The following is a 227,791-nucleotide window of genomic DNA, read 5'->3' as shown; positions in this document are numbered from 1 at the left end:
CCGCGCCTTCGGCGTCAAGCTGAAGCATTCCGCCAACCGTGCGATGATCGAAGGCAAACGCGTCGTGCTGGTGGATGATTCCATCGTGCGCGGCACGACGTCGCTGAAGATCGTTCAGATGATCCGCGAGGCCGGTGCGCGCGAGGTCCATATCCGCGTCGCAAGCCCGATGATCTTCTTCCCGGATTTCTATGGCATCGACACACCGGACGCCGACAAGCTTCTCGCCAACCAGTATGCCGACGTCGAAGCCATGGCCAAATATATCGGCGCGGATTCGCTTGCCTTCCTGTCGATCAACGGGCTTTACCGCGCCGTCGGCAGCGAGGACCGCAACCCGGCCCGCCCGCAGTTCACCGACCACTACTTCACCGGTGACTATCCGACCCGGCTGCTCGACAAAAACGGCGAGTCCATGGGCAACAAGCTTTCGATGCTTGCCAGCAACGGCTGAGCCGCTGCCGCTTTGACTTTCGCTTCCGAGGGGCCTATTGCGCCCCTCACCTTCGCAAGCAAATCCGGAACCGGACAGATGAACATCAATCTTGAGGGCAGGATCGCACTCGTCACCGGTGCGTCGCGCGGCATCGGCTACTTCACAGCCCTGGAACTTGCCAAAGCCGGCGCCCATGTCATCGCCTGCGCGCGCACGGTTGGCGGGCTTGAGGACCTCGACGATGCGATCAAAGCCGTCGGCGGCAGCGCGACCCTCGTGCCCTTCGACCTTGCCGACATGAATGCGATCGACGCGCTCGGCGGCTCGATCTTCGAGCGCTGGGGCAAGCTCGACATCCTCGTCGCCAATGCCGGCGTGCTCGGCGTCATTTCTCCGATCGGCCATATCGAGGCGAAGGTGTTCGAGAAGGTGATGACGATCAACGTGACGGCCACATGGCGGCTGATCCGCTCGGTCGATCCGTTGCTCGCCCGCTCGGATGCGGGCCGCGCCGTAATCCTGTCTTCAGGGGCCGCGCATAAGTGCCGTCCCTTCTGGGGCGCCTATTCCGCGTCGAAGGCCGCCGTCGAGGCGCTGGCGCGCACCTGGGCCGGCGAGACGCGGTCGACGGCGTTGCGCATCACCAGCGTCGATCCGGGCGCGACCCGCACGGCCATGCGGGCGCAGGCGGTCCCCGGCGAAGATCCGCAGACGCTGCCGCATCCCTCCGAGGTCGCCAAGGCGATCCTGCCGCTGCTAGGCCCCGGCGTGACAGAGACGGGCAAGCTGTACATCGTACGGGAAAACAAGCTCGCCGATTACCGCCTGCCGGAATAGGCCAAAGCGCGTTTCGATCCTCAGATTGCTCGTCGCGCTTCAGGTTTCGTTTTCGCGCGTGTCGCCGACGCAAAACCGTTGCACGCTTTTGCGCGACTTGGTCCCGCGCCTCAGTTTGCAGCAACGGCAGGGAACAGATCTGCGAAGCCTGTTTCCGAAGGGCATTGGACATTGAGGTCCACCGCTCCCCGAATGCCGTCCACGGCGCCGTTGTCGGCAAATTGCCAGATCGACCAACGACTGCAGCCTTCCTGCGCCGGTTCCTTGAACACGCTTCGCAGCCAAAGGTAATGCTCGGGGAACCGGGCCTCATTGCCCTTCAGATATTGATCGAAGAATTCCTGCGTGACGTAGAAGATCGGCTTTTCCGGAAAGGTGTCTTTCAGCTCTGTGACGAAGGCATTCACCTCCGTCGCCATTTCCTCGACCGTCGGGACCTTGTTGCAATTGCCGACAAATTCCAGATCGATTGCGATCGGCAGGGTTTGCGGCGCCTTCGGCACCGTCGCCAGAAAATTCTGCGCCTGATCCTTGCCCGGACGGCAGAAAGTGAAAAAATGGTAGGCGCCCCTCACCACTCCTGCATCTCCGGCACGCTGCCAGTTCTCGGCGAACCTGGAATCCTTGTGGTCACCGCCTTCGGTCGCCTTCATGATCGCGAAGCGAACGCTCGGCTGCGCGGCCACCGTCTTCCAATCGATGTCGCCCTGGTGATGGCTGACATCGATGCCTTGGATCGGATAGCGCGATAAGGACGGATTGTTGAAGCGAAGCATGCCGAAATCGTATGCGAAATATGCGGCGAATGCGACCACCAGAATTGCAGCCGCACCGAATCGTCCACCGACAACGCTCCCCACTCATTCCTCCCGTATTTTCAGCAGCATGCCAAGCACCTATACTCGATCTGCGCCACGAAAATGGCAGACGGGTCTCCGGGGACATACCGCACCGGATAGGTCGCTCCAGTTGCCGCCGATCCTTCCTCGCCCCTCTTGACCAAAAGCCATTCCCGCGCCATAAAACGCGGCATGAAAACGGTTATCTGCATTATCTGCGGAAAGATTATTCGCTAGCGCACGCGCTGGCCTGGCCGTTTTCGTCTCCCCAATAGTCAAGATGCGAAACGCCCCGGCCTGCCGGTCGCGATATTTCTGATCGTGCATTTGGGAGAGTGAAATGGGCCGCACGCCGGAACTGAAGCTGTACAACACGCTGACGCGGGAAAAGTCGGTCTTTGCGCCGATCGATCCCGATAATGTCCGCATGTATGTCTGCGGCCCCACCGTCTATGATTTCGCCCATATCGGCAATGCCCGGCCGGTCATCGTCTTCGACGTGCTGTTCCGGCTGCTGCGCCATGTCTATGGCGAAAATCACGTCACCTATGCCCGCAACATCACCGACGTCGACGACAAGATCAATGCGCGGGCGCTGAGAGATCATCCGCACCTGCCGCTTAACGAAGCGATCCGCGCCGTCACCGAAAAGACCGAGACGCAGTTTCACGCCGATGTCACCGAGCTCGGTTGCCTGGAGCCGAATGTCGAGCCGCGCGCCACTGACAATATCGCAGAGATGATCGTGATCATCGAGAAGCTGATCGGCAACGGGCATGCCTATGTGGCGGAAGGCGAAGTGCTGTTCGACACCAAATCGATGGCCGATTACGGCCAGCTTTCGAAGCGGCCGCTCGATGAGCAGCAGGCCGGCGCCCGCGTCGCCGTCGACGCACACAAGAAGAGCCCGGGCGACTTTGTGCTCTGGAAGCTGTCGAGTCAAAACGAGCCCGGCTGGGACAGCCCATGGGGCCGCGGCCGGCCCGGCTGGCATATCGAGTGCTCCGCGATGAGCAGGCGCTATCTCGGCGATGTCTTCGACATTCACGGCGGCGGGCTGGACCTTATCTTCCCGCATCATGAAAACGAGATCGCCCAGTCGCGCTGCGCCCACGGAACCTCGGTGATGGCGTATGTCTGGATGCACAACGGCTTCGTGCAGGTCGAGGGCCGCAAGATGTCGAAGTCGGAGGGCAATTTCGTCACAATCCACGAGCTGCTGCATACGGAAACCTTCGGCGGCCGCAAATGGCCGGGCGAAGTGCTGCGCCTTGCCATGCTTATGACGCACTATCGGGAGCCGATCGATTTCTCGATCAAGCGGCTGGAAGAGGCCGAACGCCTGCTCGCCAAATGGCCGCCGACGGAGGCCGGCGATGCCGTGCCCGATGACAGCGTGCTGACCGCGCTGGCGGACGACCTCAATACAGTCGCCGCCGTGCAGGCGCTACATGCGCTGGCGCAATCCGGCAACGATGCCGTCTTCGCGGCAAGTGCGGCGCTTCTCGGGGTGCTGCCGAAGAAAATCGAAATCGACGAAGCGTTCGCAGCCGCGGTCGATGCGCTGGTCGCCATGCGTCTCGAAATGCTCAGGGCGAAGAATTTCACCGAGGCCGACAAGATGCGCGACGAGCTGACGGCAAAGGGCATCCAGCTGAAGGACGGCAAGGATGCCGCAACAGGCGAGCGCGTGACGACGTGGGAGGTCAAGCGGTAGGATGGGTTGGGCGGCGAGAAATATCCCCCTTTGCCCTGCCGGGCATCTCCCCCACAAGGGGGGAGCGCCCGCTCGCCCCATCGGAAAGGATCTGCCATGACCAAGACCTATACCGGCGGGTGCCAGTGCGGCGCGATCCGTTTTCGCGTCAGCGGCGAACTCAAGGACTCGTCGATCTGTCATTGCCGCATGTGCCAGAAGGCGTTCGGGGCTTATTATGCACCGTTGGTTTCGGTGCGTGGCGCCGATTTCCAATGGACCCGGGGGGAGCGCAAAAGGTTTCGCTCGTCGAATTTCGTCGAGCGTGGTTTCTGCGGCGATTGCGGCACGCCCCTGACCTATGAGGCTCCGGATGGGATGGCCATTGCTGCGGGCGCTTTCGACGATCCGTCGCAGCTGCCGCCGACCATTCAATGGGGTGTGGAAGGCAAGATCGGCTTCGTCGATCACCTGCACGAACTGCCCGGGGAACGGACCGAAGCGGATCTGACGGCAGGCTCTTTTCTGCACGAACTGATTTCCTATCAGCACCCCGACCACGATACACCGGTCTGGCCGCCGGAGGATCATGCCTGATGGAGACGACGAGACAGACCGGAGGATGCCAGTGCGGCGCGGTTCGCTATCTCGCACGCGGCGAACTCGGCTACCCCCATATCTGCCACTGCCGCATGTGCCAGAAGGCAGCCGGCAACTATTTCCTGCCGCTTGCAGCGGCCAAGCGCGATCATTTCGAGCTGACGCGCGGTGAGCCGAAGTGGTTCCACTCCTCCGATCTCGTTCGTCGCGGCTTTGCGGCGATTGCGGCACGCCGCTGTTCTACGATATTCCGGAAGCGGACTTCATCAACATCGCCCTCGGCTCACTTGATGAGCCCGATGCGGTCCGGCCGCTGATGCAATCGAATACCGACCGGAAGATGTCTTGGTTTCACGCGCTCGATAGCCTGCCGGTGGAACCAGAGCCTGAAACACCCGACCGGGAAAACGCGATCGCTGCAACGAACCACCAGCATCCCGACAACGACACTTAAGCTGGCCACTCGGAGAGATCTAATGACGGATAGGATAAGAACAGGCGGATGCCAGTGCGGCGCCGTGCGTTTCCGGATATCGGGCGCGCTGGGGAGACCCTCGATCTGCCATTGCCGCATGTGCCAGAAACAGTTCGGCGGTTTCTTCTCCGCGCTGGTCACCGCCCCGGAAGAAGGGATGGAGTGGACACGCGGCGAGCCGAGCTACTTTCAATCCTCGATCAATATCGACCGCGGCTTCTGCAGCAATTGCGGCACGCCGATGACCTATCGCCATCCCGGCGGCCTGGAGCTTGCGATCGGCACCTTCGACGACCGCAGCGATCTCGCGCCGCAGATCCAGGTCAATTATGACGCCCGCCTGCCATGGGTCGAGACGATCTTCGATGCGCCGGTGCACAAGGATCCGGATTTCTACGCCCGCCAGGAGGCGATCATCTCCTTTCAGCATCCCGATCACGACACCCAAGTGTGGCCCGCAAAAGGCGTGAAAATATGACCGAGATCCTGCGCACGCTCTATCCCGAGATCGAAGCTTATGCCTCTGGCCATCTCGATGTCGGCGACGGCCACGTGATCTACTGGGAACGCTCGGGAACGCCCGGTGCCAAACCCGCCGTCTTCCTGCATGGCGGCCCGGGCGGCGGCATATCACCTTCCCACCGCCGGCTTTTTGATCCCGCCCTCTACGACGTCATGCTGTTCGACCAACGCGGCTGCGGCAAGTCGACCCCGCATGCGGAACTGACTGCCAACACCACCTGGCACCTCGTCGCCGATATCGAGCGGCTGCGCGAAATGGCCGGCGTCGACAAATGGCAGGTGTTCGGCGGCTCCTGGGGCTCGACGCTGGCGCTCGCCTATGCCGAGAGCCATCCCGAACGCGTATCCGAGCTCATCCTGCGCGGCATCTACACGCTGACCAAGGCAGAGCTCGACTGGTACTACCAGTTCGGCGTGTCGGAAATGTTCCCGGACAAGTGGGAGCGTTTCGTCGCTCCTATTCCCCCGGAAGAGCGCCATGAAATGATGCATGCCTATCATCGCCGCCTGACGCACGATGACAGGAACGTGCGCCTCCAGGCCGCGCAAGCCTGGAGCATATGGGAAGGCGAAACGATCACGCTGCTGCCCGAACCTTCGACGAGCGGCAAATTCCAGGAGGCGGAATTCGCCTATGCATTCGCTCGCATCGAGAACCACTTCTTCGTCAATGCCGGCTGGATGGATGAAGGGCAGTTGATCCGCGACGCCGGCAGGCTCAGGGATATTCCGGGCGTGATCGTGCACGGTCGCTATGACATGCCCTGCCCGGCCAAATATGCCTGGCTGCTGCACAAGGCCTGGCCGAAGGCGGAGTTCCACCTGATCGAGGGCGCCGGCCATGCCTATTCGGAGCCGGGAATTCTCGATCGGCTGATCCGGGCGACGGATAAGTTCGCCGGGAAGCAAGACTGATTGTTGGTGTCGGGGCGGCCCCTCACCCTAGCCCTCTCCCCGCACGCGGGGAGACGGGACGTGCCCCGCGATACGGTGCGGCCTTCCCTTCTCCCGTCAGAACGGGGAAAAGGGTAGCGGCAGCCGCATGAGGGCCAGCATCCGCAGAACAACAACACCCGCCCGTCGGGAGGAAACCACATGAAAGAACGCATCTATCTCTTCGACACGACGCTCCGGGACGGGCAGCAGACGCCCGGCATCGACTTTTCCGTCGAGGACAAGATTGCGATCGCGGCGATGCTGGACGAGTTCGGCCTCGATTACGTCGAAGGCGGATATCCCGGAGCTAACCCGACGGACACCGCCTTCTTCAGCGAGAAGCACACCAGCCGGGCCAGTTTCGTCGCCTTCGGCATGACGAAGCGGGCGGGCGTTTCGGTCTCCAACGATCCGGGCATCGCCGGATTGCTGCAGTCGAAAGGCGATGCCATCTGCTTCGTCGCCAAGAGCTGGGATTACCATGTCGCCGTGGCGCTCGGCTGCACCAACGAGGAAAATCTCGAATGCATCGCCGAAAGCGTCAAGGCGGCGGTCGGCGCGGGCAAGGAGGCGATCGTCGATTGCGAGCACTTCTTCGACGGATTCAAGGCCAATCCGGCCTATGCGATCGCCTGCGCGAAGATGGCTTATGAAAGCGGCGCCCGCTGGGTCGTGCTCTGCGACACGAATGGCGGCACGCAGCCGCCGGAGGTGCGCGCCATCGTCGAGGCGGTGATCGCCGCAGGCGTTCCCGGCCGCTGTCTGGGCATTCACGCCCATAACGATACCGGCCAGGCGGTCGCCAATTCACTTGCTGCGGTTGAGGCGGGCGTCCGGCAGATCCAGGGGACCTTGAATGGCATCGGCGAGCGCTGCGGCAACGCCAATCTTGTGACGCTGATCCCGACGCTGGCGCTGAAAAGCGCCTACAACACCCGTTTCGAAACGGCGATCGACGAGGAGAGGCTGCTCAACCTCACCCGGCTCTCGCACGCCTTCGATGAGCTGCTCAACCGCTCACCGGAACATCAGATGCCTTATGTCGGCGCGTCCGCCTTCGCCACCAAGGCTGGCATCCATGCTTCCGCTCTGCTGAAAGATCCGCGCACGTACGAACACGTGCCGCCGGAAAGCGTGGGTAATTTCCGCAAGGTCATGGTGTCGGACCAGGGCGGCAAGGCGAACTTCATCAATGCCCTCAAGCGTCGCGGCATTATCGTCGCCAAGGACGATCCGAAGCTCGATCTCCTGATCTCGATCGTCAAGGAGCGCGAGGCTTCCGGCTATGCCTATGAGGGCGCCGATGCGAGCTTCGAACTATTGGCGCACCGCACGCTGGGCACCATTCCCAATTTCTTTTCGATCGACGGCTTCCGGGTGATGATCGAACGGCGCTTCGATTCGCACGGCCGCATCAAGATCGTCTCCGAAGCCGTGGTGAAGATCACCATCGACGGGCAGACGCTGATGTCGGTTGCCGAGGCAGAGGGACCCGTCAACGCGCTCGACCTGGCGCTGCGCAAGGATTTTGGCAAGTACCAGCACGAGATCGACGATCTGGTGCTGGCCGATTTCAAGGTGCGCATCCTCAATGGCGGCACGGCGGCAATCACCCGCGTGCTGATCGAATCCACCGACAGCGACGGCATACGCTGGTGGACGGTCGGCGTCTCGGAAAACATTATCGATGCCTCATTCCAGGCGCTGATGGACTCGGTGATCTACAAGCTGATGAAGAACCGGCAGCTGGCCGGCAAGATCGCGGCGGAATAACTCTCCGCCGCCTGCATTCCATCGCTTGGCCTCCGCTTCAAATCCGCTCAGCCTTTATTCAACGAAATGAATTGGCCTATTCACGGCGCTTAAGCTAGGCCGGATCAGAAGAAGAACAAAGATGGAAACACCCGATGTCGACCGATGCATCCGTTCCACTGGCCAAGAACGAAGATAGTCCGCGCGGTTTCGCCTTTGCGCTGACAGCCTATCTGCTCTGGGGCTTCCTGCCCTTCTACATGAAGGCGGTGGCACATATTCCGCCGGCCGAAGTCATTGCCCACCGCATCGTCTGGTCGCTGCCGCTGGCCGGGATCGTGTTAGTCCTGCTTGGGCGCACAGCGGATATCCGCGCAGCGCTGCGCTCGCCGCGCATGCTGGCAATGGGGGCGCTGACGGCGTTGCTGATTACCGTCAACTGGGGCACCTATGTCTGGGCGATCGGCGCCGGCCATGCGCTTGATGCAGCACTTGGCTATTTTATCAATCCGCTGTTCAGCATTTTTCTCGGCGCGGTGCTGCTCAAGGAAAGGCTGCAGCCGCTGCAGATCGCGGCGATCGCGCTTGCGGCACTTGCCGTCGCCATTCTCGCATTCGATAACGGCGGCATTCCATGGGTGGCGCTGACGCTGGCAGTCAGCTGGGGGTTCTATGCCCTGCTGCGCAAGACGCTGCCGCTAGGGCCCAACCAGGGCTTCTTCCTCGAAGTTCTGATCCTCAGCGGACCGGCCCTCGTCTACATCCTCTATCTCGAATACGGCAGCGGCCTGGGCCATTTCTACCGTACCGGTCTTGCCGATACGACCCTGCTGCTCGGCTGCGGTGTCGTCACCGCCGTGCCGCTGATGATCTATGCCAACGGCGCCAAGCTCCTGAAGCTCTCGACGATCGGCATCATGCAGTATATCGCGCCGACGATGATCTTCCTGATCGCCGTCTTCGCCTTTCAAGAGCCGCTCGGCACGGCGCGCATGATCGCCTTCCCACTGATCTGGGCGGGGCTGTTCCTCTATAGCTGGTCGATGCTTAAAGGAAGCCGCGGGCGCTAGAGCCCGCCTACATCTTAGAGATCACCTCGTCCTCGCCGTCGCGATCGCCGGCGAGCTGGGATGCCTGTGTCATGATCGCCGGGATGATGCCGGTTACGTCGTCGACCACGAGCGGCTGCACCCGGTGGGCGGTATGGAGGAAGCCTTCTTCGGTCATATGCCGTATCAGCTCCATCATCGGATCCCAGAAACCGTTGATATTGGCAAAAACCATCGGCTTTTCATGACGGCCAAGCTGGGCCCAGGTCATGATCTCGACGATCTCTTCCAGCGTGCCGATGCCGCCGGGCAGCGCGACGAAGGCATCGGAACGCTCGAACATCGTATGTTTGCGCGCATGCATGTCAGGGGTTACAATGAGTTCGTTGAGCTGACCGAGCGAATGGCGAGTCGCTTCCATATCGATCAGAAATTCCGGGATGATACCCGTCACCTGACCGCCGCCTGAAAGCACCCCGCTCGCAACCGCGCCCATGATGCCTTTGGTACCTCCGCCATAGACGAGGCGCAGGCCGTACTCGGCGATCTCTCTTCCGAGAGCACGCCCGGCCGCCATGTGGGAAGGATCGCGTCCCGGCCTTGAGCCGCAGTAAACGCAGATGGATCGAATCGATACAGATTGTTCGGTCATAGGGCAAAACAACTATTCCATTTCAATGCAGTCAAGAAAATTGACTGAAAAGACGCATGCCCGGCTTGCCGAATTGCTTTGAATGCTTGTGAAAAGCATCGGAAATCGCTAGCAATTTCGGTTACTACGGCAAATTGCCGCCTTGGGAGACATAATGATGAAGAACCGTGCCGGCTTGCTGGCCCTTGCAGTGCTCGTAATCGCAATCCTACTGATGGTATTCGTCGTCATGCCGCGCATCGGCGGCGATGCATCCAAGGTCGGCGACGCCATCAACCAGGCGGGCACGGAGCTCAAGAACACGGTTAACGAAGCGGCAAAGACATCACGCACTGCGGTTGCCGACTCGACTGCGGTCGCTGATCAGGTCAAGCGCCTCTCGGCCGATGCCGGCGCGGCGCTCGGCGAGCTCAAGGCGCTGTTTGCCGACGGCAAAAGCCCGGCCATCGATGTCTTCACCGCCGCCAAGACCAAGACCGTCAATGCACTCACGGCACTTGTCGGCATCACCGTTCCCGAGGGTATCGATCCCGCGACCCGGGCCGCGGCCACCAAAGTTAAGGAAGGCGGCGCCAAGGCGCTCGCCATCGTGCAGTCGCTGCCGGAAAACATGGCGGATGCGGCTGCTGCGCTTGCCAAGGCCGAGGCCGCGCTGAACGGCGCGCCCGAACCAGTCACCGCAAATGCCGGCCCAAAGCTTCCCGCCTTCGACGTCCTGCGCGTCGAGCCAGATGGATCCACCGTCATCGCCGGCTCCGCCGAGCCGAACGGCAAGCTCGAAGTGCTCGACGGCGAAAAGGTGGTGACGACGGCCGATATCGGTCCGAGCGGTGACTTCGCCGCCGTCCTCGACAATCCGCTTCCAGCCGGGGATCACCAACTCGTACTCAAGGTGACTGGAAAGGATGGCAAGGTCGCGCTTTCGGAAGAAGTCGCCACCGTTTCTGTGCCGAAGGACGGCAATGCCGCCAATCTGCTCGCCATGGTCTCCAAGCCCGGCGCAGCGAGCCGCATCATCACTGCGCCGACCGGCGGGACCGAAGTCGCGGACGCCTCCAGTCCGATGGCGCCGCCTGCGGACAAGCCGGCAACCGGAGAAACCGCGACCGCTCCGGCTGCAACGGCTGCACCGACCGGTGAGCTGGCGCTGCAGACGCCCGGCCTGCCCAATGCCGCCGCCGGCGACACAGATGCGGCGCCGGCCGTTCCCGGTGCTGCCGAGACCGATAAGCCCACTGCGCCCGATGTGATGGTCAACGCCGTCGAGATCGAGGGCAACAAGATCTTCATTGCCGGCACGGCGCGCGCCAACGCCAAGGTACTCGGTTATGCCGACGACAACCTTATCGGCCAGGACACTGCCGGCCCCGACGGTCATTTTGTCATCGATGGCGTAGCGGCACTCTCGGTTGGCGACCACAAGATCCGAGTCGACGTCGTCGATCCGACGGGCAAGGTGATCGTGCGGGCCGCCGTGAACTTCAACCGGCCAGCGGGCGACCAGGTGCGGGTCGCCGCTCAAGCCGGCCCGGCCGATGCAGGCGGCGCTTCCTCGATGGTGGCGCTCGACGAGGGTGAACTCGGCAAGCTCAAGGCTGAAGCCGGCAAGGCGTTCGGCCTGTTGAAGGGGTTGTTTGCCGACGGCAAGCTGCCCGGCGCCGAACAGCTTGCGGCGGCTCGCTCGGCAACGGAATTTGCTCTGCGCTCGGTCGCCGACTTCCGCCCGGCGGCGGATGCGTCGGACAGCTTCAAGCAGGCCTCCGGCTCCTCGTCGCAGACCGCCGCCCGGGCGCTGAAAGTGCTGCAGGATCTGCCGAAAGATGCAAAATCGGTCGGCGCTGGGCTCGACGGGCTGGGTGCGATCATGGGCGAACTGACCAACGCGCCCGCAGCGCCCGCACCGGCTGCAAACAATGTCGCCGGCGATCAGCCGAAGACGATCGAACAGGCGCCGCTGACGGCAAACAATGCAGCAGTCATCATTCGCCGCGGCGACACGCTGTGGCAAATCTCGCGCCGGACTTATGGCCTCGGCGTGCGCTATACGACGATCTACATCGCCAACGAGGACAAGATCATCGACCCGGATCGAATTCGCCCCGGCCAGATTTTCGGCCTGCCGAAGGACGCGCTGCCGAACGCCGAGGAGTTGCACCGCAAACGGCTCTCCAAGCAGCACCTCTAAAACGCTGCATTCAGCGCATCGGCCCGAAGATCGGAATCCATTTTCGGAAAGCATGATGCATGGATTGGAATGTTGCGGGTCCTTTGCGTTCCGATAAGACGCATGGCGCTGCCATGCGACACGACGAAGCCGGGCGGAAGAAGCGCCCGGCTTCGCTTTTCCTCAACTCCGCATGTGTTGTATTCGTCGGGCCCACACCCTATCTGGCGGTGGCGGTTCGGGGAGTTGGACAGGCGCTTCAGGCGCGGACCTGCTCCACGCCTTGTCGGACATCGAATTGAAGCATCCGGACTGGAGATACGGCATGGCAAACGGCAAGACAGTCTCGGAATCACATTTACTGCAGACGCTTTTCAACCTCTGGCCCTATATGTGGCCGGCCGGGCGAACCGACCTCAAGATGCGTGTCGTCTGGGCGTCGGTCTATCTGCTGATCTCCAAGTTCGTCCTGCTACTTGTTCCCTATTTCTTCAAGTGGTCAACCGATGCGTTGAACGGCAAGATCGACCTTGTCGGCGCGGTACCGCCGCTCCTTGCCGGGGCCATCGCTCTTGTCATCGCCTATAACGTTACCCGGCTGATCCAGCTCGGGCTCAATCAACTGCGCGACGCGCTCTTTGCCAGTGTCGGGCAACATGCGGTGCGCCAACTCGCCTACAAGACATTCGTGCATATGCACGAGTTGTCGCTGCGCTTCCATCTGGAGCGCAAGACCGGCGGGCTGTCGCGCATCATCGAGCGCGGCACCAAGGGCATCGAGACCATCGTGCGTTTCACGATCCTCAATTCCGTTCCGACCGTCATCGAATTCCTGTTGACGGCGGTGATTTTCTGGTGGGGCTACGGCTTCTCCTATCTTGCCATCACCGCCTTTACCGTCTGGGCCTACATCTGGTTCACGATCCGCGCATCCGACTGGCGCATCGCCATTCGCCGGTCGATGAACGACAGCGACACCGACGCCAACACCAAGGCGATCGACTCCCTCCTCAATTTCGAGACCGTCAAATATTTCGGCAACGAGGAGATGGAGGCCAAACGCTTCGACAAATCCATGGAGCGCTACGAGAAGGCGGCGACAGATGTCTGGACGTCGCTCGGCTGGCTGAACTTCGGCCAAGGCGTCATTTTTGGCATCGGCACGACCATCATGCTGGTACTGTCGGCGCTGGCGGTGCAGCGTGGTGAGCAGACGATCGGTGACTTCGTCTTCGTCAATTCGATGCTGCTGCAGCTTTCCGTACCGCTTAACTTCATCGGTTTCGTCTACCGCGAAATCCGCCAGGGCTTGACCGACATCGAGCAGATGTTCGACCTGCTCGAGGTGAAGGCCGAGGTCAAGGACGCGCCCGATGCCACAGAGCTCAGTATCGGCAAAGGTGCGATCTCCTTCAAGGACGTGCACTTCGCCTACGACCAGGCCCGTCCGATCCTCAAAGGCATTTCATTCGACGTGCCGGCCGGCAAGACGGTCGCCGTCGTCGGGCCGTCGGGTGCCGGCAAATCGACGCTGTCGCGGCTGCTCTACCGTTTCTACGATATCCAGAGCGGCACGATCACCATCGACGGCCAGGATATCCGCACGGTGACGCAGAAGAGCCTGCGCTCGGTGATCGGGATGGTGCCGCAGGATACGGTGCTGTTCAACGACACTGTGGCCTACAATATCCGCTACGGCCGCACATCGGCGAGCGATAGCGAGGTGTTTGCAGCGGCTGAGGTGGCGCAGATCGCCCATTTCATCGAGGCGCTGCCAGAAGGCTTCGATACCAAGGTCGGCGAGCGCGGGCTCAAGCTTTCCGGCGGCGAGAAGCAGCGTGTGGCGATCGCCCGCACCATCCTGAAGGCACCGCCGATCCTGATCCTCGACGAGGCGACATCAGCCCTCGACACGACCACGGAACGAGAAATCCAGACAGCCCTCGACGTGGTCTCGAAGAACCGGACGACCTTGGTTATCGCCCACCGGCTTTCTACCGTCATCGGCGCCGACGAGATCATCGTGCTCAAAAGCGGCGAGATCGCCGAGCGCGGCACGCATGCCGCCCTGCTTGAAAGGAACGGCCTCTACGCCTCGATGTGGAATCGTCAGCGCGAGGCGACACAGGCCGAGGAGCATTTGAAGCAGGTGCGCGAAAGCGACGAGATGGGCGTGGTCACGCGGCTTGCCCCGGCAGGCTGAAGCGGGAGGCGGTAGCGTTTCCCCTTGAAGCACGATGGCAACTATGCGCCAAAGCGCGGCCATAGGCCGCCCCCAATTCTGTGACATCGCAGAAATTGAGAAAGCAAGTGTCGCTTTAATCAAAATTTCGGCAAGGCTTATAGGCTGATCGTGTCTTCCCGAACCTTCAGAATACGGTCTATAAGACCCCATTCAAGCGCTTCCTCCGCCGTCATAAAGCGGTCGCGATCCATCCCGCGCTCAAAGTCTTCGTACGGCCGTCCGCAATGCTCCGCGTAGAGCCGCGTCATGCGCTGCTTGGTCTTTAAAATTTCCTCGGCATGAATCAGCATGTCGGAAGCCTGACCTTGAAAGCCGCCGGAGGGCTGGTGGATGAGGATGCTGGCATTGGGTAATGCGGCTCTTTCGCCGGGTTCGCCTGCCATCAGCAGGAACGATCCCATTGAACGGGCCGTCCCCATGCAAAGTGTATGAACCGGCGCATGGATGAAGCGCATGGTGTCGTACATGGCTAGGCCGCTGGTCACGACGCCGCCCGGCGAATTGATATAGAGGTTGATCGGCTTGTTGGGGTTCTCCCCTTCCAGAAACAGCAGTTGCGCGCAGACGAGCGCCGAAACGGTATCGTTGACCTCGCCATTGAGGAAGATAATCCGCTCGCGCAGAAGCCGGGAATAGATATCAAAGGATCGCTCCCCGCGGCTGGACTGTTCTATGACCATAGGGACGAGTTGCATCGCTTCGCGCATCGGCGACCTCCAGACTTTCAGAATTTAAGGGGAAGGCTTGCCGTGTCAGGCGGCGAGCATGAGGAGCGGGCTGTTGCTGTTGGCCGGCGCTCTTGCCATTCCATCGAATCTTGCGTCCGTCAGTTCGTGGACGATCCGAAGGCAGGTGCCGCCAGTGGCATTCGGGGTGATCGTGAACGTCACGGTGCTTTCAACGAAAGGCGGGTTTTCGTCACGCAGTTTGTAGCGAACTTCCTGGCCGGGGGTGACGGTGATCGCATCGGGATCAGCCAATGCTTCCTTCGGCAACCACCTTTCCCGAAGTTCGGGAATGGTGACGGCGCGCCAGACCTTTTGCGGTGGATCGCCCAAGTCAAACTCCAACTCGACGCCGCTATCCTGCTCCTTGGTCTTCCCTTCGTTCATTGATCCATGTCCTTCAGCAAGACTTTGAGTGCTGCGATACGCTCCGGCCAATAGGCGCGGTATTTTGCGAGCCACTGGGCGATGAGAGCCAACCCATCGGGGTTGACTTCGTAATTCACGAAACGACCCTGTCGTTGTTCCCTCACGAGCTTTGCACTTCGCAGAACTGCGAGGTGTTGCGACATCGCCGGCTGGCTAATCTCCATGCCCTCGCGCAGGGCACTAGCGTTCATGCTCCCTGCCGCCAGTTTCTCAAAGATCGCACGGCGGGTCGGGTCTGCCAAAGCTCGGAAAAAGTCATTCTCAACCATGCGGACACATAAGCACACACTTATGCGATTCGCAAGCTATTTCGAGGAAGCTTTCTGCTGCTGCGGAAATCCCGGGTTCAACGACTGACCTCAGCCATCAAAAAAATGAGAGGAATTCTTGTCGCAAAATCCGTGTGCGAGCGACCGAGTTCTGCAATCGTCTGATGTCCGCATCAGGCCCACGGCGGTTAAAAGGTCAAAGTGGGGTCAAAACGTTAGCGATTCCACATTTACGCTGGTGACTGGGTAGCGTTACCGGCTTTTGTTGTTCAGAACCGTGACGTCGGAACCAGGGCCAGAGCCGCGGCATTGCTCAAGAGCTGGTTTTTCGCTAACCAGCAAAAAACGAAAAGCAAGGAGACCGGCAGCCATGAGCCTGTTCAACACGGTTCGCAACACGATCGTGCCCGTGCACAAGGAGGGTTATCCCTTCGTCGCCGCCTTCTTCGTCGCGTCGCTGGTCCTTGGCTGGATCTTCGAGCCGCTCTTCTGGATCGGTATGATCTTTACGCTCTGGTGCGCCTATTTCTTCCGTGATCCCGAGCGGGTGACCCCGCAGGACGACGATCTCGTGATCTCTCCGGCCGACGGCAGGGTCTCGGCGATCCAGATGGTGACCCCGCCGGCGGAGCTCGACCTCGGCTCGGAGCCGATGCTGCGCATCTCGGTCTTCATGAACGTCTTCAACTGCCATGTGAACCGGGCGCCGATGCGCGGGCGCATCGTCAGCATAAACTACCGCTCCGGCAGCTTCGTCAACGCCGAGCTCGACAAGGCCAGCGAAGACAACGAGCGCAACGGACTGGTGATCGAAACCCGGCACGGCCAGATCGGTGTCGTACAGATTGCCGGCCTGGTGGCGCGGCGTATCCTCTGCTGGGCAAACACCAACGAGCCTCTGGACGCCGGCGAACGCTTCGGACTGATCCGTTTCGGCTCGCGACTCGACGTGTTCCTGCCCGCCGGCGCGGCACCACGCGTTTCGCTCGGCCAGACGGCGATTGCCGGGGAGACGGTCATCGCCGAATTCGCCTCGGCCAAGGGCCCCGTCATCAGCCGCCGCAGCTAAAGCATGGAACCACCGCGCCTTTGGCGAAGTTGCTCTAGGAACGATTGGAAGTGACATGGAAACACCCTTTCCGCCTTTCGAGCCAAACGGGCCGGATGATTCAGCCCGCGGTCCGCGCCTGCGCGAGATCCCCTTCCGCCTCGTCTTTCCAAACCTCATCACCATTCTGGCGATCTGCGCGGGGTTGACCGGCATCCGGCTCGCTTTCGAGAACCGTTACGAGCTCGCGGTCGCTATGGTGCTGCTCGCTGCATTCCTCGACGGGATTGACGGGCGCGTGGCGCGGCTGATGAAGGCGACCTCGAAATTCGGCGGGCAGATGGATTCGCTTGCCGATATCGTCAATTTCGGCGTCGCGCCCGCGCTCGTCGTATATGTTTTTGCTCTCGATCAGGCTCGTTCGCTCGGCTGGATCGCCGCCTTGATCTATGCGATCGCCGCGGGGCTTCGCCTTGCCCGCTTCAATGTGATGGCCGAACGCGAAAACAAGGCCAGCTGGCAATCGGAATATTTCGTCGGCGTGCCGGCGCCTGCCGGCGCCATGCTGGTGCTGCTGCCGGTCTATCTCGGCTTCCTCGGTCTGGCGACGGACCGCACCTTCGCCTACCTCTCTTCAATCTATACCGTCGCCATTGCCTTCCTGCTAATCAGCCGGCTACCGGTTTGGTCGGGCAAATCAGAAGGCAACAAGCTGCGGCGCGATCTTGTGCTGCCGATGATGCTCGGCGTCGTGCTCTATGTGGCTCTGCTGATGAGCTACACTTGGGAGGTCATGGTCTTTACCGTTGCCGCCTATCTCGTATCGCTTCCCTTCGGGGCGCGGAAGTGGCAGCGGAAATATGGAACCCTGACGATCGAGGAACCTGGCGTCGGCGACGACGATATCGGCCGGCACATCTGACATTCGCGCATTCCGGATCCTAACTGGCCGGAAATGCTTCTCTCTCCCTGCTCTCACCTGTAGCCGGATGAACTCTGCGCGTTTGCCCGGGCAAACCGCTCTGCGGTTTTTTCGGAACAGCTCCCTTCAGTAAGTATTAACCAACGTAGGCTTCAGTTAAGCCTCGCGAATTATGGTGGGCGTTCATAAATCCTGATAGGCGACGCCGCCGTTTTGTCGCTATTTCCGACCAAACAGCAAAAATTCACAATACCCAGGGAAGCAACACGCAAGGAGAGTATCGTGACTTCGAAGAAGAACAGTACGGGCGAACCGCAGACGGTCAAGCCAGACCTCGCCGCCAACTATCGCCCGGTCGGCTTGAAGGCCGTTGCCGCGGCATCGCTGATGGCAAAGAACAAGCCGGACAGTGTCAAGAAATCCGCTTGAGGCGCCGAACTTCGAACAGCAGTCGTCCGTGCTTCACGTTCCGGCTTTCGGCATCGCCGATGAGCCGACCAGGCCGCCGTGCCGGAAGTGGCCTATATCATTCAGAAAAAGCTCAGCTGGCCAATGTCCGGCCTTTGTTTTTCGGGCGCCGGAAGCGTTCTTTCGCTGACGACCGGCTCCTGCAGGTCCGGTCCCATATTGGCAACCTTGTTGACCTTGTCTGAAACCGGTATGGCCTCGAAGAAATCGCCCTGAGGAGACTGCATCAGGTCGTCCACCTCGCGCGGCTCCTGCGTCTTGCAATCGAGCCAGCGCGAGAAGTCCTCGGGCTTGATGACGACTGGCATGCGGTCGTGGATCGCGGAGATACCCGCACTGGCTGATGTCGTCAGGATCGCACCGGTGTCGACCTCTGAGCCATCGGCCGAGGACCATGTCTCCATCAGCCCGGCGAAGGCGACGACACCGCCCCGGCGCGGCCTGATCCAATAGGCCTGCGGTTTCCCGCCGCTCTCCTTGGATGGGCGATGCCATTCATAAAAACCTGAGGCCGGAATGAGCACGCGGCGATGACGCATCGCCGCCCGAAACGAGGCCTTGCCGATCGCGGTCTCGGCGCGCGCATTGATAAGCAGCGGGAAATCCCTCGGATCCTTGACCCAGCCAGGCGTAAAGCCCCAGCGCACGAGCACGGCGCGGCGGTCGGGCAGGTTGCTGCCCCGCTCCCTGCCCTCGCCTGCGATGACGACGAGGATCGGCTGCGTCGGGGCAATGTTGTAGCGCGCCGGAAAATCGTCGAGATCGACACCGGAGAAGATGTTGCGCAGGTCGGCGCTGGAACTTGTCAGGGCGAAACGTCCACACATCGGCCTGTCTTTGCACCCGGCCTGAGTCCGGTCAAGGCGCACCACACGCTTTTGCGTCGCGTGTTCAGCCGCGCGGCGGAAAGAGGATGACGCTTGCCCCGGCAAGGCAGATCAATCCGCCACTGATATCATAACGATCGGGAACGCGGCCTTCGACCAGCCACAGCCAGGAGAGCGAAGCGATGATATAGATGCCGCCATAGGCTGCGAAGGTTCGGCCCGCGGCCTCGCTCGGCACCAGCGTCAGAAGCCACGCGAAAAGCGCGAGCGAGGTCATCCCGGGCACCAGCCACCAGATAGGCTTATCGAGCTTCAGCCAGGCCCAGAAGGCGAAGCAGCCGGCGATCTCGAAAACGGCGGCAAAGGCGTAAATGATATAGGTCACGCAAAGCCCTTTCGCATAAGCTGGCTCCTTGTTGCACAAATGTCGTTATCGCGGGAACCGCTGCGCAGCTTTTTCGGCTTGTCTCGGGAGCTATCCCACACGAAAATTGAGGCGGCCCACAGCCACGGCTGCGGTAATCAGCCCGCCGGATCCAATAGGCAGTCACAACAACAGCAGCAGCGATATGAGCTCCACCGCCAAAGCCGCCTCCTCCGCCATTCTCGAACGTGACGGGCGATTCCTTCTCGTGTTGCGACGCAACCCGCCCTCCGCCGATATGTATGCCTTTCCCGGCGGGCGCGCCGAGCCGGGCGAAACGCCGGAGCAGACGGCACTGCGGGAGTTCCGCGAAGAAACCGGCATCTCGGCGCATAATCCGCGGCTGTTTTCGACCTATGACCTCAAGACGCATGGGCCGGATGGCAGTATCAAGAACCATTTCTTCCTGTCGGTCTTTCGCGTCGACGCCGACCGGGAAATGGTGGCGGAAGCCGCCGACGATGCCGCGGCGCTTGGCTGGTATACGGTAGAGGAAATCCGGCGGCTGCCTGTGCCGCAAAGCGTGCTTGAATGCGCGGAACAGCTGGCGGGCGGTGAATAGAAGTGGAAACTTTGACGCGCGCCTTGTTGCCGTCACGCTCAACGTATCAACTGAAAGCCATGATTCCCGTTCGACGCGTTGTCCTGTCCTTGCTCGTGCTTGCCGGCCCCACCATGGCTCAGGGCAAGAATACGCCGCCTCCGCAGGAGGAGATTGCGCCGCCGGTCGCGACCGTGCCCTATGACGACAAGCTGGCGCGGCTCGCCGAAGTGCTGGGTTCGGTGCATTATCTGAGAACGCTCTGCAAGGCACCGGGCGGTGATGAGTGGCGAGAAGGCATGAAGCAACTGCTCGATTCGGAGGCAGGCAACGAACCGCAGCGCAAGGAAAGGCTGACCGCCGCTTTCAATCGCGGCTATCGCGCCTTCGCCTCTGTCTATACGGATTGCACCCCTGCGGCCATCGTGGCAGAAGAGCGCTACCGTAACGAAGGTGCAACACTCGCCACAGAAATTACCTCGCGCTTTGGAAATTGACGTTTAATTAACCTGTTTTCGCATGCGGACGTGTCGTTTTGGGAAAAGGCTGTTAGTGTTATTAACGGTGCAGTAAGACATGAGAAGTTCTGAGGAAAAGACAATGGAAGCAAGCCTCAACGACATCGACGACATGATCGTCCACGAAAAGATGCAGGCGGCTCTGGAGTACCAGAACGAGGCTTGGGCCGACGGCATGGCCGACGGGATCGAGCCTGAGATCATCGCTGATGCCGCCATCGCGCATGCCCTGCGCGAAACCATCAGATTGCACGGGGAAAACAGCGCCGAAGCTCTGCTCGATTCGCTGCGCGACCGTATGCTTGCCGGCGAATTCTCCGCCAACCGCACCCTGCAGTAATTACTATCAGAGAGTTCGATGCGCATCGGTAAAGAGAAAGTTTCGCGAATTCGGCTCGCGCCGGTGCTGCTTGCGTTCAGCCTAGCGGCCGGCAGCGTTTTCCTCGTGCCCTCCGCCTACGCGCTTTCGGAACTCCACAAGATCCCCGGCCAAGCTGCCGGCGAGGCGCCCCCACAGGGAAACGCTCAGGGGCAGAACCAGCCCCAGGGCACGACTCCCGGCGTTCCCATGGCCGATCCGCTGGTCAATAGCCAGAACGGTCAGGGCGTCGACAAGACTCCGGGAGCCCAGGACGCATCCAAGCCGGTCGAGGTGATTTACGACATCAGCAAGGCGCCCGAGCCGGTACGCAAAATGCGCCAGCAGATCGTTGAGGCCGCCGCCTCCGGCGATCTCGAACGTTTGCGGCCCCTGATCGGCACCGGCTCAGACCAGACGCAGGTGACGGTGGGCGAGGCGACCGACGATCCTATCAGCACCCTGAAGGATCTTTCCGGCGATCCCGATGGGAACGAAATTCTCGCCATAATGCTCGACATCATGTCGACCGGTTTCGTCCATGTCGGCCAGGGCACAGCCGAAGACATGTATGTCTGGCCCTATTTTGCCGAGAAGGACCTGAAGTCGCTGACGCCGCCGGAGCGAGTCGAGCTGCTGCGCATCGTAACCGCCGGCGACCTTGCCGACATGCAGGAATTCGGTGGATATAATTTCTACCGCCTCGGCATTACGCCAGACGGCAAATGGAAGTTCTTTACCGCGGGCGACTGACCGCCTCGCTGCGCCTTCCGCATATCGCATGACGCTTGCGATCTACCTCACGAAGTCATACCTCTGAGCGACGACCAACGCGACAGGTTCCGCCATGCCAGCCGTATTCCTCAAAGACCGCTCCTTGCTCTCCGTCGGCGGCGCGGACGCCCAATCCTTCCTGCAGAACCTGATCACAACCGATATCATTTCGCTTGGCCCCGACGAGGCGCGCCCGGGAGCACTGCTGACGCCGCAGGGCAAGATCCTGTTCGACTTCATGGTCTGGCCGGACGGAGACGGCTACCTCATCGAAACCGACGCAGGTGAGCTAGACGGGTTGGCGAAGCGACTTGCGATGTACAAGCTGCGGGCCGCCGTCGTGCTTGCGCCCCTCGCTGAGAATGGCATTACCGTTTGCTGGGGCGAGGATGCCGACCGCATCGGGGGTGCTCGAGATAGCCGCTTCGCCAAGGCGGGCGTCACGCTGAGCCGCCGGTCAGGAAAGTACGGCGATGACGCGCCATCGCTCTACGATGCGCTGCGCATCCGCCATGGTATCGTCACGTCTGGATCGGACTTCGCCCTGCAGGACGCCTTCCCGCATGACGTGCTGATGGATCTGAACGGCGGCCTCTCCTTCAAGAAAGGCTGTTATGTCGGCCAGGAGGTCGTCTCGCGCATGCAGCACCGCGGCACCGCCCGCCGGCGCGTCGTCACGGTGTCCGCCGCGACGGCCTTGCCTGACGCCGGCACGGAGATCACAGCCGCCGGCAAGGTTGTGGGGGCACTCGGCTCGGTTGAGGGTGACAGCGGTCTTGCAATCGTGCGAATCGACCGTGCCGGTGCTGCGATTGCGGAAGGCACGCCACTGCTGGCCGGCGAAACGCCGGTTTCTCTCGCCCTTCCCGAATGGTCCGGCCTTGTCTTCCCCACCAGCGCGGACGAGGCCAGCGCGTGACGGCCAAAGCTCCGCGTGCCTGGCAACGCATGCTGTCCGGGCGCAGGCTCGACCTGCTCGACCCCTCGCCGCTCGATGTCGAACTCGTCGATATCGCCCATGGGCTCGCGCGTGTGGCCCGCTGGAACGGCCAGACATCAGGCGATCACGCTTTTTCGGTAGCGCAGCACAGCCTCGTCGTCGAAGATATTTTCCGCCGTTTTAACGATGCGCGGCCGGAGGAATGTCTAATGGCGCTGCTCCATGACGCGCCTGAATATGTGATCGGCGACATGATCTCGCCGTTCAAATCGGTGGTCGGCGGCGGCTATAAGGCCGTGGAAATGCGGCTGGAGGCCGCCGTGCACCTGCGCTTCGGCCTCCCGCCTCACCCATCGCGCGATCTCAAGGACCGGATCAAGAAGGCCGATACGATCGCCGCCTATTTCGAAGCGACGGTACTTGCCGGCTTCACGCCGGCCGAGGCGCAGAAATTCTTCGGCCAGCCGCGCGGCATCAGCAAGGAGATGCTGATGATCGAGCCTTTGCCGGCACTGGAAGCACAGCGGTTGTTCTGCGAGCGCTTTGCAGCGATCGAGGCCGAGCGAGGAATGGTGTCGTGAGTTTTATCGTCGTCTCGCCGCTCTCACGTATTGCCGAAATGGCTGTGCGCCACAAGGCGCGCGACATGATCAGCCTGATTGCCAAAGACCAGGCCTTTCACCGGCCGGGTGTGATCGCGCCCGACCGCCATCTGAAGCTTTCCATGAACGATATTGCATTCAAGGGCACAGGCAGTCTCCTGGCGCCCGACGAAACACATGTGCAGGCGATCATCGAATTTGCCGCATCATGGCGGAAGGAGACGCCGCTGCTCATCCATTGCTGGATGGGCGTATCGCGATCGCCGGCCGCCGCACTCATCGCCGCACTGTCGATCGCGCCGGATCAGGACGAGGAAGGGCTTGCCCGTCGGTTACGCGCCGCTTCACCTTTCGCAACGCCGAATGCCCGGCTGATCGAGATCGGCGACACATCGCTCGGCCGCGGCGGCCGATTGGTTGCGGCCGTACGGGCAATCGGCCGTGGCGCCGATGCCGACGGCAATGCGCCCTTCCTGCTTGCAATAGGGGACGCCGTCTGCGGTTGACGCTGCCGCCGACCGCTCCATCTTGGCCTCGACCACGCACAACCTGAAGGCCTGATCATGGAACAACAAGCAGCCGACGTCTTCCTCGCCACCCGCACGGCACTCAGCCAGGCAAGCGCGCTTGCAGTCCAATATTCCTTCTCCATCCTCGGGGCTTTGATCCTGCTCGTCATCGGCTGGACGCTGGCAGGCTTTATCAGCCGCTGGGCCTATGAGGGATTGTCGCGCATCCATGGAATTGACGAGACCCTGGCTCGCTTCTTCACCAATGTGGTGCGCTATGCACTGCTGATCCTGGTGTTCATCACTGTGCTCGGCCAGTTCGGCGTCCAGACCGCCTCGATCATCGCCGCTCTTGGTGCAGCCGGCTTGGCCATCGGGCTGGCGCTGCAAGGGACGCTGCAGAATATCGCGGCCGGCATCATGCTCTTGATCCTCAGGCCGTTCCGCGTCGGCGAGTATATCGAGACCAGCAGCGTAAGCGGCACGGTGCGCGAGATTGGGTTGTTTGCAACGGAACTCAGAACCGGTGACGGCCTCTACCGGCTGGCACCGAATTCGACGCTCTGGAACACGCCGATTACCAACTTCAGCCGCGAACCTACGCGGCAGAACGACCTGAAAATCAGCATTTCGCGTGAGGATGACCTGGATCTGGCGATGGAGACGTTGGTGGGCATTGCCAAAGGCAACCAGAGGGTGCTGTCATCACCCGCACCCAGCGTTTTCATCGAGAGCCTCGGTGACAGCACGATATCGCTAACGCTGCGCTATTGGGCAAAGACTGGTGATTGGTGGCAGGTCAGCCGCGACATGGTGAAGCGGGTAAAACTTGCTTTCGACGAAAAGAGCGACCCGGTCCCTATGCGGGACGCTTCAAATTCCGCGCCGGGAACAAGGTCCAACGGCACTGCGACGGCCGAAAAATCGACACGGCAGTGAAACATTGCAGCGTCTGGGGCGGTCCTCGACCTATTGGACCACGCCGCAGGCAAGTCTTTCCCCGGCGTCACCGGAAGGCTGGCTGCGATAATCATCCGAATTGGCGTGAACCATTAGGGCGCGGCCGCGAATGCCATCTTTCTTGCCGTCGAGCGTGACCATGCCGTCGAAGATCTGGGCTCTGAGCACGCCGTCTTGTCCGACATATTGATTGGGCATGTCTCCGGCATGCGGCCCCTTGGCGGCAAGGACGCCATGCTCTGTCGAGCCTGGGTTGAAATGGCCGCCTGCCGATTCGTGATGGGTCGCCGCATCGCAGCGGCCGGTTTCATGAACGTGAAAGGCCACCCATCTATTCGCCGGCAGCCCCGATATCTCCACTTCGATCAGGACGCCGCCACTGGCGGCGGCCGTCAATTGGGCGCGGCCATTTTCCTTGCCGTCCTCGCCGACGAAATTGGCGACCGCCGTCTGCTTGTCCTGAGCGCTAGCCGGCAAGGCAATCGCCAGCAGGCTCAGGGCGGCGATGATGCGCTTGGCTTTCATGGAGATCTCCTTCCGTCCGGTTGTCCTTCTGAACGTATCAGTCCGGAAGGTGTTCCTCTGCGGACCATCCAACGAAAAAAGCCGGCCAACCGCCGGCTTGCAGATCACGTGCATCGAGACGTCAGGCGGCTTCGAAATCAAACTGGCCGTAGGTGTTGCGGTATAGATCGTCGGATTGACTGCCGCTCGTGGGCGCAGCCTGCTGCAACGGATAGGGTACGGCGATACTGCTTGTCGTGCTGCTGTCGTGCGTATCCATCATCAGCGCAATCAGGCTGCCGGAAAATCTGGGCTGCGCCTCGCTGCCTACGTCTTCTTCCAGAAGTTCCTTGATGATGCCCGGTTTCTCATCGGCGGCACGTTCGCCGCGGCTCAGCACGCCATCGCCGTTTAAATCGAGCCGCGAAAGCGTCGCGAGATAGGCATATGAAGTGTCTGAAACGGATGTGGTGCGGGTCATACAAACCTCCATTCACCGCCTTTTGCCGGTGGTGTTTGTACGCAATACGAGGTGGGAAAGAACTGTTGACTCGGTGGTTAAACTGATTTGCGCAGTGCGTCAATAAGTTGTTAACTTCTCATTAACAATGGTTGACCGAAATTACCGCAGCGCACTCGGACCAGCTATCCATCGTTGCCCGGCCCGTTATCTCAGTCATTTTCAATATAGAAAACAACCGTCTGACGACGTGCACCTCTGCTGCACTGCAACCGAATATTAATCCGCCCGCTCCAAAATAGTGTCATCAGACGTTGCCCTCGTAAATATTGATCTCAATGGTTTTTCTCAGAAAGGTTTTCATGTCTGACATTTTGAGGCACGTCCCTCAGACGCGGGCGGCTTTTCCCATGGCGAGCCAAGATGTTTCCCATGAAGGCTGAAGCGCTCTTCTGGCGGCAATGCACAGAGGCTGTCATGGCCGATGGATCAATCGACGCGCAGCGTCTGATGGAACTGGTGATCGCGACCTATCGCAGCCATGAAAGCGATAATGAGGCAATCGAGAGAAGCGCAGAAGCCCTTCTAAGGGAAAATCAGACACTGAGAGGGAACCTGTCGGCCCTCAGTCAGGCGTTCGACGGACAGAAGAAACTTTTCGAGATTGTTCTGAACAACCTGCCGCTCGGTCTCAGCGTCTTCGACGCCAGCCAGCGGCTGACGCTTTACAACGTCCGCTTCCCTCAACTCTTCGGCCTGACGCCGGAAGATATCGCTGCGGGCACGACGATCGCCGAACTCATCGGCAAAATGCGCGGCAAGGAAAGCAATGCCTCCAGATCCGTCCGGCAGACAGCACGTCCTTCCCTAGCCAAGGCGGGAAGCAGCATCCGCCGGCGCGAATGGCTGATGCATGATGGCCGCATCGTTCAAAGCGTCGTCACCATCCTCTCCGACGGCAGCAGCATCGCCATCCATGCCGATATCACCGAGGATCGAAAGGCGGCCGAGCGCATCACCTATCTCGCCCATCACGATCCCCTGACCGATCTTCCCAATCGAATGTATTTCCGCGAGCAGATCGATGCGGCGCTCGCCGAGCGCAAGCCGCACGAGCAGATAGCCCTCGTCCATCTCAATCTCGACCGGTTCAAATCGATCAACAACACGATCGGCGTTTCGGTCGGCGACAAGATCCTGCAACAGGTCGCGGAGCGGATCCGGGTCTCGGCCGGCCCAGAAAACACGCTAGCGCGCCTTGGCTCGGACGAGTTCGCCATCCTGCAGACGGGTAAGCAGCAGCCGTGGAACGCGGCGGCGCTGGCCGAGCAGATCCGCCGCCAGCTTTCGGAGCCATTCCTGAACGGCGAAAAGCAGGTGGAGCTCAGCGTCTCCATGGGTATTGCAATCGCTCCGGAGAACGGCGAGGAAACCGATATTCTTCTGAAAAATGCAGGCGTGGCGCTGTCGCATGCCAAGGCGGACGGGCGCAAGCGCGAGCGCTTCTTCACCGGCGAGATGGAAGCGCAGATGCAGTTGCGCCATGCGCTGGAGGCAGATCTTCGAGCCGCCGTCGAGAACGAGGAGTTCGAACTGCATTACCAGCCGCTCTACGATCTTGCCGAGCGGCGGATCTGCGGTTTCGAAGCATTGCTCCGCTGGAACCATCCGGTCCGAGGCCGCGTGCCGCCGATGGATTTCATTCCGCTTGCCGAGGAGGTCGGACTCGTCGTCGATATCGGGCGCTGGGTTTTGCGCCAGGCCTGCAGGGATGCTGCCCAGTGGCCGGAGAGCATCAAGGTCGCGGTCAACGTTTCGGCGATCCAGTTCCGCAGCAGCGATCTGACACAGGACGTCAGCCAAGCGCTTGCCGCCGCCGCGCTGTCGCCTTCGCGGCTCGAACTCGAAATCACCGAGAGCGTCTTGATGGAGAACCTCAACGAGGTGCTGCCGATCCTGCATGCGCTGAAGGAGCGCGGCATCCGCATCTCGATGGACGATTTCGGTACCGGATATTCCTCGCTGAGCTATCTCTCGAGCTTTCCCTTCGACAAGATCAAGATCGACAAATCCTTCGTCAACGACATCGTCGACAACAAGGAAGCGCATGCGATCATGCGCGCAATCATCCTGCTCGGCGACGCGCTCGGCATGCGCGTCACCGTCGAAGGCGTCGAGACGGCCGCCCAGCTGACGTTGCTCGAATGCGAGGAATGCGACGAGATCCAGGGATATCACATCAGCCCACCGCGTCCGGTCCGTGACGTGCCCCACCTTCTCTCCCTGCCGCCGAAGGGTAACGGCGCAACAGCGTTTCCGGCGTTCCAGCACTAAAGCGCTCGCGATCTTTCAGATGCGCTCGCCACGCTTTAGGCCTTTGATTTTTCGCATGCCGTCATCGCAAAACCGCTGCACACTTTTGCGCGACATGCTCCAACACCGCCTCGATTGCGACTCGCCCGCCAAGCCGTTACAACCGGCTTCGAGATCCGCAGATCCTCGCAGCCGCGTCGCTTTCCGAAAGCTGGCTTCGCTTTCGGCTGGTGCTCTATCGACAATTTTTTCCAACAAGAGGTGGCGCAATGTTCGAGGCCGAAGCCTTCTCCCCTCATGAAACGCTCGCAGCGGCGTTGATCGCACACGCGGCAGAGGGCGACGACGGTTCGCACGATCTTGCCCATATCCTGCGCGTCTTCAGGAACGCCATGCGGATCCACGCGGGAGAAGGCGGAGATGGGCGGGTCCTTGCCGCCGCCGTGCTGCTGCACGACTGCGTCGCCGTCGAAAAGAATTCCCCCTTGCGGGCAAAAGCGTCGGCCTTGGCGGCAGAAAAGGCATCGGCGATTCTAACCGAACTCGGCTGGAGCAACGCCGATATCGAGGCCGCGGCCCACGCCATCACCGCCCATAGTTTCTCCGCCGGAGTGGCGCCGCAGACGCTCGAGGCGAAGATCCTGCAGGACGCCGACCGGCTGGACGCGATCGGTATGATCGGGGTCGCGCGCTGCTTTTATATCGGCGGACGAATGGGTTCAGGTCTCTACGACCCGCTCGACCCTGCCGCCAAGAACCGTTCGCTCGACGACAAGCGTTATGCCATTGACCACTTCCAGACAAAGCTGTTCAAGCTGGCGGAAGGATTCCAGACCGAGACCGGCCGCCGGATTGCGGCCGCGCGCGACAAGAGCCTGCGCGATTTCCTCTCGGCCTTCATGGACGAGATCTAGAGCATGTCGCGCAAAAGTGTGCAGCGGATTTGCGATAACGACATGCGTAACAACAAGGGCTTAAAGCGCGCCAAGCGAATCTGAAAGATCGCGATGCGCTTCAGGAAACGATATCCGGGAGAACAGCATGCATATCAGCGACCTCTTCATCTACCCGCTCAAGAGCGCCCGCGGCATTGCTTTGCCTGCCGCCGAGATCGACGCCTATGGGCTTGCCGGCGACCGGCGGGCGATGATCACCGACCCGCAGGGTCACTTCATCACCCAGCGCGAACTGCCGGATCTCGCGCGCATCGAGATCCGGCCGGAAACCGGCACCTTTCGTCTGCTGATGGAAGGAAAGCCCGAACTGTCGGTGCCCCCGCCTCGGCCAGAGAGCCGTATGGATGTGACCGTGTGGAAATCGACCGTCTGTGCTGCCGTCGCCGACCCCCACAGCAACGGGCAGCTTTCCGAATGGCTTGGCCGCGAGGTGCGGCTGGTCTTCTTCGACGGGCAGGCACGGCGGACGGCGAATGCCGAATGGGCCGGCGAAGGCACGCCGGTCACCTTTTCCGACGGCTACCAGATCCTGGTAACGACGACGGGTTCGTTGAAGGCGCTGAATGCCGATCTCACCGCGCATGGCGAAGGTAGCGTCGGCATGGAAAGATTCCGTCCGAACATCGTCATCGACACCGAAGAGGCCTGGCCGGAGGACCACTGGGCGGTGATCGAAATCGCCGGCGTCCGTTTTGATCTCGTTAAACCCTGCTCCCGCTGCATCATGACGACGCAGGACCAGCTCACCGGTTCCCGCGAGGGGCCGAACCCAATGCCGGCCATGGGCCGCATCCGCATGTCTGCCGATCGGCGTGTGCCCGGGCCGCTCTTCGGCTGGAACGTCACGCCGCGCGGCAGCGGACGGATCACAATAGGTGACACCGTCAAGATTCTTGAAGAGCGGCCGGAAGGCTGGGCACTGAAGGTTCGCGCGCGGGCCTGACCGGCGGCGCCGCGCGGGCAATGAGGGATGCATCCCCCCTTATTCGCGAGCAAGTGCGGCATCGATCGCGGCCATGACTTCGGCCGGCAATGGTCCCTTATCCAGCGCGCCGGCATTTTCCTCGACCTGGGCGACTGTGCGGAAGCCCGGAATGGGGAAGGTGCGCGGCGACCGCGCCAGGAGCCACGCAAGCGCCCCCTGCGTCAGCGTGCGGCCGCCCGACGTCAGGAGACCGCGGACCGCATCGAGCCTTGCGGCAAATTCCGGAGCCATTCGCCCGTCTTTGAAATAGACCATCCAGTCGAGCGCCGCGCCGCGGACATCCTTGGCGCCCACTGCCTTGTCGGCGCTGAACTTGCCAGTGAGCAGCCCCATGGCCAGGGGACCGCGATTGATCGATATCAAGCGATTTTGCTCGATGACCGCGATCATTTCCGGCACCGGCTCGAAGACGTTCATCGTATGCTGGACCGAGACAAAGCCGTTGCGGCCGGCGTGCCGGGCGGCCCGATCGGGGAAATCGGTGCTCCAGCCGAATGCGTCGATCTTGCCTTCGGCGCGTAGCGCCTCCAGCGTATCGAAGACGGCATCCGACTGTTCCAGCGGAAAATCATTGAGGTGAAACTGCAGGAGATCAAGGCGGTCGCGCTTGAGACGGCGCAGCGACGTCTCGACCGAGTGGCGAATAAAAGCCTCATCGGCGAAGGCGCCGGTTGCCTGTTTCGTCGCCGGGTCGGTCGCGAAGCCGAATTTGGTGGCGACGATGATGTCGTCACGATTGCCCACCGCCCGGCCGAGAACCTCCTCCGAATGGCCGGCGCCGTAATTCGAGGCAGTGTCGAAGAAGCGGATGCCGAGTGCGATTGCGCGATGGATCGCCTCGACGGATTCATTGTCGTCGACTTCGCCCCAGCCGAGCGGCGTGTCACCGGCGAAGAAAGGGCCGCCGATTGCCCAACATCCCATGCCGAGGCGCGGAATTTCGCGGCCGTTCCAGAGCGTGATCTTCGTCGGTGATGCGGTCTTGGTCAGCATGAGCTCCTCCTTGATTGGCATTTTTCAAGAAATAGGTGCCGCTCATCGGCGGGTAAACCGCCAAATCCGGAGGATGTTTTGCAGCCGTAAAAAACGGGGTCAGGCGGAGACGCCGTTTGGACCGGAAAGCGTCCGCAAAGCTGGATCAAGCGCCCTGAGTGCAGCCTGGACAAAGCCGTCACGCGCTGCTGCAGCCTCCATGCCGCGCGGTTCGTAAACGTGGCGATGCAGGAAGAATCCCGTCAGACGGAACGCGGCTGCAAGGCTGTCGAAGTCCGCCGCCTGGTTGCCTTCGAAACCAAGGAAGGGCGGCAGGATCAGCATCTTGTCGGCCCACGGTGCACCGGCGCTGCGGCTCACGGCGCGGCCGGATTTCGGCGAGACATAGGCGAGATCGGAGCGAGCGCCGGTCGCCGCGCATTCGGCAAGATCGAGACCGAAGCCGAGATCGTTCAGCACCGCCAGCTCGAAGCGTACGAAAAGCTCGCCGGCATCGGCCGGATTATGCAGGTGATCGAGGATCACCTCCAGCGCGTCGAAGAGGTGCGGATGCGGGTCGCGCTCCGGCAGCAGCCGCAGCAGAGCGCCCATCGCCTGCACGCCGTAGACGGCGGTCGCGGTTTCCATCAGGCGGGCGGCGCGCAGCGTCACCGGCTCGACCCGGAATTCGCCGAGATGTTCGTCAAGCCTGGCGCGCCAGACGACCTCCACGGCATTGCCCGGCTGCAGCACCGGCTGCATGGCGCGCGAACGGCCGGACCGCACCAAGCCAAGGTGACGGCCGCGATCGCGCGTCATCACCTCGGCGATGACGCTCGTCTCACCGTGGCGTTTGACGCCCAGAATGATTGCATGGTCCTGCCACTGCATAGAAAGTCCCTGCGGCCGCTTAACCCATCCTAACCCATAAGTCGGATAACCGGAATCGATTTCCCGAAGGATTTCCGCAGTTTCAAAGCGATAAGGTCTTTGCGCGCAGGACTACGCTCTCAAGCAGATCCAGCTTCAATCAGGGGGGAGTCATGCCGCAGCGGGCAGAAGCCTCTGCAGGAATTCGCGCATCGCCTTTTCATCGAACGGCTTAACCAACAGCGGTATGTGCTGAAGGTCGCACGGGAAGTCCCGTATATCGGAATAGCCGCTAACAAAACCGAAGGGGATGCCGGCATCGAGAAGATGGCGGGCAAACCCGAAGCTCATGCCCTCGCCGAGATTGATGTCGAGAAGGGCGAAATCATATTTCTCCGCAGCGATGGCGGCTCTTGCCTGATCGAGACTGCCGACAATATCGATACTGTCGACACCCGCGAGGCGCAGGATATCCTCCGCCTCCATCGCGATGATCAGACTGTCCTCGAGAACCAAAACACGGAGTGCATTCATAATTCCGTGCCCCTCGTCGCGCGCTTGTCGCAGCGCCCCGGCCGTATCGCCAACATCATTGCCCTCCGGTGCCCCGCATGGCACGCTATCGGTGAATTCCGCCACCAGTTCTGAATAAACCATTTTTCTGCCCGGTCGATAAGAATCAAAATCGGAGGAAAGATGACGACCGACCTTATTTTCCCGAATGCTAAACCGCATTTAAAAAAGACATAGACCGATCGGCTAAATGAAAGGACGCTTGCCCTCTCCAAGCCCTTCCCAGCCGGCGATCGCCATTAACTCCTCACCATTTTGAACTTCGCAGCCGCGCTCCTGCCAGCGGATCAGACCGCGTTCTCCGAGCTTTCTCAGTGTCTTGTTGGTGTGAACGATGGAAAGACCGAGAGTGTCGGCGATGTGCTGTTGAGTGATGGGGATGAATTTGCGGCCGTTGAAGAGATCAAGCTTTCTGCCGCGCTCATACAGGAAAGCGATCAGATAGGCGGCTCTTTCCAAGGCGGTGCGGCGGCCGACACTCAGGAGATGCTCATCCAGTATCCGCTCTTCGCGCGCGGCGATCCAGGTGATGTCGAAGGCGAGCGAAGCATGTTTGTTGTAGAGCGTCATCAATCGGTCACGCTCGAAGACGCAAAGGGAGACGGGTGAAAGCGCTTCGATCGAATGCTGCATCTCGCCGGCGATCGTTCCCTGCAGGCCGATCAGGTCACCCGGCATGATGTAATTGAGAATCTGGCGGCGCCCGTCCTCGAGCATTTTGTAGCGGAAGCCCCAACCCGAAAGCACGGTGAAAAGATGAGCGCTGTGGGCGCCTTCGACAAGAATGGTGGAGCCGGCATCGACGGCAAGTTCGCCTCGCTTGAAACGCGAAACGAATTCCAGTTCGTCACGGCTGAACTCCCTGAAATGCGGCAGAGGCCGCAAGGGACATAGCTCGCAAGGGGTCTTGAAAGAATAGATGCGTTTCGACGTAGCCATGCCTGCCCTGCGGTCGCGCAAACGACGGCCCGTCTGACGCGTCGCCGACCAGGGAATGCGCAGAGCCCGGATTTCGTTCCGCAACGAAACGGATTTTTTCCTACGAAACAAAGGGCTGGACGCTGCCCGATAAAATCGTTGCCATCCCTATTTAGGGAATTCGAGGCCCATTTCTCGGAAACGCTCGGGATCATCGCCCCAGTTTTCTCGAACCTTGACGAAGAGGAAGAGATGAACCGGCTGCTCCAAAATCTCCGACAATTCCTTGCGGGCGGCCGTCGAGATCGCCTTGATGGTTTCACCGCCTTTGCCGAGGGCGATCTTCTTCTGGCTGTCACGCTCGACATAGATCACCTGCTCGATACGAACCGAGCCGTCCTTGCGCTCCTCCCACTTTTCCGTTTCGACATGCGAGGAATAGGGAAGCTCCTGGTGCAGGCGCAGAAACAGCTTTTCGCGGGTAATCTCGGCGGCAAGCTGGCGCATAGGGAGATCGGAGATCTGGTCTTCCGGATAGTACCACGGCCCCTCCGGCAAGGTGCTGGCCAGATAGTCCATGACGTCGTCGCAGCCGGAACCGTTTTCGGCTGAGATCATGAAGGTGCGTTCGAAAGCAATCTTTTCATTGGCGGCGGCGGCCAGCGCCAGCAGATCCTCCCGGTTCACGCGGTCGATCTTGTTGAGCACCAGGATTTTCGGCTGCTGGACTTCCTTGAGGCCCTCAAGGATAGCTTCAGCATCACCGCGCAAGCCGCGCTCGCTGTCGATCAGGAGCATGATCAGATCGGCGTCCTTGGCGCCGCCCCACGCCGAGGTCACCATGGCGCGGTCGAGCCGGCGGCGCGGCTTGAAGATGCCGGGCGTGTCCATGAAAACGATCTGGGCGTTGTCATGGATGGCAATACCGCGGACGATCGCGCGCGTCGTCTGCACCTTGTGGCTCACGATCGAGACCTTGGCGCCGACAAGGCGATTGACCAGCGTCGATTTGCCGGCATTGGTCGGCCCGATAAGCGCGACGAAGCCCGAATGCGTCGGACCATGGGTTTCTGCAGCAGCTTCGGCCGCGATATCTTCTTCTTGTGTCATTGTCCCGTCAATTTCCGGCAGGCGACTGCTGCCAAATGCCTTCGCGCTCGAGCATCTTGGTCGCCGCGACCTGTTCGGCGGCACGCTTCGACCGCTCTACGCCGGTTTCCGGCTTTATGCCAGCGACTTCCACCGTCACTTTGAAACGGGGATCATGATCCGGTCCGCTGCGTTCATCAACCCGATAGATCGGCGTGACGCCGAATTTTGCGTGTGACCATTCCTGCAACTCGGTCTTGGCGTCTCGCTTCGCGCCGTCCGCCCGCACCGCCCTGCCCTGCCAATAACGCAGGATGAACCTACGGGCGACTTCGAGACCGCCATCGAGATAGATCGCGGCGATCAGGCTCTCGACGACATCGGCGCGCACATTCATCATGCGCTTGCCGGTCAACTTCTTCACATCGGCGCCGGTGCGGATATAAAGGTGGAGATTGAGTTCGTCGGCGACCGCGGCACAGGTTTCGGCGCTGACAAGCTGGTTGAGGCGAACGGAGAGCTCACCCTCCCCCGCCGTGCCGAAGGTGCGGAATAGAAGCTCGGCGATGCAGAGCCCGAGGACCCTGTCGCCGAGAAACTCCAGCCGTTCGTAATTGCCGCCTTTTTCCGTGCGGGCGCTGGCGTGGGTCAGCGCGCGGTCCAGGCGTGCCTTTTCGGCGAAGTCATGGCCGATCAGGCTTTCAAGCTTTGCGCGGTCCGCCGCAGAAAGCGTCTGCGCCTTGCTCATTCAACAACCTTGAAGAGGCGATCCCAGCGCATGTTCGTCGGCCACTTCCAGATTTCGCGGAAAGACGTGTCGTTTCCGAGCGAGAAGAAGATGACGCTGGCGCGGCCGACAAGATTTTCAGCCGGCACGAAGCCGACGTCGAAGCGGCTGTCGAGCGAGTTGTCGCGGTTGTCGCCCATCATGAAATAATGGCCTTCCGGCACGATGAATTCGCGGGTGTTATCGCCGCGCGAAACCGGAGACTGGTCGAGCGTGTCGTAGGTCTTGCCGCTATCCAGCGTTTCTCGGAACACCGGCACGTCCTTGCCCGGATCGAGCTTGTAATCCGAAGTGAAGCTGCCATCCGCCACCTTCGGAACCGGCTTGCCGTTGACATAAAGGACGCCGTCCGTGACCTGGATACGGTCGCCGGGCAGGCCGATGCAGCGCTTGATGTAATCAACATCAGGATTTGGCGGGAAACGGAAGACCACGATATCGCCGCGCTTCGGCTCGGAGCTGAAGATGCGGCCGCTGAAGATATCAGGCGAGAAGGGCAGCGAATATTTCGAATAGCCGTAGGCGAACTTATTGACGAAGATATAATCGCCGACGAGCAGCGTCGGCATCATCGAGCCCGACGGAATGGTAAAGGGCTGGAACAGCACGGTTCGAATCACCATCGCCAAAATCAGCGCCTGAATGATGACCTTGATATTTTCCCAAAGGGCGTTCGGCTTGGTTTCGACTTTTTCGGACACGCAGTCTTATTCCTTTAAGACGCCGTAAAGGCGCAATTCTTTCTACCGTTCTCTCTAGCGGCTTCGGCTGGTTGCGGCAATGGCGACAACATCAAAAGCGACGAGAGGTCGCGATCAGGGGTTCTCGGGCAACGCCTCGATGATAACGAATGCCTGCGCCAAGGGATAATCATCGGTTATTGTCAAATGAATGGCGGCTCTATGGCCCGCGGGCAGCATCGATTCGAGGAGCACGGCGGCGGAACCGGTCAGTTGCATGGTCGGCTTGCCGCTTGGCAGATTGACGACGCCCATGTCCTTCCAGAAGACACCCTGGGCCATGCCGGTGCCGAGCGCCTTGGAACAGGCCTCCTTGGCGGCGAAACGCTTGGCATAGGATGCAGCGCGGTTTGCCCGGCGGTCTGAACGGGCACGCTCGGTCTCGGTGAAGCAGCGATGGGTGAAGCGCTCGCCGAAGCGCTCGATCGATTTCTCGACGCGACGAATGTCGATCAGATCGCTGCCAATGCCGATGATCATGCCGAAACCTTCCGTCGCTTAAGAATTCTGCACCGGCTCATGCGCTCGCCATGTCGCTCGCCGGGCTTGCCGGGCGCAGGCGCGCCCGCTCCATCAGCCGCGTGCGCCGGCGCGTCTGAAAACCTTTGACGGTGTAGAACGTCAACGCATAGAGCGCAACGGAGGTCACGATCGCCGGCGGAATGGCGCCGATCAGCATCGGCTCCAGCACCGGCCTCCATAATTCCGTGAAGTTCAGCTTATGAAAGAGCGCGGCGAGATCCACAGCCTGACCGGCCAAATGATCCTCACGGCTCAACAACAGATGGCCGATCTCCCAGGTGACACCCCAGATGAAAGGATAGGTCAGCGGATTCCCGAAGGCGGCGCAGCCGAGAGCCGCGGCCACCATGTTGCCGGAGAGGAAATAGGTGATGACGAAAGCCATGACGAAATGCACGCCGACGAACGGCGTCCACGAGACGAAGACGCCCGCGGCGACGCCGGCCGCAACCGCATGCGGCGAAGCGCTCAGGCGCAGGATGCGCATTGTCAGGTAACGAATGGGGCGAAGGAAACCTTTTCGGGGCCATAGAAGCTCCCGCATCTTTTCCCTGAAGCCCGCGGGCTTGCGACGGCGAAACAACATGGCCGCTATTTAGTGCAGCGCACAGGACCATGACAAGAGCGGCAAATTATACCGCCCGAAACAGCTCGCTGGCCAATCTCGCAAAGGAGCACTTCATACCGAGGGGCGCTCGTTACACGTAACGTCCCTCACTCGACCAAGTAAAAAGCAGTATCAGCGATTGCGGAACAGGCCGCGATCGACCTGGCGCTGACGAAACTCGAGATCGATACGATCGAGCGAGCCGTTCAGATAGGCCATTTCACGTTCCTGTGTGGTCGGAGCGCGAAAGGCGCGAGCGATTTTCCTGATAGGATCAAACATTACCTTGTCTCATCTTCTGTTTACGTTTTCGATGACCAGAAGATAGTCCTGCCAAGAGTTAATTACCACCGCCGCAACATGGACACAGCTATGCGCGAAATGCATTCCTTGCCTTATTGCTGCGCCCCGCGATGATAAAACGCTCATAAAATGTGCATTTGCCGATCCGGCCAGGACCATGGCAGGCTTAACAAATGCCTACTCGTAGAGCCGCCGGACCGTGGCGATGCAGTCCAGTTCCTTCATCTGGGCGAGCAACTGGTTGAGTTGCCGCAGGTCCCATACCTCGACGTCAAGCATCATCTCGGTGAAATCGGCCGCCACCCGCACGGTGTTCAACAAGCGGATATTGACGTCGAGCCCCGCAACAGTCTGGGCGACCTTGGCAAGCGTGCCAGGCTCATTCAAGGCATTCACCATGATGCGGGCCATGAAACGCGACTTGTTGGCCTCGTCGAGATCCCAGCGCACGTCGATCCAGCGGTCGGGCTGGTCGTCGAACCGCTGCAGGCTCGGCGACTGGATCGGATAGATGGTGATGCCCTTACTCTGATCCATAATGCCCACGATGCGGTCGCCGGGCACGGCGCCGGTCGAGGCAAACTTGACATCGACATTGCCTGACAGACCGCGGATCGGGCCGACATCGACATCGGCGTCGATTTCCGAGTGACCGCCCTCGGTTCCGACCTTGGTCTTGCCCGGGATCTTGAAGATCATGCCTGCGGCGCTGCGTACGTTGAACCAGCCGTCGTCGCCGGAGGGCTTGACGGTGACGCGCTCGTCCTGGTGGTCGGGATAGACGGCGCGCAACACGTCAAGCGAGGACATCTCGCCGCGGCCGACTGCCGCGATCGCATCCTCGACATCCTTCTGGCCCAGACGATGCAGCGCCGGCTTCATCGCCTCGCGCGAGAAAATCTTGCCTGCCCTATTGAAGGTACGCTCGAGAATGCGGTGACCGAGACCGGCATATTGCTTACGGATCGCCATGCGGGTGGCGCGGCGGATGGCGGCGCGCGCCTTGCCGGTGACGACGATTTCCTCCCAGGCGGCGGGCGGAACCTGCACGCCGGAGCGGATGATCTCGACCTCGTCGCCATTTGCCAGGCGCGTCACCAGCGGCATGATGCGGCCGTTGATCTTGGCGCCAACCGTGGTGTCGCCGATATTGGTGTGGACCGCATAGGCGAAATCGATCGGCGTGGCGCCGCGCGGCAGGGCAATCAGCTTGCCCTTCGGCGTGAAGCAGAAGACCTGATCCTGGAAGAGCTCGAGCTTGGTGTGCTCAAGGAATTCCTCCGGACTGTCGCCTTCGGCGAGCGCCTCGATCGTGTGGCGCAGCCAGGAGTACGCATTGGATTCGCGCGAAAGAATGTCGCCGTCGGCATTGCTGGCACCGTCCTTGTAGAGCGTATGGGCGGCGATGCCGAATTCGGCGATTTCGTGCATGCGCTTCGTGCGGATCTGCAGTTCGATGCGCTGGCTGGAGGGGCCGACGATAGTGGTGTGGAGCGAGCGGTAGTCGTTCTGCTTCGGCGTCGAGATATAGTCCTTGAAGCGGCCGGGCACGACGCGCCAGCGCGTATGGACAATACCGAGCGCGCGATAACAGGATGGGATATCCTCGACGATCAAACGGAAACCGTAGACATCGGAAAGCTGCTCGAAGGAGAGCGACTTCGACTGCATCTTGCGGAAGACGGAATAGGGCTTCTTCTGCCGGCCCTTGACATAGGCGCTCGTCAAGCCGCTTGCGACCAGCAGGTCGCGCAGCTCGGCCTCGATCTTCTTGACAATGCCCTCGTTGCGCTTGGAGAGCTCTTCCAGCCTTTTCGTGACAGTCTCGTAGGCCTCCGGGTTCATGTGCCGGAAAGAAAGCTCCTCGAGTTCCTCGCGCATGTCCTGCATGCCCATGCGGCCGGCGAGCGGCGCATAGATTTCCATCGTCTCCTCGGAGATGCGGGCACGCTTATCGGCCGACATGTGATCGAGGGTGCGCATATTGTGCAGGCGATCGGCAAGCTTGACGAGCAGCACACGCACATCGTCTGATATGGCGAGCAGCAACTTCCGCAGGTTCTCCGCCTGCTTGGCTTTCTTGGTGACGAGATCGAGCTTCTTGATCTTCGTCAGCCCTTCTACAAGACGGCCGATATCCTCGCCGAAGAGCTCGTCGATCTCGGCGCGCGTCGCCGTCGTATCCTCGATCGTGTCATGCAGAAGGGCAACGGCGATCGTCGATTCATCGAGATGCATATCGGTCAGGATGGCAGCGACCTCGAGCGGATGGGAAATATAGGGATCGCCGCTCGCGCGCTTCTGCTGGCCATGTTTCTGCATGGCGTAAACATAGGCCTTGTTCAGCAGTGCTTCATTGGCATCCGGCTTGTATTGCTGAACCCGCTCCACGAGCTCGTACTGCCGCATCATTCCAAAGCCACTCCAACAAAATAAAAGCGCGCCAATCAACGATTGGCGCACACATGGGCAATAATATGCCTAAGCATTAAAGGCGCAAGATTGACGATTGGTAATCGCCGCTCTTTTCCGGATCAGATCCGGTCGAAGCGCTTAATAATCGTCGCTCTTTTCCGGCGGCACGAGGCCCTCGATACCGGCAAGCAGCTCTTCTTCCGACATCTGGTCGAAAGTGATCGTCTCCGGCAGATCGTCCTGCTCCTCGCTATCGGCGGCAGCGGCGGCGCCGGCGGCGATCATGCTGGCCGGATCGGGCTCGGGCTCATCTACTTCGACATGCTTCTGCAGGGAATGGATCAGATCTTCCTTGAGATCATCGGGCGAAAGCGTCTCGTCGGCGATTTCGCGCAGCGCCACGACAGGATTCTTGTCGTTGTCGCGATCGATGGTGATCGATGCACCCTGGGAAATCAGCCGGGCGCGGTGGCTGGCGAGCAGAACCAGCTCGAAGCGGTTCTCCACCTTGTCAATGCAATCTTCAACTGTGACACGGGCCATTGCCTGTCCTTTACGGTCGTCATTTCGGGATTAGCACGCCCGATACAATTAAAACCGGGCAAATACAAGTTTTTCGTTCCGGCCTCTCCTCTTTATCCGCGACCGAGCTAAATTTCCATGGAGAATGTGACAATTCCACCGATGGTTGCTTGGAATATGCGGAATCGTGCCCTAAATCTCTCTTATATGAACACTTAGTAAAGTAAGCATCAAATCAAAGGTCACAATAAGCCGTTGTATTTATTGAAGTTTGATGCCATGCGAATTTCGATTTCTCTCATTGGAATTGGTAAGCGATGTTTGACCCACGCGAAAAAATTGCACTCTTCATCGACGGCGCCAACCTCTACGCTGCATCCAAGAGCCTCGGTTTCGACATAGATTACCGCAAGCTCTTGAAAGCATTTCAGAAACGCGGCTACCTCCTGCGCGCCTACTATTATACGGCCTTGATCGAGGATCAGGAGTATTCATCGATCCGCCCTCTGATCGACTGGCTTGACTATAATGGCTACAAAGTCGTCACCAAGCCCGCCAAGGAATTCACCGATTCCATGGGCCGGCGGAAAATCAAGGGCAACATGGACATCGAGCTTGCGATCGACGCCATGGAGCAATCGGAAACCGTCGACCATCTCGTCATCTTCTCCGGCGACGGCGACTTTACGAACCTCGTCGAGGCGCTGCAGCGCAGGGGCCGCAAGGTCTCGGTGATCTCGACCATGGCGACGCAGCCGCCGATGATCGCCGACGACCTGCGCCGGCAGGCCGATCATTTCATCGACCTCCTGTCTCTGAAGGCCGAGATTGGTCGCGATCCCTCGGAGCGGGCGCCGCGTCCAGCCGAAGTCGCCCCGGCCAGCGATTTCGAAGAGTGATAGCAAGCGCCACCAGCCGATCAGCTGCGGCGTGATCGTCAGCCATTATCCTTCAGCAAGCGGCTCTTCTGCCGGTTCCAATCGCGCTCCTTCTCGGATTCGCGTTTGTCGTGCAATTTCTTGCCCTTGGCGAGCGCCAGCTCCATCTTCGCCCGACCCCGATCGTTGAAATAGATCTTCAGCGGGACCAGCGTCATGCCTTCGCGGTTGACGGCTGAACGCAGGCGATGGATTTCACGGCCCGACAGCAGCAGCTTGCGGCGCCGGCGCGGTTCGTGATTGAAGCGGTTCGCCTGGAGATATTCCGGCAAGTAGGAATTGATGAGCCAGATCTCGCCATCCTCATCCGATGCGTAGGATTCGGCGATATTGGCCTTGCCTTCGCGCAGCGACTTGACCTCCGTGCCCTTCAGCACAAGTCCCGCCTCATAAGTATCGATGATCTCGTAGTTGAAACGGGCCTTGCGGTTTTCGGCCACGACCTTGTTCACCACGCGCTGGCTGCCTTTGGGGGCCATGACGATATTCCCTTCGAGGCGCGCGAAACGCCGCGCCCGCATTGCTTGCCCTTTTATGTAAGGGAATGACCCCGCCTTGTGAAGACGGCCGGTTTCCTCAGTTCAGCAGCCCGGCGTGACGCATGGCGGCGTCGATCGCTGCTTCGGTTGCCGGTTCGAGCGTCGAAAGCAGCGGCGAGCGAACGTTGCGGCTCATACGGCCGAGCTTGGAGAGGCCGTATTTGGCGCCGCAGAGGCCGGGCTCAAGGAAGATCGCCTTGTGAAGCGGCATCAGCCGGTCCTGATATTCCAGCGCGCGGGCGTATTCGCCGGCCAGCGTCGCGGCCTGAAAATCGGCGCAGAGGCGCGGAGCGACGTTGGCCGTTACCGAGATGCAGCCGACGCCGCCATGGGCGTTGAACCCGAGCGCCGTGGCGTCTTCGCCGGACAATTGCCTGAAATCCTTGCCGCAGGTAATGCGCTGCTCGGAGACACGCTCGATCTTGCCCGTCGCATCCTTGACGCCGACGATATTCCTGTGCGCTTTGACAAGCGTCCCCATCGTTTCCGGCGTCATGTCGACCACCGAACGGCCGGGAATATTGTAGATATAGATCGGCAGGGCGACGGCCTCTGCAATCGCCGAAAAATGCGCGATCAGCCCCTTCTGCGTCGGCTTGTTGTAATAGGGCGTGACGACAAGCACGGCGTCGGCGCCGACCTTTTCAGCATGCTGGGCAAGTTCGACCGCCTCACGCGTATTGTTCGAACCGGCGCCGGCCATGACGGGAACGCGTTTTGCCGCCACTTCGATGCAGAGTTCCACGACACGCTTGTGCTCGGCATGCGACAGCGTCGGCGATTCGCCAGTCGTGCCGACCGGAACGAGACCGCTGCTGCCTTCCTTGATCTGCCAGTCGACATGGGCGGCGAAGCTCGCTTCGTCGATCAGTCCGGCATCGGTGAAGGGGGTGACGAGGGCGGGAATGGACCCATTGAACATGCAAAGCTCCTCACGACCAAATCCTTGCTTCGGCCGCATTCCATGAATATTTTGCGCACCATAGAGCGCCGAAATCATCGCGACAAGCGCGGAGAGTTCGGTTTAGGGCAAATTCCGATAGCAGATGTGAATGAATTTTACCTGGTACGGTAAGGTTTCGTTAAGATGCCTCTAGCCAAATGGGCGGGGCGTGTTTTCGTTGCGAGATCCCGGATGAAGAAAGCTGTCTTGATTCTGACCGCCTTCGGCTTCGTTGCCGCTGCGTGGGGCAGCCTTGCTTCGCCGCTTCCAGGCGAAAGCGTTCCGACGCCTGGCATCAAGCCGATCGGCTTCGTTCCCGAGACCTCGATACCGGAAGCGCTGACAACCGGCGCGATCCCGCGCAATTCGGCCGTCGCGCCCGTCGCCAGCGATCTGAAAACCGGCCTCGACGCGCTTTCCGCCAAGAGTCCTCAACTGGCTCTGTCGATCCGCGACGGCATGCGCGAGGGTACGCTCGACCGTCATATTCTCACCTGGGCGATCGCCGTGTCCGGATTGAAGGGCGTTCCCTCCTATGAAATCGCCAGTGCTGCGCAGGAGCTCAAGGGTTGGCCCGGCCTTTCCAGGCTGCGCTCCTATTCCGAGCGCGCGCTCTACGACAAAAACCCGCCCCATCTGCCGTGCTCGCCGCCTTCGGCGATACCGCGCCGGAGACGATGCAGGGCGCCGTCATTCTCGGGCGGGCGCTGATTGCGTCGGGCAAGCAGGCGCAGGCAGCAAAATATATCCGCAAGGTGTGGCGCGCGGAGGCTCTCGACAAGGCGAGCGAAGACAAGATCCTCCTCGAGTTTTCCGCCCTGCTGACGCCGGCCGACCATAAGGCGCGGATGGATTATCTGATGTATCGTGGCCGGGTGGCGCAGGCCAAGCGCTTCGGCGACATGGGCGAGGCGCAGTCCCTCTACAAGGCCTGGGCCGCGGTCGACGCCAAAGCTGGCAATGCCGGCGCGCTGCTCAACAGCGTCGAGGCGAAATGGAGAGGCGATGCCGGCCTGCTGTTCGCGCGCATCGAATATCTGCGCAAGCAGGACAAATATGCCGAAGCGGCAGCGCTTCTGGAAAAGATGCCGCGTGAACAGGGCGAACTCGTCAATGCCAGCGAATGGTGGAACGAACAGCGGATCGTCAGCCGCGGTCTCGTCGATCAGGGGCAATTCAGACCGGCCTACCGCGTCGTAGCAAACTCGGCGGCAACCAGCCCGACGGATATCGTCGAGGCAGAGTTCCATGCCGGATGGTATGCGCTGCGCGGTCTGCGAGACCCAACAACGGCGGAAAGGCATTTCCGCAAGATTCTGGCGACGTCGAACGGCCCCATCTCGGTGTCGCGCGCCTGGTACTGGCTCGGGCGGGCAGCCGAGGCCGGCGGACCAGGCACCCCCGGCGAATTCTACGGCAAGGCCGCGAATTTTCCCGGCACCTTCTATGGGCAGCTCGCGGCCGAAAGGCTTGGACGCAAGACGCTCAACGTTACCTATCCCACACCGAGCGCAGCCGACCGCCAGCGCTTCCAGGCGCGCGAGGCCGTGCAGGCCATTGCCAGACTTGAGGCAGCCGGCCACGGTTGGCGGGCCGGCATCCTCTATCTCGCGCTCGCCGATCAGCTGCAGAGCCCGGGCGAACTGGCGATCCTTGCGGCGCAGGCCGAGCAATCAGGCAATCATCATCTGTCACTGCAGGTCGGCAAGATCGCCTATGGCCGCGGCATCGATGTCGCCGCGCTCGCCTTTCCGGTCGGCGTAATTCCGGCGAATGCCAATATCTCCGGCTCCGGCAAGGCGCTCGCCTATGCGATTGCCCGCCAGGAAAGTGCCTTCAACCCGGCCGCCGTTTCGGCGGCGAATGCGCGCGGCCTGCTACAGCTTCTGCCCGGCACCGCCCAGGCAGTGGCCAAGCGCCATAACATTACTTTTTCCAAGGACAAGCTGACGGCCGATGCCGGTTACAATGCGACGCTCGGCGCGCATTACCTCGGCGAGCAGATCGAAGCCTTCGGCGGCTCCTATATCCTCACCTTCATCGCCTATAATGCCGGGCCGAAGCGGGTGCCGGAATGGATCGGGCGCTACGGCGATCCACGCGGCCGGCCGATCGACGAGATCGTCGACTGGATCGAGCGTATCCCCTTCCCCGAGACGCGCAATTACGTGCAGCGGGTGATGGAGAATTACGAAGTCTACAAGGCCCGTCTTGGCCAGGCGACGGATATCGAGCGCGACCTGATCGGTGGGCGCAGCGCCTCCTGAAGCTGTTTGGCGCGGTTTGAAAAGCAGGCTGGTCTTTGTTTTTCCGCATGTCTTTATCGCAGAACCGCTGCGCATTCTTGCGAGACATGCTCTAGATTTTCGCGATCAGACAGGTCTTGAGGGATGCGAATGCCGGATATGGATGCGGGCGGTTTCCAGGAACGATTTTACTCTTCCTCCGATGGGCTGAGGCTTTATGCACGCGACTACCGGCCCGAGCAGCCGGTAGCCGCCGGACGGCTGCCGGTGATATGCCTGCCCGGCCTGAGCCGCAATGTTAGGGACTTTCATCCGCTTGCGCTGCTTCTCAGCGGGGACAGAACGGACCCGCGCAGGGTGATCGCGCTCGATGCGCGCGGCCGTGGCAATTCCGCGTGGGATGAGAACAAGGCAAATTACAATCTCGCCGTCGAGACCGGCGATGTCATTGCCGCCTGCGCGGCATTCGGCATCGAGCGAGCGGTTTTCATCGGCACGTCGCGGGGCGGCCTGATCCTGCATTTGCTCGCGGCGACACGGCCGGATCTCCTCGAAGCTGTGGTCCTGAACGATATCGGACCTGCGATCGAAGCGAGAGGCCTGGCGCTTATACGCGACTACCTCAACAGCGGCAGAAAGCCGGCTGACTGGGAAGAGGCCGCCGAAATATTGCAGGCGGATCACAGCGCTTCGTTTACCGCGCTGACAGCCGAGGACTGGCGCCAGATGGCGCTTGCCATTTATCGCGACGTCGGCGGAGGGCCGGTCGCCGACTTCGATCCGGCGATCGCCGAGGTGCTGAGATCGGTCGACTTCAATCAGCCGCTGCCCGATCTCTGGGCACAATTCGAAAGCCTGAGCCGCATTCCGCTGATGTTGATCCGCGGCGAAAATTCACCGCTGCTTTCGAAGGAGATCGCGATCGAAATGGCCCGGCTGCATTCCGGATTGGTCCTTCATACCGCCGAGGGGCAAGGCCATGCGCCCCTCCTCCATCTCGGCGATATCCCTGCAGCAATTCGCGCCTTTCTCGCCACTTGCCGGTAAGGCGGATATCGGATCGAATGCGGCTCCCGCTGATACGCAACCAGTTTTTCGGGCGGCGGCCTGGAATCCTTGCGCCACCCGGCGCCCCCAAGCGAGCTTAGGCGCCCACACCTCGTCTGCGGCTCCCTCAGTTCGGTTCCCGGATGGCATCATCAAGGCCACGCAGCAGCGGGTAAAGGAAATAGGAGATCACGGTCCTGTTGCCCACCTTGATCTCTGTGGAGACGGTCATGCCCGGCAGCAGTCTGACCGGCACATCCGAGGCGTTCAGCCTCGTATCCGCAAGCAGGATGCGAGCCTTGAAGAAAGGCGCTGCCGGCTGGCTTGGGGTGGCAGCCTGTTCCTGCTGCTGGCCGGTCATAAACGTGTCCTGGCTGATGGTGCGAACTTCGCCCGACGCGGTGCCGTATTTCTGGAAAGGATAGGCGTCCAGCTTGATGCGAGCCTCCTTACCCACGGCAATGCGGCCGATGTCGCGGGTGTTGATCGACACCTCCGCTTCGAGCGGCACGTTGATCGGCACCAGCGTGACGATCGGTTCGGCTTCGCGCACGACGGAGCCGATAGAGCGCTGGGCGAGATCGAGCACGACGGCATCGGCAGGTGCTGTCAGCGACACCATGTTGCGGCGCAACTCCATCTTCTTCAGCTCTTCATCCGCCATGTCGCGCTGGCCGCGCAGCTCCACCAGCTGCTCCATCGCTGCCCGGCGGAAATCCTCGATGAAGGCCTGCCGGTCGGCTTTCAGCTTGGCATAGGCATGCGCCGCCTCGTCGGCCTTGCCGCGAACGGCCGTCAGATCGGACTCGACGTCGAGGCGGGCGTCGCGCGATCCGAGCATGGTGATCAGCGAGCCGCTCTGCTTGTCGTAGAGCCGTGTGCGCGCGCCTTCGATCTGCGAGAGCGTGTCGCGCCTGTCGATGAGCACGGCCTCCTGGTTCTTGGCCGCGGCAAGCGCTGCCGACTGGCCGGCGATCTGCTGCTCGAAATTCTGCAGCTGCGCCGTGTAGAAGGCCCGCCGCTGGCCGAAGAGCTGCACCTGCAGCATCTCGTCGGGCGTCGTTCCCGCCATCATCGTGTAGTCGTCTCCGGCAAGTTCCGCCTCGATGCGCTTCACCTGGGCGTCGAGAGCCGAGAACTTCGCCTGCTGCTGGTCGACATCGGCCTGACTGAAGGTGGCGTCGAGGGTTGCGAGCGTCTGGCCGGCATGCACCACCTCGCCGGCCTTCACATCGAGCGTGCGGATGATCGAGGTTTCGAGCGGCTGGACGACGATGGTCGGCTGGGTGGTGACGAGCTTGCCGGGCGCGATCACCACCTCGTCGATATCGGAGACGGAGGCCCAGATGATGGTCGCAGCAATCAGCGCCGTCACGCAATAGAGCGTCATGCGCGCAACGCGCGGCGGAGCACGTTCCTCGAGTTCGACGGCGTCGGACTGGAATTCCGCGATTGCCGGCGGCAGCGGCAGGCGGGCGGTGAGCTGCCCGCCCCTGCCTGGCGGCCCCTTGCCTGATGGGCTATGGTCCGAGGCTACGGGCAGGTTTTCGCCGGATTTTCTGACGCGCGCGTTCATGCGACCTGCCTCATTTGCTGTGCCCACAGGTGGCGATAGGTCATGCAGCGCGACACAAGCTGGTCATGCCGGCCGATATCGGCGACTTTGCCGCGATCGATGACGAGAATGGCATCGGCATCCACAAGCGTCGAAAGCCGGTGCGAGACGATGACGACGGTGCGCCCGGCCGCGATCCGGCTCAGATTCTCGCGGATGATCGCCTCGCTGTCGGGGTCGAGCGCGCTTGTCGCCTCGTCGAAGATCAGAAGCTTCGGATCGGTGATCAGTGCGCGCGCGATTGCCAACCGCTGCTTCTGGCCGCCGGAGAGATTGGCGGCATTTTCTTCCAGCATCGTGTCGAAGCCGCGCGGCAGCCGCTCGATGAACTCTTCCGCACCGGCGACGCGGGCCACCTGCATGATTTCCTCGATGCTGGCATCGGGTTTTGCGGCGGCGATATTGTCGCGCACCGTGCCGCGAAACAGGAAATTGTCCTGCAGCACGACTCCGATGCTGGTTCTCAGGTGCACGAGGTCGATCTCGCGGCTGTCGTAACCATCCATGCGCACCAGCCCCTCCTGGCTCTGGTAAAGCCCCTGGATCAGCCGGGTGATCGTCGTCTTGCCGGAGCCGCTCTTGCCGACCACGCCGAAGACCGAGCCTGCCGGAATGGCGAAGGAGACATTGTCGAGCGCGGGCGCCGTATCGGGAGCATAGCGGAAGGTGACCCGGTCGAATTCGATGCGGCCATGCAGATGCGGCCGCACACCGCGCCCGCGTCCGGCCTGCTCCGGCCGCTGGTTCATGATCTCGCCGAGCATGCGTACGGACAGAGCCACTTCCTGATATTCGTGCACCATGGTGACGATCTGCACCAGCGGTCCCGAGACACGGCCAGCGAGCATGTTGAAGGCGACTAGCGCGCCGATCGTCATAGCGCCGGAGAACACGTCGAGTGCGCCAAGCCCGATGATTGCAACGCTCATCAGCTTCTCCAGAAGCCCTGTCATCGCCTGTGCGATTGTAGATATCTTCTCGACCCGGAAGCGCACCGAGATCGATTGCGCCGAATAGTCGTCCCACACCTTGCGCTGGCGCGGCTCCAGGGCCAGCGATTTGACGGTGCGCATGCCGTGCACGGTTTCCACCAGCAGTGCCTGCCGGTCGCCTTCCGCCTGGTAGAGCGCCTGGAGACGGCGCTGGAACGGTCCGACGAGCATCATCACGACGAGCCCGACGAGTGCTGCGAAGCCGAGCACCACGAGCGTCAGCTTGACGCTGTAGAGAAGCAGGATCGGCACGAAGACGAAGAGCGATACGCCGTCGAGAAGCGTCAGGAACAACCGGCCGGTCAGGAATTCGCGGATGCGCCCCGTCTGCTGCATGTGCTTGACGAGAACACCGGCCGAGGCGTGCTCGAAGAGCGCGATCGGCAGGTTGAGCAAATGCCCGAATGTGCGTGTCGCAACCCTGATGTCGATCCTGTTGGTCGCGTAGAGCAGGAGATACCGGCGCAGGAAAGTGAATGTAGCGTCGAAGACGAGCGCAACCGCGATACCTACCGTCAGAACCGTCAGCGTCGCATAGCTCTGATGCACGAGCACCTTGTCGATCACGAGCTGAAAGAACATCGGCGTCGTCAGCCCGAGGCCGTAAAGAACGAAGGCCGCGAGCGCCACGTCGCGGAAGAAGCTTCGCTGCTTGATGATTTCCGGTATGAACCAACGGAACCCGAACGGCCGATCCTCGTCCGACATGCGATAGTTGCGCTTGAGGAGAACCACCGATCCGGACCAGGCCTTGGCGAATTGCTCCTCGCTCAGGAGAATGACCTCGGGGCGCGTGGCAAGCGGGTCGAGAACTTGTATTCTTTCGTCCTCCCCGCTCCCCCCCGCCCCGGCGACGACCACCCAATTGCCGTTGGTAAGTTCGGCAAGCACGGGAAATGCTTCGCCCAGCCGGAACAGTGACTGCCAGTCGAGGCTGAGGTGCCTCGCCCGAAGGCCGGCATCCCTCGCCATCCGCAACAACCGCCGCACGGCGACGGGATCGTTGCCGACCGCGTAATCGTGCTGCAATCGCTCAGGGGATAGGTCGACGCCATGATGACGCGCGACGAACGCAAGACAGTGCAGATTGGTATGCAGAAAATCACTCATGGCCCACCCGAAACGATACGAGACCGAGGCTTAGCTTCAAAAGGTTGGAGCGCGTCCGAACCGACGCGCTGCGCTCTAGACCCGTTTGTCAGTTGAAGTTCGGCGAAGCGTTCGACGCGCTGCCCTGCACCGCCTGGATATCAGCTGCTGCTGCGGCCGACATGTCACCGATGCGACGAACCGCACCCGCCTCCACCAACCCGCCAAGCGCCTTCTGCATGAGATCGACCGCATTGGCGAAGGCATCGATAGGCATGATGATGCGCTGGCGGAAAACCGGCTTCGGATTGTTGTTGGCGTCACGCTCGGTGGCCGAGAGTGACATCAGGTCGATGCGCACGATCGTTCCCGTGACGGTGATTTCGCCGATACCGTCCGCATAAAGTTCGCTGCTCATTGTTCTCTCCTCTGGTTGATAATCAAAACCTGTTCACCTTTGAGTCGACGCATCGGACCGAAAGCCGCTTCACACTTTCCGGTCCGATGCGTGCGTATCGTGCCGCCATGGCGGAAACGGATCGCGAAGGCCGACGGCTGTCTGGGGATCAAAACCCGTCTCCTCTCCGATCAGGCAATCGTCGAGCGCGGTGCGGATGGCTTCCTCGTCGACGCCGGAGCCAATGAAGACCAGCTCCTGGCGGCGGTCGCCCCAGACATCGTCCCAATGGCGATCGAGCAACTTACGGAATTGCGGATGACGCGGCCAATGCGCCCGCGGCACCGAGGCCCACCAGAACCCCCTGGTGTCAATGCGGCATTGCGTGCCGGCAATCGACAGGAGGCCGATCTCGTCCGGCCGGGTGGCCAGCCAGAAATGGCCTTTCGCCCTGATGAGACCGGGCAATGGCCGCTCGAGGATGCGGCTCAGCCGCGCGGGATCGAATGGCCGGCGCCTGCGATAGACGAAGCTTGTTATGCCGTACTCCTCGGTCTCCGGCACATGATCGCCCCAGCCGTAAAGCTCCTTGTGCCAGAGCGGGTGGCGGGCGGCCTTGGCTTCACTGAAGAGGGCGGTATCCATGATCGCGCCAAGCGGCACCTGACCGAACACCGCCTCGATGACACGCGCATCCGGATTAAGTGCCGCGACGATCCGGCGGACCTCGGCAAGAATCGCGCACGACACATCACCTGCCTTGTTGATGATGACGACATCGGAAAATTCAATCTGCTCGACGAGCAGTTCCACAAGCTTGCGCTTGTCGTCTCCGTCCCGGCTTTCGCCGCGATCCGCGAGGAACTCGGCGCTGGCATAATCGGCGAGAAGATTGACCGCATCGATGACGGAAACCATGGTATCGAGCCGCGCGACATCGCAGAGCGCCGCTCCGCTCTCGTCCCGGAAGGAGAAGGTCGCCGCTATCGGCAGCGGCTCGGCAATCCCCGTGCCCTCGATCAAAAGGTAGTCGAAACGACCCGTGGCGGCGAGACGCCGGATTTCGGTCAGGAGATCGTCACGCAAGGTGCAGCAGATGCATCCATTGGTAAGCTCGACGAGGGTTTCATCCGTTCTCGAGAGGTTGGCTCCGTCGTCACGGACGAGATCGGCATCGATGTTGATCTCGCTCATGTCGTTGACGATCACGGCGATCCGGTATCCCTCACAATTGTGCAGAACATGATTGAGCACCGTCGTCTTGCCGGCGCCGAGAAACCCCGCCAGGACCGTCACCGGAAGTCGATTGTCTGCACCTGTCATCGATACCCCCGCTCGCCTTTACGCCGCGAGCTGCGGTTTGAACGCCACGTCCACATAATAGTTTGTGCTGTTGTAACTGCTGGTCGGGAACAACCCGCTCGATCCGTAGGCATAAAGGCCATTGTCGCCGCTGAGCGCCCTGAGGTCGCCACTCGTCTTCCCGGTGCTGAAGTAATTGCTGGTCGCCGAGTAATTGCCGTTCGTGCTGTAGGAAACGACGTAGGTCGTATCCGCTTCGACCGCGATCTGCTGGGCGAGAGTGGCGGTCTGCCAGCCGCTTGCCGTTTCGTTGCTGAAGGTGACGCTTGCAAGCAACGTGCCCGAGGCGGTCCAGAGATAGCCGTTATGCGGGCCTGTATTTTCGGCGCCCTTGTAGAAGCGGATGCCCGTTATCCAGCCTGCCGTGTCGGCCTGAAATTTCATGCCCAGGTTGACCTGCTGGTTATCGTTCACCGAGACGATTGCAGGCGTTTCATTGGCGCTGAAGAGGTTCTGCTCGCTTCCCTGGGCGTTGACGGTAAGCGAAACCTGGGCGGATGCCGTGCCGCCCTGACCGTCGGCGATGGAATAGCTGAAGCTCGCCGGCCCAGAATATCCTGCCGTTGGCGTGAAGGTGACGGTCTGCGTCTGGCTGTCGTAGGACACCGAACCGTTGACCGCGCCGCCTGCGCCGGTGATGACAAGCAGGTCGCCATCCGCGTCGCTGTCGTTTGCAAGCAGGTTCGCAGCGGCGATCGACAGAGCCGTATTGGTGTAGGTCGTATAGCCGTTGTCATTGGCAGCCACCGGCACCGTATTGCCCGTCGACTGATTGTAGACGACATCGACCCAGTAATTCGTCGACTGGTAACTGGAGGTCGGGAAGGTCGAGCCCGATCCGACCGCGTAGACGCCATTGCTGCCTGCAAGCGCCGTCAGCGAGCCGTTGGTATGCGCCGTGTTGAAATAGCCTGTCGTCGCGACATAGGTGCCGGTCGTGTGGTAGGAGGCGACATAGGTCGCGCCCGCCGTGATCTGTAGCGGTGTCGAGAAGGTCGCGGTTTGCCAACCGGAGAGCGACTCGCTGGTGAAAGTGACCGTCGCAAGGAGTGTGCCGTCGGCCTTCCAAAGGGAGCCGGTATGCACACTGGTATCGCCGGCAGCCTTGTAGTAGCGAATGCCGGAGATCGCACCGTTTGCGGAAGCGACGAACTTCATTCCGAGTTCCATCGCCGTATTGTCGTTGAAGCTGCCGCCCGTCGGTCCTTCGCTGCCGGTAAACAGGGTCTCGCCGGCGGGAGCGGCCTGAACGGTCAGGCTGACACTGCCCTGGTCCGCGCCGCCGCGCCCGTCCGACAGCGTGTAAGTGAAGCTTGCCGGGCCTGAATAATTGTTGGCCGGCGTGAAGGTGATGGTTCCGGCCTGCTTGTTGAGAGCGACCGTGCCGTTGAGGGCATTGCCGACGGCGGTGATGGTCAGCGCATCGCCGTTGGCGTCGACATCATTTGCCACGAGTGCAGCAATCGAGATGACAAGCGTTCCGTTGTGGCCGATGACCAGCCCGCTGTCGTCGGTTGCCACCGGCTGGCTGTTCGGGCCGGCGTCGAAGACCACGTCCACCCAATAGTTGGAGCCGCCGGGGCTCTGGCCGGGGAATGTGCCGGCATTGGTGCTGTAGGCGAAGACGCCGCCGCCATCGACGGCCTTCAGTGCGCCGCTGGCATAGGACCCGTTGAAATAGTTCTCGGTGAGGGAGAAAAATCCCTTGCTGTGATAGGACGCTACATAGGTCGTACCGGCCGCGATCTGGATCGGGCTGGAGAACATCACGGTCTGCCAGCCGGAAAGCGGTTCGCCCACCGACACGCCGGTCGCCAGCAGCGTTCCGTCACCGGTCCACAGGCTGACGACGTGTTCGCCGGTATTGTAGAAGCCCTTGTAGAAGCGGATGCCCTGCACCGAACCTGCCGTCGTCGCCTGGAAACGCAGGCCGAGCTCGACCGGATCGCGATCGATCGCCGTTTCGACCGTAGGCTTTTCGGCAAGCGTCCACAGGCTGGTCGTCGTTCCCGGCAGAGTGACCGTGACCTGCTTGCCGGCCGACGGCGCCTCCAGATTGACGCTGTCGTCAACGGCGCGCGACAGGATCGTATAAGTACCGCTTGCCTGGACGACCCAGTTATAGCTCCAGCTCTCGCGGCCTGACGCCTTGAACCAGTGCTGGCCCCCGTCGGTGGAGACCTCGACGCCGGCGATGATGCCTCCGCCAAAGTCTTGCGCCGTGCCCGTGATCGTCACGCGCTGTCCTTCGACGAAGCTTGCGCCCACGATGGGCGAGCTGATCGACGAAGTCGGCTTTAGAGTGTCGGTCGACTGGGTCGCCAGGATCAGGCTTGCATCGAGCGTGGTCGGCTGGATGCCCATGTCCGCGAACATGTTGACCATCGCCTGCTGCACGTTGCGATCGGTCGATGTTGCCGGGCCCTGGTGGTTGTCGCTCAGGCCCCAGGACCAGAAAACGGTGCCGGCGCCGAAGACCAGCGCGCCGCTCTCGGCCCGATACATGGTGAGGCTGTGGGTCGCCACCGCGTCGCCAACCGTAGTGCCGTAGTCGCGCAGATAGGTGCTGACCGCGATGGAGGAGAGCGACAGGTTGATGAGACCGTCCGGCCGGAAGCCGTTCTCGACATCGGAATCCCACTCGTAGCCAAGCAGGTTCTGCACCAGATTGTAGGTGTCGCCTTCATTCAGCTGGGAGACATCGGTATTGCGCCAGAAGCGCAGGTTCGAATAGTCGTAGGGGATCGAGATCGTATCCTGGCGGTAGCTGTCCACCTGGAACATGGTGCCGGTCAGCGAATTCTCCGGCTCCTGCCCCGGATCGGCATAACGCGGGTCGCGCCAGGTGCCGGTGCCGACATTGCTCGGGTCCGTGCTCGTGCCCCAGGTCTCCTTATAGCAGACCATGGTGCGGTAAGCTTGGCCGCTGCCGTCGATGCTGCTTTCCCAGCGGACCTTCCAGTAGCATTCGTTGCCGCTCCAGAAGGCGAGGTTCACACCGGCGTCGCGAGCCGCCTCGACATTGGCGCGTTGCTCGGCCGACCAGTATTCGTCATGGCCGACGGAGAGATAGGCATCATGGTTGAGCAGCAGCGCGCCGCTGCGCGTGGCATCGACGCCCGAGATATAGGACACGTCGTAGCCGTTCTGCTCCAGCCAGGAGATTGCAGAGGATTCGACGCCGAAGATATAATCGTGCGAGCCGCCGATCGGGCTCGTATTGGTGATGATCGGCCTGTTGTAGCTCACCGCCGACGCCCGGCCGATCGCCGTCAGGCCGCAACTGCAGTTCGGCGGCAGGTAGCCGATCATGTCCGCCGGGTCGACGGGCACTTCGCCGTAATAGAGACTGGCGCCGCCCCAGGCATTGTAGGCCTGCCAGGTCGTATCCGACGTCTGGAAGACGATATCGCTGGTCGAGGCATCGTCGCGCACGACGAAGGGAATGATGCTCGCATCCTCGGTGCCGTCCTCTCGCACCAGCTTGGCGAAATAGACGCCGGAGACGGCGTCGGCAGGGATCTGCCAGCTGGCGGAAACCGACCAGTTGCCGCAATCGATGAGGCCGAGCGACATGTCGACGATCGGATGCGGCTGGATCTGCGCCGTGGTCAGCTGCTGTTCGATCGAATCGACCTTGCGCGCGCCGGCACCGCCGTAGTAGCCCATGCGGTAGATATCGATGCGGTAATGGGTAGAATCCGTGGCGATTTTGAAATCGACCGTCTGGCCGATATTCGTGCTGATTTCGGTGGCGAAACCCTGGATGGTGCCCTTGCCATCGCCCTCTAGCCCCCATTCGCTGATCGGGTTGCCCTGCTTCAGGTTTTCGAGCGCGATCTTGTTGAGCGTCGGCACGGCCGGAGCGGCCGCCACCGGTGCCGGCGAAGCCGCGGTCGTCTCAGTAGAAACCTCCTCACTCGGCTCCACCGAGAGGGATGCTATCGAGGCCTGAAGACGCAGGGAGGTCGTGCCGAGGGTGCTGTCGGAACTGACAGGCGCAGCCGTCTCGGCGCTTCCAGTGTCGGCATCGCTGGTAACACCCGTGAGCACAGGAGCGGCAGGCAGTGTCGCAGCCTCCTCGTACGGATCCGGGCCAAGCACGGTGCGCTCCGATATCGAGGTAGGCGTCTGGAACACCGTTGCAACCGTCGCCGTCTGGATCAAACTGTCTTGCGCGCCGCCATCTCCCCCGGGCGCCGGCATCGCCGTCGGCGACAGGGACGCTTGCATTTCGCCGGAAAATATCAGGGGCGTTTCGGTCATGCCGGTGAAGGAGGATTGGACGGTTGCACTGCCCTGGTTGGCGAGGCCGAATGGAGCCTGAGTGCTCGAAGACACTACGGCCGGTGTTCCAAGCAGTGCAGTCCAGGCCGAGGTTGCGTGACTGATGCACGGCGTGCCGCCGGCCATAGTGAGATATTTGCGATTCCTGACATGAAATCTCAGCAAGAGCGGCGTCCCCGTTTCCCGTCGACCAGCATTGAATGACTTCATCCTGCCAGCTTTCGAAACGGAACGTACGACAGCAATCTTGGGTATGTGGGTGGTACCTCCATACGCCCATATGATGATCTCGCCGCGCCTCCGATCGACAGGCCTCAAGCTGCCTGATGCTCCCGCTAAGCCGCGGGCGCTGGGTGAAAAGGAAGCTCGTCGGTCTTGTTTTGCCGGTTCGGCCAGTCGAGCCTGTAGTCTCCCGCGCTGCGCCGCGCTACCAGGCCGGAAATGGATCTTCGAGAGCCGACCAGTCCCGCGGATCCGCGCTGGCCAGGCAGTCGTCCAACGCGGTCCGGACGCCTGTCTCGTCCATATCAACACCGATGAAAACGAGCTCCTGCCGACGGTCGCCCCAGGCGCTGTCCCACCGGCGCTCGATCTGCTGACGAAACTGCTGATGGCTTGGCCAGTCCTGTCGGGGAACGGCCGCCCACCAAAGTCCCATGGGTTCGCAGCGCCGTTGCGCCCCGGCAGCCGACATCAGACCCACGTGACGCGGTCGCGTCGCAAGCCAGAAATGGCCTTTGGCACGGATGACCCCCGGCCAGGGCTCGTCCAGGAATGCTCGAAACCGCGTGGGATCGAAGGGGCGCCTCGTTCGATAGACAAAGCTCGATACCCCGTATTCCTCCGTCTCCGAAACATGGTCGCCCGGGCTGTACAGTTCCTTGTGCCACAACGGGTGAGCGGCGGCTTTCGCTTCGTCGAAGAGGCCCGTATTGAGGATGGACGCGAGAGAAACCTTGCCGAAGTCCGTCTCCACCTGGCGCGCATCCGGGTTGAGTGCAGCCACGGTCTTGCGGACTTCCGCGCGGATCTCCTCGGTGGCGTTCGAGATCTTGTTGATCACGACAACATCGGCAAACTCGATCTGGTCCACCAACAGATCGATGAGTGTTCGCCGGTCCTCGCCGTCCCGCTGCAGGCCGCGATCGCGAAGCAGGTCGGCGCTGCTGTAGTCGGCCAGGAGGCTTGCAGCATCGACAACGGTCACCATCGTATCAAGTTTCGCAAAATCGGAGAGCGAAACACCATTCTCGTCGCGGAATGAAAAGGTTGCCGCGATCGGACATGGCTCGGCAATGCCGGTCCCTTCTATCAGCAGATAATCATATCGCCCCTCTTCGGCCAGTCGCCGCACTTCCGTCAGGAGGTCGTCGCGCAGGGTACAGCATATGCAGCCATTGCTGAGTTCGACCAATGTCTCCGTCGTATGCGACAGGTTGCAGCCACCGTCTCGAATGAGACTCGCGTCTATGTTCACCTCGCTCATATCATTGACGATGACGGCGACCCTGAGGCCCTGACGGTTGGTCAACACGTGGCGGAGAAGCGTCGTCTTGCCGGCGCCGAGAAAACCGGCAAGCACTGTCACCGGGAGCCGGCCCTTCCTGTTCATCACCCTGTTCATCAGCATCCCTTGAAAGTGGGCATTCGGAGCGACCGTCGCAGCGGGGAGCATTTCACCCTCATTCAGCCCGTACCTGGTCTTATCAATGCATCACGAAGCAAGCTGCGGTCGGAAGACCACATCGGCATAGTAATTTGCCGAATCGTAGGTGCTGGTCGGGAAGAGGCCCGTTGTTGCGGATCCGCCATAGGCGTAGACGCCATTGCCGCCGGCAGCCGCACTCGACGGAGCCGTCAACGGGCCGTTCGAGACACCATTCGTGAAGAATCTGTTGGTCGCCACGTAGGCGCCTGTTGTGTGGTAGGAGGCGACATAGGTTGTGTTGGCGGCGATGGTGACGGGTGTTGCAAAGTTCACCGTCTGCCAGCCGCTCGCCGTGGTGTTGCTGAAGGTGGCGGTGGCGAGCCTGGTGCCGGTGGAAGTCCACAGGTCGACGACGTTTTGACCGTTGTCGTTGGCGCTGCGGTAGAACTTAATGGCGGTGACATCACCGGCGACGTTCGACTGGAACTTGACGCCGAGCTCGAGCTGCTGCCCGTCGTTGAGGTTCGTCTGGGCCGGTGTGCTGGAAGCGTTGAACAGGCTGTAGGTCGCCGGCGCCACTGTCGCAGTGATATTGAAGGTCTCGTTGGCGGCGAGGCCGCCGAGATCGGTCGCCGTGACCCTGACGCCGTAGGTTCCGGCTGCCGTCGGCGTGCCGCTGAAGGTGCGCGTCGAGGCGTTGAAGCTCAGCCAAGAGGGCAGCGCCGTGCCGTCGGCGGCGGTTGCCGCATAGGCCAGCGTGTCGCCGCTGTCGACATCGGTGAAGGTGGTCGTCGGCAGCGTGAAGGAGAAGGCAGAGCCGACGGTGGCGTTCTGGGTCGCCGTCTGGACGGCGAGCACCGGCGCGTCATTGGCGCCATGGATGGTGATGGTGAGGTTTGCCGTGGCGATGGCGCCGGCAGCGTCGCGCATCGTGTAGCTGAAGACATCACTCAGAGTGTTGGTCGACTGGCGCAGCGCCTGCACGGCGGCATTGGACTCGTTGACGGCATAGCTATAGGCGCCTGATGCGTTGAGCACGAGACTGCCATAGGCGCCGCTGAGCGCTGCGCCGAGCGTGCCTGACGTCGCCCCGAAGCTGACCGCCGTCACCGTCTTGGTGTCGCCGGCATCCGGATCGGTGTCGTTGGTCAAGACGTTGCCGCTGGCCGCAACACCGCCGGAGCCGTTGGCAACGCCGCCCTTCTCGGTCGCATCCCCGGCATCGGCAACCGCCGTCGGCGCCGTGTTGCCTGATGTCGACACGGCGATATTGAAGGTCTCGTTGGCGGCGAGGCCGCCGAGATCGGTCGCCGTCACCCGGACGCCATAGGTGCCGGTTGCCGTCGGCGTGCCGCTGAAGGTGCGCGTCGAGGCATTGAAGGTGAGCCAAGAGGGCAGCGCCGTGCCATCGGCAGCGGTTGCCGCATAGGTCAGCGTGTCGCCGCTGTCGACATCGCTGAAGGTGGTCGTCGGCAGCGTGAAGGAGAAGGCGGAGCCGACGGTGGCGTTCTGGCCAGCCGTCTGGACGGCGAGCACCGGCGCGTCGTTGGCGCCGTGGATGGTGATGGTGAGGTTTGCCGTGGCGGTAGCGCCTGAAGTGTCACGCATCGTGTAGCTGAAGACATCGCTCAGCGTGTTGGTCGACTGGCGCAGCGCCTGCACGGCGGCATTGGACTCGTTGACGGCATAGCTATAGGCGCCCGATGCATTGAGCACCAGACTGCCATAGGTGCCGTTCAGCGCTGCGCCGAGCGTGCCCGATGTCGTGCCGAAGCGGACCGCCGTCACCGTCTTGGTGTCGCCGGCATCCGGATCGGTGTCGTTGGTCAAGACGTTGCCGCTGGCCACCACGCCGCCCGAGCCGTTGGCAACGCCGCCCTTCTCCGTCGCATCCCCGGCATCGGCAACTGCCGTCGGCGTCGTGTTCGGGGACGAGGGACGGAAAACCACATCAGCAAAATAGTTGGCAGCATTATAGGTGGCATTCGGGAAAATGCCTGTGGTGGCGGATCCGCCATAACGGTAGACGCCGTTGCCGCCGGCGGCGGCACTCGACGGAGCCGTCAACGGACCGTTGGTGACTGCGGCCGTATAAAAATTGTTGGTCGCCACGTAGGCGCCTGTTGTGTGGTAGGAGGCGACATAGGTTGTGTTGGCGGCGATGGTGACGGGTGTTGCAAAGTTCACCGTCTGCCAGCCGCTCGCCGTGGTGTTGCTGAAGGTGGCGGTGGCGAGCCTGGTGCCGGTGGAAGTCCACAGGTCGACGACGTTTTGACCGTTGTCGTTGGCGCTGCGGTAGAACTTAATGGCGGTGACATCACCGGCGACGTTCGACTGGAACTTGACGCCGAGCTCGAGCTGCTGCCCGTCGTTGAGGTTCGTCTGGGCCGGTGTGCTGGAAGCGTTGAACAGGCTGTAGGTCGCCGGCGCCACTGTCGCAGTGATATTGAAGGTCTCGTTGGCGGCGAGGCCGCCGAGATCGGTCGCCGTGACCCTGACGCCGTAGGTTCCGGCTGCCGTCGGCGTGCCGCTGAAGGTGCGCGTCGAGGCGTTGAAGCTCAGCCAAGAGGGCAGCGCCGTGCCGTCGGCGGCGGTTGCCGCATAGGCCAGCGTGTCGCCGCTGTCGACATCGGTGAAGGTGGTCGTCGGCAGCGTGAAGGAGAAGGCAGAGCCGACGGTGGCGTTCTGGGTCGCCGTCTGGACGGCGAGCACCGGCGCGTCATTGGCGCCATGGATGGTGATGGTGAGGTTTGCCGTGGCGATGGCGCCGGCAGCGTCGCGCATCGTGTAGCTGAAGACATCACTCAGAGTGTTGGTCGACTGGCGCAGCGCCTGCACGGCGGCATTGGACTCGTTGACGGCATAGCTATAGGCGCCTGATGCGTTGAGCACGAGACTGCCATAGGCGCCGCTGAGCGCTGCGCCGAGCGTGCCTGACGTCGCCCCGAAGCTGACCGCCGTCACCGTCTTGGTGTCGCCGGCATCCGGATCGGTGTCGTTGGTCAAGACGTTGCCGCTGGCCGCAACACCGCCGGAGCCGTTGGCAACGCCGCCCTTCTCGGTCGCATCCCCGGCATCGGCAACCGCCGTCGGCGCCGTGTTGCCTGATGTCGACACGGCGATATTGAAGGTCTCGTTGGCGGCGAGGCCGCCGAGATCGGTCGCCGTCACCCGGACGCCATAGGTGCCGGTTGCCGTCGGCGTGCCGCTGAAGGTGCGCGTCGAGGCATTGAAGGTGAGCCAAGAGGGCAGCGCCGTGCCATCGGCAGCGGTTGCCGCATAGGTCAGCGTGTCGCCGCTGTCGACATCGCTGAAGGTGGTCGTCGGCAGCGTGAAGGAGAAGGCGGAGCCGACGGTGGCGTTCTGGCCAGCCGTCTGGACGGCGAGCACCGGCGCGTCGTTGGCGCCGTGGATGGTGATGGTGAGGTTTGCCGTGGCGGTGGCGCCGGCAGTATCGCGCATCGTATAGCTGAAGACGTCGCTCAGCGTGTTGGTCGACTGGCGCAGCGCCTGCACGGCGGCATTGGACTCGTTGACGGCATAGCTATAGGCGCCCGATGCATTGAGCACCAGACTGCCATAGGTGCCGTTCAGCGCTGCGCCGAGCGTGCCTGATGTCGTGCCGAAGCGGACCGCCGTCACCGTCTTGGTGTCGCCGGCATCCGGATCGGTGTCGTTGGTCAAGACGTTGCCGCTGGCCAACACGCCGCCCGAGCCGTTGGCAACGCCGCCCTTCTCCGTCGCATCCCCGGCATCGGCAACTGCCGTCGGCGTCGTGTTCGAGGACGAGGGATTGAACATCACGTCGACCCAGTAATTCGTCGCGCTGAAGCTGGCAGTAGGATACAGGCTGTTGTTACCGTATCTATATACGCCATTACCGCTCGCCGGTGCCGTCAGCGGCCCACTCGTTACGTTCGAGACGAAATAGTTGGTGGTTGTCGAGTAACGACCGACATTCGTGTGGTACGACGCCGTGTAGGTCTGTCCGGGCGTCAAAGCCACAGGACTGGAAAAATACGCGGTCTGCCAGCCGCTGGCGGTCTCGTTGGCAAAGGTGAGAGTCGCGATCCGCGTGCCGGTGCTAGACCAGAGTGAACCTGTATGCGTACCGGTGTCCTGACTTCCCTTGTAAAAGCGAATGCCGCTGACAGTCCCAGCCACAGAGGTTTGGAAGCGGACCCCGAGTTCGACGGCTGACGTATCGTTTGTATTGACGACGGCCGGAGTCGCCGCGCCGAAGAGAGACGTGTAGCTTGGCCCACTGACGGTAACCGTGCGACCAGCCGAGGGTGCTTCGAGATTGATGCTGTCGTCTACGGCACGGGACAGGATCGTATAGCTACCGACGGCCTGCGGCGACCAGCGATAGGTCCAGTTCTCATCGCCTGTCGCTGGATGCCAGCTTGCGCCATTGTCGGTGGAAACCTCGACGCCGGCGACCACCCCGCCGCCCGTGTCGGCAGCGGTGCCTGTAATCGTAACGGTGGATCCGACGGTCGCCGTTGCTGGCACCGTTATGACGGAGGTCGGCGCAACCTGGTCCGACGAAGCCGTCGCGGCGACCAGCCCGGATTGCAGCGTCCCGGGCTGAATGCCCATATCGGCAAGCAAGTTGACCATTGCCTGCTGCACGCGCGGGTCCGTCGGAGTCGCCGTGAGGTCGTGATTGTCGCTCAGGCCCCATGTCCAGTAGACGGTACCGGCACCGAACACCAGCGCTCCGCTCGGAGCGCGATAGAGCGTCAAATTATGGGTCGAGACGCCATTGCCGGTGGTGTTGCCATAGTCGAGCAGGTAGGTGCTTACAGGAACCGTCGTCGAAGACAGCTTGACTAGGCCGGCCGGATCGAAGCCGTTGTCGGGGGCTTCGTCCCACTCGTAACCAAGATAGTTCTTGGTGAGCGTCGCCGTCTGGCCGGGCTGAAGATTGGCGACGCTCGTATTGCGCCAGAAACGCAAATTGGCATCGTCATAGGGAATAGTGATCGCCTGGAGATTGCTGCCGACGTCGTCAACCTGGAACAGCTGCCCAGTCAGTGAGTTTTCCGGATTACCGCCGCCGACAGCGGGTGGGCTGAGGCGCGGATCACGGAAAGTACCTGTCCATTCGTTGGAAGGGTCGATGCTGGCGCCCGGCGACCAGGTCTCCTTATAGGAGATCAGCGTGCGGTAAGGCGTGGCATCGGCGCTATAGGCATTGCCCCAGCGGGTGCGCCAATAGACCTCGTTGCCGCTCCAGAACTGCAGGTTAACCCCCGCGTCACGGGCGGCTTCGACATTGGCGCGTTGCTGGCCCGACCAGTATTCGTCATGCCCGGCATCGATATAGGCTTTGTGATTGAGCAACAGGCTGCCGTAGCGGTCGACGTCCACACCCGATAGATACGAGACATCGTAGCCGTTCTGCTCCAGCCAATAGATGCCTGCGTATTCGGCGCCGAAGAGATAGTCCTGCGGGCCAGCAACGGTTCCCACGCCACCGCGGGTCGCGATCGGTCTGTTGTAGCTGACTGCATAGGCACGGCCAGCTCCCTGCCCCGTCGCCGGTCCGTTGCCGCCATAGAAGTTTGCGCCACCCCAGCCGTTATAAGCTTGCCAGGTCTGATCTGCGGTCTGGAAGACGATGTCGCTGCGGCTGTCGTCGTCACGCACGATGAACGGGATATGATTTTGGCCGGAGGTGCCATCCTGACGCACCAGCTTGGCGATATAGACGCCTGAGACCGCGTCCTCTGGTACAGTCCACGACGCCGAGACTGCCCAATTGCCGGCATCCACCGTGCCGGTCGAGGCGTTGCGCAGCGGAGTGGGCTGCGTCTGCAATCCGGTGTGCTGAATGGTGTGGACCTTGCGGGCGCCCATGCCGCCGTAATAGCCGAGCCTATAGATATCGATCCGATAATTGGTGGAATTCGTATTGATCTTGAAGCTGATCGTCTTGCCGTTATCGACGCTGATGTCGGTCGCAAAACCCTCGATGTTGGAGCTGCCAGCACCGTCGATGCCCCACTCGCTCTCCGGGTTGCCCTGCTTCTGGTTTTCCAGCACGATTATGTTGTTGGCCGCCGCCGCGGCCGCCAGATTTTGCGTTGTCAGCGACCGCTGCTGTGGGGAAGGCGGCATCGTCACTGAGCCGGAAAGGATGCCGATGCCCTTCGATTTGGCGGAGCCCGTTCCGGTCTCTCCGCCGCCTGGCAACGATCCGGTGAGGACCGTTGATTCCCGCCAGCTTGCGGTTCCGCGCCAGCCCGAGAGAGGGGATAAATCACGATCGAGAAGCGGGTCGCTGATCGAGGCACCGATGGCACGCTTGATCGTCGATACAAAGTCCGGCCCCTCGGTCAGCCTGGTTCCCGGCAGTTGGCCGTCCGGCTGAAGCATGGCGCCGCCGTGAGCCCAATCGAGCATCCGCACGGGCGAGGTAAAATAGCCGCATCCGCAGACACCAAAGGGCATGCCAAACGCCAGTGAACTGGCGCCGGCTTCATGCGCAGTCGCCTGCGTTGACGGTGTCGATTCGAGAATGACGACCTTGCCCGAGTGCGCAAGCGCCCCGATCGCCGCTGCAGAATCTTGCCCGGAGGCTGTCGGTGCAGGGCTTTGCGGCAGATAGGGAGCCAGCGGATCATCACCGATGGCGCTCATTCCAGGGTAGGTGCGCTGAAGGGACGACTCAGCCCCGAAAGCAACTCCATCCGCGCGCCCCTGGAACCGCGCAAAATCCGGCATATGAGCTGATAGCACAGACGCGGCGACATCACCGCCTCGAACTCCCTTTTCGCCAATCGTTTTGAAAGCATAGGGCAAGGACGGTGCTGCGCGGTCAATGTCGGCCGGAGCGTCCGCGCCGCCGATCACCCCCGCTCTCTGTCCAGCATCATGCTCGCCGAGCGCCGCATCATGATCGGGATTGGCGACGAGATTACCGTGCTTGTTTGCTTCCGCGCTCTGCGCGGATGCCGCAAGTTGAGCACTATCCTTACGCCTTTCGGCAGGCTTGCGCGGTTTTCCCTTTCCGCCGACGCTCAACCACCGGGGCATCAACGAATCCAGCAGAAGTGAGCGCGAGGTCCACCGGCGAGCGTTGCGATACATGGCAGGTACCTCTCGCAAAATTTATCGGGGTCAAATCTATAAGGGTCGCTTCACACGAGTTCCGAAGTATAGTCGAAAAATAAGCGAGTATATCCTACACCTTTCGCTCTACAGACTGCATCCTTTGGGCAAACGGCCACGTCCCGTGAACCTGGTGTGGCGGCGCCAACGCTGGAAACGCCCGGGCAGGAAGCAATCCGCCGGATCGTTCGAGCGATGGCAAAGGCTGCAGGGATGGTAGCGCCGAAGATCTGGCACGAGCGCGCGGTCACTGTCCTTCGCGGCTGGCGGGCCTATTCCTGTGGGCTCGACTCCTTATTTTTTGGAGCGCTACCTCGGTGAGATATAGGTTCCCGCTCGAATTTGACTGAAGTACCCGCCACCACCTCATCAATAGTGATGAGGCAAAGCAAACGACCTTCACCTTCCTCAAGGCTTCGCCAGACTGCACACTAACGATGCGGCTTCGGACCTCGTCCGTCGGTCGAACAGCGTCAAGGCATTGAACCGGCATCCGTTCAAGGATGTTTTGCAGGCGAGATATGTATATGATTTCATCGCACCGCACCCCCCACCTGTTCTTTCGCACGGTGTTTGTCATCGGTGCACTTGCCTTTCTTGCCGGAGCCGTGTCGCCGGCTCTCGCCGATAGTGCGCCCTTGGCTCCGCAGACGAAAATCCGTCTGACGATCGTCCAATGGATGCAGTCAAAAGGCCAATATGAACGATGGGACGCTCTTGGCGGCGAATACAGGGTCTCGGATGAGGGCACAGTCTTCCTGCCCTTTCTTGGATCCCTTTCGGTCGGCAATCGCGGAAACGCCGATCTCACAAACGAGATTGCCAAACGTCTGCAGGAAAAAATCGGCTTGGTTCAGCCCCCCGCGGTTACGATCGAAATTCTCGAATATCCGCCAATCTATGTTGTGGGAGACGTAACCACGCCCGGAGAGTATAAATTCCGCCCCGGCCTTACCGTCCTGCAATCCCTGGCAATGAGCGGCGGTCCGCTTCGCGCAAAAAATCTACTGCAAACGCAGTCGATCAAGCTCGCCGGCGAATTGCGGGAAATCGATCACTCGATCCTGCGTAGCACCGCGAAACTGTCGCGGCTCCAGGCCGAGATGGCCGGTGCGAAGGAAATTACCTTCAGTCAGACGAGCGGCGCCGATCAGCAATTTTCCGCCGGGATATACAGTGAGGAGAGGGTTATTTTTCAAGCTCGTGCAAGTGCGCTGGAGAGACAGTCAAAGGCGCTCACGGAATTGCGCGAACTTTTGACCACCGAAATTTCGACGTTGGAAGAGAAACTGGTGGGCGCAGACGATAATATCAAATCGGTAGAGGACCAGCTGACCAGCGTTAAGTCTCTGGTGCAGAAAGGCCTCACGATCTCGTCGAGGCAGTTGGACCTGGAACGGTTGCTGACGACTTACCGCTCCGACAAGCTCGACCTGGTCACCGCCATCATGCGAGGCCGCCAGGCAATCAGCGAGACCACGCGGAATCTCGAGGGGCTGTCCGACACGCGCCGGAGCGAAGTCGCTGTCGAAGCGCAGTCGGAACGAGCAAAGCTCGATCAGCTCAAAATGAAGCGCGAGATGACGCAGAGGCTGCTCCTCGATGAACTCGCGGCCGACAATGGATTGAAAGACCGCAGCGAGGAACTCCCCATCACCTTTACGGTGAGCCGGCGGAATGGAGGACGAATCGATCAGTTCCAGGCCTCCGAAACGACGACACTGGCGCCGGGTGACGTAGTGAGGGTTGTTCGCCCCCGCATTCCGGACGAGCCGTCCGGGTCTGCCTCCGACACATCTGCGGAGACCGAAACACTCGCAAATCGGACAAGCCAGTGACCCACGAAAAGCCTGTGTCGCAATGGTGGAAGCGGTCATGGGTAAGCCGATACAGGCGGTCGCGTATCTCCGAAGCTGCGTTGAGGAACATCTCCGGCATAACGCGCCGGAGATCCTGTGTCTTGGGATAAACGGCTAGGGACCTTTGATGACTTTGCGCATGATCCCACCCAGCGGTCAGACTTATACCCAAATCCTCAAGTCGACGATGCTGATGGGCGGTTCCTCGCTGGTGAATGTCGCTCTCAGCATCATTCGCAACAAGGCTTTCGCCGTTCTGCTTGGGCCGGAAGGCGTGGGGCTTATCGGCCTTTACGGATCGATCATCGATATCGCGCAGGCGATAGCTGGTCTCGGCGTGAGCAGCAGCGGGGTGCGCCGGGTCGCCGAGGCGGCGGGCACGGGCGATACAGAGAGGATCGCGCGGTCGGCGATAGCGCTAAGACGCATCTCGGTGGTGCTGGGCGTGCTTGGCGCGCTCTTGCTCATGGCGCTGGCTTTTCCGGTCTCGAGTTTCACCTTCGGCGATTATCAGCACGTCGGCGGCGTTATGCTGTTGTCCCTGGCCGTATTCTTTCGTCTGGTGGCCGCCGGGCAGAGTGCGTTGATCCAGGGCTTGCGGGGTATTGCAAATCTCGCCCGCATCAACGTGCTCTCGGGGCTCTTCGGCACGATGGTCAGCATTCCGCTGATCTATCTGTTCGGCGCGCCGGCGATCGCACCATCTCTCGTGGCGATTGCGGCCGTGTCGATCCTGCCCACCTGGTGGTACAGCAGAAAGATATGCAGGCACCCAACGCCAATGTCGCCACCCCAGTTTGGCCGGGAGGCTACAGCTCTGCTGAGGCTCGGCGTCGCCTTCATGGCAAGCGGACTTCTGACCTTCGGCGCGGCCTACGCGATCCGCATTATTGTACTGAATGAAGGGGGCGTCGTGGCGGCGGGATTGTACCAGGCAGCCTGGGCGCTTGGCGGCCTTTACTCCGGTTTCATTCTGCAGGCGATGGGGACCGACTTCTATCCGCGCTTGACCGCAATCGCGGCCGACAATGCCGAGTGCAACCGGCTCGTTAACGAGCAGGCAGAAATCAGCATGCTTTTGGCCGGCCCCGGTCTGATCGTCACCTTGACCCTGGCGCCGCTCGTGATGAGCTTGTTCTATTCCGCTGAGTTTCACGGGGCTGTCGATCTTCTGCGTTGGATCTGTCTTGGCATGATGCTCCGGATCGTCGCTTGGCCCATGGGTTTCATCGTCCTGGCGAAGGGTGCGCAAACTATCTTCTTCTGGACTGAGGTCGCTGCGACGCTGGTGCATGTCGGGCTAGCCTGGCTCTTCGTCGCGAAGCTCGGTGCGCCAGGGGCCGGCATGGCGTTTTTTGGCCTTTATGTCTGGCATAGCATCCTGATTTACCTGGTCGCGCGGCGGCTCACCGGATTCCGGTGGTCGCCTGCCAACCTCAGGCACGCCCTGCTTTTCCTGCCCGCATCGGGATTGGTATTCACGGCCTTTCTGGCCTTGCCAATATGGCCGGCGATGACGATCGGCTCTGTCGCGGTGGTTGTGAGCGGGCTCTACTCGTTGCGCATGTTGGTCAAGCTGCTGCCGCCTGAGTCAATGCCCGCAATCATTAAGAAATGGATCGCGAAGCCGGCGTGAGAGGCGATGCGATCGGGGTGACCCGATCGCATGCTGATCCTGCATCACGCAGGAACGATATCTCGATCGCGCCGCAAGTTTGCGTGTGGAATGGCGGCTCCGGCAATCGATCCGCGAAGCGCCTCGACAACACTGGCGATGTCGAGGTCCGTCATCTGAGCAAAAAGCGGCAGGATTATCGTTTGCTGCTGCGCTGACACGCTTCGCGCGAGATTAGTGGCGACGCGATGGAAGCTCCGGCTGGAATAGGCTCCCTCCAGATGAATGTTCATCACGCCGCGCCTGGTCGAGATGCCCTGATCGAGCAGTGCTTGCATTACTGCCCGCTGGTCGACGGCATCAGGTAATCCCACGCAGAAACTTTGCCAGTTGCTGCGAGCCCAACCGGGCTCGATCGGCGGCGCCATCCCAGGGACCGTGGAGAGGCGCTCGCAATATTGATCGGCGAGCCGCCTCCGCTGCGCGATCAGCTCCGGCAGCCGCCGCAACTGCACCCGTCCGACCGCGGCCTGGAGGTCTGTCATGCGGTAGTTGTAGCCTAATTCGTCATAGTCCTCGAAGATCACCTGCTTCGAGCCGTGGCGGACTGCGTCGGTGACGCTCATGCCATGCTGGCGCCACAGCCGGAATCTTCGGTCATATTTGGGATCCGCCGTGGTCAGCATGCCGCCATCACCCGTGGTGACGACCTTGCGGGGGTGGAAGGAGAAACAGGCAATGTCGCCATGCGGCTTGCCGATTTTTTCCCAACGCCCGTCCCACAGGATTTCGCTTCCCGTCGCACAGGCCGCATCCTCGATAACCGGTATCGAGTGGCGCTTGCCGATCTCCACAATCGAACGGAGATCGCAAGGCATGCCGAGCTGATGCACGCACAGGATTGCCTTGGTGCGGGGCGTGATTGCTGTTTCGATCAGGCTGGGATCGATGTTGTAACCGTCCGCTTCAATATCGACGAAGACCGGCACCGCATCGCAGTATCGAATAGCGTTCGCCGTTGCGATGAACGAATGGCTGACCGTGATGACTTCATCACCGGCGCCGACGCCGACCGCCTTCAGGGCCAGATGAAGCGCGGTCGTGCAGTTGGAAATGGCACAGGCGTGCGGGGCGCCGACAAAGGCTGCAAATTCGCTCTCGAAAGCCGCGACTTCGGGCCCCTGCGTCACCCATCCCGTCAGAATAACGCGGCGCACAGCCTCGGCCTCTTCCTCCCCGAGAACGGGCTTGGCGACCGGAATTGAAGATTGAGGGGAGCTCATGCTGCAGCTCCCCCCGCAGCGGTCTGCTGCTGCCACCAGGCAACGAGATCACGAAGCCCCTGCTCCATGGAGATCTCCGCCTTGAATCCGAGGAGCCGTTCGGCCTTGCTGGTGTCGGCCAGACGACGAGTTACGCCGTTGACTGTCCGGGCCTCTTTGTGCTGCGGCTCGAGTGAAACGCCCATGATGCTGCTTAGCAACTGCGCGAGTTCCAAGAGGCTTATTTCCTGGCCGCTCGCGACATTGAAGACTTCGTCCGTAACGTCGCTCTTCGCGGCAAGGATGTTGGCCCGCGCGATATCGCGTGCATCCACGAAGTCCATCGTCTGGCTGCCGTCTCCGTAGACGAGCGGCGGCATTCCAGCCGCAAGGCGCTCCATCCAGCGGATGAGCACTTCGGTATAGGCACCGTAAACGTCCATTCGCGGTCCGTAGACGTTGAAATAGCGCAGCGCCACATAGCGCAGGCCATACATTTCCGCGAAGCTGCGCAGCAGCCCTTCGTTGAAGGTCTTGGCCGCACCATAGATCGTCCGGTTATTGTAGGGATGATGCGCTTCGGTCGTCGGGAAGCTTTCGGCGAGCCCCAGCACTGATGCCGAGGAAGCAGCCACGACCTTCGCCACGCCTGCCCGCACGGCAGCTTCGAGGACGTTGAACGTGCCCTCGGCCAGCACATCAAAGGCGAGCCGCGGGTCTTCCGCGCATTGCGTGATGCGGATCGCCGCCTGGTGGAAGACGATGTCGACGCCTTCGAAGGTTTTCGCCAGAAGCGCTCTGTCGCGGATATCGCCCTCGATGATGTTGACGGACCCGCTTGATATTGCCGTGCTGAGGTTGTCCCGGCGCCCACGCACGAAATTGTCGAGAATGATGATTTCGCGAGGTTTTTCCAATGCGACAAGATCGGCAATATGCGAACCGATCAGACCGGCACCGCCGGTAATGAGCACTCGTTTGTTTCTCATGATCTTCCCTCACGCGACATGTTCGTCATCGGATCATTCTCCGAACGCCAACGTATGAATTTCGCCGGTACACCCGCGGCAACCGAGAACGGCTCGACGTCGGAAACGACGACTGCCCCCGCTCCGACGATGGCCCCCTTCCCGATGGTCACGCCGGGAAGAATGGTCGCATTCGTTCCGATATCGGCCTCTGCACAGATGCGCACCGGTTTGATTTCAAGATCCGTGCGAATGATCGGAACATCTATCGGCAGTGCCGTGTGGGTAGAGCCAAGCACCTTGGCGCCGGGCCCCCACCCGACAGAATCCTCGATCACCAGGTGGCGAGCGTCGAAATAGGCCATCGGGCCGATCCAGACATTGTCGCCGATCACGCAGGTGCCGTCATAGCGCCCCTGAATATAGGCCTGAGCGCCGATGAACACGCCATCGCCGATTTCGAAAGTTTCCGGGTGTTTGAAACCGGCACCGCCTGCGACCTGCAGCCCCGCGCCACAACGCCGGGTAATCGCTTGCCAGATGGCTTTCCGCATCATCGTGTCAACGACGCCATCCCCTGTAGAGAAGCGACCGTAGAGTTCGATGAGGCCAGCGCGCCCGTATGACTGCCTGAGCTCTTCGGCGAGCCCCGCCTGGTAGGCAGGATCTGCCGGTTTCTCGCTGCGGCCGTGAACGGCCCGCACGACGCGAGCCTCGCCTGGATTAGCTGACATAGGCATACTCCAGCGCAGCAGCGACCTGATCGACGTGCTGGACGGGCATTTCAGGATAGATCGGCAGCGAGAGAACCTCGCGCGCGGCGGCTTCCGAGACCGGGAATTCGCCGACCTGGTAGCCGAGGTCGGCGTGGGCCTTCTGCAAATGAACAGGGATCGGATAGTGCAAACCGGACGGAATGCCCTCTGCTGCGAGCACACGCTGCAGGCCGTCGCGATCGTGACTTCTGATGGCATAGACATGGTAGACATGCCGCCGCTCGGCCGCTTCGGCAGGCGTCCGCAAATGCGACGCTCCCGCAAGCAGAGAGGAGTAGCGGCGACCATGCGAACGACGGGCTTCGGTCCAGGCTTCGAGATGCCGGAGCTTGACGCGCAGTATGGCTCCCTGAATGGCGTCCATGCGGTAGTTGAAGCCCTTCAGCAGATGGTGATAGCGCTGTTCCTGACCCCAGTCGCGCAGCATGCGCATGGTCTTGGCCTGCTCGTCGCTGTTCGTGACGGCGATACCGCCCTCGCCGCAGGCGCCGAGATTCTTGCCCGGATAGAAGCTGAAGCAGCCGGATGCGCCAATGCTGCCGGCGCTCGCGCCTTTATACCGCGCGCCATGTGCCTGGCAGGCGTCCTCGATCACCGGGATCCCATGGTGATCAGCGACTGCCATGATGCCATCCATATCGGCCATCTGGCCGTAGAGATGGACGGGAATGATCGCCTTGGTCCGGGAGGTAATCTTCGCCTCGAGCTGAGCCGGATCCATTGTGAGCGTCACAGGCTCCACGTCGACGAATACGGGTGTTGCGCCCGTGTAGCAGATCGCCGAAACCGTAGCGACGAATGTGAATGGCACGGTGATGACTTCATCGCCGGGGCCGACGCCCGCAGCAAGCAGGGAGAGATGCAGGGCGCTCGTTCCGGTATTGACGGCGATCGCATGCTTGACGTTGCAATAATCCGCGAATTCCTGCTCGAGACGGAGGACTTCCTCCCCTAGTATGTATTGTCCCGAGGCCAGGACGCCGAGCACGGCGGCGTCGATTTCGCTCTTGATCGATTGATATTGTGCTCTGAGGTCCAGAAAGGGGATCATGCGATGCGCCTCGCCTCTTCAAGCTCGATGATACGGCCGCGCTGGGCGAGCGACCGGCTGGCTGCGTCAAGGATGCGAACGACACGCAGCCCGGCCTGGCCGTCTGCAATGGGGCGCGAGTTCTGCTCGACGCATTCGACGAACTGATCCAGTTCGCGTTTCAATGCCTCGGTCATATCGAGCTTGGGCGCCCACATGTCGCCGCTGCGGTAGCCGACCATCATCTGATGCACTTTCTCGCCATACGCATCAGAATTGGGGCACATGGTGATGCCCTTGTCATAGACCTTGATTTTTTCGCTGGGCTCCAGATCGTCATAGACGATCATCTTGTTGCTGCAGCCGATGAGCGTGCGGCGGACCTTGACCGGGGCCAGCCAATTGACGTGAACGTGGGCGATAAGCTTGCTATCGAAGAAGAGCGTCAGATAGGCGATGTTCTCCGGCTCGCCGAGCACATGGCTCATGCCCGTGGCCGAAACAGCCACCGGCCTTTCCTGCACGACATGGTCCAGGATGGAGAGATCATGCACCGCTAGGTCCCAGATGACGCTGACATCATGCTGGAAGAGCCCCAGGTTGACCCGAACAGAGTCATAGTAATACATATCGCCCAAGCCGCCCTCGACCAGTTCTCGCATCTTGCGGACGGCGCCGGTGTGGACGAAGGTATGATCCACGGCCAGCACGAGGCGGCGGCGCGTGGCTTCCTCGACCATCCGTGCGGCTTCGTCCGTCGTCGATGCCATCGGCTTTTCGACGAAGACATGCTTTCCAGCCATCATGGCCTGCATTGCGAGCTTGAAGTGGGTCGAAACCGGCGTTGCGATAGCGATCGCATCCACTCTCGGATCGGCCAGAACTTCCTCGAATTTATCGGTGATCGTTATTGCGGGATACCGGCTCTTAACAGCTGCCAACCGCTCGACATTGAGATCACAAACTGAAACGAGGTGCGCGCCGGCCGCCTCCGAGATGTTGCGAACCAGATTCGGACCCCAATAACCATATCCGACGACAGCGATACCGATCATTCCATTTCTCCCAACGCAAACATATCGACCGGCCCGTCATTGACGCGGCCAATCACCCTGGCCGGAACGCCCGCGACGATGGCGCCATCCGGCACGTCCTTTGTCACAACCGCTCCGGCGCCGACCTGAGCAGCCTCTCCTATCGTCACGCCAGGCAAAATGGTGGCGTTGCTGCCGATCGACGCGTGGCGCTTGACAAGTGTGGGGATGAGGATCCAGTCCTCCTCCGTCTGGAGGCTTCCATCCGGATTAATGGCGCGCGGGTAGGTGTCATTCGTAAACATTACCCCGTGGCCGATGAACACGCCGTCTTCCAGCGTCACGCCCTCACAGAGAAAGGAATGGCTGGAGATCTTGCAGTCTTTCCCGACCACGACGTTCTTCTGAATTTCGACAAAGGTGCCGATACGCGTTCTTGCGCCGATCGTGCAGCCATACAGATTCACGAGATCTCGATGGTGGATGACGGTGCCGTTACCCAGCTTGACGTTTGATGCAATCATCCTGCAAACCCCTACTCCTAACTGGCCCGGTTTTCAGTCGAAACAAACAATCTGGCGATTGCGTCCAAGGTTTCTCACCACCCTGGACAAATATTTCTCTCCATTCCAAAGAGAATTGTTTTCTTCATCTGAGTAAAGAAACAAAACGTTTAAGTTTATTCACCTAAAGACGTATCTACTTATGACGACTTACACCCGGGTTCATGCATTCGGCCCAATTTGATGGCGCGATCACCCCCCGCACCAGTGGCCGGGACCTACGCCGGAGACAGTGATCGTTTCCATGCATTTAGTGGATCATCGCAAAACGGCTGCGTAACAACTGAGAATATCCGACAATCCATATAGTAAGACCTAAGTCCTACCCAGGTTTATATTCACATCTGCACGCCAGTTACGGAACTCTGTTAGTACTTAACCTATATTAGCTACTGTAACGTTCCGCGAATTGTGGTATTCGATTCCTACTTTAGAGTTTCCTAAACCCCCGTATTGAGAGGGGTCGGTACTCGGAGGCGTAACGTGTAGAGGGAGGGTGAAGCTGTGAATTCAGCGCTTATACCGAATTTGGATCTCAGGCAGGAAAACGTAGCTGTTCCCCTTAAGATAGAAAATGGCGCCGCGCACACAATTGCGATGTCGGCAAGGCAAACGCATTCGCTTGTCATTCTCGATAATCGTGAGCTCGATCGGCAATGCCTGGCGCAATGCATGGCTGCCCAAAAGGCGGATTTGCAGATTCTGGCATTCGGATCAATTGAGGAGTGGAAGCAGAGGCGCGACGAATACGCTCCGCTTTCGGCAATTCTCTTGAACGTCGGCGGAAAAAAGGTCGATGAACCGGCCGTTTCGGAGCAAATCCGGAAGCTTTCCTCGGAATTCGCGTCCACCCCCCTCATTGTATTGGCTGATAGCGACGATTTCGGCCAAATCGTTAGGGCCCTCGAGTACGGAGCCAAGGGGTTCATACCCGCCTCAGTCAGCGTCAGCGTCTGCATGGAGCTGATCGCGCTCTCAGTGGCAGGAGGAATTTTTGTGCCTGCAAGCGCCCTATTCGCCATGCGTCACTTGCTGGATTCGAGCAACGCGACCGCTCGCCCGCTCGCCGGTATATTCACTGACCGTCAGGCAGAAGTGGTGGAGGCGCTCCGACGCGGAAAGGCGAACAAGATTATCGCTTATGAGCTCAATCTTAGAGAAAGCACTGTGAAAGTGCACGTTCGCAATATTATGAAAAAGGTCAAAGCGACGAACAGGACGGAAGTCGTGTTCAAGCTCAACGATCTTTTTCAGAACAATCTTTCGGGCGGGTTGGCGAACTGACGATGCCGATGCGCTAGCCGGTCAGATCTGACGTCGCAACACGAGCACATTCTCTCCCTGAACATCTCGGTGGCTGCACGATACGCCACCGAGTCGATGATCTGACGTCATAGACGTGTGTCAGTGGCGTATGTTCAGCCTCACCTGGAATTTGTCATGCGTGCCTCTCCAGGTGAGGCTGTCCACTCGTGCCTTTCCCCGCAGCTAATTGCCGCTGCCCACAGGAGGCTTGGAAAGCGCCATCCGAATCCTGCGCAACGGGCCTCGCTGCGAACGAGGGACCAGACCTCGCGCAAGATGCCAGAGATATCGGAACTCCGGCAGGGGCGGCACATTCGGCCTCAAGCCATTCAGGCGCAGTTTGATCATCAGGCCATCGATGCCCGAATAGGCTCGCAGGCGCCAGCCAGCATCAGGTGTGAACCGTGGGGGTGATACTTTCTCGTCATCGGATGCGCCAAGCGAAGCACGACGAAGAACATTTGCAAGATTTGGCTGTCGGCACTGTTCAAGAGTCTCGGCGAACCATTCAAGCCACTCAAAATCGTTTCGATCGAAGGGCTGATGAATGCTTTTTCGCTCGCTGTCATGCCGTCCCGAGACCACCCCATCGGCTGAGCGAGCGAGTTGCGCGATGACGAGGCGCGCGCGCCTGAATTCGTCATGGGACAGAGATGGATAGAAGTCTTGCAGCCTCCGCGCCCGCTCAAACTGGCCTCTGCAGATCAAAGCAAGAAGGAAGTAGGCCCACTCGACGGGATCTGGATCAAGCGCCCCATAGTCGACGATGGTGACCTTGATCAGGTCCACCAGAAGGTCATAGGCGCGATCGGCGTCACCCTCCCGCAATGCGCATACGGCAAGGCGAAATTTCGCTTCGGGCAGATAGGACACATAGTTGAGACAGCTGAGGTAGCAGTGCTTGGCCTCCTCCACCCTGCCCTGCTGGAGAAGCAGGTCTCCCTGCTTTAGCAAGGCGCGATCGCTCGCTTCCCAGACGATGTGAACGCTCTCTTGCTTTGAGATGCGCCTGACCTTCGCAAGATCGCCGAAAGGGCCGGACTGGATGATCTTTTCGCCGAACTGCAGGCCTTTGTTCAGCATGAACCACTGATATATTTGGGGCCTGTGGCTCAACGTATGACGCGAGTGGATCAAGCTGTAACCGGCTGCCGTGATGCGCCTTGTTTCGTCGGGATGGGCAAAAAGATAATCCAGCCGTTCGACCACGTTGCCGCCGTCAACAAAGACACAGTTCTCCATGTCGACAAAGCCGGCTGCCTCCACTGCTGCCGTGCGTTCCGTCACGAGACAGGCCTTTGCCCCGGGGATCTCAAAATGCTTGCGCACGACCTCGCCGCCCATGGTACCGCATGTGGGGACGACGAAGCTCGCGTTGAGCGCCCGCGCATAGGCCTCTCCAGACAGGAGCTGGGCGGCCAGCTTGCTCTCATAGGCGTGTTGCGGCGAGACCAGGCAGGGGTAACGGTCGCGGATCATCGGAAAGACCGCCTGTCGCCAGGGATAAAGACCATAGGCCTGACCCGTGAGCGTGACCGGGATGACCTTATGCTGCCCATAGTCATGGTAGACTTCAGGATCGATAAAGTTCGGCCAGACGAACAGGTTCTCCTTCACGGCCGGCATATATTCCGGCGTCATCGTAGCGATCGCGAAATACGTCTCAATGCCCCACTGCTCCATGTCGGAGAGAAAGCCGGCGCGTCGATCGCACCATGGATCGGCGTTATGAAGGCCAAGCTTCGGAACTGCGATGTTGGTATTAGTGTTGGTGATTTTTATCCGACGTGAGCCATGCGACCGATAACCGCTTTCGAACAGCGTCAGATCCGGTTCATATCTGTCGCATATCTCTGAATAATCGCAATCGCGGTTAATGACGAAGACATCGAAGTGGGTTGCGAGGCATCTGACCTGCTGCTGCATGTGCAGCAGCAGGTAACCGGCGGCGTTCGCATTGGGCTGATGGTCCCATTGAAAAAAAACGAGCCGCGGCTTTCGATGATCGACGTTGCTATTCATGTCCCTATCGAATGGCTTCAGGGGCATTGAGTTCGACGCTCGGAGAGGCCAGATGCGGATAGGGCATTTGCCGTGACTTGACGTTGAACCTGTTGTTTACTCCGCCGGAAAGCTTCCACTCAAAATAAGCAATCGTTCTCTCAAGCCCCTCACGAAGGTTCACCTTCGGCTGCCAGCCCAGTTGTTGGGTTGCGCGGCTGATGTCGGGTTTGCGCTGTGTCGGATCGTCAATCGGTAGAGTCTTGAAGACGATGCCGGACTTCGATCCGGTCATTTCGATCACCATTTCTGCCAATTCACGGACCTGGAATTCTCCGGGATTGCCGAGATTGATCGGGCCAGTAACCCCAGCGGGCGCAGCCATCAAACGGATGAAGCCGTCGATCAGATCGTCCACATAGCAGAACGACCGTGTTTGCCTGCCGTCGCCGAAGATGGTGATCGGCTCATTGCGAAGCGCCTGAACGATGAAATTGGAGACGACGCGGCCGTCATTTGTCTGCATTCGCGGACCGTAGGTATTGAAGATCCGCGCCACCCGGATTTCCACCCCATATTGACGATGATAGTCGAAGAACAGCGTCTCGGCGCACCGCTTGCCTTCGTCATAGCATGCCCGCGGGCCTATGGGACTGACGCTGCCGCGATACTCCTCGGGCTGCGGGTGAACTGCCGGATCGCCATAGACCTCGCTCGTGGATGCCTGGAAAATCTTCGCCTTGGTGCGTTTGGCCAGACCGAGCATATTGATCGCCCCGTGCACATTGGTCTTCACGGTCTGCACCGGATCGTGCTGGTAGTGGACCGGAGATGCTGGGCAGGCGAGATTGTAGATCTCGTCGACCTCCACATAAAGCGGGAAGGTGATGTCGTGGCGGAGTATCTCAAAACGAGGATCGTCAAGAAGGTGCAGCACGTTGTCGCGTGAACCGGTGTAGAAATTGTCCACGCAGAGGACGTCATTGCCCTCTCGCAAAAGCCTTTCGCACAGGAATGACCCCAGGAATCCGGTGCCGCCGGTAACCATAATTCGCTTCTGACCGTGCATTGATCTGCTCCGTTGTTAATGTTTGCCCACAGGGATGGAGAACATGTCAGCAGGCTCCCTTGCCTTTCAGAACTGCAGGAATGGTGCTGAGAAGGATGTGCCAATCGAACCACAAGGATCGGTTGTCGATGTAGAATTCGTCGAGTTGCTGCTGCAGTTTGATATCCGCGTTGCTTCGTTCTGATATCTGCCAAAGCCCCGTCAGCCCCGGCGTTACCGAACGCCGCTTGTCACGAAACTCCCCATCCATCGCCGAAAGGTGATACTCCGGGAACGGGCGCGGCCCCACGAACGACATCTCTCCTGCAATGATGTTTACCAACTGCGGGAGTTCGTCGAAGCTCGACGAGCGAAGCACATGCCCGATCACCGGCAGAATGCGAGGATCCTCCCGAAGCTTGAAGTGGCTCGACCACTCGGCTTGTGCGGCCGGATTGTCCCGGAACAATGCTTCGAGGCGCTGTTCCGCATCTCTGTACATCGTTCTCAGTTTCAGGACGCGCACCGGCTTGCCGGACAAGCCTTCCCTGGCGTGCCTGAAGAAGACTGGGCCCGGATCGATGGCATAGATGGCGGCGGCAGCAACCAGAACGCAGGGCATAAGCACCAGCGTCGCAGGGATAGCGATCGCAAGATCGAGGACTCGGCGAACCAGGTTCCAGCCTGCCGATCTCCCGCCGATGGCCAAGCGAATACCAATCTCTCCGCCGACATCCGCCGGACGCAAGCCGGTTATCTTGAGGTTTGGCGTGTCGGAGAGGAGGATGACTTCGGCGAACTGGCGACGCATCGTTGCCAGCTCGCCGATAATTGAGCCCGTATCGTCAGCGATCAAGGCGATTGACGGTCCGCCGTCGGGTAATACTTCCGACGTATCGGGAGAAGAGGATTCCGGCAGGATGCCGTAACGCCAGTGCTCTGAGAAATACGCCGTGAGCGCAGGGATACGATTGCGGGCACCGATGATCACTGCTCGCTCACCCCAGATACCAAGCCTCCAGGACAGTCCTCGTGCGGTCCAACGCATAAGAGGCTGAACAGCCAGTCCGAGGCCAAGGAAGCCGATGGTCGGAAGCAGCAGTCCTAGCCCTTCCGGCAGAAGGATCGCCGCAAGCGCTGCAATGACGGCCACCTTGAAGGACGCTGTCGTGCGGCGGCGCAGATGTTCGTGGTCGTGAAGCCGATATCCGGGATAAAGCCCGTTCGACGCATAAAGAAGGATCGCTGCCAGTGCCGCGACGGCGAAAGCGCGCTCCAGCACCATATTCTCCGAAGCGTTCGAAAGGAACGGCAGAAGAAGAATATAGGCTATCAGATAGCTTGCGATGTCGCCGGCAATCAGAAATGACGACGTAGCGAGCCGAGGCAACCTGCGCCCGAGTGGAGCGGGTATCTTCAGCCCTGCCCGCTTGCTGAATTCGACGGTCGGCGTGGGGTTTGCCACGAAAGGGGCCGCCTTCCGTAGGTCGGACGTGATTGCTGACGGCGCAAATAGTGACATGATCGCTTCACACCTTTACGGCTGTTGATTTTGGCGAACTCGATCCAAAAACCTCGTCTTCGATCGGAAACTTGCGAAGCCCCAGTCTCTGGAATGCTGTCAGTGAGATGAAGGCCGGCACGACAAGCGCATAGCGCCGCCACAGCCGTCGCGGCTCGCACAGAAGGCGAAATGCCCATTCGAAGCCGCTTCTTTGGATGAACCTTGGAGCTTGCCGCTTCAGGCCGGCGTGGAAATCGAATGCAGCTCCGACGCCGATAAGCATCGATGCATCCAGACGGTCACGCATGCGCGCCATCCAGAGTTCCTGCTTGGGACTGCTCAGCCCCACCCAGATGATATCGGCGCCGGATCGATTGAGCCGGTCTGCAATATCGGCTTCCTCTTGCGGTGACAGTTTATGAAAAGGCGGCGCATAGGAGCCGGCTATCTCAGCTTCCGGGAATTTCGCGAGAAGCCGCGCCTGCAAGTGCTGCAGCGTCTCGGGCGTTGCGCCATAAAGGAAGTGGCGTATACCCTTCGATGTGCCAGCCTCGAAAACAGACAACATCAGGTCAGGTCCGTACACCCTGTCGCTCTCCGAATGGCCGGCGTGTTTCAATGCCCAGACCAACGGCATGCCATCGGGCGTCACGAGGAACGCGCGGTTATGTATCGACCGGAGCTCTGGATCGTCTTGGCATCGGACAACACCGTGTGCGTCGCGAACACACACATATTCCCTCCTGCCCTCTTCCATCGCTTTTTGAATAAAACCGGTCGCGCTTTTAAGATTAACAGCTGAAATTCGAACACCAAGGACATTAGTCCATTCCAGGGAGTCCTTTTGTTTAAGAACTGAAGCCGGGTTTCTGTCTGCCGTTTTCTTTCCCATGACTACGCTTCCGCGATTTAAACTGTCATCAGAATATGCCGACAGCGCGATTGCCTCCATACTTGCAGTTCCAACTATTGGACGTAGGAGACACTTGATACTCCTACGCCTTCGGCCAAGATAAGTTACAATGTTCGAAGTAAGGCGGCGTACCCCCACGGCTTGCCACGTCGCTCTTTTTGATGAGTGCGATCCCGAAAGAGCGGTTTGATCTTCACAAAGCCGCGGAGATGGTCACTGTCGCGCCTGAGAGCCCTTGCCGGTCAGCGCATTCTGCCGAGGCCGGTTTTCGTCAGGGCAAAGGCGATTGGCGATGGGTATACTTCAAGGTAAGTCCGAGCCGATCGCCTTTGATCCTGGCTATAGATGCCCGGCTCGGCCGCTTCGCGATTGCGAAGCGATAAGTGGGTCCGGCGATTCTGAAGTTTTGCAGATTTGCCAGGCACATCTGCGGGAGGGTTGGCTGAAACGAGCCGGCTGATCGATCCGCCGACCTGGCCGTAGAGATTGCGGCCGGCCGGTCGACCATCCGACTCCGTTTGAGCCTACAGAATGATTCAATCTAATCCGGGAGGCTCTAGGCTGGGGAGATTGACCTGCAGCGCGCGCACGAGTTGGTCGAGCAGTTTCAAGCTGCCATGGCAGAACGCATTATATTCCGTCGCGTCGCCGGTCTTATTGTTTGGGGTGCGACGCCACGCTGCCTCTGTCGATCCCAGCCTGCTGAAGATCGCTTAGACTGCCGAACTCCCCTGAAGGCATGATCTCCGGGTGTATCCTGAAGCTCTTGTCGTTCAGATTGCCGCTATAGCGGTTGCGCGCAAATTGCACCGATTCGAGCTTGTGGTCAGGCACGTAAATATATGCTGCAAGCCCATTACCGCTATCGACCGTCACGATATTGTCCTCGATACGATTGGGCTGGGCCCAAGGCGGACGCCACCCCCTGCCCGTGCCGTCATCAACGCGGAAGGCAGCTCCGGAACCGCCGGTAATGACGTTTCCGGTCACCAGATTGCTCCAGCCGCCGTTTATACCGATCGCCGATATGTTGCCCGAAAGAGTGTTTCCTTCAATGCGCACTCCACTGGCCTTGCCGTCCGTATAGATCGCCCAACTGATAGGAGACGGCCATTCGTTGGTATTTTCATATCCAGAAGGCCAGAACGTCCCGTCGGCCCTGTTCATGAGCTGACCTGTGCCGGTGACGAGATTGTAGCGAATGCTGCTGTTCAAAGGGTCGGCCTGCTCGCCCATCATCTTGATGGCACCGCCGTCCGCCGTCTGCTGATTGGCGTTGCGAACCACGTTGTGTTCGATGATCGCGTCGTGAACTGCGTCCTGAGGTCCCCACAGCGAGCCACCGGCGATACCGAACTGCGCTGCATTTTCGATGAGATTATGAGCGATCCTGACATTGTCGGCAGCTTGGAACCATATCCCGGCCGTTTCGAAATAGACCCTGCCGATGTCGTGGATGTGGTTCGACAAGATTGTCGCACCGTGGGATTTGCCGAAGGTGCCATAGGTCGTGCCGAGGTAAATCCCGTTGCCAGCCACATCTCCAATCACGTTTCCGGCAATCAAGACATCCTTGCTCTCGGAAACATGGATGCCGACGCCCACATTATCAATGGAGTTGCCGATCAGCCGGACGCCGTCCGCACGCTCGAGCCGTATGGCGCCAAAGCTTCTGGTGTCGGTACCGAACTTGCCGCTACCCTGCGGATTCCCATCCCGGAACCGGAGCCCCGACACAACCATTCCGTCGGCTCCATGCAGTCTGAAGAATGTCGGCAGGATACCGACGACAGCCGTAGAACTGGTTGTCACTCCATCGGCCGGGATATAGGTGAGTTTCCCCCCAGCGCGGTCGTACCACCACTCCCCAGCGGCGTCGAGCAGGGCCACCGCCCCAGTCAGGAAATAGCGGCTGCCTTCTGCGGTAAAGAAATAGGCGGTGCCTTTGGTGTTAACGGCCCGCTTCGCCGTGTCGATTGAAACCACTGGGAGCGTGTCACTGCCCCATTGGCTGCCGGGGTGAAACCCGCCCACAATGTGGGCGACAAGCCCTGCTGCATTTTTTGAGATCGGAAGATCGCCGGCACGGAAGCAAAAGCGCGTGTTACCATGCCATATGTCGTTATCCTCAGTGCACTTGGCCGCAAAAAGCCATCCTTTGCGCGGATCTCCGTCGAGTGGAGCGTTGGGAAAGCGAGCCTGCGTCTGGCGCGCGCCGCTGACGAAAAGGTCGCCCACATCCCGGCCCGGAGGTAACTTCAGTGACGCCGTCCAGCGGCCATCGGCCCGCGCCGCCCAATTGCGCACAAGAGGGCCACCGTGCAGAACCGGCGCCTCGTTACATCTCGCTGCGATGACCAGGCCCGCATCGCGAGCATCGAAAACTATCGGTTCAGTGAGATAGTAGTCCCCATTGCCCATCGCGATCGTGTTTTGGCCACCCTTCTCACGCGCTGCATCCCGAGCTTTTTCTATGGTGGCAAAAGGACCGTCGGTACGCTGAGAATTTGGTTTGGCAAGATGCCCACTCCAGTTGTCTTTGCCATCGGGAGAAACATAGAAGACTGTCCGGGCCGCGGATATGCCCGTCAGTACTTTGCTCAGTGAAGATCCCTTCAGCCTGTTCGAAAAGGTCGCAGGCGAGGCTTCCGCGCAAGTCGCCTCCCTGACGGCCGTATGCAGCCTGTCGGGCGCATCTGGATCGGGGCTCATCGAGGCCAGGTTGCTCGGCTGCGGAAAGAGCGTCGCAGGTAAAATGCTCAAGATCGGTGCGATGCGCAGCCTCATGAGATTTGCAGCTCGGCCGTTTTGCTGCGTGCCGATGCCGACAGTGACAGGCCAGGCGCCGTTGAAACAACAGGCTCGTACAGCGAAAACATAATGATGCCCGAAATAAACAGAATGAAAATCGCGTCATTCTGGATCAGGAAGATGGTCTCGGTCAGGTTCATCACCAAAATCACGACGGTGAAGACATTCAACCACAGCCAGCCATAATGCGGGTCCCGGCATTGGAGAACCGCACCCTGACGTAATGCCTGCAAAAGCATCAGAGCGAACAAAATCATTCCGCTTATTCCGAAGTTCAGCAGCGTATCGCGGAATCCGCTATGGGCGTGGGGAGCCATCCATTGGATCTTCGACCAGATAATCCAGGCTTCGGGGTTCGCCTCCGTCCAAAACGCCTGGTATCCGAAGCCGAGCAGCAGATGATCGGCAATCTGACCATCGACCAGTTCCCACAAAGGCACTCGGCCCGTCAAAGTGGCATCCTTACCAAGTGCTTCAAGGAATGGAACGAGGTACTCGTGAAGCAAAAGGAGGAGTCCAAAGGACATTTGAACAAAAAACAGGATGAAGACGATGCGACCAATGCCACGGATTCGCTGCAGCACGGAGTAGAAGCCGATCAGGCAATAGGCCGATACCGTCGCAATGATCGCGGTCATCGATCCGGAAGCGACGAGACAAGCCCCACCCGCGATCAACGAGATCAAAGCAGTTCGCCGCAGACCCTGGTGACCGTCCATTATAACGGCCGTCGATACCAGTATCATCATGCTGGCGTACCATCCGAGGCTGTTCTTGTGGATGAATATGCCGCGCACCGCGCCGTCCATGGGCATGCGAGCGAGACCCGGTGACACGACGAAAATCAGCAGGCTTAGGCTGATACATGCTCCGAAGGTCGCAAATGCAATGAGAAGCAATTGCCTCGGTGTGAAGCGTATCGCCAACACATAAGCCAGGAGGACTGTAAACAGCAGGCCAATGGCACGCCTGAATGTCGTCGATGGGCCCACCGACCAGAAGACAGACACAAACGGCATGGCTACCATCAAGGGGACAAACCAGTTTCGCTTGAGGGCTGTCAGAAATTGCGAAAAATATCGTACCAGCATCAACAATGTAAAACCGTATACGGGCAGGTAAAGCAGACGCAATATGGACCTGGCATGACCGCTAAGGGCTCCGTCGGGATCCGCCAAGATGAGCGGGAAAAACGCGCCAGTCTGCAGGAAGAGGCACAGGCCGGAGCCCCAGCACTCAATCGCTCGCCAACTGACAGTCGGCCCATTCGCCATTCTAAGCGTATACGCTCTCATTACCGGTCCCGACTTGCTTGGACAGATGAGAGGCTTGTGCTCGCGGCAATTTGGAAAGACATGGGTCCCCTCTCATAGCTGCGCTGCTTCCAACGAACATCCCGCCACCTCCCCAGTCAACTAACGCAAACGAAGGCGGAGCTAAGCCTAACGCCCATACCCACCATCCAAGGACGTTGTTTGGTTTAAGCTGACTGTCTACCCCTCCCCCAAAAGTTGGTGCTGGGGCCAAGGACATTGCCCATAAGAGCAGATGTCACCCGCGATCAATCACCGGTAGCTTGGCGATGAAAACATACCGCGAAGCACGTCACGCTGGGCCGCCGTTTGCCGGTGAAGTGGGGCAGTAATTCTGGCGCAGCTGGTTATTGGCAGCTGACGCTTAGAAGGGTTGGGATTGCTATGGTTCTGCGTCATGGTCCTGGTTTCGTACACTATGTAACGGGAGCGACACACGTTGTGGTGTTGCCGACGGCAGTCATACTAGCTCGAGGCGAACTGAGCGAGCAGGACGATGCCAGTCCGCATTTCACCTCATTCCATCCATTTGCGCTGCCGAACGCGCGAGCCTTCGCAACTCTGGCGCGCCGACCTGTCGCGCAGCGACGCGCTTGAGGGGGTGTCATGGAGCGGCCGACAATCAGCGTCCTTATTAACAACTACAACTACGGGCGCTACGTGGCTCGGGCGATTGACAGCGCCCTGAGCCAACAGGCGTCCAATGTCGAGATTATCGTTGTCGACGACGGCTCGAGCGACCAGTCGCGCTCTGTTCTGGAAGGCTATGACCAGCGGGTGAAGGTGCTTTTCCAGGAGAACCAGGGGCAGGCCGTCGCGATAAATGCTGCTGTGAAAGCAAGCAGTGGCGACATCCTCTGTTTTCTCGATGCTGATGACTGGTGGGCGCCAGGAAAGCTGTCGGCGACAGCCGCTGCCTTCCAAGCTAATCCTCAGGCATCGCTTGTTTATCACCGGCTTCAGCCAACGCGGAGCGACGGCTCGCCAAGTTCAAAGCCGATCCCTCGGACCCTCTGCTCGGGAAACTTGTCGTCACGGCTCGCTAGATCAGCAGGCTGGTGGCCCTTTCCAATGACATCCGCCGTTGCTGTAAGGCGCAGCGGGTGGGATGTTGCAGGGGATATTCCAGAGCAGTTCCGCATGTCCGCCGACGCCTGGCTCACCGGCATTTATCCATTTCTGGGAGGTGTTGTCGCCTTGCCATGTCCACTCGGCTTCTACCGGATTCACAACAACAACTGGTATCGGCCATTCGATGACGCCGCCATGCTGAGAAAGCGGATAGCCCATTGGAAGGCTGTCGTTGAAGCGACGAACCAGTTTCTTTCCGCGCACGATCTGGCGGGAAGACTGCGTCTGAGCGATCACTATCCGTACCAGGTCGCCTCAGCCAGACTGGAGGGCGCCGATATACGCACCCGATTCAGGCTTGCCATGGAAGGGCTCCTTTTCGCCGGCGAACCAAACTTGCTGAGGCGGACGCGCGATGCATTGCGCACCGCCTGCGACCTTCCTCGACTTGGTCAGAAAGTTGGCTTGTCGGAGTCAGCCCGATGAAGGCCCTGTTGCTGGTTTCCGAACTCGAAGACTACACCATCTCCTTCGCAAGCGGCGTTGCGCAACATCTGCAGGTCGTCCTCGGAGTTCCGCGTCGGCGCTATGCCCACCTTGCCTCCTCTTTCGATCCGGCAGTCGATCTGCACCTATTGGACTGGCCGCGGCACCGCTCGCTCTCGAATCCCTGGTTCCTGCACCAACTCACACGCCTCATCCGGCACGAGCGCCCGAACGTCATTCACCTCCTGAGCAACTCTACGCTCTGGTTGAACTTTGCCGCGCCGTTCTGGCGCCCGATCCCGCTCGTGACGACCGTCCATGACGTGGAAGTGCATCCTGGCGATTCCGACACCCGCACGCTGCCCGCCTGGGCTCCCCAATTGATGGTGCGGCAATCGGGTCATGTCGTCGTCCATGGCGAAGGACTGAAGCGAATGGTCCTCGAGCGATATTCAAAATCGCCTGATCGCGTCCATGTCCTGTCGCATCCGGCCATTCATCGCTACGCGGAACTTGCGCGGCGGCACAAGATGGCGCGACGCCAGGCAGATGGAACTTTGCGCGTCCTGCTTTTCGGACGGATTTTTGCTTACAAGGGATTGGAGCACCTGGTCCGTGCCGAGGCAATGCTCAAGGACCTGCTGCCCAATCTGCGTATCACGGTCGCAGGCCGCGGCGATGATCCGTGGATCTTCCGGCCTCTTATGGGGGAAGCCGGACACTATGATGTTCGCAACCGCTTTATCGAGGATATGGAGGTCGCCCAGCTCTTTCTGGATACCGATATCGTTGTCCTTCCCTATACGGAAGCCTCTCAAAGCGGTGTACTCAACCTTGCCGCGGCATTCGGCAAACCAGTTATCGTGACTGACGTCGGCGAATTGCGAGCCACCGTTCTGCCGAACGGACTGGGAATGGTAGTTCCGCCGGGGAATGTGGAACAGCTAGCGAGAGCCATCCGGACACTGGCTGAAAACAGCGAGCTCAGAGACAGCTTCGGGACCAGCGCGCTCGCATGGGCCACAGGTCCGAATTCGCCTGAACAGGTCGGAGCACAGGCTGCGGCCGTTTACCGTGAGGTGGTCGGGGCATGCGAATGACGGCGCTCACGAATGGCAATCGGGTAGCGGCGCGGAACGCGGCGGCAACCGTCCGCCACTACGTCCCGGGCGGTTGCGAAAACGGTGGCGGAATCGGCAGGCTGGTCGGATATATATCGAACACGGCGAAGAAGGCCGGCGAAACACACCTGGTCACCGACACCAGAGGGCCTCGATGGTCTGTAGCGACGTCGCCGTTACGCCTGCTCGGCGCGATCTTGATGATGGCGAAGGATCGGATAATTGCTCCGGCACGCATCCACCATATTCACGTCGCGGGTCGCGGCAGCACCGCAAGAAAACTGATCCTCACCGAGGCTGCCCGTCTTCTTGGGTGCCCTCACATATTGCACCTGCACGACTACGACTATGCGAGCGACTTTGCGGCGCGCTCGCCACGGCAACAAATGCTGATATGTCGGATGTTCCAAAAGGCTGACCAGGTTGTGGCACTGGGCCAGCGCGACCGCATCACTCTGACGACGCTTCTGGGCGTGGACGAGCGCCGCGTAGTCGTGATCCGCAACTGTGTTCCCGACCCCGGGGCGCGCAGTGTTCATGTTGGCGAGATGCCGTTGATCGTATTCCTCGGCCGGCTGAGCGAACGCAAAGGTGTTCGGGAGCTTCTGCAAGCCTTAAGTCATCCGGTCATGAAGGAACTCCGGTGGCGTGCCGTGCTGGCAGGCGACGGACCTGTGGAGGACTACCGGCGCCAGGCTGCCGCCATGGGACTTTCGGATCTTGTGAAAATGCCGGGCTGGCTTGATGCCGACGAAGCGCAAGCCTTGTGTGCACGGGCAGATATCCTGGTCCTGCCTTCGCACGCAGAGGGCTTGGCAATGGCTGTCGTCGAAGGGCTCGCCCATGGGCTTGCAGTGGTCACCACGCGGGTCGGCGCGCATAGCGAAGTCATCTCCGACGGTGAAAACGGCGTCTTCGTACCAGTCGGAGACAAGGATGCCCTGGCTGCGGCGCTGGCGAAGCTCGTCACTGATCCCGAAATCCGCAGCCGTCTCTCGGCCAAGGCCCGCGCTCATTATCTCAGCCATTTCAGTATGAAGGCTTACATGCGATCGCTGGAAAAACTCTACGACGCCGTCTCCGCGCAACCTCAAACGACGGTTGGTGAAAGATGACCATTTCAACTGTGCCGCCAGACCGCAACACCTCGCTCTCGTCGATGCGCTACGACCCCCGGTTTCAGGCAGAGTCTCGGTCGGACGACCTTGATCTGACATCGGGCCTGCGCCTCATCCGGCGAAGGATGGTTATGATAGTGGCCATCATCATACTGCTTATGGCGGCTGCCGCGACCGCGATTTCGGGATTGAAGCCGACTTTTCATGCCGAGTCCCGGCTGATCATCCACACGCCATTGGCGACGAAGCTCGGCGCGGAAGAGTCCGGCCGCAACGATCCGCTGGATGCCACATCGGAGACCGAGCGGCTTCTTTCCAGAAGCATCGCAGAGCGGGTAATCCGCGAGCTGCGGCTCGATGATTGGCCTGAATTCAATCCGGCGCTGCAGGAAGTCTCGCTTATCGACAAGCTCCGAGCAATGCTGCGCGGTTTGGTCGACAGCGAAAAACCCTCCTCGTCGAGACGAAACAGCATCGAGCCGATCATCCCGAATTATTACAAGGCTCTGCGCGTGTGGCGCGATGGTCAGGGTGACGTCATTCAGATCGGCTTCGATGCGAGCGATCCCGAACTGGCCGCCGCAGTCCCCAACCGGCTCATCAGCATCTACCTCGAAGAGCGGAAGGATAGTCTGCGGGCCCGGCTGGACGCAGCGGAAGAATGGCTTCTGCGGCGCATTGCCGAACAGAAGGTTCGCGCCATGACAGCACGCGATGCAGCCGATGCGTATCAAAAAACCATGGATGTCGTCTCAAATGACGACGATCAGGTTGAACAGATCAAGTCGATAATGGAGCTGGGCGAGCGGCAAACAAAAATCGAACAAGGCCGCGCTGAAGCGCGAGCAACGATATCTGCGCTGGAGGCGGCTGACGACCTCTCGCTCGCGCTGCAGAATATGGTCATTCCGGACAGCATTGGCGCAATGCAACGGGAGCTTCGCGCGCAGGAGCAAGATCTTGAACGGCTTCTGGAGACGTATGGCGATACGGCCCAGGCCGTGGTCGACATGCGCGCGAAGATCCGTAAGTCGCGCACCGATCTTAATCTTGCGGCCGATCGATATCTCCAATCGATACGCGCCAAGCTTGCGGGGCTCGATCGCGAGGACGACGCAGTCCGGTCGGCCTTGGCGGCTGCTCATGAGAAACGCACGCGGTCTGCCCTGGCGCAAACGGAGTTGGCGCGGCTTCAGCGCATGGCTGACAAAGAGCAAACGGCGGTGGAAAAGCTCGAGGAGCAGCGCCGCGGCCTGGTTGCACAAGCCATGCTGCCGGGAGCGGAACTGGAAGTTTTGTCGCCGGCCGCAGTACCGCTGGCGCCGCACGGACGCGGACGGCTCTTTTACCTGGTCGGCGCCCTCCTGGCTTCGATATCGATCGCGGTGACGGCCGCTTTCGTGGTCGAGATGTTGGACAACTCGGTGCGCAGCTTCGACCAGATTGCCGGAATGGGGCGGACAGTATCCGCCGGCTTCATCCCGCACTTGAAACGGAAAGACCAGAAAGATCCGTCGATGCTCTTCGGATGGATCCAAGTCGGGATGTTTGACGAAGCAATTCGCTCCGTTTTGACTTCATTCAAACAATCGAACGGCGGAAAGTTACCCAACAGTATCGTCGTGACATCGGCGCACAGCGGAGAGGGCAAGTCGCTTGTCGCCAGATCACTGGCAATTGATCTCGCTGCCAACGGAATTCCGGTGCTGCTTGTTGATGCCGACCTCAGACACGGAAATCTCGACTCGTTTTTCAAGTCGGATCTAAAGCAGGGATTGAACGAATTTCTGTGTGGACAGGCCGGAATCCGGGACATCGTCCACCACCATCCAAGCGGCATCGACTTCATCCCGGCCGGCAATGCGAGTCTCCATCGGCGCGCTCGTTTGACCGATGCGGCTGACATCATCGGAATGGCCGCCTCGATGGGTCAAATCGTCATCTTCGACAGCGCACCTGTGCTCGCCTCGGCTGATACAATGCATCTGACAGCATTAGCAGAACGAACGTTGCTGGTAGTAAAATGGGGGAAAACGAGCCGACGCGCTGTCGAATTTTGCTTACATCAACTGAAAATCGCGCGCAACGCAGAACTTTCCGTTGCCATAAACAACGTCGATCCCAAAAAACACGCCAAGTACAACTTCAGCGACTCGGAATTATTTGTGAAATCGTTGAGGAAATACCACGAATTCATATAAGCAAAACAGAACACGCCCGCTCCCGTTAAAATAGATTAAGGAGACCGTAGTGAAAAACAAAGATAAGGTTGCGCTGATTACGGGCATTACAGGCCAGGACGGTGCTTACCTGGCCGAGTTTCTCCTGGAGAAGGGCTATATCGTTCACGGCCTCAAGCGACGCTCTTCGTCCTTCAACACAAGCCGCATCGAGCATCTGTACGAGGACCCGCATATCGAGAACCCTCGGTTCATCCTGCATTTCGGGGACATGACTGACTCCACGAATCTCATTCGCGTGGTTCAGGAAACGCAGCCGGACGAAATCTACAACCTCGCAGCGCAGAGCCACGTTCAAGTCTCTTTCGAGACCCCGGAATATACGGCCAACGCGGATGGGACCGGCACCTTGCGGCTGCTCGAAGCAATTCGCCTCCTGGGACTGACGAAGAAGACCCGCTTCTATCAAGCATCCACCTCCGAGCTTTACGGCAAGGTTCAGGAAGTCCCGCAGAGCGAAACGACGCCCTTCTACCCTCGATCACCCTACGCGGCGGCCAAACTCTACGCCTACTGGATAGTAGTCAATTACCGCGAGGCATATGGCATGCACGCCTCGAACGGCATCTTGTTCAATCATGAAAGCCCGATCCGCGGCGAAACGTTCGTGACCCGTAAAATCACCCGGGCGGCGGCCGCAATCCATCTCGGATTGCAGGACAGGCTCTATCTGGGCAATCTGGATGCCAAGCGCGACTGGGGACATGCACGCGAATATGTCCGCGGAATGTGGCTGATGCTGCAGCAGGACGAACCGGAGGACTATGTCCTTGCGACCGGCGAAACACACTCGGTTCGCTCCTTCGTCGACAAAGCCTTTGCCAAGGTGGGCATGCCCATTGATTGGCGCGGAAACGGAGTTGAGGAAAAGGGCTACGACAAGACATCCGGCCGGTGTGTGGTGGAGATCGATCCAGCTTATTTCCGTCCGACTGAAGTTGATCTTCTGATTGGTGATCCGACGAAGGCACATACGAAACTTGGCTGGAAACATGAGACCAGTCTTGATCAGTTGGTTGCGGAGATGGTTCGCGAGGATCTGAAAGTCATGGCGCGAAATGTTCCAGCGGTAGGTGTAACCAAAGGTTTTGCCTATGCCTGAGGTGATCTACAGCCTTGCCGGAAAAAAGGTTTATGTCGCGGGCCACCGCGGCATGGTGGGCTCCGCGATCGTGCGGCGTCTCGCTTCCGAGGACTGCGAGATTTTCACAACCAGCCGCGCCGAGGTCGATTTGAGACGGCAGGACCAGGTGGAGACCTGGATGGGCAGGAATCGTCCCGACGTTGTCTTCCTGGCTGCAGCAAGGGTCGGCGGTATTCTGGCGAACGCTGCCTATCCGGCCGATTTTCTTTACGACAACCTGATCCTACAGACGAACGTCATCCACGCGGCTCATAGAGCTCACGTCGATAAACTAATGTTCCTGGGGTCGTCTTGCATCTATCCGAAATTCGCCGATCAACCGATCGTCGAGGACTCACTTCTGACTGGACCGCTTGAGCCTACGAATGAGTGGTATGCCATCGCCAAGATTGCCGGATTGAAACTCTGCCACGCCTACCGCAAACAGCATGGTAGAGATTTCATCTCGGCCATGCCGACCAATCTGTATGGGCCGGATGACAATTTCGACCTCGAATCAAGCCATGTCATGCCGGCCCTCATACGCAAGGCGCATGAGGCCAAGATCAGCCGACAACAAGAGATATGCATCTGGGGTACAGGCAGGCCGCGGCGCGAATTCTTGCATGTTGATGATTGCGCCGACGCCTGCCTCCATCTCATGAAGACCTATTCCGCCGACAGCCATGTGAACGTAGGTTCCGGCGAAGACATCACCATCCTCGAATTGGCATATCTCGTTTCCGAGGTCGTTGGTTTCAAAGGCAAGATCACTCACGACCTCACCAAACCAGATGGTACACCACGCAAACTCTTGAGTGTGGAGAAGCTTCGCACTCTCGGCTGGTCTCCGAAGATAGGTCTGAAAGAGGGTATCGCAGACGCCTACCGGTCCTTCCTTGATGGGCATTACCTCGAACGCAGCCACAAGGCGGTGTCTGCGACGTGATCGCTCGGAGCGGCATCAGCTTTCAGAAGCCAAGACTTCGGCGCTGCGCCGCCTATGCTCAACACATTCGGACGATAATTGCTGCCATAAGTCCGGCGTAGGCCATATGACGTTCGACCGCGTCGGCTGACCTGAAGCATGGGAGCAGCTTTCCACGGCTGAGAGATGGTTAGCTTTGCGCACGCCGTAATCGCAAAGCCGCTGCACGCTCCCGCATTACGTGTTTTGAGCCCCTTCAGCTACCCGAACACGATGTCGCGCAAATGCAAAAAGCCCGGCTCGAGAGCCGGGCTTTCCTGATCGACCGAAGTCAGACCAGATTAGAACGAACGCTGCAGGCGGAAGTAGCCCGAGGTGGAGTCGTCGCCATCTTCCGGATCGAAGTACTGGACCGAAGCCTTGGCGTAGAAGTTGTCGACGATCTGGTAATCAACCGTCAGACCAACCTTCCAAGCCTCGTTGTCGCTGAAGTCGTCGCCAGCCTCGTAGACGTCGCTGTAGTACTGGACGCCAGGAGTGATCTTGAGCTTGTCGGTTGCCTTGATTGCGTATTCGGCAGCGATAACCCATTCAGCCGCGGAGTAGTAGGAGTTCGGGCCGGAAGAGTATACGGCAGCGAGGCCGAGCGCACCGGGACCAATTTCAACCGTACCCATTGCACGGATAGCGCCGTCTTCGTTGTCGAAGTCCCAGCCGCCGGTGACCTGGTAGCTGAAGGCGCCTGCAGTGCCGCCAACGCCGAAGGCAACGCCTACGTTGTTCGGGCCTTCGCCGGACTTGTAGAAGCCGTCTTCCAGTTCGTCGACGCTGAGACCAGCGTAGAAGTCGCCGCTTTCATACTGATAGCGGATGGAGTTGTGCAGCGTTACGATCGAGCCGATGTCGTCGGTTTCACCCGAGAGGCCATCGTCCCACCAGCTGTAGAACAGACCAGCGCGGAAGCCCGCGACGTCGAGGTAAGCGGAGTCGAGGATAGCTTCCTGTTCGGAGGCATTGTCAGCATTGAACTGCATGACGATGACGCCGGTCAGCGGACCATACTCGGTGTCGCTCTTGGCCGTGAACTGAACCTGGCCGCGAGTACGGGCATCCCAGTCGGAGTCGTTGTCAGCCGAGAGGTTGAGCGGCTGATCACCAACGTCAACCTGGAAACGGATGTAGCCTTCGATCTTGAGGCAGGTTTCGGTGCCGGGGATGTAGAAGTAGCCGGTGCCGTAAGCGTCGCAGACGCGAACATATTCAACCGGTTCCGGCTCAGCAGCAACAATAGCGTCAGCAGCCTGAGCACCGGAAACTACTGCGAGAGCAGCAGCGGAGCCGAGAAGAAGGCTCTTGATGTTCATAAATGACCTCCAATTCAAAGTTTCGATCGGGCCTGGGATCTTTCGCTGAGCAGCGTTCCCTGCCCCATTCCCGTGTTTCAAGAAGTGGACGATCCGTCGCCCTTGCTTCCGATGGTGAAAATACAAGACGGCAGCCGTCACGCAATCACCAACTTACTCGAAGGAGGGGTTTCACCGAGCCTTCCCGTCAGTCTGTTGCTGAAAGGACACAAGTCGGGCAACCCGCCTCGATTTCCTTTATGCTTTGTTAAGAAAATCCTGATTCTGCCGCCGTTTAAGCCAACTCGACAAACAGCTGGACACGCGTCTCTCGACATATTCAAGGCACTTTTTGGACAAGAATTGGCTGCTGCGGGAAGAGAAGGCGGTTCCCGAAAGCGCAACCGGACATTCACCGATCCGCTCTCGCTGCCGCTTGAAGAGCAGAAGCGCGTAAGTGATTCCCGCCGGCGATTCTCTCTTCGGGTGAAACCATCCCCGATCACGCATGTGGCAGAGATAGCCGACTGAGCGACAGCGATTCCCGCCTGATGACAAGCGGCGACATGCGTTGGGGAAATGCCCGACTTGAGAGATAGGTGACGTTTCGTACCGGAGACATGGGTAACACTTTTCGCTTTTTGGCGGGAGGTGTTGATGCCGTGGAAAGAGACTTCGGTGATGGAGGAACGTCTACGATTTGTCGCCCGGCTACTAGAGGGCGAAGGGATGAGCGATGTGTGCCGTGCATTCGGCATCTCGCGCAAGACCGGCTACAAAATCTTCAATCGCTATAAGGACGACGGCCTGGAGGCGCTGACGGATCGGTCTCGACGGCCGGTGCGTTATGCCAACCAGCTACCTGAGCCGGTCGAGGCGATGATTGTCTCGTGCAAGAAGAGCAAGCCGCATTGGGGTGCCAGGAAGATCAGGGAGCTTTTGGTGAAGCGCCTAGCCGGCGATGTGCGCGTGCCGTCGAAGAGTACGGTGCATGCCGTTCTTGACCGGCACGGGCTGGTCGCCCATGCCCGCAAGCGGCAGCGACATCGAGCCGAAGGGACAGCCTTGTCACTGGCATTACTGCCGAACGATCTTTGGTGTGCCGACTTCAAGGGCGAGTTCAAACTTGGCAATGGTCAATACTGTTACCCATTGACGGTCACCGACCAGGCGTCACGTTATCTTCTCGCCTGCGAAGCCTTTGAGTCGACGCGAGAACCGGCTGTCTTCGACGCCTTCCGTCGGCTGTTTGTCGAGCGCGGCTTGCCAGCCGCCATCAGAAGCGACAACGGCTTGCCTTTCGCCAGCCCAAACGGGCTCTACAATCTGTCTAAACTGTCGGTGTGGTGGCTGAGGCTCGGGATCACGCTGGAGCGCATCAGGCCGGGCCGTCCCCAACAAAACGGCCGGCATGAGCGCATGCACCTGACGCTGAAGAAAGAGGCGACCAGACCATCCGGCAAAAACATCCTCCAGCAGCAGGCCCGCTTCGATGCTTTCGTCAGCGAATTCAATCAGGAACGGCCGCACGAGGCGCTCAACATGAAGGTGCCGGCAGATCTCTACGCCGCGTCGTCACGCCTCTATCAGGGCCTGCCGGAGATCGACTACCCCTTCCATGATCGGGAGGCGCTGGTCACCAATTGCGGCCGCATCTGCATCTATCGCAAGAAGATCAACATATCGACGGTGCTGGCCGGCCAGAAACTGGGGCTCAAGGAAGTCGACGACGGTATTTGGCTCGTCAGCTTCATGCATTATGATCTGGGATATATCGACCTGGAGCAGAGGACTTTGCAAACCATCGATAACCCGTTCGGCACGAGGTTGTCACCCATGTGTTAGGTACGTTTTGTTACCTATGTCTCCGGGCTGGACAGAAATCGAAGTGGCGGAGAAGATGGGATTCGAACCCACGATACGCTTTTGACGTATACTCCCTTAGCAGGGGAGCGCCTTCGACCACTCGGCCACCTCTCCGGTGCGGCCTAACTAGGGTGAGCGATCTGTGAATGCAAGGGTTTTTTGAGTTTTCACCAGAAGAAATGCAGCCGCCGGCCTTTCGGCTTTTGACAGACAGATGCGAACAAACGCTAGCCTGCGCCCGCCCCGCGCAATGTTCGGTCGATCTTCTTTCAGGGAACACGTCTTACAGTGATCTGGCTCCCGGAGTCAGCTCAACAGGCTCTTGAGATCAGCCGAGGGGTCGGCGAGAATCGATCGATCGGGATTGGTTCCGGCTTCCAGCAGTTTCTTGCCGGTCACATAGGCTTTTGCGTCATTGATCGCATCGACAGCGATCAGCAGACCTTCCCTGAAGTACCAGACCGAATGCGCCCCTTCGCGGGCACCGGGACGCAGCAGCGTGTCGTCATAACCAAGATTGAAGCCGGCGATCTGCAGCTTGACGTCGTACTGGTCGGACCAGAACCAGGGTTTCGGCTCATAGGGTTCGTTGCCGCCGGTGATGACGGCTGCCGCAGCTTCGGCCTGGTCGACGGCGTTCTGCACCGATTCGAGTCTGATGCGCCCACCCTGCCATGGAAGCGCGGCGCAATCCCCGGCCGCAAAAATCGCCGGATCGGAGGTGCAGGCGAATTCGTCGACGACGATGCCGTTGGCGACTTCGAGGTCAGCTTCCTTCGCAAGCTGGTCGTTAGGCACGACGCCGATGCCGACGACGACAAAATCGACGTCGATGACGGAGCCGTCGGAAAGGGCGGCACCGGAAACGCGGCCATTCTTGCCGACCAGATGCTTCAGGCCGGTCTTCTCGCGGATCACCACGTCGTGGCTCTCGTGGACGGCGCGCATGAGGTCAGCCGTTTCCTTTGCTGCAACACGCTGCAGGATGCGATCGGCCATCTCGATGACAGTGACCTCGAGGCCGCGATGGCGGGCGACGGCCGCAGCCTCGAGGCCGATGTAACCGCCGCCGATGATAAGGACACGACGGCCGGGACGCATTTCGTCGGCCAGCAGATCGGCATCGCGCTTGTCGCGGGCGACATAGACGCCTTCAAGATCGCCGCCGATGGCCGCCGGCAGCCGGCGCGGCGTCGAGCCGGTCGCCAGCACTAAGGTGCCGTAGTTGAGAACGGAGCCGTCCTGCAGCAGAACCTCTTTGCTGTCCCGTTTGATCTGCTCGGCCCAGGTCGAGAGGCGAAGCTCGACGTCGTTGTCGGCATACCAGTGTTCCGGGCGGAACAGCAGGCGGTCGAAGCTCATTTCGCCGAGCAGATATTTCTTCGAAAGCGGCGGACGCTGATAGGGTGCCACATCCTCGGCGCCGATGAGGGTGATCGGACGGGTATCCTTCAAAGCACGCAGTTTAGCTGCCAACGCGAAACCCGCCTGCCCCGCGCCGATGATTACCACTCTATCCGTCACGATCTCACTCCTGAAACTAGGCTCGACACTTACGCCAAGGCCTATCCCCTGCCCTATGCGCCGTCTCAACGGAAAGCGGCTTCTTACATTCAGCCGATCTCGATCCAGCGACGCTCGTGGAAGGACTGTGCCATGGCATGCACCGACTTCTCTATCCTGAGACCGTCTTTAAATGTCACGATCGACGACGGCTCGCCTAATATTGCCCGGATCAGCTCGCGGCACTCGATGATCTTAAGATCGTTGAAACCGAGACCATGACCGGGGGCCGGAATGAAGCGATCATAGGGCGGATGGGCAGGCGCCGCCAGTATCTTGCGGAAGCCCTGTTCCGAGCCCTGCCCTTCTGCCTGATAGAGTTCAAACTCGTTCATGCGCTCCTGGTCGTAGAGGATCGAGCCTTTCGAGCCGTAAACCTGCAGGGCGATGCGCCCCTTGCGACCCCAGGCGGCGCGATTCGCCATCAACACGGCGGAGATGCCGCCGCCAAGTCGCATCAGCACGTTGGCGGCGTCGTGATTTTCGACGGCACGGCGGCCACCCTCGCTTAGCGGACGATCGGCATAGGGCTTTACCATGTCTGTTATGACGGCCTCGACATGGCCGAAAAGATACCAGAGCAACGACAGCGGGTGCACGGCGAAATCGTCAAGCGCGCCATAGCCGGCGGAAAGCTCACTCTTCCAATAAAAAAAGGCCTCGGGATCAGCCATGAAATCCTCGTCCATTTCGACGCGGACATGATTGACCGTACCGATCGCACCGCCGCCGACGAGCTTCCTGATGTGCCGCATGACGGGATTCTGAATGTAATTATAGCCAAGAGCGGCGACCTTGCCGGAACGCTCCGCCGTCGCCAGCATGCGCTCGGCATCGGCATAGGCCGGCGCCATTGGTTTTTCACACCAAACATGCTTGCCGGCTTCCAGGGCTGCGATCACCATTTCGGCGTGGAACTGATTGGGCGTGGTGACTGAAACGACGTCGACTTCAGGATCGGCTATTAGCGCCCGCCAGTCGGCGGTCGCCTTCTCGAAACCGAATTCCCCGGCACGGGCCTCGGCAAGCGCGGCATTGGCTTCCGCCAGATGCACGAGACGCGGACGCTCGACATCGCCGAACACGGTCTTCACCGCATTCCACGCCAGCGCATGGCATTTGCCCATATAGCCTGTGCCGATCAAACCGATACCAAGTGGCTTCATTTTTCGTCTCCTCCAAGGCTGCGCAGGGATTTTTGGAATATTTGGATCATTTTGACAAGGGACGACAGGTGACGCATTTTCGCGTCTTTCCAGCGAATTCCGCTCCAAGTTGCTTCGATTACAGGCGATTAAAAACAATTAGGCGCTCCATCTGAAATCGTCTATGCTCGACAATATGGAATATTTGTTTCATCCGGCGAGCCGCAAGCATGGATAACGACCCCCAAAGGCACGCGCGCGTGCCGCGCGATTTCGAAAGCCTGCGCAGCACCATCATCGAACGCAAGGCGAGCATGCCGAAGCGGCTGGCACAGGTCGCCGCTTTCGCGCTCGGCAATCCCGATGAAATCGCATTCGGCACGACGGCGAGCATCGCGGCCGCCTCCGACGTCCAGCCCTCGACGCTGGTGCGCCTGGCGCATCATCTGGGTTACGAAGGCTTTTCCGACCTGCAGAGCATCTTCCGCGAAAGGCTGCGCGACCGGACGCTGAGCTATGAAGAGCGGCTCGTCACACTGGAGCAATCGAGCGGCGACGATGAAGACGCCAATCTGCTTTCCGGATTCATTGCCGCGGCGAACCAGTCGGTCAACCGGCTGGCCGCGACGGTACAGAGCGAGACGTTCACGAAGGCCGTGGATGTCCTTGCTGCCGCCGAGACGATCTATCTGATCGCCAAGCGGCGCTCCTATCCGCTGACGGCGCATATGACATACGCATTTTCCAAGCTCAACATCCGACACCAGATCGTCGCCTCGCCGAACGGAGTCGATCCTGAGATGGTGCAGTTCGCAACCCATAGGGATGCGGCGATTGCGGCGAGCTTCTCGCCTTACGCGGCCGACAGCCTCAGCCAGAGTCAGGAGCTTGCCGATCGCGGCGTCCCCGTCATCGCTATCACCGATTCGGCCTTCTCGCCGCTTGCCGCCTGCGCCACGCACTGGTTCGAGGTGGCTGAAGCCGACTTCGCCGGTTTCCGCTCGCTTTCGGCCTCGATGGCGCTAACCATGGCGCTGCCGGTCGCAATCGCAGAACGGCGCCGCAAGCATCAACATCCAAAAGCTGGAAAAGCGAAAATGGAATAAACATTCCGAATTGACAAAATATCGGAACCAATGTTTCATTATTGAAATTCGCAGGCACTGGAAGCCGCGCAAAATCTAGCGGGAGGACATCATGGTACAATCGAATCCGGGTTCACAGCCGGAGCCGGCGCTTGATGTAATCACCATCGGCCGCTCCTCGGTCGATCTTTACGGTCAGCAGATCGGTTCGCGGCTGGAGGATATCGCCTCCTTCGCCAAATCCGTCGGCGGCTGCCCGTCGAATATCGCCATCGGCACGGCGCGGCTTGGCCTCAAGTCCGGCCTCATCACCCGCGTCGGTGACGAGCAGATGGGACGCTTCATCCGCGAGCAGGCGGCGCGCGAAGGTGTGGCGACGGAGGGCATCGTCACGGACAAGGAGCGGCTGACGGCGCTGGTGCTGCTTGCGGTCGAGGCCGAGGGCGTGTCGCCGATGATCTTCTATCGCTCCGACTGCGCCGACATGGCGCTCGAGGAAGGCGACATCGACGAAAATTTCATCAAATCGTCGCGCGCCGTTCTCGTCTCCGGCACACATTTCTCGAGACCCAACACCGAGGCTGCTCAGCGCAAGGCGATCCGCATCGCCAAGGAGAACGGCCGCAAGGTGATCTTCGACATCGACTACCGGCCAAACCTCTGGGGGCTTGCCGGCCATGCGGAAGGCTTCGAGCGCTACGTGAAATCCGATCGCGTCTCTTCGAAGATGAAGGAGACGCTGCCGGACTGTGACCTTATCGTCGGCACCGAAGAGGAAATCCTCATCGCCTCCGGCGCCGACGACGTGCTCGGCGCGCTGAAGGAAATCCGCCGCCTTACGCCGGCGACGATCGTGCTCAAGCGCGGCGCGATGGGCTGCATCGTCTATGACGGGCCGATCGCCGACGATCTCGAAGCCGGCATCGTCGGCCAGGGCTTCCCGATCGAAGTCTTCAATGTACTTGGCGCCGGCGATGCTTTCATGTCCGGCTTCCTGCGCGGCTTCCTGCGTGACGAGCCGCTCAAGACCTGCGCCACCTGGGCCAATGCCTGCGGCGCCTTCGCCGTCTCGCGCCTGCTCTGCTCGCCGGAATATCCGACCTGGGCGGAACTCGACTTCTTTCTGAAGACTGGCAGCAAGCATCGTGCGCTGCGCAAGGATGAGGCGATCAATCATATTCACTGGGCGTCGACCCGGCGCGGAGAGATCCCGCTGTTGATGGCGCTGGCGATCGACCATCGCTCGCAGCTCGTCAGCGTTGCCGATGAAGTTGGTGTCGGCCACGAGAAGATCGTCGCTTTCAAGCGGCTGGCCGTCGAAGCGGCGGCCCGGGTTTCGAACGGTCGCGACGGCTATGGCATGCTGATCGACGAACGATTCGGGCGTGACGCCTTCTTCGATGCGGCAACGAAGAATTTTTCCTGGATCGGCCGGCCGGTGGAACTGCCGGGCTCTAAGCCGCTGCGTTTCGAATTCAGCCAGGATATCGGCTCGCAGCTTGTGGAATGGCCGCTCGGCCATTGCATCAAATGCCTGTGCTTCTATCATCCCGACGATCCGGCCGACTTGAAGACGGAGCAGCAGGATAAGCTGCGCACGCTCTTCGAAGCCGCGCGCAAGGTTGGCCGCGAACTCCTCGTGGAGATCATCGCCGGCAAGAACGGACCGCTCACCGACGATACGATTGCAACCGCGCTGGAGGAGCTTTACGCGCTCGGCATCAAGCCGGACTGGTGGAAGCTCGAGCCGCAGGCCTCCGGCGAGGCCTGGAAGAAAATCGACGCGGTCATTGCCAAAAACGATCCATGGTGCCGCGGTATCGTGCTCCTGGGGCTCGAGGCGCCCGCCGAAGAACTGATCTCCTGCTTCGAGGCGACGCTGGCTGCCCCTTCCGTGAAGGGTTTTGCCGTCGGCCGGACGATCTTTGCCGATGCGGCGCGCGCCTGGCTTTCGGGCGGAATGAACGACGAGGAGGCGATCGCCGACATGGCCGGCCGCTTCCGGCAATTGACGGAAGCCTGGCTTAAGACGCGCGGGCTTCAGTAGGATATAGAATTCAAACCCCTCCCCAACCCTCCCCACAAGGGGGAGGCACATCGCTGCACCAGGCGTGGAACGGCACGGCAGGTTGGCCCTCCCCCTTGTGGGGAGAGGTTGGGGAGGGGAAAACGTCAAGAGAAAGAATTGCGGGAGACCCCGATGGGCAAGACGATACGGTTGACGATGGCGCAGGCCGTCGCGCATTTCCTCAAAAAGCAGATGACAGTTGTCGACGGCAAAATGGTGCCGATCTTCGGCGGGGTCTGGGCGATCTTCGGCCACGGCAACGTCGCCGGGATCGGCGAAGCGCTCTATCAGGTGCGTGGCGAATTGACGACCTATCGCGCTCATAACGAACAGGGTATGGCGCATGCCGCGATCGCCTATGCTAAGGCAAATTTCCGCACGCGCTTCATGGCCTGCACGACTTCGATCGGCCCCGGCGCGCTGAATATGGTGACGGCCGCGGGTGTCGCGCATGTCAACCGCATTCCCGTACTCTTCCTGCCCGGCGACGTCTTCGCCAACCGCGCGCCGGATCCGGTGCTGCAGCAGATCGAGGATTTCGGCGACGGCACGGTGTCCGCCAACGATGCCTTCCGACCGGTTTCGCGCTATTTCGACCGGATCACTCGGCCGGAGCAGATCATCACGGCGCTGAAGCGCGCCATGCAGGTGCTGACCGATCCGCTGGATTGCGGCCCGGTGACATTGTCGCTCTGCCAAGACGTTCAGGCCGAAGCATTCGATTATCCAGAAAGCCTGTTCGAGGAAAAGATCTGGGCGACCCGTCGTCCGCAGCCGGATGCCGACGAGCTGGCGAATGCCATCGCGCTGATCAAGGCATCTGAGAAGCCGGTGATCGTTGCCGGCGGCGGCGTGCTTTATTCGCAGGCAACAAGGGAACTCGCGGCCTTTGCCGAGGCCCACGCCATTCCGGTCGTCGTCACTCAGGCCGGCAAGTCGTCGATCAACGAAACCCATCCGCTGGCTCTCGGTTCGGTCGGCGTCACCGGCACATCGGCGGCGAATGCGATCGCCGAGGAGACGGATCTCGTCATCGCCGTCGGTACGCGCTGCCAGGATTTCACCACCGGCTCTTGGGCGCTGTTCAAGAACGACAGCCTGAAGAAGATCGGGCTCAATATCGCCGCCTATGATGCGGTGAAACACGACAGCCATCCGGTCGTCGCCGACGCCCGCGAAGGGCTGAAGGCGCTTTCCGCAGGGCTTTCTGGATGGAAGGCGCCGGCAGCGCTTGCCGAGAAGGCGGCGGCCGAGAAGAGGGTGTGGACGGAGGCTGCGGCTAAGGCAATGGCGACGACCAATGCCGCTCTGCCCTCCGATGCGCAGGTGATCGGCGCGGTGGCGCGCACGATCGGCGGCGAGAACACAACGCTGTTGTGCGCTGCAGGCGGTCTGCCCGGTGAACTGCACAAGCTCTGGCCCGCAACGACGCCTGGCAGCTATCACATGGAATACGGCTTTTCCTGCATGGGCTACGAAATCGCCGGCGGGCTCGGCGCAAAGATGGCGCGTCCTGAGCGGGACGTCGTCGTCATGGTCGGCGACGGTTCCTACATGATGATGAATTCCGAGCTCGCCACTTCGGTCATGCTCGGCCTCAAGCTCAACATCGTCGTACTCGACAATCGCGGCTATGGCTGCATTAACCGGCTGCAGATGGGAACCGGCGGGGCCAACTTCAATAATCTGCTCAAGGACTCCTATTACGAGGTGATGCCGGAGATCGATTTCCGCGCGCATGCCGAAAGCATGGGCGCCATCGCCGTCAAGGTCAGCTCCATCGCGGAACTTGAGCAGGCGATCGTCGATTCGAAGAAGAATGATCGTACATCCGTCTTCGTCATCGACACCGATCCCTTGATCACCACTGAGGCCGGCGGCCATTGGTGGGACGTCGCGGTACCGGAAGTCAGCCCGCGCGAAGAGGTCAACAAGGCGCGCAAGGGTTATGTCGAAGCCCGTGCCTCCCAGCGCATCGGCTGAACACCGCCATTTTTCTCGAGGAGCGGGTCCGCTCCTCCGCCGTGTCTTTAAGGAGAATATTGATGAAGGCCAAACTCGGCATGTCGCCTATCGCTTGGTGGAACGACGACCTTCCTGAGCTCAGCGACGATGTGTCCCTCGAAGAATGCCTGCGGCAATCGCGCAGCGCCGGTTTCACCGGCATGGAGCAAGGCCGCCGTTTCCCCAGCAACCCGGAGGAGATGCTGCCGATCCTGCGCGCCGCCGACGTCACGCTGTGCGGCGGCTGGTTCTCCGGCACGCTCGTCGATGAGGAGCTTGCCGCCAACAAGGACCGCATTGCGCCGATGATCGAGCTTTTCAAAGCGGTCAATGCACCCTGCATCGTTTATGGCGAAGTCGGCCGCTCCATCCAGGGCGACCGCACAAAGCCGCTCGCGACCAAGCCGCGCCTCTCCGAAGACGAGATGAAGGCCTATGCGCGCCGCGTTACCGAATTCGGCGAATGGTGCGCCGAGCAGGGCATGCCGCTCTCTTATCACCACCACATGGCGGCCGTCGTCGAAACCGAACCGGAACTTGACGCCTTCATGCGCAATTCGGGCGAAGGTATTCCGCTGCTGCTCGACGCCGGGCATCTGGCCTTTGCCGGCGGCGATGTGCTGCGCGCCATAGACAATCACCACGCCCGCATCAACCACGTCCACGTCAAGGACATTCGCCAATCCGTGGTGGATGGGCTCGACCGCAGCCGCCAATCCTTCCTCGACGCGGTGGCGCTTGGCGCCTTCACCGTGCCGGGCGACGGCTCGCTTGATTTCGGCGCAATCGTCCAGCGCTTCGCCGACCACGGCTATGAAGGCTGGTTCGTCGTCGAGGCCGAACAGGATCCGCGCAAGGCGCCGCCGCAGAAGATGGCAGAGATCGGCCATGCCGAGCTGATGCGCGTCATGACGGCGGCTGGTTACACTGTGGAAACGGAAGGCTTTCCAAAGGGATAACGGAACGAAAGACCCCTCCCCACACCGCGGGGATAGGCTGAACGAACTGCCGGAGCAAGGCGCCCCCTCATCCGCCTTTCGGGCACCTTACCGGGGTCGAGCCACGTGTCTCGACCCGTCCTACGGACCCCCTCGGGGAAAAGGTGGCGGCAGCCGGATGAGGGGCCGCAGTCATAAATACGAGGAGAAACACCAATGCCAAACCTCAAGGTGAAACCATCAGGCACGCATGGCCGCGTCACGCATATCACCCCTGAAAGCGCCGGCTGGACCTATGTCGGTTTCGATCTGCACCGGATGAAGCCCGGCGAGACGGTTTCGGGAGAGACCGACGATCGGGAAGTCTGCCTTGTCTGGGTGACCGGCAAGGGCAAGGCGTCGGCCGGTACAAAGGATTTCGGGACGCTCGGCGAGCGGATGAATCCCTTCGACGGGGCTCCGCATGCGCTTTATATCCCGATGGGCTCGGAGTGGTCGGTAACGGCGGAGACCGATCTGGAGCTCGCCGTCTGCTCGGCCCCTGGCGGCGGCACCTATGAGGCGAAGGCGATCCCGCCGGGCACCCATCCGCAGTTGACGCGCGGCAAAGGCACGAATGTGCGCTACGTCAACAACATCATGCCTGAAGACGACAACTCGGCGCATTCGCTGCTGGTCGTCGAGGTGATTACGCCGGGCGGCCATACCTCCTCCTATCCGCCGCACAAGCACGACCAGGACGACTTGCCGAACGAAAGCTTGCTGGAAGAGACCTACTATCATCGTCTCAATCCGCCGCAGGGCTTCGGTTTCCAGCGCGTCTATACAGACGACCGCTCGCTCGACGAAGCGATGGCGATCGAGGACGGCGACGTGACGCTGGTGCCGAAGGGTTATCATCCCTGCGCGGCAACGCATGGCTACGATCTCTACTATCTCAATGTCATGGCCGGACCGAAGCGGATCTGGAAATTCCACAATGCCGCTGAGCACGAATGGCTGCTGAAGGCGTAAAGGCGAATGCCGTCTTCGATGCTGTTATGACGGCGTCCCGATCAAGGCCGTCGATGGAGTGTTACCAGATGAAGACCACATGCGCCGCCTGCGACTATCTCAGCGCGGAGATCGTCACCATCACGCTCGGCGGCAAGAGCGTCGGGGTGCTAATGAGCCCGAAGCCACGACATCTACGGCGCAGAGCCGCAGGGACTAGATGGCGATGACAGAAGCCGCGCCGGCGAGGCGCGGCTTTCTCATCTCAGGCGGGCAGAAGCCCGTAGCGCCAGCCGTGGCGCCTGGCGTTCTCGGACAGGACCAGCACGGCAAGGACGCCCATGCATGCCTCGGCGAAGACCGGCACCATCCAAATTCCCTGCTCGCCGACAACCAAGGGCATAAGGAAAGTCAGCGGCAGGGCGAAAAGATAAGGCCGCGACAGACCGAAGATAGCCGCGCGCGGCGCATCGCCGATCGACTGGAAATAAGACGACAGGATCAGCGTTTGCCCAAATAGGAAATAGGCCCCGATCGTCCAGGGCAGAATTCGCCCGACCTCGGCTACAATGGCTGGATCGCCCACGAAAACGGCGCCGAGGCGACCGGCCAGCAACTCCAAGGTGATCTCCACCAGGCTGCAGTAGGCGAGTGCCGAAAGCATGGCGATCTTCAGACTGTGGCCGACGCGCAGCCTGAGTCCGGCGCCGTGATTGTTGCCCGCAATCGTCTGCAGGGCGATGCTGAGGCCAAGCAGTGGCAGATAGGTGAATGTCAGGATGCGGGTGATGATGCCGTAGGCGGCGACGGTGGCGCTATGATCACCCGTGTTCCAGAGCGAGACGTTGACCAGAATCGCCGCCGAGGACAGCGATATGCCGATGAAGCCGAGGCTCATGGGCGCACCCAAGGCGACGATGCCGCGCCATTCCAGAAAGGCGAATGCGGGAGAAGGCCTGAGCGTCGCCGGCCGGCGCCACCGATAGACGATAACGGCCGCAAGACAGATCAATTGCGACGCGATGGAGCCGACGGCCGAGCCCAGCACGCCCCAATGCAGCACGGCCATGAACAGCCAGTTTGCGAGGATGTTGAGCAGCGAGGCCGATAGCGTCACCAGCGTCATGAAGCCGATCCTGCCTTCGCAGCGCAGCCCATCGAGATGCAGCGACAAGAAGAAACTCACTGGCGCCGAGGCGATCATCGCCCCCATAAAGAGCATGGCGCCGTCTGCCACCGCGAAATTGCCGACGGCGCCAGCGTTGATGATCGACCTGCCGAGGGTCCAGTAGACTGTGTTGAGGCTGAGAACGACGGCTAGCGCCAGCGTATGGGCGCCTGCGAATACAAGGCGTGCTCCTCGGCGGTCGCCGGCGCCCAGCCGGCGTGCGAGAACGCTCGCCATGCCGTTCGAGACCAGCGCCTGCAGAGCCACCAACAGCATCAACCCCGGGAAGATAAGGCTGACGGCAGACAGCGCATCCGGGCCGACATAGGCGCCGAGGAAATAAGCGTCGACAACGGCAAACAGGCCGTTGAGTGTGGTGATCGTGACGATCGGCGCTGCCGTCTTGAGAAAAACGCCCGGCAGCGGGCCGGAAAGAAAGGCGTTGTCTTGAGAAAAATTGGTCATGGAGAAATCCGTGCGGTATCAGGCGACATCCGACCCGGCTTGAACACGCTTGTGCGGAGGGCCTCAAATGAAAGAGCAATCAGAGATCGAGCACCAGATGAGGCACGCCGTTCGAAGTCTTCCTTGGGGAGACGCCGTCGGCATCAATCTGTGCACTCACGCGCCGACGAAAGGCTGAAAAGCTCTCGAAGGTGACCACGTCAACCGCTTCGTCAAAGTGGATGGTGATCCGGTGGAGACCGCCCGGCAGAGCCGAGAGCGAGAGGATTTCGCCAGCAAACGGCTGATTGAGATAGCGGCCGCGGATATGGGCGCCGACGAAGAGCGGCGTCTTCGGAGCCGCGTTGGGTCTTGCCGCAAGAGCCGCCAGCGTGTTCCAGTCACGCGCGCCGTGCTGGCGGGCAATCATTTCCAAGGCCGCACTGTGGGTCAGCGCGGTGCCGCGATCGTTCATCGCCTGGCGCAAGCGCTTGGCCTGGGCCTTCAGTTCTTCAATGCCGGGATAGGTCGTCATGGAGTGAGCCTTCGCAAGGCATGCTCTTCGACTGCAGATGGGAGCTCGCATTGCCGTCAGTCAGCATGCACAGGGGCCGTGACCATGATCACGAGGACTTCACCATGGATCTTCATCCGCGAGCGGCTGGTGCCTCGAACCGGGGCTTTGTATGCGCGATCGCCATCGGCATGTCAAGAACAGTGCAAATCCCCGAAGAATGCACGAATTTGGAGCAAGTCTGCCGGAAATCTGTGCATTTTCCGGCCGATCTCAGCAAAAGCCTGCAATCCTAACGATGATCTTCAGCAATTGTCAGCACTCCTGCGTTATTCTCTACCTACGATGAGCGGAGGCTAAAAGGGCCTTTCAGATGCACCTCGATACAGAACACCCCAAGCCGGAACGTGCCTACAGGGAATTCAACCTCGACAGGCCCGGCAACATCATCTTCGTTGGCCATCACCTCAGCACCGGTACCCAGGTACGCTGTCTGATCCGTACGATCACGCTTGCCGGCGCAGTGCTCGAAGTCAGTCCCAGCCTGGAGATGCCGAGCCATTTCTTTCTCGAAATACTCGGCATCCATGACGAGATCGGTGCCACCGTCGTCAAGCGTGAAGATGAGTTGGTGACGATCAGCTTCAACATGCTGCTCAATCCGGAATTCCTGCACCACGTGCTAAGACTGAGCTTCGAAACCTGAGGCCATCTCCAATCGCTGCCCTATCGCGGCGCGGCCTCCTCGTCTCGCCTCTTACTGAGGTAAGATGCGCGATGATCGGAATGATCCACAGAAGTCCGCGCCATTCCGGGCCGTCGAGCGGATCGGCCATGGGATCGCGGCGCATCCGCCAATTGCGGGACGCGACTTCCTTGTAGAGTACTACCCAGTTGAGAAGCATTGCCTATCCTCCATCTATTGCTGGAGTACTTGAGCTAGGCCTTAATGCCGTCGCTATGTAGAGGCGCGGAGGAAAGGGGGTTTTCATCCATGAAAGACGCGAGCTGGGACGATCTGCAACTATTCTTCCATGTCGCGACCGGCGGTGGGCTTTCGGCGGCGGCGGCGCGTACGGGGCTCAGCGCCCCGACGATCGGACGGCGCATGCTGGCGCTCGAACGGGTGACCGGCCGTTCGCTGTTCACCCGCGGCCCCACCGGCTACCTCCTGGCCAAGGACGGGCAGGAGCTGCTTGATCGCGTCCGGCTGATGCAGGATGCGGCACGGGCAATTTCCGACTGGCGGGGCGAAGTGCTGACGCTGCCGATCGTCTCGACGGTCGTCGACAGCTGGACGTCGCGCTTCATCGCAGACCACCTGGCCAGCGTCTGGACCCCGAAGGACAGTTTCCGCATGTGTTACAAGACCTGTGACGCGAGCGTCGATTTCACCTATCGCGAGGCGCATATCGCCATTCGCCACAGCCGGCCGGACAGCGGCAACGTCGCAATCCGCCGCTCAGTCAAGGTGGCGCATGCCGTTTATCAGGCGGCGAGCTATGACGAGGCCAATTGCAACTGGATTTCGCTCGGCACCGACTCCGCCATCACGCCGGCTGACAAATGGACTTTCGAACAGCCGGATTACTGGATCACCAGCTGGACGAATACGCCCCATATGCTCTTTTATTTGATCCGCGGCGGCGCCGGCCGCGGCCTGTTGCCCTGTTTCATCGGCGACCAGGAACGCAGGCTCGTGCGCGCCGGGCCTGTCATCGACGAACTGACCTACGAGATGTGGATCGTCGCGCATGACGACGAGCGGCAAAGGCCTGAAGTCAGGACGGTCATCGACCGCCTGTCGGCGCTATTTGCCGATCATGAAGATCTGTTCGCCGGGGAGAGACCGTCGGTCTGAAGCAACAAGAAACGCAGGCCACGGGGCCCGCGTCAGCTCAGTGCTCCGTCGTCATCACGCGGCAAGATGCCGCTCGATCTGGTCGACCGGCAGATTGGTGTAGTCTTTCGCCAGTTCCGCCGATATCGCCGCCTGCGTCTCGGCACTGAGCGCCGGCCGGAGGGTGCCGAGCGCCTTCGGCGGCGCAATGAGGACGATGCGTCGCGCATCCTTTGCCTGGGTCAGCTCGTCCAATCGCTCCGCCACATGTTTCAGAAATTGAGCCTCGGCCTGCTCCTGCCAGCTGGTCTCTTCGACAGCGCTGCGGCTAAATCCATCTGCGGCATGGCTGCGACCGGGCTTATCAGCGCCGACCTCGCGATCGGGTTCGTTCGGCTGCGTCAGGGTTTCCAACACCTTCAGATTCATCAGTTGGGCATCGCCGGCGTTCTGCATTATGAGGGCCTTGGCTCCATTGCAGACTACGACCCATGATTTCCCAGGGATTCTGATGTCGGTCATCTTCAACTCCTCGCTGTCGTCATCGAAGCGCGCTGTGCTTCATCGGTCTAGGCAGAACGCCCGGTCATTGAAATAGTTCGAGAATTCGCCGAAATCGGTCGGCGTGCAGTCCGCAATTCGATTTGGCGTTCCGATCGTGAACATCAGCCGTCCCGCTTGGGAACAAAATTTGAACTCGTTAAAATTGTCTTTTTATGTTTGACGAATGTGCAAAACATTCATGTGACCGTGGCTGAAGCAAGATCAGCTTGCTCCAGAGCAAGAACCCCAACTGTGCCCTGTCTGACGGAGAATGTAAGATGACTATGCTCCGCGCCACACACCTTGCAACGGTCAAATCCGCCATTTACGATCTGCGCTGGGAAGAATTCAACGTGAAGCGCCCGGCCCGCATCGTGGCCGTCCGGCCGTGCCTCACCGGCGTCTCAATGCGAAGCGCCGAGATCATTGATATATCGCAAGGCGGTGCAACCTTCATCGTCTCGACCACCGCCGGTCTGCCGAAACATTACTATCTCAATATTCTCGGCCTTGCCTATCGGATCGGTTGCGCCGAGGTCTACCGCCATAAGGAACGCGTCGGTGTACGGTTCATCAACCTGCTGGATCCCGATGTTCTGCGCCGCGTCGTGCGCGCCGATTTCCTTGTCGGCAACATGGAAGCGATCGACGCCCGGCGTGCACCGATCTTCCGGGAAACGAGGTCAGCGTCCGGCGCCATATAAGTCCGTTGGACCCAAAGCGATCCAAGGACAAATTATCGGCAATTCAAAGTGCTACGCCGCCCTGCCCTTTGAAAAAGATGCGCCGAGGGCGCTGTGGTAACGGAATAATCTTGCTTGCCTTGGCCGTGCCCGGGCCTATTGTTGCGCCTGAATTCAACATGTCCGGGAAACCGCTTTCGCATGTCCGCCTTCTCGCGCTTCACGCCCCTCATCAGCGCCCTGCCCTCCACAGTTCCCTTCGTCGGTCCCGAGGCCATCGAACGTCAGCGGGGACGCGCCGTCCTAGCACGCATCGGCGCCAATGAAAACGGCTTCGGCCCGGCTCCTTCCGTGCTTGCCGCGATGCGCGAAGAAGCGCGCGACATATGGAAATATAATGACCCGGAAAATTTCGCGCTGAGGGAAGCGCTTGGCGCCCATCTCGGCGTCCCTGCCGCCAATATCGCTATCGGCAGCGGCATTGACGAGTTGCTCGGTCAGATCGTCCGGCTGGTGATCGAACCGGGCGCGCCCGTCATCACCTCGCTCGGCGCCTATCCGACCTTCAATTTCCATGTCGCCGGTTTCGGCGGCCGGCTGGTGACCGTCCCCTACGTGAACGATCGCGAGGATCTGGACGGGCTGCTCGAAGCCGTCAGGCGCGAGAATGCGCCGCTTGTCTATTTCGCCAATCCCGACAATCCGATGGGAAGCTGGTGGGACGCCGACAGGATCGTCGCTTTCGCCCGGGCGCTGCCGGAGACCACGATGATGGTGTTGGACGAAGCCTATAGCGAAACGGGGCCGGCAAATTCCTTGCCATCGATCGCCTCGCTCATCGATCTTCCGAACATCGTCCGCACCCGGACCTTTTCCAAGGCCTATGGACTTGCCGGCTCACGCACCGGCTACGTGATCTCGACATCAGGCACCGCGCAGGCCTTTGACAAGATCCGCAATCATTTCGGCATGAACCGGTTGGCGACGGCCGCAGCGTTGGCCGCGCTCAAGGACCAGGCCTATCTGGCCGAAGTGGTCGGGAAAATCCATGCGGCGCGGGAGCGGATCGGCCGCATTGCCCGGGCAAACGGCCTTGAGCCGCTGGCTTCGGCGACGAATTTCGTGGCGATCGATACCGGCCGCGACGGCGCCTATGCGCGGACGATCGTCGATGGCCTGATGGAGCATGGCGTCTTCATCCGCATGCCGGGTGTCGCGCCGCTCAATCGCTGCATCCGCGTCAGCGTTGGGCCGGAGGCTGATATGGAGCTGTTCGAGGAAGCGCTGCCGCAGGTCTTGAAGACGCTCGCCTGACAAAGCGGGAAAAGCGAAGCCGATGAAGGAGCCGTCGCCGTTTCCTTCTCCGCACTGTTCAGCTGAGTTCCTGGGCGAGTCCGATGAGAAGCCGTTCAGGCCCGCGGATGTAGCAGAGCAAATAGGCTTCCTTATACTGTACGACTTCCCCGACAAGCTGCGCCCCGCGCCTGCGGAGCCTTTCGAGCGTCTCGTCGATGTCATCAACGGTGAACATAGCTCGGAGGTAGCCGAGCGCGTTGACCGGGGCGTTCCGATGATCTGCCACGACCGGCGGTGTGAGGAAGCGGGAGAGCTCCAGCCGGCTGTGGCCGTCCGGCGTGCGCATCATGGCAATTTCGACGAGCTGATCGCCCAGTCCGGTGATACGTCCGGCCCATTCTCCCTCGATCGTCGCCTGCCCTTCGAGCTCGAGGCCGAGTTCGCGGAAGAAATCAATCGCTGCTTCGAGGTCCTCGACGACGATTCCGACGTTGTCCATTCGTTTGAGCGCCATGTTTCCAATCTCCAGGGTGTCGTTTCAATCGACAAGGTGTCGCCTCGTCGAACAAAGGACGTTCGAGATACGTCAGCACCGACAGCCATCCGCCCATCAGTATTTTCCGCATCAGAAACTGAATCATGGACCGGCTCAACCGTCACGGCTTCAAATGGTCTGACAGAGCGCCGTGCGTGCTTTCCGGACGCCCAGGGCGCTCTGACACTTCAGCGCTAGCGCGCCACATGAAACATGGTTCATGCGGCGCGCTTCAGCTCTTTCTTTTCAAGCATGACGTTATCCGCCGCTGCACGCTCGGGGACATGCATCAGTGAACGGTCATCCATTCGCGAGCAGCGCGCAACGCTTCCACGAGTTGCATCTTGTTCATGGCGGCGGCCACGTCGGCGCGAAGCTCGGCGGCGCGGTCATTGCCCTTGATTGCGGCGATGTTCAGCCACTTGTGGGCAGCAACGAGATCGACGGCGCAGCCTCGACCAGTCGCATACATCAGACCCATTTCGCAGAAGACATCGGCGCTGTTGTTGTCGCCACCCATGGTGGCCGTTTCAGCATTGTGCATTTCAAAGCGTGCCATCGGTTTTATCCCTGTTAGCCTGTTTATGACTTACCCTGTTTTACCTTCGGCCTTGCCGTCTATCGCAGCTTTGCGGCCCTTCCGGTCCGGCGGGTTTTCCCCGCTCGTTTGATGGTTTGAGTATGCCAAACGGCTTTCAAAAAACGCCTAAAATGCATGATTAATTTGAGACAAACAAAGTGCAAACACTTGGTAAAATTGGGTTTTCGTTAAACATCGGACTCCCTGGGCTTTAGGGATTTTCGCTCGAATTTTACGAAAGATTTAGATTCGGAAATAAACGGACCGTTCATCATGAAATCAGCAGGCGGCAGGTTTAAAAGCTCCATAGCCGGCCTTTCGACCGCTTTCAGCGAGCGCCGAACAGACATTCGGCTCTATTTACCTTTACGTTCGCGTCAGTTATTTTCGCGGCCGGTCAGAGGAACATCAGGGAGGAAAAGATGATCCGCAGTTTCATTCTTGCCGGCGCCATCGCCGTGATCGCGGGCACTGCGCGTGCTGAGGAGCCGATCGTCGGCAATTGGAAGACGGCCTCCGGCGAAACGGCGGTGATTGCAGCCTGCGGCGGCGGTTACTGCGTGACGCTGAAAACTGGCAAATATAGCGGCCGCAAGATCGGCACGCTTGCGGGGAGTGGCGGCAGCTATTCCGGCGAGATCACCGACCCCGCCGCCGACAAGACCTATAGCGGCTCAGGAGAGGTTTCCGGCAATTCGCTGAAGATGCAGGGCTGCGTGCTGAAGATCCTCTGCAAGACGCAGACCTGGACCCGGCTCTGACGCGATAGCCCGTCGTGGCAATCATCCCGAAACCCACAATCCATGCCGGTCGAAAATGCCGGCATGCCTCGAAGTCCTTCTCGGCTTGCCGATGTTCTGCAGTAGCCCCGAACCTGCCTTGCAAGCTGAACGGCGGATGAACCGGCATCTCAGCACTCGTTCAGCCGACGCGTGGCAAAACTCATGTCACGGTTAAGTTGCGTATCGGGGCTTGAGATGAACTACTATATCCTGGCAAGACGTTTCAGCATCATCACGCTGTTTGCGGCGATCTTCGCGGTCACATTTTCAGCGGTCGTCGTGCATAATGGCGGCGGCGGCACACAGTCGCATTTCGGTGCGATCTATACCTGCCTCGAAACAAGCGGGGCCTTCTGTGCGCCGACGGTGCGATGACCGCATCAGGCCCACACCAGGATAAAAAAACGGATTCCGCCGGCGCGCGTCGTTTGCTTGTCAAAAACAACTCTCTATAATGCGCCATGAACAAACGAATCTCCCCTCTGTCGCCCCTCGACATCTCCTCTCCGCCCCCTTTCCAGCCTGAGAGCTTCGATGATCCCGCCAAGGCCGTCGAGACGCTGACTGCGCTTTACGAACGCAATACGGCGTTCCTGATCCAAAACTTCACCGAGCTTGCCCAGGGCGCTCCGATCGCCTCGCGGTATCGCGCCTTCTATCCGCAGGTCAGCATCGAGACGACGAGCTTCGGCCATGTCGATTCGCGCCTTTCCTACGGCCATGTCACGGCGCCCGGCATCTACACGACGACGGTCACCCGGCCGAAACTCTTCAAGCATTACCTGAAGGAGCAGCTGTCGCTGCTGATCAAGAGCCACAATGTTCCGATCGTCGTCTCGGAATCGTCGACGCCGATCCCGCTGCACTTCGCCTTCAGCGAGGGCGCGCATGTGGAAGCCTCGGCCGCCGCCTTCGTCGACGTTCCGATGCGCGATATCTTCGACACCCCCGACCTCAACACCACCGATGATGAGATCGCCAACGGCGAATATATCCCGCCGCCGGGGGAGCCCTCGCCGCTTGCCCCATTCACCGCGCAACGCATCGACTATTCGCTCGCCCGTCTGTCGCATTATACCGCTACGCATGCCGAGCATTTCCAGAACTTCGTGCTGTTTACCAACTACCAGTTCTATATCGATGAATTCTGCAGCTGGGCGCGCAAGCTGATGACGGAGGGCGGCGACGGCTACACCGCCTTCGTCGAGCCCGGCAATATCGTCACCCTACCCGGCTCGAGCGTGCCGGAAACGGACGCGGCATTGACCCGCCTGCCGCAGATGCCCGCCTATCATCTGAAGAAGAAGGGCCATGCCGGGATCACCATGATCAATATCGGCGTCGGCCCCTCCAACGCCAAGACAATCACCGACCATGTCGCCGTGCTGCGCCCGCATGCCTGGCTGATGCTCGGCCACTGCGCCGGTCTTCGCAACAGCCAGCGGCTCGGCGATTATGTTCTCGCCCATGCCTATATGCGCGAGGACCATGTTCTTGACGACGACCTTCCCGTCTGGGTGCCGATCCCGGCGCTGGCCGAAGTCCAGGTGGCGCTGGAAGCCGCCGTTGCCGAAATCACCGGATACGAGGGATTCGAGCTGAAGCGCATCATGCGCACCGGCACCGTCGGCACAATCGACAACCGCAACTGGGAACTGCGCGACCAGCGCGGGCCGGTGAAGCGGCTTTCGCAGGCGCGGGCGATCGCGCTCGACATGGAATCGGCGACGATTGCCGCCAACGGCTTCCGCTTCCGCGTGCCCTATGGGACGCTGCTGTGCGTCTCCGACAAGCCGCTGCATGGCGAGCTGAAGCTGCCCGGTATGGCAACGGCCTTCTACCGCACGCAGGTGAATCAGCATCTACAGATCGGCATCCGCGCCGTTCAGAAGCTTGCGGCCATGCCGCCGGAAGCGCTGCATTCGCGCAAACTGCGCAGCTTCTTTGAGACGGCCTTTCAATAGGGCCGTATCATCATCTCTCCGCCACGGCGGGCGCCGAGCCCGCCACAAGCGTCGGCGGACTGCCGGCGGCAAGGTTCAGCCCCGATATCAGCAGGGCAAAGGCCATGACGACGAAGACGGTGCGCAGAGGAATCTTCACCGCATCCGCATCGTCGAGCCCCAATTGACGCCTCTCATGGCGGCGTGCCCAGATCTGGCTTGCCAGCGCGATTTCAAGAATACTCATTTCAGTTCTCCTCGACAGGCTTTGACGAGGCCTTGTCGAGTGCCGTCCCGCGATTTCGACAGGTGACCGGCACAAAAGATTTTTCCTGGCGCTGTCGAAATGTGCGCGGCCCGTTCGTCCAGAGGTATAGAAACCCTGCAAGGAGGCTGTCCGCGATGAAATATCTCTGCCAGGTCTGGTTCGATGGCGCGATACTCGACGCCATGACCAAAGAGGAGAGAGTCGAACTCGACGCGAATTCCCTGAATTACGACAGGGACCTGGTGGAAAGCGGGCATATGATTGTCGCGCAGGCGCTGCAGCCGCCAACATCGGCGGTGACGGTTCGGGTGCGCCGCGGCGAGACATCGGTGACAGATGGCCCCTTCTCCGAGACGAAGGAAGCGCTCGGCGGCTTCATTCTCATCGAAGCCAAGGACCTGAACGACGCCGTCCGCGTTGCCGCCGGCATCCCGCTCGCCAAACTCGGCGCGATCGAGGTGCGACCAATCCACGAATTCGGCGCTAAATGAGGAGAAATCGATGAAATTTCTATGCCAGATCTGGTTCGACACGGAAAAAAGCAAGCAGGTCCCTCAGACCGAGTGGGATGCGCTCACACAGGAGTGCATCATCAGCGACAATCGCTGGCGCGAAAGCGGTCACCTGCAGGTGGCGCTCGCCCTACACGAACCGTCAACAGCGATCACGGTGCGCCTGCGCAATGGCGAAGTCTCTGCGACCGATGGCCCATTTGCCGAAATCAAGGAGCATCTCGGTGGTTTCGTGCTGATCGAAGCGGCAACCCTCGACGAGGCGCAGACGATCGTGTCCAGTTTTCCGATCCTCAAATATTGCTCGATCGAAGTGCGCCCCGCTTATTCGATCCAGGACGGGAGATAGCCATGCGCTACATCTGCCTCATCTATAATTGCGCCGACACCGACGGCACGTTGACGCCTGATGAAACCAGCGAACTGATCAGAGCACATTTGGCCTTCGACGAGGAACTGCTCCGCGAAGGCATCATGATCCATTCCGATGCCTTGGAGATGCCTGACCAGGCAACCGTCGTGCGCGTTCGAAACAGCCGGCTGTCCGCCACCGATGGCCCATATGTGGAGACGAAGGAGCATCTTGCCGGCTTCTACGTCATCGAGGCGCCGGATATGGTGAAGGCGAAAGAGATCGCCGGACGAATCCCATCGGCGCGTTACGGCGCGGTCGAACTGAGGCCCGTTCGGACGCTCACACTGCCGGACTGAGGTGCCCTTGGAAAATGTGATCGAGGAGATTTATCGAACGCAGTCGCGCCGGGTGCTGGCGACACTGATCCGCCTGCTCGGGGATTTCGACCGGGCGGAGGAAGCGCTTCAGGATGCCTTTGCCGCGGCCGCCCGGACATGGCCGACGGATGGCATTCCCGTCAATCCGTTCGCCTGGCTGGTTTCGACGGGACGGTTCAAGGCGATCGACACCATCCGGCGGCGAGCGCGCTTCGATGCCTCGCAGCAGCACATCGAGGACAGCCTCTACAGCGTCGACGAAACGGAGATTGGCGATATGGAAGCAATCGAGGACGACATGCTGCGGCTGATCTTCACCTGCTGCCATCCCGCCATTCCCGCCGACGCGCAGACGGCGATGGCGCTGCGGGAAATCTGCGGATTGACTACCGAAGAGATCGCCCATGCCTTCCTTGTTCCGGCGCCGACGGTCGCCCAACGGATCGTGCGCGCCAAGAACAGGATCCGGGCAGCGAATATCCCCTACGAAGTGCCGGGCCGCGATTCATTGCCAGAGCGGCTGGATCAGGTGCTGCACGTCATCTATCTCGTTTTCAACGAGGGCTATTCCGCCTCATCAGGCGGAGACGTGGTACGCGCAGACCTGACCGCAGAGGCGATTAGGCTGGCGCGGCTGCTTCTGACGCTGCTGCCACATCCCGACGCACGCGGTCTGCTGGCGCTGATGCTGCTGCAGGATTCCCGCCGCTTGGCACGCAGCGACGAGCAGGGGGCGCTGGTCCTGCTTGCCGATCAGGACCGCTCGCTCTGGGACCACGCAAAAATCGCGGAAGGCCTTGCGCTTCTCGCCGAGGCGATGCGGGCCGCAGAGATTGGCGCCTATACGGTACAAGCGGCGATCGCTGCCGAGCATGTCAGGGCGCCGACCGCCGAAGAGACCGATTGGCGGCGGATCACCTTCTATTACGACCTGCTGCTGGCGGCGCAGCCCTCCCCCATCGTCGAACTCAACCGCGCCGCGGCGATCTCGATGACCGAAGGACCGGCAAAGGGGCTGGATCTGGTCGATGCCATTTTAGCGCGCGAGGAGCTCAAGGCTTATCACCTCGCCCATGCGGCGCGTGCCGATTTCCTGCGCAGGCTCGGCCGCACCGAAGAGGCGATCGCAGCCTATCAAAGGGCACTGTCCCTCTGTCGGCAGGAGCCAGAGCTGGCCTTTCTGCGGAAGCGGATTTCAGAGCTTGCCGCGGCGCCCGAGCGGCAATGAGATCGCCGTGCCTGTCAGCGCCGAGACGATGATCAGGAGATGCGCATTGACGCTCGCCTGCGCTAGCACGGCCAGCGCCATCCGCTCGCTCGAAGCTCCAAGCGCAATGGCGCCGGCGGTGATGCCGGCGGGATAGGTGCCGACACCTCCGGGCGCATGCACCGGCAGAACGGAGGAGAGTTCGCCGCCGAGCGCGCCGCCGAAGCTTGCCGCCATCGGCAGCACCCCCATCAGGTCGAGCGCCCATGCGAGCACGATCACCTTCACCAGCCAGTTGACGATGGTCATCGCCCAGGCGCGCGCGAAGGCTGCGGCATCAAGCGGCAGGCCGTTTTCGATCTCGACGACGAATTTCTGCAGCTTCGCAGGCAACAGCCTGGCGGCCACGCGCAACAGCGGCTTGCGGGCGGCGAACGCTGCGACAGGCAGCAGCAGGAAGACCACCCAAAGCGACCATGCGACGAGCGCATCGGCCGCGGCAAACGCAAAGCCGATGCCGGCGGCCGCGAGAAGCGCGTGCAGGTCGAGCAGCCGCATGACCAGAAGCGCCGAGGTTCCGCGCGTCAGGGGAATGCCGAATTCGGTGCGCATCAGCAACGGAAAGCTGGTCTCGCCGGTGCGGAAGGGCAACATGATGTTCAGCAGATTGTGGATCTGCGTGACGCGGAAGAGGGTCGCGAACCGGCCCGCCGTTTCCTTCGGAAAATAGTCGTAGATGCGCCAGGTCCGCAGGAAATAGGTACTTGTCAGAGCCACGAGCGCGCCGATCACGGGGCCAGCCCCGACATCGGCCCATTGGCCAATGATGACCGGCCAACCCCAGAACCATTGCACGAAGAGCACATAGGCTGCGACAATAACGACCGTCAGCGCCGTCATGCGATTGCGCATAAACCAGGACTGCTGGCTTTCAACGGTCGAACTCTTCATGTAGTAGGCATTCCTCGCTTGGCGTCGGCATGGGCCTCGGTCCCGTCGCAGGCGTTTTAGGAGAAATGAAGGTTGCGCACAACGGCGGAGTTGATGGCGATGGCGGCGAGATCGCTTCATGGCCGACGATCCCCGCAGCGGACCGACGGATGACGGCGCCTCGCCCGCTTGACTTGGAGACCGATGTTGGAGCGCATTACCAGAAGCATCACGAGCGCCAGCATTTTTCTGGCAGTCTATTTTCTGCTGAACATCGCGCTCCGCGTCGCGCTCCCTCATACGCTCGATCTCGATGAGGCCGAGCAATCGTTCTACTCGCAATATCTTCTCGCCGGCTACGGTCCGCAACCGCCCTTCTACAACTGGATCCAATATGCCGTCGTTTCGGTGACGGGCATCACAATGTGGGCCCTCTCGGTTCCGAAGAATATCATTCTCTTCGGCTGCTATCTTTTTTACGGGCTGGCTGCCCGCGAGGTGCTGAAGAGCCGCTTGCTCCCGCCCATTGCCATGTTGAGCCTGATTACCCTGCCGCAGGTCGGCCTGATGGCGCAGCGCGAACTCACTCACACAGTTGCCCTGCTGTTTGCGACCTCGCTCTTCCTCTTCGGCTTTTTTCGCACACTTCGACAGCCGACGATCGGCAGCTACCTCGTCGTCGGCATCGCCACCGGCATCGGGCTGATTTCCAAATACAATTTCGCCATCCTGCCATTTGCCGCCTTCGTCGCCGTCATGATGGACCGAAAGTGGCGTAGCCGCCTGTTCGACTGGCGTCTGCTGCCGGCGTTCGCAATCGCCATTCTGATCATTCTGCCGCATGCGCTCTGGTTGCCCGACAATCTCGTCAGCGCTTCGGCCCCGACCATGGAGCGGATGACCGCCGACCACGAGGCAGCCGCGGGCCTGCCGCGCATCGGACAGGGTCTGCTGTCCCTCGTCATCGCCGTCCTCGGCTTCGTCGCACTGCCGATCGTGCTTATCGCAGCAGCCTTCCGACGCGATTTCTTCCGTGCGCTTTCCGCGTCCAGTCCGATAATCCGGGTGATCGAACGGATGATGATCGTCAGCCTGCTTGCCTTCGTCGGCGTCGTTATCTTCGCCGGCGCGAGCGATATACACGAGCGTTGGCTCGATCCATGCCTGCTCGTCCTGCTGATCTATCTGTTCCTGAAACTCGAAACCGCAGGCTTGGATCTTTCCGCCGGCCTTGCGCGTTTCCGGCCCGTCGTGCCTGTCTTCATGACCGTCATCTTGGCGATACTTCTGCTCAGGATCGTCGCCATTCAGTATATCGGCACCTATACGAGAACGAACGTGCCCTTCTCCGGCTACGTGGCCGAGCTGACCAAGACCCGCAAACCTGTCCTGATCGTGGCCGGAACGAAGTTCGTGGCAGGCAATATGAGGCTGCGGTTTCCCGACGTTCCGGTCGTAATTCCATTCTTTCCAGGCCCCGGAGTTCCCGAATATGCGGCTGCCAGGGGTCCTGTGCTTGTCGTCTGGCGCGGTGAAACGGCAAATGACCCAACCATTTCTCCAGGTTTTGCCAGCGATCTGGTGAAATCGGGCATTCATCTGAAAGAGTTGAACACGTTGACGCTGCCCTACCTCTTCGGTGATGGCAAACATACCTTTTCGATTGGCTATTCCTGGGTGGAAGGCGGCGCGAAATAGAGTTACGGCAAGCCCGCCGTTTGCGGGGAAAGCGGCATTGCCCGCTGGCAACGTGCTGACACTTCATGTACTAGGCTTCCGCTAGCGCGATGGCGGCAGTAAGATTGCAAGGCCGCCGGCCTTTTGGAGATAAGAGTTGCAGACAACGGTAGAGCCCATTCGCGGCACGAATGATCCGGTACAATCGCTCGAGCTGTCGCTGGTCGTGCCCGTTTTCAATGAAGAGGAAAGCGTCGGTCCGCTTGTCGAGCGTATCCTTGCGGCGATGGCCCAATATCCTCATCGGTGGGAACTGATCCTCGTCGACGACGGCAGCACGGATGCGACGCTCGTCAACGCCCGCAAGTTCGTCGGGCGCGAAGGGCTGGTACTCAGGATCGTCGAGCTGCAGCGCAACTTCGGCCAGACCGCTGCCATGCAGGCCGGCATCGACACCGCCCGCGGCCGCCTGATTGCGACGATGGACGGCGACCTGCAGAACGACCCGAAGGATATCCCTTCGATGGTCTCGGAGCTCGAACGGCGCGAACTCGATCTCCTGGTCGGCTGGCGCAAGAACCGCCAGGACGGCCTGCTGTTGCGCAAAATTCCTTCCTGGTGCGCCAACTACCTGATCGGCCGCATCACCGGCGTCAAGCTGCACGACTACGGCTGCAGCCTGAAGATCTACCGGGCGTCGATCATCAAGCAGGTCAAGCTGATGGGCGAGATGCACCGCTTCATCCCGGCCTGGGTCGCCGGCGTCGTGCCAAGCTCGCGCATCGGCGAGATGGTCGTCACCCATCATGCCCGCGAGCACGGCGTTTCGAAATATGGCATTTCGCGCACCTTCCGCGTCATCCTCGATCTGCTGTCGGTGATGTTCTTCATGCGCTACAAGGCCCGGCCCGGCCATTTCTTCGGCTCGCTCGGCCTCGGTCTCGGCGCGGTTGCCATATTGATCCTGCTCTATCTCGGCTTCGACAAGTTCATTTTGGGCAACGATATCGGCACACGCCCGATGCTGATGGTGGGCGTCGTGCTCCTGCTTTCGTCGGTGCAGATGATCACCACCGGCATTCTGGCGGAAATGATCGCGCGCACCTATTACCGTGATGACGCATCCCCGAACTATATTGTGCGGCAGATCTTCGACGATCAAAGCCGAGCGTAAACCGGCAGCACGATGCTGGAAGGCGCGACGAGGACGATCAGAACCGCGGCGCTGCTGCTTGCAGCCTATTTCGTGCTGAACATCGCACTGCGATTGGCGCTTCCGCACTCGCTTGAACTCGACGAAGCCGAGCAGTCCTTCTTCTCGCAATATCTGCTGGCGGGCTACGGCCCGCAGCCACCCTTCTACAACTGGATGCAATATGCGGTCGTTTCGGTGACCGGATTGTCGATGGGCGCCCTTATCATCCCGAAGAATATCCTGCTCTTCCTGTGCTATCTCTTTTACGGCCTTGCCGGGCGCGAGGTCCTGAAGGACCAGGCACTCGCCGCCGCCGGGATGCTGGCGCTGATCACCCTGCCCCAGGTCTCCTACATGGCGCAGCAGGATCTGACCCATACGACGGCGCTGCTTTTTGCAAGCTCGCTCTTCCTCTACGGCCTCTTCCGCACGCTCGAGCGCCCCGATATCGGCAGCTATCTCCTGCTGGGGCTTGCCACCGGCATCGGTCTGATCTCGAAATATAACTTCGCACTGATGCCCGTCGCCGCGCTAATCGCCATCCTGCCCGATGCCGAATGGCGGCGCAGAGCGCTCGACTGGCGCCTGCTGGCGGCGATCGCCGTCGCGCTCGTCATCGTTCTGCCGCACGCGATCTGGCTGCGCAGCAATCTCGAATTCGCCTCCTCCGATACTCTCGTCAAAATGGCTGCCGGCAATGAACCGGCCGGCGCCTTGCGGATCGGCAAAGGTATTCTCGCCTTTGTCGTCGCCATCATCGCCTTCGCAGCGCTGCCCGTCGCCATCTTCGCCGCCGCCTTCCGCGGGGATTTTATCCGGGCGCTTTCAACCGGAAACCGCTGGACCCGGATGATGGAGCGGATGATGTTCGCGAGCCTCGCGGGAATCCTTCTGATCGTTCTGTTCACCGGCTCCACGACGGTGCGTGAACGTTGGCTCGATCCGTTTCTGCTGGTGCTGCCGATCTATTTCCTGGCAAAGATGAAGGCGGCCGGGCTCGAGCTTTCTGCCGGCCTGCGCCGCTTCTGGCCTGTTGTGCCGGTGCTGATGGCCTGCGTGCTGATTGCGCTCGGCTTCCGCGTCGTCGGCGCCGGGCTGATCGGCACCTATAGCAGGCCGAATGTGCCGATGGCCGATCTCGCGCGCGATATGACGCGGCAGGCTGAACCCGCGCTGATCATCGCCTCGGATACCTATGTCGGCGGAAACATGCGCCTGATGCATCCCGACGTGCCCGTGGTCATCCCGGATTTCCCTGCAGCCGGCATCCCGGCCTACGCGGCATCAGGCGGACCGGTGCTCATCGTCTGGCGCGGCAAGAAGACGGCGACGGCTGCGGATGCGGTCATGCCGGAGCGGTTTTCATCGGCACTGGCGGCGGCCGATATCACACCGCAGGAGATCGGCGCCGTGTCGCTTCCCTATTATTTCGGGCGCCAGGGGGACAATTTCGCCCTTGGCTATGCCTGGGTTCGGCCGGGGCAAGATAAATGACCGAGACCAGTAATCGCGACATCAGGTGGATTTTTGTCCTGCTGGCCGCCTATTTCGCGCTTCAGATCGGCGTGCGGCTCGCGACCTCACATTCGCTCGACCTCGACGAAGCCGAGCAGGCCTTCCGCTCGCAGTGGCTCGCCGCCGGCTACGGCCCGCAGCCACCATTCTACAACTGGCTGCAATATACAGTCTTCCTGTTTGCCGGGGTTTCGCTTGTCGCGCTGTCGGTGGTGAAGAACCTCCTCCTGTTCACCTCCTATCTGCTCTACGGCCTGACCGCGCAACTCATCCTGCGCGACAAGAGGCTGGTGGTGATGGCGACACTCGGATTGCTGACCATCCCGCAAATGGTTTTCGAGATGCAGCGCGATCTGACGCATACCGTCGCGGTCTTCTTTTCGGCCAGTCTTTTCTTCTACGGCTTTATCCTCAGCTTGAAACGGCCGAGCCTCGCCTCCTATCTGGTCGCCGGCATCGGCATCGGTTTCGGCCTGCTTGCCAAGTACAATTTCGCCATCCTGCCAGCCGCAGCCTTAATTGCCGCGCTGACGGATGCGCGCCTTCGGACGCGGATCTTCGATCGGAGGCTCGCGGTGACTGCTGTCGCGGCGCTCGTCATCACGCTGCCGCATCTCTTCTGGCTGAAGGACAATCTCGATTTCGCGACGGCCCGCACCCTGGAGAAGATGACCGCCAGCGGCGATGCCAGCTATCCCATGCAAGTGGCCATGGGCGCCGGTTCCCTCGCCCTTGCCACCGTCGGCTTCGCCGGATTGACGGTGGCGGTGTTCGCCGTCGTCTTTGGCAAGAGCCTTCGTCCATCGCTGACCGCCCAATCGGAATGGACGCGGCTGATCGAGCGGATGATGCTCATTTTTCTCACCGGCATTCTGCTGTTGATCGTCTTCGGCGGCGCGGCCGGCATCAAGGACCGCTGGCTGGTGCCGATGCTCTTCATCGTGCCGCTGTATCTCTGCCTGAAGATCGAGGCGGCAGGCGTTGAGACCAGCAAGGCTTTCCGGCGCTTCATGCCCGTGATTGCCGTCATCATGATCGGCGTGCCTGCGGCCCTTTACGGCAGTGTGGCAAGCGCGCGGTTCACGGGTCACTATGAGCGCCTGAACAGGCCATATGCCGATATGCTCGAAAGCTTGCGCAAAAAGGCCGAACCGGCGGCGATCCTTGCCGGCGACAGCCTGCTCGCCGGCAATCTCAGACAGGATATTTCCGGCATTCCCGTCCTCTCCATGGATTACCCCGGCTTCAAGCCGGATCTCTCCGGCCGCCGGCCGCTTCTTCTCGTGTGGCTCATACCGCATAAGGGGAAAAACGAAGCGCTTCCGCCGGATATGGCGCAATGGCTCCAGGCCCACCTCGGCATATCAGCGCCGGAGTCGTCGGTCATCGACGTACCCTATCTCTACAGTCGCGGCGACGACAGCTATCGCTTCGGCTATGCCTGGGTTGATCAGCCGAGCTGAACGAAATCAGGATCTTAGCTCCTTCCAAGCCGCATCCAGTGCCAGCTTGGTAACCCTTGCCATCTCGTCCACCTCCGCATGGCTGATAATAAGCGGCGGTGAGGCGAGCATGCGGTCGGCCGTGGCGCGCAGTACGAGGCCGTTCGCCAATGCGTGGTTGCGCACCAGCGCGCCAATCTGATCGGGCTTTTCATAGCGAGCGCGCGTGCGCTTGTCGGCGGCAAGCTGCAGGCCGCCCATCAGCCCGATACTATCGGCTTCACCGACCAGATCGTGTTCGGATAGCGCCGCCCAGGCCTTGTCGAAATAAGGACCGATATCGTCGCGCACACGTTCGACCAGCCGTTCCTCCTCGATGATGCGCAGATTTTCGAGTGCGGCGGCGGCGCAGACCGGATGTCCGGAATAGGTGAAGCCGTGATTGAACTCGCCGACCTCGTTGATCAGCACATCGGCGATCCTGTCGCTGACGAGCACGCCGCCGATCGGCAGATAGCCGGAGGAAAGGCCCTTGGCGATCGGCGCGAGATCCGGCTCGACGCCGAAATGCTGATGGCCGAACCAGGCGCCCAGACGGCCGAAACCGCAGATCACCTCGTCGGTCACGAGCAGGATATTGCGCGCCTTGCAGATCCGGTCGATTTCCGGCCAATAGGTCTCGGGCGGGATGATGACGCCGGCAGCACCCTGCACCGGTTCGGCGACGAAGGCTGCGACATTCTCCTCGCCCAGCTCGTCGATCTTCGCTTCGAGTTCGCGGGCGACCTTGAGGCCAAATTCGGCGGGCGAGAGATCGCCGCCCTCGCCATACCAATAAGGCTGCCCAATATGGACGATGCCCGGGATCGGCAGGTCGCCCTGCTCGTGCATGTATTTCATGCCGCCGAGGCTGGCGCCGGCGACGGTCGACCCGTGATAACCGTTCTTCCTCGAGATCACGATCTTCTTCGACGGCTTGCCGACGGCGCTCCAATAAACGCGGGCCATGCGGAACCAGGTGTCGTTCGCCTCCGAGCCGGAGCCGGTGAAGAAGATATGGTTGAACCGCGCGCCGGCATGGGATGTAACCTTCTGCGCCAGCAGCGTCGCCGGCGTCGAGGTCGTGCCGAAGAAGGTGTTGTAATAGGGCAGTTCATTCATCTGCCTTGCGACGGCGTCAGCGATCTCCCGGCGGCCATAGCCGATATTGACGCACCAGAGGCCGGCGAAGCCGTCGAGATACTTCCTGCCGCGATCGTCGAAAATATAGACGCCCTCGCCGCGCTGGATGACGCGCGTACCGTCGGCATTCAGCTTCTTCATGTCGGCGAAGGGATGCAGATGGTGCGCAGCGTCGATTGCGGCAAGGTTTGAGGGCGGGTAAGTATCGGGCATGACTGGTAAAAGATCCTCGCGGATTGAAAGGCTGCTAGCGATGAGATAGGAGCTTGGCCTTCTCCCGGAGGATTTTCAAGGTCATGGCGAGCGACAGGATGGACGGCAAGATCGAAGGCGGCGATCCGCGTCTCGAGATCCTGATCGTTGGCATGAACGGCGAACTGCGCGGCAAGCAACTTCCCCCCGGCAGCGAAGGCAAGATCTGGGCCGGCGACATCCGCTTGCCAACCTCGACGCAATCGCTCGACATCTGGGGCGACGACAATGACGCCATCACCGGCCTGTCGCTGACCATCGGCGATCCCGACGGCATGGTCGTTGCCGACCGACGCAGCCTCGCGCCGATGCCTTGGGCGCCGGAGGGCTCGATGCAGGTGCTCGCCACCATGTGCGAATTCGACGGCAGCCCGAGCTTCATGGATCCGCGCGCCATCCTAGCCTCTGTGGTCGAGCGCTATAGACTGCGCGGGCTGACGCCTGTCGTCGCCACCGAGCTGGAATTCTACGTGATGTCGGGAGACTGGCGCGAGACCGGACGCCCTTCTCCGCCCGAAAGCCTCACGTATCGCGGCGAGCCGAACGGTTTTCAGCTTTACGACATGAGCGCCGTCGATGCGCTCGATGGCTATCTGAGGACGCTGAGGGCCTATGCGAAGGCGCAGGGACTGCCGGCGGACGCGACGACAGCCGAATTCGGACCTGGTCAGTTCGAGGTCAACCTCCTGCACCGCCCCAATGCGTTGGCCGCGGCTGACGACTGCCTCTACTTGAAGCGTATCGCCGAACAGGCGGCGCGCCGCCACGGGCTGAAATCGACCTGCATGGCCAAGCCCTATTCCGACCATGCCGGCTCCGGCCTGCATGTGCATGCGAGCGTCATCGACGAACAGGGCTGCAACATTCTCGATGCCAAAGGCGGCGAGCCGAAGCTGCTGAAATCGGTAACGGCAGGCATGCTCGACAGCATGCGCGAGGCGCAGCTGATCTTCGCCCCTTTCGCCAATTCCTACCGGCGCTTTCAGCCGGGCTCCTTCGCGCCCGTCGATCTGACCTGGGGCAACGGCCATCGCGGCACGGCAATCCGCATACACGAAAAGGATGGGCCGGCCGCGCGTATCGAGCATCGTGTCGCCGGCGCCGACGCCAATCCCTATCTGCTGCTGGCGGCGATCCTCGGCGGCATGCTCACCGGTCTCGACCGCGAGCTCGATCCCGGCGAGGAGACGACGCCCGCGCACACGCCTGAAGATACGACACGACTGACGCATGATTTCCTGAGCGCGGTCGAAACCTTCCGCACCTCGCGTTTTGTCGCCGATATCTTCGGAACCCGCTATCAGGCGCTCTATGGCGACACCAAACGCAAGGAAGCCCTTGCGCATCTGCGCACGGTCTCGGATTTCGACTATCGCACTTATCTGCCGCGGCTCTGAAACTCCGCGACGGCAGGCTTACGCGGCAGGCTCGCGGCGTTCGTCCGCATCGATCTGGGCGGCAAGGCCCTGTTTGACGAGAACCTTCAGTTCACCCGGATGCAGCCGGATCAGCACATCGCGTTCGAGCGGCAGCAGTTCGCCGTCCATGACGCAATTGGCCTTGTATCGCAGTTTCGGGAAATGCAGGCGCACCTCGGCCGGATGCATCACCATGACATCCGCGTTCTCGCGAACCTTGCCGCGCAGCATGTCGATGGCGAGGCGGGCGACACCGAGCGGTTTCAGCGGATTAGCCGTATAGAAGCCAAGCTCGCCGCTTCTCAGATTATCGGCATAAAGCAGCGCGTTTTCGCCGAACGGGTTGTTGGAGACCGAGATCGCCGAGACCCTGCGGCGCTCGCGCATGCCGACCGCCTCGAACTCGACCTCGAACTCGGGCGGGTTGAAGATCACGCCGAGAGCCGCCTTCGTGCTCGCCCTGATCTTGCCCAGCCGCGAGCGATAGCTGTAGGAATTGCGGTAGCGCACCATGCGGGCATGCAGGCCGGCTGAAAACTGATGGATGAACGGGCGGCCGTTGGCGCTGGCGATGTCGACATTGTCGATTTCACCGGTAGCCAGCACATCGAGCGCCTGCCAAATATCGAGCGGCACACGCAGCGATCGGGCAAAGAGGTTCATGGTGCCGGCCGGCACGACGCCGAGCGCGATGCCGTTTTTCCAGGCGATCGACGCCGCCGCCGAAATCGTCCCGTCGCCGCCGCCGGCGACGATGCCGTCGATATCGTCTCGCTTGGCCGCCCGCTCCATCGCGGGGATGATTTCCTTGCCTGAAAAAACGATTGCGTCGAAATCGTGTCCCGCATCCCGAAAGGCCGCCTCCGCTCTCTTCTCGTAGGCCAGCATGTCGGTGGTCCTGAAGGTGCCGCCGTCGCGGTTGAAAAAGCCTACAAGCTTCATACGGGCTCCCGTCCCTGGCGCGGAAATGGTCCTGCCTTGCTCCTCAGATGGTTGCGGCACCGTCGATTTCAAGCGCCGTCCCTCCACAGCAGAAATGACAGAAATGCAAATATTGCAACGGACATATGCACATAGCAGGACACTGCACTGCAAAAAATGCACTCGACGCCGGCCGCTCCCTTGCGGATAGATCAAGATACCGGAGAGATCGTCTCCACCTCCCGCCATTTTATCCCAACCGCCTCGCGGCGTCAGGGCCGTTACCAAGCAGAACCTTCCTACGGAGCTCTCATGAGTGAGATCGCCATCAATGATTCCATTGAATCCCGGCCGGATGACGAACTGCCGTCGGCAACGACGGTCGCTTTGGTTCAACTTGCACTCGCTTGCGGCGGCTTCGGAATCGGCACGGGCGAGTTCGCGATCATGGGGCTGCTGCCCAATGTCGCGGAAACCTTCTCGGTTACAACGCCGCAGGCGGGCTACGTCATCAGCGCCTATGCCCTCGGCGTTGTTGTCGGCGCGCCCGTCATCGCCGTGCTTGCCGCGAAGATGGCGCGTCGCACACTGCTTTTGACGCTGATGCTCATCTTTGCCGTGGGTAACATATCGAGCGCAGTGGCGCCAAGCTTCGAGACCTTCGCCGTGTTGCGCTTCATCACCGGCCTGCCGCATGGTGCCTATTTCGGCGTCGCGGCGCTCGTCGCCGCCTCGATGGTGCCGTTGAACCGGCGGGCGCGGGCGGTCGGGCGCGTCATGCTCGGCCTGACCGTCGCGACACTTCTCGGCACGCCGTTGACGACCTTCTTCGGCCAGTCGCTCGACTGGCAGGTGGCGTTCTGGTCGGTCGGAATCGTCGGCCTGCTGACCGTGGCCTTGATCTGGATCTATCTTCCGAAGGACAGGGTCTCCGAAGAGGCGAGCTTCTCACGCGAACTCGGCGCCTTCCGCCGGCCGCAGGTGTGGCTGACGCTCGCCATCGCCGCCGTCGGCTATGGCGGCATGTTCGCCATGTTCAGTTATATCGCCTCGACGACGACCGAGGTGGCGATGCTGCCGGAAAGCGCGGTCCCGATCATGCTGGTGCTCTTCGGCGTCGGCATGAATGCCGGCAATTTCATCGGCTCGTGGCTCGCCGATAAATCGCTGCTCGGTACGATCGGCGGTTCGCTCATCTATAATATCGTCGTGCTCACCACTTTCTCTCTGACGGCCGCCAACCCCTATATGCTCGGCCTCTCGGTCTTCCTCGTCGGCTGCGGTTTTGCCGCCGGGCCGGCGCTGCAGACGCGGCTGATGGACGTCGCCGCCGATGCGCAGACGCTTGCCGCCGCCTCCAACCACTCCGCCTTCAACATCGCCAATGCGATCGGCGCCTGGCTCGGCGGTCTCGTCATCGCCTGGGGTTACGGGTTTGCGGCCACCGGTTACGTCGGCGCAGCACTCTCCTTCCTCGGCCTCTTCGTCTTCGCAGCCTCAGCCCGCCTGGAGAGGCGAAGCCGGCGCGTGCAGCCCGCCTGACGACATGCGCAGCTCGCGTCCTTCCGGGCTGCAGAAGACATAATCGTCGCCCCAGGCGGCAAGCGCATCAACGACCGGCTTCAGCGTCATGCCGAGCGGCGTCATCGCATATTCGACACGCGGCGGCACCACCGGAAAGACGGTACGCGACACCAGACCCGACTCTTCGAGTTCGCGTAACTGCTTTGTCAGCATACGCTGGGTGACGGCCGGCAGATTGCGGCGCAGTTCGTTGAAGCGCAGTGTGCCCTTCATGAGGTGAAAAAGGATCACGCCCTTCCATTTGCCGTCGAGGTAGCTCAGCGTCGCCTCGACAGGGCAACCGGGAAAGTTCCTGACGAGTTTCGCGCGCGGCAACGACATTTTGCGGTATCCTTTTTGGTACTACGTACAGAATTTGTGCATTCTTGCATTGCTCGAACATAGTGCGCATCTAGCTCCCGTGCAAAGAACACAGGAGTTTCCCATGCGTGCCGTCGCCTATAAGACCCCACAGCCCATTGCCGCCGAGACTTCGCTGATCGATGTCGACTTGCCGATGCCGGAAGCTCATGGCCACGATCTGCTCGTCGAGATCAAGGCTGTCTCCGTCAACCCCGTCGATGTAAAGGTACGCGCCCATTCCGCGCCACCCGCCGACGAACTGAAGGTGCTCGGCTGGGATGCCGCGGGTGTCGTCAAGGCCGTCGGCGCTGACGTCACGCTGTTCAGGCCGGGCGACGAGGTGTTCTACGCCGGCGTCATCAGCCGTCCGGGCAGCAATGCCGAATTCCACCTCGTCGACGAGCGCATCGTCGGAAAAAAACCGAAGAGCCTCGATTTCGCGGCCGCAGCCGCCCTGCCGCTGACCTCGATCACTGCTTATGAGGCGATGTTCGATCGGCTGAAGGTGCAGGACGCTATTCCGGGCGCGGCACGCTCCATCCTGATCATCGGCGGCGCAGGCGGGGTCGGCTCGATCGCCATCCAGATCGCCCGGTCTCTCACCGATCTCACCGTGATCGCAACGGCATCGCGGCCGGAAACGCAGAACTGGGTGAAGGCGCTCGGCGCACATCACGTCGTCGATCATTCCAAGCCGATCGCGCCTGAGGTGGCAGCGCTCGGTATAGGCGCACCGGGGTTCGTGTTTTCGACAACCAATACCGGCAGTCACGTCGGCGACATCGTGGAAGCCATCGCGCCGCAAGGCCGCTTTGCACTGATCGACGATCCCAAGACACTCGACATCGTCCCCTTCAAGCGCAAGGCCATCTCCATCCATTGGGAGTTGATGTTCACCCGTCCGCTTTATGGCACGCCTGACATGATCGAGCAGCACAAGCTGCTGAACAAGATTTCGGAACTGGTCGACAACGGAAAGATCCGCACGACTCTCACCGAGACCGTCGGCCCGATCAATGCGGCGAATCTGAAGAAAGCGCATGCGATGGTCGAAAGCGGCCGGATGAAGGGCAAGGCAGTGCTTGCAGGCTTCTGATTCGCACTTGCAATGCGGTCTTTTGAGGCCGCCAGCCGCAAGCGACCGCCATACCCGCCGAATGCCGCGCCGCACAGGTGCGACATTCTGGCGGTAAGCATTTCTCCTGCTTGACTCTTTAGGCGTTCGGGGCCACCTAGTATGACACGTGGATGACACTCATCTTCCGCGGATTCCAACGGAGCCATCACTCAGATGCCAAGCGACAGTAGCAGTCGATTGCCTTTGCCGTACGCGGCCGCCCTCGTGCGCTGACCGACTCCTGTCGGCTCGCCCGATCGGACGCTACGGCGGATCGACGGAAAGGCGAGCCTCATGAATATCAATCGCTTCCCTCTTCGGGCAGGCCATGCCGCCCGTGCCTTCATCAACAACAGCCGCGGCGCGACGATCGCCGAACGCGTCGAGGCGTTGAATGCGCTCAGCGTCCAGGACGCCGGGCGTGTGCTATCAGGCATGCCGCTCGATTATGCCGTCAACATCCTCGACCGGCCGGAGCTTCGCAACGCCGCTGAGATCCTCGCGCTGATCAGCGCCGAGGAGGCCGCACGACTGCTGCACGGCATGTCCAACGACCGCGTCGCCGACGTGCTGCTCGAACTCGACGGTGAGACCCGCGCCAGGCTGTTTGCCAGCCTCGACGAGCCGGTGCGCATCGCCATCCAGCACCTGATGGGTTATCCGCCGCGCACGGCCGGCGGCATCATGACGACGGAATTCGTCAGTGTGCCGGACAGCTGGACCGTCGCCCAGACGCTCGACCATGTGCGCCAGGTCGAACGCTCGCGCGAGACCGTCTACGCCATCTATGTGCTCGATGAGATCAGCCACGCGCTGCAGCATGTGGTGACGCTGCGCCGTCTCATCACCGGCGAGCCCGACGCATCTATCCTCTCCGTGGCTCAGAAGGGCGCGCCGGTTTCGGCCGATCCACTGATGAAGCAGGAGGACGTCGCCCGGCTGATCCGCAAACACGATCTGCTCGCCTTACCCGTCGTAGACGAATATGGACAGATGCTCGGCATCGTAACCGTCGACGACGTGATCGACACGATGATCGCAGACACGACGGAAGCGGCCCAGAAGTTCGGCGGCATGGAGGCGCTCGGCCAGCCCTATATGAAGATCGGCTTCGCCGGCATGATCCGCAAACGCGCCGGCTGGCTCGCCGCCCTCTTCCTCGGAGAGATGCTGACGGCCAGCGCCATGCAGCATTTCGAAGGCGAACTGGAAAAGGCCGTGGTGCTGACGCTGTTCATCCCGCTGATCATGAGCTCGGGCGGCAATTCCGGCTCGCAGGCGACCTCGCTGATCATCCGGGCCCTAGCACTCGGCGAATTGAAGCTCTCGGACTGGTGGAAAGTTCTTCTCCGTGAACTGCCGACCGGCATAGTGCTCGGCGCGATCCTCGGCCTTGTCGGCTTCATCCGCATCGTCTTCTGGCAGACGGCCGGGCTCTACGACTACGGTCCGCACTGGCAGATGGTCGCGGCCACGGTGTTTGCCGCGCTGATCGGAATCGTCACCTTCGGCTCGATGTGCGGCTCGATGCTGCCGTTCGTGCTGCAGAAACTCCGGCTCGATCCGGCCAGCGCCTCGGCTCCCTTCGTCGCCACGCTGGTCGACGTCACCGGACTCGTCATTTACTTCTCGGTGGCGCTGCTCATCCTCAGCGGGACGCTGCTGTAGCGCCTGAGTCCCATCCCCAACCCTCCCCACAAGGGGCTTAAACTGCCGCACCCGTATTCCAAACATTTGACCTTTAGGTTGAAGTGAGACGGTGCGCCAAGTTAGTCCTTCCCCCTGTGGGGAGTTGGGGAGGGGTTTTTACAGAAAAAAGTATCGGAATTATCTTCCTTCCGGCAGCTTCAACGGCCCATGCGTCTTGATGCTGCGGATGGCGAAGTTCGAGCGGATGTCGCTGACATTCGGCAGGGTCAGAAGCGTGTCCGTCAGAAGGCGCTCATAGGCGGCGAGATCCTCCACAACCACTTCGGCCAGGAAATCGGCCGTTCCCGAAATCAGGAAACAGGAGACGATCTCGGGAATTGCCAGGAGCGCCTTCTGCTGCGCCTCGGAGTTTTCGCGGCTGTGATGGATGACCTTAAACTCGACGAAGACAGTCAGACCGAGACCGACCTCCTTGCGATCGATATCCGCGGTGTAGCCGCGGATGATGCCGGAACGTTCGAGATTGCGGATACGGCGCAGGCAGGGCGACGGCGAGAGGTTCACCTTTTCGGCGATCTCGACATTGGTGGCGCGCGCATCCTCCTGCAGACATTTGAGGATGGCAATATCAAATTTATCGAGATTTGGCATTTTCATAACATCCAATCGCCCCCTTTGGCAGAAGATTGCGTATAGCACGACTTTCCTGCCATAGATAGCAAGGACATGCCCCGGCCTCCGGCGCTAATCTTCTTTCAACCGGACAGGATCCGGATGGAGGAAAGGATTGGAACGATGAGCACGATCGCATTTTCAAACGACAAATCACCTTCGCAAACCTTGGGTTATGCCGCCGGCAGTATCACCGTCTTGATCTGGGCGACCTGGTTTCTGGCAACCCGCCACAGCGCCGCAACGTCGCTCGGCCCCATCGACATCGGTCTCATCCGCTTCGGCATTCCCGCGCTCGCGCTTTCGCCCGTCTGGCTCCGCACCGGCCTGCTGCCGAAGGGTTTGCCGCTCCATCTGCTGGCGATCATGGTCGCCGGGTGCGGCGCGATCTTCTTTCTGGTGACGGCGCTTGCCATCCATTCCACCCCGGCCGCCTCATCAGGCATCCTGCTCGGCGGCTCCATGCCGCTTGCCACCGCATTGATCGGCATGTTGCTGTTTCGGGAGCGGCCGGATGTAACGCGCATCGCTGGGCTGGCGGCAATCGTCGGCGGCGTAATGATCCTGCTCACCCGCAGCCTTGCCGATGCCTCCCTGCCCTGGACAAGCTTCGTCCTGCTGCCGGCCGGCGCCGTGCTCTGGGCAAGCTATACCCATGCCTTCCGCCGCTCGGGACTGACGGCCATTCAGGCGAGCGCGCTGATCGCCGCCTGGTCCTTCCTGATCATCGCCGGGCTCGCCCTCGTCTTCGGCGTATCGCTGCCGCAGGCCCCGCTTGCCGAAATCGGCCTGCAGGTGTTGAGCCAGGGCATTCTGTCAGGCCTCGTCGCCATGGTCGCCTATGGCACGGCCGTCCGCACGCTCGGCGGAACGCAGGCTGCCGCCTTCACGGCGCTGACGCCTGTTCTAGCGACTTTCGGCGGCGGCTTGCTGCTTGGCGAAACGATCGGCATTGCCGAAATCAGCGCCGCCGTGACCACCGGCATCGGCGTGGCGCTTTCCACCGGTATCGCAGCACGCCGCCACTGACGCGCCCACATCAGCCGCAAAAGCAGAAAACCGCCGGTAGTATCGCTGCCGGCGGCTTGTCTTATGGTCGTCCTTTGCTCGTTCAAGCCTGAATGACGACGACCCTGGCGCCGACCTCGACGCGATTATAGAGATCGATCACGTCATGGTTCATCATACGGATACAGCCGCTCGACATGGCGAGACCGATCGATTCCGGCTGATTTGTCCCATGTATGCGGAAATGCGTGTCGTTGCCGCCGCGATAGAGATACATCGCCCGCGCGCCAAGCGGATTGTTCGGGCCGCCTGGCATGCCGCCAGCGAGCCTGCGATAGCGCTCCTCGCGGCGCTGCATATTTTCGGTAGGCGTCCAGCTCGGCCATTCCGCCTTGCGCCCGACATAGGCGTTTCCGGCGAGTGCCAGCCCCTCGCGGCCGACACCGACGCCGTAACGCATGGCCCGCCCGTTCCCGAGGACATAGTAGGCGCGACGCGCCGGCGTATCGATGACGATCGTGCCTGCAGCATAAGCGGTTTCATAGGCGACTTCCTGACGGCGAAGCTCCGGCTTGATCTTGTCGATCGGCACCTGCTTCAGCGGAAACTTTTCATCGGGAAGCGCTGCGTAATTCGTCTGGCTGTTCAGGCCGGTGGAAGAGCAGCCGGCCATGAAAAGAGGCAGAGCAATCAGAAAGCCCCGGCGGGAGATCGTCATGAATGTGTCCTTAGTGCGTCAAGAAGATGTCGCAAGCTAAGGAATTTATGGTTAACGAATGGCTAAGAGCGGCCGTCGGCGGCCGATCACGAAGGCGTCAGCACGTGAAATTGTCGGCTGCGATGCCGATCCGCCTCACATATTCGGATAGACCGGCCCCTCGCCGCCCTGTGGCGGCACCCAGTTGATGTTCTGGTTGGGGTCCTTGATGTCGCAGGTCTTGCAGTGCACGCAGTTCTGGGCGTTGATGACGAAGGTCTTGTCGCCATCCTTTTCCACCCATTCGTAGACCCCGGCCGGACAGTAGCGGGTGGACGGGCCGGCATAGATGCCGAGCTCGGAACTCTTCTGCAGCGCCATGTCCTTGACCTGCAGATGCACCGGCTGATCCTCCTCGTGATTGGTGTTCGACAGGAAAACCGAGGAGAGACGGTCGAAGGTCAATACGCCATCGGGTTTCGGATAGGCGATCGGCTTGTGATTTGCAGCCGGCTCCAGGCTTTCGGCATCCGTCTTGCCGTGCTTCAGCGTGCCGAAGAAGGAGAAGCCGAACAGCGTATTCACCCACATGTCGAAGCCGCCGAGCGCCACGCCGAGCGCCGTACCGAACTTCGACCAGAGCGGCTTGACGTTCCTCACCTGCTTCAGGTCGCGGCCGATGTCGCCCCGGCGCCATTCATTTTCGATCTCGACGACCTCGTCGTGACTGCGGCCTGATGCAATCGCCGCCGCGACCTTCTCGGCTGCCAGCATGCCCGACAGGACGGCATTGTGGCTGCCCTTGATGCGCGGCACGTTGACGAGGCCGGCCGAACAGCCGATCAGCGCCCCGCCCGGGAAAGAAAGCTTCGGCACCGACTGATAACCGCCCTCGGTGATCGCGCGCGCGCCGTAGGAGAGCCGCTTGCCGCCCTCGAAAGTGCCTCGGATCGCCGGATGGGTCTTGAAGCGCTGGAACTCCTCGAAGGGGTAGAGATAGGGGTTCTTATAGTTCAGGTGGACGACGAAGCCGACCGCCACCAGATTGTCTTCGAGATGATAGAGGAAGGAGCCGCCGCCGGTCTTCATGCCGAGCGGCCAGCCGAAGGAGTGCTGCACCAGGCCCGGCTGGTGGTTCTCGGGCGTGACCTGCCAGAGTTCCTTTATGCCGATGCCGAATTTCTGCGGTTCGCGGTCGCTGGAGAGATCGAACTTGGCGATCAGCTGCTTGGCGAGCGAACCGCGCACCCCCTCGCCGATCAGCGTGTATTTGCCGCGCAACTCCATGCCGCGGGTGTAGTTGGGGCCAGGCTCGCCGTTCTTCTCGATGCCCATGTCGCCGGTGGCAACGCCGATCACCGCGCCCTTGTCATCATAGAGCACTTCCGCGGCGGCAAAGCCCGGATAGATCTCGACGCCGAGTTCCTCCGCCTTGGTCGCCAGCCAGCGACAGACATTGCCCAGCGAGACGATGTAGTTACCGTGATTGTTCATCAGGGGCGGCATCATAAAATTCGGCAGGCGGATCGAGCCTGCCGGCCCCAGCAGCAGGAAATGGTCCGCCGTGACTTCCGTCTTGAAGGGATGCCCCTCCTCCTCGCGCCAGCCCGGCAGCAGCCGGTTGATCCCGACAGGGTCGACGACGGCGCCAGACAGGATATGGGCGCCGACCTCAGCGCCCTTCTCCAGCACGACGACGGACAGTTCCGGATTGACCTGCTTCAGCCGGATCGCCGCCGCGAGGCCAGCAGGACCCGCCCCGACAATCACGACGTCGAACTCCATGCTCTCGCGTTCGGGCAGCTCAGTCATCTCGGTCATTCATTCGTCTCCGCTTGGCCGCCGTGGCCATCATCCCATAGGCACTGTCTTGTCAAAACAACGAAGCATTGTCGAGCCGGGATGCGACAGCCAATCTTCAATTCGCACAATGCTATTGAACTGATCCGAGACTACAATAACGTTTACGTTAACGTCGAATATTAACGCGGCACCACCGCAAGCCTCCCTTTCCTTTTTCGTCGCCTGCGCCTTATACATCGCTCGAAGACATCGGAGGATATCATGGATCTCGGCATCAAGGGCAAAAGGGCACTCGTTCTCGCCTCCTCGCGCGGGCTTGGCCTCGGCATAGGCGTGGCGCTGGCGCGGGAAGGCGCAAACGTGCTTCTGTGCGGGCGCAGCGGTGAACAGCTAGAGGCCAATTGCAAGGCGATCAACAGTGAAGGCAAAGGCCGGGCCGACTGGATCTGGGCGGACCTCACGGACGACCATTTTGTCAAGACGGCAACGACGGCGGTGAAGGACAAGTTCGACGGCCTCGATATTCTCGTCAACAATACCGGCGGACCGACGCCCGGCACGACAGAGGACATGACGGCCGAAAAGCTCGAAACCTATTTCCTTTCCATGGTCGCCCGGGTGATCACGCTCACCAATGCGCTTCTGCCTGATATGAAGGCGCAGGGCTGGGGCCGCATCCTGACGATCGCCTCATCAGGCGTTATCGAACCGATCCCCAACCTGGCGCTGTCGAATACGCTGCGCCCGGCGCTTGCCGGCTGGAGCAAGACGCTCGCCTCGGAAGTCGGGAGTTTCGGCATCACCACCAACCTGCTTCTGCCGGGCAGCATTCTGACGGGGCGGCTCGACGATCTCGACGGCGCCGCAGCAAAGCGGACGGGCAAAAGCATCGAGGAGATCCGCGCCGACAAGGAAGCGCGCATTCCGGTCGGCCGCTACGGCAGCGTGGAGGAATTTGCCGCAACGGCCGCCTTCCTGTGCAGCGAGTCGGCAAGCTATATCACCGGCTCACTCATCCGCTGCGACGGCGGCGCAGCACGCTCCGTCTGAGGCATCCTTTCAGGCAATGCGGGCCGCCGCAGCGGCCCAGTTCGCCACGCCGCGGACCATCTGTTCGACATTGGCCGGATCGTCGGAAAGTTCAGCGAGTTCGGAAAGCCGATGGAAGCCGGTCATGATTGCAATGCGCCGCCGGTCGAGGCTGCGTCCGGTCAGCATTTCATAGGCCGAGATGATGCGCGCGGTCAGATCGGGCGAGATGAAGTTCGAATAGATGAACTCCTGGTGCAACGGACCGAAACCCGAATCGGCGAAGTCGTAAATGCCGTTGAGCCTGCGTTGCCGAAAGTCGAATGCCATGTTCCAGCCGTGACCGTCGAAGAAGCCGTAGACCTTGCCATAGGGGTCGGGCGGCAATGCTTCGAAATCCGAGACGACGGCTTCCGCAAAGCCCTTGATATCAGACGGCAGCTGCGGCAAAGCCTTCGCCCGCACCGCCTCCGGCGATTGCCATGACTGGATCGCTCCGGCGCCCGCCGCCCGCAGGCGATCGGCATCGAGCGCGTGCAATTCGGCGTAGAAGCGCGCGAGGTCGTCCGCCAGGTGCTGACGGTCGCCCTCCCCGAGCGCACCGTAATCTTCCGTGATGAGGTGTTCACCCTCGAGCTTCGCGTGGCTGGAGAAGATCGGCGGGCCGTCGTGAATGCGCATATCGGGAACCGCCATCGACAGCGACGGTCGAACGATATCGAGCAAGGCGGCTTCCTTGACAAGCGCTCTCTCCGCGCCGAGGTGACGGGGAAACTTGAAGATCAGCGTGTCGTCCACGTCGACCGCCATGGAATCCCAGCCCTTTGCCGCCAGCTTGAAGACGGAGGCCGTCAATTCGGGAAACACCCTTGTGATGAGAGAGCGAAATTCGCTGGCATCCAACTCAGTCATGACGACCTGCCTTCTCTGTTTTTCCGCTCTTCTTTGCGTTTGGGGAGCGGCATTAACTTGTCGCGGACCTGCCGGAGCGCAGCCGCCGGACCCACATCGATCTGCACTTGCCTATATTAGTATAGTTTGAATATTACGGAATATTCATTACAAAGATTTAAGCCTTTATAACCACTTAGTGATCGCGACCGGGAAATTATGTCTTTTTTGCGCCGCAATATAAGCGGCTCAATCAAAGCATAATTTCGCAATCTTGCTCAACCCCGGTCTCGCCATGAAGAAATTTTGGATTACCGTCAGCATCATCGCGGTTGCCGCCGTCGGTCTCTGGCAATTCGGCAATCTGATCCCTTATGCTTCGCGCATTCCTTACCTCTCCCAGTTCATCACGCAGCCGGTCAGCGGCAATGGCGGCGGGCAACAGGCGCAGGCCGATCAGACCCTGGCTGGGGATAACGGACAGCATCAGGGTGGCGGGCGCAGACGCGGCAGCGGTCCAACCGTCGTTAAGACCGTTGCGGCAATCAAGACGACGCTGCCGATGGATGTGACGGCTTCCGGCTGGGCCGACGCGGATGACAATACGACGATCGCCGCACAAGAACAGGGGCTAATCGTCAGCATCAATGCGCACGACGGGGCGACGGTGAAGGCCGGGGACCTGATCGCCAAGCTGGACGACCGGACGGCCAGGGCAGCCGTCGACAAGGACAATGCGATGATCGTGCGCGACACCGCAACTCTGTCGGAATCCGAGACCGCGCTGGTGCGCGCGCAGGACCTGTTCGACCAGAAGGCCGGCACCCAGCAGAGCCTCGATCAGGCGAGAGCCGCCCGCGACACCGCCGCGGCCACCGTCGACGCCGACAAGGCGACGCTCACCTCGGATAAGATCATTCTCGAGAATACCGACATTCGTGCTCCCTTCGACGGCCGGCTCGGCGACATTGCCATCAGCCAGGGCGCTTTCGTCAATGCCGGTTCGGCTATCGTCACCATTGCGAAATACGACCCGATCTATGTGAAATTTCATCTGCAGGAACGTTATCTGCGCGAGCTGAAGAAGGCATTGGCAGCCGGTCCGGTCGAGGTGAGCACAGCCCCTAACTCCACCAGGGGGCAAGTCCGCGAGGGCGCAATCAGCTTCTACGACAACACGGTCGATACGGCCTCGGGCACGATCCTTGCCAAAGCAAAGTTCGACAACGTCTCCGGCGCCCTCTGGCCCGGCCAATCGGTTAACGTCATCGTGCATTTCAACAACGACGAACAGCAGGTGGTGGTGCCGACGGTTGCCGTCAGCCCCGGCCCCGATGGTTTCTTCGCCTTCGTCGCCAGGGGCGGCAAATCGCATCTGACGCCAGTCACCGTCGCCCGCGCCAATGGCGGCTTTACCGCCATCGAATCGGGCCTTCAGCCAGGGGATCATGTCGTCGTCGAGGGCCAGGGCCAGCTCAACGACCAGCAGGCCATCAACGAGCAATTCGACGAAAAGACGCTTGATGTCGCCGCCGCCGAAGTGCCTCGGCAACAGCAGCAGTCCGAGACGGTCACGGTGAGAGCCCAGCAATGATCCCGAATTTTTGCATCCAGCGCCCCGTGGCGACGACGCTGCTTGCCATCGGCGTCATTCTGGCCGGCCTTGCCGGCTACAGGCTCCTGCCGGTTGCGGCCCTGCCGCAGGTCGATTTTCCGACGATCAACGTCTCGGCGCAATTGAGCGGCGCTTCGCCGCAGACCATGGCGACTTCGGTTGCGACGCCGCTGATCAAGCAGTTCGAGACCATCCCCGGGATCAGTGAAATCAGCGCCTCGAGTTCGCTCGGCAACACCAGCATCGTGCTTCAGTTCGATCTCAACCGCGATATTGACGCGGCCGCAGCCGACGTCCAGGCGGCGATATCGCACGCGACCCGGCAGCTGCCCGACAATCTGACGACGCCGCCGAGCTATCGAAAGACTAACCCGGCCGATGCGCCTGTGATGCTGCTCTCCGTGCAGAGCAACACCATGCCGCGCAGCAAGCTCGACGAGATCGCCGAAGACATCATCTCGCCGTCGCTTTCAACGCTTCCCGGTGTTGCCCAGGTCAGCGTCTATGGCGCGCAGACCTATGCGGTGCGCGTCGAGGTCGACCCCAACAAACTGCTCACGCGCGGCATCGGCATCGATACCGTCAACAAGGCGCTTGCTGCGGCCAACAGCCAGCAGCCTGTGGGCACGCTGCAGAACAATGCCCAGAGCATGACCATCACTGCGGATACACAGCGCACCAATGCCGAACAATTCCGCTCGCTGGTCATTGCCAATCCGAACGGCGCGCCGATCCATCTCGGCGATGTCGCCGATGTGCAGGACGGGGTCGAGAACCAATATACCGGCAGCTGGTATGACGGCCAGCGCGGCATCATCCTCGCCATCCAGCGTCAGCCGGATGCCAACACGGTCGATGTCGTCGACGCGATCAACGCCAAGCTGCCGCAACTGCACGCCGAAATTCCTGCTTCGGTCACGACTGTTGTCATGAACGACGCGGCAAAACCCATTCGCGACGCCATCGCCGATGTGAAGTTCACGCTCTTCCTGACGATCGGTCTCGTCGTTCTCGTCATCTACCTGTTCACCGGCCATGCGACCGCGACGATCATCCCGGGGCTCGCCGTCCCGCTGTCGCTGATTGCGACCTTCGGCATGATGTATGTACTCGGCTACAGCATCGACAACATCTCCCTACTGGGGCTAACGCTCGCGGTGGGGCTCGTCGTGGACGACGCTATCGTCATGCTCGAAAATATCCTGCGCCATGTTGAGGAAGGCATGCCGGTACGGGAGGCGGCGATCAAGGGCGCCGGCGAGGTCAGCTACACCATCATCTCGATGTCGGTTTCGCTGATCGCGGTCTTCATCCCGATCCTCCTGATGGGCGGCGTCGTCGGTCGCGTGTTCAATGAATTCGGCATTGTGGTTGCCATCGCCATCATCTCATCGGCAATCGTCTCGCTGACCGTGACGCCGATGCTCGGCTCGCGCCTGTCGAACAATCACAGCCGCCCGCCGCTCCTCATCCGCCTTTTCGATGCCGGCTTCGAGCGGACGCTCAACGGCTACGACCAGGCAGTCGGCTGGTGCCTCCGCCATCGTCTGACGATCCTCGGCATCTTCCTGGGCTCGGTGGCTTTGACGTTCTATCTCTTCATGACGCTGCCAACGAGCTTCTTCCCGCAGGAGGACATCGGCCGCGTGACGATCAGCACCCAGGCCCGGCAGGACATTTCCTATTCCGCCATGGAGGCGCTGCAGCAACAGGCAGCAGCCGCCGTCAAGGCGAACCCGGCGGTCAGTCATGTGATGTCGACGGTCGGCGGCAACCCGAACAAACCGCAGAACAACGGCACGATGTTCGTCGAACTCAAGGACAAGAAGGAGCGTCCGCCGCTTGATCAGACCCTTCGCGAGCTGCGCGCCGCGATCAACGATATCCCCGGACTGCAGGCCTTCGTTACTCCGAACCAGAGCCTGCGCTTTGGCGGCCGGCAGACTGCAAGTCAGTATCAGCTGGTCATACAGGCGCTGAGCGCCGACCAGACCGACCTCTGGGCTGGCAAGATCCAAGGGGCGATGCGTAAGGAAAGGCTGTTTACCGACGTGACCTCGGATGCCCAGAACAACGCGCTGCAAGCCAATATCGTCATCGACACCGAGCGGGCGGCGGCCTATGGGATCGACAATGATACGTTGCGCACGACGCTGCAGGAATCCTTCAGCGGCTATACGCCGGCGGAGATCCAGTCGACCGGCGACAGCTACGACGTCATCGTCGAATACGACACGAGCAAGCCGTGGGACGACCAGAAACTGTCGGAAATCCGCGTCGCCTCCTCCAATGGCAGCCTGGTGCCGCTGTCGAACTTCGCACATGTTCAGCGCACCACCGGCCCGGTCACCATCAATCAGACCGGGCAGCTCGTCTCCACCACCGTTTCCTTCAACCTGCCGGAAGGTGTTTCGCTCAGCGACGCGACGGCAGCGATCGACCAGATCAAGAAAGAGATCGGTTTGCCGACCGACGTCTTCACCTCCTATGGCGGCACGGCCGAAATCTTCCAGCAGTCGCAGGGCAATACGCCTTATCTGATCCTCGCGGCCGTGCTGACCATCTATGTGGTGCTCGGCGTGCTCTACGAAAGCTTCATCCATCCGCTCACGATTCTCTCCGGCCTGCCGGCGGCGGCCTTCGGCGCGCTTCTCGCCTTGAAAATCATGGGCTTCGACCTGTCGATCATCGCCTTGATCGGGCTCCTGATGCTGATCGGCATCGTCAAGAAGAATGCGATCATGATGATCGACGTGGCGGTGGAGACGATGCGCACGACCGGAGAAAAGGCGGCGGCGGCGATTCACGAAGCCTGTGTGCGACGCTTCCGGCCGATCATGATGACCACCTTCTGTGCCCTGCTCGGCGCGCTGCCCATTGCGCTCGGCACCGGCGCAAGCTCGGAGCTGCGCCAGCCGCTCGGCATCGCCGTCGTCGGTGGCCTCGTCGTCTCGCAGCTGCTGACGCTGTTCATCACCCCCGTCATCTTCGTCGAGATGGACCGGTTCGGCAATTTCCTCGGTCGGCTGATGGGCAGGAAGACGGTCGAGGCGCCGGTGTTGCAGGAGACAAGGGCAATGGCCGCCGAATAGCGGCCGTCTGCCAGACTTCAGCATTGGCGATTCAACGACCAGGGTGCATGTCTTCTCTGCGAGCGGGAGAAGATGTGCGCCTCCGAGTATTTCGGTCTTCAATTCGCTTGAATGTGTCACGCCGCTATGGCATCACCCGCCCTCCTGAATCCGGGCGCTTCTGCGCCCCTTCGCGGAGCAATGCTCCGTCTCCAATAACAATCGGCATGAAGAGGTGCGGGCATGGCTCAGGCGCTGGGTTTCGACTTCGGCACGACGAATACGGTTCTCGCCATGGCGGATGGCGGGGCGACGCGCTCGATGGCGTTCACAAGCGCGGCGGGGACGGCCGACAGCATGCGGACCGCACTCTCCTTCATGAAGGATGGCCAGCTCGGCGCCGCGGCGCTGAAGGTGGAAGCGGGCCATGCCGCGATCCGCCAGTTTATCGACAATCCCGGCGAATGCCGCTTCCTGCAATCTATCAAAACCTTCGCGGCAAGCGCGCTGTTTCAGGGCACGCTGATCTTCGCCAAGCGCCACAATTTCGAAGATCTGATGGAGATCTTCGTGCGGCGCCTGCGTAGCTATGCCGGCGACAGCTGGCCTTCTCATGTCAGCCGCATCGTCACCGGCCGCCCGGTTCATTTCGCCGGCGCCAGCCCGGATCCGGCGCTCGCGACCGAACGCTATAACGAGGCGCTGTCGCGTTTCGGCTTTCCCGAAATCCACTATGTCTATGAGCCCGTCGCCGCCGCCTTCTATTTCGCGCAGAACCTGAAGCAGGATGCGACGGTGCTGGTTGCCGATTTCGGCGGCGGCACGACCGACTATTCGCTGATCCGCTTCGAAACTGTCGCCGGCAGGCTGACGGCAACGCCGATCGGCCATTCCGGCGTCGGCGTCGCCGGCGATCATTTCGATTATCGGATGATCGACAACATCGTCGCGCCGCTCATCGGCAAGGGCAGCCATTTCAAGAGCTTCGACAAGATTCTCGAAGTTCCGTCCAACTACTATTCCAGCTTCGGCCGCTGGAACCAGCTGTCGATCTTCAAGACCACGCGCGAATTCGAGGATTTGAAAAAACTGGTGCGCACCAGCCTGGAGCCGGAGAAGCTCGAAATCTTCATCGATCTCATCGACCATGACGAAGGCTATCCGCTCTACCAGGCGGTGTCGGCGACGAAGATGGCGCTTTCGGCCGCTGATGAGGCGCCTTTCGACTTTGTGCCGCTCGGCCGCGGCGGACATCGCAGCATCAAGCGCCGCGACTTCGAAAGCTGGATTGCCGAGGACCTCGCCCGCATCGAAGGCGCGCTCGACGAGGTGCTCGACAAGACCGAGACGAAGCCTGCCGACATCGACAAGGTGTTCCTGACCGGCGGCACCTCCTTCGTGCCGGCGGTGCGACGCATTTTCACCGAGCGCTTCGAACGCGATCGGATAGAAAGCGGCGGCGAGCTCCTGTCGATCGCCCATGGTCTGGCGCTGATCGGGGAACGCGACGACATCGCGCAATGGACTGTGCAATAAAGCCGGCAAGAACGGCCAATGTGCCGCCTGCCCTTTCAATGCCACGATCTCTCCGCTAGATTTGCCGCATGATCTCCGCCAACGACCTTTCCCCCGCCGAGCTTGCAGCGCTTCTGCATTTTCATGCGGATGCCGGCGTGGAATGGCTGCTGGAGGAGGAGGCGGTCGACCGCTTCGCCGAATTCGAGGCGATGAAGGCCGCGCGCCGTCCGGCGGCGCAGCCGCAGCAGGAACGGCCCACTGCCGAGGAGCGGCCATTCCCGGTGGATCGCCAGACATCGCCTCGTCCGAGTGCAGCAGCGCGTCCGGCCCCGGCCTCCAGCCCGCAACCGGCGATCCCGGATGGCGAGGCCGTGCAGCAGGCGCGTTTCGTCGCCGAAGCCGCACGCTCCCTCAGCGAGCTCAAGACCGCGATCGAAGCGTTCAACGGCTGCAATCTCAAGCACAGCGCCCGCTCGACCATCTTTGCCAGCGGCGACGCCGAAAGCCGCATCATGGTGATCGGTTCGGCGCCGAGCGCTGAAGACGACCGTGAAGGCACGCCCTTTTCTGGAAAATCCGGCCAGCTGTTCGACAAGATGCTGGCGGCGATCGGGCTCAGCCGTTCCGGCGTCCTGCTGACGCAGGTCATCCCCTGGCGGCCGCCCGGCAACCGCGCGGCGTCGCCGGCCGAAATGGATATCTGCCGTCCCTTCATCGAGCGGCAGATTGCGCTCGCCGAACCGCAGGCGATCCTGCTGCTCGGTAATTTCGCAGCGCGGTTCTTCTTCGGAGAAAACGATACGATTCACGGCCTCCGCGGCCGCTGGCGGGAAATTGCCGTCGCCGAGCGCGTCATCCCCGCAATCGCCAGCCTGCATCCTCAGGATCTGTTAACCGCACCGGTCAATAAGCGGCTGGCTTGGAACGACCTGCTGGCCTTTCAAGCGAAGCTTAACTCGCTCTCCCTGCTTAGAAATTAGCCGAAGTTTAAAAATTTATGAAGTGGTCCATGCGTTTTTCGCATGGCTGCATCGCGTCGAGGCGCATTGCAGAATCGATGCTGCACTGCAATATAAAGGGGTGTCTTGGGAGGAATTACAGGAACCAAGGCCATGAACAAGCGCTTCCGCCCTATCCATTGCGGGTTTGAAACCCTCCGCCTCGCCGGCGACCAAATTCGTTCCACTCACGGCCATAGCCGTTTCGGCTTTGCCGCGAACGAGCAGATGGTTGCGCGCGGCACCGGCATCAACAGCCGCACGGCGCGTCCGAACGCCATCTTTTCCGACTTCCAGCAATATTGAGCAGCAGGTTTAGAGCGCTTTCATTCGGAGGCGCAAAGGGCGCCGATGCAAAGAACCGTGCGACTGCCTGCCTTCCATTGCCAGAGTAAACCAATATGTCGACGATCCTGCTATCGCTTTTGCGCAACATCGAAACCTTCGAGCATATCCGAGTCGCGGTCTGCGCCGCACGGGAATATGAGCGCGAGCTTTCGGTAAAGCCCGGTGCCGCCTCGAATGTTGGTGCGGCTACAGCAGCGATCGTTCTCTGATCAGACGACTATTTCTTCTATCCGGGTCTTCGCCCATTCGAAGGCTTCGTCGACATAGGCGAACTTGACCGCCTGCCACGCGCAATATTCTTCGACGAAATCCCGCGATATCCATAGACGCGTCTTGCGCGGCTCATCATTCCAACCGACGCAGCCGCGCTGCGCTGCCTTTGCCAAGAGCCGCTGCAGGTGCGTGCGCGACATCATGAAATCGGCGGCGAGCGCGCGGGTTTCGACGCGGCCGACGAGAAACCTGCCCCGCTCGGTGTTTTCCATATCCAGCCGGCTGATGAAGTTGTCGATGACGAGGCCGCCGGCTTCGGTCCAGAGAAATAGCGCCACCTGCTCCGGCGGCTCCCGCCAGCCCGCATCTTCCAGGCAATGACGGGCAATGCGCGGCTGAACGAGCTTCATCAATGATGGATTTGCCTGGAAAAACGCCGCCCTGTCACCGCCGTCGAGCAGGTCCAGCGAGGCGAGATTGGCGTGAATCCAGGCGAACATCGCCTGATGGCTAACAGCCGCCGGTTCGAAATGTCGTGGCCGGCGCCGCTCGTCGCCAGGCGTGTGGATGATGAAGCGGTAGGTATAGAGTTCTTCGATGAAGGCGAGCACGGTGTTACGGCTCGCCACTTTATGCGCCGTGATGCGGCCGATCAGCCGGACGGCGGTAAGACCCGACGTCGGGTCGTGCGGATCATGTTCCAGGTGGAGGGCATAGGCAGTCTGGGTCAGGAGCCAGCGCTGATGGGAGGCCAGCAGTCTCGCCAAACGCGGACCGGCGTCGAACATGCCGCGCGTTTGCCCAGCCAAAAAGCGGATGCTCATCAGAAAGGAGCAGTTCCCCGCCAATTGCTCCGCCGTGAATGCCATTATGCTTTTCTCCACCTCCGCTCGCAGGCCAGCGTTCGGAGCAGCAATATCGAAGGCCGCAAAACGGCCCATTCAGACATGCATAGCGTTGAATAAATGATAGTTTCTCACGTTCAACAATCATATTCCGCAGTTCTACGCCATCCTGAGAATTCACCACTCTTTTCACTCGCCGGAAGCAAGAATGCGCAGCGGCAATCCGTGCGTTAAAATCCTGCCGGTCCCTAACCTCAGGCTTGCGGCGTCGTCGCCTTGCGCGCCTCCCGCTGTTCGATACCCAGCTGATGCTCGCGATAGATGATGAAGATACCGGCAGCAACGATGATGACGGTGCCGATCAGCATGGTCACGCTGGGCACGTCGCCGAAGACGAAGTAGCCGACGATGCCGCCGAGCAGGATCGAGGTATATTCGAACGGCGCGACGGTGGAGACATCCGCATGGCGATAGCTTTCCGTCAGCAGGATCTGCGCAACGCCACCGCAAAAGCCGGCAGCGATCAGATAAAGCGCCGACGGCCATGGCAGGACGAGCCAGCCGAAAGGAAGGGAAGCCAGCGAGAAGACCGACGCGGTGAGCGAAAAATACAGCACGATCGTCGCAGTCTTCTCTTCCTCGACAAGACGACGCACCTGGATCATCGCCATGCCGCCGAGAACGGCGGACAGCAGGACGCAAACCGCACCGAGGGCCTGCCCGGCTTCCATGCCGCCGTCGCGAAACAGCGTAAGTTTCGGCCAGGAGACGATGGCCACACCGACCAGACCGACGAAGACGGCGCTCCAACGATAGATGCGCACGGTTTCGCCGAGAAAAACCGCGGCGAAGATAACGGCGACGAGGGGCAAGGCGTAGCCAAGCGCGATCGCCTCCGGCAGCGGCAGATGCAGAAGGCCATAAAAACCGAAAGCCATCGACAGGATGCCGATTGTGCCGCGCTTGAGGTGCCCGACCGGATTGGCGGTGTGGAAACCTGCCCGCAGCTGACCGATATAGGCGAGATAGGCCATGATCGGAAAGAGCGCGAAGAAGGACCTGCAGAAGGTGACCTGACCCGGCGGGATATCCGGTCCGGCCAGCTTGATGAAGGTCTGCATGGCCAGGAAGACCACGACCGACGAGACTTTCAGCGCAATGCCTCTCATCGGGTTTCTGAGAACCGAGTGCATGATCCTGGCTCTGATGCTGACTTAACAGGAACGGGGAGACGCGTCCGACTCGGGGACGCGGCGAGTGACGTCAGCCATCGTAGCTAAAGAAAACCGAGAGGTGCGAAAAAATCGCACTAAGGCCGGATAATTACGAAATCACTTTCGGCTGCAGCCACGACAATGCGGCTCAAAGAATTGCGATGGCCCTGGCTGATACCGCGCCGCGCTGCGGACGGCGAGCGACGCGGCGAACAAGGGGCGCTCAATCCATTTAGCGCATTTCGACCAGCAACATATTTTGCCCATGAACTTCGCACTTGGGGGCAATTTGCTTTAACTTTGGTTCAGACTTTAATGTAATCATGCCCAGCAATTTAGGCAGAGCGCGCCCGCCTCTGTATCCGCGGTTATCAGATAACGGTCTTCAGGAAACACCATGCGAACAGATACCGGCCAGGTCATTCATCTGGCAGATTACCGTCCCACCGACTTCGTGCTGGAACGCGTGGACCTGACATTCGAACTCGATCCGACGGAGACGAAGGTCGAAGCACGTCTGATCTTTCGTCGTCGCCCGGGCGCCGATATTGCGGCGCCGATCGTACTCGACGGCGACGAGCTGACGCTGGCGGGGCTGCTGTTCGACCAGGTAGAGCTTGCCCCTTCACGTTATGATGTAACGCCGGAAAGCCTGACCGTGCGCGACCTGCCGGAGAGCGCTCCCTTCGAACTGACGATCACCACGATCATCAATCCCGAAGCAAATACCCAGCTGATGGGCCTCTACCGCACCGGCGGCATCTACTGCACGCAGTGCGAGGCGGAGGGCTTCCGCCGCATCACCTATTTCCCCGACCGGCCCGACGTGCTCGCTCCGTACACGGTCAACATCATCGCCGACAAGGCGGCCAACCCGCTGCTCCTGTCGAACGGCAATTTCCTTGGTGGCGCCGGCTACGGCCCCGGCAAACATTTCGCCGCCTGGTTCGACCCGCATCCGAAGCCGAGCTACCTTTTCGCCCTCGTCGCCGGCGATCTCGGCGTCGTCGAAGACACCTTCACCACCATGTCCGGGCGCGAAGTGGTGCTGAAGATCTATGTCGAACACGGCAAGGAGCCACGCGCAGCCTACGCCATGGATGCGCTGAAGCGCTCGATGAAGTGGGACGAAGAGAGGTTCGGGCGCGAATACGATCTCGATATCTTCATGATCGTCGCCGTCTCCGACTTCAACATGGGCGCGATGGAGAACAAGGGTCTCAACATCTTCAACGACAGATACGTCCTTGCCGATCCCGAGACCGCGACCGATGCCGACTATGCCAATATCGAAGCGGTCATAGCGCATGAATATTTTCACAATTGGACGGGCAACCGCATCACCTGTCGCGACTGGTTCCAGCTGTGCCTCAAGGAAGGCCTGACGGTTTATCGCGACCAGGAATTTTCCTCCGATCAGCGCTCGCGCCCGGTCAAGCGCATCGCCGATGTGCGCCATCTGAAATCCGAGCAGTTTCCGGAGGATGGCGGTCCGCTCGCCCATGCCGTACGGCCGACGACATACCGCGAGATCAACAATTTCTACACGCGGACTGTCTACGAGAAGGGCAGCGAGGTCACGCGGATGATCGCGACGCTGCTCGGCCATGACGTCTTCAAGAAGGGTATGGATCTTTATTTTGACCGTCATGACGGCGAGGCCGTGACGATCGAGGATTTCGTCAAATGTTTCGAGGATGCGAGCGGGCGCGATCTCACGCAATTCTCGCTCTGGTACCATCAGGCCGGGACGCCGCTCGTCACCGCATCGGGCAGCTATGATCCGGTAGCCGGCACCTTCACCCTGTCGCTCGAACAGATGGTCCCGGCCACACCCGGCCAGCCGAAAAAGGAACCGATGCATATTCCGCTCAGCCTGGCGCTGTTCGGCGAAAACGGCGGCAAGATCGAGCCGAGCTCGGTCAGCGGCGCGGAATATGCCGGCGAGGTGCTGCACCTGACCGACCGCGCCCAGACAGTGGTATTCCACGGCATCGGCTCGCGCCCGGTTGTGTCGATTAACCGCAGCTTCTCGGCGCCGATCAACCTGCATTTTGATCAAAGCCCGGTCGATCTTGCCAGCCTCGCCCGGTATGAGACGGATCATTTCGCCCGCTGGCAGGCGCTGACCGACCTGGCGCTGCCGAACCTTCTCAAAGCCGCCCGAGACGCGCGTGAGGGCAAGTCCATCGCCTGCGAGGCAACCTTTGTCGAGGCGCTGATTGGGGCTGCCGCCGACGAGAGCCTCGAACCTGCCTTGCGCGCCCAGTCGCTGGCTCTGCCGAGCGAAGCCGATATTGCCCGCGAACTCGGCAGCAACAACGACCCCGAGGCCATCCATGCCGGCCGGCAGGCGATCCTGAGACAGATCGCCGACGCCGGAAAGGATGTTTTTGCCAGCCTCTACGCTGCAACCACGTCATCAGGCGGTTTCAGCCCGGATGCCAAAAGCGCGGGCCTGCGCGCCCTGCGCAATAGCGCGCTTACTTATCTCTCGCACGCGGAACAGACGCCCGTCCGCGCCAAGGCCGCATTCGACGCAGCCAACAATATGACCGATCTCAGCCACGCGCTGACGATCCTCGCCCATTATTTTCCCGAGAGCGCGCAGACGAGCGAGGCGCTGGCCGCGTTCCGCGACCGCTTTGCAGAAAACGCGCTCGTCATCGACAAATGGTTCTCGATCCAGGCCGGCATCCCAGGCGCCAAGGCCTTGGAAAGGGTTCGCACCCTGATGGAGAATTCGCTCTTCAAGCGGACCAATCCGAACCGGATGCGGGCGCTGGTCGGAACCTTCGCCTTTGCCAATCCGACCGGCTTTGGCCGTGCCGACGGCGAAGGTTACCGTTTCCTCGCCGATGAAATCCTCGAAATCGACGAGCGCAATCCGCAGCTTGCCGCTCGCATCCTTACCTCGATGCGCTCCTGGCGCTCGCTGGAGCCGACGCGCGCCGAACACGCCCGCGCCGCACTGATGAAGATCGAACAGGCGCCGAACCTTTCCACTGACGTGCGTGATATCGTAGAGCGCACGCTTAAAGGGTGATTTGCCGAACTGGCCGCGGCACAGGAAGCGGCGGCCGGCTCGCCCGCGATTCGCATCGCGCGAAAATTACAAGAATTTAAATAGTTAACGGATTTTTAGCTTTGCCTCTGGACAAGGCGAATCACCCGTGATTCTCTAGCTCAGGTTCGGGCGAGCGGCGCGCGAATCACACGAGGGACAAGGCGAAGAGATGATGGACGTGCGGCGGGCAACCGTGGCCGGAGGACGGCTGCGTGTCGATTTTGACGGGCTGAGAGCCTGGCGAAACAGCCTTTCCGGTCATGCGACATCGGAACCGCTCCTTCGTCATCTCCCGAAGGCGGAGCTCATTTTGAAGCGCACCATTCCGGCGCTGATCATCGCCTTCCTCTCCGTCGTCGCAGCCTCACATTTCTTCGGCATGATGAGCGAATATGGCCGGCTGGAAGCTTCCGCCCGCCACGCCACTGCGCTCTCGGCGGCGACCGCCTCGGCTGTGTTCGCGGATGTGTCCGATATCTTCGACCGCGGCGATATCGGCCAAGCCCAGACACGCCTCACCAAATACCTGCCGCAGGACCGGCTGGACAGCGGCGCTTTCGTGCTGCTGGTGCAGGCCAGCGGCAAGGTTTTCGCCGCGACGACAGCCGGGCTTCCGCATGTCGGCAGCAATGTCGGCGATTTCTTCCCGGAGGTCTCGGCGATCCGTCGCTTCGGCGATCGGGCGGGCGTCATCGAAACCACGATCGGCGGTGTGCCGCACTATGCCGAGATCACTTTGATGGGCAATGCCGGCGGCTATATCGTCGCCGCCACCTCGCTCGAGGAGATCGGCCGGCTCTGGCGCGAGGAACTCGCGCTCAACGTCACGCTGTTTGCCGGCATATCCTCGATCCTGCTCGTCATCCTCTACGCCTACTACACGCAGGTGAAGCGCGCCCGCGACGCCGACGATATCTTTCTGGAATCAAACCTGCGCGTCGAGACGGCGTTGTCGCGCGGCCGCTGCGGCCTCTGGGACTTCGATTTCGAGAACCGCGAATTCTTCTGGTCGCGATCGATGTACGATATGCTTGGCCTGCCGGCCTCCGACAAGACGATGGGCTTCGGCGAAGCCGCCCGGCTGATGCATCCGGATGACGGCGGGCTCTATGAGATCGCACGCGCCATCGCCAGCGGCCATTCCGGCCAGGTCGATCAGATCTTCCGCATGCGCCATGCCGGCGGCCACTATGTCTGGATGCGGGCCCGCGCCCAGGTGATCCGCAGCAATTCCGGCCGCATGCACCTGATCGGCATCGCCATGGACGTGACCGAACAGCACCGGCTCGCCCAACGCTATGCGGAAGCCGACCAGCGGCTCGCCGACGCCATCGAATGCACCTCGGAAGCCTTCGTGCTCTGGGACAAGAACGACCGGCTGGTCATGTGCAACACGCATTTCCAGCAGGCCTATGGCCTGCCGGACAGCGTGCTGGTGCCCGGCACCGAGCGCTCGATCGTCAATGCCGCCGCCGCCCGCCCCGTGATCGAGCGGCGGGTCGCCGATGCCGACGGCTCGGGACGCACCACGGAGGTGCAGCTTGCCGACGAGCGCTGGCTGCAGATCAACGAACGACGCACCCGCGACGGCGGCCGCGTCTCGGTCGGCACCGACATCACGCTGATGAAACGTCATCAGGAGCGGCTGCGCGAATCCGAACGCCGGCTGATGGCGACGATCGGCGACCTCTCCGCCTCGCGCCAGACGCTCGAGCTCCAGAAAGCCGAGCTTTCGACGGCGAACGCCAATTATCAGGCGGAGAAGGAGCGCGCCGAGGCCGCCAACAAGGCGAAGTCGGAATTCCTCGCCAATATGTCGCATGAGCTGCGCACCCCGCTCAACGCCATCCTCGGCTTCTCCGAAATCCTGCAGAACCAGATGTTCGGTCCGCTCGGCTCGCTGAAATACGACGAATATGCCCGTGACATCCACGACAGCGGCAAACATCTGCTGAACGTCATCAACGACATTCTCGACATGTCGAAGATCGAGGCCGGCCATCTGATGTTGCACCGCGAACGCATCGACCTCGTGCCGCTGATCGAGGAAAGCCTGCGCTTTACCGCCATTCCTGCTGCAGAAAAGAACATCGTCATCGAGCAGCGCATCTCTTCAGGCCTGACGCTGATGGCAGACCGCCGGGCGATGAAACAGGTACTGCTCAACCTGCTCTCCAACGCGGTGAAATTCACTGACAATGGCGGCCGCATCGCGGTGCGCACGCGCCGCGTCAACGGAGCCGTGGCCGTCACCATAGCCGATACCGGAATCGGCATCCCCCGCTCAGCGCTGTCGAAGATCGGCCAGCCCTTCGAACAGGTGCAGAGCCAGTACGCCAAGAGCAAGGGCGGCTCCGGCCTCGGGCTCGCCATCTCCCGCTCGCTCACCTCGCTGCATGGCGGGCGCATGAAGATCCGCTCGCGCGAAGCTGTGGGTACGGTGATCTCGCTGCGCATTCCGGATAACGCTTAGACTTTCACCGTATTCACGAATATCTTTCTCACCGCTTTCGAAAGCCGCTTCACTTCCCCTTCCAGCGTCCTGATGTCAGGGCAGTCGCCGGCACGGCAGACGAGCTCGATGAGGCCGGCAGGCGCGTCGTTCAGGTCGAACTCGCTCTCGATGCAGAGCCGGATCAGCTGTGAAAGACTGGTATAGAGCGCGAAGGCTTCGAGGCATGTGTCGAGGTCGGCCGCCGGCATCAGCCGGTCGCCAAGGATCTTAAGAGCCTCGCCTGTGCTCTTGCCGTTCACGGCAACGCCGGCGCCTCTGGTTGGCGCGATCAACGCCAGGTATTGGGCGATGAATTCGAGATCGATGACGCCTCCGGGTATCTGCTTCAAGTCCCAGGGGCCGGATGGCGGCTTTTCCTTGTCGATCAGTCCGCGCATCTCCGCAACGTCATGCGCCACCTTGGCGATGTCTCGATCGGCTGTCAGCACTTCGCGGATGATATGTTCCGCCTCTGCGATCAGGCTGTCATCGCCTGAGATCAGCCGGGCGCGGCTGAGCGCCATATGCTCCCAGGTCCAAGCCTCCTCACGCTGGTACTTGCGGAAGGCATTGATACGGGTGGCAACCGGCCCCTTGTTCCCGGACGGGCGCAGCCGCATGTCGACTTCATAGAGAACGCCTTCGGCGGTCGGCGCCGACAAGGCGGCGATCAGTCTTTGGGTGATGCGGGTGAAGTAGCGCGTGGCGTCGAGCGGCTTCGGCCCATCGGACTCGGAAGCCGCGTCGTCATAATCATAGAGCAGGATCAGGTCGATGTCGGAACCGGCCGTCAGCTCGAAGCTGCCGAGCTTGCCCATTCCGGCAACGGCGATGCGGCCGCCGGGATAATCGCCATGCGCGGCTCGCATCTCGCTCGTCACGGCATCGAGCGCCGCCGCGATGATGAGATCGGCGAGATGGGTGAAGGCGCGGGCGGCCATGGCGCCGTTGATCACTCCGGTGAGCAGGCGGATGCCGATCAGGAAGCGCTGCTCGGCGGCGAAGATGCGCAGCCGGTCGAGCACCTCCTCATAATGGCGCGCCTGGACGAGCGATCCCTTCAGGCGCTCGCCGAGATAGTCGCGCGTCGGCAGCTCGGCCATCAAGCCGGGATCGAGCATGCCGTCGAAGACATGCGGCTTGGCGGCGATCACCTCGGCAAGCCGGGGCGCCGAGGACATGATGTTGACGATCAGCGACAGGAGCGCCGGATTGCTGCCGAGGAGCGAAAAGAGCTGGATACCTGCGGGAAGGCCCGAGATGAAGCTATCGAAGCGCAGCAGCGCCTCATCGGCGCGCTTGCTTTCGCCGAAGACGCGCAGCAGTTCGGGCGTCAGCTCCGTCAGCCGCTCACGCGCCTCCACCGATTGCGTCGCGCGATAGCGGCCGTAATGCCAAGTACGGATGATGCGGGAAATGTCGGATGGCCTGGTGAAGCCAAGCTTCTTCAGCGTCACCAGCGTATCCGGATCGTCGCCCTGGCCGGTAAAGACAAGGTTTCCGGTTTCAGTGGAAAGCTTGCTCTCCTGCTCAAATAGGCGGGCATACCGCCGCTCGACCGTCTTCAGAACGCCAACCAGCCTTTCGGAAAAGCTCGGCGTGTCGGAAAAGCCCATCATGAAGGCGATGCGCTTCAGGTCGGCATCGGTCTCCGGCAGAAGGTGAGTCTGCTCGTCGCGCACCATCTGGATGCGATGCTCGACGTCACGCAGGAACCAATAGGCCTCCGTCAGTTCGTCGCGGGTCTGCTCATCGATCCATTTCGCCTTGGTGAGTTCGCCGAGTGTCTCCTCCGTCGACCGGCCGCGCAGCGCCGGCATACGGCCGCCGGCGATCAACTGCTGCGTCTGAACGAAGAATTCGATCTCGCGGATGCCGCCGCGGCCGAGCTTGACATTATGACCCTTGACCGCGATCGCGCCATGACCCTTATGCGCGTGGATCTGCCGCTTGATCGAATGAATATCGGCGATCGCCGCGTAATCGAGATATTTACGGAAGACGAAAGGCGACAGCCCACGCAGGAACTCCGCACCGGCCGCAAGGTCTCCGGCCAGCGCGCGCGCCTTGATGAAGGCGGCCCGCTCCCAGTTCTGGCCCCTGCCCTCATAATAGATCATTGCCGCATCGACCGGGATCGCCAGCGGCGTCGAGCCGGGATCGGGACGCAATCTCAGATCCGTGCGAAAAACGTAGCCGTCCGCCGTGCGCTCCTGCAGGATGCGCACAAGCCGGCGCATCATCCTCGGAAAGACCTCGATCGCGTCATCCGGGTCGGGCACGATGCCGGCCTCTTCGTCGAAGAAGACGACGAGATCGATATCGGAAGAATAGTTGAGTTCGGACGCGCCGAGCTTGCCCATGCCGAGCACGATCAGGCCGGAGCCCTCGCTTGGTTTCACCGGGTCGTGCAGCCGGAGTTTTCCCCCTTCATGCGCCGCGAGCAACAGATGGTCGATCGCAGCCGCGACCGAAGCTTCGGCAAGCGCGCTCAGCCAGGCCGTGGTCGTCCGGCTGTCGAAAATGCGCGAGAGATCGGCGAGCGCAACGAGAAAAGCGGCCTTGCGCTTGATGACGCGCAGCCTGCTCATCACCACGGATTCCGCCGGCGCCGCCCCCTCGCCGTCCGGCCGCCAGCAGCCCCGCGCCTCGGCGATCAGCGCTTCGATCTGCGGCTCCAGAGGTTCGCTGATGGCGCCTGCGAGGATGGCGGGGTCGAGATTGACAATATCGCGCAGGTAGGGCGACAGCGTCAGCACAGCGGCGATGAAATCACGCAGCCGCCCTTCCGCTTTCAGCATGGCGGCCACCGAGGGCTCGCTTTTGCTCGCTTCCTGAAGATCGGTCAGCGCCAGCTTCAGCTCCGTCTGGCTCAGCGGACGCAGCAGCCCTTCGGCGACATCCTTCAGGCCATGCGTCGATTTTGTCAGCATGCGCTCTCCCTGGCTCTACATAGCAGATAGCGATCACCAGAATCGCGGCCCGCCACCTTCGTTCCGGGTTAACTTAGGGTCCTGGCGGAAAACCGCCAATATACGATTAAATCGATCGAGTTTCGGCCCAAGCCGTTCAAGCAGCCTTGGCCGGGAAGATCATGCTGACGGTCAGTCCGCGCTGCTCGGGTTTGTCGGGGTTGGTGTCGGAGAGCTCCAATCGGCCGTTATGCAGCTCCATCACCGCCTCCACCAGCGAGAGTCCAAGGCCGGTGCCGGGCTTCGAACGGCTTTCGTCGAGGCGAACGAAGCGCTTCACTACGTCACCGCGTCGGTCAGCGGGGACGCCTGGTCCATGGTCGGCCACCGACAGGCAAATACCGTCCGGGCGGCGGGCAAGCTTCAGCAACACCTCGCCCGCCCCTTTCGTATCGGAGGAATATTTGATCGCATTGTCGAGCAGATTGAAGATCGCCTGGCCGATCAGCTCGCGATTGCCCTGCACTTCGATATCCGGCTCGATGCTGGAAGCAAGGCCAAGCCCAGCCTCTTCGGCAGCCGGTTCGTAAAGCTCGGCGCTGTCGGAAACGATGGCCGAAAGCTCCACCGGCGACATCTCCGCCGCGACCGATCCGGCCTCGACCCGGGAAATCATCAGCAGGGCGTTGAAGGTGCGGATCAGCTGGTCCGATTCGGAGATGATGCCTTCAAGCGCTGCGCGTCGCGTATCGCCGTCGGTCATATCGAGGGCATCGGCCGCCTTGTTGCGCAGCCGCGTCAGCGGCGTCTTGAGATCGTGCGCGATGTTGTCGGAGACCTGCCGCAAGCCTTCGTTCAGCTTCTCTATGCGTTCGAGCATGGTGTTCAGCGACATGGACAGCCGGTCGAACTCATCGCCGGATCCGCCGACCGGCAAGCGCTGAGACAGATCGCCTGCCATGATCTTCTTGCTCGCATCCGACATGCGGTCGATGCGTTTCAAGGCGTTGCGGCCAATGCCGAACCAGATGATGATCGCGCCGAGCCCCATGATTGCCAAAGCCACCATCAGCGCCTGGCGCACCAGCAGACGGAAACGCTCGGGATCGCCGAGGTCGCGGCCGACGAGAATTCTCAAGCCGTTGTCGAGCACGAAAATATTGGCGATCGCCTTGTGCCGGCGCTCGACACCACCACCATCTGTATAGCGCTGATAGGCGAAGGGGGCCGAGGTCCAGCCGACCTCCTCGAAGACACCAGGCTGCACCGAGGCGACATTGCCGGCGAGAATATCACCAGAGGGCCCGGCGATGATGTAGAGATTGGCGCCAGGCTGGCGGGCGCGCCGCTCCATGGTGCGCAGCAGAAGGTTCATGCCGCCCGCGTCATAGGCGCGCTGCACCTGCTCTACCTCCTGCCGGACGGCATCGCGGATCTGACCCGTCAGCAGCCGTTCCGACATCGCTGTCACATAGAAGACGAGCGTCGCGGCGCAGATGGCAAATAGCAGAATGTAGAGTGCCGAAAGGCGGACTGCAGTGGACTTGAAGAGCACCCTGAAGCGGCTCATCCCTCATCCTTGATCATATACCCCGCGCCCCGAATGGTTTTCAGGAGCGGCTGGCTGAAGTCCTTCTCGATCTTCGAGCGCAGGCGCGAGACGTGGACGTCGATGACGTTTGTCTGCGGATCGAAATGATAGTCCCAGACGTTTTCGAGCAGCATGGTGCGGGTGACCACCTGGCCGGCATTCTTCATCAGATATTCGAGCAGGCGGAATTCGCGCGGCTGCAGCGGGATTTCCTTGCCGCCGCGGCGCACCTCGTGGGAGAGCCGGTCGAGTTCCAGATCGCCGACGCGATAGACGACATCCTGCTCCGGGGTGCCCTTGCGGCGACCGAGCACTTCGACGCGCGCCAGCAACTCACTGAAGGCATAGGGCTTCGGCAGGTAATCGTCGCCGCCGGCACGAAGGCCGGTCACGCGGTCATCGACCTGGCCGAGGGCGGAGAGGATGAGGACCGGCGTATGGATGCCCTTGCGACGCAATTCGCTGATCACCGAAAGCCCGTCCCGGCGCGGCAGCATGCGGTCGATGACGATGACGTCGTAGGTGTTCTCAGACCCCATGAACAAGCCGGCCTCGCCGTCGCTGGCGTGATCGGCGACGATGCCCGCCTCACGAAAGGCTTTCGTGAGGTAGGCCGCGGCTTCGAGATCATCTTCGATGATGAGAATCTTCATGCGGCCGACATTACCCACCGGCTGCGTTTCGGCAAGGCTCAAAGCATCTTGCTGCGGAGCGGGGCTCATCGCGATCATCCTTGAAAGGTCAAAGGAATAGAGCCGCGCGGACCTTGGTCCGCACGGCTTCGGTTTTCCTGCGGATCAGCCCTGACCGTTAATCGGAAGCGCGACGAAGCGGCTTCCTTCGCTGGACTGGATCTGGAACAGCGCGCGTGTGCGGCCGTCCTTCTTGGCCTGGTTCAGCACCTTGACGACATCCGCAGCGGTGGAGACCTCCTGGTTGTTGACCGAGGTGATCTTTTCGCCTTCCTTGATGCCCTTGTCGGCGGCATCGGAGTCCGGGTCGATGCCGGTGATCGCCAGGCCCTTGCCGTCGTCGGAAGGACCGACCGTCAGGCCGAGATCGGCAAGCGCCTTCTCGGAGGCAGGCGCCTCAGGCTGCTGCGGCTGATTGTTGTCATCGGCGTTGGCATCCTTCTGATCGGCCGGCAGCGTGCCGAGTTCGACGGTGAGCGACTGGGCCTTGCCGGCGCGCCAGACCGAGAGTTCGACCTTGCTTCCCGGCTGCATCCCGCCGATGCGGCGGCTGAGATCGCGGGCATCCTTGATGGTCTCGCCGTTGAGCGCGGTGACGACGTCACCAGCCTTCATGCCGGCCTTGTCACCCGGCGACCCCGGCTGCGGGGCGACGACGAGGGCGCCGCTCGGCTCGGAAAGGCCGATGGATTCGGCGATGTCCTTGGTTACCGGCTGTATCTGGACACCCAGCCAGCCGCGCGAAACCTGGCCGTCCTTCATCAGATCGGCGACGACATCCTTGGCGGTCGAGGCCGGAATGGCGAAGGCGATGCCGACGCTGCCGCCCGAAGGTGAGAAGATCGCGGTGTTGATGCCTACGACTTCGCCGTTGAGGTTGAAGGTCGGACCGCCGGAGTTGCCGCGGTTCACGGCCGCATCCACCTGGAGGTAATCGTCATAGGGACCCGAGCCGATATCGCGGCCGCGAGCCGAAACAATGCCGGCCGTGACCGTGCCACCGAGGCCGAAGGGGTTGCCGACGGCGACAACCCAGTCGCCGACGCGGACGTTGTTGTCGTCGGCCCAGTTGACATAGGTGAACTTCTTGCCTTTGCCGTCGACCTTCAGCACGGCGAGGTCGGTACGCGGATCCCTGCCGATCAGCTTGGCATCGAGTTCGGTGCCGTCATTCATGACAGCGACGAAAGCCTGGCCGTCGGAAACCACGTGGTTGTTGGTAACGATATAGCCGTCTTCGGAGATGAAGAAGCCTGAGCCTTGAGCGACCGGCCGCAGACGGCCCTTACCGGGGCCATTCGGACCCTGGCCGAAGCGGCGCGAATGACCCTGCTGGTCATTCGGGTCCTGACCGAACTGCCGGAAGAACCGCTTCAGCGGGTGATCGTCAGGAAGGTCGTCAAAGCCGCGGCCATTGAAATCGAAGGAGAAGCCGTCATTGTTGTCGGCGACGGGATTGACGCGGTTTTCCACGCGGACGGACACGACGGCGGGTGAAACCGCATCGACGACGTTGGCGAAGCTCGGAACCGCGGGCGCCTGGACCTTGACGGCTTCAGCATAGGACCGGGTAATTTCGAGCGGAACGCCAGTTGCGAGCACAGCGGCCGCGATACCGGCGACAGTAGACGCCTTGAGCACGGTGGCGAGGGACGGACGTCCGTTGAAATTCTTGAGCATTGGAGCACCTTCTCTTGTTCTTAGATCTTCAGACCGGCAGCGCCGGATCAGTCGATGACAGAAGATATAGGACGCCGCACCTTACTGCGAACTGTCCGATCAATGAAAAGTTCGTAATGTTTGAAATGTTCAGTCACGGCCGCCGCGTGCGGACGGCTCTTTTTCGAGAAGCTCGCTGAGCTTCGCCTGCTCTTCCGGCGTAAGCTTGCTTCCGGTCGGCCGGCCTGCCCTCTTGCGCGCGAAGACGAGCAGCGACACGCCGCCGGCGAGGATCAGCAGCACCGGCGCGCCCCAGAGCAATACCGTCCTCACGCTGAACCGGGGCTTCAGAAGCACGAATTCGCCGTAGCGCGACACGATATAGTTGAGCACCGCCTCATCGCTGTCGCCATTCCTGATGCGCTCGCGCACCAGCAAGCGCAGGTCCTTGGCGAGCTCGGCATTGGAATCATCGATCGACTGGTTCTGGCAGACCATGCAGCGCAGTTCCGCCGAAAGGGTGCGGGCGCGGGCCTCCAGCGCGGGATCGGCCAGCACTTCGTCGGGATTGACGGCGAAGGCGGAAACGGGTGCGAAGAGCACGAACAGGGCTACGATGAGACTGAAGAGAGGCCGCCTCATTCCGCCGGCTCCATGGCAGGGGCGGCCGGTTTTGCCTTGGCCTTTCTGCGCGGGGCGCCGACGCGCAGACGCCGGTCGGAAAGCGATACGAAGCCGCCGACGGCCATGATCAAGGCGCCGCCCCAGATGCAGAGGATGAGCGGCTTCCACCAGATGCGCACGACAATGCCGCCGTTGCTGGTGGCGTCGCCCAATGAGACGTAGAGCTGGCTGAGACCGAAGGTCAGGATGCCGGCCTCCGTCGTCGGCATCTGCCGGGCCGTGTACAGGCGTTTGGCCGACCAGGTGTCGGCAACCGTGACACCGGCGCGCCGGATGGTGAAGTGGCCGCGCTCCTCGGTATAGTTCGGTCCCCTGGCCGGCCGCATGCCGTCAAACTGCAGACTGTAGCCGCCGGCTTCGACCGTCTGGCCCGGTTTCATCTCGACGACATGTTCACTCTGGAAGGTGGTGACGGCGACGATGCCGAGCACGCTGACGCCGAGCCCGGCATGGGCGAGCGCCGTGCCGAAGGCCGAGCGCGGCAGGCCTGACAGGCGTCGCCAGGCGAGCGAGCCCGCCACCTTGCCGATGCCGGCGCGATACCAGAGGTCGGCAACGGCGCCGAGGATGAGGAACAGGCCGGCCGCCAGCCCGAGCACCGACAGCACCGGCCCGCCGTGCTCGAGATAGAAGAAGACCAGGGCGGCGGCGAAAGCGAGACCGGCGACAACGTAGAGCCGCTGCAGGGCGCCGAGCAGATCGCCGCGTTTCCAGGCAAGCAGCGGCCCGAACGGCACGATGACGAGCAGCGGCGCCATCAGCAGGCCGAAGGTCAAATTGAAGAAGGGCGCCCCGACCGAGATCTTGTCGCCGGTCAGCGTCTCCAGAAGCAGCGGATAGAGCGTGCCTGTGAGCACCGTGCCGCAGGCGACCGTCAGGATCAGATTGTTGAGGACGAGGGCGCCTTCGCGCGAGATCGGCGCAAACAGCCCGCCAGCCGACAGCTTCGGCGCGCGCAGGGCAAACAGCGACAGCGCCCCGCCGATGAAGATCAGCAGGATGGAAAGAATGAAGACGCCGCGGGTGGGATCGCTGGCGAAGGCATGCACCGAAGTCAGCACGCCGGAGCGCACCAGGAAGGTGCCCATCAGCGACAGCGAGAAGGTCAGGATGGCAAGCAGCACCGTCCAGATCTTCAGCGCCTCGCGCTTTTCCATGACGAGGGCCGAATGCAGAAGCGCAGTGCCGGCAAGCCAGGGCATGAAGGAGGCGTTCTCCACCGGATCCCAGAACCACCAGCCGCCCCAGCCGAGCTCGTAATAGGCCCAGTAGGAGCCCATGGCGATGCCGAGCGTCAGGCAGGTCCAGGCAGCCAGCGTCCAGGGCCTGACCCAGCGGGCCCAGGCGGCGTCGATGCGGCCTTCGATCAGGGCTGCGACGGCAAAGGAGAAGCAGACCGAAAAGCCGACATAACCCAGATAGAGCAGCGGCGGGTGGATGGCGAGGCCGATATCCTGCAGCACCGGATTGAGATCGCGGCCCTCTGCCGGCGCCGGATCGAGCCGCAGGAAGGGATTGGAGGTCAAAAGAATGAACAGGGTGAAGGCGAACGAGATCCAGGCCTGCACGGCAAGCACATTGGCCTTCAGCGTCTCCGGCAGATTGCCGCCGAAAATCGCGACGAGCGCGCTGAACAGCGCCAAGATCAACAGCCAGAGCATCATCGATCCCTCGTGATTGCCCCAGACGCCGGAATATTTGTAGATCAGCGGCACCAGCGAATGCGAATTCTCCCAGACATTCTCGACCGAGAAGTCGGAGACGACATGGGCATAGGTCAGGACGGCGAAGGAGAAGGCGACGAGCAAAAACATCACCATCGAGCCGACGCTCGCCACATCCATCATCGCCGGGTCATAGCGGCGGGCGCCGATCACCGGCACGACCGAGACGATGAGCGCCGTCGCCAGCGCCAGCACGAGCGCGTAATGGCCGATCTCGATGATCATTGCGTCGCCTTTGCCTCCTGTCCCTGCCCCTGGCCCTCCTGCCACAGCCCCTGCTGCTTCAGTTTGTCAGCCACCTCCTTCGGCATATAGGTCTCGTCATGCTTGGCAAGCACGGTATCGGCAGTAAAGACGTTGCTGCCGGCGGCAAACACGCCCTCGGTAACGACGCCCTGGCCCTCGCGGAACAGATCGGGAAGGATGCCGGTATATTTGACCTTCACAGCATTGGCGCTGCCGTCGGTGACGGAAAACTCCACCGTCGAACCGGCGCCGCGCACGATGCTGCCCTCACCCACAAGACCACCGAGCCGGATGCGGGTCTCCGGCGCCACCGGCGTCTTGGCAAGATCGCCAGGCATGTAGAAATACGCCACAGACTGGCTGAAGGCGAACATCACCAATAACACCGCCGCAAGGATGAAACTCATCCCGCCTGCAATCACCACAAGGCGCTTCTGCTTGCGCGTCATTGCGTCATTTCCTCCGTGGCAATGCCAAGTTCCCTGGCAAGCGCCAGCAATTGCCGGCCCTGCTCGCCGGGCGGCGGAAAGGCGGCAAGCCCCCGCTTCACGGCATCGGCTGCGCGATCCTTATCGTTCAATACGGCGTAAGAGCGGACGAGCCGCATCCATCCCTCGAAATTGTTGGGATCCTCGCGGAGTTTGGCATCGAGGCTTTCGACCATGCCGCGGATCATCTGCTGGCGATCGCCGGCGCTCATGCTTTCAGCCGCCGCCACGTCTTCCGACGTCGGTCCGCCAGGCGCCGCCGGCTGGGCAGCCGCGCCGCCATTCTTGGCGATATGCTCATTGACCAGCGGCAGCCAGGGCGCATCGGCGGGCGATTGCTGCGCCAGCGCCTCGAAGGCCCGGCGCGCCTCGTCGGTTCGTCCCGCCTGCTCCAAGCTGAGCGCGATGTAGAAGCGGGCACGCGGATTGTCGGGCTCCAACGTCAGCGACTGTTCCAGCGCCTGGCGGGCCTCCTCCGTCACGACCCCTTCGGAGATCGTGATCAGCGTCTCGGCAAGGCCGTCGAACCGGATCGGGCTCGGGCCGAGAAGCCGTATCGCGTTGCGGTAGGCCACCTCGGCATCGGCCACCCGCATCGTGCGGAAATAGATCGGCGCCAGCACGTCCCAGCCTTTGCCGTCGTCGGGATTCTGGGCCAGATGCCGTTCCGCCTTGGCGATCAGCACCGCCACGTCGTTGCCGGGGTTTTCCAGCCGCGCTTCCAGTGGCTGCGATGGCAGGTCCGGCCTGCCCGTCGTCAAATAAAGACAGAGCCCGAGCACCGGCAAGATCAAGAGGACGAGGACTTCGATGATGCGGTGATGCCTTATCGGTTTCTCTATCGTCTCCGGCTCGCCGGCAGAGACGGCGATCAGCCGCCGGCCGATCTCGGCCCTGGCGTAATCAGCCTCTTCCGGGGTGATCAGCCCGCCACCAAGATCGCGGTCGAGTTCGCGCAACTGGTCCCGATAGACTGCCGCCTCGCCGGCGCGCCTCCTCTGCGCCGCCCTCGCACCGCGCAGAAGGGGGTAAAGCAGGATGACGGCGACGGCTGCCGTCAGAGCGGCAACGAGAATCCAGAACAGCATATCGGCCCAAATACGTGAAGCGCACGGCCATTCCAACTGCCAAAGCCGGAATGACGAAGAATTGAGGCTATTCGCCGCAATCTAGGGCCTTTCCTGGTCGGAAACCATCTCAGCCGAGCGGCGACCAGCTGCCGTCTTCGTTGCGGCAGGCAGCACCCCGCGCCACAGTGTCCTTGCCGTCGACGGTCAGCGTATGGGTATATTGCCGGCAATTCTGCGAACCGACCTGATAGGGTGCTGCCGCCACCACCTTGCCCGTCACGTCGTTGCCGTTCCAGACCACCGGCTGGCCGACCGCCGCCCCTTCCAGCGCCCGATATTCCGCCTCAAGCGCCCGCTGCTTGTTGCTATCGCTCAAGCTCACGCCGCTGCGGCCGACGATGCCGCCCTGAAGCGCTGTGATGAAGGCGGCCGATGCGGACGGCTTGCTCGAAAAAATGCCGCGCGAAGCAACGCCCTTCGTCGTCGTGCAGCCGGACAGCACGACAGCGAGAAGAAGGGCGGAAACCATCATGCCTTGCGAGCGTAGAATCATTGCGTCGAACCGCGATCAGAGGTCAAATTCAGCCGATCGAAGTGCAGCGTCCCCGTGTCAGCATTAAGGCAAAGCATGCTATACGTTTGCCACTATCTTTGTGACATCAAGCAGTTGGTCATGCAACATCCTTTGTGACGCCAGGCAGGATTAGCTTCGCCTTCAGCCCGCCCCATTCGCCACGCGAGAGCTCGAGCCGCCCCTGGTACTCGTTGGAAATCTCGGTGACGATCGAAAGGCCGAGCCCGGTTCCGGGCTTGCTTTCATCGAGCCTGCGGCCACGCTTCAGCGCCTCGCGGATCTGGTCGGGCTCAAGGCCGGGCCCGTCATCCTCGACGGCAAGCTCCACCCAGCGCCGGCGGGCGCTCGCCTCCGCCCCTTTCACGTCCTCGCCGGCCTCGACGGCCGAAAGCCGTACTCTGCTCTTGGCAAAACGCGCCGCATTTTCCAGGAGGTTGCCGACGGTTTCCTCGAGATCCTGCTGTTCCATGGCAACGGCAAGATGCGGCGGTGAGACAACGAGATCAAATTCGGTGTCGACATTCAGGCGGCGCATGACGCGCACCAGCCGCTCCAGCGCCGGCTCGGCGTCGGTGCGGGCCAGCACGGATTCGCGCTGCGCGGCGATGCGGGCCCGGTTGAGATAGGACTGCACCTGCCCCTGCATCGATTCCGCCTGGCTGCGCACCAATTCGCCGTGGGATTTTTCGAGAACGCGCGCCTCGTTGAGGAGAACGGCGATCGGCGTCTTCAGCGAATGGGCGAGGTTGCCGACCTGCATGCGCGCCCGCTCTACGATGCGGCGGTTGCTGTCTATCAGCGCATTCACCTCGTTGGCGAGCGGCAGGATTTCGCGCGGGAAGTCGCCCTTCAGCTGCTCGCTCTCGCCGGCGCGGATGCGCTCCAATGCGGCACGCGCCTTGTCGAGCGGTTTCAGGCCGTAGAGGATCGCCAGCGCATTGACGATCAGACTGCCGACGCCGAAGCCGGCGAGCGCCAGATAGAGGCTGTGGGAAAAGGTGCGCACATCGTCCTCGACGACGTCGACATTGCCGGTCACACGGAAGCGCGCCGCGCGCCCGTCCGTGTCGAGCACCACTTCGGTCTCGGCGACTTGCACGCGGTTCCCTGAGGCGTCGGTCACCTGGTAGTAGCGCTCGTAATTCTTGTCGAAAGGCGCCTCGACAACCGAGGGGACCGGAATGAGCGCCGAGCCGAGCGAGGGCGACACCAGCGGCGCGGTGGTATAGGTGCCGAGCGGCTCCACCACCCAATACCAGCCTGTCTTCGGCTGGGCAAAGCGCAGATCGCCGAGTTGCGGGCTGCCGCTCAACGCCCCCTGATCGCCGATCGTCACGGAATTGATGACGTTATAGAGCTGGGCCCGCAGCAGATCCTGGAAACCACGTTCCGCGCTCTTGCGGTAGAGTGTCGAGATCAGCAGGCCGATCACCACCAGGGCCACCGTCGACCAGACCGTGGTCAGCAGCAACACACGTGCGGTGAGCGACTTAATTCGCATGTTTCGGCGCTTGGATTCGGTAGCCGAGACCGCGCACCGTTTCGATCAGGTCGACGCCCATCTTCTTGCGCAGACGGCCGACGAAGACCTCGATCGTGTTGGAATCGCGGTCGAAATCCTGGTCGTACATGTGCTCGACCAGCTCCGTGCGCGAGACGACCTCGCCCATGTGATGCATGAGGTAGGCGAGCAGGCGATATTCGTGCGAGGTCAGCTTCAGCGCCGTGCCGTTGACCGTCGCCTTCGAGGACTTGGTATCGAGCCGTATCGGTCCGCAAACGATCTCGGAGGATGCATGGCCGGCGGCGCGCCGGATCAACGCCCGAATGCGCGCCAACACTTCCTCGACATGGAAAGGTTTGGTGACATAGTCGTCGGCGCCGGCGTCGATGCCGGCGACCTTGTCGCTCCAGCGGTCGCGCGCAGTCAGGATCAGAACCGGCATGCCGCGGCCGGCCCCGCGCCATTTTTCCAGCACCGTCACACCGTCCATCTCCGGCAGGCCGATATCGAGGATGATGGCGTCATAGGGTTCGGTGTCGCCGAGGAAATGCCCTTCTTCGCCATCGAACGCCTGGTCGACGACATATCCCGCCTCCTTCAGCGTGTCGGCAAGCTGCCGGTTCAGGTTGACGTCATCTTCTACTACCAGGATGCGCATCGGTCCGCCTTCGTCCGCTTCAATCGATCGTCATTTGAATAGACCGATTCCGGTTACATCGGAACCTTTACCGTAACCTTGCGTGGACGCTGGCCGTTGCCCGACACGAGAACGGTAATGATGCAGCTATCTCCCACCGGTTGCACGGACAGAAGCTGCCCGCCCGTCTGCTCGACGACCTGGGCTGCGGCGGCGCTGCAATCACCCGCCACGCGCAGGACGAGGGTGCCCGCGCCGTCCGGTGAGGGCGCCGATACCACCAGTCCGGCGGCCATTACTGCGACGCTCAGAGGAAAGGCCATGTCTTATGCTTTCAAGGGTAGTTCCAACTTGGTGCGAATATGTACTCACGCGACCTGAATGGCAAATGAATGCGCTGTAATACAGGGAGTTTAGAACCATTCTCGACCGTCTGGACATTTGGTTCCCGCCGGCGGAAACCGCCGTCACAGCATGTAGCGGCGATCCCTCCCGCATTTCAAAACGGTGCTTCACCAGGCTGCATCAATAGCTTTGCCGTCGCTCTGGCTATCGACCGGCCGTAGGTCGCCTTAAACCGGCCGCCATCGACGAATCGCCTCGATCTTCCACGGGTCGAACGGCAATGCAGGGCATCGATACGGACACCTTACACGTGTACCATCTCGTCCTTGAATTGCGTCGGCTTTCCTCTTGTTCTCCATCTGAGAAAACTGCAGGGCGGCAGCGCGAATCGACGGCGGCCGCTTTATCCGGCCGGTCGAAACTGTTATGCCTTTGCCGCTCCCGCATCTCAGGCCGTTTCAGCACCGATGCCCAATTCCTTCCGCTTCCGCTCGGCGCAGACGGTCATCGTCCTCGCCATCACCCAGCTCATCGGCTGGGGCACGACCTTCGACATGCTCGGGGTAATGGGCCGCATCGTGGCTCCGGATCTTGGCTTAGCAAACGAGGTGGCGTTTGCCGGCCTGACCATCATGATGATCGTCAGCGCCATCGTCGGCCCGGCGACCGGCCGCTGGCTGGCCCGCTATGGCGCTGCCCGGGTGCTTTCGGCGGCGTCTCTGACCTTTGCGCTTGGCCTCTCTCTGCTTGCAGCTGCAAACAGCATTATTCTCTATGCCGCCGCCTGGGTCGTGATCGGCGTCGGCGGCGCGTTCGGCCTGTCCGCGCCGGCCTATACTGCCGTCGTCGAACGCGAAGGGATCAACGGCAAGCGGGTCATCGCCATCCTGATGCTGTTCACGGGGCTTTCGAGCGCCGTCTTCTGGCCGATCCTCAGCCTGCTCAACGAGGCCTTCGGGTGGCGCCTGACCTTCCTTATATGCGCGGCGCTGCAATTCTTCATATGCCTGCCGCTGCATCTTTTCGCCCTACCCAAACCGATCGCTGTCCAGGTCGACGGCGGCGCGGCCGACATCGCCCCAGTGCCGCTGTCGAAGGCGGCGCAGCGTAAGGCCTTTCTGCTGATCGCTGCCTCGACGACCATCACCACCTTCATCACCTTCGGCATCTCGCCATCGCTGCTCGAAATCTTCCGCCAGTCCGGCGCCTCGCCGGCCTTCGCGCTGCAGCTCGGTTCGGCCCGAGGCATCCTCGGCATCTCGGCGCGTTTCCTCGACATGCTGCTCGGCCGGCGCGGCAATCCGATCCTCAGCGCCGCCATGGGTATCGGCCTGATGCTGGCGGGCTTCCTGATAATGCTGGTCGTCAGTCCTTCGACGCCGGTGCTCGTTACCTTCATCCTGCTCTACGGCTTCGGCGCCGGCGTCATGACTGTTGCGCGGGCGCTCCTGCCGCTGGCCCTGTTCTCGCCGCGCGAATTCGGCCTGCAATCGGCCCGACTGTCGCTGCCGCAAAACCTTGGCAATGCCGTCGCCCCCGTCGTCTTCACGGCCATCCTCGATCGCGCCGGCACCGGCCCGGCGCTCTTCGCCGCAGCCGTCCTCGCGGCGTTGTCCCTGACATTTGTGGCGATGCTGATGGCGTTGGTGCGCGGCGCGCGGGTCCCGCAGCCGAGCCCGGCCATTTCGTGAGGCATGGATTCGGGCCGTTCGCGAATCTTTTGAATCGCTTGCCCCGGCTTTTTCGAAAACTGCCTCCAGTGGCTCAGAACTTCATTCAACTGCCGACGGCTAGATTCCAGAAAATCGCTCACCCGCTTGAATTTAAACAAGATCCAACTCGAGGCCAATCGCCTGCCGAAATCAGAGCGGACGCGTGACGGCCGTGCGGCTGTCGTAATCGGCAGCGATGCGTTTTTCCCGGAGCGGGCGCACGCGCTCGATCGAGCGTTGGTAATCGGGGTGCGCCTTATAAGCAGCGAGTGCCGCCTCATCGTCGAATTCGCCATAGACGACAAGATCGATCTCGGTGCCCAACTGATCGGTCTTCACATTGGTGCCGATTTCCAGCAGCCGCGCGTGTGGAATTCCGGTCAGGATCGAAAGTCCCGCCCTCACCTCTTCCAGATGTTCCTCCTGCACGGTGAAGAAGACGATATGGCGGATCACGCGGAAGCTCCTGTCAGATCTCAGAGGTCGGCCAGCGCGATAACACGCGCGCCTCAGGCCTTCAACCGCGGGGCCCACCCCGAGCGGCATCCGGACGCAGCGCCACATTGAAGGCCATGGCATAACCCGCGAGCTTCTCGGCCCGGTCGGTGCCGTTGACGATGCGGCGCGCATTTACCCAGTCCTCGGTCGTGGCGTTCAGGTGATCGGCGAGTTTGTGGCCGGTAAAGCTGCCCTGCAGCATGCCTTCGATCAGGATCGTCACGGCCGCATCCATTTCCATCGCCCGATCGGGTTCAGCCACCAGATCGATGCCGGTCAGCGCGCTCATCGCCTCGTAATTGCGCTTGTGGGTGAGCTGCACCAGGCCGCGCCCGAGCCAGCAGCGGCCATCCTCATCCGGCCGCCAATAGGGCGTCGTCACCCAGGAGAGCCTGCCTGCGGCAAAGGCGGCCTCGAGGATCTCGACCGCGCGCATATCGCTTTCAGCCAGCGTCTCGCGCACCGGCTGCATCGTATAGGCAGTTTCATGATAGGCGGTCGCAAGGATATAGGCGAGCCACCGTAGGTCGGCCTGAGCGAACCGTTTTTGCCAGGCATCGAGGATCGCCGTCATACCCACTACCTGAGGCTGAGTCAGTTCTCCTTTGAAGAGCTCTTGCCGCACCGCATCAAGAAAGAATATCCGATCCATGTGGACAACCATTCCGCGCTTCCTGTGAATTTCATGGTTAAAAGCGTCTTAATCGATTAAAATAAACTTAATCGTTTAAAGTGCCTAAGCCCCTGATTTACACGCCTTTTGTCTTGTGCAATGCATATTTTCGCCCCGAAGCCCTACCACCACAAGAGGAGACTTCCGATGCAAACGCCAGCCAACACACAAACCACCATTCCCCAGCATGTCGTCGACCAGATGGAAAATGAGTGGCGCCAGATTCGTCCTGAACGGGAAAATGCGCGCCCGGCCCAGCAGCCTCAACAACAGCGCTGAGAGATACAAGCAAAGCGGCGTAGATGTAAGGCCTGCCCTCATCGCGTCGCAGTTTCAAGCCGGTTCGCCAGCGTTTCCAGCGACCGGGTGAACACTTTTCCATCTCGGAGCGCGCGCGACAGGACCAGCGCGCCTTGAATGCCGCAGACGCCTTCTTCAGCAAGCGTCTGCGCCTCTGTCTCAGAACAGCCAGCCCGCATAAGCGCCGAACGCAACGCGTCGATCCAGCGCAAGAAATAATCGCCGATCGCCGAAGAAAACCGCTCGCGCGTGTCGTCGAGTGCGAAGGCGCCCACGAGGCAGATGCGGCCGCCGGCGCGGAAATATTCATTCACATTGACCCACATCGCCGCAATCGCCTGACGGGCGTCGTCATCCCTCAGCGGCCGATAGATCGCCTGTTCGAACCAGGCATCCACATCGGCGAGCACGGCGCCGGCCATCTCCTCCTTGCCGCCGGGGAAGAAATGATAAAGGCTGCCCTTGCCGATGCCCGTGCGTTCCGTGATGCGGCTGAGAGTGGCGCCCTCATATCCGAGCTCGCGAAAGGTTTCCGCGAGCAGCGGTATGATATCGGCGCGTTCGTAGACGGTCTTCACCGGCCTGAATTCATCCTGTTCTAGAGCATCTCGCGCAAAATCGTGCAGCGGTTTTGCGAGACATGCGGAAAATCAAACACCCAAAGCGCGGCGAACGAAGCTGAAAGATCGCGACGTCCTTTAGAGGCCGAGCTCGGTCAGGCCGGGATGGTCATCCGGCCGCCGGCCGAGCGGCCAGTGGTATTTGCGCTCCGTTTCCCGGATCGGCAGATCGTTGATGCAGGCAAAACGGCGCTGCATCAAGCCGGTCGCGTCGAATTCCCAATTCTCATTGCCATAGGAGCGAAACCAGTTGCCGCTGTCATCGTGCCATTCATAGGCAAAGCGCACGGCGATGCGATTGTCGGTAAAGGCCCAGATTTCCTTGATCAGCCGGTAATCCAGCTCCTTGGCCCATTTGCGGGTGAGGAAAGCAACGATCTCGGCTCGGCCGGTGATGAATTCGGCGCGGTTCCGCCAACGGCTGTCCGGCGCATAGACGAGCGAGACGCGCTCGGGATCACGGCTGTTCCAGCCGTCCTCGGCAAGACGGACCTTGCGGGTGGCAGTCTCGAGGCTGAAGGGCGGGACGAGGCTGGACATGATCTCTCTCCTGTACTGATCTGTCATCATTGTACTCATCGGTACAATGACTTGCAAGCGGCATGATGCAGTCTCTTCTCAACGGTCGAGATTGCGGCCCCAGCGCAACGGCAGAGCATCCGGACGAAACACGATGTTTTCAGGCATAAACCGCCACAGCCTTTCGGCCCTTTCAAAACTGGCGATCTCAGGGGAGGACAGTAATATTTCGGCGCTTCCGGTCATCTGCAGCATATCGCCGGTTTCGAAATCGACGAAGACCAGCCCGGCCGTGGGGTTGACGAGAAGATTGCCGAGCGTGTTGAAGAACCGGTTGCCGGGAAAATCAGGGATGGTCAGCACGCCGTCGGCGCCGAGCCGCACGAAGCCGGCACTGCCGCCACGATGGGAGACATCCACCTGCCGCTCACCGTTGTCACGATCGACATAGGAGGCGACGAAAAACGTATCGGCGCTCTCGACCATGCGCCGAGCGCGGTCGTCGAGGTTGACGGAGTGAAGCGGTCGGATCGTTGTCGGCATATCGGGATCGCGGACGAAGGCGGCTGAGCGCGGCTGGATATATTGCGGGCAGTTGCCGAAGCTCTGGTCGACCCGCAGGCGGAAAGCCTCGGCATCCGTCCTGCGGATGACGCCGTTCAGCCGATTGCGCCTGCGGGTCTCAAGCTGTATGCCGAGCAGCGCGATCGCGTCTCCATCTTCCATGCCTGCATCGGCAGGATCGTCCGAATCGCGCCGCAGCTCGACGTCGAGAGCTTCCGGCACCGGCGAGGACATGAATCCCGGCCGTCCCGCCCGCACCGTCGCCCAAACATCGCCCCTGGCGTCGACCGCGCCGAGCACCACGAAAGGCAGCATTGGAAAGAAGGCGCGGTGCTGTTCCGGCATGGCCTTGCGGATGAAATTGCGCCCCGGCCCGTCCATGCGTTCGACCACGCCGATACTGCGCTGCATTGCAAGTTCACCCTCGTGCCAGGGCGATGCGGCATCCTGTCCTGTATCGTTCAGCATCATGGCCTCCTTTCGGGATCATCGGGAGGCCGGGACGGCAATCCGCCCCGGCGGCTGTTCATGCGGCAAGACCGATCTTCGTCTTGCGAAAGCCGACGAAACCCGGCAGCGCCTCGACGCGCGCAAGCCATGCGCGGACACTCGGATAGGCCGAGGTATCGACGTTGCCCTCCGGCGCATTGGCGATGTAACTGTAAAGCGCGATATCGGCGATGGTCGGCCTGTCGCCGAGCAGGAAGCTGCGGGCGCCGAGCTCCGCCTCGACCAGGGCGAGGATGCGGTGCGCCCGGGCAATCACCTCCTGCGTGCGGAAATCGGCCCCGAAGACGGTGATCAGGCGGGCCGCACAGGGCCCGTAGGCGATCTCGCCCGCGGCGACTGACAGCCATTTCTGTATCCGCGCCGCCGCAACCGCTTCCTCCGGCAGCCAGTCGGTGCGGCCGTATTTGCGCGAGAGATAGACGAGGATGGCGGATGAATCGGCAATGACCGTGCCATCATCATCGAGAACCGGCACCTGGCCGAACGGATTGAGCTTGAGGAAATCCGGCGCCTTGTGGGCGCCCGCCGCCATGTCGACCTCGACCAGTTCATAGGACACACCAAGCAGCGACAGGAAAAGATGGGCGCGATGCGAATGGCCGGACAGCGGGTGATGGTAGAGTTTCATGATGGCTCCTCTGTGAACGAACGCGATTGGCGATGGCTGCTCGGGACCATCGGCAGCGAATCTACGACCTTCCATTGAGATGCAGTAGAATGCTAATCTGAGAGAGGGATTTCCAATTTATGGAAGGACAGCATGGACCGCCTCGAAGCCATGACAGTGCTTCTCACCGTCGTCGAACAAGGCAGCCTGTCGGCCGCCTCCCGGCATCTGCGCTCGCCGCTTGCCACCGTCAGCCGCAAGGTTTCGGAACTGGAAGCGCATCTCGGCGCGCGGCTCTTGCAAAGAACCAACCGGAAGATCGCGCTGACGGAGGCCGGCCGCTCCTATGTCGAGGCGGCACGGGAAATTCTCAACCGGGTGGAAGAGGCGGAACGGACGGCGGCCGGCGAATACAGCGCACCGAAGGGTGAACTGACGATGACGGCGCCGATCGTCTTCGGGAGGCTGCATGTCCTGCCGGTCGTCGTGGATTTTCTGAAGGCCTATCCTGAAATCAATCTGCGGCTGATGCTGGGCGACCGGCTGGCGAACCTCGTCGAGGATCATATCGATCTGGCGCTCCGGATCGGCAACCTGGCCGACAGCAACCTGATCGCCACAAGGCTCGGCGCGATCCGCCGCACGGTCTATGCAAGCCCCGATTATGTCGCCCGGCACGCCGCAATCCGCGACCCCAGCAATCTTTCCGCCCATGACTGCATCACTTTCGAGGGCATGGCCTCCACGCGCAGCTGGACATTCGTGGAGGGCAAACGGGAGCTCGTCGTGGCAATCCGCTCAAGGCTTGCGGTCAACACCGCGGAGGCGGCCGTGGATGCCGCCGTCGCCGGTCTCGGCATCACGCGCGTGCTCTCCTACCAAGCCGCACAAGCCGAGGCCGCAGGCCTGCTGGTGCCGCTGCTTGCCGATTTCGAACCGCAGCCGGCGCCGGTGCATCTCGTCTACCCCTCGCAGGGGTTGGTGCCGCTGAAATTGCGCGCGCTCATCGATTTCACGACGCCGCGCCTGCGCGCGACGCTGAGATAGGCCGCAGCTTCAGGCTAGTTTGCCCTCTTCCGCCTTGTAGAAATACTGGCTTGCGACCAGCCAGCCCTTCAGCGGCCTGAGCGGCGGAATGCAGGTGGCGAGCATGAATGGGCCGGTGACAAGAAGCTGCACCCAGATCGGTGCCGAAAACGCCACCTCCAGCCAGACGCCGAGCAGCACGCTCGGAATGCAGGCGAAGCAGATGACGAAGAAGGCCGGGCCGTCGGCCGGATCTGCGAATGAGTAATCGAGGCCGCAGGCTTCGCACTGCGGCTGCAGCGTCAGGAAGCCCTTGAACATATGGCCCTGTCCGCAGCGCGGGCAGCGTCCCCTGACGCCGGTCTGCATCGGAGGAAGCGGGGGATATTCGGTGTCCATGATGACTGTCCTATCTGGTGGCCCATTCAATTCAGCGCAATGTATGCATTCAATACAAATACATTGCTCGGGCGACACCAATCAATCTGTCAGATTGCCGCAGAAGCCCGGTAACTAATCAGGGCAGGTCATTCGAGGAGCGGCCTGCCTGGGGCATGCCAGGCCGCGATCGCCGGATCAGAAGAACGAGGCCGCCATCTCCGGCGGGCCTTCGAGCGCATGGGCCATGAACTCCAACGCACCCCGCAACTTCTCCCGTGCGATCGGGCCGCCGAGGCAGACCCGGACGACCTCGGGCGCGGTGCCCTCGACCGTGAAGGCATCGCTTGCCACCACTCCGATGCCGGAGGAATGCATATGGCTGCCGAAGGTGGAACGGGTCCAGCCGTTGGTTAGAGGCAACCAGATATTGAAGCTGAGCGGATCGGCGCGGTAGCTGTCGGCAGGCAGGATGGCGGCGACCATCTGCTGGCGAGCGCCGGCCTCGGCGCGGATGAAGCGCAGGATCGCATCGGCCGTGCCGTCCTCGATCCAGCGGGTGGCGAGCGCCATATTCAACGGCGAGGCCATGACATTGTTGGCGCGCATGGCGCTGACGAAGGGCCACACCGCCCTGGTGTCGGGCGCCACCACATACGCAAGGCGCAGGCCGGCGCCGAGGCATTTCGCCAGGCCGCCGATATGCCAGGTCAGATCGGGCGCCGTTGCCGCAAGCGGCGCAGGCCCTTCCTGCGGAATGAAGCCATAGGCATCGTCTTCGACAATTGGCAGACGATATTTGCGGGCGACGGCTGCGATTTGCTCTCGGCGGAGAGCGGGGATCGTCAGCGTCGTCGGGTTCTGCAGCGTCGGATTGAGATAGAGCGCCTTCGGCTCCAACCTTTCGCAGGCCCCGGCCAAAGCATCCGGCAGGATACCGTCCCCGTCCATCGGCAGGCCGACAAGATTGAGCCGCAACTGTGCTGCGATCGAGCGCATACCGGGATAAGTGGTGACTTCTGAAAGCACGGTCTCGCCGGGCTTTGCCAGCAGGCCGAAGATCGCCAGCAGGGCCGGATGGGCGCCCGGCGTGACGAAGATCCGCTCCTGCGAAGGCATCAGGCCCCGGCGGCCGAGCCAGGCGGCGGCAGCCTCCTTGTCCATGCCGGAGCCGCCGAAGCCTTGATAGCGCAGAAGCGGGACGAGGCTCGCCGCCACTGCCGAGATGCCCTCACGCATGCGTGCGATCAACTCCGGATCGTCCGGCTCCGGCGGGAGGTTCATCGAAAAGTCGACGACGGACGCGCGGCGGGGGTCGGGCGCGGTATCGCGCAAATCATGGCGCTGCGTGAGCGCAGCGCCAGTGACGAAAGTGCCCCGGCCGACATGGGAATCCACGAGACCGCGCTTCTGCGCCTCGACGTAACCTCTCGCCACCGTCGTGAAATCGACGTTCAGCCGCTTGGCAAGTTCACGCTGCGGCGGCAGACGGTCACCGACCATCAGATGGCCGCTGCGCAGATCCATTTCGATCAGATCGGCGATCGCCATGTAACGCGGGCTGCTGCTGCGGCTGAGATCTGGATGCCAGTCTTTCATTCGTGATCCGGTCAGTCTGATAGGTACATTGACCGTATATTGTTGCATCTCATCGCTGTCACGAGAAAAGTCAGCCTCTGCGTTGGAGGCTCTGACGGCCGACCGGATGCATCATTGAATCGATGACGCCGCAAAGGCGTCGATGCCGGTCAGCCTCGCCGACAAGACCCACAGCCGTTCGGCCTGCTCGGGGTCGGTGGCGTGATCGCCCACACCGCCCGGCTTCCCATCGATCGCGCGGTCCGCAACATCGCAATCTTCGCAATAAAGGCCCCCCATTCCCTCGAGCTGAGGCGAGGTCGCCGCCCATAGCTGCGTGGCGGCGCCCTGCGATGGTGTCTTAAATGTCGGGTCGATGGGATTGCCATTCGCGTCGATCCAGCCCGCACCCACCATTTCCTCCCGTGAAAGATAGCGCTGCAGCGGCGTGAGGATCTTGCCCGGATGCAGCGAGAAGGCGCGGATGCCGGCGCCGCGCGCGAGCCTGTCCAGATGCAGGGCGAAAAGCGCATTGGCAGTCTTCGACTGGCCATAGGCCTGCCATTTGTCGTACCCGGCCTCGAACTGCACGTCGTCCCATCGGATTCCGGAGATCTGATGACCGCCTGATGAAACCGAAACGACACGGGCATTCCGCGAGATTGCCGGCCAAACGCCGTTCACCAAAGCGAAATGGCCGAGATGGTTCGTTGCGAATTGCGCCTCCCATCCATCGCCGACGCGGGTCTGCGGGCAGGCCATGATGCCGGCGCTGTTGATGAGGATATCGATGCCGCGGCCGGACGCGACGATACGCTCGGCGAAGCGGCCGACGCTCTCAAGATCGGAGAGATCGAGCCGTTCGACCTGCACGCCATCGATGCCGGCGACGGCGTATCGCGCCGCTTCAATGTTCCTTGCGCCGATGATTACCTTAGCGCCGGCGCCCGCCAGAGCGCGCGTGGTCTCCAGCCCGAGGCCGGAATGGCCGCCGGTGACGATGGCGCACTTGCGGGAAAGATCGAGACCGGCCACAACCTCAACGGCGGTCGTGCGGGCTCCAAATCCGGAGCCGATAGGCACTTGTTTGTCGTTCATGATGATTGCCTTTGTTTCTGCTCGTTGTCAGGAGGACAGTCGCGAAAATAGGCTGTGGCGATCAGACGATCTATGCGTTAGAGTCCGCCATCTCTTCGCCATCGTCCGGATCTCAGCATGGACCCCTTATCCAACGTCCTCGCCCTGCTCAAACCGCGAAGCTATGTTTCCGCGGGGCTTGCGGCCGGTGGCGACTGGGCGATCGATTTTCCGCCCCCTGATGGCATCAAGTTCAACGCAGTCATTTCAGGCTCGTGCTGGCTCACCGTCGAGGGTGTTGCCGAAGCCATCCGGCTGGAGGAAGGCGACTGTTTTCTGCTGACAAGCAGCCGGGCCTTTCGTCTCGCCAGCGATCCATCTGTCGAAGCGATTCCGTCCGACGTGATCTATTCGATTGCCCGAGACGGGATTGCGACTTGCAACGGTGGGGGCGAGTTCTTCCTGATTGGCAGCCGTTTTTCCTTTTCGGGAGGAAATTCGGACATCCTGCTCGCCATCCTGCCGCCAATCGTTCATGTGAAAAGGGATTCCGATCACGCCGCCGTGCTACGCTGGTCGCTCGATCGGATGACGCGCGAACTGCGCGACGGGCAGCCCGGCGGTTTTCTGATGGCGGAGCATTTCGCCCATGTCATGCTCATGCAGGTGTTGCGCCTCCATATCGCATCGCCGGACGCCCGCGGCGTCGGCTGGCTTTTCGCACTCACGGACAGGCGAATCGGTGCGGCTCTCGGGGCCATGCATGCCGACCCGGCCCGCAAATGGACATTGCAGTCGCTGGCGGAACGGGCGTCGATGTCCCGGTCCACCTTTGCTCTCCATTTCAAGACAAAGGTCGGGCTGGCGCCGATGGATTACTTGACGCGCTGGCGCATGCTCGTCGCGGGAGACCGGTTGGCAAATTCGACCGAAGCAATTGCGAGCGTCGCCCTATCGCTCGGTTACGATTCCGAAAGCGCATTCAGCACCGCTTTCAAGCGGGTGATGGGGTGCTCGCCGCGACAATATGGTGACGCTCAGCAGGCCGATGATAAGATGCGGAACAATATTGGCGCTCAACCTTGATTGGTGCAGCCAGCAGCGGACGATCGCATCGGCGCGCCTAAATTCCGTTCGGCATAGTCTTGCAGCCGCCGACCATTCTCTTACCTATTCAAGGAAGAATGTGCCGGCCGTCAACCTTGCGCCGGCGCGCATCGGGATGAAAGCATGAATATCGATCCGATCCTGCGGTCTGTCGTGGCCGTCCGTTCCTCCATTCCGGAAGATGCCTTCACGGCGGAGACCCTGGGCACCGTCCGGGAGGGCAGCGGCGTGGTCATTCGCGACAATGGGCTGGTACTGACCATCGGTTATCTCATCACAGAGGCCGAGGAAGTCTGGCTGACGACCCGCGACGGCCAGGTGGTTCCCGCCCATCCGCTTGCCTATGACCAGGAGAGCGGCTTTGGTCTGGTGCAGGCGCTCGGCGTCCTGAAAGCCCCGACCGCCGATTTCGGCGATGCGGCCGCGGCCAAGCCCGGCGATCCCGTCGTGCTTGCCGATGGCATCGGCGAATATGTCCAGGCAAACATCGTGGCCCGGCAGGAATTCGCCGGCTATTGGGAATATCTGCTGGAGGAGGCAATTTTTACCGCACCGGCCCATCCCGCATGGGGCGGCGCGGCCCTGATCGGCGCGGACGGCAAGCTTCTCGGCATCGGTTCGCTTCGCCTGCAGATGAGCCAGGACGGCGAGATCGCCGACATCAATATGGTCGTTCCGATCGATCTCTTGCCGCCGATCCTGGACGATCTCTTGAACCGCGGCCAGGTCAACAAGCCGCCCCGACCCTGGCTCGGTGCGTTCTCCGCCGAAAGCAGTGGCGGCGTGGTGGTGATGAGCGTGGCGGAAGGCGGTCCGGCCGCCCAGGCGGGCCTGCGTCAGGGCGATATCATTTCGGAGATCCGCGACGAAGAGGTCGATGGCCTGGCCGATTTCTACCGCAAGCTCTGGAGCAGCGGCCCCGCCGGCGCCGAGATTCCGATTCGGATCCTGCGGAACGGCCGGGAAGCCTGGCTGCGGGTCAAATCCGCCGATCGCAACAGCTTTCTGAAAAAGCCGCAGTTGCAGTAGCATCGCATCGGCGCCTATGAACGAGGCAAGTTCGTTCGTTGACTTGGAGCGGTCGTTGAAAGATGCTGCCGTCAGTCCTGGTATGAACGGAGTTGCGGCCCATGTTCGATCACATCTCCATCGGCGTCAAAGATCTCGAAAGAGCCCGCCGCTTCTACGATGCGGCGCTGGCGCCGCTCGGATATGAGCGCCTGTCGAATTCCGACGGCATGATCGGCTACGGCTCGGAAGAGGTCGGCCTCTGGGTGATGCAGGTTGCGCATCCTGTCGTCGCCGACATGCAATCCGGGCTGCATTTCTGCTTCGTTGCACCGAATGAGGCCGCGGTCGACGGCTTCTACGCGGCCGCGATCGCATCCGGCGGCTCCGATAATGGCGAACCGGGCATCCGGCCGGATTACGGCCGCTTCTATTACGCAGCCTTCGTCGTCGATCCGGACGGCTACCGCCTCGAAGCCTATTTCCATAAAGGCGAGATTTGATCGGCCGTCAGGCCGCAGCCCTTGAGATCGACACGCGGCACCCGGAAGCCTGAAGCGCCTCGGCGGCGACGTCGAGAAACAGTCGGCGGAACCAGAGTGCCCGGCCATCGGCCTGGTCGACCCGGCGATAAAGCATCGTCACCGGATCCGTCGGCAACGAAAGCGGCGGCTCGCAGATCGTCAGCCCATGCAGTTGCGCCATGCAGCGGCCGATCGATTCCGGCACGACGGCAATGGCGGGCATCGCACGCAGCGCCGTCGGCAGAGCGGAAAAGCGCGGCACGGTTGCCACCACACGCCTGCTGTGGCCGGTGCGGCCGAGGGCGATATCGATTGTCGTCGAGGCATTGCCCTCGAAGGAGACGGTGACATGCGCGGCGTTGGCAAAGTCCTCGATCCTGAGCGGCGCCTGCAATCTCAGTTGGGCCTGATCGTAGATGCAGATCGAAGTCTGATTGAACAGCGGCGCACGGATATGCCAGGAGGCGGGCTCGTCGTGCACCGAGACGCTGAAGTCGAAGACGCCCTCGTCCAGCCGGCGGGCGGCGTCGCGCTTGTCCGAAGCTATGCCTATCAGCCGGGCGCCCGGCGAGAGCTCAAGCAAGCGGGCGGCAAGGGGCCCGAAGAACGCCGATTCCAGATTGTCGCACATGCCGATCCGGAACTCGCCGTGCCAGCTTGCCGGATCGAATTCGGCCTGCGGTCGGATGGCGCGTTCGATGCCCGACAGCGCATCCTCGATCGCCGGCGCGATGGAAAGGGCGCGCGGCGTCGGTTGCAGGCCGCGGCCGACGCGCACGAACAATTCGTCATCCAGCGCCTCGCGCAGGCGCCGCAAGGCGGCCGAGAGGCCCGGCTGTCCGAGTAGCAGGCGCTCGGCGGCACGGCTGACATTGCGCTCCTGCATCAGCACCGAAAAAGCGAGCAGCAGATTGAGGTCGATCTTTCGAAGTGTGGCGTCATTCATCATCACCAGTAATACCTGGCATGGCTACTATCAATTTGCAATAGGAAAGGAAGCTGTACATTTTCTCGTTCCCTGCCGCCCGGCAACCTCCCTCCGACGAGGCGGCAGCAAAGAAGGAACGATTTTGATGACACTTTCCAAATCGCGAAGCGGAGCGGGCCTGGCATTGCTCCTGCTCTGCACCGCCAATTTCCTCGACGCCATGGACGTCTCCACCATCGGCGTTGCCCTCCCAGCCATCCAGGCCGAGCTCGGCATGAAGGCAACCTCGCTGCAATGGGCCGTCAGCGCCTATGTGCTCGGCTATGGCGGCTTCCTGCTGCTCGGCGGCCGAGTTGCCGACGTCTTCGGCCATCGCCGGGTCTTTCTGTGGTCGCTGGCGGTCTTTGCCGCCGCCAGCATCGCCGGCGGCTTCGTCGACAGCGGCCCGACCTTGATCGCGGCGCGGCTGATCAAGGGCATAGCCGCCGCTTTCACCGCACCTGCCGCCCTGGCGCTGCTGCTCTCAGTCTTCGGCGAGGGAAGCGCGCGGGCAAAAGCGCTCGGCGTCTTCGCCTCCACCGGCGCGACGGGCTTCGTGCTCGGCATGGTGCTCGGTGGGGCGGCGACGATCTTCAGCTGGCGGGCGACGCTAGTTATGGGTGCGCCGGTGGCCATCCTGACGCTGGTTCTGGCGCCGCTGGCGTTGCCGGCCGACCAGAAGAGGACCGGAGTCCGGCCCGCCTTCGACTGGGCCGGCGCGATGACGATCACGCCAGGACTGCTGCTCTTCGTCTTCGGCATCACCAATGCCGCGGCGGTTGGCTGGCAGGCTTTTGCGACCTGGGCTTCGCTTGCGGCCTCGCTGGTGCTGATCCTGCTCTTCCTCGCCGTCGAAGCACGCCATGCCGATCCGATGGTGCCGCTCGGCATCTTCCGCAGGGCGAGGCTGCGGCATGCCAATGCGATTGCCGCCCTCTTTCAGGGCGCCTATGTCGGCTTCCAATTCCTGGCGACGCTCTATTATCAGAACGTCATCGGCTGGTCGGCCTTTACCACCGGTTTCTGCTTTGCCCTCGGCGGCGTCTTCGTGATGTTCCTGGCGCCGCGCTTCGCCACGATCGCGCAAAACCGCGGCGCCGCCGGACTGATGGCGGCGGGTGTCGGCCTGCAGGCGCTGAGCTACGTCTTCTGGGTGACGGCCTTCGGATCTGTCAATCCGATCCTGCTCGTCATCCTGTCGCAGATCCTGCTCGGCCTCGGCTATGCCCTGACCTACCCCTCCGTGCAGGTCGCAGCCCTTTCCGACGTCGAGGACGACAAGTCCGGACTTGCTTCCGGGCTGCTCTTCGCCTCCTTCCAGATCGGCGGCGGCATCGTGCTTGCGGCTGCCTCGGCGGTCTTTGCCGCCGCGCCGCAATTCGGATGGGATCCTTATGCCGCGGGCATCGCCTTCGTGGCGCTGCTTGCCGTCGCCGTCACCCTGCTTGCGGCCGCCGGGCCGCGGACATCCCTCGCCCCCCGCCTGCCCACCAGGCGGCGGAATGATCGTCACGGCCCGCACCGCGAATGGTGCGGGCCGCGCCTGCGCCGGAGCCGCTGTCCGTTGCAACAATCCCGTTGCGTTGCCCTGGCGAAAGGCGCATTGTTTCAGCTTCGGCAGCCATTGCACGGGCGCTGCCGAGAGGGTGTCACACCCCCGCCCCGACGAAAGGAGGACTTCGATGTCTTCCACTTCCGATAAGCCATATCTGACGTCGTCCGATCTCAACATGCTTCAGGGCGTGCTCGATGCCGCCGGCTACAAAACAAGAATCCCGGCCCGCGACGAAGAGACCTGCAACGCCGCAGCCATGCTGCTGATCAAATTGTTCCAGGAGGGCGTCAACTCGCCGGCCATGCTCTTGCGGGCCCTCGAATACCATTTCGGCAAACCGACGAAGCAACCGAAACCGGTCACCCCCGTCTGCAACCGCTATGCGATCCAGGGATTGCCGCGCGAGCGCCGAACCAAGCTGCCGGCCAATTCCGCCGGCCGGTGACGGGCGGGCAACGGCTTTCAATTCCGATCCAAAGGGAGATCCATCCATGGCAAAAGGTCAGCTGAGAAGCAATCGCGAGGCTCGCAAGCCGAAGAAGGACAAGCTGGCGACGAAGCCGGAGACCAGCTTCGCCGGCCAGATGAAGACGGCGGCCCAAACCGCGCCTCAGGGCAGCGGCGCACCGAAGGGCGGCGGTCAGCCTCACCGGTAGCCGGTCACGTCAGCCGGTTTGCCCGGCTCCTGCACTTCCACGAGGTAGCGCCAGCAATCCGGCCGCGACCCGTCGATGTCGTCGAAACCATATGCCTTGGCCAGCTCGCCGCTCGACAGCGACTGGCCGTTCCAGCGGGCGCGGTCGGGATCGGCTGACAGGGCCGCTATCGCACGGCCGACGAAGCGCGGGGTTTCGGAAATCGCGAAATGCGGCTGCGCTTTGGTCGCGTCGCGCCAATTCTCCTCGCGCACGCCATAGGCCTCCAGCATCATTTCGGAGCGCAGCCAGCCCGGCGTGATCGAAACAGCAGTGGCGCCTTGTTTGGCCAGATCTTGCGCATGCGCCCAGGCCATGCGGGTGACGCCCGTCTTGACGAGGTCGTAGAAGGGCGAAAGCCGGTAATGCGTGGCGTTGTATTCGGCCGTGCCGTCGGTTACCTCCACCAGCAGCCCGCCCGGCCGCTCGATCATCAGCGCCAGCGCATAATGGGCTGTGATCAGGTGCGTCTCGATGCCGAGCCGCAGCATGCGCAGGCCCTTGTCCAGCGAATGCTCCCAAACCGCCTTGTCCCATTCGAACAGGTTTTCGCAGCCCCAGATGTCGTTGACGAGAATGTCGAGCCGGCCGGCCTCCGTTCGGATTTGCGCAACCAGCGCCTCGACCTGCTGCGGAACGAGATGATCCACCTGCACGGCGATGCCCTTGCCGCCCGCCGAAGTTACCAGCTCGGCCGTCTCCTCGATCGTTTCCGGCCGGGCATAGTCGGACTGTTGGACGCGCGTCGTGCGGCCGGTGACATAGACGGTGGCGCCGGCAGCGCCGAGTTCGACCGCAATGCCTCGGCCGGCGCCGCGCGTGGCGCCCGCCACCAAAGCCACTTTATCCCGCAAGTCCGCTGTCACTTCTCCATCCTCCACGCTAGAACGAAAACCGGCCGGTTGCGACCGGCTCAAGTTGAATATAAACGAATGTTCGTTCATATTCAAAATGAAAGCAAGAGGTATTTCATGCCGCGCCGCCGCACCCTTTCCGATGAACAGCTTCTCGCCATGGTGCTGGCGCTGATCCATGCGGAAGGGCCGGATGCGGCGACTTTTGCCGCGGTGGCGAAAGCGAGCGGGCTTTCCGGCTCGACCCTGGTGCAGCGGTTCGCGACAAAGGCGGCTATGCTGCGCGCAGCCCTGCTCTATGCCTGGGACCGGCTGGATGCGCAGACGGCAAAGCTCGCAGACACCCTGCCGAAGACGCCGGACGGCGCCGTCGCGCTCCTTGTCGGCCTGTCGCAGGATTACGGCGATGATGCCGCCGCCTATGGCGAGGGATTGCTGGTACTGCGCGAGGATTTTCGCGATCCGGTGCTGCGCGCCCGCGGTGCGGCCTGGGGAACGGCGCTGACGGCGGCGATCGCCCGCTGTTTCGGATCGGCGGATGCGCCGGAGACGATCGCCCGGCTGATGCTGGCACAATGGCAGGGTTCGCTCACCTGGTGGGGATTTGGCGCTGACGGTCCGGTGGCCGCCTATGTGGAGAGGGAATTGCGGCGCTTCCTGTCAGCAGTGAAATCCTGACGGCCGCTCACGCTTCTTCCTCGTCCTTTTCCGCGCCCACGGTCAGCGGCCAGTCGACGACGTAATCCTCGAGATCCTCGACATCGATCTCGTTTTCATTGATCGTGCGACCGCGCGCGGAAATGCCGGCGGCATGGACGGTCTCGGGATCGCCGGAGACAAGAGGATGCCACCAATAGAGATCGCGACCCTCGTTTATCAGCCGGTAGCCGCAGGTCGGCGGCAGCCAGGCGATCTCGGGCACGTTCTCCCTGGTCAGTTGCACGCAGTCCGGCACGAAATCCCAGCGGTTCTCATAGCTGGAGCAGCGACAGCTTTGGCCGTCGAGCAGCTTGCATCTGACCGAGGTGAAATAGATATCGCCGCTATCCCATTCCTCGAGCTTGTTGAGGCAACAGAGGCCGCAGCCGTCGCAGAGGCTTTCCCATTCGGCGGTGGTCATTTCGGCAAGCGTCTTGCTCTTCCAGAAGGGCAGATCGTTCATCGTCCGTTTCTTGCAACAGCGGCCCGCAAATTCACGTGACCGCCTCTCTATCTCTCTTGTTATCCGCGACAAAATCAATCAATTCTTCAGCATGCTCCTGGTATCGGAGAGCTTTGGGCCTATTGGCCTCGCGCTTTCGCCGCTTTCCGGCGACCGGACATGAGGCAAGCGCGATCAGGCGGGAATACAGGACGTGCAGGATCCGGACAACCCTGAAAAAGGGCTTAAAAAGGGAGCAGACACGCGAGCCGGTGACACAGCGGGCAGGCGGCCGACGAAGAGCCGCCACATTCTGCTGCGCATCGATTCGTGGATCGATTCGACCGTCTGGAATGCGGGCTTCCGCGCCGCCGAGATCTGGGAAGACACGACCATCTTCTTCCGCCGCTTTCGCGTGCGCGGATGGAAGCGCATGGTCTTCGAACTTGCCGGCGAAGGGCTGACACTCGGGGCCGCCGGGGCGGTGCTGATGCTGGTGCTTGCCCAGCCGGCTTTTGAGGCGACCAAGGAGGACTGGCGCAATCGCGGCGATTTTGCTGTCACTTTCACCGACCGCTACGGCAACGTCATCGGCCATCGCGGCGTCATCCACCAGAATTCCGTGCCGATCGACGAGCTGCCGGATTCCCTGATCAAATCCGTCCTTGCCACCGAAGACCGGCGCTTCTTCGACCATTTCGGAATCGATGTCGTCGGCCTCTTCCGCGCGATGGTCACCAACGCTCAGGCCGGCGAAGTCGTGCAGGGCGGCTCGACGCTGACCCAGCAGCTCGCCAAGAACCTCTTTCTTTCCAACGAACGCTCGCTCGACCGTAAGATCACCGAAGCCTTCCTGGCCCTGTGGCTCGAGGCGAACCTTTCCAAGAAGGAAATCCTCTCCACCTATCTCGACCGTGCCTATATGGGCGGCGGCACCTTTGGTGCTGCGGCAGCCGCGCAGTTCTATTTCGGCAAGAACATCACCGATGTGAACCTTGCCGAGTCAGCCATGCTTGCCGGCCTGTTCAAGGCGCCTGCCAAATATGCGCCGCATGTTAACCTGCCGGCGGCACGTGCGCGCGCCAACGAGGTGCTCACCAATCTCGTCCAGAGCGGGCTGATGACCGAGGGCCAGGTGATCGCCGCCAGGCGCTACCCGGCCACCGTCGTCGACCGCAACGAGGTGGAATCGCCCGATTTCTTCCTCGACTGGGCTTTCGACGAGGTCCAGCGGCTTTCGCCGCGCTTCCACCAGCATTCGCTGATCGTGCGCACGACGATCGACATGGGAATCCAGAAGGCGGCCGAGGATTCGGTCGAGACGTCGCTGCGCGAATATGGTGAGGCCTATCACGCCAAGCAGGGCGCCATGGTGATGATCGAGAACGGCGGCGCCGTCAGGGCGATGGTCGGCGGGCGGGATTACGGCGAGAGCCAGTTCAACCGCGCAACCCGGGCGCTGCGCCAGCCGGGGTCCTCGTTCAAGGTCTACACCTATGCGGTGGCGATGGAGAGCGGGATGACGCCGCAGACGACGATTGTCGACGCGCCGATCTACTGGGGCAACTGGAGCCCGCACAATTACGCGAATCGCTATGTCGGCCGCATCACTCTCGAGACGGCGATCGCCCAGTCGATCAACACCATACCGGTGCGGCTGGCCAAGGAGAAGCTCGGCATCCAACCGATCCGTGCAATGGCCAAGAACCTTGGCGTCGAAACACCGATCCGCGACGATGTCACCATCCCGATCGGGACATCCGAGGTGACGGTGCTTGATCAGGCGACCGCCTACGCCACCTTCCCGGCCGGCGGCTATCAGTCGCGCCGCCACGGCATTACCCAGATCCTCGATTATGACGGCGACGTCCTGTACGATTTCGATCGCGACGAGCCGCCGCCGAAACGGGTGCTGTCGGAACAGGCCGACGCCTATATGAACCAGATGCTGTCGCGCGTTCCCTATGTCGGCACGGCACGCAAGGCAGCGCTCGACAATGGTATCGTGACAGCAGGCAAGACCGGCACGACCCAGGCCTATCGCGACGCCTGGTTCGTCGGCTTCACCGGCAATTACACCTGTGCCGTCTGGTTCGGCAATGACGACTACACCTCGACCAACGAGATGACCGGTGGCTCGCTGCCGGCGATGACCTTCAAGCGCGCCATGGACTATGCCCACCAAGGCATCACGCTGCGCGCCATCCCCGGGATCGAAAACCCCCTGCCCTCAGAAAAGGATCTCGCCAAGACCGCCGCCGCCAAGCCGGCGGACGGATTGCCGCAGCTCATCCGGCCCCGCATGCTCTCGGTTCAATCGACTGATATCCTCAAGAAGCTCGGAGAGAAGCTGAAGGAGGCCGCGCCGCTTACGCCACAGAAGGTCGCGAGCGCGCAATAGACGGCCCGAAGAACTCCGGCAGATGTCCCGCATCCGCCCGCCGCCAATCGGCGCCTATGTCGCCACCCGGCATTCCACCCCGCCAGAATCAGTGGTAACCCTGTCATCCCGTTTTCCAAGGTCATGACGTGTTTCGATTTCCCCTTTTCATCCTGATCACGCTGATCGTCGCCTTTGGCGGCGGGATCATGATTTCGCTTTACGCGCTGGATGCGACACAGGGTTTCGGAGCGATCAAGCTCGGCGCCTGGGAGGCCTTTCCGGCCTTGCAGACGGTCGATGCCGACCCTTATGCCAAGTCGCATCGAGCACGCGCCGGAAAACTTCTCTACGGCAGCGCGGAAGGGCTGACCTTCACGGCGAGCGTCGATGACGAAGGCGCACGGCTAAATGCCGGCTGCCGTTACCGCATCAGCGGGCAGACGCCGCCGGCCCGGCTCTGGACCCTATTCACGGCTGACAATGGCGGCAATCCGGCGGCGGTGAAGACCGGCCTTCCCGCAGCGCTCAACTCCTGGACGGTGCTGCGCCAGCCCGACAGCAGCTTCGCGATCGAAATCTCCGCCGTGGCCCAGCCGGGCAATTGGCTGGCCTTGCCGCAGGCCGGAACCTTCCGTCTGGTGCTAACGCTGTTCGACACGCCGACCGCCGGCAGCTCCGGCGTCATCGACCTCGCCATGCCGAAGCTCACCAAGACCGGATGCGGCAATGCTTAGAATACTCTTCGCCGTCCTGACCGGACTTTTCGGCGCGGCGCTCCTACATCTCGTCATCATCCTTTCCCTGCCGCACTTCACCGGCAGGGATGCGGCCACCCGCGTGGCGGCGGAAGGAGAACCCAACAATTTCCACCTGCTGACCGACCAGTATGACGAAGCGGGCCTTGCCAATCGCGACCCTTTCGTGCGGACCGCCGTCTGCTCTTTTGACGTCGAGGATGCGCCGGTGCATTTCACCGCGAAGGGCAATGTGCCCTTCTGGTCGATCGCGATCTACGACAGCGCCTCCAATGAAGTCTTCAGCATGAACGACAGGACCTCGGTCGGCGGCGCGCTCGACGTGCTGGCAGGCAGCCCGATGCAGCTGACGGATCTGCGCAAGAACCTGCCGCAGGAGCTGGAGCAGGCTATCCTGGTGGAAATGGCAAGGCCCGACGGTTATGCCGTCCTGCGGACCCTGGCGCCACAAACAAGCTTCGATGAAGCGGCGCGCAACTTCCTGACTGAAGCGGGCTGCGAGCAATTCACCATCCGCTAACTGCCCGCATTTCGGGCCACGCGCTGCGGTTGAAGAGGCGCTTACTTGTTATTGGCGCGCGGCGCGGGCGCCGGGCTATGTCTAGGGCTCTCGGCGAGCCGCTCGTAACGGACCCCGGTGAACCAGAGGATCTTGGCTTCGCGCGGTTCCTTGTCCAGGCGACGCGGCGCCCGCGGCCGCCGATCCGCCAATGCGACTACTATTGCCATTCTCGTCTCCATGCACTGCCCGAGACGGATGAACTTGCGATGGATTTCACCCTGCCCGCCACTCTGCGGGCCGGCGCGTCCTGCGGTGCCGGCATGACCGGACCGAGGGCATTCGCGCCTTTCCCACGGCACCTGACTGAAATACCGTGATGCGGAGTTTCGACGATCCAAACACTCAAATCGCGTCGTTCCTGTCCGAATTGAGACATATGACAGTTAACAGTTTACTAATATTCGGCGGATGCCAAATACAGTTTCCATGACTTCTTCTTCAACGCGCGAGGAGTCGATTTGGTTTCATGCGGATTGCTGAAAGCCCCAAAGGCGGGCAGTTATGAAATACTAAAGATAATTCATGTAGTTGACGGCAGCGCAACGACCCATCTGCAGCAAGCGGCGCCGCTGTTGCAAATATGCGGCACAAAAATACTTGTTGCGGCACGTCTTGATCTGCTCAGGTTTGCCTTGCCGCGGCCACGCGTTTTAGAGGCGGATCGATGGCAGTTCCGCCAGGTTCGAAGCCGCTGCAAGCAACAGCCTGATCTTCATCTTCCTCTTTGCGGCATGTTTTGACTGCTTCCTGAGACGGACGCATCGGGAGCGTGAAGCCGAAGCTGCATGTCGACACCGCCTCCCCTTTGGCACGCTGATGAAGACAGCCGCGAAAGCCGCCGACCGCCGGACCCGATCAGGAGGGACCGGGCTGTCTCGGCAGCGCACCGGCGGCAGAACGGCCGCAGCGCCATTTCAAAACGATGGCTTTCCGATTGCCGGCCATCCTTTACACCCTCAGCGTGTACATTTCTGTAGCATTTTAATAAAATCTTCAGCATCCATTAACCGTACCGGTGTAGGATTTGTTCATATCGTGTGGTCCGACAGGCGTCCCCGCCAGCGCTATCGGCCCCATGGTTTCCCTTGGTTCTGCGTTTTCAGGGTGTGCTTGTGCGTGACCGGTTTCGAGACCTAGAGGGCCCGTTGGCCGTCAGGAAAAAGGACGTGGTGTTAATGGCGACCGTCAGCAGTTTCGAGAGCCTGTCTCGTCCGACACGATCCGAGCTGCGCCAATTCGCCGAACTTTTCACACCGCTGTTCCAGGCTTCCTCCGACGAGGCCAAGCGACAAGCGGTCGCCGCCCTTTCCCAATGCAAGACCATGCCGGCAGCTGTGGCGTTGTTCATAGGCAATCAGCCGATCGAAATCGCCGCGCCTTTTCTTACCGCCTCGAAGGCTATCTCCGACGACACGCTGATCACCATCGCGCGCATGCAGGGTGCTGCGCATGTCAAGGCGATCGTCAGCCGCGATTCGCTCTCACCGAAGGTCATCGACGCGCTGGTGGCCTTGCGCCAGACCCAGCCGCGCGCCGCGGCACCTTCGGCGCCGACCACCGAACTGTTCGCCGTCCCGCTTTCGCCGGCTCAGGCGGAGAGCAGCGAGGCCGAAGCGCTGGAGGGGCAGCGCCTCGCCAATGAAGAGGCCTTGCGCGGGCGCATCCTCGATCTTGCCGGCCATCTCGGCCGCGACGATCAGGACAGGCTCGGCCTGCGCACCCTCACCGACATTCAGGAAGCGCTGCTGGTGCGCTTCGCCCGCTCGCGCGAGGCGACGCATTTCGCTACCGCGCTCGCCGACGCGCTTTCCGCCAGCCGCTGGCTTGCCGAGCGCATCATGCTCGACCTGTCCGGCCAGCAGCTCGCCACGACGCTGACGAGCCTCGGCATGGGCTTTCTCGACGCCGTCTTCGTGCTGGAAAAATTCTATCCGCATCTTGCCGAACGACAGCACAATGTGACGCGCGGCTGGATGGTGCTCGATGCGCTCGATCCGGAGGAATGCCACGAAAGGGTGGAGAGCTGGCGGCGCGCTGATCGCTACACCTACAAATCCGAAGCATCCGATTCACGCACATCTCGGGAAACGGACAACCACCGCTTCAGTCGCCAGCCGCCGGCGCAGCGCGACATGCGCGTGCTGGGACGGCGGTCCCGTTGAGCTGACCGGACCTGGCTCTCAACGATCACCCGCCAGCGGGATCACGTCGCCCAGTTCCTCCGCCTCCAGCTCGACGATCCAGAGGTCGGGGTCGAAGCGGCGTTCGCGCTCCAGCATCACCCGCACCGCTTCCGGCTCGCTGCGCGCGAGACGGACTTCGAACAGGCGGTCGCGGACCTCGTCTTCGCCGAAAGCGGTCTGCGGCGCCGGCGCATAGAGCGTTTCCAGGCCGTCGCGAAAGTGCTGGCGGATGAAGATCGCGCCCGCTTCCTCCGCGCCCCTCTTCTCCACAGCGGCGAAATCGCCGTTTGCGAAGACGCGGCGCAGTAGCGAGGACACGAAGATGTCGGCGCGTAATCTCATCGAGGCGATATAGACTGGGCCGCGGGCGCCGGCAATCCGCAGTCGAGCTTTGACGAATGCGTCAGACCTTGACTGCCAGCCGCAAGCCGCCCCAATGGCGGCCCCTGACGGTGATCGGCGCGGAGATATCCTTCATCATCACGAAATTGCCGCCGCCCATGTCGCGCCGATAGGTCTGGACGAGGAAAGCCGCGGTGCTGCGGCCGGCGGCAAGGCCGACGCGATCGGCGAAGATGCGGCGATTGCGGCAATTGGCCGTGTTCCAGACGACATCGCCCGGCCGCTGTGGTTGCGAGAACTTCCGGTTATGAGTTGGCAGGTATCCGTTTTCGTCGACTGCCGCGCAGAAGGCAATGCGCTCGTCCAGGGCAACGACAGGCTCCTGAATCGGCGGCAGCAGGCGGTCGGCGAGTTCGGTGAAGGCGGCCATCATCTGAACCGGATCGGTGCCCGGTATTGGCCGGTAGCGTCGGTCGAAGAGGGCGTCGAGACCGATCTGGCCCTCGGCGACGGCACGTTCGAAAGCGCCTGAAATCTGCCGCGCCACCGATTGCGCTTCCTCGATCCAACGGCTGTCGGCGGTCTTGACGCCGGCACTAGCCGTCAACTGGATCAGCGTTTCCGACAGGCCGACGACACTGTCGACGCGTTTAGCCGCCTGCTGCAGCCTGACATTCGAACCGGCGACCTCGCCAGACATTTCGCCGAGTTTCTGGACGAAACCGGCGCATTGCTGGTCGACCGCCTCGGTGGTGTTGGCCATGACGGTCGAACTGTCGAGAATGCGGGTGATGACATGTTCCATGCTTTCGAAGGCACCGCGCATCGCCTCCGACTTGTCGCGCACGCCGGCGGCGCTGTCGCGCGCGTCGCCACCGACCGCCGACAGACGGTCGATCTTCACCCGCAACTCATCCAGCGTGTCCTGAATGGAGTCCGTCGCCTTCGAGGTCTGCAGCGAAAGTGCGCGCACCTCAGCGGCGACGACGGCAAAACCCTTGCCTGCATCGCCGGCGCGCGCCGCCTCGATCGCGGCGTTCAGCGCCAGGAGGTTGGTCTGACGGGCAATGGTGCTGATCTCCTCGGCAATCTTGTCGACATCGGCAAGCGATTTCGAGAAGCCGGCGATTTCAGCGCCGATGACGTTGGAAGACTGAACCATATGGCCGATCTCGGCGACGGAGCCGGATAGGCGGTCGGCGGACTCCTTGAGCATTTGGCGCGCTTCGGTCGCGGTGCGGTCGGTCTCGCGCAGCGACAGGGCGACGGAGCGATTGGTCTCGGCAATCGAAAGCGCGGTGCTGGTGACGTGATCGAAGGCGGAGGCATGGCGCGCCGACATCGCCGCCATGTCCTGAATGGCGCCGGCAATATCGACGAGATCGATGCCAAGGGTGGAGGCTTCTTCGGCAAGGCGCTGCAGGATGTGGCGCAATCCCTCGCGATCACGGCCTTCCACTTCGACCGCCGGTTCTCCGGCCAGACCGTCTATCGCCTTCAGCGCATGCATGACCGACATCCCCCGCCCTCAATTGGCAAAGCTTCGGACAACATGGTTAATAAGTTGCGAACGACGCCGCGTCTTAGACTTAGGTTGTAGTACCTGCCGCAAATGCCTAAATCGCGCCGATTTCCTTCAATTTCTTCAGCACTGCCTCGTTCGGCTCGCCGTTTTCCGGAAGGTTGTAGTGCTTCTGGAAGTGCCGAATGGCAGCACGCGTCTGCTCGCCGGCCACACCGTCGACGCCGACATTGGCATAGGCCATGTTAGAAAGACCCTTTTGAATCTTCAGCACCAGGTCGACAGCGGCGAGCTCGTTTGATGGAAGCTGCTTCGCGGCTGCTGGAGCCGTCTTGACGGTCTTTTCGGCGCTGCGGATCGCTGCGGCGACCGGGTCTTCCGCCGCCGCCTGCGAGCTTACATCCTCGCGCGGCTTTTCCACGGGCACGGTCGAGGGGCCGGCAGCGTCCGTTTTCAGCGCGGCCAGCACCTCCGGCGTCGCCTCCCCGGTCTGGGCCATGCCGACGGTCTCTTGGAAGAAGAGGATGGCCGCACTGGTGCGGGGGCCGATGATGCCGTCAGCTGTGCCATTATAGAGGCCGCGGCGCACCAGCTGCTGCTGGATGTCCATGACGAGCTGGCTCGGCTGCTGAGCGGGTGCGGCCGGCGCCGGCGTCCCGCCGGTGGTGGCGGCGGCATCCTCCGGCCGTTCGATCCGGAAGGTGGTGACGTCAGCCGGTTGTTCTTCGGCCGGGCGACGGGCACCGAGCACGTTAGGAGACTGCGGGTCGCGAGTGCGGAAAATCGGGTGCGGATGCAGCCCAGGCTGATACCAGAGCGCATTGGCCGCAACGAAGGAGAAGATGACGAAGAAGGCGATCGTGCCGCCGGCGACAGACGGATTGCGACCGATAACGCCGCCCAGTGCGGATGCCCCCTGCAGGCCGAGACCGCCCAGCGCAGATGCGCCCTGCAGGCCGAGGCCGCCGAGAGCGGCCGCAGCCGAGACGACAAGGCCCGGCTGTTGCCGTCGCTTCTTCCCCTTAGGCGATTTTCGCTTGCGCGCGGCCATCGAAAAGCCCCTCTTTCAATTCTACTCCGGTACCGACCGCGTCCTTCAGCCGCGGCGGAAATTCGACAGTCGCGCCATGGTCGGCATTTTCAGCGCGCCGGGCGCCCGAGCCGTCCATCGCGATCTCGATGGTGATGATCGTACCCTCGCCCGGCTGGCTGGCAATCGCAAAATTCCCGCCATGCAGCGCCACCAGCCCCTTGACCAGCGAGAGGCCGAGACCACTGCCCTCGAAGCGGCGGGTGTAATCGTTCTGGATCTGGACGAAGGGCTGGCCGAGCATTGCGAGCTTGTCGGCGGCAATGCCGATGCCGGTATCACTGACCGTCAGCTTCAGGATGCCGTCACGCGCCGCCGCATCGACGGAGACGACGCCGCCGGCCTCGGTGAATTTCACGGCATTGCCGACGAGGTTGATGAGGATCTGCTGGATAGCGCGCTGATCTGCGACGACCTCGCCAAGCCCGCGCTGAATCCGGCTCGTCAGGGTGACGCCCTTGGTCTTGGCTTGCAGTGCCAGCATCGATTCGCAGGATCTGACGGAGCCCGAGATATCGAAGGCTTCGAGAATCAGTTCGTAGCGGCCGGCTTCGATCTTGCTCATGTCGAGCATGGTATTGACGACCGAGAGCAGATGCGCGCCGGACTCGCGGACGAGGCCGACATATTCACGCTGACGGTCGTTTTCGAACTTGCCGAAATATTCGCCGATCAGAATATCGGAGAAGCCGAGAATGGCGTTCAGCGGCGTCCGCAGTTCGTGGCTGACCGCGGCGAGGAAGCGCGACTTGGCATCGTTTGCCGATTCGGCGTCGGCCGCACGGTTCTGGGCTTCGGCCCGCAGTTGCTGCTCGACGGACACGTCCCGCAGCTGGGCAATGACGGCGGCAAGCTCGCCATCGGCATCGCGTCGCGCCGTCATGTCCATTCTCAGGTAGGCGAACTGGCGCTGATCGCGCGAGACCGAGGGCCGGTCGAGGCGCAGATCGACGCTTGCAGCATCTTCGCCGCGCCTGAGGTCATCCAGCGCCTGCAGGAACAGGATACGGTCGGAGACATGCACCTGCTCCAGAAAGCCCCTGCCCTTCGGCTCGCGCATCCAGGCAAGGAAATCGCGCCGGTCGCGGCCGCCTATGGTGGCGACGCTGCCGTGCGGATCCAGGAAGAAGACGAGGCCGGGGGTGACGGCGAGGAAGAAATCCTCTGCCGACTGTGTGGCAATGCCGGCGGACGAGCCCTGGCGGGCAAGCGCGATGCTGCCGACGGCGGAAAAGAGAAAAGCGGCGCAGACCATGGCGACGCCGGCCGGCAGCGCGACGGCGGGGCTGGTGACCGCCGAAAGACCGACAGGGGCGGCGACGAGTGCGGCCGAGGAGAGCAGCACGAGGCGCCGCAAAATCGCAAGCTCGCGCTGGCGCACGGCTTCGCCGCCACCCGTCCGGGAAAGCCAGCTTGTCGCCGCCCGGTCTACGAGGGCCGTCACCCAGCCGCCAATGTCACTCAATACTCGCACGCAATACCCGCCCACAAAGGCTGTCTGTCGATCCGGACAATAGGCCCCCGCGACTTAAGGAAAGGATAAGGCAAAAGCGCTGTTCACAGCCAGAAAGCGCAGAAATTCCCGTTTTGAAGCATCCGAGGGCTCCTTTGCTTTTTGTGGTTAATAGCCGGTAAGCGACGGATTTCCTTCATTTTTCAGCACCGCGTTAACTCCTGTGGCAAGGCGAACCGGCAAAAGCCCTGCAATTGCAGGCAGGTGCTGCCCTGATGCTTAACGACAGTCACTCGCATTTGAATTAAATGCGGTCCAAATGCGCTTCGCTAAAATTTGAATTAAATTTGCCGCAAATGCGCGCGAGTTTCGAAAAGCGGCATTCGCAACTTGCCGGTAGGGTGAACGCACACCGGACAACCGGCCTGATTCGGCGACAGAACCGGACGGGAAAACAGGATGGGCAACGACAATGTGGTTTCTGATCAAAGGATCCTTCTGGTTTGGCCTAGTGCTCGTGCTTCTTTCCGTCTTCAGCACGGAAGGATCGGACAAACTCGCCGACGGCCCGCAATTGCAGCTTTCCGATGCCTTCCTGGCGGCGAGCGGCGCCTATGACTATCTCACAGGCATGTGTTCGGAAAAGCCGGAGGTCTGCGCCAAGGGCACCGAGACCCTGACGGCGCTCGGCTACCGGGCCCGTGAGGGCGCCCGCGTCGCTTACGAACTTCTCGACAGCCAGTTCACGGACGAACAAACGACGACGGCAAGGCTCGCCGAACCGGCAAACCGGACGGCACCCGCCATGCCCTCCCTCGCCTCCCCTTCCGTTCAGGAGAAGGTGCGCGAGGCGAAGGCTGCGCTCAACCAGCCGATGCCTTACCGTCCGCCAGTCGACGATGAGTCCGAGACCGTGGTAACCGGCGCGATCCCGCTGCCGACGCCGAAGCCGGCGATCTGACGGGACTGCGGTCAGCCGCCCGCCGTCTTATGCAACTGTTCGACCTTAATACCGCAATGTCCGACCCGAGACTGCGTTTCGTTGGAATTTCTTGAGCTTGCATCGGTGGTCCGCATGACGCGGAAATGCCCCTGCCTGACGTGCCTGCCCTGTTTAATTTAGCATGTTGCTGCGCCGTGCGGATGCCCATCCCTCACGGCGTTTCTTTTTGCGATAACGATATCGCGCAACGTAAAGGCTAAAGCGCATGCAAACCTGGAAAGACTGCCGTGCGCTTTAGCGGTTCAAATTTGCCGACCTTTCACCTATATGCAGTTCTAGAGCATGTCCGGACGCAAAAATGCCGCGCAGTTTTGCTCACATGCCAACGGTGAAAGGCTTTTAATGGCATCCCTCGACCAGATCATCGACGACTTCGCCTTCCTGGACGATTGGGAAGACCGCTACCGCTATGTCATCGAACTCGGCAAGGCACTGCCGGAGCTCGCCGAGGAAAAACGCACCTCAGAAAACAAGGTGATGGGCTGCGCCAGCCAGGTGTGGCTGGTGACGCATACGTCGGGCGATCCGGAAAACCCGATCATGAGTTTCGAGGGCGATTCCGACGCCCACATCGTGCGCGGCCTTGTCGCGATCGTGCTTGCCACCTATTCCGGCAAGCCAGCTTCCGAGATCGCTGCTCTCGATGCCTTCGAGATCTTCTCCAAGATCGGCCTGGTGGAAAACCTGTCGTCGCAGCGCTCAAACGGACTGCGCTCGATGGTGAAGAGAATCCGGGAAGAGGCGAAAATCCGCGCTGCGGCTTGAACGCGATCATTAGGTTCAAACGAGCGTCACAGACCGAGCGATTCCAAGCTATCCTGCCGCCTCGTCGAGTATATTAACACTTCCTCATAATATAGGAATACATTCTAGGCTGCACCGCCAAGCATTAGGTGCATTGCCTCGTAATAACTCGTCTTACCCTGCCTCATCCGCGATAGCCGCGAAACAGTCTGGAAGATTATTTTCCTCGCGGCGAGCGGGATGAATTTGGGCCTACTCGGATTAAAGTCCGAATTCCTGTCATTTTACAGATCAGGCGCTCGAAAACGGCTCGCGGCTCGGCATCATGCTTGCGGTACAGACAGAAAAGCCGGGCACAAGACCCGGCTTTTGTCGTTGACAGCTTTTGATAAGCTCAGCCGCGGCCGCGCTTGCGGCGCTGACCCAGGCCCATCTCCTTCGCCAGGCGCGAACGCGCTTCGGCATAGGCGGGCGCTACCATCGGGTAGTCGGTCGGCAGGTCCCATTTCTCACGGTATTCTTCCGGCGAGAGACTGTGATGCGTCATGAGGTGACGCTTGAGGGACTTGAAGTTGCCGCCGCATTCCAGGCACGTAATCTGCTCGTCCTGTACGGACTTGCGGACAGAGACTGCAGGCTTCTGCTTTTCGACAACGGCCGCAGCGGGCTGCGGTACGGATGTGTTGCTCAGTGCCGAATGCACGTCGGAAATCAGATTCGCCAGGTCGCTGACCGGGACAACATGGTTGCTGACATAAGCCGCGACGATGTCGGCCGTCAGTTCCACAAGCAGCTCCGGCGCATTGCCGGTCGCCATATCCGTCATATTTTTTCTCCTGTTAGCATGCTCAAATGATCTTTGACTGTCACGCCAAAGACCCGCCTCGTAGAAGCGAGCAGCAAAAGCACAGGAAGCAATCTTCTGTTTCGAAAAACGTGAAATCCACCCCTAGATTCCGAAGTCCGAGACCTGTTCTTATACTGCCTGACTGAAAACCACTACCGTCCTCTTCCAGGCGATGGCCCCAGTTAGACATTGAAAATCAAAACTGAGGGACTTGGAAGCAGAACGATTGTAATTCACAATCAGAATTCTACTTGCATTTTCAAATACCATCGTTTGGCCGAAAGGCCAATTATTATTTGTCGTTTTTCTTGAGAAAAAATGGCTGATGAAGAATTATAGGACTTTAGGCCAAGCTTTACTCACAGCTTCCTGTGCATAAGTTCGGCGTAAAATAGGTTAAGAGGCCAACAGCATCGGCTCAGAGAGTTGCCATGATCAGGCCAGCGAGCGGGAGAGACGCGTCAGCAGCCGGACGACCGAGCCGTGCAGGATGAAGAGCAGAAGCGTCAGCGGCCAGAGCAGGCAGGCGAGAAGCCCGGCGAGACGATGAAACGTCAAACCGGCATGATTGGCCCAGCCCTCCAGCAGAGTGACCGCCATGGCGGTCACGGCCACAAGGCTGTAGAGCAGGACGATTGCGGCTTCAAACACCAATGGCTCCTCAATGCACGTAACATTAACCCTAACAGAAAACCCTTAATAGATGTAAAAGCAGACGAATTCCCTGACTGCTGCATGCCGCGATTCCCGCGGCACGGCGCCGGAGGCTTGATGAACCAAGGACGGCGCACCACATTTTCTCGCGAAACGGAACCGCCCTTCGGCGAAAGGAGCACGTCATGTCCGAAACTGCAACCACCGCCAAGATCCATAAAACCGACGCCGAATGGAAAGAGCAACTCACGCCGGAGCAATACCGCATCACCCGCCAACACGGCACCGAACGCGCCTTCACCGGCCCCTATTGGGATTCCTTCGAGACGGGGCTTTACCGCTGCGTCGGCTGCAACACACCGCTTTTCCGCTCCGACACGAAATTCGATGCCGGTTGCGGCTGGCCGAGCTATTTCGAAGCGGTCACTCCGGAGGCAGTGACAGAGCATCGGGACACGAGCTACGGCATGGTGCGTACCGAAATCCGCTGCGGCACCTGCGATGCCCATCTCGGCCACGTGTTTCCCGATGGCCCGCCGCCGACCGGCCTGCGCTATTGCATCAACGGCCATGCCCTGGTGTTCGAGCCGGGGGAGTAGGAGCTGAGTCACGGCAGTCCGCCCACCCTTGGCCCGCGGAGGCGCCGTCTTGGCCACCCGACACGTCCCTAGTCTCGACCGGCCTGATCGGGCACGGCAAGAGAGCGGGCTCGGGAGGCCCGAGCCCGTCCGATCTCGTTATGCGGTCGACACCGGATGGTTATGACTGAACCAGATGCTGCCCGCCGCGAGGACCGCGACGACCAGGCCGACAATCACATGCGCCCACATGGCTGCTATCACGGCTGAAAAGCCGAGGATCCAAGGAGCAATCACGGCCCATATCCCGAGGACGAGGTTGCACCATTCCTCCGCCTCATAGAAGGCATAGAGGGCAGCGACGGCAATCACGGTGATGGCCGCGCCCACGATCCACGCGTTCCAGGCGGCAGAGGCCTCAGCGGCGAAACCGAAAAGCCAGGGCGAGATGAAAAGGCCAAGACCGGCAACGATATTGACGATATCGAAAGCGGTCCGGTTGTTGGAAGACAGAGACTTCAGCATCGATCATTTCTCCTTCTACTTGGTTGCATCATCAATCACCGCCTCCTGCGGGCAGAAGACGGCTGCAGCGGCAGCGCTTGAACCGCCATCGCCGCAGAGCTCGGTCATCGTGGAGTGAGAAGCCGGAAAAGAGATGCGGGCAACGCTATTCCATGGGAACTGCGGCCCCGTGAAAGGAAGACGGCTGCGCCGATAGTCGTTCGAGGCGCGGAAGCCGGAGATCGGTGCTATGTTTTCGAGGCGTGTATTTCTGATGATCTCCACGGTTTATCCTCCCCAACCTGGTGAAGGATGAGCAGCGGCCGGACAGCTGGCCGGCCGCCGCACTCGTCAGCTTCTGATGGCGATGCGCTTGACCTGTGACTGTGCCTTTTCGGTCTTGGGCAGAGTGACGGTGAGAACGCCGTTCTTGAAGGTGGCGTCGACCTGGTCGTCCTTGACCTCGGTGCCGAGCGGGATGCGTCGCTCGAAGCGGCCATAATAGCGCTCCGAGAACTGCTTCTCCCGGTCTTCCGTTTCAGAACGCTTTTCACCCTTCAGCGTCAGCACGCCGTCATTGAGGAAGACCTCGATGTCCTTTTCCTCAAGACCGGGTACTTCGGCCGTCACCTTGATCTGCTTGTCGGTGTCTGAGATCTCGACACTCGGCCAGCCTGCACCGAAGCCGCCGGCGCCACGAAGTGACGGAAGGCCGGAGCCGAAGCCGCGGAAGACGTCGTCAAACAGCCGGTTGACCTCGCGGTGGAGCGACAGGAAAGGATCCCGGTCATCCTCGCGAAAGAGACTCGGCATCTGATTGCTGTTATTGCGGCCCCAGGGAATCAAATCACGAACACTCATGGTTTTACTCCTTTCTGATGGAGCACCAGACGACGCCTGGCGCCGTCTGGCCCCTACTATTGGAACGCTCAGGCCGCCTGCGTCTCGGCCTCGATCTGCTTGGTCTCGGATTTCGACACTGCGTGACCATTTCCGATCTCGATCTGGCGCGGCTTCATCGCTTCAGGAATTTCGCGCTTGAGATCGATGGTCAGCAGACCGTTGACAAGACCGGCATCAACAACCTTGACATGGTCGGCCAGTTCGAACCGGCGCTGGAACGAGCGCGCGGCAATGCCGCGATGCAGATATTGAACATCTTCGCCGTCCGCCTTCTGCCCCGAAACAATGAGCATGTTCTGCTCTTGAGTAACCGCCAGCTCGTCCTGCGAGAAGCCCGCCACCGCCATGGCAATGCGGTAATCGTCCTCATCGGTCTTGACGATATCGTAGGGCGGCCAGTTGTCGATTGTCTCGGCGCGCCTTGTAGCCTCGAGCGCGTTCAACATCCGCTCGAAGCCGATGCTCGACCGGAACAGGGGAGAGAAATCGAGGTTTGTCCTCATAGCCATATCCTCCTTGCAAGCAACATGGATACAAGGAGACGCCAAGAGCGACCGGCGTCTCCTGGACCGTGCGTCAATCCCACTACGGCGATCGACAATAATTATATAATTCAGTAGCTTACCATTTCAAGAGGATGGAACTTCTCAACCAAAAAATTGAATTTTTCGGAGGCGCTACCATATCTCGGCGAAACTTGAGCGAGGAGTAATGGCTATGACAATGACTTCAGCCGAGGTCGTCGCCGTCCTCGGGCCCGCCGACAAAATGCTGGTGGCCGAGATCATCGCGACAGGTGCAACGCAGGCCGAGCTTGCCGAAGCATTTGCGTGGGCCAACAATGACGAGGCCCTGATGGGTGAAGGCCGGCATTTGCCGACAGGCAGGGTTGCCGCGCTTGTTGATCTGCTGAGGTTCGATGAAGACGAACCGGATTAGGAAAGGCGGGAGACCCGCCCTCCCTAGACCGTTCTTCACTAGGCCGTGGTGAGCACGCGGACGTCGCCCTGGCGATTGATCACGTCGACCACGACCTGGTGTCTCGACCGGCGGATGGCGACGTCGACCGAGCCGGTGCCGATCAGCAGGCGCCGCAGGATCACCTCATCGAGGAAAGAAGGAAGTCGCGGCACGCTGAAGCTGATCTGCAAGCCGTTCGGGTCAAAGTCGAGGCCGAGACAGGATTGCAGCAGCGACAAGGGGGCTGCTGCCGCCCATGCTTGAGGCGAGCAGGCGACCGGATAGGAGGTCGGTCCGCGTGCGCGTTGACGCGGCAGGCCGCAGAGGAGTTCGGGAAGCCGCCGCAGGTCGATATAAGTCGCAGCGGCAAACAGACCCTCGAAAATCTTCGCGGCTTCGGCGCGATAGCCATAGCGGGCAAGGCCATTGGCGATCAGGGCATTGTCATGTGGCCAGATCGAGCCATTGTGGTAGCTCATCGGATTGTAACGAGCTTCGGTCGAGGGAATGGTCCGGATGCCCCAGCCACAGAAGGACGAGGCACTCATGAGGGTTCGGGTAACCTGCGCGACCCGCTCAGGATAAGCAATACCGGTGAACAGAGCATGGCCGGCATTGGAGGATCGGACCCGGCAGGGCCGTTTATCCCCGTCGAGAGCCAACACATAGGTGCCAAGTTCCTCATCGAAGAAGCTTATGTCAAAAGCGCGTCGCAGTCCCTCCGCCCGCGCGAGAAAGCTCGCTGCTCGTTCCGGCTTGCCCGTCCGCCGAAAGATTTCGGCGGCACTTTGCCAAGCGCCATAGACATAGGCCTGGACCTCGGCAATGGCGATCGGGCCGCGGGCCAACTTGCCATCGGCATGGAAGACCGAGTCGTGGCTATCCTTCCACGCCTGATTGATCAGTCCTTCTTCCGTCAGCCGTCCGTATTCGACGAAGCCGTCGCCATCGCGATCCCCATGTTCGTCGATCCACGTCAGCGCCGCTTCGATATGCGGCAGCAGACGGTCGATAGTCGTAAGATCACCGGTTCGTTTAAGATAATCGCCGGCCAGCATCACGAACAGCGGCGTCGAGTCGATGCTCCCGTAATAACGCCGGAATGGAACCTCGCCAAGTTCGGCCATTTCGCCGCAACGCACCTCGTGCAGGATCTTGCCCGGCTCGGCGTCCGAGGCGGGATCGACTTTCGTCGCCTGATTGGCTGCCAGGTGACCGAGAACCCCGCGCGCAATCTCCGGATCGAGCCAAAGTGTCTGAAGCGCCGTGATCAGGGCGTCACGGCCGAAGACGGCGCTGAACCAGGGAACACCGGCATAGGGATAGGAGCCTTCCGCCTTGTCGGTGATCAGCATGTATAGGTCGGAGATGCTGCGCCGAGCGACCTCGTTGAAGACCTCATTGGATGTTGCGATCGACGCCGCGCGCGAAGAAGAGGCGCGTAACGCACGGCGGGCGTCCCGCAGGGCCAGGAAGAAGGAAAGGCGGCTCAGTCGGTCCGCGGAGGCCTGATCGCAGCCGATCTGGATGAAGAGCGATTTGGTCTCGTGCGGCTCAAGATCGAGATCATAGGTGACAAGATCGTTCCGAATTTCGGCGGGTTCGGGCATGAAGGAGAGGCGCGTCGTCCGCTTTCGCTCGTCCAGGCCAATATAGGCAAGCAGGACGCGATCCTGCTCCATGACGGCAGGAAGATGGCGCCCTCTTCTTGCCCTTGCGGTGCCGCGGACTTCGAAAAGGTCGGCGAAATCGGCCTCGAAGGCGATCTGGATCCGGACATATTGCCGACGGTCGTCATAATTCCTCACGGCCAGCCGTTCATAACAACAGGCATTCCACAGAAAGCGTGACCGGCGCAGATGAATGAGGTCATGCCCCAGAACCAGTCTTCCGTTGTCATCGAATTGATCAGGATTGGTCAGATCGCAGGTCAGCGTGGCGTTGTCATCCCGCAATGTCGACGACAGCAGCATCGGCCGTTGTCCGTTGATCGTCAGGAAAAGATGAGAGAGATAGCGGGTGTCCCGGTGGAAAAGACCTTCCGGACTGCCGGGACCGGAAAGAGCGTCGCCATTATGGTCGAAGACGGCGAATGTATCACCGTGCTTCAAGGTGCGCGGCCGGCGCTCCTGCAGCGATGCGGCGGCCGGAATGAAGAACTGAGCGACCGGCGCCGCCAGGCCTGAGAATGCTGTGGCGGGGTTGCTGTCCGCAGACGCGTTCGACATGTCTCCTCCTTGACTCAGGCGACAGCCTGCAAGTCCAGCGCTTGACCATTCGACCGGCGGATGGGCGCGGCTTTGGTGCGAACGCCCGGCAGGTTCCGGTAAATGTCGAGATAATCCCACGCCATTCGTTGTGCGGTGAAGCGCTTTTCAAACGCGGCCCGCACTTTGCGTCGATCGAGGCGGAGCGCCCATTCGACGTTTTCGGCCGCCTCAGTGACGCTGTCGACCAGGATGCCGGAGACGCCATTTTCAATGACCTCTGGAACCGAGCCACAGCCGAAAGCGATGACCGGCGTGCCGCAGGCCATGGCCTCGATCATCACCAGCCCGAAGGGCTCCGGCCAATCGATCGGGAAGAGCAGTGCGCCTGCATTTCCAAGGAAGTCAGCCTTCTCAAGTTCATTGATCTCGCCGATGAATTCCACATGCGAATGGCTCTTTATCATTGGCTCGATTACGTTTTCCCAATACGCCTTGTCGGCGTTATCGATCTTTGCGGCAATCTTCAGCGGCATTCCGACCTTTGCCGCGATCTGGATGGCGCGGTCGGGGCGCTTTTCCGGAGAAATACGGCCAAGGAAGGCAAGGTAGTTGCCCTTTGGTCTCTCGGTGAAGGGAAGAAGATCGGCCGGCAGACCATGATAGACCGTTCCGCGCCAATCGACCGGTGGCATCGGGCGGCGCTGATCATTGGAAATCGACACCAGCGGTATATCAGGGAACGTCGTGTAGAACGGCTTGAGATCCGGCAGATCGAGGCGCCCGTGCAGCGTGGTAACCGTACGGTCGGCGAAATCGCGGATCAGCGGAAAATGCAGGAGATCGATGTGGAAATGTAGCACGTCGAACTCATGCGCCCGCTGGCGGATCTCCTCCAGCATCACGACCTGGTGCGGCAGATGTTCCCTCACCGCCGGATTGAGCCGCAAGGCGACGTCCGCACACGACACGAGTGTCGCACGGGTGACGGAATCGCCGCTGGCAAAGAGCGTCACCTCGTGTCCCTGTGCGACGAGTTCTTCCGTTAGATATGAAACGATTCGCTCCGTTCCCCCGTAAAGCTTTGGCGGAACGCTCTCGGCGAGCGGTGCAATCTGGGCGATCTTCATCGGCAAAACCTCCTCAGTTGAGCAAAGAGTCGTCGGTAAAAATCATGCCTGCATCCTCAGGGGGCATGCGCGGCAGGTCAGATAGAGGGTCAGGTTTCGAATAGCTGTCGGCGCCGTCCCCCTTTCCAGTAGCTGCACATGCTAAGCGCCGGAAGCAGGCGTGCCGGCAGTTTTCGCCGACGGGTTTTTCGGCCACTCGGGGAATCGGACGAAGCCTGGCTTCCAGGTAGCCGATCGCCCTTGTCCAAGGTCTTCAGCGCGTCAAGAATCTCGTCATAGGAAACGGCACTTTCAGCGCCGGGATAAAGGCGAAGAGCAGGTGCGGATTCGATCGCGAAGATATCGGATGCCCATGAAGCGAGAATGGCCCGCTTCTCGTCATTGTTGATGTCGTCGGCCGCGAGCACATCGCGCGGGTGACTGAAGTGCTTCGCCGGTTGAAGCAGATGCGCCGCGCTGATCGCAGCCAGGCCATTCTGCTGTATGGAATTACTGATGCTTTCCTTTCTCATTGCTTGGCTCCATTGATGTCGACCGATGGAACTTGGTTCATTCGATAGTGCGTAGAGAGGCCCGCCCCGGGGGCAGAGCGGGCCGAGCGATCGCGTTAGAAGTCCATACCGGCGCCGGCGGGCATGGCCGGAGCGGCTTCCTTCTTGGGCTTCTCGGCAATCATGGCTTCCGTCGTCACCAGCAGCCCGGCAACGGAGGCAGCGTCCTGAAGTGCGGTGCGCACCACCTTGGCCGGATCGATGACGCCCTGCGCATAGAGATCGCCATATTCGCCGGTCTGAGCGTTCCAGCCATAGGAGAATTCGCTCTTCTCCCGCAGTTTGCCGACGATGATCGAACCTTCCGCGCCGGCGTTTTCGGCGATCTGGCGAACCGGGGCCTCGATCGCGCGGCGGACGATTTCGACGCCGACGCGCTGGTCGTCATTGGCGGTCTTGACAGCGTCGAGCGCCTTGACCGCGCGCAGAAGGGCGACGCCGCCGCCCGGCAGGATGCCTTCCTCGACCGCTGCACGGGTGGCATGCAGCGCGTCGTCGACGCGATCCTTCTTTTCCTTCACCTCGACCTCTGTCGAGCCGCCGACCCGGATGACGGCAACACCGCCGGCGAGCTTGGCGAGACGTTCCTGCAGCTTCTCGCGGTCGTAATCGGAAGTGGTTTCCTCGATCTGGGCGCGGATCTGAGCGGTGCGACCATCGAGCTCCGTCTTCGAACCGGCCCCGTCGATGATGGTGGTGTTTTCCTTTTCGATCGCCACCTTCTTTGCGCGGCCGAGCATGTTGAGCGTCACATTCTCGAGCTTGATGCCGAGATCTTCGGAGATGACGGTGCCGCCGGTCAGGATGGCGATGTCTTCGAGCATGGCCTTGCGGCGGTCGCCGAAGCCGGGCGCCTTGACGGCAGCGATCTTCAGGCCGCCACGCAGCTTGTTGACGACAAGCGTTGCGAGGGCTTCGCCTTCTACGTCTTCAGCGATGATGAGGAGCGGTTTGCCGGATTGAACGACGGCCTCGAGAACCGGTAGCATCGACTGCAGATTCGACAGCTTTTTCTCGTGAATGAGGATATATGGATCCTCCAGTTCGACCCGCATCTTGTCCTGGTTGGTGACGAAATAGGGACTCAGATAACCGCGGTCGAACTGCATGCCTTCGACGACTTCGAGTTCGGTTTCGGCGGTCTTGGCCTCCTCAACGGTGATGACGCCTTCGTTGCCGACCTTTTCCATGGCTTCCGCCAGGTAACGACCGATCTCGGAATCACCATTGGCGGAAATGGTGCCGACTTGAGCGATTTCGGAATTGTTGGAGATCTTGCGGGCGTTGTTCTTCAGTTCCTTGACGACAGCCTCGACGGCGAGATCGATGCCGCGCTTCAGGTCCATCGGGTTCATGCCGGAGGCGACCGCCTTGGCGCCCTCCTTGACGATTGCCTGGGCGAGCACCGTGGCAGTCGTGGTGCCGTCGCCAGCGAGATCGTTCGTCTTCGATGCAACTTCACGCAGCATCTGAGCGCCCATGTTCTCGAACTTGTCTTCGAGTTCGATTTCCTTGGCGACGGAAACGCCGTCCTTGGTGATGCGCGGCGCCCCGAAGGACTTGTCGATCACGACGTTTCGGCCTTTCGGGCCGAGCGTCACCTTCACCGCATTGGCCAGCACATCGACCCCACGCAGCATGCGTTCACGGGCATCGCTATGAAACTTGACTTCTTTCGCAGCCATTCTGTCACTCCTTCAATAGGCAGCTTTTTGACTAATGCGCGGACATCGCCTTAGGCGGCGATCTTTTTGGCGGCCTGGGCTTCGATGATGCCCATGACATCGCTTTCCTTCATGATCAGCAGGTCTTCGCCGTTGATCTTGATCTCCGTGCCGGACCACTTGCCGAACAGGATGCGGTCGCCGACCTTGACGTCGAGCGCCTGAATCTGGCCGGCATCGTTGCGTGCGCCGGGGCCGACGGCGATAACCTCGCCTTCCTGCGGCTTTTCCTTGGCGGTGTCTGGAATGATGATGCCGCCCTTGGTCTTTTCCTCGGAATCGACGCGACGGACGAGAATGCGGTCATGAAGCGGTCGGAACGACATGTTTTCCTCCAATGGACAAACAATAACGATGTTGTTCCCCTGGCCGGACCGGATGACCAGTCCGGGCGGGTGCAAACCTCTGTCGAGCGTTTTGCGCGAATGATCTGGTTTTGCGATTTTTCAATTTCAAGAGGGCGCCACGAAAAAATTAGCACTCACCCGGCGCGGCTGCTAACATCCTGGAAAGGAACAATAAACATGGCAGCCGCGTTCAGAAATCCGTTGATGGCCGCAAAATTTTGCGCCACCTTTCGAGCGTCATGAAACGGAGATGAAGCATGCAATTTTCATCAGATCTGGACCGTCAGCTGAACGGCTATGGGCTGACCACTGCGCATATCCTCTACCACATTCCTGATTTTGAATCCGTGCTGCAAACCTACGTCTGGCAGGATTACGATCTTGCCCCGGACTTTCCGGAAATGCACAAGTTCCTCGATTTCTGGCAGTCCACGCTCGACGGCCCGCTGCATTCTGTTCGCTACACCCACCAGCGGCTGATCGGACCGAACGAATGGCGCCGCGTAATGGGCGAGTTCAAACTGCACTAGCAATATTCGGCCAGCCAGGCATTGTTGCCATATGCTTTTCAACCGCAGGCATTGCCGCGAAGGCCCGAGCAATCACTCATGCTCGGCGGGACATGGCCAGGTGGCCGGCGTCAAGAGGCCGGACGGCAGCTTGGTCGAGGCATCGCCGCAAGCCAAGTCGATCTGCGCCTGTTCGAGCCCGGCGGCAGACGAGAGGTCAAGGCCTTCGATGCGGGTCAGGAACATGAAGGCGCGGTCGAACGTCGGCGGGCCTTCGAAGGTGGCCTTGGAGAGATCAACGCGGGAGAGATTGGCGAAAGAGAATTTCACCCCCGTCAGTACCGCCTTGTCGAAATCGGCGCGGCCGAGCTCTGCCTTTTCGAAACTCGCGCCGGTAAGCCGGGCCCCGGCGAAATTGGCGCGCTGCAGTTCGGCGCCGGCAAAGGAGGCGCCGTCCGCAGCAACATTGGCGAAGCTGGAGCGATAGGCTTCGATCTTGGCGAAATTGGCGCCTTCAGCATGTGCACCCTCGAGCGAGGCGCGCACCAGCGTCGCCTTTTCGAGGTTGGCGGACTTGACGTTGGCGCCGGCGAGATCGGTCAGCGAAAAATCCGTGCCGGCGAGATTGGCGCCTTCGAGATCACTGCCCTGCAACATCAGGTTTTTCTTCGAGCATTCCTGCCAGTCGAGCTTTGGCGAGGCCGTGCTCCCGCAATCGGCGGCGCGCGTGGGGATTGGAGCAGAAGCGAGAAGAAGAAAGGCAAGGAGGCCGAGCGGCGATCGATGCGTTGCCATTGTACTATTCACCTCCATGACCCTTCAGGCTTCATTTCGAAGCAGGCTGCCTTCCACTTTTCTACACAGCTCAGGCTGCAATAAAAAGATGGCGAGCGCCGTTCACGAAGGATTTGACCGGTCAATCCGTCCGCCCGGGCAGACGGAGTTCCATGCAGGTCAGATCCAGCCAGCGGCCGAACTTGGTGCCGACCTCGGAAAACCTGCCGACGACGCGGAAGCCGAGCTTTTCGTGCAGCCGGATCGAGGCCACGTTGTCGGCCTCGATGCCTGCGATCATCACATGGACATTGGCGGCCGCGGCACGCGTGATCAGCTCACGCATCAGGGCCTCGCCGATGCCGGCGCCGCGACGGTCCTTGTGGACATAGACGGAATGTTCGACCGTGTGGCGATAGCCCTCGAAGGCGCGCCAGTCGCCATATGAGGCGTAGCCCGCGACCGAGCCCGAGATCTCGGCGACGATGACCGGAAAGCCGCGCGTTCTGCGCGCGCTCAGCCATTCCCTTCGGTTTTCAAGATCGACGAGCGTCTCATTCCAGATCGCCGTCGTGTGCTCGACGGCATGATTGTAGATATCCCGGATATTGGGAAGATCGGCTTCGGTGGCGTCGCGGAGAAGGACGGCGTCTGTCATGGTGGCCCGGTTCGGAGTGATTGCCACGGTTGGCATACGCCGCAGTTCAGAAGATGTAAACGCCGGGTGCGACAGAGGGACGGCTTGCTGGATAGCCTCGGCCGCAGCTCAGAAGCCTGGCATTGGCAGGCTGAAACAGGTGAAGACGGCTGAATAATGCACGGCCGCGGCAATGACGACAAAACCGTGCCAGATGGCGTTCTGGAAGCGCAGCTTCTCCCAGACATGGAAGATGACGCCGAGCGAATAGATGACGCCGCCAATGACGATCAGCAGCATAGAAGCTGAGGGAATGCGCGCGGCGACAGGCCCCGCCACCAGCACGCCGCTCCAGCCCATGGCGAGATAAAGTAGGATGGCGAGACGGTCGTAACGTCCGGGAAAGGCGCATTTCAGCACGATGCCGACAGCAGCGAACAGCCATATCGCCACCAGCATGAAGAGGAGCAGCGGATCGTCGGCGCCGCGTTCGAGGAATGGCGTATAGGTGGCGGCGATCAGGATGAAGATCGCCGAATGATCGAAGCGGCGCAGGAACCATTTGGTGCGCGAGACCGGCCAGACATTGTAGGAAAAGGAAATGGCAAGCGTCAGCACCAGTCCGACACCATAGATCCAGGCGGCGGCGAGCGCGCCGTGGGAGCTCCAGACCGTGGCGTAGAAGATCAGAACGGTGGCGCCGATCAGCGCCAGAACGAGACCGACGCCGTGAACGATGCCGTCGGCGATCAGCTCATATCTGTCGTAAGCCCAGCGAATGCCGTTGAACTCGGCCATGCGCGCCAATCCGTTTCTTACCCGACCTCGATGGTGGCACCGAACGGACGGAGGCGCAACCGCGGCACATCGGGTCGGCGGTAAATCTTCGTGACAGACCGCACGAGGTCTGCTCCTCAGCGGCGCGAAAGATCACTCGACAATGGAGCGGCACAAATTCAGATCTTCTGCCGCTCGACCAGGACGGAGCACTTGGCGTGACGCACGACACGGTCGGCCGTGGCACCGATAAAGTAGTTGGAGAAGTCCGGAATATGCGAGGCGAGGATGATCAGGTCAGCGTGGTGGCTTTCGGCGGCCGCGATGATGGCCTTGGCCGGCGGTCCGCTGCGGATGTCAATCGTTGCCGCGACCCCGGTTGCAGCGACCAGCGCTTCCAGCTTGTCGCGGCCGTCCTTCATGGCGTCCTCGAGCATATTGGCCGGCAATTCGATCGCGACGTAGGTCGGCACATCCTCGACGACGTTCAGCGCGACGATCTCGCCGCCCGCGTCGAGCAGCGACGCGGCCTTGCGGAGAATGTTTTCTCCCCTGTTGAGGCTGCTGAGCGCGATCGCCACGATGATCTTCCTGTACATGGCTTCCCTCCATGACTGAGATGCACAAGCTTGCTCCTATGAAGATATGGGCGCGTTGATCCCGATCAAGCGGGCGCAGGTCATCGTCAACGCCTGCTCAACGCTTCATCCTCAAAAACGAGCCTTCTGTGAACAATCGAGATAGGCCATATAGGGGTTAAGTACGGCAACCGAGGAGATCAGGCGAATGAACCGGCGACACTTCCTCGGGCTTGCTACGGGCGGCATGGTTGCCGCCACCGCCGGTACGCCCTTAACTGCAGAGGCAGGAGAGCAATTAATGACAGAAGAAACATCCTATGCGCTGACGCGGCCTGCTTATATCGACCAGGCACATCTCGTCGTCACCGACCTCGGACTGGTTTCCGGCTTCTATCAGTCGATGCTCGGCCTGAAGGTCATCGAGGAGACGGCGAGCGGCGAGGTGCTCGGGGTCGGCGCTCTGCCGCTGCTGACGCTGACGACGGCTGGGAATGCCGCGACCGCGCCGCGCAATGCCGCCGGCCTTTTCCACACCGCTTTCCTGATGCCCAACCGCAACGAACTGGCGCGCTGGCTGCGCCATGCCGCTCACAACAACGTCGCGCTCGACGGCGCCTCAGACCATCTCGTCAGCGAGGCGATCTATCTTTCCGACCCCGAAGGCAACGGCATCGAGATCTATGCCGACCGGCCGCACGAGGAATGGAAGTTTCACCAGGACGGCATGGTGGAGATGGCGACGCAGCGCCTCGACCTGCAGGCGCTTTACAACAGCGCGCCCGACGATCGATGGGAAGGCATGGCTGAGGGAACGGCGATCGGCCATCTGCACCTGCAGGTCGGCGATATTCCCCAAGCCGACGCCTTCTACCGCGACGTGCTCGGCCTCAAGCTGATGGCCCGTTATCCCGGCGCAAGCTTCTTTGCGACAGGCGGCTACCACCACCATCTGGCTGCCAATATCTGGAATAGCCGAGGCGCCACCGCCCGCACCGACAACATGACCGGGCTTTCTGACTACAGGATCCGTTTCAACGACAAGGCGGCGCTTGATGCAGCGGTCTCCAGGCTCGACGCGCTGGAAGTAAAGAGCGAGAAGCGCGATGGCGGCGTCTTTCTCCGGGATCCCTGGGGCATCGGCCTGACGCTTTCGGCCTGAGCCTTGGAAGGCTATTGACCTTCTCTGTCCCGGCTGCGTCGTTCAGCCGCCGCTTCCGGGCGGCGTTGGCGAGCGGTCCGTCGCTTCGGGCGGCCGTGCGGGGCCGGAGACCGGATCATCGTTGAAGGCGCCAGGGCCGGACGGCTGCGCATTGATCGGATCCGGCTTGGTCGAAGCTGTCGCCGTCGGATCATTGTTGCTGGGATCGGGCCAGATCGCAGCGCTCACGCCGGCAATGACGAGAACGGCCGCGCCCGCCACAAGGACAGTCCAAACCCGCCACCGCCGTTGATCGGCGGCTTTGAGCCTCGTCTCGTCCTCATAGGGAGGATCGGTCGAATAGGTCTGCGTGGTTTTCGTCTGATCGGGATCTGCAATCATGGGCTATCTCCTTCTGACGTCGAACGCCAGCGACTGCGAGGTTGTTCCGGCGCAGGATCAATTCGGCACGGTTATCGACGAAAGGGCGGACGCCTCCGCGATCAACCAACCTGCCTGCAGGCGGACCCCCGACGGCGCCATGAGCCGGCGGAACCGGAACCGCATCAGCGCGTTCTTGTGGCGAAGCAATGGGGCTTCGGGAAACTCACGGAATGGGCATCGCCAACGGCATCCGCAAGCACGCAAAGAAGATCGCCATCGGCGAACGCCAAACCAGCGCCTGGGCCAAGTCGTTGCAGGAGGCAGCGGAGGAACTGCCGTCCCCGCCAGTGCATAGGCTGGAAAAGGACGGGCTCGATATCAGCATGGCTTGGGCGATCATCGGGATCTTCGGCATCCTCGGCCTTGCCGCCGTCTACATGATGTCGCTGATCCTCATTCCGATCACCCTTGCCGTGGTCGTCGGAATGATCCTCGGCATCGCCGCCGAGAATCTGAGCAAAATGGGTGTGCCCAGGCTCGCAATCGCTTTCCTTCTGTCAAGCGGAGTCGCTTTGGTCATCGTCCTGCTGGTCAGCTCGCTTGCCGATCCGCTAACGACGCTTGCCAATGAAGCCCCGGCTTTCGTCGAAAGGACGATAAGCCGGATCATGCCTTACCTGGAGCGCATCGAATGGCTGCACATCACGCCGGCGACCTTCGAAAGCGGGCCGATGTCGATCGGCGCCCTGCTCGAAAACACCGGCAGCGTACTGCATCTGGTGACAACAAGCCTGACACCGGCGCTGATACAAGGGCTGATCTTCTTCGCAGCGCTGCTCCTCTTCCTCGCCAGCCGGGTCAATCTGCGCAAGACGATCATCATGACCTTCCGCACCCGCCCGCAGAGGCTGGCCGCGATCCGCATCATCAATGCCGTCGAGCAGGTGCTCGGCTTCTACTTCGCCACAGCCTCGCTGATCTATGTCGGGCTTGGCGTAGTGATGACGGTCATCGCCTATGCAAGCGGGTTGTCGGCGCCGGTGCTCTGGGGCTTCTTCGCCTTCGTATCGAGCTTCATTCCCTATCTCGGCATCACACTGATGACGTTATCCGTCGCCATCGCGGGCATCATCACCTATGACGGCTTCATTGTCGGCCTGATACCGGCCGCGGCCTTTTTCACCGTGCACCTCGTCATGGAGAACCTCATCTTCCCGGCGGTGATGGGGCGGCGGCTGGAAATCAACCCGTTTGTCGTCTTCCTCGCCATCCTGTTCTGGACCTGGATGTGGGGCGCCGTCGGCGCCATGCTGGCGCTGCCGCTGTCACTGATCGCCATGACCATCATCGAGGAATTGCTGATCGAGGAAAGGCCGCAGCCGCAATTGCCTAAGTGATCAAGCGAGGAGACATCCGTGGCGTCCGATCTCCATCTCGACGAATCCGATCATGACCAGGTGGTCAGCGGCCGTTCGCTTTGGAGAAAAAGTGCCATACGTCCGCAATGGCGGCCGATGGCCGGGAGCCTTTCCACAGATGTCGCGGTGATCGGTGGCGGTATCACCGGCGCGCTAATCGCAGATCACCTGACGGCGCGCGGCTTCTCCGTTGCTATCATCGACCGCGAGGCGCCGGGCTTCGGCAGCACCGTCGCCAGCACCGCAATGCTGCGATGGGAAATCGACAGCACGCTCACGGAACTCGAGGCTTATTACGGCTTCGAACGGGCGGCTGGAATTTACCGCCGCAGTGCCGCTGCCGTCGCCGGCCTTTCGAAGCTGATCGCTGCGAAGGGAATCGCCTGCGGCTTCCGGCCGCGCAACACGCTTTATCTCGCCTGCAATCTGGAAGGCGCCCGCGACCTAAGGGAAGAGCGCCTGCTTCGCCGGCGGGCCGGCCTGCCCGGCGTCTATCTCGAGCATCCCGATCTCTTCACGCAATTCGAGCTCGACCGGGATGGGGCAATCTATTCGCCTGGTTCGGCGGAGGCCGATCCGCTGCTGCTCACCTGGGCTCTGATTGCGATGGCCATCCGGCGCGGGGCACAACTGATGGGCGCCTCCGTGACCGCGCTGCACAGCGAGGGCGATTGCGTCACGGCCGAGACGGACGGCCCCTATGTCATAGAGGCGCAGCATGTCGTGCTGGCGACAGGCTATTCGATGCCGGGCCTCGACATGCCGAAGCTGCACCGCACGAGTTCGAGCTGGGCATTCGCCACCGTGCCGCAGGATCCCGCCACGTTCTGGCGCGACAGGGCGCTGATCTGGGAGGACAACCATCCACACCTCTACATGCACACGACTGCTGACAATCGCATCGTCGCCGGCGGCGAGGACGACGGTACGACCGACGCCGCGGCGCGGGATCGAAAGCTGCCGGCCAAGATCAGCGCCATCCAGGAGAAATTGAAGCGGCTATGGCCGAAAGCCGATACCCGCGTCGCCCACGCCTGGGCCGGAACCTTCGGCGAAACTGCCGATGGCCTGCCGCTGATCGGACCCCTGCCCGGAATGCCGCACGTCTTCGCCGCCCATGGCTATGGCGGCAACGGCATCACCTTCTCCTATCTCGCCGCCCAGATGATCGGGGCGATGATTGCAGGGATCCACCGCGAGTGGTTTGAAGATTTCGCGCTCGACCGGGAGGGGCCGGGGATACGGCGGTTTGGCGAGGATAGGTTGGGCATCGGGGATGAGTTGAGATAGAGGTTTCGCATTGGCTCCTGTGCCATGATACCCCCGGCACAGCTTCAGCCGTAGATCTACTCCGTTGTCTTGTCGTCGCCGGTATCCTCGACGTCGTCGAGGCGGACGAACTGCACGCCTTTGGCCTTGAGATCGACCAGCGCCTTCGCCACTCCCTCGCCCGCCGCATGGGTTGGCTGATTGATGTGGGAGATGACGACATCGCCGTCCTTGGCGGAGGCGATACGCTTTTCGGTGATAGCGGCGCCGAGCAGCGAGCCGCCGTCGCCGTTCACGGAGTAACCCGCGATGCGGTAGCCCATGGCGCGGATCTCGCCGATGGCGGACAGATCGTACTCGGCTGTGGAACCGCGAAACCAGTGCGGTGCGGGAATGCGGGCCGCAATCATGGCGGCGGCGCCGCCTTCGACCTCCCGCCGCACCGCCTGCGGCGAGCCGGCCGAGGCAATGCCATAAATCAGCGTCGGCCTGTCGACGGCCGGAATATGGTTCAGGCCGTGGTTTTCGAGCTCGAAGAGATCGGGATTCTGCAGGAAGACTGCAAGGGCCTGCGGGTTGCGCTTCAGCCAGCGAGCTGTGACGAAGATCGTCGAGGGAATGCGCTCGCGCACCAGCGTCGAAAGGATGCGTTCGTCCGCCTGCCCCATGCAGGCATCGAAGGTCAGCGCGATGCGGGCATGGCCTTGTATGTTGGAACGGGCGATATGCAGATGCGGCTCGACGAGCTTTACGGCCGACGGCTTCGGCGGCGGAGCAGCCGGTGCCGGAGTGGCCGCGGCCGGCGGCACTAACGGCAACTGGTCCGCAGATGCAGCAGCCGGCATGGCGGCCAGAAGGAACGCCGAAGCGAAAAGGATGCGGTTCATATCGGGGCTTCTACAATTCGAGTCCATCGACTTTAGCGGCTGCTTTTGCATACGCCATGCGGCCGGATGTCACCGCACTCGCCCGAACACATGCAACAGCATCAATCGTAGAGATAATATTTGCCCCACTTATCGCGCGGCACCTTCTCGCCGATCTGGTAGTCGAGCTGGCGCACATTGATATGCTGCGGGCCGGTGATGCAGGTGAAGGAGAGATGGTACCAGTCGCCCTTGCTGCGGAAGACCGCGCCCGGCGCATGCAGGGAATTGTCGCCGGCGATCGGATCCTTGAACGTATAGGCGATCACCTTATCGGGCTTGAAGCCGGCGCTGTCCTTCGTGATGCGGCTCATCGCCTCAGTATCGCAACTCTGTTCCAAGCGGGTCGCGGGGTCGAGTTTTTCCAGTTGCTTCTTGATTGCGGGATCGACGGCAAAAGCGGGAGCAGCCAAGCTGGCCAGGGATACAAGCAGGAGCAGACGTTTCGGCATTGCGGAGAAATTTCCTTGCTGTTGTACAGTCTTCATGCGGCCAGCGGCGGCTTGCCGGAGGGCTGGGCACGTGCAAATTTCGCTCTGAGATAGCGGACTTTCTTAAATATTGTGGTGACATCAAGGCAAGCCGGGCGGAGCTTCCCCTCGCCTGTGAATGGTCGTCCGCACCCCTTGGCGCAGCCTTGCCGCTTGATCCGGCAGCGGCGCGCCTCTATCTCTTGCCAACCCGACCTTCCCACCGGAGCCAATTCCTTGTCCGTTTTCAAGAGCCTGCCGACACCGCCCGCCGCACCGAAGAAGCCCGTTTCCGATACGCGCCACGGCATTACCCGCACGGACGACTATGCGTGGCTGCGCGCCGACAACTGGCAAGCAATGTTCAAGGATCCGTCGATCCTCGACCCCGAGATCCGCCGGCATCTGGAAGCCGAAAACGCCTATATGAATGCGGCGATGGAGGACACCAAGCCGCTCCAGAAGGCACTGTTTGCCGAAATGCGCGGCCGCATCAAGGAAGATGACAGCTCGGTGCCGGTGAAGGACGGCGCCTATGCCTATGGCACATCTTACGTGACCGGCGGCGAGCAGCCGCGCTATTTCCGCATTCCCCGCGACGGCGACGTCGCCGACGAGACGATCCGCACCGTGCTCATCGACGGCGACAAGGAGGCATCAGGCAAGGCCTATTTCCGCCTCGCCGGCCTCGACCATTCGAGCGACCACAGCCGCGGCATCTGGGGCTATGACGACAAGGGATCGGAGTTCTTCACGCTGAAGGTGCGCGACCTCGCGACCGGGGAAGACCTCGAGGACCGAATCGAAAACACCGGCGGCGGCGGCGTCTGGGCGCCGGACGGCAAGAGCTTCTTCTATTCGGCGCTCGATGAGAATCACCGGCCATCGAAAATCTTTCACCACATTGTCGGCCGGCCGCAGTCGGAAGACCGGCTGGTCTATGAGGAAGCCGATGCCGGCTTCTTCATGGGCGTCGGCGGCTCGCTGCTCGACGACTTCATCTATATCGACATTCACGACCACGAGACCAGCGAATACCGGCTGCTGTCGACCAAAGACCTCATGGCCGAGCCGAAGCTGGTGGCGGCGCGCGAGGAAGGCATCGAATATTCGCTGACCGAGGGCGGCGACGTCTTCTACATTCTCACCAATGACGGCGGCGCCAAGGATTTCAAGATCATGGAAGCGCCGGTGAACAATCCGGGCAAGGAAAACTGGCGCGAAGTCGTCGCTCACAAGCCCGGCACGCTGATCATCAGCCACATGGCCTATGCCCGCCACCTCCTGTGGCTGGAGCGCAAGGACGGGCTGCCGCAGATCATGATCCGCGACCGGGCGAGCGGCGAGGAACATGCGATCGCCTTTGCCGAGGAAGCCTATTCGCTGGGGCTTTCGGGTGCGGCGGAATATGACACCGATGTCATTCGCTTCTCCTATTCCTCGATGACGACCCCGTCGCAACTTTACGACTACAACATGGTGACGCGCGAGCGCACGCTCTTGAAGACGCAGGAAGTGCCATCCGGCCACAATCCCGGCGACTATGTCACCCGCCGCGTCTTCGCGCCGGCATGGGACGGCGAGACGGTGCCGATCACCCTGCTCTACCGCAAGGATACGCCGCTCGACGGCTCGGCACCATGCCTGCTCTATGGATATGGCGCCTACGGCATCACCATTCCGGCCGGCTTCAACACCAACTGCCTGTCGCTCGCCGACCGCGGCTTCGTCTATGCCATCGCCCATATCCGCGGCGGCAAGGACAAGGGCTTTGCATGGTACGAGGACGGCAAGATGGAAAAGAAGACGAACAGCTTCAAGGACTTCGTCGCCGCGGCCGACTATCTGAATCAACAGAAGTTCACATCTTACGCGAAGATCATCGCCGAGGGCGGATCGGCCGGCGGAATGCTGATGGGCGCTGTCGCCAATATGGCGCCGGAGAAGTTCGCCGGCATCATCGCCGCCGTTCCCTTCGTCGACGTCCTCAACACCATGCTGGACGACACCCTGCCGCTCACTCCGCCGGAATGGCCGGAATGGGGCAATCCGATCGAAAGCAAGGAAGAATACGAGCAGATCGCAGCCTATTCGCCCTATGACAATGTCGGTGCCAAAGCTTACCCGCCGATCCTGGCGCTCGGCGGCCTGACAGACCCGCGCGTCACCTATTGGGAGCCGGCCAAGTGGGTGGCGAAACTGCGCGACAGGACGACCGGCGAGGCGCCGATCCTGCTCAAGACGAACATGGATGCCGGCCATGGAGGCGCTTCCGGCCGGTTCCAGCGGTTGGAGGAGATTGCATTCGAGTACGCGTTTGCCATCAAGGTGGCGGGGAAGGTGTGAGCGTTGAGGGCGTGCCGTGCCACACGGCACAAGGTCAAGGGAGAGAGAAATGCCCGTCTACATCGCCCTCCTCCGCGCCGTTAACGTCGGCGGCACCGGCTCACTGTCGATGGCTGAACTCAAGGAGATCTGCGAGGGCCTCGGCTTTAGCGACGTGAAAACCTACATCCAGAGCGGCAATGTGCTGTTCCGCTCGGATGAGAAAGAAAATGCAGTCGAGGAAAAGCTCGACGAGGCGCTCAGCAAGAAGATGGGCAAGCCGCCGGGCGTGATGGTGCGCAGCCGGAAGGAACTTGAGGCAATTGCCGCCGAAGCGCCCTTTCCCGATGCCAAGCCGAATTTCCTGCTCGTCTACTTTCTGCCAGAAGCGGTACCCCGCGATGCGCTGGAAAAGATGGTTGCGCCTGACGGCGAGGAAGCGCAGCTCGCCGGCCGGGAAATCTATGTGCACTATCCCAACGGCTCCGGCCGCTCGAAGCTGAAGCTGCCGGCATTGAAGCCCGGAACGTCTCGCAATCTCAACACAGTGCGCAAGCTCGCCGAACTGGCGGCTGAGATGGACGGCTAAGGCTGACCGCTGCCGGCCGCGCCAAAGGCCTGGCCCCGCCTGACGGCCGGGAGGGGAGGCTCGACAGCCGGCAAAAAGAGCATTCGCACGAAGGTCCGCAGCATCAGCACCTGCTCGGCCAGAGTGTTCGGCTCCTTCAGCGTCTTCGAGAGGACGATACCGCCTTCGAGCACAGAGGAAACCATATCGGCGAGTTGGTCGACATTGACGGGCTCGCGCGGCGGGTAGACTTCCATGATTTCGCGCAGCATGCGGCCGAAGCGCCGCCGCCAGGCAAGAACCGCATTGCGGTTTGTCTCCTGGATCTCCCGGTCGAACAGCCGCTCATAATAGCAGACGGTCGCGACCAGGCAGCCGGGATGGCCATTCGGCAGATCCGCAAGCAGCTCGGAAAGGAGTTTCAGGCCGAGCAGGAAGGATTGCAGCGGATCGTCCATCAGATCGCGCGCGCGGCCGAATATCTCGTCGTAGATGCGCTCGTCGTTTTCGATGTAGCGGTTGAGCAGCGCCTTGGCGAGCTCGTTCTTATCCTTGAAGTGATAGAAGAAGCCGCTCTTGGTGATCCCGGTTTCGGCGATCAGCTCCTCGATGGAGGTCCCGCCAAAACCCTTCTGCAAGACTGCCGCTTCGGCCACATCGAGGATGCGGCTGCGCGTTTCCTCTCCCTTTCGCATATCCCCTCCTGTACCTGCGGTACAGTTCCGAGCGCCGCAGGGTCAGACCCGTATCCGTCCGCGCCAGCATCGGCCTCGCCAAGCAGTTGATTTCCAACCGGTAAAACCGAAACAGCCGCCAGTATACCTCAAGTCGTCTAGTTTGGCAGCCGATTAAGCGGCAGAACATCACTCATCGACGGCAGCCAGTCCAGGCGCCGCGACGGGAGAAACTTCAACAATGGCAAAGTATAGACATGACTTGCCGCAGCTGAAAGGCGGCACCTTCCTGACCGATGGCGGCATGGAAACAACGATGATCTTCCACGATGGCATCGCGCTTCCACATTTCGCCTCTTTCGTACTGCTGGCCTCCGAAGACGGTCGGCAGCGCACGCGGAACTACTATCGCCCTTACCTCAATATCGCACGGCAGCACGGCACCGGCTTCGTGCTCGACACCGCCACGTGGCGGGCAAACCCGGACTGGGGGCGAAAGCTCGGCTATACGAGCGAAGCATTGAAGGCGGCGAATGAGCAAGCCGTCGAGCTGCTTGCGGGCTTGCGCAACGCCTATGAGCAGCCAGGGCAACCGATCGTCATCAGCGGCGCTATCGGTCCGCGCGGAGATGGCTACAAGGCGGGCATGATGAGCGCGCACGAGGCGGAGGACTATCACGCCTTCCAGATCGAGACCTTCGGCGGCACGGAGGCGGATATGGTGAGCGCCTTCACGCTGACGAATATCGACGAGGCGATCGGCGTGGTGCGTGCGGCAAAGTCATTCGCCATGCCCTGCGCCATCTCCTTCACGCTGGAGACGGACGGCAGGCTGGTGACGGGCCGAAGCATTCAGGAAGCGATCGAGACCACGGATGCGGCCACCGGCGGAGCAGCGGCGTACTACATGATCAACTGCGCCCACCCGACGCATTTCGAATCCGCCCTCGACCCTTCAAGCACTTGGGCAAAGCGTATCTTCGGCATCCGCGCCAACGCCTCGACCATGAGTCACGCGCAGCTGGACAATAGCGAGACACTGGACGCGGGCGATCCCGACGATCTCGGTCGGCGATACCGCAAACTTCTTGATCGCATGCCTGAGCTGCGCGTGCTCGGCGGTTGCTGCGGCACCGACCATCGCCATGTCGCGGCGATCTGCGAGGCATGCCTGCCGCAGGCGGCGTGAGACCGGCAGGGAGGGCTGGACGATGAGGATGGTGGGGATGGCGCGGCGCGAGCGAGGCTGGCGTGATCTGTGGCTTGCGATCACGGGATGGCGTAGGCCCGCCGAGGCCGAAGCGGCGGTAGAAGTAGCGCTGCGAGACATCGATCTTGCAGCCTTCGGCGGCCTCGACGGACCAATTGCCTACGGGATCGAGGCGGACCGGCGCGAAGGCCGGCCATCGCGACGCCAGCGGCTGCGGGCGCTGCTCGACATCTGAGGAAGGAAAGGCGGCGTCAGGCTCCGGCGGCGTCTTTCGTCCGTCGCGCCTTATAGCCGCTGATCTCCTCGCCGGCAGCCGGCGAGAAGCGCAGGTTCCAGACGGTTGCAGTGATCGAGATGATGGTGACGACGATGAAGGCGGTGGAGAAATCGCCGAGATCAGGCGTTTCGGCGCCTGACAAGGCCATGGAGCCATGCAGCGCCAAGGCCCCGATACAGATACCGAGCGACAGCATCAGCTGCTGGAAGGTGGTGTAGAAGCTGGTGGCCGAGCTCATCCGCTCCCTTTCGATCTCGTCATAGGCAATGGTGTTGTAGGCGGTGAACTGGAACGATAGGAAAAACGCGCTGAGCACCAGGACGACGAAGATCAGCGGCATCGGCCAGTCCGGCCTGAAGGCGGCGCAGAGGGCGTAGCCGGCCGTGCCGAGGATGCCGTTGAGAACGAGGCTTCTGCGGAAGCCGAGCCGGCTGAAGACAAGCTTCGCCATCGGCTTCATGGCGAGCGCGCCCAGCGCGGTGGCGATGACGATCTGGCCGGCGGCGGCTGCCGACAGGCCGAAGCCGATCTGGAAAAGCAGCGGCAGCAAGAAGGGCTGGGCGCCCTGGGTGATGCGCGTCAGCGAGCCGGCGATAACGGAGGTGCCGAAGCTCGGCACCTTCATCAGCGAGAAATCCATGATCGGCGAAGGATGCCTGCGGGCATGTTTGAGATAAGCGATGCCGAAGATGAGACCAAGGGCGATCAGGAAGATCGAAAAGGCCCCCTCACCTTCATGGCTCGACATTTCGAAGCCGAAAAGCAGCGAGCCGAGCGAGATGCCGGAGAGGATGAAGCCGAGCGTATCGAAGGGGCCGGTTGCCTTGCCCTTCACCTCATCGATATAGATCGAGACGAAGATCATGCCGACAATGCCGATCGGCACGTTGATGTAGAAGATCCAGCGCCAGTCAAGATAGGTGACGATGAAGCCGCCGAGCGGCGGGCCGACGATCGGGCCGATCAGCGCCGGCACCAGCAGCCAGGACATGGCGCTGACCATATCCTTGCGAGCGACGCTGCGCATCAGCACCAGGCGGCCGACCGGCATCATCATAGCGCCGCCCATGCCCTGCAGCAGCCGCGCCAGCACCAGGAAGGGCAGTGACGGCGCGAGCGCACAGAGGATGGAGCCGATGACGAACACTGCAATGGCGGCGCGGAAAACGGTGCGCGAGCCGAAGCTGTCGGCCATTCGGCCGCTTGCCGGAATGAAGATCGCCAGGCTCAGGAGATAGGAAGTCAGCGCGATCGACATGGCCGGTGCGTTGACGGCGAAATCGCGCGCCATGGTGGGCAGTGCGGTCGCCAGCACGGTGGCGTCGATATTTTCCATCAGCATCGCACTCGCGACGATCATCGCGATCACGCGGAAATTGGGCGCGGCGCGCGGAACCGTCGGCGCCTGGTAAATCTGATCCGACATCGTCCGGTATCACTCGCGGTGGCGCGGCGGAGCAGAGGAAGCAGCAAGGCCGCGGGGATGACATGGCGCATGGCCAAGGGAGACGATCTGCTATACGCCCCTGATCATGGCGGCGCTATGTCCTTTATGGCAAAGCAGCTTTGACGAGAGGTAAAGGCGGATCACGATTACTTGCATCGGGGCGATCTTCGTGACGGGGCCTTTCATGCCCGCCAAGAGGAAGTATCGAGCGCAGGATATTAGTATGACCTTTCCGCAAGGACCGCAGGCGCACCGGCTTCATCGGCGCAGCGATGCGGCAGCTCGAAGCTGCCGCATTGGGGACCAGACATCGGTGATGGAATATCTCCTTGTCCGTGGCTTGAGATGAACCGTGGCGCGGGCTCAGAGCGCGCCGTCGGCGAGCAGCTCGCGCGTGCGCTTGAGCGTCGACTGCAGGGCGGCCTTGTAGCCCTTGTCGCTGTCGAACTGCGCCTGCTCGGCCTGCTCCTCGGGACCACCCGCCTGCTTGTCGCGCAGGCCCAGGTAGCAGTAGAATTTGAGCTGAAGCTGGCCGGCCTCGTCCTCGAACAGCTCATTGATGATGACGCCTTCGCGCGGACCGATCGCCTGGAAGAAGGTGACCTTGCGCTGCGGCTCAAGCGTGATGATCTCGCGCAGATCAGCGCCGCCAATGGTGGCTTCACGCACGAAATGGGTTGCGCTCTCCTCCATCACATCGCAGCGCGTGCAGAGGCCGGCAGGCAGGAACAGGCGCGCGTCACGCGCCTTTCGTTCCAGGCCCTTCCAGACCTGCTCACGGGTTAACTCAATTTCGCCGGGGCGGTTCACCGGCACGGTGGCGGTTGAATAGATCATGATGGATCTCCTTCTCGTCGGATCGGGGTGCCCGGCCTTCAGGCGGCGGTCGCAATCGCGGCCGCGAAGTCGCGATAGGAGTGCAGCGGGCGGCCCAGCATCTGGGTCAGGCGCTGGACGTCGCCGGCTTCAGGGATCATGCCGTCGCTGAGGTAGCGCTCGGCCATCAGCCGCATTTCATAGGCCATCCACTTCGGCATGAAGCTCGCCACGTTCCGCTCGAACCCGCTTGGATCATCGCCACCATAGATGATCGGGCGGCCCAGCAGGTCCGACCAGATCTTGGCCACATCGGTACCCGCCAGCGTGTCGGGGCCGACCAGGTTGATGGTCTCGATCGGCAGCTTGCCGGGCGCGGTATCGCGACGGATCAGCTCGATCGCGGCGACCTCGGCGATGTCGCGGGCATCCACCATGGCGATGCCCTTGCTGCCGATCGGCATCGGATAGACGCCGTGGCCCAGGATCACGTCCTTGATCATCAGCTCATTGTCGATGAAGTAGGTTGGGCGCAGGACGGTGGCGCTGAAGCCCATCTCTACGAGCATGCGCTCGGCGCCGAATTTCACGGCGAAATGCGGCACGTTCACCGCGCGATCGGCTTCGAACACAGAAAGATAGACCACCCGCTCGATCCCCGCTTCGCGGGCGATATTGAGCGTGATGATCGCCTGGGTGAATTCGTCGCCAGTGACGGCGTTGAGAAGGAACAGCGTGCTTACGCCGTTGAAGGCGCTGCGCACCGCATCGATGTCTAGCAGATCGCCCTGGACGACTTCGACGCCGGCCGGAACATTGGCCCGTGAAGCGTCGCGGGTCAGTACGCGCGCCTTTGCGCCGCGGTGGACGAGTTGGTCGACGACATGGCGGCCGACGCGGCCGGTGGCGCCAGTAACGAGAATGGTCATGGGGGTCACTCCGGTTGGTTTCAGTTGACACCCTCCAAATTAATGATCCAAATTATTCCCGATAGACGCTGTATTTGGACGCAGTGTCTCGCCGGTGGAACACATGGACCTGCTCGCGCTTGCCGATTTCAATCTCGTCGCCCGCCATGGCGGATTCGGCAAGGCCGCACGGGCGGCGAACCGTCCGAAGGCGACGCTGTCCCGACGCGTGGCGGAGCTGGAGGCAGATCTCGATCTGCGCCTGTTCGAGCGAGGTGCGCGCACGCTGAAGCTCACCGAGGAGGGGCGCGCTCTGTTCGAACGGACTGGCGCGCTGCTGACCGAGCTTGATGAAACGGCGAAGGCGATCGCCTCGGGCGGGCATAGCCCCAGGGGACGATTACGGATTAGTGCGCCGCTGCTGTTTTCCCAGACAGCGCTGGGAAAGCTCGCAGCGGGATTCGTCCTGAAATACCCCGAAATTCAGCTTGAGATCACGACGGAAGACCGGGCCGTCGACATGATCGAAGAAGCCTACGACTTGGTCATTCGCGTGAATCCGCAGTCGGATGAAAATCTCGTCGGGCGCGTTTTCCTGCGTGACAGGTTGGTCGTGGTGGCAAGCCCCAACCTGCCGCGTCCAGTTGGCCGCGAGCCCGTTCCTGCCGTGATCCGGGGATCGATGACGCAGGCCGAATCGTGGGAGGTCGCGACGCCCGCGGGCAAGTCGCGCCTGGCGACCAAGCCGGTTCTGAGCCTCTCGTCGTTGATCATGGTTCGCGATGCCGTTCGCGCCGGTGTGGGCGCAGCGCGTCTACCCCTCTCCCTGGCCAACTCCGATCTGGCCGCCGGCACGTTAGTCAGCTGGGGCGAAGTGGAAGAGTTTGAGACCAGCCTTTGGGCACTCTATCCGACACGGCGGCTACTCAGCGCGCGGGTCTCGGCGTTTCTGGACTATCTGAAAGCAGCCTTTCCGCAGGGAACGCCTGAAGAACTTGCCGCCTATATTGAACCATGAGCGGGGCACTCCTCCTCGAGCGATCGCCTATGCGGGAAGGCCTCGTGTTCAACTCCACCG

The 227,791-nt window shown here is 61.2% G+C and carries 209 protein-coding genes, 1 tRNA gene and 4 pseudogenes (1 of these 214 only partly in view); 100 read left to right on the top strand and 114 right to left on the bottom strand.

All coding sequences use genetic code 11. From position 1 onward, the window contains the following. Both purF and J2J98_RS07140 read left to right on the top strand, forming a co-directional pair. Positions 1–454: the final stretch of an amidophosphoribosyltransferase gene (gene purF / locus J2J98_RS07145; protein ID WP_207602739.1), read on the top strand. It extends 1,037 nt beyond the left edge of the window; 454 of the gene's 1,491 nt are visible here — the last part of the coding sequence; its start codon lies off the left edge, out of view; its stop codon occupies positions 452–454. A 78-nt stretch (positions 455–532) separates the two neighbouring features. Beyond that, the gene (locus tag J2J98_RS07140) at positions 533–1,273 is read left to right on the top strand and encodes an SDR family NAD(P)-dependent oxidoreductase (protein ID WP_064706791.1); all 741 of its coding nucleotides are present in this window, start codon (positions 533–535) and stop codon (positions 1,271–1,273) included. A gap of 110 nt (positions 1,274–1,383) precedes the next feature. On the opposite strand, the gene J2J98_RS07135 is transcribed toward J2J98_RS07140, so the two are convergent. Beyond that, on the bottom strand, positions 1,384–2,133 hold the full coding sequence (locus tag J2J98_RS07135) for a glycoside hydrolase family 25 protein (RefSeq protein WP_207602738.1): 750 nt from the start codon (positions 2,131–2,133) through the stop codon (positions 1,384–1,386). 319 nt (positions 2,134–2,452) lie between these two features. Here J2J98_RS07135 and cysS point away from each other — a divergent pair, with 319 nt between their 5' ends. The 7 genes and pseudogenes from cysS (at position 2,453) to rarD (ending at position 9,163) form a co-directional block, all read left to right on the top strand. Then, entirely contained in the window at positions 2,453–3,829 is a 1,377-nt protein-coding gene (gene cysS / locus J2J98_RS07130) for a cysteine--tRNA ligase (RefSeq protein ID WP_207602737.1), read from the top strand. 96 nt (positions 3,830–3,925) lie between these two features. Next, positions 3,926–4,405, top strand: a complete 480-nt coding sequence (locus tag J2J98_RS07125) for a GFA family protein (RefSeq protein WP_064706788.1) — start codon at positions 3,926–3,928, stop codon at positions 4,403–4,405. After that, a pseudogene (locus J2J98_RS07120) lies at positions 4,405–4,885 on the top strand (GFA family protein). The gene J2J98_RS07125 and the pseudogene J2J98_RS07120 overlap by 1 nt, the downstream one beginning before the upstream one ends. After that, on the top strand, positions 4,885–5,361 hold the full coding sequence (locus J2J98_RS07115; RefSeq protein WP_138395031.1) for a GFA family protein: 477 nt from the start codon (positions 4,885–4,887) through the stop codon (positions 5,359–5,361). The pseudogene J2J98_RS07120 and the gene J2J98_RS07115 overlap by 1 nt, the downstream one beginning before the upstream one ends. Beyond that, positions 5,358–6,320: a prolyl aminopeptidase gene (gene pip / locus J2J98_RS07110; RefSeq protein WP_138395030.1), complete on the top strand. Its 963-nt coding sequence runs from the start codon at positions 5,358–5,360 to the stop codon at positions 6,318–6,320. The genes J2J98_RS07115 and pip overlap by 4 nt, the downstream gene beginning before the upstream one ends. A 180-nt stretch (positions 6,321–6,500) precedes the next feature. Continuing rightward, a complete protein-coding gene (gene cimA, locus J2J98_RS07105) occupies positions 6,501–8,114 on the top strand; it encodes a citramalate synthase (protein ID WP_207602736.1) in 1,614 nt (537 codons plus the stop codon). Between the two features lie 134 nt (positions 8,115–8,248). Then, positions 8,249–9,163: an EamA family transporter RarD gene (rarD, locus tag J2J98_RS07100; RefSeq protein WP_207602735.1), complete on the top strand. Its 915-nt coding sequence runs from the start codon at positions 8,249–8,251 to the stop codon at positions 9,161–9,163. Between the two features lie 7 nt (positions 9,164–9,170). Here rarD and J2J98_RS07095 read toward each other — a convergent pair whose 3' ends face one another. After that, positions 9,171–9,794, bottom strand: coding sequence for an LOG family protein (locus J2J98_RS07095; protein ID WP_207602734.1), 624 nt, complete (start codon positions 9,792–9,794; stop codon positions 9,171–9,173). A 154-nt stretch (positions 9,795–9,948) separates the two neighbouring features. Between J2J98_RS07095 and J2J98_RS07090 the strand changes: the two genes are divergently transcribed. Together J2J98_RS07090 and J2J98_RS07085 are read left to right on the top strand one after the other, a co-directional pair. Beyond that, the gene (locus J2J98_RS07090) at positions 9,949–11,979 is read left to right on the top strand and encodes a LysM peptidoglycan-binding domain-containing protein (RefSeq protein ID WP_207602733.1); all 2,031 of its coding nucleotides are present in this window, start codon (positions 9,949–9,951) and stop codon (positions 11,977–11,979) included. A gap of 304 nt (positions 11,980–12,283) precedes the next feature. Then, positions 12,284–14,161 carry an ABCB family ABC transporter ATP-binding protein/permease gene (locus J2J98_RS07085; protein ID WP_207602732.1) on the top strand — a complete coding sequence of 626 codons (1,878 nt, stop codon included), beginning with the start codon at positions 12,284–12,286 and terminating at the stop codon, positions 14,159–14,161. Positions 14,162–14,298: 137 nt separating this feature from the next. Here the strand turns inward: J2J98_RS07085 and J2J98_RS07080 are convergent, their stop codons facing one another. The 3 genes from J2J98_RS07080 to J2J98_RS07070 are packed head-to-tail and all read right to left on the bottom strand — an operon-like array spanning position 14,299 to position 15,626. Then, on the bottom strand, positions 14,299–14,910 hold the full coding sequence (locus tag J2J98_RS07080; protein WP_207602731.1) for an ATP-dependent Clp protease proteolytic subunit: 612 nt from the start codon (positions 14,908–14,910) through the stop codon (positions 14,299–14,301). 45 nt (positions 14,911–14,955) lie between these two features. Beyond that, positions 14,956–15,315 (bottom strand): SRPBCC family protein, encoded by a 360-nt coding sequence (locus J2J98_RS07075; protein WP_138395025.1) that lies wholly within the window; start codon positions 15,313–15,315, stop codon positions 14,956–14,958. After that, positions 15,312–15,626 (bottom strand): ArsR/SmtB family transcription factor, encoded by a 315-nt coding sequence (locus J2J98_RS07070; RefSeq protein ID WP_064706777.1) that lies wholly within the window; start codon positions 15,624–15,626, stop codon positions 15,312–15,314. Before J2J98_RS07070 ends, J2J98_RS07075 begins: the two co-directional genes overlap by 4 nt. Before the next feature lie 370 nt (positions 15,627–15,996). Between J2J98_RS07070 and J2J98_RS07065 the strand changes: the two genes are divergently transcribed. From J2J98_RS07065 to J2J98_RS07055, 3 genes are all read left to right on the top strand, one after another. Continuing rightward, positions 15,997–16,695: a phosphatidylserine decarboxylase gene (locus J2J98_RS07065; protein ID WP_064706776.1), complete on the top strand. Its 699-nt coding sequence runs from the start codon at positions 15,997–15,999 to the stop codon at positions 16,693–16,695. Between the two features lie 55 nt (positions 16,696–16,750). Continuing rightward, on the top strand, positions 16,751–17,596 hold the full coding sequence (gene pssA, locus J2J98_RS07060; RefSeq protein ID WP_138395024.1) for a CDP-diacylglycerol--serine O-phosphatidyltransferase: 846 nt from the start codon (positions 16,751–16,753) through the stop codon (positions 17,594–17,596). Between the two features lie 282 nt (positions 17,597–17,878). Then, positions 17,879–18,025, top strand: coding sequence for a hypothetical protein (locus tag J2J98_RS07055; RefSeq protein ID WP_167358955.1), 147 nt, complete (start codon positions 17,879–17,881; stop codon positions 18,023–18,025). 101 nt (positions 18,026–18,126) lie between these two features. On the opposite strand, the gene J2J98_RS07050 is transcribed toward J2J98_RS07055, so the two are convergent. Together J2J98_RS07050 and J2J98_RS07045 are read right to left on the bottom strand one after the other, a co-directional pair. Beyond that, positions 18,127–18,891, bottom strand: a complete 765-nt coding sequence (locus J2J98_RS07050) for an SOS response-associated peptidase (RefSeq protein WP_207602730.1) — start codon at positions 18,889–18,891, stop codon at positions 18,127–18,129. A 64-nt stretch (positions 18,892–18,955) separates the two neighbouring features. Then, complete coding sequence (locus tag J2J98_RS07045; RefSeq protein WP_064707061.1) at positions 18,956–19,276, bottom strand: YnfA family protein; 321 nt, start codon at positions 19,274–19,276, stop codon at positions 18,956–18,958. Between the two features lie 184 nt (positions 19,277–19,460). Here J2J98_RS07045 and J2J98_RS07040 point away from each other — a divergent pair, with 184 nt between their 5' ends. The 8 genes from J2J98_RS07040 (at position 19,461) to J2J98_RS07005 (ending at position 24,496) form a co-directional block, all read left to right on the top strand. Further along, a complete protein-coding gene (locus J2J98_RS07040) occupies positions 19,461–19,877 on the top strand; it encodes an NUDIX hydrolase (RefSeq protein WP_064711138.1) in 417 nt (138 codons plus the stop codon). A 59-nt stretch (positions 19,878–19,936) separates the two neighbouring features. Next, the gene (locus J2J98_RS07035) at positions 19,937–20,353 is read left to right on the top strand and encodes a TIGR02301 family protein (RefSeq protein WP_138395165.1); all 417 of its coding nucleotides are present in this window, start codon (positions 19,937–19,939) and stop codon (positions 20,351–20,353) included. Positions 20,354–20,456: 103 nt separating this feature from the next. Continuing rightward, complete coding sequence (locus J2J98_RS07030; protein ID WP_020920882.1) at positions 20,457–20,714, top strand: hypothetical protein; 258 nt, start codon at positions 20,457–20,459, stop codon at positions 20,712–20,714. Positions 20,715–20,732: 18 nt separating this feature from the next. Continuing rightward, positions 20,733–21,485: a hypothetical protein gene (locus tag J2J98_RS07025; protein ID WP_138395022.1), complete on the top strand. Its 753-nt coding sequence runs from the start codon at positions 20,733–20,735 to the stop codon at positions 21,483–21,485. A gap of 94 nt (positions 21,486–21,579) precedes the next feature. Next, positions 21,580–22,425 carry a CAF17-like 4Fe-4S cluster assembly/insertion protein YgfZ gene (gene ygfZ, locus J2J98_RS07020; RefSeq protein WP_207602729.1) on the top strand — a complete coding sequence of 282 codons (846 nt, stop codon included), beginning with the start codon at positions 21,580–21,582 and terminating at the stop codon, positions 22,423–22,425. 29 nt (positions 22,426–22,454) lie between these two features. Beyond that, the gene (locus J2J98_RS07015) at positions 22,455–23,027 is read left to right on the top strand and encodes an HD domain-containing protein (RefSeq protein ID WP_207603094.1); all 573 of its coding nucleotides are present in this window, start codon (positions 22,455–22,457) and stop codon (positions 23,025–23,027) included. Further along, positions 23,024–23,554: a tyrosine phosphatase family protein gene (locus tag J2J98_RS07010; RefSeq protein ID WP_207602728.1), complete on the top strand. Its 531-nt coding sequence runs from the start codon at positions 23,024–23,026 to the stop codon at positions 23,552–23,554. The genes J2J98_RS07015 and J2J98_RS07010 overlap by 4 nt, the downstream gene beginning before the upstream one ends. A gap of 57 nt (positions 23,555–23,611) precedes the next feature. Then, positions 23,612–24,496, top strand: coding sequence for a mechanosensitive ion channel family protein (locus J2J98_RS07005; protein WP_138395020.1), 885 nt, complete (start codon positions 23,612–23,614; stop codon positions 24,494–24,496). A 30-nt stretch (positions 24,497–24,526) separates the two neighbouring features. Here J2J98_RS07005 and J2J98_RS07000 read toward each other — a convergent pair whose 3' ends face one another. Then, the gene (locus J2J98_RS07000) at positions 24,527–25,042 is read right to left on the bottom strand and encodes a superoxide dismutase family protein (RefSeq protein ID WP_064711135.1); all 516 of its coding nucleotides are present in this window, start codon (positions 25,040–25,042) and stop codon (positions 24,527–24,529) included. A 121-nt stretch (positions 25,043–25,163) separates the two neighbouring features. Then, positions 25,164–25,502 (bottom strand): hypothetical protein, encoded by a 339-nt coding sequence (locus J2J98_RS06995; RefSeq protein ID WP_064706766.1) that lies wholly within the window; start codon positions 25,500–25,502, stop codon positions 25,164–25,166. Positions 25,503–25,913: 411 nt separating this feature from the next. Here J2J98_RS06995 and J2J98_RS06990 point away from each other — a divergent pair, with 411 nt between their 5' ends. The 3 genes from J2J98_RS06990 (at position 25,914) to J2J98_RS06980 (ending at position 29,693) form a co-directional block, all read left to right on the top strand. Beyond that, positions 25,914–27,815: a putative bifunctional diguanylate cyclase/phosphodiesterase gene (locus tag J2J98_RS06990; protein ID WP_207602727.1), complete on the top strand. Its 1,902-nt coding sequence runs from the start codon at positions 25,914–25,916 to the stop codon at positions 27,813–27,815. A gap of 248 nt (positions 27,816–28,063) precedes the next feature. Continuing rightward, positions 28,064–28,708 (top strand): HD domain-containing protein, encoded by a 645-nt coding sequence (locus J2J98_RS06985; RefSeq protein ID WP_138395016.1) that lies wholly within the window; start codon positions 28,064–28,066, stop codon positions 28,706–28,708. A 127-nt stretch (positions 28,709–28,835) separates the two neighbouring features. Next, the gene (locus J2J98_RS06980) at positions 28,836–29,693 is read left to right on the top strand and encodes an MOSC domain-containing protein (RefSeq protein WP_207602726.1); all 858 of its coding nucleotides are present in this window, start codon (positions 28,836–28,838) and stop codon (positions 29,691–29,693) included. 39 nt (positions 29,694–29,732) lie between these two features. Here J2J98_RS06980 and J2J98_RS06975 read toward each other — a convergent pair whose 3' ends face one another. The 12 genes from J2J98_RS06975 to rpoZ all read right to left on the bottom strand — a co-directional run bounded on the left by J2J98_RS06975 (position 29,733) and on the right by rpoZ (position 40,074). Next, entirely contained in the window at positions 29,733–30,728 is a 996-nt protein-coding gene (locus tag J2J98_RS06975) for an aldo/keto reductase (RefSeq protein WP_207602725.1), read from the bottom strand. A gap of 99 nt (positions 30,729–30,827) precedes the next feature. Continuing rightward, complete coding sequence (recO, locus tag J2J98_RS06970) at positions 30,828–31,598, bottom strand: DNA repair protein RecO (protein WP_207602724.1); 771 nt, start codon at positions 31,596–31,598, stop codon at positions 30,828–30,830. Positions 31,599–31,748: 150 nt separating this feature from the next. Next, entirely contained in the window at positions 31,749–32,234 is a 486-nt protein-coding gene (locus J2J98_RS06965; protein WP_207602723.1) for a response regulator, read from the bottom strand. A 102-nt stretch (positions 32,235–32,336) separates the two neighbouring features. Further along, positions 32,337–33,089 (bottom strand): Crp/Fnr family transcriptional regulator, encoded by a 753-nt coding sequence (locus J2J98_RS06960; RefSeq protein WP_064707057.1) that lies wholly within the window; start codon positions 33,087–33,089, stop codon positions 32,337–32,339. A gap of 147 nt (positions 33,090–33,236) precedes the next feature. Next, on the bottom strand, positions 33,237–34,178 hold the full coding sequence (gene era / locus J2J98_RS06955) for a GTPase Era (RefSeq protein ID WP_064706761.1): 942 nt from the start codon (positions 34,176–34,178) through the stop codon (positions 33,237–33,239). A gap of 7 nt (positions 34,179–34,185) precedes the next feature. Further along, the gene (gene rnc, locus J2J98_RS06950) at positions 34,186–34,905 is read right to left on the bottom strand and encodes a ribonuclease III (protein ID WP_064706760.1); all 720 of its coding nucleotides are present in this window, start codon (positions 34,903–34,905) and stop codon (positions 34,186–34,188) included. Continuing rightward, positions 34,902–35,645 carry a signal peptidase I gene (gene lepB / locus J2J98_RS06945; protein WP_064706759.1) on the bottom strand — a complete coding sequence of 248 codons (744 nt, stop codon included), beginning with the start codon at positions 35,643–35,645 and terminating at the stop codon, positions 34,902–34,904. The genes rnc and lepB overlap by 4 nt, the downstream gene beginning before the upstream one ends. A gap of 114 nt (positions 35,646–35,759) precedes the next feature. Then, positions 35,760–36,164 (bottom strand): holo-ACP synthase, encoded by a 405-nt coding sequence (acpS, locus tag J2J98_RS06940; protein WP_064711132.1) that lies wholly within the window; start codon positions 36,162–36,164, stop codon positions 35,760–35,762. A 37-nt stretch (positions 36,165–36,201) separates the two neighbouring features. Next, entirely contained in the window at positions 36,202–36,792 is a 591-nt protein-coding gene (locus J2J98_RS06935; protein WP_064706757.1) for a DUF2062 domain-containing protein, read from the bottom strand. A gap of 153 nt (positions 36,793–36,945) precedes the next feature. After that, entirely contained in the window at positions 36,946–37,095 is a 150-nt protein-coding gene (locus J2J98_RS06930) for a DUF3563 family protein (RefSeq protein WP_064706756.1), read from the bottom strand. A gap of 198 nt (positions 37,096–37,293) precedes the next feature. Continuing rightward, the gene (locus J2J98_RS06925) at positions 37,294–39,528 is read right to left on the bottom strand and encodes a RelA/SpoT family protein (RefSeq protein ID WP_064706755.1); all 2,235 of its coding nucleotides are present in this window, start codon (positions 39,526–39,528) and stop codon (positions 37,294–37,296) included. A gap of 141 nt (positions 39,529–39,669) precedes the next feature. After that, entirely contained in the window at positions 39,670–40,074 is a 405-nt protein-coding gene (gene rpoZ, locus J2J98_RS06920) for a DNA-directed RNA polymerase subunit omega (RefSeq protein WP_064706754.1), read from the bottom strand. Positions 40,075–40,370: 296 nt separating this feature from the next. Between rpoZ and J2J98_RS06915 the strand changes: the two genes are divergently transcribed. Further along, entirely contained in the window at positions 40,371–40,952 is a 582-nt protein-coding gene (locus J2J98_RS06915) for a LabA-like NYN domain-containing protein (RefSeq protein WP_038687915.1), read from the top strand. A gap of 38 nt (positions 40,953–40,990) precedes the next feature. On the opposite strand, the gene smpB is transcribed toward J2J98_RS06915, so the two are convergent. Both smpB and dapA read right to left on the bottom strand, forming a co-directional pair. Then, the gene (gene smpB, locus J2J98_RS06910; protein WP_004675044.1) at positions 40,991–41,470 is read right to left on the bottom strand and encodes an SsrA-binding protein SmpB; all 480 of its coding nucleotides are present in this window, start codon (positions 41,468–41,470) and stop codon (positions 40,991–40,993) included. Positions 41,471–41,567: 97 nt separating this feature from the next. Further along, entirely contained in the window at positions 41,568–42,452 is an 885-nt protein-coding gene (gene dapA / locus J2J98_RS06905) for a 4-hydroxy-tetrahydrodipicolinate synthase (protein ID WP_064692423.1), read from the bottom strand. Between the two features lie 213 nt (positions 42,453–42,665). Between dapA and J2J98_RS06900 the strand changes: the two are divergent. Beyond that, positions 42,666–44,740: pseudogene (locus J2J98_RS06900) on the top strand (lytic transglycosylase domain-containing protein). 129 nt (positions 44,741–44,869) lie between these two features. Next, a complete protein-coding gene (locus J2J98_RS06895; RefSeq protein ID WP_207602722.1) occupies positions 44,870–45,766 on the top strand; it encodes an alpha/beta fold hydrolase in 897 nt (298 codons plus the stop codon). 127 nt (positions 45,767–45,893) lie between these two features. Here J2J98_RS06895 and J2J98_RS06890 read toward each other — a convergent pair whose 3' ends face one another. The 7 genes from J2J98_RS06890 to J2J98_RS06860 form a co-directional block, all read right to left on the bottom strand. Then, positions 45,894–47,342, bottom strand: a complete 1,449-nt coding sequence (locus J2J98_RS06890; protein WP_207602721.1) for an HlyD family type I secretion periplasmic adaptor subunit — start codon at positions 47,340–47,342, stop codon at positions 45,894–45,896. Beyond that, positions 47,339–49,483: a peptidase domain-containing ABC transporter gene (locus tag J2J98_RS06885; RefSeq protein ID WP_064706748.1), complete on the bottom strand. Its 2,145-nt coding sequence runs from the start codon at positions 49,481–49,483 to the stop codon at positions 47,339–47,341. Before J2J98_RS06885 ends, J2J98_RS06890 begins: the two co-directional genes overlap by 4 nt. Before the next feature lie 88 nt (positions 49,484–49,571). Beyond that, positions 49,572–49,880 carry a hypothetical protein gene (locus J2J98_RS06880; protein WP_064706747.1) on the bottom strand — a complete coding sequence of 103 codons (309 nt, stop codon included), beginning with the start codon at positions 49,878–49,880 and terminating at the stop codon, positions 49,572–49,574. A 69-nt stretch (positions 49,881–49,949) separates the two neighbouring features. Further along, positions 49,950–51,182: a GTP-binding protein gene (locus J2J98_RS06875; protein WP_207602720.1), complete on the bottom strand. Its 1,233-nt coding sequence runs from the start codon at positions 51,180–51,182 to the stop codon at positions 49,950–49,952. 18 nt (positions 51,183–51,200) lie between these two features. Further along, complete coding sequence (locus J2J98_RS06870; protein WP_207602719.1) at positions 51,201–55,718, bottom strand: DUF4082 domain-containing protein; 4,518 nt, start codon at positions 55,716–55,718, stop codon at positions 51,201–51,203. 217 nt (positions 55,719–55,935) lie between these two features. Continuing rightward, complete coding sequence (locus tag J2J98_RS06865; protein ID WP_207603093.1) at positions 55,936–57,120, bottom strand: GTP-binding protein; 1,185 nt, start codon at positions 57,118–57,120, stop codon at positions 55,936–55,938. A gap of 102 nt (positions 57,121–57,222) precedes the next feature. Next, positions 57,223–64,254, bottom strand: a complete 7,032-nt coding sequence (locus J2J98_RS06860; RefSeq protein WP_207602718.1) for a DUF4082 domain-containing protein — start codon at positions 64,252–64,254, stop codon at positions 57,223–57,225. Positions 64,255–64,796: 542 nt separating this feature from the next. Between J2J98_RS06860 and J2J98_RS06855 the strand changes: the two genes are divergently transcribed. After that, positions 64,797–66,113: a polysaccharide biosynthesis/export family protein gene (locus J2J98_RS06855; RefSeq protein ID WP_375337101.1), complete on the top strand. Its 1,317-nt coding sequence runs from the start codon at positions 64,797–64,799 to the stop codon at positions 66,111–66,113. Positions 66,114–66,261: 148 nt separating this feature from the next. Further along, a complete protein-coding gene (locus tag J2J98_RS06850; RefSeq protein WP_207602717.1) occupies positions 66,262–67,770 on the top strand; it encodes an O-antigen translocase in 1,509 nt (502 codons plus the stop codon). A gap of 44 nt (positions 67,771–67,814) precedes the next feature. Here J2J98_RS06850 and J2J98_RS06845 read toward each other — a convergent pair whose 3' ends face one another. From J2J98_RS06845 to J2J98_RS06820, 6 genes are read right to left on the bottom strand one after another with little or no spacing between them, the layout of a single operon-like run. Next, the gene (locus tag J2J98_RS06845; protein ID WP_207602716.1) at positions 67,815–69,032 is read right to left on the bottom strand and encodes a DegT/DnrJ/EryC1/StrS family aminotransferase; all 1,218 of its coding nucleotides are present in this window, start codon (positions 69,030–69,032) and stop codon (positions 67,815–67,817) included. Then, positions 69,029–70,000 carry an NAD-dependent epimerase/dehydratase family protein gene (locus tag J2J98_RS06840; protein WP_207602715.1) on the bottom strand — a complete coding sequence of 324 codons (972 nt, stop codon included), beginning with the start codon at positions 69,998–70,000 and terminating at the stop codon, positions 69,029–69,031. Before J2J98_RS06840 ends, J2J98_RS06845 begins: the two co-directional genes overlap by 4 nt. Beyond that, entirely contained in the window at positions 69,997–70,713 is a 717-nt protein-coding gene (locus J2J98_RS06835; protein ID WP_207602714.1) for an acyltransferase, read from the bottom strand. Before J2J98_RS06835 ends, J2J98_RS06840 begins: the two co-directional genes overlap by 4 nt. Continuing rightward, a complete protein-coding gene (locus J2J98_RS06830; RefSeq protein ID WP_207602713.1) occupies positions 70,703–71,806 on the bottom strand; it encodes a DegT/DnrJ/EryC1/StrS family aminotransferase in 1,104 nt (367 codons plus the stop codon). The genes J2J98_RS06835 and J2J98_RS06830 overlap by 11 nt, the downstream gene beginning before the upstream one ends. After that, complete coding sequence (locus J2J98_RS06825; RefSeq protein ID WP_207602712.1) at positions 71,803–72,840, bottom strand: Gfo/Idh/MocA family protein; 1,038 nt, start codon at positions 72,838–72,840, stop codon at positions 71,803–71,805. The genes J2J98_RS06830 and J2J98_RS06825 overlap by 4 nt, the downstream gene beginning before the upstream one ends. Next, positions 72,837–73,343: an acyltransferase gene (locus J2J98_RS06820; RefSeq protein ID WP_207602711.1), complete on the bottom strand. Its 507-nt coding sequence runs from the start codon at positions 73,341–73,343 to the stop codon at positions 72,837–72,839. Before J2J98_RS06820 ends, J2J98_RS06825 begins: the two co-directional genes overlap by 4 nt. Before the next feature lie 543 nt (positions 73,344–73,886). On the opposite strand from J2J98_RS06820, the gene J2J98_RS06815 reads away from it, so the two are divergent. Continuing rightward, positions 73,887–74,666 (top strand): response regulator transcription factor, encoded by a 780-nt coding sequence (locus J2J98_RS06815; protein ID WP_207602710.1) that lies wholly within the window; start codon positions 73,887–73,889, stop codon positions 74,664–74,666. 204 nt (positions 74,667–74,870) lie between these two features. Here the strand turns inward: J2J98_RS06815 and J2J98_RS06810 are convergent, their stop codons facing one another. The 6 genes from J2J98_RS06810 to J2J98_RS06785 form a co-directional block, all read right to left on the bottom strand. After that, positions 74,871–76,709 (bottom strand): glycosyltransferase family protein, encoded by a 1,839-nt coding sequence (locus J2J98_RS06810; RefSeq protein WP_207602709.1) that lies wholly within the window; start codon positions 76,707–76,709, stop codon positions 74,871–74,873. Positions 76,710–76,713: 4 nt separating this feature from the next. After that, positions 76,714–77,757, bottom strand: coding sequence for a UDP-glucuronic acid decarboxylase family protein (locus tag J2J98_RS06805; protein WP_207602708.1), 1,044 nt, complete (start codon positions 77,755–77,757; stop codon positions 76,714–76,716). Between the two features lie 46 nt (positions 77,758–77,803). Next, positions 77,804–79,258 carry a sugar transferase gene (locus J2J98_RS06800; RefSeq protein ID WP_207602707.1) on the bottom strand — a complete coding sequence of 485 codons (1,455 nt, stop codon included), beginning with the start codon at positions 79,256–79,258 and terminating at the stop codon, positions 77,804–77,806. Between the two features lie 7 nt (positions 79,259–79,265). Continuing rightward, positions 79,266–80,132 carry a WecB/TagA/CpsF family glycosyltransferase gene (locus J2J98_RS06795; RefSeq protein WP_207602706.1) on the bottom strand — a complete coding sequence of 289 codons (867 nt, stop codon included), beginning with the start codon at positions 80,130–80,132 and terminating at the stop codon, positions 79,266–79,268. Between the two features lie 675 nt (positions 80,133–80,807). After that, positions 80,808–82,940 carry a right-handed parallel beta-helix repeat-containing protein gene (locus J2J98_RS06790; protein WP_207602705.1) on the bottom strand — a complete coding sequence of 711 codons (2,133 nt, stop codon included), beginning with the start codon at positions 82,938–82,940 and terminating at the stop codon, positions 80,808–80,810. Next, positions 82,937–84,259 carry an O-antigen ligase family protein gene (locus J2J98_RS06785; protein ID WP_207602704.1) on the bottom strand — a complete coding sequence of 441 codons (1,323 nt, stop codon included), beginning with the start codon at positions 84,257–84,259 and terminating at the stop codon, positions 82,937–82,939. The genes J2J98_RS06790 and J2J98_RS06785 overlap by 4 nt, the downstream gene beginning before the upstream one ends. A gap of 624 nt (positions 84,260–84,883) precedes the next feature. Here J2J98_RS06785 and J2J98_RS06780 point away from each other — a divergent pair. From J2J98_RS06780 to fcl, 6 genes and pseudogenes are all read left to right on the top strand, one after another. Beyond that, positions 84,884–85,834, top strand: coding sequence for a glycosyltransferase family 2 protein (locus J2J98_RS06780; protein WP_207602703.1), 951 nt, complete (start codon positions 84,884–84,886; stop codon positions 85,832–85,834). Further along, positions 85,831–86,934, top strand: a complete 1,104-nt coding sequence (locus J2J98_RS06775; protein WP_138397091.1) for a glycosyltransferase family 4 protein — start codon at positions 85,831–85,833, stop codon at positions 86,932–86,934. The genes J2J98_RS06780 and J2J98_RS06775 overlap by 4 nt, the downstream gene beginning before the upstream one ends. Next, on the top strand, positions 86,925–88,070 hold the full coding sequence (locus tag J2J98_RS06770) for a glycosyltransferase family 4 protein (RefSeq protein WP_207602702.1): 1,146 nt from the start codon (positions 86,925–86,927) through the stop codon (positions 88,068–88,070). The genes J2J98_RS06775 and J2J98_RS06770 overlap by 10 nt, the downstream gene beginning before the upstream one ends. Next, a complete protein-coding gene (locus tag J2J98_RS06765; RefSeq protein ID WP_207602701.1) occupies positions 88,067–90,274 on the top strand; it encodes a GumC family protein in 2,208 nt (735 codons plus the stop codon). The genes J2J98_RS06770 and J2J98_RS06765 overlap by 4 nt, the downstream gene beginning before the upstream one ends. Before the next feature lie 49 nt (positions 90,275–90,323). Then, positions 90,324–91,415 (top strand): GDP-mannose 4,6-dehydratase, encoded by a 1,092-nt coding sequence (gene gmd, locus J2J98_RS06760; protein ID WP_207602700.1) that lies wholly within the window; start codon positions 90,324–90,326, stop codon positions 91,413–91,415. Beyond that, positions 91,408–92,486 (top strand): annotated as a pseudogene (gene fcl, locus J2J98_RS06755) (GDP-L-fucose synthase). Before gmd ends, fcl begins: the two are co-directional and overlap by 8 nt. 219 nt (positions 92,487–92,705) lie before the next feature. Here fcl and J2J98_RS06750 read toward each other — a convergent pair. Continuing rightward, a complete protein-coding gene (locus J2J98_RS06750) occupies positions 92,706–93,728 on the bottom strand; it encodes a porin (RefSeq protein WP_207602698.1) in 1,023 nt (340 codons plus the stop codon). An 84-nt stretch (positions 93,729–93,812) separates the two neighbouring features. On the opposite strand from J2J98_RS06750, the gene J2J98_RS06745 reads away from it, so the two are divergent. After that, positions 93,813–94,238, top strand: a complete 426-nt coding sequence (locus J2J98_RS06745; RefSeq protein ID WP_156665737.1) for a hypothetical protein — start codon at positions 93,813–93,815, stop codon at positions 94,236–94,238. 126 nt (positions 94,239–94,364) lie between these two features. Continuing rightward, positions 94,365–95,552, top strand: a complete 1,188-nt coding sequence (locus tag J2J98_RS06740; protein WP_207602697.1) for an IS481 family transposase — start codon at positions 94,365–94,367, stop codon at positions 95,550–95,552. A gap of 44 nt (positions 95,553–95,596) precedes the next feature. On the opposite strand, the gene J2J98_RS06735 is transcribed toward J2J98_RS06740, so the two are convergent. From J2J98_RS06735 to J2J98_RS06725, 3 genes are all read right to left on the bottom strand, one after another. After that, positions 95,597–95,687: transfer RNA gene (locus J2J98_RS06735), tRNA-Ser, on the bottom strand. 192 nt (positions 95,688–95,879) lie between these two features. Then, complete coding sequence (locus J2J98_RS06730; RefSeq protein ID WP_207602696.1) at positions 95,880–97,097, bottom strand: NAD(P)/FAD-dependent oxidoreductase; 1,218 nt, start codon at positions 97,095–97,097, stop codon at positions 95,880–95,882. An 89-nt stretch (positions 97,098–97,186) separates the two neighbouring features. After that, positions 97,187–98,302 (bottom strand): Gfo/Idh/MocA family protein, encoded by a 1,116-nt coding sequence (locus J2J98_RS06725; protein ID WP_207602695.1) that lies wholly within the window; start codon positions 98,300–98,302, stop codon positions 97,187–97,189. Positions 98,303–98,511: 209 nt separating this feature from the next. Here J2J98_RS06725 and J2J98_RS06720 point away from each other — a divergent pair, with 209 nt between their 5' ends. The 5 genes from J2J98_RS06720 (at position 98,512) to iolB (ending at position 105,390) form a co-directional block, all read left to right on the top strand. After that, positions 98,512–99,387 carry a MurR/RpiR family transcriptional regulator gene (locus tag J2J98_RS06720; protein WP_064706719.1) on the top strand — a complete coding sequence of 292 codons (876 nt, stop codon included), beginning with the start codon at positions 98,512–98,514 and terminating at the stop codon, positions 99,385–99,387. Between the two features lie 91 nt (positions 99,388–99,478). Next, positions 99,479–101,413, top strand: a complete 1,935-nt coding sequence (locus J2J98_RS06715) for a bifunctional 5-dehydro-2-deoxygluconokinase/5-dehydro-2-deoxyphosphogluconate aldolase (RefSeq protein WP_207602694.1) — start codon at positions 99,479–99,481, stop codon at positions 101,411–101,413. Between the two features lie 153 nt (positions 101,414–101,566). Continuing rightward, positions 101,567–103,417 (top strand): 3D-(3,5/4)-trihydroxycyclohexane-1,2-dione acylhydrolase (decyclizing), encoded by a 1,851-nt coding sequence (iolD, locus tag J2J98_RS06710; protein WP_207602693.1) that lies wholly within the window; start codon positions 101,567–101,569, stop codon positions 103,415–103,417. A gap of 62 nt (positions 103,418–103,479) precedes the next feature. Then, on the top strand, positions 103,480–104,397 hold the full coding sequence (gene iolE / locus J2J98_RS06705; RefSeq protein WP_138393503.1) for a myo-inosose-2 dehydratase: 918 nt from the start codon (positions 103,480–103,482) through the stop codon (positions 104,395–104,397). Positions 104,398–104,592: 195 nt separating this feature from the next. Beyond that, positions 104,593–105,390, top strand: coding sequence for a 5-deoxy-glucuronate isomerase (gene iolB / locus J2J98_RS06700; RefSeq protein WP_138393504.1), 798 nt, complete (start codon positions 104,593–104,595; stop codon positions 105,388–105,390). Positions 105,391–105,634: 244 nt separating this feature from the next. On the opposite strand, the gene J2J98_RS06695 is transcribed toward iolB, so the two are convergent. Continuing rightward, complete coding sequence (locus J2J98_RS06695) at positions 105,635–107,002, bottom strand: MATE family efflux transporter (RefSeq protein ID WP_064706714.1); 1,368 nt, start codon at positions 107,000–107,002, stop codon at positions 105,635–105,637. Between the two features lie 79 nt (positions 107,003–107,081). Next, positions 107,082–107,516 (bottom strand): glyoxalase superfamily protein, encoded by a 435-nt coding sequence (locus tag J2J98_RS06690; protein ID WP_171049178.1) that lies wholly within the window; start codon positions 107,514–107,516, stop codon positions 107,082–107,084. Between the two features lie 352 nt (positions 107,517–107,868). Here J2J98_RS06690 and J2J98_RS06685 point away from each other — a divergent pair, with 352 nt between their 5' ends. Further along, the gene (locus tag J2J98_RS06685) at positions 107,869–108,201 is read left to right on the top strand and encodes a hypothetical protein (protein WP_064706712.1); all 333 of its coding nucleotides are present in this window, start codon (positions 107,869–107,871) and stop codon (positions 108,199–108,201) included. On the opposite strand, the gene J2J98_RS30260 is transcribed toward J2J98_RS06685, so the two are convergent. Further along, entirely contained in the window at positions 108,152–108,400 is a 249-nt protein-coding gene (locus tag J2J98_RS30260) for a hypothetical protein (protein ID WP_138393507.1), read from the bottom strand. The two genes, J2J98_RS06685 and J2J98_RS30260, sit on opposite strands and share 50 nt — an antisense overlap. Before the next feature lie 89 nt (positions 108,401–108,489). Between J2J98_RS30260 and J2J98_RS06680 the strand changes: the two genes are divergently transcribed. After that, positions 108,490–109,356, top strand: a complete 867-nt coding sequence (locus tag J2J98_RS06680) for a LysR family transcriptional regulator (RefSeq protein ID WP_207602692.1) — start codon at positions 108,490–108,492, stop codon at positions 109,354–109,356. Between the two features lie 54 nt (positions 109,357–109,410). Here J2J98_RS06680 and J2J98_RS06675 read toward each other — a convergent pair whose 3' ends face one another. Further along, the gene (locus tag J2J98_RS06675; protein ID WP_207602691.1) at positions 109,411–109,857 is read right to left on the bottom strand and encodes a baeRF12 domain-containing protein; all 447 of its coding nucleotides are present in this window, start codon (positions 109,855–109,857) and stop codon (positions 109,411–109,413) included. A 299-nt stretch (positions 109,858–110,156) separates the two neighbouring features. Here J2J98_RS06675 and J2J98_RS06670 point away from each other — a divergent pair, with 299 nt between their 5' ends. Both J2J98_RS06670 and J2J98_RS06665 read left to right on the top strand, forming a co-directional pair. Next, complete coding sequence (locus J2J98_RS06670; RefSeq protein WP_064706709.1) at positions 110,157–110,582, top strand: hypothetical protein; 426 nt, start codon at positions 110,157–110,159, stop codon at positions 110,580–110,582. 180 nt (positions 110,583–110,762) lie between these two features. After that, positions 110,763–111,875, top strand: a complete 1,113-nt coding sequence (locus tag J2J98_RS06665; protein ID WP_207602690.1) for a pyridoxal phosphate-dependent aminotransferase — start codon at positions 110,763–110,765, stop codon at positions 111,873–111,875. Positions 111,876–111,933: 58 nt separating this feature from the next. Here the strand turns inward: J2J98_RS06665 and J2J98_RS06660 are convergent, their stop codons facing one another. Next, positions 111,934–112,371: a VOC family protein gene (locus J2J98_RS06660; protein ID WP_207602689.1), complete on the bottom strand. Its 438-nt coding sequence runs from the start codon at positions 112,369–112,371 to the stop codon at positions 111,934–111,936. 310 nt (positions 112,372–112,681) lie between these two features. After that, positions 112,682–112,951, bottom strand: a complete 270-nt coding sequence (locus J2J98_RS06655; RefSeq protein ID WP_011424668.1) for a sel1 repeat family protein — start codon at positions 112,949–112,951, stop codon at positions 112,682–112,684. 443 nt (positions 112,952–113,394) lie between these two features. On the opposite strand from J2J98_RS06655, the gene J2J98_RS06650 reads away from it, so the two are divergent. The 3 genes from J2J98_RS06650 to J2J98_RS06640 all read left to right on the top strand — a co-directional run bounded on the left by J2J98_RS06650 (position 113,395) and on the right by J2J98_RS06640 (position 115,718). After that, positions 113,395–113,733 carry a DUF2147 domain-containing protein gene (locus J2J98_RS06650; RefSeq protein WP_064706706.1) on the top strand — a complete coding sequence of 113 codons (339 nt, stop codon included), beginning with the start codon at positions 113,395–113,397 and terminating at the stop codon, positions 113,731–113,733. 216 nt (positions 113,734–113,949) lie between these two features. After that, the gene (locus J2J98_RS06645; RefSeq protein WP_207602688.1) at positions 113,950–114,129 is read left to right on the top strand and encodes a hypothetical protein; all 180 of its coding nucleotides are present in this window, start codon (positions 113,950–113,952) and stop codon (positions 114,127–114,129) included. 86 nt (positions 114,130–114,215) lie between these two features. Beyond that, entirely contained in the window at positions 114,216–115,718 is a 1,503-nt protein-coding gene (locus tag J2J98_RS06640) for an AMP nucleosidase (RefSeq protein WP_207602687.1), read from the top strand. 10 nt (positions 115,719–115,728) lie between these two features. Here J2J98_RS06640 and J2J98_RS06635 read toward each other — a convergent pair whose 3' ends face one another. Continuing rightward, entirely contained in the window at positions 115,729–115,944 is a 216-nt protein-coding gene (locus tag J2J98_RS06635; RefSeq protein WP_246569397.1) for a hypothetical protein, read from the bottom strand. A gap of 155 nt (positions 115,945–116,099) precedes the next feature. Here J2J98_RS06635 and J2J98_RS06630 point away from each other — a divergent pair, with 155 nt between their 5' ends. From J2J98_RS06630 to J2J98_RS06615, 4 genes are read left to right on the top strand one after another with little or no spacing between them, the layout of a single operon-like run. Next, positions 116,100–116,456 carry a YciI family protein gene (locus J2J98_RS06630; RefSeq protein ID WP_138393515.1) on the top strand — a complete coding sequence of 119 codons (357 nt, stop codon included), beginning with the start codon at positions 116,100–116,102 and terminating at the stop codon, positions 116,454–116,456. Between the two features lie 10 nt (positions 116,457–116,466). Continuing rightward, a complete protein-coding gene (locus J2J98_RS06625) occupies positions 116,467–116,826 on the top strand; it encodes a YciI family protein (RefSeq protein WP_207602685.1) in 360 nt (119 codons plus the stop codon). A 2-nt stretch (positions 116,827–116,828) separates the two neighbouring features. Then, the gene (locus J2J98_RS06620) at positions 116,829–117,188 is read left to right on the top strand and encodes a YciI family protein (RefSeq protein ID WP_207602684.1); all 360 of its coding nucleotides are present in this window, start codon (positions 116,829–116,831) and stop codon (positions 117,186–117,188) included. Positions 117,189–117,195: 7 nt separating this feature from the next. Then, entirely contained in the window at positions 117,196–118,437 is a 1,242-nt protein-coding gene (locus J2J98_RS06615; protein ID WP_207602683.1) for an RNA polymerase sigma factor, read from the top strand. On the opposite strand, the gene J2J98_RS06610 is transcribed toward J2J98_RS06615, so the two are convergent. Beyond that, on the bottom strand, positions 118,405–119,367 hold the full coding sequence (locus tag J2J98_RS06610) for a lysylphosphatidylglycerol synthase domain-containing protein (RefSeq protein WP_207602682.1): 963 nt from the start codon (positions 119,365–119,367) through the stop codon (positions 118,405–118,407). The genes J2J98_RS06615 and J2J98_RS06610 overlap by 33 nt on opposite strands. 183 nt (positions 119,368–119,550) lie before the next feature. On the opposite strand from J2J98_RS06610, the gene J2J98_RS06605 reads away from it, so the two are divergent. The 4 genes from J2J98_RS06605 to J2J98_RS06590 all read left to right on the top strand — a co-directional run bounded on the left by J2J98_RS06605 (position 119,551) and on the right by J2J98_RS06590 (position 125,196). Further along, entirely contained in the window at positions 119,551–121,044 is a 1,494-nt protein-coding gene (locus tag J2J98_RS06605; RefSeq protein ID WP_207602681.1) for an ArnT family glycosyltransferase, read from the top strand. Between the two features lie 136 nt (positions 121,045–121,180). After that, positions 121,181–122,197 (top strand): glycosyltransferase family 2 protein, encoded by a 1,017-nt coding sequence (locus tag J2J98_RS06600; RefSeq protein ID WP_138393520.1) that lies wholly within the window; start codon positions 121,181–121,183, stop codon positions 122,195–122,197. A 12-nt stretch (positions 122,198–122,209) separates the two neighbouring features. Beyond that, on the top strand, positions 122,210–123,712 hold the full coding sequence (locus tag J2J98_RS06595) for a glycosyltransferase family 39 protein (RefSeq protein ID WP_207602680.1): 1,503 nt from the start codon (positions 122,210–122,212) through the stop codon (positions 123,710–123,712). Next, complete coding sequence (locus J2J98_RS06590) at positions 123,709–125,196, top strand: ArnT family glycosyltransferase (protein WP_207602679.1); 1,488 nt, start codon at positions 123,709–123,711, stop codon at positions 125,194–125,196. The genes J2J98_RS06595 and J2J98_RS06590 overlap by 4 nt, the downstream gene beginning before the upstream one ends. A 6-nt stretch (positions 125,197–125,202) precedes the next feature. On the opposite strand, the gene J2J98_RS06585 is transcribed toward J2J98_RS06590, so the two are convergent. After that, on the bottom strand, positions 125,203–126,570 hold the full coding sequence (locus J2J98_RS06585) for an aspartate aminotransferase family protein (RefSeq protein WP_207602678.1): 1,368 nt from the start codon (positions 126,568–126,570) through the stop codon (positions 125,203–125,205). Positions 126,571–126,653: 83 nt separating this feature from the next. Here J2J98_RS06585 and J2J98_RS06580 point away from each other — a divergent pair, with 83 nt between their 5' ends. Then, positions 126,654–128,006, top strand: coding sequence for a glutamine synthetase family protein (locus tag J2J98_RS06580; protein WP_207602677.1), 1,353 nt, complete (start codon positions 126,654–126,656; stop codon positions 128,004–128,006). A gap of 18 nt (positions 128,007–128,024) precedes the next feature. On the opposite strand, the gene J2J98_RS06575 is transcribed toward J2J98_RS06580, so the two are convergent. Beyond that, the gene (locus J2J98_RS06575; RefSeq protein WP_064706691.1) at positions 128,025–128,969 is read right to left on the bottom strand and encodes a diacylglycerol/lipid kinase family protein; all 945 of its coding nucleotides are present in this window, start codon (positions 128,967–128,969) and stop codon (positions 128,025–128,027) included. Between the two features lie 291 nt (positions 128,970–129,260). Here J2J98_RS06575 and J2J98_RS06570 point away from each other — a divergent pair, with 291 nt between their 5' ends. After that, a complete protein-coding gene (locus J2J98_RS06570; RefSeq protein WP_138393525.1) occupies positions 129,261–130,490 on the top strand; it encodes an MFS transporter in 1,230 nt (409 codons plus the stop codon). Here J2J98_RS06570 and J2J98_RS06565 read toward each other — a convergent pair. Continuing rightward, on the bottom strand, positions 130,446–130,853 hold the full coding sequence (locus J2J98_RS06565) for a winged helix-turn-helix transcriptional regulator (RefSeq protein WP_207602676.1): 408 nt from the start codon (positions 130,851–130,853) through the stop codon (positions 130,446–130,448). The two genes, J2J98_RS06570 and J2J98_RS06565, sit on opposite strands and share 45 nt — an antisense overlap. A gap of 103 nt (positions 130,854–130,956) precedes the next feature. On the opposite strand from J2J98_RS06565, the gene J2J98_RS06560 reads away from it, so the two are divergent. After that, complete coding sequence (locus J2J98_RS06560; RefSeq protein ID WP_207602675.1) at positions 130,957–131,970, top strand: zinc-binding alcohol dehydrogenase family protein; 1,014 nt, start codon at positions 130,957–130,959, stop codon at positions 131,968–131,970. Positions 131,971–132,285: 315 nt separating this feature from the next. Continuing rightward, a complete protein-coding gene (gene mgtE, locus J2J98_RS06555) occupies positions 132,286–133,659 on the top strand; it encodes a magnesium transporter (protein WP_138393528.1) in 1,374 nt (457 codons plus the stop codon). Positions 133,660–133,818: 159 nt separating this feature from the next. On the opposite strand, the gene J2J98_RS06550 is transcribed toward mgtE, so the two are convergent. After that, on the bottom strand, positions 133,819–134,292 hold the full coding sequence (locus tag J2J98_RS06550) for an Lrp/AsnC family transcriptional regulator (protein WP_064707055.1): 474 nt from the start codon (positions 134,290–134,292) through the stop codon (positions 133,819–133,821). Positions 134,293–134,436: 144 nt separating this feature from the next. On the opposite strand from J2J98_RS06550, the gene J2J98_RS06545 reads away from it, so the two are divergent. Then, on the top strand, positions 134,437–135,342 hold the full coding sequence (locus J2J98_RS06545; RefSeq protein ID WP_064706686.1) for a DMT family transporter: 906 nt from the start codon (positions 134,437–134,439) through the stop codon (positions 135,340–135,342). Between the two features lie 82 nt (positions 135,343–135,424). On the opposite strand, the gene J2J98_RS06540 is transcribed toward J2J98_RS06545, so the two are convergent. Together J2J98_RS06540 and J2J98_RS06535 are read right to left on the bottom strand one after the other, a co-directional pair. After that, positions 135,425–136,039, bottom strand: a complete 615-nt coding sequence (locus tag J2J98_RS06540; RefSeq protein WP_064706685.1) for a L,D-transpeptidase — start codon at positions 136,037–136,039, stop codon at positions 135,425–135,427. Positions 136,040–136,174: 135 nt separating this feature from the next. After that, positions 136,175–137,839 (bottom strand): electron transfer flavoprotein-ubiquinone oxidoreductase, encoded by a 1,665-nt coding sequence (locus J2J98_RS06535; protein ID WP_207602674.1) that lies wholly within the window; start codon positions 137,837–137,839, stop codon positions 136,175–136,177. A gap of 243 nt (positions 137,840–138,082) precedes the next feature. On the opposite strand from J2J98_RS06535, the gene J2J98_RS06530 reads away from it, so the two are divergent. Then, positions 138,083–138,871, top strand: a complete 789-nt coding sequence (locus tag J2J98_RS06530; RefSeq protein ID WP_207602673.1) for an SDR family oxidoreductase — start codon at positions 138,083–138,085, stop codon at positions 138,869–138,871. Between the two features lie 9 nt (positions 138,872–138,880). Here J2J98_RS06530 and J2J98_RS06525 read toward each other — a convergent pair whose 3' ends face one another. Continuing rightward, positions 138,881–139,762 (bottom strand): phosphotransferase family protein, encoded by an 882-nt coding sequence (locus J2J98_RS06525; RefSeq protein ID WP_207602672.1) that lies wholly within the window; start codon positions 139,760–139,762, stop codon positions 138,881–138,883. A 274-nt stretch (positions 139,763–140,036) separates the two neighbouring features. Between J2J98_RS06525 and J2J98_RS06520 the strand changes: the two genes are divergently transcribed. From J2J98_RS06520 to J2J98_RS06495, 6 genes are all read left to right on the top strand, one after another. Continuing rightward, complete coding sequence (locus tag J2J98_RS06520; RefSeq protein ID WP_207602671.1) at positions 140,037–141,335, top strand: efflux RND transporter periplasmic adaptor subunit; 1,299 nt, start codon at positions 140,037–140,039, stop codon at positions 141,333–141,335. Continuing rightward, positions 141,332–144,448 carry an efflux RND transporter permease subunit gene (locus J2J98_RS06515; RefSeq protein ID WP_207602670.1) on the top strand — a complete coding sequence of 1,039 codons (3,117 nt, stop codon included), beginning with the start codon at positions 141,332–141,334 and terminating at the stop codon, positions 144,446–144,448. The genes J2J98_RS06520 and J2J98_RS06515 overlap by 4 nt, the downstream gene beginning before the upstream one ends. A 222-nt stretch (positions 144,449–144,670) precedes the next feature. Next, positions 144,671–145,963: an Hsp70 family protein gene (locus J2J98_RS06510; RefSeq protein WP_138393531.1), complete on the top strand. Its 1,293-nt coding sequence runs from the start codon at positions 144,671–144,673 to the stop codon at positions 145,961–145,963. Positions 145,964–146,031: 68 nt separating this feature from the next. Next, positions 146,032–146,925, top strand: coding sequence for a uracil-DNA glycosylase (locus tag J2J98_RS06505; RefSeq protein WP_138393532.1), 894 nt, complete (start codon positions 146,032–146,034; stop codon positions 146,923–146,925). Positions 146,926–147,057: 132 nt separating this feature from the next. Beyond that, entirely contained in the window at positions 147,058–147,249 is a 192-nt protein-coding gene (locus J2J98_RS06500; protein ID WP_138393533.1) for a hypothetical protein, read from the top strand. A gap of 95 nt (positions 147,250–147,344) precedes the next feature. After that, on the top strand, positions 147,345–147,500 hold the full coding sequence (locus J2J98_RS06495; protein ID WP_167358954.1) for a hypothetical protein: 156 nt from the start codon (positions 147,345–147,347) through the stop codon (positions 147,498–147,500). On the opposite strand, the gene J2J98_RS06490 is transcribed toward J2J98_RS06495, so the two are convergent. After that, positions 147,501–148,373 (bottom strand): hypothetical protein, encoded by an 873-nt coding sequence (locus tag J2J98_RS06490; RefSeq protein ID WP_064711289.1) that lies wholly within the window; start codon positions 148,371–148,373, stop codon positions 147,501–147,503. A gap of 230 nt (positions 148,374–148,603) precedes the next feature. After that, positions 148,604–149,542, bottom strand: a complete 939-nt coding sequence (locus J2J98_RS06485; RefSeq protein ID WP_064706676.1) for a DMT family transporter — start codon at positions 149,540–149,542, stop codon at positions 148,604–148,606. 418 nt (positions 149,543–149,960) lie between these two features. Here J2J98_RS06485 and pepN point away from each other — a divergent pair, with 418 nt between their 5' ends. Together pepN and J2J98_RS06475 are read left to right on the top strand one after the other, a co-directional pair. Continuing rightward, on the top strand, positions 149,961–152,609 hold the full coding sequence (gene pepN, locus J2J98_RS06480; RefSeq protein ID WP_207602669.1) for an aminopeptidase N: 2,649 nt from the start codon (positions 149,961–149,963) through the stop codon (positions 152,607–152,609). Between the two features lie 190 nt (positions 152,610–152,799). Next, positions 152,800–155,103 (top strand): PAS domain-containing sensor histidine kinase, encoded by a 2,304-nt coding sequence (locus J2J98_RS06475; RefSeq protein ID WP_207602668.1) that lies wholly within the window; start codon positions 152,800–152,802, stop codon positions 155,101–155,103. Here the strand turns inward: J2J98_RS06475 and J2J98_RS06470 are convergent. From J2J98_RS06470 to J2J98_RS06415, 12 genes are all read right to left on the bottom strand, one after another. Next, positions 155,100–158,057, bottom strand: a complete 2,958-nt coding sequence (locus tag J2J98_RS06470; RefSeq protein ID WP_207602667.1) for a bifunctional [glutamine synthetase] adenylyltransferase/[glutamine synthetase]-adenylyl-L-tyrosine phosphorylase — start codon at positions 158,055–158,057, stop codon at positions 155,100–155,102. The two genes, J2J98_RS06475 and J2J98_RS06470, sit on opposite strands and share 4 nt — an antisense overlap. A 136-nt stretch (positions 158,058–158,193) precedes the next feature. Beyond that, on the bottom strand, positions 158,194–159,606 hold the full coding sequence (locus J2J98_RS06465) for a sensor histidine kinase (protein ID WP_138393538.1): 1,413 nt from the start codon (positions 159,604–159,606) through the stop codon (positions 158,194–158,196). Next, complete coding sequence (locus J2J98_RS06460; protein WP_375337092.1) at positions 159,603–160,358, bottom strand: response regulator transcription factor; 756 nt, start codon at positions 160,356–160,358, stop codon at positions 159,603–159,605. The genes J2J98_RS06465 and J2J98_RS06460 overlap by 4 nt, the downstream gene beginning before the upstream one ends. A gap of 66 nt (positions 160,359–160,424) precedes the next feature. Then, positions 160,425–161,999 carry a Do family serine endopeptidase gene (locus J2J98_RS06455; RefSeq protein ID WP_138393540.1) on the bottom strand — a complete coding sequence of 525 codons (1,575 nt, stop codon included), beginning with the start codon at positions 161,997–161,999 and terminating at the stop codon, positions 160,425–160,427. A 129-nt stretch (positions 162,000–162,128) separates the two neighbouring features. Continuing rightward, positions 162,129–162,620, bottom strand: a complete 492-nt coding sequence (locus J2J98_RS06450) for a cytochrome c-type biogenesis protein (RefSeq protein WP_207602666.1) — start codon at positions 162,618–162,620, stop codon at positions 162,129–162,131. Then, complete coding sequence (locus J2J98_RS06445) at positions 162,617–164,611, bottom strand: heme lyase CcmF/NrfE family subunit (protein ID WP_207602665.1); 1,995 nt, start codon at positions 164,609–164,611, stop codon at positions 162,617–162,619. The genes J2J98_RS06450 and J2J98_RS06445 overlap by 4 nt, the downstream gene beginning before the upstream one ends. Further along, on the bottom strand, positions 164,608–165,081 hold the full coding sequence (gene ccmE, locus J2J98_RS06440) for a cytochrome c maturation protein CcmE (RefSeq protein ID WP_207602664.1): 474 nt from the start codon (positions 165,079–165,081) through the stop codon (positions 164,608–164,610). Before ccmE ends, J2J98_RS06445 begins: the two co-directional genes overlap by 4 nt. Then, a complete protein-coding gene (ccmI, locus tag J2J98_RS06435; RefSeq protein WP_207602663.1) occupies positions 165,078–166,208 on the bottom strand; it encodes a c-type cytochrome biogenesis protein CcmI in 1,131 nt (376 codons plus the stop codon). Before ccmI ends, ccmE begins: the two co-directional genes overlap by 4 nt. Positions 166,209–166,317: 109 nt before the next feature. Further along, the gene (locus J2J98_RS06430; RefSeq protein WP_064706665.1) at positions 166,318–166,743 is read right to left on the bottom strand and encodes a hypothetical protein; all 426 of its coding nucleotides are present in this window, start codon (positions 166,741–166,743) and stop codon (positions 166,318–166,320) included. A 118-nt stretch (positions 166,744–166,861) separates the two neighbouring features. Beyond that, complete coding sequence (locus tag J2J98_RS06425; RefSeq protein ID WP_064706664.1) at positions 166,862–168,265, bottom strand: sensor histidine kinase; 1,404 nt, start codon at positions 168,263–168,265, stop codon at positions 166,862–166,864. After that, positions 168,255–168,926, bottom strand: coding sequence for a response regulator transcription factor (locus tag J2J98_RS06420; protein WP_064706663.1), 672 nt, complete (start codon positions 168,924–168,926; stop codon positions 168,255–168,257). Before J2J98_RS06420 ends, J2J98_RS06425 begins: the two co-directional genes overlap by 11 nt. A gap of 53 nt (positions 168,927–168,979) precedes the next feature. Next, positions 168,980–169,228, bottom strand: coding sequence for a hypothetical protein (locus J2J98_RS06415; RefSeq protein WP_064706662.1), 249 nt, complete (start codon positions 169,226–169,228; stop codon positions 168,980–168,982). Between the two features lie 489 nt (positions 169,229–169,717). On the opposite strand from J2J98_RS06415, the gene J2J98_RS06410 reads away from it, so the two are divergent. Then, entirely contained in the window at positions 169,718–170,941 is a 1,224-nt protein-coding gene (locus J2J98_RS06410; protein ID WP_207602662.1) for an MFS transporter, read from the top strand. A 171-nt stretch (positions 170,942–171,112) separates the two neighbouring features. Here J2J98_RS06410 and J2J98_RS06405 read toward each other — a convergent pair whose 3' ends face one another. Continuing rightward, positions 171,113–171,418 (bottom strand): Dabb family protein, encoded by a 306-nt coding sequence (locus J2J98_RS06405; protein WP_064706661.1) that lies wholly within the window; start codon positions 171,416–171,418, stop codon positions 171,113–171,115. 61 nt (positions 171,419–171,479) lie between these two features. Further along, positions 171,480–172,124 carry a hypothetical protein gene (locus tag J2J98_RS06400; RefSeq protein WP_207602661.1) on the bottom strand — a complete coding sequence of 215 codons (645 nt, stop codon included), beginning with the start codon at positions 172,122–172,124 and terminating at the stop codon, positions 171,480–171,482. 156 nt (positions 172,125–172,280) lie between these two features. Here J2J98_RS06400 and J2J98_RS30665 point away from each other — a divergent pair, with 156 nt between their 5' ends. After that, on the top strand, positions 172,281–172,412 hold the full coding sequence (locus tag J2J98_RS30665; RefSeq protein WP_259663883.1) for a hypothetical protein: 132 nt from the start codon (positions 172,281–172,283) through the stop codon (positions 172,410–172,412). Between the two features lie 38 nt (positions 172,413–172,450). On the opposite strand, the gene J2J98_RS06395 is transcribed toward J2J98_RS30665, so the two are convergent. From J2J98_RS06395 to J2J98_RS06380, 4 genes are all read right to left on the bottom strand, one after another. Beyond that, a complete protein-coding gene (locus J2J98_RS06395; protein WP_064706659.1) occupies positions 172,451–173,011 on the bottom strand; it encodes a TetR/AcrR family transcriptional regulator in 561 nt (186 codons plus the stop codon). Between the two features lie 120 nt (positions 173,012–173,131). Further along, positions 173,132–173,593: a nuclear transport factor 2 family protein gene (locus J2J98_RS06390; RefSeq protein ID WP_138393549.1), complete on the bottom strand. Its 462-nt coding sequence runs from the start codon at positions 173,591–173,593 to the stop codon at positions 173,132–173,134. Between the two features lie 78 nt (positions 173,594–173,671). Beyond that, positions 173,672–174,604: a pyridoxamine 5'-phosphate oxidase family protein gene (locus J2J98_RS06385; RefSeq protein ID WP_207603091.1), complete on the bottom strand. Its 933-nt coding sequence runs from the start codon at positions 174,602–174,604 to the stop codon at positions 173,672–173,674. 58 nt (positions 174,605–174,662) lie between these two features. Further along, on the bottom strand, positions 174,663–175,274 hold the full coding sequence (locus J2J98_RS06380; RefSeq protein ID WP_138393551.1) for a glutathione S-transferase family protein: 612 nt from the start codon (positions 175,272–175,274) through the stop codon (positions 174,663–174,665). Between the two features lie 132 nt (positions 175,275–175,406). Here J2J98_RS06380 and J2J98_RS06375 point away from each other — a divergent pair, with 132 nt between their 5' ends. Then, positions 175,407–176,300 carry a LysR family transcriptional regulator gene (locus J2J98_RS06375; RefSeq protein ID WP_064706656.1) on the top strand — a complete coding sequence of 298 codons (894 nt, stop codon included), beginning with the start codon at positions 175,407–175,409 and terminating at the stop codon, positions 176,298–176,300. Positions 176,301–176,309: 9 nt separating this feature from the next. Here the strand turns inward: J2J98_RS06375 and J2J98_RS06370 are convergent, their stop codons facing one another. The 3 genes from J2J98_RS06370 to J2J98_RS06360 all read right to left on the bottom strand — a co-directional run bounded on the left by J2J98_RS06370 (position 176,310) and on the right by J2J98_RS06360 (position 179,333). Then, positions 176,310–176,678, bottom strand: a complete 369-nt coding sequence (locus J2J98_RS06370) for a DUF983 domain-containing protein (RefSeq protein WP_207602660.1) — start codon at positions 176,676–176,678, stop codon at positions 176,310–176,312. Between the two features lie 177 nt (positions 176,679–176,855). Continuing rightward, positions 176,856–178,256 carry an aminotransferase-like domain-containing protein gene (locus tag J2J98_RS06365; RefSeq protein ID WP_207602659.1) on the bottom strand — a complete coding sequence of 467 codons (1,401 nt, stop codon included), beginning with the start codon at positions 178,254–178,256 and terminating at the stop codon, positions 176,856–176,858. A gap of 111 nt (positions 178,257–178,367) precedes the next feature. Continuing rightward, on the bottom strand, positions 178,368–179,333 hold the full coding sequence (locus J2J98_RS06360; protein ID WP_207602658.1) for an SDR family NAD(P)-dependent oxidoreductase: 966 nt from the start codon (positions 179,331–179,333) through the stop codon (positions 178,368–178,370). Between the two features lie 117 nt (positions 179,334–179,450). On the opposite strand from J2J98_RS06360, the gene J2J98_RS06355 reads away from it, so the two are divergent. The 3 genes from J2J98_RS06355 to J2J98_RS06345 all read left to right on the top strand — a co-directional run bounded on the left by J2J98_RS06355 (position 179,451) and on the right by J2J98_RS06345 (position 181,930). Beyond that, positions 179,451–180,398: an AraC family transcriptional regulator gene (locus tag J2J98_RS06355; RefSeq protein ID WP_207602657.1), complete on the top strand. Its 948-nt coding sequence runs from the start codon at positions 179,451–179,453 to the stop codon at positions 180,396–180,398. Positions 180,399–180,542: 144 nt separating this feature from the next. Continuing rightward, on the top strand, positions 180,543–181,448 hold the full coding sequence (locus tag J2J98_RS06350; RefSeq protein WP_207602656.1) for a S1C family serine protease: 906 nt from the start codon (positions 180,543–180,545) through the stop codon (positions 181,446–181,448). 101 nt (positions 181,449–181,549) lie between these two features. Continuing rightward, positions 181,550–181,930 carry a VOC family protein gene (locus J2J98_RS06345; protein ID WP_138393554.1) on the top strand — a complete coding sequence of 127 codons (381 nt, stop codon included), beginning with the start codon at positions 181,550–181,552 and terminating at the stop codon, positions 181,928–181,930. A gap of 7 nt (positions 181,931–181,937) precedes the next feature. On the opposite strand, the gene J2J98_RS06340 is transcribed toward J2J98_RS06345, so the two are convergent. Further along, positions 181,938–182,900 carry a LysR family transcriptional regulator gene (locus tag J2J98_RS06340; protein WP_064706649.1) on the bottom strand — a complete coding sequence of 321 codons (963 nt, stop codon included), beginning with the start codon at positions 182,898–182,900 and terminating at the stop codon, positions 181,938–181,940. A gap of 124 nt (positions 182,901–183,024) precedes the next feature. Between J2J98_RS06340 and J2J98_RS06335 the strand changes: the two are divergent. The 3 genes and pseudogenes from J2J98_RS06335 to J2J98_RS06325 all read left to right on the top strand — a co-directional run bounded on the left by J2J98_RS06335 (position 183,025) and on the right by J2J98_RS06325 (position 185,129). Beyond that, positions 183,025–184,424 (top strand): annotated as a pseudogene (locus tag J2J98_RS06335) (MFS transporter). A 176-nt stretch (positions 184,425–184,600) separates the two neighbouring features. Next, positions 184,601–184,918 carry a hypothetical protein gene (locus J2J98_RS06330; protein ID WP_207602655.1) on the top strand — a complete coding sequence of 106 codons (318 nt, stop codon included), beginning with the start codon at positions 184,601–184,603 and terminating at the stop codon, positions 184,916–184,918. 46 nt (positions 184,919–184,964) lie between these two features. Further along, the gene (locus J2J98_RS06325) at positions 184,965–185,129 is read left to right on the top strand and encodes a hypothetical protein (protein WP_171049179.1); all 165 of its coding nucleotides are present in this window, start codon (positions 184,965–184,967) and stop codon (positions 185,127–185,129) included. On the opposite strand, the gene J2J98_RS06320 is transcribed toward J2J98_RS06325, so the two are convergent. Continuing rightward, positions 185,120–186,034 carry an SDR family oxidoreductase gene (locus tag J2J98_RS06320; protein ID WP_207602654.1) on the bottom strand — a complete coding sequence of 305 codons (915 nt, stop codon included), beginning with the start codon at positions 186,032–186,034 and terminating at the stop codon, positions 185,120–185,122. The two genes, J2J98_RS06325 and J2J98_RS06320, sit on opposite strands and share 10 nt — an antisense overlap. Before the next feature lie 105 nt (positions 186,035–186,139). Between J2J98_RS06320 and J2J98_RS06315 the strand changes: the two genes are divergently transcribed. Further along, positions 186,140–186,700 (top strand): TetR family transcriptional regulator, encoded by a 561-nt coding sequence (locus tag J2J98_RS06315; RefSeq protein ID WP_064707051.1) that lies wholly within the window; start codon positions 186,140–186,142, stop codon positions 186,698–186,700. Positions 186,701–186,707: 7 nt separating this feature from the next. Here J2J98_RS06315 and J2J98_RS06310 read toward each other — a convergent pair whose 3' ends face one another. Continuing rightward, positions 186,708–187,184, bottom strand: a complete 477-nt coding sequence (locus J2J98_RS06310) for a YcgN family cysteine cluster protein (RefSeq protein ID WP_064706645.1) — start codon at positions 187,182–187,184, stop codon at positions 186,708–186,710. A gap of 193 nt (positions 187,185–187,377) precedes the next feature. On the opposite strand from J2J98_RS06310, the gene J2J98_RS06305 reads away from it, so the two are divergent. From J2J98_RS06305 to J2J98_RS06295, 3 genes are all read left to right on the top strand, one after another. Further along, positions 187,378–189,564 (top strand): transglycosylase domain-containing protein, encoded by a 2,187-nt coding sequence (locus J2J98_RS06305; RefSeq protein WP_064706644.1) that lies wholly within the window; start codon positions 187,378–187,380, stop codon positions 189,562–189,564. 128 nt (positions 189,565–189,692) lie between these two features. Continuing rightward, positions 189,693–190,280 (top strand): DUF1214 domain-containing protein, encoded by a 588-nt coding sequence (locus tag J2J98_RS06300; RefSeq protein WP_064706643.1) that lies wholly within the window; start codon positions 189,693–189,695, stop codon positions 190,278–190,280. Continuing rightward, on the top strand, positions 190,273–190,821 hold the full coding sequence (locus J2J98_RS06295; protein WP_207602653.1) for a DUF1254 domain-containing protein: 549 nt from the start codon (positions 190,273–190,275) through the stop codon (positions 190,819–190,821). Before J2J98_RS06300 ends, J2J98_RS06295 begins: the two co-directional genes overlap by 8 nt. A 41-nt stretch (positions 190,822–190,862) precedes the next feature. Here J2J98_RS06295 and J2J98_RS06290 read toward each other — a convergent pair whose 3' ends face one another. Then, the gene (locus tag J2J98_RS06290; protein ID WP_167358952.1) at positions 190,863–191,030 is read right to left on the bottom strand and encodes a hypothetical protein; all 168 of its coding nucleotides are present in this window, start codon (positions 191,028–191,030) and stop codon (positions 190,863–190,865) included. A 945-nt stretch (positions 191,031–191,975) separates the two neighbouring features. Here J2J98_RS06290 and J2J98_RS06285 point away from each other — a divergent pair. Next, the gene (locus J2J98_RS06285) at positions 191,976–193,025 is read left to right on the top strand and encodes a DUF2336 domain-containing protein (RefSeq protein WP_171049180.1); all 1,050 of its coding nucleotides are present in this window, start codon (positions 191,976–191,978) and stop codon (positions 193,023–193,025) included. An 18-nt stretch (positions 193,026–193,043) separates the two neighbouring features. Here J2J98_RS06285 and J2J98_RS06280 read toward each other — a convergent pair whose 3' ends face one another. From J2J98_RS06280 to J2J98_RS06265, 4 genes are all read right to left on the bottom strand, one after another. Further along, positions 193,044–193,388: a DUF1491 family protein gene (locus tag J2J98_RS06280; protein ID WP_064706640.1), complete on the bottom strand. Its 345-nt coding sequence runs from the start codon at positions 193,386–193,388 to the stop codon at positions 193,044–193,046. Between the two features lie 61 nt (positions 193,389–193,449). Then, positions 193,450–194,898: a methyl-accepting chemotaxis protein gene (locus J2J98_RS06275; protein ID WP_207603090.1), complete on the bottom strand. Its 1,449-nt coding sequence runs from the start codon at positions 194,896–194,898 to the stop codon at positions 193,450–193,452. Between the two features lie 106 nt (positions 194,899–195,004). After that, on the bottom strand, positions 195,005–195,961 hold the full coding sequence (locus J2J98_RS06270) for a peptidoglycan-binding domain-containing protein (RefSeq protein WP_207602652.1): 957 nt from the start codon (positions 195,959–195,961) through the stop codon (positions 195,005–195,007). Continuing rightward, positions 195,933–197,474 carry a sensor histidine kinase gene (locus J2J98_RS06265; RefSeq protein ID WP_207602651.1) on the bottom strand — a complete coding sequence of 514 codons (1,542 nt, stop codon included), beginning with the start codon at positions 197,472–197,474 and terminating at the stop codon, positions 195,933–195,935. The genes J2J98_RS06270 and J2J98_RS06265 overlap by 29 nt, the downstream gene beginning before the upstream one ends. 451 nt (positions 197,475–197,925) lie before the next feature. Between J2J98_RS06265 and J2J98_RS06260 the strand changes: the two genes are divergently transcribed. Continuing rightward, a complete protein-coding gene (locus J2J98_RS06260; RefSeq protein ID WP_138393564.1) occupies positions 197,926–198,414 on the top strand; it encodes a DUF5330 domain-containing protein in 489 nt (162 codons plus the stop codon). 384 nt (positions 198,415–198,798) lie between these two features. Further along, complete coding sequence (locus J2J98_RS06255; protein ID WP_064706636.1) at positions 198,799–199,221, top strand: SufE family protein; 423 nt, start codon at positions 198,799–198,801, stop codon at positions 199,219–199,221. A 373-nt stretch (positions 199,222–199,594) separates the two neighbouring features. On the opposite strand, the gene J2J98_RS06250 is transcribed toward J2J98_RS06255, so the two are convergent. Both J2J98_RS06250 and J2J98_RS06245 read right to left on the bottom strand, forming a co-directional pair. Beyond that, on the bottom strand, positions 199,595–200,026 hold the full coding sequence (locus tag J2J98_RS06250; protein WP_011424588.1) for a Ros/MucR family transcriptional regulator: 432 nt from the start codon (positions 200,024–200,026) through the stop codon (positions 199,595–199,597). A gap of 456 nt (positions 200,027–200,482) precedes the next feature. Beyond that, positions 200,483–200,698: a hypothetical protein gene (locus J2J98_RS06245; RefSeq protein WP_064707049.1), complete on the bottom strand. Its 216-nt coding sequence runs from the start codon at positions 200,696–200,698 to the stop codon at positions 200,483–200,485. A 188-nt stretch (positions 200,699–200,886) separates the two neighbouring features. On the opposite strand from J2J98_RS06245, the gene msrB reads away from it, so the two are divergent. Continuing rightward, positions 200,887–201,300 (top strand): peptide-methionine (R)-S-oxide reductase MsrB, encoded by a 414-nt coding sequence (msrB, locus tag J2J98_RS06240; protein ID WP_207602650.1) that lies wholly within the window; start codon positions 200,887–200,889, stop codon positions 201,298–201,300. 138 nt (positions 201,301–201,438) lie between these two features. Here msrB and J2J98_RS06235 read toward each other — a convergent pair whose 3' ends face one another. The 4 genes from J2J98_RS06235 to J2J98_RS06220 all read right to left on the bottom strand — a co-directional run bounded on the left by J2J98_RS06235 (position 201,439) and on the right by J2J98_RS06220 (position 203,189). Further along, positions 201,439–201,804 carry an SPW repeat protein gene (locus tag J2J98_RS06235; protein WP_064706634.1) on the bottom strand — a complete coding sequence of 122 codons (366 nt, stop codon included), beginning with the start codon at positions 201,802–201,804 and terminating at the stop codon, positions 201,439–201,441. A gap of 15 nt (positions 201,805–201,819) precedes the next feature. Continuing rightward, positions 201,820–202,068 (bottom strand): hypothetical protein, encoded by a 249-nt coding sequence (locus J2J98_RS06230; RefSeq protein ID WP_207602649.1) that lies wholly within the window; start codon positions 202,066–202,068, stop codon positions 201,820–201,822. A 66-nt stretch (positions 202,069–202,134) separates the two neighbouring features. Next, the gene (locus J2J98_RS06225) at positions 202,135–202,644 is read right to left on the bottom strand and encodes an Hsp20/alpha crystallin family protein (protein ID WP_064706632.1); all 510 of its coding nucleotides are present in this window, start codon (positions 202,642–202,644) and stop codon (positions 202,135–202,137) included. A 68-nt stretch (positions 202,645–202,712) separates the two neighbouring features. Further along, positions 202,713–203,189: an Hsp20 family protein gene (locus J2J98_RS06220; protein WP_138393567.1), complete on the bottom strand. Its 477-nt coding sequence runs from the start codon at positions 203,187–203,189 to the stop codon at positions 202,713–202,715. A gap of 214 nt (positions 203,190–203,403) precedes the next feature. Between J2J98_RS06220 and J2J98_RS06215 the strand changes: the two genes are divergently transcribed. Continuing rightward, complete coding sequence (locus J2J98_RS06215) at positions 203,404–203,625, top strand: hypothetical protein (protein WP_207602648.1); 222 nt, start codon at positions 203,404–203,406, stop codon at positions 203,623–203,625. Positions 203,626–203,663: 38 nt separating this feature from the next. On the opposite strand, the gene J2J98_RS06210 is transcribed toward J2J98_RS06215, so the two are convergent. From J2J98_RS06210 to groES, 5 genes are all read right to left on the bottom strand, one after another. Then, positions 203,664–205,874, bottom strand: coding sequence for an amylo-alpha-1,6-glucosidase (locus J2J98_RS06210; protein ID WP_064706630.1), 2,211 nt, complete (start codon positions 205,872–205,874; stop codon positions 203,664–203,666). A 14-nt stretch (positions 205,875–205,888) separates the two neighbouring features. Further along, complete coding sequence (locus J2J98_RS06205; protein WP_138393570.1) at positions 205,889–206,983, bottom strand: glycosyltransferase family 4 protein; 1,095 nt, start codon at positions 206,981–206,983, stop codon at positions 205,889–205,891. A gap of 89 nt (positions 206,984–207,072) precedes the next feature. Then, positions 207,073–207,495, bottom strand: coding sequence for a hypothetical protein (locus J2J98_RS06200; RefSeq protein WP_064711062.1), 423 nt, complete (start codon positions 207,493–207,495; stop codon positions 207,073–207,075). A gap of 95 nt (positions 207,496–207,590) precedes the next feature. Beyond that, positions 207,591–209,219, bottom strand: a complete 1,629-nt coding sequence (groL, locus tag J2J98_RS06195; protein WP_207602647.1) for a chaperonin GroEL — start codon at positions 209,217–209,219, stop codon at positions 207,591–207,593. A 50-nt stretch (positions 209,220–209,269) separates the two neighbouring features. Continuing rightward, a complete protein-coding gene (gene groES, locus J2J98_RS06190; protein ID WP_207602646.1) occupies positions 209,270–209,584 on the bottom strand; it encodes a co-chaperone GroES in 315 nt (104 codons plus the stop codon). A 278-nt stretch (positions 209,585–209,862) separates the two neighbouring features. Between groES and J2J98_RS06185 the strand changes: the two genes are divergently transcribed. Next, complete coding sequence (locus tag J2J98_RS06185; protein WP_064706625.1) at positions 209,863–210,135, top strand: usg protein; 273 nt, start codon at positions 209,863–209,865, stop codon at positions 210,133–210,135. Positions 210,136–210,207: 72 nt separating this feature from the next. Here the strand turns inward: J2J98_RS06185 and J2J98_RS06180 are convergent, their stop codons facing one another. From J2J98_RS06180 to J2J98_RS06165, 4 genes are all read right to left on the bottom strand, one after another. Beyond that, positions 210,208–210,909, bottom strand: coding sequence for a pentapeptide repeat-containing protein (locus tag J2J98_RS06180; protein WP_207602645.1), 702 nt, complete (start codon positions 210,907–210,909; stop codon positions 210,208–210,210). Between the two features lie 121 nt (positions 210,910–211,030). Next, entirely contained in the window at positions 211,031–211,546 is a 516-nt protein-coding gene (locus J2J98_RS06175; RefSeq protein ID WP_207602644.1) for a GNAT family N-acetyltransferase, read from the bottom strand. Positions 211,547–211,654: 108 nt separating this feature from the next. Beyond that, entirely contained in the window at positions 211,655–212,323 is a 669-nt protein-coding gene (gene trhA, locus J2J98_RS06170) for a PAQR family membrane homeostasis protein TrhA (RefSeq protein ID WP_064706623.1), read from the bottom strand. 158 nt (positions 212,324–212,481) lie between these two features. Further along, positions 212,482–212,901 (bottom strand): universal stress protein, encoded by a 420-nt coding sequence (locus tag J2J98_RS06165; protein ID WP_064706622.1) that lies wholly within the window; start codon positions 212,899–212,901, stop codon positions 212,482–212,484. A gap of 280 nt (positions 212,902–213,181) precedes the next feature. On the opposite strand from J2J98_RS06165, the gene J2J98_RS06160 reads away from it, so the two are divergent. Next, complete coding sequence (locus tag J2J98_RS06160; RefSeq protein WP_138393573.1) at positions 213,182–214,042, top strand: VOC family protein; 861 nt, start codon at positions 213,182–213,184, stop codon at positions 214,040–214,042. Positions 214,043–214,084: 42 nt separating this feature from the next. On the opposite strand, the gene J2J98_RS06155 is transcribed toward J2J98_RS06160, so the two are convergent. After that, a complete protein-coding gene (locus tag J2J98_RS06155) occupies positions 214,085–214,423 on the bottom strand; it encodes a hypothetical protein (RefSeq protein WP_064706620.1) in 339 nt (112 codons plus the stop codon). 212 nt (positions 214,424–214,635) lie between these two features. On the opposite strand from J2J98_RS06155, the gene J2J98_RS06150 reads away from it, so the two are divergent. Both J2J98_RS06150 and J2J98_RS06145 read left to right on the top strand, forming a co-directional pair. Next, positions 214,636–215,802 (top strand): AI-2E family transporter, encoded by a 1,167-nt coding sequence (locus J2J98_RS06150; protein ID WP_064707046.1) that lies wholly within the window; start codon positions 214,636–214,638, stop codon positions 215,800–215,802. A gap of 18 nt (positions 215,803–215,820) precedes the next feature. Continuing rightward, positions 215,821–217,113 (top strand): NAD(P)/FAD-dependent oxidoreductase, encoded by a 1,293-nt coding sequence (locus J2J98_RS06145; protein ID WP_207602642.1) that lies wholly within the window; start codon positions 215,821–215,823, stop codon positions 217,111–217,113. Positions 217,114–217,169: 56 nt separating this feature from the next. Here the strand turns inward: J2J98_RS06145 and J2J98_RS06140 are convergent, their stop codons facing one another. Together J2J98_RS06140 and J2J98_RS06135 are read right to left on the bottom strand one after the other, a co-directional pair. Continuing rightward, complete coding sequence (locus tag J2J98_RS06140) at positions 217,170–217,979, bottom strand: polysaccharide deacetylase family protein (protein ID WP_207602641.1); 810 nt, start codon at positions 217,977–217,979, stop codon at positions 217,170–217,172. A gap of 101 nt (positions 217,980–218,080) precedes the next feature. After that, positions 218,081–218,470: a DUF930 domain-containing protein gene (locus J2J98_RS06135; RefSeq protein WP_064706617.1), complete on the bottom strand. Its 390-nt coding sequence runs from the start codon at positions 218,468–218,470 to the stop codon at positions 218,081–218,083. Between the two features lie 255 nt (positions 218,471–218,725). On the opposite strand from J2J98_RS06135, the gene J2J98_RS06130 reads away from it, so the two are divergent. Together J2J98_RS06130 and J2J98_RS06125 are read left to right on the top strand one after the other, a co-directional pair. Then, the gene (locus J2J98_RS06130; protein WP_064706616.1) at positions 218,726–220,834 is read left to right on the top strand and encodes a S9 family peptidase; all 2,109 of its coding nucleotides are present in this window, start codon (positions 218,726–218,728) and stop codon (positions 220,832–220,834) included. Between the two features lie 49 nt (positions 220,835–220,883). Further along, positions 220,884–221,402: a DUF1697 domain-containing protein gene (locus J2J98_RS06125; RefSeq protein ID WP_207602640.1), complete on the top strand. Its 519-nt coding sequence runs from the start codon at positions 220,884–220,886 to the stop codon at positions 221,400–221,402. On the opposite strand, the gene J2J98_RS06120 is transcribed toward J2J98_RS06125, so the two are convergent. Continuing rightward, a complete protein-coding gene (locus tag J2J98_RS06120) occupies positions 221,399–222,076 on the bottom strand; it encodes a TetR/AcrR family transcriptional regulator (RefSeq protein WP_064706614.1) in 678 nt (225 codons plus the stop codon). The genes J2J98_RS06125 and J2J98_RS06120 overlap by 4 nt on opposite strands. A gap of 220 nt (positions 222,077–222,296) precedes the next feature. Here J2J98_RS06120 and J2J98_RS06115 point away from each other — a divergent pair, with 220 nt between their 5' ends. Then, positions 222,297–223,244, top strand: a complete 948-nt coding sequence (locus J2J98_RS06115; RefSeq protein WP_207602639.1) for a homocysteine S-methyltransferase family protein — start codon at positions 222,297–222,299, stop codon at positions 223,242–223,244. Between the two features lie 22 nt (positions 223,245–223,266). Continuing rightward, the gene (locus tag J2J98_RS06110) at positions 223,267–223,500 is read left to right on the top strand and encodes a hypothetical protein (protein WP_207602638.1); all 234 of its coding nucleotides are present in this window, start codon (positions 223,267–223,269) and stop codon (positions 223,498–223,500) included. A 16-nt stretch (positions 223,501–223,516) separates the two neighbouring features. Here J2J98_RS06110 and J2J98_RS06105 read toward each other — a convergent pair whose 3' ends face one another. The 3 genes from J2J98_RS06105 to J2J98_RS06095 all read right to left on the bottom strand — a co-directional run bounded on the left by J2J98_RS06105 (position 223,517) and on the right by J2J98_RS06095 (position 226,734). After that, positions 223,517–224,968, bottom strand: a complete 1,452-nt coding sequence (locus J2J98_RS06105) for an MFS transporter (RefSeq protein WP_207602637.1) — start codon at positions 224,966–224,968, stop codon at positions 223,517–223,519. A 384-nt stretch (positions 224,969–225,352) separates the two neighbouring features. Then, complete coding sequence (locus tag J2J98_RS06100; protein WP_138393581.1) at positions 225,353–225,826, bottom strand: SRPBCC family protein; 474 nt, start codon at positions 225,824–225,826, stop codon at positions 225,353–225,355. 38 nt (positions 225,827–225,864) lie between these two features. Further along, positions 225,865–226,734 carry an SDR family oxidoreductase gene (locus tag J2J98_RS06095; RefSeq protein ID WP_207602636.1) on the bottom strand — a complete coding sequence of 290 codons (870 nt, stop codon included), beginning with the start codon at positions 226,732–226,734 and terminating at the stop codon, positions 225,865–225,867. 103 nt (positions 226,735–226,837) lie between these two features. Between J2J98_RS06095 and J2J98_RS06090 the strand changes: the two genes are divergently transcribed. Next, positions 226,838–227,731: a LysR family transcriptional regulator gene (locus tag J2J98_RS06090; protein WP_207602635.1), complete on the top strand. Its 894-nt coding sequence runs from the start codon at positions 226,838–226,840 to the stop codon at positions 227,729–227,731. The last annotated feature ends 60 nt before the right edge of the window (positions 227,732–227,791 follow it).

Origin of the sequence: Rhizobium bangladeshense (genome assembly GCF_017357245.1) — a bacterium.
Lineage (GTDB): Bacteria > Pseudomonadota > Alphaproteobacteria > Rhizobiales > Rhizobiaceae > Rhizobium > Rhizobium bangladeshense.
This window is presented reverse-complemented; position numbering and strand designations above follow the sequence as displayed.

What these genes read in the sequence shown, in the direction of transcription:
- J2J98_RS06680 (WP_207602692.1), top strand. Translation starts at nt 108,490, where the DNA reads ATGAAAGACGCGAGCTGGGACGATCTGCAACTATTCTTCCATGTCGCG.
- J2J98_RS06635 (WP_246569397.1), bottom strand. Translation starts at nt 115,944, where the DNA reads ATGAGTATTCTTGAAATCGCGCTGGCAAGCCAGATCTGGGCACGCCGC.
- J2J98_RS06850 (WP_207602717.1), top strand. Translation starts at nt 66,262, where the DNA reads ATGACTTTGCGCATGATCCCACCCAGCGGTCAGACTTATACCCAAATC.
- J2J98_RS06185 (WP_064706625.1), top strand. Translation starts at nt 209,863, where the DNA reads ATGCAATTTTCATCAGATCTGGACCGTCAGCTGAACGGCTATGGGCTG.
- J2J98_RS06720 (WP_064706719.1), top strand. Translation starts at nt 98,512, where the DNA reads ATGGATAACGACCCCCAAAGGCACGCGCGCGTGCCGCGCGATTTCGAA.
- J2J98_RS06275 (WP_207603090.1), bottom strand. Translation starts at nt 194,898, where the DNA reads ATGCATGCGCTGAAGGCGATAGACGGTCTGGCCGGAGAACCGGCGGTC.
- J2J98_RS06520 (WP_207602671.1), top strand. Translation starts at nt 140,037, where the DNA reads ATGAAGAAATTTTGGATTACCGTCAGCATCATCGCGGTTGCCGCCGTC.
- J2J98_RS30260 (WP_138393507.1), bottom strand. Translation starts at nt 108,400, where the DNA reads ATGCTTCTCAACTGGGTAGTACTCTACAAGGAAGTCGCGTCCCGCAAT.
- J2J98_RS06830 (WP_207602713.1), bottom strand. Translation starts at nt 71,806, where the DNA reads ATGATCCCCTTTCTGGACCTCAGAGCACAATATCAATCGATCAAGAGC.
- J2J98_RS06455 (WP_138393540.1), bottom strand. Translation starts at nt 161,999, where the DNA reads ATGCTCAAGAATTTCAACGGACGTCCGTCCCTCGCCACCGTGCTCAAG.
- J2J98_RS06370 (WP_207602660.1), bottom strand. Translation starts at nt 176,678, where the DNA reads ATGGACACCGAATATCCCCCGCTTCCTCCGATGCAGACCGGCGTCAGG.
- J2J98_RS06365 (WP_207602659.1), bottom strand. Translation starts at nt 178,256, where the DNA reads ATGAAAGACTGGCATCCAGATCTCAGCCGCAGCAGCAGCCCGCGTTAC.
- J2J98_RS06270 (WP_207602652.1), bottom strand. Translation starts at nt 195,961, where the DNA reads ATGGCCGCGCGCAAGCGAAAATCGCCTAAGGGGAAGAAGCGACGGCAA.
- J2J98_RS06590 (WP_207602679.1), top strand. Translation starts at nt 123,709, where the DNA reads ATGACCGAGACCAGTAATCGCGACATCAGGTGGATTTTTGTCCTGCTG.
- groES (WP_207602646.1), bottom strand. Translation starts at nt 209,584, where the DNA reads ATGTCGTTCCGACCGCTTCATGACCGCATTCTCGTCCGTCGCGTCGAT.
- J2J98_RS06545 (WP_064706686.1), top strand. Translation starts at nt 134,437, where the DNA reads ATGAGCACGATCGCATTTTCAAACGACAAATCACCTTCGCAAACCTTG.
- J2J98_RS06505 (WP_138393532.1), top strand. Translation starts at nt 146,032, where the DNA reads ATGATCTCCGCCAACGACCTTTCCCCCGCCGAGCTTGCAGCGCTTCTG.
- J2J98_RS06110 (WP_207602638.1), top strand. Translation starts at nt 223,267, where the DNA reads ATGAGGATGGTGGGGATGGCGCGGCGCGAGCGAGGCTGGCGTGATCTG.
- J2J98_RS06430 (WP_064706665.1), bottom strand. Translation starts at nt 166,743, where the DNA reads ATGATTCTACGCTCGCAAGGCATGATGGTTTCCGCCCTTCTTCTCGCT.
- msrB (WP_207602650.1), top strand. Translation starts at nt 200,887, where the DNA reads ATGTCCGAAACTGCAACCACCGCCAAGATCCATAAAACCGACGCCGAA.
- J2J98_RS06345 (WP_138393554.1), top strand. Translation starts at nt 181,550, where the DNA reads ATGTTCGATCACATCTCCATCGGCGTCAAAGATCTCGAAAGAGCCCGC.
- J2J98_RS06235 (WP_064706634.1), bottom strand. Translation starts at nt 201,804, where the DNA reads ATGCTGAAGTCTCTGTCTTCCAACAACCGGACCGCTTTCGATATCGTC.
- J2J98_RS07125 (WP_064706788.1), top strand. Translation starts at nt 3,926, where the DNA reads ATGACCAAGACCTATACCGGCGGGTGCCAGTGCGGCGCGATCCGTTTT.
- J2J98_RS06295 (WP_207602653.1), top strand. Translation starts at nt 190,273, where the DNA reads ATGCTTAGAATACTCTTCGCCGTCCTGACCGGACTTTTCGGCGCGGCG.
- J2J98_RS07070 (WP_064706777.1), bottom strand. Translation starts at nt 15,626, where the DNA reads ATGGTTGAGAATGACTTTTTCCGAGCTTTGGCAGACCCGACCCGCCGT.
- J2J98_RS06420 (WP_064706663.1), bottom strand. Translation starts at nt 168,926, where the DNA reads ATGCGCATCCTGGTAGTAGAAGATGACGTCAACCTGAACCGGCAGCTT.
- J2J98_RS06360 (WP_207602658.1), bottom strand. Translation starts at nt 179,333, where the DNA reads ATGAACGACAAACAAGTGCCTATCGGCTCCGGATTTGGAGCCCGCACG.
- J2J98_RS06340 (WP_064706649.1), bottom strand. Translation starts at nt 182,900, where the DNA reads ATGATGAATGACGCCACACTTCGAAAGATCGACCTCAATCTGCTGCTC.
- pip (WP_138395030.1), top strand. Translation starts at nt 5,358, where the DNA reads ATGACCGAGATCCTGCGCACGCTCTATCCCGAGATCGAAGCTTATGCC.
- J2J98_RS06960 (WP_064707057.1), bottom strand. Translation starts at nt 33,089, where the DNA reads ATGGCTACGTCGAAACGCATCTATTCTTTCAAGACCCCTTGCGAGCTA.
- J2J98_RS06930 (WP_064706756.1), bottom strand. Translation starts at nt 37,095, where the DNA reads ATGTTTGATCCTATCAGGAAAATCGCTCGCGCCTTTCGCGCTCCGACC.
- J2J98_RS07015 (WP_207603094.1), top strand. Translation starts at nt 22,455, where the DNA reads ATGCTGTCCGGGCGCAGGCTCGACCTGCTCGACCCCTCGCCGCTCGAT.
- J2J98_RS06645 (WP_207602688.1), top strand. Translation starts at nt 113,950, where the DNA reads ATGAACTACTATATCCTGGCAAGACGTTTCAGCATCATCACGCTGTTT.
- ccmE (WP_207602664.1), bottom strand. Translation starts at nt 165,081, where the DNA reads ATGACGCGCAAGCAGAAGCGCCTTGTGGTGATTGCAGGCGGGATGAGT.
- J2J98_RS06575 (WP_064706691.1), bottom strand. Translation starts at nt 128,969, where the DNA reads ATGAAGCTTGTAGGCTTTTTCAACCGCGACGGCGGCACCTTCAGGACC.
- J2J98_RS06465 (WP_138393538.1), bottom strand. Translation starts at nt 159,606, where the DNA reads ATGAGCCGCTTCAGGGTGCTCTTCAAGTCCACTGCAGTCCGCCTTTCG.
- J2J98_RS06525 (WP_207602672.1), bottom strand. Translation starts at nt 139,762, where the DNA reads ATGACTGAGTTGGATGCCAGCGAATTTCGCTCTCTCATCACAAGGGTG.
- J2J98_RS06290 (WP_167358952.1), bottom strand. Translation starts at nt 191,030, where the DNA reads ATGGCAATAGTAGTCGCATTGGCGGATCGGCGGCCGCGGGCGCCGCGT.
- J2J98_RS06665 (WP_207602690.1), top strand. Translation starts at nt 110,763, where the DNA reads ATGTCCGCCTTCTCGCGCTTCACGCCCCTCATCAGCGCCCTGCCCTCC.
- J2J98_RS06835 (WP_207602714.1), bottom strand. Translation starts at nt 70,713, where the DNA reads ATGTCAGCTAATCCAGGCGAGGCTCGCGTCGTGCGGGCCGTTCACGGC.
- J2J98_RS06460 (WP_375337092.1), bottom strand. Translation starts at nt 160,358, where the DNA reads ATGATCGCGATGAGCCCCGCTCCGCAGCAAGATGCTTTGAGCCTTGCC.
- J2J98_RS06260 (WP_138393564.1), top strand. Translation starts at nt 197,926, where the DNA reads ATGTGGTTTCTGATCAAAGGATCCTTCTGGTTTGGCCTAGTGCTCGTG.
- J2J98_RS06915 (WP_038687915.1), top strand. Translation starts at nt 40,371, where the DNA reads ATGTTTGACCCACGCGAAAAAATTGCACTCTTCATCGACGGCGCCAAC.
- J2J98_RS07085 (WP_207602732.1), top strand. Translation starts at nt 12,284, where the DNA reads ATGGCAAACGGCAAGACAGTCTCGGAATCACATTTACTGCAGACGCTT.
- rpoZ (WP_064706754.1), bottom strand. Translation starts at nt 40,074, where the DNA reads ATGGCCCGTGTCACAGTTGAAGATTGCATTGACAAGGTGGAGAACCGC.
- iolD (WP_207602693.1), top strand. Translation starts at nt 101,567, where the DNA reads ATGGGCAAGACGATACGGTTGACGATGGCGCAGGCCGTCGCGCATTTC.
- J2J98_RS06795 (WP_207602706.1), bottom strand. Translation starts at nt 80,132, where the DNA reads ATGGGAAAGAAAACGGCAGACAGAAACCCGGCTTCAGTTCTTAAACAA.
- J2J98_RS07080 (WP_207602731.1), bottom strand. Translation starts at nt 14,910, where the DNA reads ATGCGCGAAGCGATGCAACTCGTCCCTATGGTCATAGAACAGTCCAGC.
- J2J98_RS06310 (WP_064706645.1), bottom strand. Translation starts at nt 187,184, where the DNA reads ATGAACGATCTGCCCTTCTGGAAGAGCAAGACGCTTGCCGAAATGACC.
- J2J98_RS06120 (WP_064706614.1), bottom strand. Translation starts at nt 222,076, where the DNA reads ATGCGAAAGGGAGAGGAAACGCGCAGCCGCATCCTCGATGTGGCCGAA.
- J2J98_RS07090 (WP_207602733.1), top strand. Translation starts at nt 9,949, where the DNA reads ATGATGAAGAACCGTGCCGGCTTGCTGGCCCTTGCAGTGCTCGTAATC.
- J2J98_RS07095 (WP_207602734.1), bottom strand. Translation starts at nt 9,794, where the DNA reads ATGACCGAACAATCTGTATCGATTCGATCCATCTGCGTTTACTGCGGC.
- J2J98_RS06400 (WP_207602661.1), bottom strand. Translation starts at nt 172,124, where the DNA reads ATGGTTGTCCACATGGATCGGATATTCTTTCTTGATGCGGTGCGGCAA.
- J2J98_RS06160 (WP_138393573.1), top strand. Translation starts at nt 213,182, where the DNA reads ATGACAGAAGAAACATCCTATGCGCTGACGCGGCCTGCTTATATCGAC.
- J2J98_RS06210 (WP_064706630.1), bottom strand. Translation starts at nt 205,874, where the DNA reads ATGTCGAACGCGTCTGCGGACAGCAACCCCGCCACAGCATTCTCAGGC.
- J2J98_RS06715 (WP_207602694.1), top strand. Translation starts at nt 99,479, where the DNA reads ATGGTACAATCGAATCCGGGTTCACAGCCGGAGCCGGCGCTTGATGTA.
- J2J98_RS06610 (WP_207602682.1), bottom strand. Translation starts at nt 119,367, where the DNA reads ATGAAGAGTTCGACCGTTGAAAGCCAGCAGTCCTGGTTTATGCGCAAT.
- J2J98_RS06675 (WP_207602691.1), bottom strand. Translation starts at nt 109,857, where the DNA reads ATGACCGACATCAGAATCCCTGGGAAATCATGGGTCGTAGTCTGCAAT.
- J2J98_RS06810 (WP_207602709.1), bottom strand. Translation starts at nt 76,709, where the DNA reads ATGAATAGCAACGTCGATCATCGAAAGCCGCGGCTCGTTTTTTTTCAA.
- J2J98_RS07025 (WP_138395022.1), top strand. Translation starts at nt 20,733, where the DNA reads ATGCGCATCGGTAAAGAGAAAGTTTCGCGAATTCGGCTCGCGCCGGTG.
- J2J98_RS06785 (WP_207602704.1), bottom strand. Translation starts at nt 84,259, where the DNA reads ATGAGAGCGTATACGCTTAGAATGGCGAATGGGCCGACTGTCAGTTGG.
- J2J98_RS07005 (WP_138395020.1), top strand. Translation starts at nt 23,612, where the DNA reads ATGGAACAACAAGCAGCCGACGTCTTCCTCGCCACCCGCACGGCACTC.
- J2J98_RS06140 (WP_207602641.1), bottom strand. Translation starts at nt 217,979, where the DNA reads ATGAACCGCATCCTTTTCGCTTCGGCGTTCCTTCTGGCCGCCATGCCG.
- J2J98_RS06630 (WP_138393515.1), top strand. Translation starts at nt 116,100, where the DNA reads ATGAAATATCTCTGCCAGGTCTGGTTCGATGGCGCGATACTCGACGCC.
- J2J98_RS07140 (WP_064706791.1), top strand. Translation starts at nt 533, where the DNA reads ATGAACATCAATCTTGAGGGCAGGATCGCACTCGTCACCGGTGCGTCG.
- J2J98_RS06375 (WP_064706656.1), top strand. Translation starts at nt 175,407, where the DNA reads ATGGACCGCCTCGAAGCCATGACAGTGCTTCTCACCGTCGTCGAACAA.
- J2J98_RS06495 (WP_167358954.1), top strand. Translation starts at nt 147,345, where the DNA reads ATGTCGACGATCCTGCTATCGCTTTTGCGCAACATCGAAACCTTCGAG.
- J2J98_RS06805 (WP_207602708.1), bottom strand. Translation starts at nt 77,757, where the DNA reads ATGCACGGTCAGAAGCGAATTATGGTTACCGGCGGCACCGGATTCCTG.
- J2J98_RS06775 (WP_138397091.1), top strand. Translation starts at nt 85,831, where the DNA reads ATGAAGGCCCTGTTGCTGGTTTCCGAACTCGAAGACTACACCATCTCC.
- J2J98_RS06510 (WP_138393531.1), top strand. Translation starts at nt 144,671, where the DNA reads ATGGCTCAGGCGCTGGGTTTCGACTTCGGCACGACGAATACGGTTCTC.
- iolB (WP_138393504.1), top strand. Translation starts at nt 104,593, where the DNA reads ATGCCAAACCTCAAGGTGAAACCATCAGGCACGCATGGCCGCGTCACG.
- smpB (WP_004675044.1), bottom strand. Translation starts at nt 41,470, where the DNA reads ATGGCCCCCAAAGGCAGCCAGCGCGTGGTGAACAAGGTCGTGGCCGAA.
- J2J98_RS06820 (WP_207602711.1), bottom strand. Translation starts at nt 73,343, where the DNA reads ATGATTGCATCAAACGTCAAGCTGGGTAACGGCACCGTCATCCACCAT.
- pepN (WP_207602669.1), top strand. Translation starts at nt 149,961, where the DNA reads ATGCGAACAGATACCGGCCAGGTCATTCATCTGGCAGATTACCGTCCC.
- J2J98_RS06095 (WP_207602636.1), bottom strand. Translation starts at nt 226,734, where the DNA reads ATGACCATTCTCGTTACTGGCGCCACCGGCCGCGTCGGCCGCCATGTC.
- J2J98_RS06650 (WP_064706706.1), top strand. Translation starts at nt 113,395, where the DNA reads ATGATCCGCAGTTTCATTCTTGCCGGCGCCATCGCCGTGATCGCGGGC.
- cysS (WP_207602737.1), top strand. Translation starts at nt 2,453, where the DNA reads ATGGGCCGCACGCCGGAACTGAAGCTGTACAACACGCTGACGCGGGAA.
- J2J98_RS06540 (WP_064706685.1), bottom strand. Translation starts at nt 136,039, where the DNA reads ATGACGATCTCCCGCCGGGGCTTTCTGATTGCTCTGCCTCTTTTCATG.
- rnc (WP_064706760.1), bottom strand. Translation starts at nt 34,905, where the DNA reads ATGAGCAAGGCGCAGACGCTTTCTGCGGCGGACCGCGCAAAGCTTGAA.
- J2J98_RS06740 (WP_207602697.1), top strand. Translation starts at nt 94,365, where the DNA reads ATGCCGTGGAAAGAGACTTCGGTGATGGAGGAACGTCTACGATTTGTC.
- rarD (WP_207602735.1), top strand. Translation starts at nt 8,249, where the DNA reads ATGTCGACCGATGCATCCGTTCCACTGGCCAAGAACGAAGATAGTCCG.
- J2J98_RS07035 (WP_138395165.1), top strand. Translation starts at nt 19,937, where the DNA reads ATGATTCCCGTTCGACGCGTTGTCCTGTCCTTGCTCGTGCTTGCCGGC.
- J2J98_RS06965 (WP_207602723.1), bottom strand. Translation starts at nt 32,234, where the DNA reads ATGGTTTATTCAGAACTGGTGGCGGAATTCACCGATAGCGTGCCATGC.
- J2J98_RS06225 (WP_064706632.1), bottom strand. Translation starts at nt 202,644, where the DNA reads ATGAGTGTTCGTGATTTGATTCCCTGGGGCCGCAATAACAGCAATCAG.
- J2J98_RS06470 (WP_207602667.1), bottom strand. Translation starts at nt 158,057, where the DNA reads ATGCTGACAAAATCGACGCATGGCCTGAAGGATGTCGCCGAAGGGCTG.
- J2J98_RS06585 (WP_207602678.1), bottom strand. Translation starts at nt 126,570, where the DNA reads ATGCCCGATACTTACCCGCCCTCAAACCTTGCCGCAATCGACGCTGCG.
- J2J98_RS06865 (WP_207603093.1), bottom strand. Translation starts at nt 57,120, where the DNA reads ATGAACAGGAAGGGCCGGCTCCCGGTGACAGTGCTTGCCGGTTTTCTC.
- J2J98_RS06115 (WP_207602639.1), top strand. Translation starts at nt 222,297, where the DNA reads ATGGCAAAGTATAGACATGACTTGCCGCAGCTGAAAGGCGGCACCTTC.
- J2J98_RS06100 (WP_138393581.1), bottom strand. Translation starts at nt 225,826, where the DNA reads ATGATCTATTCAACCGCCACCGTGCCGGTGAACCGCCCCGGCGAAATT.
- J2J98_RS06105 (WP_207602637.1), bottom strand. Translation starts at nt 224,968, where the DNA reads ATGTCGGATCAGATTTACCAGGCGCCGACGGTTCCGCGCGCCGCGCCC.
- J2J98_RS06990 (WP_207602727.1), top strand. Translation starts at nt 25,914, where the DNA reads ATGAAGGCTGAAGCGCTCTTCTGGCGGCAATGCACAGAGGCTGTCATG.
- recO (WP_207602724.1), bottom strand. Translation starts at nt 31,598, where the DNA reads ATGCAGTGGCAGGACCATGCAATCATTCTGGGCGTCAAACGCCACGGT.
- J2J98_RS06425 (WP_064706664.1), bottom strand. Translation starts at nt 168,265, where the DNA reads ATGCGAATTAAGTCGCTCACCGCACGTGTGTTGCTGCTGACCACGGTC.
- J2J98_RS06180 (WP_207602645.1), bottom strand. Translation starts at nt 210,909, where the DNA reads ATGGCAACGCATCGATCGCCGCTCGGCCTCCTTGCCTTTCTTCTTCTC.
- J2J98_RS06325 (WP_171049179.1), top strand. Translation starts at nt 184,965, where the DNA reads ATGGCAAAAGGTCAGCTGAGAAGCAATCGCGAGGCTCGCAAGCCGAAG.
- J2J98_RS06205 (WP_138393570.1), bottom strand. Translation starts at nt 206,983, where the DNA reads ATGAAGATCGCCCAGATTGCACCGCTCGCCGAGAGCGTTCCGCCAAAG.
- J2J98_RS06485 (WP_064706676.1), bottom strand. Translation starts at nt 149,542, where the DNA reads ATGCACTCGGTTCTCAGAAACCCGATGAGAGGCATTGCGCTGAAAGTC.
- J2J98_RS06670 (WP_064706709.1), top strand. Translation starts at nt 110,157, where the DNA reads ATGACTATGCTCCGCGCCACACACCTTGCAACGGTCAAATCCGCCATT.
- J2J98_RS07065 (WP_064706776.1), top strand. Translation starts at nt 15,997, where the DNA reads ATGAGCCTGTTCAACACGGTTCGCAACACGATCGTGCCCGTGCACAAG.
- J2J98_RS06825 (WP_207602712.1), bottom strand. Translation starts at nt 72,840, where the DNA reads ATGATCGGTATCGCTGTCGTCGGATATGGTTATTGGGGTCCGAATCTG.
- J2J98_RS07040 (WP_064711138.1), top strand. Translation starts at nt 19,461, where the DNA reads ATGAGCTCCACCGCCAAAGCCGCCTCCTCCGCCATTCTCGAACGTGAC.
- J2J98_RS06625 (WP_207602685.1), top strand. Translation starts at nt 116,467, where the DNA reads ATGAAATTTCTATGCCAGATCTGGTTCGACACGGAAAAAAGCAAGCAG.
- J2J98_RS06220 (WP_138393567.1), bottom strand. Translation starts at nt 203,189, where the DNA reads ATGAGGACAAACCTCGATTTCTCTCCCCTGTTCCGGTCGAGCATCGGC.
- J2J98_RS06580 (WP_207602677.1), top strand. Translation starts at nt 126,654, where the DNA reads ATGGCGAGCGACAGGATGGACGGCAAGATCGAAGGCGGCGATCCGCGT.
- J2J98_RS06330 (WP_207602655.1), top strand. Translation starts at nt 184,601, where the DNA reads ATGTCTTCCACTTCCGATAAGCCATATCTGACGTCGTCCGATCTCAAC.
- J2J98_RS06390 (WP_138393549.1), bottom strand. Translation starts at nt 173,593, where the DNA reads ATGTCCAGCCTCGTCCCGCCCTTCAGCCTCGAGACTGCCACCCGCAAG.
- J2J98_RS06985 (WP_138395016.1), top strand. Translation starts at nt 28,064, where the DNA reads ATGTTCGAGGCCGAAGCCTTCTCCCCTCATGAAACGCTCGCAGCGGCG.
- J2J98_RS06725 (WP_207602695.1), bottom strand. Translation starts at nt 98,302, where the DNA reads ATGAAGCCACTTGGTATCGGTTTGATCGGCACAGGCTATATGGGCAAA.
- J2J98_RS06840 (WP_207602715.1), bottom strand. Translation starts at nt 70,000, where the DNA reads ATGAGAAACAAACGAGTGCTCATTACCGGCGGTGCCGGTCTGATCGGT.
- J2J98_RS06530 (WP_207602673.1), top strand. Translation starts at nt 138,083, where the DNA reads ATGGATCTCGGCATCAAGGGCAAAAGGGCACTCGTTCTCGCCTCCTCG.
- J2J98_RS06895 (WP_207602722.1), top strand. Translation starts at nt 44,870, where the DNA reads ATGCCGGATATGGATGCGGGCGGTTTCCAGGAACGATTTTACTCTTCC.
- J2J98_RS06870 (WP_207602719.1), bottom strand. Translation starts at nt 55,718, where the DNA reads ATGAAGTCATTCAATGCTGGTCGACGGGAAACGGGGACGCCGCTCTTG.
- J2J98_RS06280 (WP_064706640.1), bottom strand. Translation starts at nt 193,388, where the DNA reads ATGAGATTACGCGCCGACATCTTCGTGTCCTCGCTACTGCGCCGCGTC.
- J2J98_RS06860 (WP_207602718.1), bottom strand. Translation starts at nt 64,254, where the DNA reads ATGTATCGCAACGCTCGCCGGTGGACCTCGCGCTCACTTCTGCTGGAT.
- era (WP_064706761.1), bottom strand. Translation starts at nt 34,178, where the DNA reads ATGACACAAGAAGAAGATATCGCGGCCGAAGCTGCTGCAGAAACCCAT.
- J2J98_RS06255 (WP_064706636.1), top strand. Translation starts at nt 198,799, where the DNA reads ATGGCATCCCTCGACCAGATCATCGACGACTTCGCCTTCCTGGACGAT.
- J2J98_RS06655 (WP_011424668.1), bottom strand. Translation starts at nt 112,951, where the DNA reads ATGGCACGCTTTGAAATGCACAATGCTGAAACGGCCACCATGGGTGGC.
- ygfZ (WP_207602729.1), top strand. Translation starts at nt 21,580, where the DNA reads ATGCCAGCCGTATTCCTCAAAGACCGCTCCTTGCTCTCCGTCGGCGGC.
- J2J98_RS06355 (WP_207602657.1), top strand. Translation starts at nt 179,451, where the DNA reads ATGGACCCCTTATCCAACGTCCTCGCCCTGCTCAAACCGCGAAGCTAT.
- J2J98_RS06200 (WP_064711062.1), bottom strand. Translation starts at nt 207,495, where the DNA reads ATGAGAAAGGAAAGCATCAGTAATTCCATACAGCAGAATGGCCTGGCT.
- J2J98_RS06090 (WP_207602635.1), top strand. Translation starts at nt 226,838, where the DNA reads ATGGACCTGCTCGCGCTTGCCGATTTCAATCTCGTCGCCCGCCATGGC.
- J2J98_RS06535 (WP_207602674.1), bottom strand. Translation starts at nt 137,839, where the DNA reads ATGACCGAGATGACTGAGCTGCCCGAACGCGAGAGCATGGAGTTCGAC.
- J2J98_RS06490 (WP_064711289.1), bottom strand. Translation starts at nt 148,373, where the DNA reads ATGGCATTCACGGCGGAGCAATTGGCGGGGAACTGCTCCTTTCTGATG.
- J2J98_RS06565 (WP_207602676.1), bottom strand. Translation starts at nt 130,853, where the DNA reads ATGTCGTTGCCGCGCGCGAAACTCGTCAGGAACTTTCCCGGTTGCCCT.
- J2J98_RS06750 (WP_207602698.1), bottom strand. Translation starts at nt 93,728, where the DNA reads ATGAACATCAAGAGCCTTCTTCTCGGCTCCGCTGCTGCTCTCGCAGTA.
- J2J98_RS06315 (WP_064707051.1), top strand. Translation starts at nt 186,140, where the DNA reads ATGCCGCGCCGCCGCACCCTTTCCGATGAACAGCTTCTCGCCATGGTG.
- J2J98_RS06500 (WP_138393533.1), top strand. Translation starts at nt 147,058, where the DNA reads ATGAACAAGCGCTTCCGCCCTATCCATTGCGGGTTTGAAACCCTCCGC.
- J2J98_RS06475 (WP_207602668.1), top strand. Translation starts at nt 152,800, where the DNA reads ATGATGGACGTGCGGCGGGCAACCGTGGCCGGAGGACGGCTGCGTGTC.
- J2J98_RS06800 (WP_207602707.1), bottom strand. Translation starts at nt 79,258, where the DNA reads ATGTCACTATTTGCGCCGTCAGCAATCACGTCCGACCTACGGAAGGCG.
- J2J98_RS06975 (WP_207602725.1), bottom strand. Translation starts at nt 30,728, where the DNA reads ATGCTGACCAAGACCGCATCACCGACGAAGATCACGCTCTGGAACGGC.
- J2J98_RS06770 (WP_207602702.1), top strand. Translation starts at nt 86,925, where the DNA reads ATGCGAATGACGGCGCTCACGAATGGCAATCGGGTAGCGGCGCGGAAC.
- J2J98_RS07000 (WP_064711135.1), bottom strand. Translation starts at nt 25,042, where the DNA reads ATGAAAGCCAAGCGCATCATCGCCGCCCTGAGCCTGCTGGCGATTGCC.
- J2J98_RS06595 (WP_207602680.1), top strand. Translation starts at nt 122,210, where the DNA reads ATGCTGGAAGGCGCGACGAGGACGATCAGAACCGCGGCGCTGCTGCTT.
- J2J98_RS06570 (WP_138393525.1), top strand. Translation starts at nt 129,261, where the DNA reads ATGAGTGAGATCGCCATCAATGATTCCATTGAATCCCGGCCGGATGAC.
- J2J98_RS06215 (WP_207602648.1), top strand. Translation starts at nt 203,404, where the DNA reads ATGACAATGACTTCAGCCGAGGTCGTCGCCGTCCTCGGGCCCGCCGAC.
- J2J98_RS06780 (WP_207602703.1), top strand. Translation starts at nt 84,884, where the DNA reads ATGGAGCGGCCGACAATCAGCGTCCTTATTAACAACTACAACTACGGG.
- J2J98_RS06980 (WP_207602726.1), top strand. Translation starts at nt 28,836, where the DNA reads ATGCATATCAGCGACCTCTTCATCTACCCGCTCAAGAGCGCCCGCGGC.
- J2J98_RS06415 (WP_064706662.1), bottom strand. Translation starts at nt 169,228, where the DNA reads ATGGCCTTTCCTCTGAGCGTCGCAGTAATGGCCGCCGGACTGGTGGTA.
- J2J98_RS06385 (WP_207603091.1), bottom strand. Translation starts at nt 174,604, where the DNA reads ATGCTGAACGATACAGGACAGGATGCCGCATCGCCCTGGCACGAGGGT.
- J2J98_RS06875 (WP_207602720.1), bottom strand. Translation starts at nt 51,182, where the DNA reads ATGACAGGTGCAGACAATCGACTTCCGGTGACGGTCCTGGCGGGGTTT.
- J2J98_RS06410 (WP_207602662.1), top strand. Translation starts at nt 169,718, where the DNA reads ATGCCCAATTCCTTCCGCTTCCGCTCGGCGCAGACGGTCATCGTCCTC.
- J2J98_RS06880 (WP_064706747.1), bottom strand. Translation starts at nt 49,880, where the DNA reads ATGAGCAGCGAACTTTATGCGGACGGTATCGGCGAAATCACCGTCACG.
- J2J98_RS07050 (WP_207602730.1), bottom strand. Translation starts at nt 18,891, where the DNA reads ATGTGTGGACGTTTCGCCCTGACAAGTTCCAGCGCCGACCTGCGCAAC.
- J2J98_RS06155 (WP_064706620.1), bottom strand. Translation starts at nt 214,423, where the DNA reads ATGATTGCAGATCCCGATCAGACGAAAACCACGCAGACCTATTCGACC.
- J2J98_RS06885 (WP_064706748.1), bottom strand. Translation starts at nt 49,483, where the DNA reads ATGAGTGATTTTCTGCATACCAATCTGCACTGTCTTGCGTTCGTCGCG.
- J2J98_RS06350 (WP_207602656.1), top strand. Translation starts at nt 180,543, where the DNA reads ATGAATATCGATCCGATCCTGCGGTCTGTCGTGGCCGTCCGTTCCTCC.
- ccmI (WP_207602663.1), bottom strand. Translation starts at nt 166,208, where the DNA reads ATGCTGTTCTGGATTCTCGTTGCCGCTCTGACGGCAGCCGTCGCCGTC.
- J2J98_RS06695 (WP_064706714.1), bottom strand. Translation starts at nt 107,002, where the DNA reads ATGACCAATTTTTCTCAAGACAACGCCTTTCTTTCCGGCCCGCTGCCG.
- J2J98_RS06250 (WP_011424588.1), bottom strand. Translation starts at nt 200,026, where the DNA reads ATGACGGATATGGCGACCGGCAATGCGCCGGAGCTGCTTGTGGAACTG.
- J2J98_RS06515 (WP_207602670.1), top strand. Translation starts at nt 141,332, where the DNA reads ATGATCCCGAATTTTTGCATCCAGCGCCCCGTGGCGACGACGCTGCTT.
- J2J98_RS06165 (WP_064706622.1), bottom strand. Translation starts at nt 212,901, where the DNA reads ATGTACAGGAAGATCATCGTGGCGATCGCGCTCAGCAGCCTCAACAGG.
- J2J98_RS06690 (WP_171049178.1), bottom strand. Translation starts at nt 107,516, where the DNA reads ATGACGACCTATCCCGGCATTGAAGAACTGAAGGCCCAGGCCAAGCGC.
- trhA (WP_064706623.1), bottom strand. Translation starts at nt 212,323, where the DNA reads ATGGCCGAGTTCAACGGCATTCGCTGGGCTTACGACAGATATGAGCTG.
- J2J98_RS06125 (WP_207602640.1), top strand. Translation starts at nt 220,884, where the DNA reads ATGCCCGTCTACATCGCCCTCCTCCGCGCCGTTAACGTCGGCGGCACC.
- mgtE (WP_138393528.1), top strand. Translation starts at nt 132,286, where the DNA reads ATGAATATCAATCGCTTCCCTCTTCGGGCAGGCCATGCCGCCCGTGCC.
- pssA (WP_138395024.1), top strand. Translation starts at nt 16,751, where the DNA reads ATGGAAACACCCTTTCCGCCTTTCGAGCCAAACGGGCCGGATGATTCA.
- J2J98_RS06935 (WP_064706757.1), bottom strand. Translation starts at nt 36,792, where the DNA reads ATGTTGTTTCGCCGTCGCAAGCCCGCGGGCTTCAGGGAAAAGATGCGG.
- J2J98_RS06620 (WP_207602684.1), top strand. Translation starts at nt 116,829, where the DNA reads ATGCGCTACATCTGCCTCATCTATAATTGCGCCGACACCGACGGCACG.
- J2J98_RS06550 (WP_064707055.1), bottom strand. Translation starts at nt 134,292, where the DNA reads ATGCCAAATCTCGATAAATTTGATATTGCCATCCTCAAATGTCTGCAG.
- J2J98_RS06845 (WP_207602716.1), bottom strand. Translation starts at nt 69,032, where the DNA reads ATGAGCTCCCCTCAATCTTCAATTCCGGTCGCCAAGCCCGTTCTCGGG.
- J2J98_RS07030 (WP_020920882.1), top strand. Translation starts at nt 20,457, where the DNA reads ATGGAAGCAAGCCTCAACGACATCGACGACATGATCGTCCACGAAAAG.
- J2J98_RS06640 (WP_207602687.1), top strand. Translation starts at nt 114,216, where the DNA reads ATGAACAAACGAATCTCCCCTCTGTCGCCCCTCGACATCTCCTCTCCG.
- J2J98_RS30665 (WP_259663883.1), top strand. Translation starts at nt 172,281, where the DNA reads ATGCAAACGCCAGCCAACACACAAACCACCATTCCCCAGCATGTCGTC.
- J2J98_RS06685 (WP_064706712.1), top strand. Translation starts at nt 107,869, where the DNA reads ATGCACCTCGATACAGAACACCCCAAGCCGGAACGTGCCTACAGGGAA.
- J2J98_RS06660 (WP_207602689.1), bottom strand. Translation starts at nt 112,371, where the DNA reads ATGGCGCTCAAACGAATGGACAACGTCGGAATCGTCGTCGAGGACCTC.
- J2J98_RS06135 (WP_064706617.1), bottom strand. Translation starts at nt 218,470, where the DNA reads ATGCCGAAACGTCTGCTCCTGCTTGTATCCCTGGCCAGCTTGGCTGCT.
- J2J98_RS06790 (WP_207602705.1), bottom strand. Translation starts at nt 82,940, where the DNA reads ATGAGGCTGCGCATCGCACCGATCTTGAGCATTTTACCTGCGACGCTC.
- J2J98_RS06150 (WP_064707046.1), top strand. Translation starts at nt 214,636, where the DNA reads ATGGGCATCGCCAACGGCATCCGCAAGCACGCAAAGAAGATCGCCATC.
- J2J98_RS06445 (WP_207602665.1), bottom strand. Translation starts at nt 164,611, where the DNA reads ATGATCATCGAGATCGGCCATTACGCGCTCGTGCTGGCGCTGGCGACG.
- J2J98_RS06450 (WP_207602666.1), bottom strand. Translation starts at nt 162,620, where the DNA reads ATGAGGCGGCCTCTCTTCAGTCTCATCGTAGCCCTGTTCGTGCTCTTC.
- J2J98_RS06855 (WP_375337101.1), top strand. Translation starts at nt 64,797, where the DNA reads ATGTATATGATTTCATCGCACCGCACCCCCCACCTGTTCTTTCGCACG.
- J2J98_RS06765 (WP_207602701.1), top strand. Translation starts at nt 88,067, where the DNA reads ATGACCATTTCAACTGTGCCGCCAGACCGCAACACCTCGCTCTCGTCG.
- J2J98_RS06380 (WP_138393551.1), bottom strand. Translation starts at nt 175,274, where the DNA reads ATGAAACTCTACCATCACCCGCTGTCCGGCCATTCGCATCGCGCCCAT.
- J2J98_RS06925 (WP_064706755.1), bottom strand. Translation starts at nt 39,528, where the DNA reads ATGATGCGGCAGTACGAGCTCGTGGAGCGGGTTCAGCAATACAAGCCG.
- J2J98_RS07075 (WP_138395025.1), bottom strand. Translation starts at nt 15,315, where the DNA reads ATGAACGAAGGGAAGACCAAGGAGCAGGATAGCGGCGTCGAGTTGGAG.
- dapA (WP_064692423.1), bottom strand. Translation starts at nt 42,452, where the DNA reads ATGTTCAATGGGTCCATTCCCGCCCTCGTCACCCCCTTCACCGATGCC.
- cimA (WP_207602736.1), top strand. Translation starts at nt 6,501, where the DNA reads ATGAAAGAACGCATCTATCTCTTCGACACGACGCTCCGGGACGGGCAG.
- J2J98_RS07115 (WP_138395031.1), top strand. Translation starts at nt 4,885, where the DNA reads ATGACGGATAGGATAAGAACAGGCGGATGCCAGTGCGGCGCCGTGCGT.
- J2J98_RS06560 (WP_207602675.1), top strand. Translation starts at nt 130,957, where the DNA reads ATGCGTGCCGTCGCCTATAAGACCCCACAGCCCATTGCCGCCGAGACT.
- acpS (WP_064711132.1), bottom strand. Translation starts at nt 36,164, where the DNA reads ATGATCATCGGCATTGGCAGCGATCTGATCGACATTCGTCGCGTCGAG.
- J2J98_RS06890 (WP_207602721.1), bottom strand. Translation starts at nt 47,342, where the DNA reads ATGAACGCGCGCGTCAGAAAATCCGGCGAAAACCTGCCCGTAGCCTCG.
- iolE (WP_138393503.1), top strand. Translation starts at nt 103,480, where the DNA reads ATGAAGGCCAAACTCGGCATGTCGCCTATCGCTTGGTGGAACGACGAC.
- J2J98_RS06995 (WP_064706766.1), bottom strand. Translation starts at nt 25,502, where the DNA reads ATGACCCGCACCACATCCGTTTCAGACACTTCATATGCCTATCTCGCG.
- J2J98_RS06175 (WP_207602644.1), bottom strand. Translation starts at nt 211,546, where the DNA reads ATGACAGACGCCGTCCTTCTCCGCGACGCCACCGAAGCCGATCTTCCC.
- groL (WP_207602647.1), bottom strand. Translation starts at nt 209,219, where the DNA reads ATGGCTGCGAAAGAAGTCAAGTTTCATAGCGATGCCCGTGAACGCATG.
- J2J98_RS06605 (WP_207602681.1), top strand. Translation starts at nt 119,551, where the DNA reads ATGTTGGAGCGCATTACCAGAAGCATCACGAGCGCCAGCATTTTTCTG.